Here is a 230,686-nt window from a genome sequence, read left to right as displayed (position 1 = left end):
TTAACTTCGAGTTGTTTATTCGTAAGCGAATAAATCACCACCGTGCATGTCGATCATTTCAAGTGCTTTACCACCACCACGAGCCACACAGGTAAGTGGATCGTCTGCGACAATAACAGGAATACCCGTTTCTTCAGCCAATAAGCGATCTAAGTCTTTTAACAGCGCACCACCACCTGTAAGTACCATACCTCGTTCAGAAATATCAGATGCCAACTCCGGAGGCGATTGCTCAAGAGCAACCATAATCGCACTGACAATACCGCTTAATGGTTCTTGTAATGCTTCCAAAATTTCATTGCTATTTAGGGTAAAGCTACGCGGAACCCCTTCTGCTAAATTACGGCCACGCACTTCGATCTCAACCAGCTCTTCACCTGGATAGGCACTGCCGATTTCTTGTTTAATACGTTCTGCTGTTGCTTCACCAATTAGGCTACCAAAATTACGACGTACGTAGTTAATAATGGCTTCATCAAATTTATCACCACCAATACGTACCGAAGAAGAGTAAACCAAACCGTTTAATGAAATAATGCCAACTTCCGTCGTACCACCACCGATATCAACAACCATTGAACCAGTCGCCGCAGATACGGGCAAATCAGCACCAATAGCGGCCGCCATAGGCTCATCGATTAAGTAAACATCGCGAGCACCTGCACCTAGTGCAGACTCTTTAATCGCTCGGCGTTCTACTTGAGTTGAACCACAAGGAACACATACCAAGACTCGAGGGCTAGGACGTAAGAAGTTATTTGAGTGTACTTGCTTAATAAAGTGTTGAAGCATTTTTTCAGTCACAAAGAAGTTAGCAATAACCCCATCTTTCATGGGACGAATCGCTTCGATATTACCCGGTGTTCTCCCCAGCATTTGCTTGGCTGCGGTTCCCACGGCAGCAACACTTTTATTACCACCCGATTTGTCTTGGCGAATAGCCACAACAGAAGGCTCGTCTAAAACGATGCCCTGATCTTTTACATAAATTAATGTATTTGCTGTTCCCAAATCTATCGATAGATCGTTTGAGAACATGCCACGTAATAGTTTAAACATGGAATGAAGAACCCTTTAGCGTTTAGCTGTATAAAATATTGTTTCCAATAAAGGCTCGCCAACTGGACCTTTACTGGTTTTCTCGTTGGCCTAATAGCTTGTGGTTTGACCCAAGACTTGTCTCTGTAACCCGCAAGACAAGGTTGCCCTGCCTTGCTTAACACCTTGATAACTGAAAAAGATGTTTGCCTTATTTTATTGGGTTAAATCTTTTACGAGACTTGGCGTGTATGACCGCTTACCACTAGGCGTTATAATTTCAAAAATAAAAGCCATAATAACGCACTCGGCAATTAAATGAACCCTGATTTTGATAAAAAAACACAATTTCTCGTGTTTTTTTTTTAAATTTTCTTCCCCTTGTTTAAAAGCACTGTTCACAATGGGTCGAACCTTATTGCTACACGGTTAAAAAGCGTTGACCGATTATTTAACTAACGGGTTGTGTTTATTAGAAATATCTTGCCATATATCGTATATAGATAGGGCGGTTGAGGCTGTTTAAAAGTGCGCTTAAATCAGTACACTTTCGTAAAACACCGTCCAGTGGTGAAATCTTCAATGACTATTTGAGCTTGCAAATACTAGGGATTATCAACGACAGGTGCTTGCCTCTCCTTAAACTCTATCTGTACTGTTCTTGTCGCTGCCACGCTACCAAATTGGCAAATACCGGTGGATCGCACGGTGTAATACATTTGCTCATCGACATTAATAGCATCACATTGCACCGTTGCCACAACGCAATTTTCAAGCCCCCTGATTTGACCTATTGAAATGGGTGTTTGTTTTAAACCAAGACAGGCTGGATTGCCCTGTATTGGCGCTAATTTTTGCTGTGCCCATTGGCTACCCGAGTGTGCGGCTAAAAATGCCCTTGCACCTAAGATTTCATACGATAATGCCTCTGACGATGTGGAGATAATTTTACTTATTACGGCGGCGAATAAGCTAAATAGCACAATCATAACAATGGCCATAATAAGACTAAAACCAGCGCATACTTTGCTAGGGTTGACCATTTTGTTAAGGCGTTTGTTCAATGTATACCCCATATCTAAAGACGATAGATTCGCCGTTGCGTGAGAAAGCCAAATTAACGTGTACGACCCCAAAAGAGCTAAATGCGCCTTGATAGCGAAAAGCCGGCGAATTGACTGCGCTAACATTTTCAGCCATCAAGACCCCCATTTTCTGAACTCTTGCTTCGGGTTTAAATCCATAATCTGAATGCCGATAAAGCTCCTTTGTCGCCATAGATAAACAGTAACTTACCGGTAACGATCCGATAAATAACTTTCGATGTGGAGAGTGAGCTGCAAATGTCATTGCTTTTTTTAAATCAATCTCCCAAACCTCTTGTTGTTCATTAACCGAGCCCATATTACTGGCGCGAAGCGCACCTAAATCATAGGCATCGTTTGGCTCTAACGGCGCGACAATAATTCTATCTGTACGCTCTTGAATATAAGGAAAGAGCGGGCGTACTATTTTAATAATTGAGCTTTGCAGGTCACTTTCAGCGGCAAGTTCGGTGTAAAAGTGCGCACTTTTGATCGGCACAAATTCAATGCATTGAGTATCCCCATCTTGGCTTAGACGAATGCTATTAGGGATCGCATTTTGAAGCTCTCGATTTAACCTATCTAGCGCAAAACGTGCATCCGCCGCCATGGCATCTCGATTACTGACATCGATAAAGACTTGACTGCCGATACCTAAAAAGCCAATAAAACCAGAGGCAAGGATGCCAACAATGGCAAGGGTTAAGACCAGTTCAATGAGCGTAAATCCTGCTTTTTTTATCATTACAGGTTTGCCTTATGAGTGGCCAATACTATCTCTGTTCCAAATTCTGTGGTAACAATCACCCTGATCTGTTTAACCAATGATTCGTCGGTAATAGCACGGCCATCGTAAAACGCTGTTGCCCCACTATAATCATTATCATATGTCACCTGCACCAATACTTTAAAACCAGGATATATCGCTGAAATATCACTGCCATTCGAATCTTCCAAGCCTTGGTAGAAGTGATAATCATCAACATCATCAAACAGTAAGCGCGACGTTTCTCCTGCATCGGGACCAAAATTTGCAATGCCTGTACACGCAATAATACCCCGACTGTCATTGCATCGTTCAAATTCTGACAAGGAGGTTGAATGTTCATCAAACGCTTTTAACCTAATTTCATTGATTAAGGATTGAGCCAATGTCACAGCCTTAATCAACTGAAGGTGATCAACACTTTGCTTTTCGCGAGGCAACAAAGCACTGATAAGAAATCCCGCCAAAATAGCCATTATCGTCATCGCCACAATCAATTCTATTAAGGTTATCCCTTTTTGCTTAACACGCATGAATATACCCTTGCGACTCTATGCATATGCTTACCTTCACTTCACCAGTGAAGGTTATTATGCACCCTTGCTTTCTATCACATTCTTTCACCCTCCCCCATGAATCAAAGGTTAACTCTGTCGCGGTTGATTTTAGAGAAATATTGGCAGCATCAGGAAACACAAAACCACGATTGTCGGGTTCCCAGAGAGAGCTAAAACTTGGTTTAAAACAAGGTCTTTGGTCGGGGATACCGTATCGAGACGTGTCAACAAGCAGTTGATGGCACTGCAGTTCCGCCGTGTCTTGCATGGCTTGTTGCTGAAGTAGGCGCAGAGTTGAAATCATTTGATTACGATAGGCAATAACGTTAACCCCGCCTTGCCCCAGCAGTCTAGGTCCGAGGTACACACTCAGAATACTTATGATTAAAATGACCAACACTAACTCAATCAAGGTAAAACCATGTTTATTCTGATACGGAGTACTTGGCTTATTCATAGGCATTTATGTCAGGTTTTTATGTTAGGTTTTTATGTTAGCTTTTAGGTTGATATTTAAGTTGCGTTAAGTGGTTAAATGCATGCTTATAGGTTTAAAGTCGAAACGCTGCCTTGTGATCTGGCAAATACTCTCTTGATTACCAGTATAGCGTATTAAAACGAGGGCTTATGACAGCGAAAGGCTCTTAAACGATAAAATTGGCAAGGGCATAAGCATTCTTTACAATCAATGACGTACCTAACAACCTTTGCATTATCGCACAGAGGGCTAAAAGGTACTGAGATTGGTCTGAATAAGACAAGCATCAATGCTAAGCTCCTAGCTTAACAACTCGACAGAGCGCTTCGTTTGAGCAACCCAAAATGAAAAACACGCAAAGAAGATAAACAAAAAAACCGCCGAAGCGGTTTTTTATTAAATCAATAAGTCGATTAACAACCTTCTGTGCTAACCGTTACTAATGGACGAACATTAACTGCTGCACTAGTTAAATCGTACACGACTTGACAAGTTGCAGGCTCAGTAGGGGCACTTTGAAGATTTGAACCGCCACTTGCGCCACTGTGTGAGAAAGTCACTGTATTGGTATCAACCACACTAACAATGTCAGCATCCAAACTTAATAATTTAACCATGTCTGCTGCTGTTGGCCAACCACCGTTTACCAAGGTAATTGTCTCACCAGAAAAAGCTATTGTGCCACCTGCTGACTTACCATCGATTAACGCTTTAGCGTGTGCCATATCAATCGCAGAATTTACACTGCCTTCGACGCCTTTGATAACAGCGGCACGAGCATCGCCGGCCAAATCAAAAAACTTTGGCATCGCGGTCGCGGCCAAAATGCCTAATAACACGATAACTAATACCAGTTCGATTAACGTAAAACCTTTTTGCTTCATTTAAATACCTTACCAAAGGATTATCTTTAACTGTTGCTCATTATATCGACTTTTTTTGCAATACAATGGTGTACTTTGTATTGAAATTGTTAAAAAAGGTATTTAAAAACATCAAATAAACGCTCAGCAAACGTTTGCAACCAAACCCAAAATTATGATTTAAAAGAACATTTCAAATCTTAGTTGCTTTACAAAAAAATAACATCGCGTTAATTGTGTTAACTTTGCACCACTGAGAACATATCCCACATAGGCAAAAATATCCCAAGCGCCAATAACAGCACTATTGCCGCGATAAAGGTTATCAAAATAGGTTCTATTCTATCGGTCAAAACTTTTAGCTGATACTCAACTTCTTCATCATAATAGGTTGCAATATGTTCAAGTAAGTCATCAACGCGACCGGTTTCTTCACCCACTGCTATCATTTGCAAAATCAATGGTGGGAATAATTGACTATTTCGAGCAGCTCGAAACAAGGTTTCACCGCTATCAACGTTTTTGCCAATTTGCCTTACTTTATCCGCCATGTAGATATTGCTTATCGTATCGGCCGTTAACCTTAAGCCCGAAGTAATGGGGATGCCTGAACCTTGCACAATAGCAAAACTATGAGCAAACCGCGCTAAGTAAGAGTGCTCATAAATTTTCCCTATTAATGGCAGTCTTAATTTAATTTTATGCCAGCGATAGCGCCCTTTAGGAGTTGCCAAGTACCGCTTTAAAATCATCACTAAAACTAAAGAAAATAGTAAGATATAGCCAAAATAGTGAATAAAGAAGTCAGAGCTGCCCATTAAAATTCGCGTTGCTAAGGGTAAATCGGTTTTAAATTGGCTAAACATGTCAACAAACACCGGCAATACAAATACATTGATCACCACCAAGGCAATGAGCAAGGTATAACACACATAAACGGGGTAACGAGTGGCTTTTTTTATGTTTTTTTGCGTTTTTTCTGCCCGCTCAAGGTAATTTGCCAACTGCGCAAATGATTGATCAAGAAGCCCTGTATTTTCCCCAACAAGGATAATGCTGGTAATTAACTTGCTAAAGACTCTTGGGTGTTTAGCCATAGCAATAGATAAGCTGTTGCCTTTTTCAAGGTTGTCATGGACATCGATTAAAACCGCCTTAAAAACATTCGATTTGGTTGAGTCAGATAACCCCATTATAGCTTTTAAAATAGGTACGTCTGAGCGCATTAACGTGTGCATCTGCCGACAAAACATCATCACATCGATGGGTTTAACTTTGTCTGTCACCAATAGCTGTCGATTAAGGTTTAAGTTACTCGACAATTTATGTTTGGTTTGGCTAATGGTGATCGGAGTAAACCCCCTTTTGTTTAAAGCTTCAGCAACATGAGCACTTGAATTAGCTTGCAAGAAACCAGAATGCGACTTGCCTTCTTGATCACGGGCTTGATAGAAAAAATTGGCCATAAACCCCCTATTGGAAACTCATGGCTTCTGCCAAGCTTAACACTTCTGCAACCGTTACCAGCCCCTTACGTGCTAAATCGTATGCCGTCAAAGCTAAAGGCTGATAATTTTTACTGGCTTTAACCGCGGCACTGAATGCTTCTGCATCTTCTTTTTTTAATGCGGCGATCATATCTTCATCAAGTTCCAACAACTCAAATACCCCAATACGCCCATGATAACCAGTATAATTGCAAGATTGACAACCAGAACCGGTATAAAATGTTTGCTCTATGGGTGACTTGACCAAATTTTCTAACCAAACCTTTTCTTGTGGCTCAACCTCTTGTTCAGTTTTACAATAAACACATATTCGCCGGATAAGTCTTTGCGCCACAATCGCCCTTAATGCCGAGCTGACTAAATAGCCCATAGCACCCATATCAATTAAACGAGTCACACTGGCAATCGCATCATTTGTATGCAAAGTTGATAACACCATATGTCCTGTTATAGCGGCTCTCAATGCGATATCGACGGTCTCAGAATCACGCATTTCCCCAATCATAATAATATCGGGGTCTTGACGGAGTGCGCTTCGTAATACCCTGGCAAAATCCAAATCGATTTTCCGATTTACCTGTACTTGATTGATTCGCTCTAGGCGATATTCAATGGGATCTTCTACGGTAATAATTTTTTTCTCGGGGTGATTAAGCTCTGTTAAAGCGGCATATAAAGTGGTTGTTTTACCACTGCCTGTAGGCCCCGTCACGAGTACCATGCCGTGAGGTCGAGATATTTGCAGTCGCAATTGGTTGACAAGATCTAGCGGTAAACCCGTTTTATCTAATGAAATAACCCCCTTGCTTTGATTGAGCAAACGCATTACCACTGACTCACCGTATTGAACCGGCATTGTCGATAAACGAACATCCACTTCTTGCCCTTTAATCGATAGGTGAAAGCGCCCATCTTGAGGAAGCCGCTTTTCTGAGATGTCGAGATTCGCCATCAACTTAAGCTTTAGTACCAAGGCCGAGGCGATTTTAGGTTGATTAATAACATTCTCTTGCAAAAAACCGTCGATACGCTGGCGAATTCGAAACACTCTTTTCTCTGGTTCAATATGGACATCGGAGGCGCGCATTTGAACAGCATCTTCAAACACCGACTTTAACAACTTCACCACGGTAGCTCCGCCACTTTCATCAAGTCCAAGCTCGGTAAGCTCTAGCCCTGAGGGTTCGAATTGTTCTTGCTCTAATTGGCTGGCAAAAGAGGCGATATCTGCGGTGCGGCGATAGAGTTGATCAAGCGCACTAAAAAGTTGCGATTCGCTTACCGCTGCCACTTCGACATCTCTAGGGGCTAAATACACTTTCAGTTGATCTAATGCAGATAAATCGGCGGGATCACTCATGCCTACGAGCACGTTGTCATCATCAAACTCTAAAATTAAAACACGAAGTCTACGGGCATGCACTTCAGACAACAGAGCCGTTGATTGCGGTGAAAAAACACGCTTAGAAATATCAATGAACGGAACGTCAAGTTGTTTGGCTAAAAACTCCAATAACTTACGCTCGGTAATATAGCCTAAATCAATAAGGCAATCGCCAAGCTTACGATAGGTATTATTTTGCATCTGCAAGGCATGTTCAAGCTGCTCTTCAGTGATGATATTCTCACTGACAAGCAACTCTCCTAATCGTAATTTTAATTTTCTATACGCCACTCTAGTCCTCTAAATCGCTGAGCCTTTGCTGCACAAATTGGCTTGAACCAATCGACAACTTGCCATTATCTATGGCCGATTGATAGGCCATTCTAGCCTCATCAAGCTGGCCATTTTTATCTAGAGCGATTGCCAACCCTAACCACCATTGACTTTGTCTTGGTTTTAACTGGAGTAATTTTTTATAACTGTAAATCGCATCCACGTAATGTTCGGTTTCAACCGCTAAGTGGGCAAGAGCTTGAAGATATTCACTATTGTCGTTATGGGGCGAAGATAGCAATAGATTAAAGGCCTGATTCGGTTGCTGAACTTTTGTTAGAATCCTTGCCAACATTAAGCGAAATTCTTGATTGTGTGGTCGCAGGATTAAACCTTGCTTCAATAGATTTACCGCAGACTCTACCGCATCCTTGCCAAACCATAGAGCGGCGAGTTGCTTGCGAGCATTCACCTGATTTGGCGATAAAATAAGGGCTTCTTCAAATAGGTGCTCAGCCAGTGGGGCATCGTTGTTGTTAAGGGCCTTTATTGCTTGTGCTACTTTTTTATTGGCTAATTGCTGTGCAGTCAATTCAACTTCGATAATCGCAGCCTTGCCAACTGGTGGCATATGCTGTGTATCTGATTGACTAGCACTTGCTAATGCTCCGGTCCCCCCCAACAGCGCCAAAGTTATCAGGCTCAGTTTCAAAGATGTCTCCATCCTAATTGACCTCACCAAACCATTGCTGCAATAAAGCGCGCGCATCTTTAATTTGATCCTTCCATGTATCCTTACCAATAACGATAGGTTTAAGAAGGATCACCAACTCTTTTTTCTCCGTCATTTCTTCGCGATTGGTAAATAACTCACCAACAAATGGAATATCACCAAGCAAAGGAACTTTTGAGACCAGCTCTGATTTGGTCGATTCAATAAGCCCACCAAGGACAATTACTTCGCCAGATTTGGCTTTTACAATGGTATCTGACTCTCGCACTCTAGAGCGGGCTAAAGGCAAGACAATGTCTTCTTGGCTAAAGCTTAAATTCTTTAGTTGTTCAGAGGTGACGGTTACCGAGGGATGGACATGCAAGATCACCTCTCCATTGCCATTAATTTGCGGGGTGACATCCAAGGAGATACCTGAAAAGAAAGGCGTCAAATCAATTTCCGGGGTCACTGTGGTTGCGGTTCCGGTGATCGTGGTGGTGGAAATTTGGGTAACAAAGTATTCATCTTCACCCACTTTAATAACGGCTTTTTGATTGTTTGTTGCGGTGACTCTTGGGCTTGATAACACTTGAACTTTACCTTGGGTCGACAGTAGATTAATTAATCCCGAAAAATCTGTGCCGGAAAGGGTTAAGCTAGTCGCCCCGCCAATTACCGTACTAATAGCATTTCCAGCAATATCCCCGGCGGTATCAAACCCAATACTACCACTGCCGACATCCCCTAACGCCGACCAAGAAATACCTTGCTGATAATCGTCATTTAAGGTGACCTCTAAAATTTTCGCTTCAATAATCACTTGGCGGCGCAATTTTTCTTGAGACTTTTTCAAAAAGTCCTCTATCGCTCTGATTTCATTAGGCAAAGCTTTTACGGTAATTAAACCCGCTTGGGGCGCAACAATAACCGTTCGACCATCTTCGGTACCGATTAATGTTTGCAACGTAGACTGCAATTCCACCCAATAATCGGAAACATTTTCCGTGTAAATGTTGGTTCCAGAGCGAGAGTTATCGCCGTGACTAGAACCACTATAGCGCGTATTCTCAGGGTATGAACCGATTAAATTGGCGCGCCCTGAATTGATGTTGTTTTCATCATTATCAGCGACCCCACTAGAGTTAACTCGAGTACTGGATAAACCAGAGCGCTTTAAATATAAATAGTCGAGCTCAATCGTTTGGGTTCGCATACCCGCTGGATATACTTGAATCACCCCACTGTCACGTCGAATATCATAACCATATAAATCTTGAACGATTTCCAATGTTTCATTTAATGTGACTTCGTTTAAATCCAACGTAATATTGCCACTCACATCCGGATGCAGAGCGACAGAATAGCCACTTTCGCGTACAAGGGCGGAAAAAAAACTGCTCGCAGGCGTATTATTGGCCAAAACGTCCATACGTTTTTCCAGCAAAAGTATATCTCGGGCATCTGAGAAACCATTTATGATGGTATCTTGGCGCACCGACAAAGGAATTTGCTTTAGTGAGTTTCTTTTAATTGCTCTCCTTTGTGGGTCATATTCACTTGCCAATGCACGATCGGTTGTTGCTTTGTCGTTTTGTTGCGCTGGCAACGGGGTGGCATTAGCGCGCTGTTGCGATGGCTGTGACGATGTGGGGCCTGCCGATTGACAAGCGACAAGGGTGATTGAAAAGCATAAAACAAAACTATGAGATAAAAACCGTTTTAACATTTTCACTAATTAATCACCTTGGTTGAGAATAACGACAATTCAACGGTTTTTTGACCGTCTGCCAGAACAACTTTATTACGACTAATAGACTGTACGGTAAAACGCCCAAGCTTATCGCCTTGCTTTAACATTTTTTCATTAATGATTGCTGTGCGCTTCGGCGCTGATCCGATAATCGATGTTAATGAAATAGATAAGCCTTGAGTCTGCTCAGTCGCCAACGATTTATTTAAAGGGCGAGTAGGATCAGACTGAGCCTCAACACCCCCAACATATACAGTTAACAATAGCATCATCAAAGACTTATACACCGATAAACTCCTTATTTGAACTTAAACTATACAACCTTAATTGCAGTTTTGCCTTTGGATAAGCTATTACCTGATATTCAAAATTTTGCCATTGTAAACGCCATGGTAAACCTTCAACCATTTCAAGATAGTCTCTCAATTGGAAATAACGTCCCTCTAACGTGATATCTAAACTGTGCCGATACAAAATAGGGCTAGTCGCATCGACAGGTGCAAGCTGCTCAACGGTTAATTGTTCTACAGGTAAAGCATTAAGGCTCAGCAACTTTACCCCTGGTTTAAGAGCAAGTATTTGAACAAGTGCTTTACGCATATTCTTTGGGGACATTAAGTCTGTGGTGAGGGCCAATAATTGGTAATCAAGTTTGTCTAATTGCCGTTGCTGTTGTTCGATTTGCTGACTAACTGGATTGTTAGGATTTTGTTCTAAGCGCTCAAGCGCGTTGGTCAAATCACCTTGTAATTGTTCATTGTCGCTTTGTTGAAATGCGATTTGTTCCTGCACAGATGTTTTTTTGCTCAAAAAGCTTTGGTAGCTAACAAAATAAAACAATACAATCACAACAGCAATGCCCATGATAAGAACACTGTACTTGTCTTTTCTAGACAAAGCGGAGAATCTCTCAGACTGTAATAACCACCACTCATTCATCGTCAACCTCACCTTGGCCAGGATCAGAACTGACTTTAAATTGAGTTTGCCCTTGCTCATTTTCAACTAACGTAAAATGTTGAAAACGCTGCTTTTTCATATAATCAGACTGCTCGAATCCCGAAAGCCACAGTGGTACCGAATTCGCCTCTTTCGCTTCACCGATAAGTTCAATATTCAAATTATTAACCCGAATAGTCGATAAACTGATTTCTGGATGATGAAAATTCGCGAGTTCATTCATCACCTTAGAAAAACCTTGTTGTGTTTTTTGCAGTTGAAGTTCTAATTGTTGATAAAAGCGGGTTTTAGTTTTCACCTGACTTTTAAGAATGTTTAGTAATTCGATTTCAGCCTCAGAACCGGCTGCCTGATCAAGCTGATTTTGCGCTTGCTGAATTTGGTGTTCTAAGTCGCCTTTGCTAACGGTTAACTCCTGATATTCTTCGAGTTTAAGAGCAAGTTGTTGTTCTAGCCAAAGATGCCCCAGCAATAACATTGCAAACACTGCGAGCCAAGTCAGTACAACATTTTTTAAGCTCAGCCAACTTTGGGTTTCGACCAATTCGGCCACTAATAAATTGACCCTAAGCTTAGTCATGACGAGACTCCATTAGGGTTAGTTCAATGATCCCGCCAATGCCTGCAGCATGTGCCCTATTACTATAAGGATCGGGCATTGCTAGTGATTGCACATCTAACAGGGTATTTTGCATCAGTTTTTCTATGATCAGAGGTTCATGCTCACTGGGTAGTAAAACACGTATATATTGTATTGATTGCTGTTTAAGCTGACGTTCAAAGTAGTCCATCGATTTTTGTAATTCGACGCTTAATGCATCACAGATACCGCCTTCAAGTTGCGTTTCATCCATCTGGCTAATCGCACTGAAGCCACGTAGTTTACGTTGAAAATATATTTGTCCGGCCTGTACAATCAATAAAAATACTTCATCGCCTAGCGGCTGATACACCAACAATACCGGGGTTGGGGATATTTCCAGCAAATTAGCAAAAGCAATTTCTTCGCTGATGATGGACTTTAACTGTGCTTTGGTTTTATTCACACTACGATAGACTTGTTTCAATACCGATAATTGACTGCACACCACATTCACTTTGGCTTTACCGGCAACCGTGATTGGGTAATCAGCATAATCAACCACCATATCTTCAACAGGAATGGGCACAATATCTTTGATTTGCCACTTCAAGGCGGCAGCAACTTCATCTTCTGGGACATTCGGTTTGTCTGTCTGTAAAGCATAATAAAGTGAAGAAGGCAGTACCAAGACCCCATCACCATGGATTTTTTTTCTTGGAAACAGGCTTTCAATTCGTCTACAAATGTCTTTAATAACCGTGGTTCGCCATATCTTTATGCTGTGCTCATTTTTATCTCTATCGAGCAAAATAAAGCTCATCTTCTCCTTGCCAACGGCCATGCAGAAATGTTGCTCACTAATCTTATTTGAAAAGAAACGGGTAAAAAACTTAAGCATAAAAAGCCTTTGTTGCCTTAGTCTAAAATAGAACCGATAAAATGACCTCCTAAAGCATTTAACGTCGCCTTAAAGGTTGGTTTGCAAAAACTTGCGTCGCATTCGCTATTGGTGATTTTAATCAACTGAATTAATATTGAAGCATAACCATTGCACGAAACAATCTTCTATGCCCAAACTTGAGTCTCCACTAAAAATACTAAGCCCTATAGTAAACATAGACTTACCTTGCCTAAAAAAACATAAAATAACGTTAATTATAAAAAGAGACGACTGTATACACCCGATAATTTCAGGTAATAAGTGGCGTAAGCTTAAATACAATTTAGTCGAGGCTAAAGCACAAAATAAATCGATTATCATCAGTTTCGGTGGCGCTTTTTCTAATCACATTCACGCCCTAGCCTATGCCGGTAAAGTACACGGGATAAAAACACTTGCGATCATTCGCGGAGAGCCAGAATATCAGTCTAACTTTACCCTAACGCAAGCAAGAAAATGGGGAATGACACTCAAGTTTGTTGATCGCGCTACCTATAAATTACGCCAGCAAGAATCGTATCAACAACAATTATTACAACAATACCCAAATAGCTACTTGGTACCTGAGGGTGGCAGTAATCAACTCGCGTTACCTGGCGTTGGCGAGGTTATTAGTGAGCTAAATCAACAAACCAATTTTGATTATCTACTCACCCCCGTAGGTAGCGGTGGCACTTTGGCAGGCCTAGTCAAGGCCGATGCCAATCAACATCACTTGTTAGGTATTGCAGTGTTAAAACATCAAGGCTACTTGAATGACGAAGTAAACACCCTGCTACAAGATAACGAGTTATTTACCAACTGGCAGATCCTCGATGATTTTCATTGCGGCGGGTATGGTAAGTTTACAGCTGAGCAGGCCGAAAAAATAAGGGCATTTTCCTTACAGACAAATGTCCCGTTTGAACCAGTGTACTCAGGAAAAATGGTACTGGCGTTTTTGACTTTACTGGAACAAGGTTACTTTAAACCCAACTCAAAGGTAGTGCTGTTACATACCGGTGGTTTACAGGGCTTAGGCGGGCTTTGTGAACGAGGAATACTTGATAAAGCGCAATGGCCAGTGCCTAATTTTAACCTCGCTTAAGGCTATTCCGTTAACGCCCCTATGGCATTGTAATGATTTTAAGGCACCAAAATAAGAATGCGCTTTTTATTGATTGGCTTTGATACTTGGTTATCTAAGCTTACTAGCGACTAAACCAGAGTATTTAAGCAAAAAAAAACCTGCTAATAAGCAGGTTTTTTATGACCAATAAAGGCGAGATTACGCTTCAGCGATAACCACAACTTTGATGGTTGCATCTACGTCTGCGTGAAGGTGAATAACGATTTCGTATTCGCCAGTTTCACGGATAGTACCTAAAGGAAGACGAACTTCTGCTTTAGCTACTTCAACGCCAGCTTCAGTGATAGCATCAGCGATGTCTTTAGTACCGATAGAACCGAATAGTTTACCTTCGTCACCGGCTTTAGAAGCGATAGTAACTTCAGCTAACTCAGTTAATTTAGCAGCACGAGCTTCAGCAGCAGCTAAAACGTCAGCTAATTGCTTTTCTAACTCAGCACGACGAGCTTCAAAGTGCTCAACGTTTGCTTTTGATGCGATAACTGCTTTACCTTTTGGTAATAAGAAGTTACGAGCATAGCCAGACTTAACTGTAACTTGATCACCTAGACCGCCTAACTTGGCAATTTTATCAAGAAGAATTACTTGCATGTTAATAGCCCCTTAGGTTACTTGTGTAAATCAGTATATGGTAATAAAGATAAGTAACGAGCACGCTTGATCGCACGACCAAGTTGACGTTGATACTTAGCTGAAGTACCTGTAATACGGCTAGGAACGATTTTACCACTTTCAGTGATATAATTTTTTAACGTAGCGATGTCTTTGTAATCGATTTCGCTTACGCCTTCTGCGCTAAAGCGACAGAACTTACGACGTCTAAAAAAACGTGACATGGGATTTCTCCTAATATTTGGTGTTCTTTTTAATTCAAAATTGAATCAAAATACCACCTAATTAATCATTTCAATCTGTTGGGCGTGTAATACCAAAACAGGGTTTCCGCTTCGGGTTTCGTGACGATTAATAAAACCGCTCACTTTTACATTACTGCCCGCAGTTAATTCACGAGTAATGTGCTTTGTCCATTGGCCTGTTGCCACAACTTGCATTCTGACATAGGCTTGACGAGTTAATCCATCTTCAACAACCGTAGAACGATGTTCTAACGTGAAGCGACAATGGCTAATACCCGCCGGGCTTACTGACACGTCAGCCGTTTTAACGATCTGACCGGTCAAAACAAGACAATTTTCAATCACAAAGTACTATTCTGCTGCAGCTTCTTCAGTAGCTGGAGCTTCTTTAGCAACTTCTTTTTTCTCGCGGCGGTCTTCTTTAGCAGCAGCCATTGGAGATGCTTCAGTTACCGCGTCTTTCGTGCGCATGATCATGTTACGAATAACAACGTCGTTATAACGGAAAGAAGTTTCTAATTCATCAATAACTGACTGAGGCGCTTCGATGTTCATAAGAACATAGTGTGCTTTGTGCAGTTTGTTGATTGGGTATGCTAACTGACGACGACCCCAGTCTTCTAGACGGTGGATCTTACCTTCAGCGGCAGTGATCATGTCTGTGTAACGTTGGATCATACCAGTTACTTGTTCACTCTGATCAGGGTGAACCATAAATACGATTTCGTAATGACGCATTACGAGCTCCTTACGGTTGTAGCCTCTTGCTGGCTCAGCCTAGTACCAGTATAAAGGCAAGGAACAAAATATATGGCTGATTTAAGGAGGCGTATTGTAGGTAAAATAAACAATGAACGCAAGCATTTGTTTGAGGCAATTATTTGGGTTAACAGCTGTCAGTATTTTTTACACTTCAAGCCAAATTGATCCGCAAGTTCATGCTCTAAGGCTTGATCTAAACTGCTTAATTAGGGTTGGTCTAAATATTGCTTTGGAAAGCGATAAATAATGCGGTAAATCGATTTAACAACCGAGGTTGAATGGGTAACGAGTATATCTTAACAATGACCTTGTAAATGACCTTAACAATGACAGCGAACGAACTAAGAATAAGCGTAAATAAATGAAATCCAAAAAGGAAGGATTACTGCTGATCCTGTTTATCTTAATTTTTATTTTTATGATAAACCAAGCAACGGCAGCTGAGGGCAAAATCAATCAACAAACCCGCATAGCGCACGGTTTGTTGATACCATGCACCATGCTCTTAAGTTGAGTACTTATGTAGGCTTATAAATGCGCTATATATTTTAGTCAGCTTAAGAAAGTGCAGACAACCTTTGTCTAACAATTTCAAATAAGCAAATACCCGACGCTACCGATACATTCAAACTCGATACACTTCCAGCCATCGGTAATTTAATCAATTGGTCACACGTTTCTCGCGTTAACCGACGCATGCCTTTATCTTCAGCGCCCATCACTAACGCTATCGGGCCGGTTAATTGGCATTGATAAATAGACTCGGTTGCTTCCCCTGCTGTACCAACAACCCATAGCCCCATTTCTTGCAAAGCTTTTAAGCTACGAGTCAAATTCGTTACTTGTACTAAAGGAATGCTTTCTGCCGCTCCAACCGCGACTTTACGAACCGTTGAGGTAATTCTTGCGGCATTATCTTTCGGCACAACAATGGCCTGCACCCCGGCGGCATCGGCATTACGTAAACAAGCGCCTAGGTTATGTGGATCAGTGACCCCGTCAAGCACCAATATAAAAGGTATTTGCTTTTGCCCTAAGGCTGAACCAACAATGTCGGTTAAATCATTTTCACTGTATACCTTGCCCGGTTTTACTCGTGCAATGATACCTTGATGTTGCTCACCTTTACTTTTTTCATCCAGTGCTTTGCGGTGCGTAAGTTGGATTGAAATACCATACTTTTGCGCTAAGTTAATCACCGTTTTTAAGCGTTCATCTTCTCGCCCTTTTAACAGCCAAAGCTCAATAAAGCGTTCTGGAGCACGCTTAATTAATGCTGTAACAGCGTGAATACCAAAAACCAACTCGTCGTGTTTTGCCATGTGAATCTTCTTTAATTGTATCTAAATCGTTTTATAACATCGGCCTCACCGGCCGACTTGCTAAATAAAATTATCTGAGCCTATAAGCGCTTTATTTTTGATTACGCTTGCGCGCGTTTTTACCCGGACGTTTTTTTGCTTTTGCTGCTTTCTTCTTTTTCGATTTTTTGTGTTCAGCATCAGGTTTGGCACGTCTATTGGTTTTGTTAGCTCGGGCGCTATCATTACCTGTACTTGGTTTTATTCGTCGACTTGGCTGACTAACTTGATCGTCGCCCGCTAAGATTAGGTCGATTTTTTTCTCATCCAGATTCACCGCAGCGACCTGAACCTCGAGAACATCTCCGACATGATAACGTTTATGTGTTTTTTCACCGACTAAGCACATTCTCACTTCATCGTGGTTATAAAAATCTTTACCAAGCGAGCTGATATGAACCAAACCTTCAATATGAAAGTCTTGTAAGCGCACAAAAAAACCAAAGTTGGTGACCGTAGCAATAACACCGGTAAAGGTATCACCTACATGATCGCGCATGAATTCACACTTAAGCCAATCGCCAACATCACGAGTCGCATCATCAGCCCGTCTTTCGGTCATCGAGCAATGCTCACCTAACTCGGAAACCTCTTGTTCATCATAAAAATAAAAGCCTTCATTACTTTCATTATGCTGTTGTGCGTTCAATATGGCTTTAATAACCCGATGAACAACCAAATCAGGATAACGCCTGATTGGAGAGGTAAAGTGACTATAAGCTGGAAGTGCTAAACCAAAGTGACCTATATTTTCCGCTTGGTAAACCGCCTGCTTCATTGATCTTAACATCATCGTTTGAATCAGCTCTTTATCAGGTCGGTCAATAACTTTGTCGGTAATTTTGCCAAAATCCGCGGGACTGGGTTGTTCGGTTTTAGGTAGCTCAATACCAAGTTCTGCCAGATATGAGACTAAGTTATTATATTTATCTTCGTTAGGTTTATCATGAACCCGATATAAACCAGGCTTTTGATGCTTGCTAATAAACTTAGCCGTAGCCACATTGGCTAAAATCATACATTCTTCAATGATTTTATGAGCATCATTGCGGATCACCGGTTCGACAGAATCAATTTTTCGATCAGCATTAAAAATAAATCGAACTTCTTCCGTTTCAAACTCAATCGCGCCGCGCTCTCGCCTTGAACCGACTAACGCATGATAAAGTTTATGTAATTCTTCTAAGTCAGATACTCGTTCTTGATATTGCTCTCGCAGCTCTTTATCACCATCTAAAATAGCCGCCACTTTGGTGTAGGTAAAACGCGCATGTGAATTCATCACTGCCGGGTAAAATTTTGAGTCCGATAATACCCCATTCGCGCTAATGGTCATTTCGGCGACCATACACAAGCGATCAACATTAGGGTTTAACGAACACAAGCCATTAGAAAGCACTTCTGGCAACATCGGGATGACTTGATTTGGAAAGTAAACCGAATTACCGCGCTTAATGGCTTCGCCATCAAGAGCTGTGCCCGGGCGGACATAGTAACTCACATCGGCAATTGCCACCCATAAACGCCAACCGCCGGATTTCTCCGGTTGACAAAAAACCGCATCATCAAAATCTCGAGCGTCTTCACCATCAATCGTTACTAGGGGTAATGAGCGCAGATCAACTCGAGGTGATTTCGCCTGTTCTTCAACTTCTGGCGCCAAAGTGGAAATCTCATCGAGTAATGCTTCTGGCCAAATATGAGGGATATCGTGTTGATGTAAGGCAACTTGCACTTCCATTCCCGGAGCCATATGTTCACCAAGTACTTCAACGACTTTGCCAAGCGGTGTTGATCGTTTAGACGGGCGTTGAATAATTTCAATCACCACCATCTGACCATGACGAGCGCCTAAACGTTTTTCTTTAGGGATAATAATTTCATGGTTTATACGAGCATCTTCTGGGATCACGGTAATGATTTCATGCTCAACAAACAGGCGACCAATGATCCGATCTTTACGCGGCACGATTACATCTAAAATACGTACTTCTTGCTTGCCTTTGGCGTCAGCTTCAGCGCTAATTCTTGCTTCCACTACATCGCCATGAATTAATTGACGCATTTCATGATAAGGAATGTATAAATCTTTATCACCTTGATCTGGCTTTAAAAAACCAAACCCGTCACGATGACCAATGACTTCGCCGGTAATAATCGACGTTTGGGCCGCTATCGCATATTGTTTAAACTTAGTGAAGACCAACTGGCCAGCATTTTCCATCGCTCTGAGTCGACGCTTTAAGCCCACTCTTTGTTCTTCATCTTTATATTGAAGTTCTTTACAAAATTGCGCGAAAGTTAATGGGTAGCCTTTTTGCTCAATAATTGACAACAACAACTCTCGACTGGCGATAGGTTTGTCGTATTTTTGCGATTCGCGTTTCAAATGTGGATCTTTATGCTTCACTATATCTTCTTATTGCGTTTTTTTAGAGTATACCATCAAGTCTATAACACCACATAAGTATTTCCCCTCATGCCGTTAATTTAGGATAAGAGCCATCTGTCTTAAAGAATGGGTAAAGTATCGTGTTAGATTAAATAAATGTTGCAACAGGTTTAGATAAATTTAAAATGAAGGTGATTGATATCTAATAATAATTGAGAGAATAATAATGAAAAAACTTCTTCTGGGTACACTTTTAACCCTCATGAGCGTCTCGTCGGCTTTTGCCGCTCATCCGCAATGTGGTAAAACCGAATTGGCTGAAATTATGGACATCATGAAAGATGATATGAAAGCCATAAAAGCCGCGACCAAAGCCAAAGAACAAGATAAAGTAACCGCACTGGCAGAAAAGCTGTTAGTGTCTGTTCAGAAAGCCGATGCTTATGTCCCTTTAAAAATCTCAGATAGCAAGGAACTAAATGCGCAACAAACAGAGCAATTTAACGACTACAAAAAGGGCATGGAATTGCTCACAAAAGCGGTGGTTGAACTGACTAAAGCGGATTCTATTGAAGCACAAAAAATAGCCCTTGCGGTTATTGGTAAAAGCGCTAAAAAAGGTCACAAAGCATTTAAAATGGACTGTGACGACGTTTAATCCCCTGCACGATAAAACCACATGGTCGTTATTTGTTTAACGACTATGTGTCATTTCCTGCAACAACCGAGATACTTTAGATGAAAATTCGAGTTTGGGATAACTTCACCCGAATCTATCATATGGCACAATTGGTGCTAATAGCTGTGCTTTGGTATAGCGCTGAAGAAGCCCTATTTGATCTTCATTTTAGCTGTGCATTTATCTTATTTGGGCTTTGGCTTACGCGCCTAGTGTGGGGGTTTGTGGGCAGTGAGAGCTCACGCTTTAGTCAATTTATCAAATCGCCAATATCGGTATGCAAACATTTGCTCAAGCGAGAACAAAGACCCAATCACTTAGGGCACAACCCTATCGGTGGTTACATGGTATTGGCGCTTTTACTCAGTTTGGGGCTGCAGTTGGTTACGGGTTTATTTGCCAGTGATGACGTTTTTTCTGAAGGCCCTTTATATCCATTTTTTAGTGAGTCGTTGGTTGCTCAAATGGATTCATTACACCATGCAAACTTTAATGTTTTACTGTTTTTAATTGGCCTTCACATGAGCGCGGGGGTCCTTCATCTGATCAAGGGTGATAACGTTATTTGGGCGATCATCAGTGGGGTAAAAAAAGACACTGCGGTGAATGCCAACAAGCCGCTTAAGTTTAAGTCCTCTTGGCTTGCGCTGTTGTTATGGGGAGTACTTGCCTTAATGGCTTATGACTTTGGCATGCAATACGCCAGTTACTGATTTTTTTGGCAAAAAAAAGCACCAATTACAATATTGGTGCTTTGTTGTTTTGCTTGGCTTTAACCCTTAAATCGAGAACGATGAGCCACAACCACAGGTTGTTTGAGCGTTGGGGTTATTTACTAAAAAGCGACTTCCTTCAAGCCCTTCGATGTAATCTACCACACCACCAACCAAATATTGTAAACTCATTGGGTCAACAACCATGGTTACCCCTTGTTTTTCGATGGTCATATCGCCTTCATTCACCTTTTCATCAAAAGTGAAACCGTACTGAAAGCCTGAACATCCACCACCAGTAACATAAACCCTAAGCTTTAAATCTGGATTCTCTTCTTCAGTAATCAACACCTTAACTTTGGCGGCGGCAGCATCACTGAATTGAATTGGCATTTCGCTGTTTGACATAACTACTCTAATTACTACGCAAGATTGTGCAAATTATCTTAAACCTGAGCTATTTAATCAAGTATTTGATTAAATTGTTTACTCTACAACCTCTGACCAAGGGTACACCTGATCCAGACGCTGATACTTTTGCCAACGCCCTTTGGGCATAACTGCAGAAACGCTGACTTGCTCTGGTATGAAGTTTTGTGCAAGACTGAATTCGGTTTCAAAGACTTGAAAATATTGAAAACTAAAAGAAAGTTCGTCTTTGGTTACTGGTGATACATTTTCTAATTTGATCGTCGCAGGGCGGTTATCAAGGCTGCCAACAAAACTTACTTCAACGTGCCCTTTGACATTGCTTTTGGTCTTTTCTTGTTGGACCAAAACAACACGTATTCGATAATGATTTTCACTGACGCTGGGAATAATATTAACTTCGTCAATAATAATGCCGTTAAGTTGTTTTTCAGGTGCCATTATTTTTTCGTAGAAAGCTAACTGTTTTTTTAACTCAAAATGCTGTTCTTCAAGTTTGCGCAAGCTTTCTTGTGCTTTTTGATTTGCCAGTTTTTCGATTTCTAATTCGACCGTCAGGGTATTGATTCGAGATAGAGCGCTTTCATTTTGTTGGTATAACTTATCCAGACGAGCCGTTTGTTGTTCGATTAACTCAGTCTGATGCTTATGAAAATAATTACCGAGTTTGTAAGCGCCTAGGCCTACCAAAAGTAACAGGGTAAAACTGGTTAGTAATATTTTGAATGCACCAAATTTTTGATGCAATTTCGCCAGTGATAATTTTTTTAACCAATTCATTATTAACGTTTTATCTAATACTATCTATGTTAAAATCTGTAACGCTCACATACGAGATACAAAAAGATAATGAACTCTAACAAGGAACGCTAATGTCTCTGGCTTCGCTAAGGAAAAAACTTGCAAAACCTGTGCCCTCTTGGCAGTTGTGCCTGCTTGGGATCATTGGTGGTGCGCTAGCCTCATTATTTATCATCATTTTCAGATTAAGCATCGAATCTATCCAATTACTCTATTTGGATAATATAGACGATTTCACTACTCTATCAGAAATTGAACGTTTAATAACCCCTATTGTTGCAGTTAGTTTAATATTACTGCTCGCTTGGGCCATTAAATTTAAGTATTACCGAATGGGTATTCCCTTTGTAATCCACAGGTTAAAGGTTGCTTATGGCCATATTCCGATGCGAAATACCATCACCCAATTTTTTGGCAGTATCTTTGCCCTAGCCGGTGGCTTTTCGGTCGGTAGAGAAGGACCGGCCGTGCATATAGGGGCTGCCAGCAGTAGTTTTCTAGGCGCCCGTTTAAAGTTACCTAAAAATGCGATTAAAACCATGTGTGCCTGTGGTGTGGCCGCCGGTATTTCTGCCAGTTTCAACACCCCATTAGCCGCGGTAATGTTTGTTATGGAAGTCATATTGCGCGAATACAAAATGCATATCTTTGTCCCCGTTATTCTGGCTTCTATTATTGGTTCAATAATGACCAATGCGGTTTTTGGCTCATATCATGACGTCGATTTTTTTCCTTATATTGCGATCGATTTTTGGCATTACCCTCTGTTAATTTTATTCGGTATTGCACTTGGTTTTTTGGGGACCATGTTTAATCAATGTTTGATGGCCACAATCAAAGCATCGCGTCATCACCATATGTACAAACGCCTGATTTTAGCAGCCTTAGTGATGGGCTTAATCGGGTATTTGGTTCCGCAAAGTATGGGGGCAGGCTTAACAGGGGTTGGCCTTTTGGTAAATCAAAATCCTCACATTAGCCTTATTTTTAGTTTACTGGTCGCCAAATTCTTCGCCACCGCCTTGGTTTTAGGTTTGGGAATTCCTGGTGGTGTTATTGGTCCAACGTTGACCATAGGGGCCATAGCCGGTGCTATTATGGGGTATTTTGTTGGATTTATTTATCAAGATATTCACTTTATGGGGGACTATGCTCTTTTAGGTATGTCTGGGATGCTGGCGGCCACTTTAAACGCCCCACTCGCAGCCTTGTTAACGGTCATTGAATTGTCAAACCAATTAGAGCTTGCCTTACCGGCGATGGTCGTCATTACCACGGCTTTTTTAACCTCTAGCCAATTTTTAAAAAATCGTTCGATTTTTCTTCAACAACTGCGTTATCAAGAGTTACCTTATAAATTGTCGCATGTAGAAAGTTCCCTCCAAAAGTACGGGGTACTCGGGTCGATGGACACTAACATTAAAATCATCCACAGTGATGATGACCAAGAAATTAGCACCTTTTTCGACCGACACCACATGGATAATCATATTATTTCCTGCCATAGCAACGGGGATTTGTCGTTGTGGGAAATCGACTTTAATGCCCAGCTAAGGGCGGAGAATGAGCCTGGATTGATGCAATTTAAAATGCAAGGATTAAGTTCGCAAGAAACTTTATCCGAAGCCTTTAATATACTCTCTGACAAACGCCTTGGGGCTGTTTACATTTACGACACCGAAGACAGTAATCAACAACAAGTGATTGGTATTTTACCATTTCAAAAAATTCGTCAACAACTTACCAAAGGATATAAATAATGACCACAATCTTATGGTTAAAAGCCCTTCATATTGCGTTTATGGTGGCCTGGTTTGCCGGTATTTTCTACCTGCCCAGACTGTTTGTCTATCATGCTGAAACCGACAATGTCGATGTACAAGCGCAACTGAAAGTGATGGAACGCAGATTACTCTATTTTATCAGCCCATTTGCCTTATTAACTTTAGCCTTTGGTTTAGCACTTATTTACCAGCTGGGCGGCGCTTGGTTTGTTGCATCGCATTGGCTTCATGCAAAACTTTTATTGGTGGCCATATTATTTATTTATCATGGTTACTGTTTTAAGTTACTTAAAACCTTCGCTAATGATCAAAATACTCGCTCAGGTAAATTTTATCGAGTGCTCAATGAAATGCCGGTATTTATCTTGTTTGGCACCATTATTTTGGCGGTCGTAAAACCCGGTTTATAAAGATTTAACTCGGGTGAATTTTGCGCCTTCGCCTTGCGAAAACAACGTTCAATAACGCCAGAGAATATGCTAAAGTTCGCAGCAATTAAAATAACCTTTATAACCGCGTTAGCATTGGCTCACCAACTGCGCTAATAACGATATAACAAGTGGGTATCAACCATGATGAATTTTCAAGGCAGTCATATTCTGTCGATATCTCAATTTGACAGAGATTCTGTTTCTCGGATCTTAGATGTTGCCAAAGCAATGATCCCTTATGCCGCCAGACAAAAACGTTGCCATGTATTAGAAGGTGCCATTTTAAATAACCTGTTTTTTGAACCCAGTACCCGCACTCGGATCTCTTTTGGTACGGCGTTTCAACTACTCGGTGGTTTTGTCCACGAAACGGTTGGGGTAGAGGGTTCTTCCCTATCAAAAGGGGAATCGTTGTTCGACACCGCTAAAGTAATTAGTGGTTACAGTGACGTAATTGCTATGCGCCACCCAGATATGCATTCGGTTGCTGAATTTGCCAAAGGCAGTACCGTACCGGTGATTAATGGGGGTGACGGTGCCAATGAACACCCAACTCAGGCTTTGTTGGATTTATTTACGATTGATGCAGAAATGCGTCGATTTAATAAAGGGATCGATGGTTTAAACATTGTCCTAATGGGTGATTTAAAACATGGTCGCACTGTTCACTCGTTATCTCGTTTACTGTGTTTATACAAGAATTTACATGTCACACTGCTGGCGCCAAAAGCATTACAGATGCCAACAAACATTGTTAACTTACTGACCAACGCAGGTCATAAGGTTACCATTACCGAGTCCATGGCAGACAGCTTACAAAGCGACGTGGTTTATCAAACCCGTATTCAGCAAGAACGCTTTGAAAGTCAGCAAGAAGCTGATCTGTATCGTGGTCACTTTAGTTTAAATAAGAAAATCTACGAGCAATACTGTAAGGATCATACTGTGATCATGCACCCACTGCCTAGAGATTCACGCCCTGAAGCGAATGAGTTAGATAATGATTTAAACGATAATCACAATCTGGCAATTTTCCGTCAAGCACAAAATGGGGTACTGGTGAGAATGGCATTATTTGCCTTAACCTTAGGGGTTGATGAAAAACTCACACAATATGAAAAACCGGTCACTTGGTACACCAACAAATAACCCAGAACACTTTTAGGTAAATATATGTCACATTCTCAACAACTTTTTCAACAAGCACAACAGACCATTCCTGGCGGTGTTAACTCGCCGGTCCGCGCATTTAAAGGCGTCGGCGGAACGCCTCGCTTTATTGAGCGAGCGCAGGGGGCGTATATTTTTGATGCCGACCAAAATAAATACATCGATTATGTCGGCTCTTGGGGTCCGATGATCCTAGGTCATAATGATCCGGTCATTTTAGATGCGGTGATTAAAACAGCGCAAAATGGTTTAAGTTTTGGTGCTCCTACCGAGTTAGAAATCACCATGGCTGAAAAGGTACGTGAGTTGGTGCCTAGTATGCAGAAATTGCGCATGGTAAGTTCAGGCACCGAAGCGACAATGAGCGCGATTCGATTAGCGCGAGGTTACACTGGCCGTGACAAAATCTTAAAATTTGAAGGCTGTTACCACGGTCACGCCGACTCTTTGTTAGTAAAAGCAGGCTCTGGTGCTCTCACCCTAGGCGTGCCTAATTCCCCTGGAATTCCTGCCGACTTTGCCAAACATACTTTAACCGTTACCTACAATGATATTGAGTCTGTTAAACAAATATTTGCCCAATATGGTGATGATATTGCATGTATCATCGTTGAACCGGTTGCCGGCAACATGAACTGCGTGCCACCAGTTGAAGGGTTCTTAGAAGGTTTACGAAGCATTTGTGACCAGTATCAGTCGGTATTAATCTTTGATGAAGTTATGACCGGTTTTCGAGTCGCGCTAGGTGGTGCTCAAGCCCATTACAATATTGAACCGGACTTGACGACCCTAGGTAAAGTGATTGGTGGCGGTATGCCTGTTGGTGCCTTTGGTGGTAAAGCAGAAATTATGGATTATATCGCTCCGGTTGGACCTGTGTATCAAGCCGGTACTCTGTCTGGTAACCCGATTGCCATGGCTGCCGGATTTGCAGCTTTAAGCCAGTTAAGCGAAAAAGATATCCATAGCCAGTTAACCATCAATACAGAAAAACTGGCAAAAGGATTAAAAGCTGCGGCCAATAAATATAATATCCCACTAAGCATTAACTATGTTGGTGGAATGTTTGGTTTCTTCTTTACTGAGCAAGAAAACGTTACAACATTTGAACAAGTGATGGCGTGTGACACAGAACGCTTTAATACCTTCTTCCACTTAATGTTAGAGCAAGGGGTATATTTAGCGCCTTCAGCATTTGAAGCAGGGTTTTTATCAGCCGCGCATACTGATGCCGATATTGATGCCACCATTTTAGCAGCAGAACGTTGTTTTGCTAAAATGTAATATCTCGCAATAACCGCCGTTTTTTGCCATTAAAAAGGGAGCTTTCGCTCCCTTTGTTATATCTATTACCATGCTCTTGGACTTTGGCTCAGTTCGCGAGAAGGTAATGCCTTGGTATTAGTCACTCCCCATACCAAATAGCTGTTCTAACCATGATGGTGCTTCGGTTTCGATCAACAAACAGTCACTGGCATAGGATATACCGTCAGAAATTGCCGGATACTTAGCTACATCAGCACAATTATCCTGAACCGCATTTCCCGTGGTTAATTCAAAGGTGGTGTATTCAATCCCTTCTGGAACATAATCAGAACGATTGAAACCACCATATTTCTGTAAAAAGTTACTATAAAGTGACAGTGCCCCGCTGCTCCCCGTTAACCCCATAGGCTTATTGTCATCACGACCGATCCATGTAGTTACCACGGTATCGAGATCATAACCAACGAACCAAGAGTCCCTAAGATCATTACTGGTGCCTGTTTTTCCGGCCAAAATCAAATCAGGAAACTGCCATGATAAAGACTGAGCGGTGCCAGTTTTGGTCACTTGCCTTAAGGCGTACTCAATTAAGAAAGCGCCTTGGGAAGATAACCTTCCATCAACCGCTTTATAGCGTTGCCATAAAATATCGCCATCGGCCGAAGACACCAATTGAATGGCTGATGGGGCATGATATACGCCGGCATTAGCAATGGTATTAAACCATTGGTTGACTTCAAAAGCCGACATATTGGTGGTACCGAGTAACATACTCGGCAGTAATTCAACCTCACCAGAATAACCGAGTGCTTGAAGCGTTTGCGCAACCTTTTGCGTACCTAGCTCCATGCCTAAATTGACTGTTGGCACATTTAATGATTTGACTAAGCCCTCAATCAGAGGCACGCTATCTCGGTATTTGCCATCATAATTTTTGGGCTTCCAGGTTTTACCATTATTGTTCTGTAATGTAATAGGTTTATCGACTAACGGGGTCGCCAAATTGTACTGCTCATACCGCTCTAACGCCGTCAGATAAACCACGGGTTTAATTAGTGAACCAATCGGCCTTTTGGCATCTAAAGCACGGTTAAAACCAGAATATTTTACCTCTCGACCTCCGATAACGGCATTAATCGCCCCTGTTCTCACTTCGCTTATCACCATCGCGACTTCTAAGTCGTCAACGTCTGTGCGGTTCTTTTCAAGTGTTGATAAACGCTCTTTTACCGATTGTTCTGCATCAAGCTGTTTGTGTAAATCAAATGCGGTAAAGACCTTAATACCAGATTGTAATACTTTACTGGCACCGATTTTATGCAATTCTCGACGAACAAGTTGCATATAAGCGGGGAAAGAATGTTTGTCCATACGACGCGATGTTCGAATCGACAAAGGGGTGCTTAGTGCGAGTTCATATTCTGCTTGAGAAATAATTTCATCTTGATACATCAACCGTAATACCAAATCACGTCGTTGCACTGCACGTTCTTGATTACGCCATGGATCGTAATAAGACGGGCCTTTAACTTGTGCCACCAACAAGGCCACTTCTGCTGCATTTAATTGGCTTATGGATTTGCCAAAATAAAATTGTGAGCCTAAGCCAAAACCGTAAATACCATTGGCAAAGTGTTGGCCTAAATAGACTTGATTAATATAGGCTTCTAATAGTTGATCCTTGGAGTAGCGAATTTCCATGATAATGGACATCAAGGCTTCATTAACCTTGCGCCAGATCGTTTTTTCGCTATTGAGGTACATATTTTTGGCAAGTTGTTGGGTTAAAGTACTGCCACCTTGCACTCTTTTACCGGCAAGTAAGTTATGCCAGAATGCCCGTAATATGCCAGTTGGCGACACCCCATGATGATTGTAAAAATCTTTATCCTCTACCAGTAGCAAAGTGTCAATTAACCGATCTGGTAGCATTTCAAGGGAAACATAAACCCTATCTTCACCTTGTGGCGACAAAATACGGTCGATTAATAAAGGTTCAAGTTTAACACTTGAGACTTCTTCATCATCTTGCCATAAGCGGTATACATCACCACCACGTTGTTCAATCAACAATTTAGTCGCAGGCTCTAGGCCATAACCAAAATCAAAGGGACGACGATAAACAGTTAATCTGTTGTTATTTCGACTAAATTCACCGGGTTGTTCGACTCGCTTTACACGCTGGTAGCCAACTTGTTCTAGCTCATATTCGATGCGGGGGTATTTGATCGCTTGGTTAGGTGTTAACACTCTAACCTTACTGTATATTTGCGCCGGTATTTCCCAGCGTTGACCTTCAAATGTGCGCCTTACTTTACCATCTAGATAAATACTATAAAGAGCAAAAGTGACCACAAAAATAATGGATAACTTCAGTGCAGTATGGAACAACCAATGACTTAACCCTAAATGTGAATTATTAGCTTTTGCCACATGGCCTTTGGTGAAGCCTTTGGGTTTAATAAACTTTCTTTTACTCATGATCCATTTTATCTAATTTTAAGGAGATTTCTTCCATAACATAACGGTCGCAATACATACTGGATAAAAAATGGTTATGACCAACTTACCATTGAATTGAACAAATAACCAGCACCATTGTTCTAAGCTTTAGCCTATAAAAACATACTCATATGCTATCACAATAGTAGAAAAATAATCATCCTGACAACTTGCTTACACTGCTTTAATGACTTTGCTTTGATATAATTTAAAGCTGTCCTTAGTAAAAGCGAAAGAATATGTCTCAATTTAACCTATTAGCCATTTTAGGTGCTACAGCATCAGGTAAGACACGACTGGCAGTTGACTTAGCAAAACAACTCAATGGAGAAGTGATTTCAGCCGATTCAAGACAAGTATATAAAGGTCTAGATATCGGCAGTGGTAAAGACTTAGAAGAATATGGAACGATTCCTTATCACCTTATCGATATTGTAGAACCTGGTTACGAATATAATATTTTTGATTTTCAGGGCGATTTTATTAAGGCTTTCGAAGACATTACCGAGCGTAATAAATTTCCAATCTTAGCCGGAGGCTCTGCCCTTTACGTCGATGCAGTTTTAAAAGATTACCGACTGGTTGAAGTGCCCACAAACCCAAAACTTAGAGCCGAGCTCGAAGATAAAACCCAGCCGCAACTTGCCGATATTTTATTGTCCTTAAAACCCAATCAGCACAATACAACCGACTTACTTGAGCGCGAACGTATTATTCGAGCGATAGAAATAGCCAAAGGTGAGTTAGATTCGAGCAATCCAAGTCATCAAATGCCCAATATCACTCCATTGATCATGGCAATAAAATGGTCGCGAGAACAATCTCGAGAACGGATCACTTACCGTTTAAAACAACGCTTTGAACAAGGTTTAATCGACGAAGTCGAAACACTTCACAAGCAAGGCGTGAGCTGGGACACCCTGTACTTCTACGGCTTAGAATACCGCTTTATTGGTCAATATTTGCAAGGCCTAATAAACAAAAATGACTGTTTTCAAAAGCTTAATTCTGCTATCCATCAATTTGCAAAAAAGCAAGACACTTGGTTACGCCGACTAGAGCGACAAGGACAACAAGTTCACTGGCTCGATGGGCAACAGCCATTATTAGCGCAAGCAATGCAAGTGATCGCCAACCAAAACAGTTCAACAACCTAATGACTTCACCAAACGTACTATTGACTTAACTGGCGTTTGGTTTTGCGCGTGGCTTCGGCATTCGCCGGGTCGTCAGGCCAATAGTGCTTAGGGTATTGTGATTTCATCTCTTTTTGCACTGCCTTATAACTGCCCTGCCAGAATGCTTGTAAGTCTTGGGTGACTTGAATAGGTCGTTTGGCGGGTGACAGGATTTCCAAAATCAGTGGCACCTGTTTTCCCGACTGTTTATCCCCAACCATAGGGGTAATTTGGAGACCATAAAGTTCTTGCATTGGTAAAGATACAATTGGGTTTTGTTGCAGCGAATAGCGAATAGGGCATTGGCGTTTTGTCGGCCCGATAAAAAACTCTGGAGCAAGTCGATTAAGAGTCTGTTGCTGTTGATAATCAAACATTGATAACAGCATATCACTCAGATTTTGTTTCGCTAACTGGGCTTTGCTTTTTATTTGCCCAACAAACGGCATAAACCAAATAGCTAAGTTTGCTAATAACTCGGCATCTTCAACATTTGGTAAATCGACATCCTTACTATGTTGCTCTAACCAGCGCATTCGAGTCCGTAATTGTAAATCTTTTTCCTGCCAAGGTAGCCAAGAAATACCGTGTTTAACAACTTGTTGAGCCCATAATTGAGCCACCAGATTATCGTCATTAACCGGCTTTGGTGTTTGTGATAAAAGTAATGGCCCTAATAATTTTTGTTCAAAGCTGAGGATCTTGTCACCTTGCTCGTCGTACTCAAGGCGATAGCGAGTGTGGGGTTGAAAAATATTAAGAGCTTGCAATTGCTTGAGCTCTACCTTACAGCCTAAAGAAACATAGGTTTTATGTTTTACTGTGGTTAAGCGGGCAGCAACAATAAAGTCCTCGTTGGCCAAGGTATCGGCCTCGAAGATAAAAACGCCCTTTTGTGATGCGGTTAAGAACTCTCCTAACTTGCCTCTATTTTTAGCCACTTGCTCAGGAAAGGCCAAAGCCAATAAACTGCCAGCCATGTTCACCGGTAAATGGGTAAAGCTTGATGATAACACCTTTGAGCTGATTTTTAGTTGCGACGCTAATCGTTTCACCTGCCATAAAACTTGCTTAAACTGTTCAGGCTTTTGACTAAATAAACGCAGTCGATGCTCAATATCACAATCTTGGTTCGCCTGCTGATGGCGAATAATATCTCGTTCTTCTATAAGCGCGGCTAAAGTGCATGCGAGTAACGTCAGATGATTCTCTTTTATCTTACCTTCTAGCGCTTTAGCTTTGACTAACATATGACCTAGTCGCGGCTGACAAGACAATTTACTGACACTATGGCCATGTTTGGTCAGCTTGTGCTGCTGATCAACCATTCCCAACAACTCAAACTGAGTCCATATTGCTTGCTCTGTGGTTGCTTTGGGATGCTCTAGCAAAGGCAATTGAGCAAGGCTATTTACTCCCCAACGAGCGGCCTCTAGAATCAACGAAGTAATGTCTGATTGCATTATTTCACTGATATTGTGCTCATTGCGACGAGAAAAATCTTCTTGCGAATATAACCGGATGCAACGGCCAGGACCTAAACGCCCTGCCCGACCAGCTCTTTGAATGGCTGAATCTTTTGCCGTTTGTTGCAGTTTTAATATATTCGCTTGCGTGTTTACATCGTAAATCGCTACTTTTTCTAAACCGGAGTCAATAACCAAATCGATGCCATCAATGGTTAAACTTGTTTCGGCGATATTAGTAGCAAGAACCAGTTTTTGCATCTTGGCTGGGGCCGGATTAATCGCTTGTTGTTGAGCGGTTAAACTCAGTTCACCATAAAGTGGCGTTAACAACATATGAGGCGGTAACTGACCCTTTAAGTTTGCTATAAGATAGCGAATATCCGCCACTCCAGGTAAAAAAACGAGGATAGAACCTTGATGAGTTCGAATAGCTTTGTTGATTTCAGCTAAAGCATTCTCTCGCCATGTTCTTAGCGTGGACGGGGGGCGATAATCAATCTCGACTGGGAAACTTCGACCATGACTGGTCAAAGTCACCACACCCGGCAAAGCCTGCTGCAAGTGAGTACTCGCTAGCGTCGCCGACATTAACAGCAGGCTTAAGTCTTCTCTTAGCCCTGCTTGAATGTCTTGGCACAAAGCAAAAGCAAGATCAGAATGTAATGAGCGCTCATGAAACTCATCAAAAATGACTAATGAGCAGCCCGTCAACTCAGGATCTTGCTGAATTAGCTGGGTTAATATCCCTTCAGTAACCACTTCAAGGCGCGTCTTAGGGCTTACCTTAGTTTCATTTCTTAAGCGATAACCAACGGTTTGACCGACATCTTCACCTAATTGCTGTGCCAAATATGAGGCCACATTTTTAGCCGCTATTCGACGTGGTTGCAGTAAGTAAATCTTTTCATTCTGATATTTTTCAATGTCTAGTAACCACAAAGGCAGGCAAGTCGATTTACCGGCTCCAGGAGGAGCGTTAAGGATCACCATGTTGTGATTTTCAATCGCTTGCAATAACGAGGATTTTATCTCGTATATAGGTAATACAGATGAATCTGAATAAGAATTAGACATGTAGGTAACAAACCGCTAGAGCCATAATCGATTTAAGGGTAGTTTATACCATAAAGGTAAGTTAAGAGGACAGGGATTTGAACAGACGGGTATTTTTTGGCTTGTCACCATCGGCCAAATCAAAAACAGAAATAGACCAATGGCGCCAACAATATTTAACCCATCTAAATAATAAAAAGTTAAAGCCTGTCGCCGTTGAAAACTTTCATCTAACCTTATTTTTTATTGGCTTTGTTGATCAAAAAGCATTCAGCAAACTTTTTGCGCTTGGTGATACCATTAATGCTCAGCCTTTTAGCTTAACATTAAATACCCTAGGGCTATTCAAACGACCCAAAGTATTGTATTTAGGTTGCCAGACGATACCAACAGAGCTACAGCAGTTGGCTTCATTACTGGCCAAGCAGCTCGGTGATCTTGGTTTTACCCATCAGCACTCCACATTTGTTCCCCATTTAACCCTTTGCCGCAAGGCAACCGAAGCGGTGTTAGCACAACAAGATTTTGCATTTACATTGTTTTTTAACGACTTTTGCTTATATGAGTCAACAACAGTTGACGACAAGGTGAAATACAACATTTTAAAGCGCTGGTCATTGCAATGATGACAAATCGCTTAAAGCAAGCATGAGCATTGTGATATTAAAATGAGCTAGGTAAAATTAGGCTTCAACTTGCTATGCGACACCACTTTATGTCTTTATATATAAATTTATTCTTATCTTCTTTGCGCCCGATCACCTTCTTTTTACCTTGCGCAGCCATTATTTTAGGCTGTGGTTTAGCCGCTTTTGATGGGGTTATTGACGGGCTTTTGTTTAGTGCTTTGTTGTTTCTCAGTATCTTTGCTCAAATGATTTACAACCTGGTGCAAGATTATCAACGCGCTTTTATTAGCCACCAAGTTGTCGCAAAAACCGAAACCAGTAAACAGGCACGCTATCAAACTCGCATATCAATGCTCAAGCTTATCTTGGCAAGTTACGCCACCTTTGTACTGGCTTTGCTGTTATTTGTGGGTTCGGCGGTTCCTAGCTCTTTAATAGGCTACAGCTTAGTCGCTCTTATTGCGCTTATATTTCTTTTGGTTTTGCGCCTTAAAACCAAAGACACTCAACCTGAACATCGGTTACATCAAGTATTTGGCTATCTTAGCCATGCTTTGCTTTTTGGCGCTCTGCCAAGTCTATTAAGCTACCATGTATTAACGGCATCAATGAACGCCTACATCGTCATCTTCGCGTTTATTTCAGCCTTTTTATCATTGCTGTTATACATGGCAAATAAGGTTAAAAAGATCATTGAAGGCATAGAACGACAAGGAGAATATGTACAAATATCAAACAATAAGACCTTGCGCTTATTGCTGACAGCTCAAAAGTGGACCGTATTACTTTGTACTTTAGCAACCCTTCTTAGCGCTTATTTTTTCTATATTCCAATTCTTACTGGTCTATGTTTGTTGGCAACACCATCGTTAATCGCCAGCGCTATTACCCTTGAACACTTTCCCGAATCAGATGTTGCCCAATCCCAAACGAGTAAAATATCGATCGCTTGTTTTGCGTATTGGGTATTATTTGTTATCGGACTGATGCTGTAAAACCTGAGGGTATAAAAAAGAGGCGCACTCGGCGCCTCAATGATATATCGATATATCTATGAATTAGTCATTTAATAATAACCCGGTAACGGTGGCAATACCGGCTCCGGTAGCACCAGCGGCCCACATATTGTTGGCATTTTCGTTATATACTGCGGCTAAGTCCATATGCAACCAACCTTTGCCTGATGAGTCAACAAAGCGTGATAAAAAGCCTGCGGCATTGCTTGCACCACCAGCACCACCACCTTTTTGAGTGGTCGAATTAGCCGTATCGGCAAAGGCGGAGGGGCATTTTTCTTGATGAAAAGACATTAAAGGCAAGCGCCAAGCCGGATCGTTATGACGACTAGCATGTCTTTGAGCGGCAGCAACTAAGTCATCATCCATGGAGAATAAAGCGTTAAACTCGCCACCTGTTGCCAGTACAGCGGCTCCGGTTAGGGTTGCGGCATCGATAATACGATTAGGGTTCATTTCTGAAGCGGCTATCAAGCCATCGGCCAGAACCAGTCGGCCTTCTGCATCGGTATTCGCGATTTCAACCTTAACACCATTTTTATAAGTAATAATGTCACCCAGCTTATAGGCAAAACTGCTCACCATATTTTCGGCGCAACACAGAATGAGTTTAACCCGTTTTGATAACCCTGATTGAATCGCTAAAGCAAGAGCGGCACTAACGGTTGCGGCGCCACCCATGTCACACTTCATTGAAAACATACCAGCACTTGGTTTTATTGAGTACCCACCAGAATCAAAGGTAATCCCTTTACCCACAAGTACCGTATCGATTGTTGCGTTTTTATCACCACTTGGGTTGTAATCTAAAATCAGCATCGCCGGAGGATTAACACTGCCTTTACCAACATTGTATGTGCCACTCCAGCCTTGTCTTTCGAGCTCTTCCCCTTTGACAATCTCAAAACTGACATGCTCGCCTGCCAACGACTTTAAGTATTCTGCGGCCGCTGTGGCTAAACCTACAGGCACTAGATTTGAAGGCGTTGCGTTAATTAAATCTCGAGCCCAAGCATAGGTCGTTAGCTTTTTATTTAACGCATCGACTAAGCCACTGTCTCCGGTAAATTCAACCGACTTATATTGGCCAACTTTAGTAAAGCCTTGAGCAAACGCCCATTGCGATAATTCGCACCAATGCTGGCCTGATAATTTGGCTTGCTTAACCCCTAAACTTTCAATTTTTCGTCCGGCTTGTTGAATTTTCCTTAAATCCAAACGATTGACATCGTCAACAAAAATTACAATGTCATCTTGCTCAAAACCGATTTGAGTTGCTGATTGCCAGTTTGAAGGCTTCTTACTGCTTAGTCTGATATTTGCTACTGATGACATATATTCTTCCATTTCAAAGTTATTGTAATAAGCTAGGATACAAAATAATCCACTATAAAAACAGGGGGGTAGCTTTTAGAGTTGCTCTACAATACTTTTTTGCATGGTTTCACGCCAAATATCAAGTAATGGTTTAACCTTATCTAAGGTAATCGGCTCTCCCGCTTTCATCGACTCGCCAAAACCAGTCTTAACAACTCGTGCCAGCGTTTCTGAGCTTCGCGAGTCAAGAACTTCAACTTCGATGGTAAATTTAACAATTAATTCAGCGGCCTCATTTACCGCTTCCGAGCTTAAAAATTCTGTTTGTAAATATCGATAATCCATCGAGTCTTTATCGACAACGTTTAATTCGGTAATTGCCACTTTTAATCGAATGGTACGATCACCAGGTTCGGTTGCCAAAGTGGCAGTATTCCTAATAGCTAAAGCAAAGGTGTCATTGGTGTATTCACTGATGGCCGACAAAGTCTCTCGAGACGCACTATCATTAGGTTTTGGCGCGGGGAAGTATTGCAATGCATCGACCATAATTTTGTTATATCCCCGCTGTTTTAATTCGGGACTAATATAGCGTTTGACCAAAGAATTATCTTCAGCCTTTATTTCTTCTAAATCTTTATAACTGCTTAAAAAGCCAGAATAAGCTTGGCTCTTATCACTGCTCGATTGCTGGTCATTATTAATGTTTTGCTGCGCTGCGGGATTACAGGCACATAAAGCTAAAGATAAACTTAATAACCCCGCCATCTTGACCATATTCATACCCTATCCCCTTTTATTTATAAAATTGCCGTCAAGGCTATAAACAGCCTAATTTTGCTTACTTAATGATGCGAACTACGCCTTTGCTGATAGCCGTAAAAAAGCGTAATTTACTCTGTGTTGAGTATTGCCTATTTTTATTAAAATACAATCCATACCTTAACTTAGACCGGTGACACATTTAACAACAGAAACCGATTTAACGGCTTTAGTTACCGACCGCAATAAAATTATTGCATTTAGCATGAGCAACGATTAACGTTTGCCTTTACTCGCAATCAAATAAAAATATGAAATATCCACAAGCCTTAAAAAAAGCCACGTTAATAAAACGCTATAAACGCTTTTTGGCCGATGTGATCATTGCCGATGGTTCAGAAGTTACGATACATGTCGCAAACACCGGGGCAATGACAGGCTGTGCAGAGCCAAACGATATTGTATGGTTTAGCACCTCGGATAATCCAAAACGCAAATACACGCGCAGTTGGGAACTGACCCAAACCAAGCGACAACACTTTATTTGCGTTAATACCATCCGCGCTAACCAATTGGTTGAGGAAGCATTGAGGGATAACACCATCAGCCAATTGCAGGGATACAAGACTCTAAAACGTGAGGTGAAATACGGAATAGAGAACAGTAAGATCGATTTTCTCTTAGCCGATGGCCCAACGGACAATGCCTACATAGAAGTCAAAAGCGTGACCTTGTTGGACGATTCAAGTGAAAATGGCACCGGATACTTCCCTGATACCGTGACCCTGCGTGGACAAAAGCATATTCGAGAGCTAATCGAAATAAAAAAATCCGGTAAACGAGCTGTTTTACTGTTTGCCGTCTTGCACACAGGCATTGACCAAGTTAAACCTGCTCGTCATATAGATCCAAAATACGGCCTATTAATTGATCAAGCACTGGCTGTAGGGGTTGAGATCTATGCTTTCAAAGCCAACATTAATCAAGCCGAAATCCGCTTGAATCAAATGATCCCGTTTACCCCTTAAGAGGAAAAAGACTTGCTTAGCGGTTAAATGAGATCACACCGTGTTGTTTGGATATCTCATTTCCTTGCAACATTTCAAAACCCAAAGATTTGGCATCTTCGCAATCACCTTGTCGGTCGACATCCGCGACAATGACAGCGACTTTTTTATTGCAAAAATTATCTATAAAATTGCTTAATTGCGCATTATCTAAGGTTTTTAACGCCGATAAACTCACTTTAATCGAATCGATTTTTGCGTGCTCAATTCGGTTCATCTGTTGCAAGTTATTTTGAGCATAAAATAACGATACGCAAGGCACGAATTGACATAAACGGGTGATTTCCCAATGTGCTTTTACATCGTTAATATTCGTGTCCAATAGAACTTGAACAATAAGTCGATGCTGAGCTTGTGGATGTTGATTAAATAACTGCTCAAGCTTTTTAAACACCCGTTCAGAACTCAACACATAAGAGGGAATGGGCAGAAGTATTTTGACCTTTTGGTCGAATAAAGCGAACAATTGCTCGAAGCATTCGCTTAAGCGCCTTAACTTCCAATCATAGAAATCAATTTGTAAATACGGCGTTACGCCTTGCTTAAGTACAGCGTCAAACGCATCATTAAAAGCCTCATTACCAATATGAGTGACTTGTAACTGGCGATAATCAATAGCGTTATTGCTGTGGTTAGCAATCGGATGAAATTGAAAACCCACTTGATTTTGAATCAAGGCCTTACGAACTTTTTGCTCCGTACTCAGTTGTACCAACAATTGCTCTTTTTGTGCTTTTGAATAAATACGATAACGGTTTATTTCAGCTTGTTTACTGGCGATCAAGGAACGTGACAGCAGTTTTTCAGGATCAAAGACTTCATCGCTGGTAACCGCCACACCTATTCTGGGCGTAAGATAAAGGTGATAGTCATCAACCTGAACGGGGGTTGCCAATAAAGATAATAGGTCATCTAGCAAATGTTTAATCCTATCAACAGACTCGGTTGGTAGGCAAAATATAAACTCGTCATCACTATTTCGAGACAAACAAAAAGCGTCATTGTTAACCGAAATTTTTGCGCATAAATACGATTTTAATATTTCAGCCATCTTTTGAATAAGCTTATCACCAACTAATGGCCCCAATGCAGCATAAGCACTGTTTAAAAAACCTAGTTGGATCGTAACGATACTCATTGGGTCTTCACCGACTTGGCGAGATTGCCAACGTGCGTGCATATATTTTAATAAGCTTTGTTTATTTGCCAGTCCCGTAAGGGAGTCAAAGTAAGCCAAATAATTTAATCGGCTTTGAGTATTTTTTAAATCATAAACATATTGGCTAGAGTGCAACATATAGGCGACTCGGTGACTGATCACTGGCCATTTGATTGGTTTTTGTAAAAAGTCTGTGGCCCCAACGTCAAACGACTTAGCAATTGAGTCAATATCGCCAGCCCCTGTTATCATCAAAATAGGAATGTCTTCCCCCTCGTCAGTGTTGCGAATCTCTTTACACACCTGAAAACCACTTTTCTCAGGCATTTCAACATCCAGCAATACAATATCAGGTTTATGCAAAACATATTGCGACACCGAAGATACCCCGTCGGCGGCGCAGATAACGTCAAAACCATCCGCACTTAAGACTTCTTGCATCAACAATAAGTGGGTTGGGTCATCATCACAGACAAGGATTTTTTTCTTGTTAACCTCTTTTACATAATCCATTTGTACCTCTTCCTCCTTAAAGTTCAACTAAGTGAGCGACTGTTTTTTCATAACAAGAAGACAATAACTCAATCTCATTCGCACATTGCATCAAATCGTTATTAAACGTTGCTTGTTCTATTGATTGGCATAAATCGACTAATCTCTTGGCACCTACGTTAGCTGACAGCGACTTCATAGCATGCGCTAACTGGTATACAGAATCACTATCCCCATTGATATAATGTTGTTTTATATCGGGTAATTTACCTTGCATTTCGGTACGAAACATTGCGAATACTTTCGGAAATACATTTCTACCGGTAATTTTTTCAATATCAAAAATCGCATTTAACCCTTCCTGATCAATCAACTCATGCGTCGGTAACGCTTCAATCGATTTTTGAGCAGGGGTTAACGTCTGAGTTAGCTTCACTTGTAATTTAGGAATGTGCTTGCAAAGAATTTCTTCCATTTGGCCGAAATTAAATGGTTTAAGCATAAAATCATCCATCCCTACGCCCAAACATTCCTCTAAATAACCAACCCCTTTGCCTGCGGTTAACGCAATAATAAGAACCGGAGGTTGGTTGTGAACTTCTTGCCATAGGCGTATTTTTCGAGTCGCTTCAAAACCATCCATTACCGGCATCTGACAATCCATAAAGACCAGATCATAGTGTTTGTCTTGCACCATTTTTAGAGCCAACGAACCGTTTTCGGCGATATCAACCTGACAACCATACATCGCCAGCATTTCGGTCGCGACTATTTGGTTAGTATAGGCATCTTCAACCAATAACACCTTGGCATTAAATTGGATGACTTGCTCTCCCTCTTTTAGAGTGTCATCTTGGTGGCACGATACTTTCTCAGCTAAGCTCTCATATAAATCAGCTAATTGAATGGGTTTTTGAATGAACCGAATCTTTGAATATTCTTTTGGATTAATCTCATCATTATCGTCATACAAACAAATGATACGCTGATGCAAATGCTCCATCTTTAATTGCCAATCCAATTGGCTTAAGACTTCGGCATCGATTAATAACACATCATGAAAGCGGTTTTTATAAAATTTGGTGATACTTTCACTGTTATTAATTTGCTGATAATTCAATTTTAATTTTTGCAAGCTATGCTTAACCTGCTTTATTACGGCTCGATCGTAAGTGATAAGAGCAACATTGGCTTTGGCAACAACATCCAAATCGAGATCTAACCGCCCTTCAGCTTCATTACCTTGTATTTTACCGTCAGCACTGTGGCCTATTTCAATAGGGACTTTAATGGTAAAGGTCGTTCCTTCCCCGACAACCGAAGAGATTGAAATGCTACCGTCCATTAATTCCACTAAACGTTTGGTTATGCTTAAACCTAATCCCGTGCCACCAAATTTTCGGGTTGTGGAGCTGTCTGCTTGCTCAAAAGGTTTAAAAATATTTTCTTGGGTTTCTTGTTCAATACCGATACCTGTGTCGATTATCTTAAGTACCAACATCGAATCTTCAAGGTCAGCAAACACACACACACTACCTTGATGAGTAAACTTAATGGCGTTTCCTAATAAGTTATTTAGGATTTGGCGAAATCTTAATACATCGCCCTTAATATAGGTTGGACAATTAAGGCCAATTTGCGCTTTAACTTCGACGTATCTGCTGTCATCACGAGGTTGTAATAAATAAACACATTCATCTATTAATGCTGGTAAATCAAAACTGACATTTTCTAACCTAATTTTATTCTCTTCCATTTTGGAGAAGTCGAGAATGTCATTAATCAGCCTTAATAAACTTTTGCCTGAGCTAAACGCCATATTGGCATATTTCTTTTGCACTTCTGATAAATTGGTTTTCAGCAATAATTCATTCATCCCAAGAATACTGTTCATTGGGGTGCGGATTTCATGGCTCATGGTGGCTAAAAAGTCGGCTTTGGCTTGGGCTGCTTTTTCGGCAATATCTTTAGCTGATTCGGTTTCAATAATGGCATTGGCGAGGTTATCATTAGCCTCTTGTAAATCTGCGGTTCTTTGCTTAACCTGATCCTCTAATCGTTGCTGGTATAACTTATTTTCGTTGGCTTTTCGACGGCTTCGCTTTAACATTGCCAACACTATCATCAACAACACGAAACCATAAAGGCTATAGGCATACCAGGTTTGCCACACGGGTGGTTTTACAAAAATATCAACGACGAGGCTTTCGTCACTCCAAAAACCGTCATTATTTGAGCCTTTCACCACCAATTGATATTCACCTGCGGATAAGTTGGAAAAGGTAATTCTGTTTTCATTTAAGTTTATCCAGCGATCGGACAACCCTAACATTTGGTATTTGTATTGATTATTCTCTGGTGCGGTGAAATCCAGAGCTGCGAACTCAAAGCCAATAACCGAGTCGGAATAATCGAGCACCAAATGCCCTTCTTTGTTTAATACCGACTTAATCGGTACGGGTTCATTAAATTTTCTAAACTTGGTTAGGCGAACCTTTGGGCTGTAATTATTGATTGGTATTTGATGCGGATTGATTATATTAAAACCATTGGCGCCACCAAAATACATCTGTCCATTTGTTCCTTTAAATGCGGCGCCAGCATTAAAGTTTCTGCCTTGTAAGTTATGCGATGCGCTAAAGTTTATTAACGAAAAATCTTCAGGATGAATTCGACTGATGCCATTACCATGACTGGCCCAAATAAAGCCTTTTTCGCCCTCTAGCAAACCGTATGCCGAACTAATGCGTACCCCATTCCCTTGACGAACATGAGAAAACGCTACTTCTCCTTGATAATAACGCTGCTTATTAAGACGCGATATACCGCCATCTTGAGTGGCGAACCACAAATACTTTTTGGTATTTAAAATGGAGTAAACAGAGTTACTCTGCAGAACATCTTCGCTGTGGTTTGACTTGATTAAATGGTGAAACTTGCCTGTATTTCGATCGTAAACATCGACACCTGCATTTTCGGTTGCGATCCATAATAACCCCTTTTCATCTTCAGTGACGCTATAAACCCAATCACTTGATAAGGAATTTACATTATTAGGATCGTGCTTTAGATAGGTAAAACCTTTTTCCGGTTGATAGAAGTTAACCCCGCCCCCATAGGTAGATATCACTATGGTACCATCGTTTAATTCGTTAATGCTGGTGATTTTATTGGCACTGATGCTGTTTGTGCTGCTATCGCGAGTAAAGTGAACAACATCTTGTGAGTTAGTCGGCTGCAAATACAGGCCATCAAAGGCAGCGCCTACCCATAAATTATCTTTACTATCAACAAATAAACTGCCAATGTGCTTGTCACGAGTATGGTCAAAAAGCAGTTCTATCCTTGCGCTATTGGTTGTATGCAAACTATTAGGATTGACTAAATTAAGCCCTCCGCCCCAAGTGCCGACATAAATATTGCCATCTTTTGCTTGGGCAAAAGACGAGATTACATTATTAGATAGATTAACCCCTAACTGATTACTGACATGGGTGAATAGCTGTAAAGATGCATTCCATTTACTGACCCCATTATCGGTACCAACCCAGATAACCCCACCGTCATCTTTATACACCGCCCGTACTCGATTATCCTGTAAACTGGTCAGTCTGCTATTATCGTGTTCATGCAGTTTAAACACTTGCTTGTGAATTGAAAACTGACAAAGACCAATATCTGTTGCTAACCATAGGTTCCCGTTAGGGCCTTGTTCTATATCGGAAATACTGTTGCTACAAATGCCTTGTGGATTTTGCCTGTCATGCTGAAAGTGTTGCGTTATCCCTTGTTTTAAATCAAAGCTAAACAGGCCATGTTCAGCAGTTCCAACCCAAAGCATTCCCCTCGAGTCCATATACAACTTGCGAATATTATTACCCGCAATCGCAATGTCGCTAGATGCATTAAAATGCAGAAAATCATGTCGGTTTTTTAATTTAACGTTTATGCCATTATCGCGAGTGGCAATGTACAAATTGCCCACTGAATCAAAAACCAAATCAGATATTTTATTACTGCTCAAAGAAGAGCTGTCATTACTATTGGTTAAGAAAGTAGAGAATTGGTTGGTTTTTAAATCAAATAGTACAAGACCATGCTCTTCACTACCAAACCAAAGATTGCCTTCGGGATCTTCAGCAATACTGGAGTAGTACAACCCCAAGAATTTGGTTGGATGAGTATTGCGATTAAACAGCCTAAATCGCTCTTCTTCAGGATAATAAAGGCCAATACCATTTCGCGTAGCAACCCACAGGCGACCTTCGCGATCAGAATGCAAATCGTTAACCCAATTACTGGATAAATTTCCCGGTTTACCGATGTCACTACCAATTTGGCTTACTTCGTTACCGTCGTATTTAAATAACCCATCTTGAGTGCCAAACCACATAAAACCTGCAGCATCTTGTGTAATTGCATAAATCGTTGGGTGTAAGTGCAGTTTATCTGCATTTAGATTTGAAAATTGAATCTCTTGTAAAAGCTCAATCGTACTGTCCTGCCTTGAGTCATGAGCAGCATAACCTGAGAACGTTGGCAATATCGACAAGATAAAACCAGCCACAGATTGATACTGATATTTTTTTAAGGTGTTAAAGCAAGCTGTAAAATTAAATCTAAGAGGTTTAAACAAAGATAGGCAATACGACACTAATTTTCCTACATTTTATTGTGTAATAAATACGACTAAGCGTTTCAAATTACATCATTTATAACAAAAAAAACCGGAGATAACGAGTCTCCGGTTTAATTAAATATTACAATATTTTAAATGACTATTTAAAGCCGCTTATAAAGGTCTATTCTGGGTCAACCAAGTTCGCTTCAATAATTGCTGCTTCAACTTGATTGCTTTTCATTTTGCCCCACAAGGAACCATCGCCAACCATAGTATCTTCAGCATCGCCCCAAAGAGCCCCATTAGCTTCAAGGTATTTGACTCGACCCCACAATGTCCCATCGGCATCAAGGTACTTTACTTTGCCCCATAACGTGCCATCAGTGCCAAGGTACTTCACTTTACCCCACAAAGTCCCATCTGTTTCAACGTACTTAACTTTGCCCCATAAAGTGCCATCAGCCTGTATGTATTTTACTTTACCCCAAAGAGTTCCTGCAGTATTGATGAAACTTTCTTCGCCCCAAAGTACGCTTTCAGTCTCGAAAACCTTTACTTGGCCAGATAAAGAACCATCAATATCAAATACTTTCTCTTGTCCCCAATATGAACCACTGGTTTCTACATCTTTAATGCTTTCCCACAAGAATGTATCGTTTTCTAGGTACTTTACCTTACCCCATAAAGTGCCATCTGTTTCGACATATTTGACTTTACCCCACAAGGTACCCGACGCTTCTAAGTACTTAACTTTACCCCATAAAGTACCGTCACTTTCAAGGTGTTGTATTTCTCTCCATAATGAGCCGTCAGCATCAATATACTTAACCTTGCCCCATAAAGTGCCGTCGTTTTCTAAATATTTTACCTTACCCCATAAAGTGCCATCGGCTTCAACGTATTTCACTTTACCCCATAAGGTGCCATCGCTCGCAAGGTATTTAACCTTACCCCATAAGGTACCGTCGGTGTAAACCCCATCCCAGGCATGATCCTCAAGACCCGGTAAGTAGTGTTCTCCTGTTTCGGCATTATATTCCACAGGGCCTAAATAATGTTCTTCATTAGCGATCTCTAGTGCCAAAGCTTGGCTGTTGTCGATACAATGTTCGTTATCGGCTTTTAGCGCCAACATGGTATCAACAACACCGCGACCTTGTTGGAATAAGCTAAAGGCAAGACCTTTTTCTTCAGTAACCATTAATTTCGCTGAGTCTAATAAATGACATTTCACTAAGTCTGGCGTTAATTCGGGATTTGCCGACAACAATAGAGCCGCAATACCTGATGTTAGGGCCGTCGATTGAGATGTACCTGAAATTTCGTAATAATCTTTTCCGGTGTCGTACAAAGCAAAGTTTTGGGCAATATAACTGTCATCACTTAACAAGCCTTGAACATGACCACCTGGTGCAATAATTTCAGGTTTAATAAAACCTTCAATCGTTGGCCCTGCACTTGAGAAAGTCGTTAAAAAGTCATCACTGTAGTCATAAGGTGTGTAGTTATCTGACACCGCGCCAACAGTCACTACGTATGGGTTATTTCCTGGCACGCCAATGGTCATATCATCTGAGCCACGGTTGCCCGCAGATGCCACTACAGTGATCCCATTTTGCCAAGCAACCATCAATGCTTGGTTGATTGGGTCTTGCCAGTAAAATGAGCTTGGTGGTGCGCTAAACGATAAGTTTAACACTTTAATGTTTAACCCATCTTTATTCGCGACAACGTAATCAATCGCTTTTAAAACATCAACGTATGTTGCTAAGCCTTTATCGTCAAACGCTTTTACCGCTAATAGATTTACATCCGGCGCAACACCATTGTAGCTATTGGTCTTGCTCTTAGAATCTAAGTATTTTTGTGAGCTGTTAACAATAAGACTGGTAACATGAGTACCATGACCAAACTCATCGGTTACATCATCACTACCATCAATGGCATTGTAGGTGAAAATGCTGCGAGCTTTATTCTCACTGTTTTTGCTGATCTGTTTAAATGAGCTTAAACCACTGTCGATAACTGCAACAGTCACACCTTTACCGGTTACCCCTTGAAAATGTGCTTCATTTGCACGTGTTTGCGAGGCCACATAGGTGTCACGATTTTTTCCACGCTTAACCAACGTTTGCTCAGCTTCTAAAGCAATGGTTTGACCGTCACTTAAGGTTACGCTAATCGCATAATCGCTTTCATCAACACTGGAAATATCATCAAATGCCAATTCAACTTTTAATAGGTTGCTTGGTGCTAAGGTGTATTCAGCCAATGTTTGGCTAAAACCACCCATAGTCGGAACAAGAGTAATATCAACATCATTGACTGTAAGCTCTGATAAATTTCCATTCGCTTTTGGCCAAGACAAGGCAATTGCGTCAACAACAACTTTCTCGTTCAGTGAGGCTTTCCAGCTTACTTCGGATGAAGATAATTTAAATTTTAATGGTTTCGCTTTTTTAACGGCAGCAAAGTCATTTAGTTCAACTTTTGAGTCGGAAAAGAAACTGAGTAAAGGAGCCGATTCTTTTAACTTTTGTTGTTGCTCTTTGGTAAGCACCGCAGAGACCGCATTAATCACCTTAAACGTGTGTAGGACTTCACCACCAACACCTTCAATGGTTTCGATCATCGCTTTAGGGCTCGCGCCTTGAACAATCAGGGTCTTTGTTTCTGCATGTTTTTGGGCTTGCGCTTTCCACATAAACATAAAAACGGATAAAACAACCAAGGTTACGATAGATATCGTCCTTATCGTTCGCTTGTTTGTTGGGTATTTCCACATGTTTAACTGCATATTTCCTTTCCTTTGATTAAAATCATTTTATTCAAGCAAGTACCACTTTAATGGCTAAAAGCTCTCATTCATTGTTTTTGAGTACTTATTTAACGCTTGAATATTGTTTTTAACGTCGATTTAGCAAATACCAACAACAATGACGGAAAAAACACCAAAAAACGAGGTGAGAAAGAAGTAACGAGATCAGAATTGATAGAAGCATAATAATGCCAAAGCGATTCTTTTTATTTTTATTATTAATGCGTAAAACTCGATTAATTAACCTTCAAAGGTGAACTAATTAAACACCAAGTTACAAGCATTATTAACATGATAGAGCTCGTATTTCATGACCTCTTGCTTGTTTAAACTAGCAAAATCTCACTCAGTTCAGTCATTCATTCTGCCAACTCTTGATGTTATTTGCAATGCCCCTAAAGGCGAATAACTATCTTATTTTACTGAATTTTATACTATTTTTGTTTCTGAATTGATTCTGTAACAAACGCTAGATATATTTTGCTCATTAACCTAATGCATTGGTTCTTAATTTGCAATCTAGCAAACACTGATTTGCGCAATGATCTGTGCAATGCACAGTAACGTAATTTACATAAATCAAACCAGTGAATGTAAGTGCATTACTTTAAGGATTATTCTTTATCTGCCAACTTATTGTAATTGTCTAATTTCAATGCCATATTTATCGTCGTTTAAAATAATCTCGCTATAAAGTGATTTTGAACCTTGATAAATCAGTTGCCAGACCTCATATAGCGAGTTTGAAACAAATGAGACAAACAGTTACACATTATGGTGGTGATTTTATTGCCTCCAGTAACCCAATCTGTTATAGATACTCAATTATTTTATATCGCTTATCGAATTAGGTTGTATTAGGAGATTCGGCATGCCAGCAGGCAAAACAAATAAAGCAATCGGAATTTTAGCATTGGCCGGTGTTAAGCCATACGTTGAAAAGGACGGCGAAGAGTACATGAACCCAGCTCAAGAAGAGCATTTCAAGAAAATTCTCGAAGCCTGGCGTGTTCAATTGCGGGAAGAAGTCGACCGCACTGTTACTCATATGAAAGATGAAGCAGCCAACTTCCCAGATCCGGTTGATCGCGCTGCACAAGAAGAAGAATTCAGTCTTGAACTGCGCACACGTGACCGTGAACGTAAGTTAATCAAGAAAATTGAGAAAACGCTTCAACTTATTGAAGAAGAAGATTTCGGCTACTGTAACGCTTGTGGTATTGAAATAGGCATCAAACGCCTTGAAGCAAGACCAACAGCAGATTTATGTATCGAGTGTAAAACCCTCGCTGAAATCAAAGAGCGTCAATTAGCAGGCTAACTCATTGTAATGGACTCCCCTCCTTACAACTGCTTACCTCAGCGGTCCGATACTTGTTATCGCGGCCGCTTTGCCCCCTCACCTTCGGGTTTTCTTCACTTTGGCTCATTGCTCGCAGCCCTAGCCAGTTTTTTAGATGCTAAGCACCACCAAGGTCAATGGCTGGTTCGTATTGAAGACATCGATCCTCCCAGAGAACAACCTGGGGCCGCCGATGCCATCTTACAAACGCTAGACGCTTATGGTTTGCATTGGGATGAAGACGTCTTATATCAAAGCAATCAAAACGATTATTACGAAACGCTTTTGGCCGAAATTGCCAGTCATCAGCATAGCTATCATTGCCGATGTACTCGCGCCGATATAAAAAAAATCGGCGGGATCTATCAAGGACACTGTAAATCGTTAAAGCACCCTCGAGCAGGAAGTGCGATAAGGTTAGTCAATCAAGCGCCAATTTTTCACTTTAATGATCGCTTGCAGGGTTTGGTCGAGGTCGATGTAAACCTTGCAAAAGAGGACTTTATAATTCATCGCAAAGATGGGTTATTTGCCTATCAACTTGCGGTTGTCGCCGATGATATCGCCCAAGGAATAAATCATATTGTTAGAGGTTGTGATTTACTCGAACCTACCGCTAGGCAACTGACGCTATATCGGTTATTTAAACAAACAGCGCCAAGTTATCTTCATATACCTCTTGCCATTACCGCAGAAGGCAGGAAGTTGAGCAAACAAAACTTTGCCCCCGCAATCAACAATGCCAATCCACAACCGGCATTATGGCAGGCCTTACACTTTTTGGGTCAGCAACCACCTGAAGAACTGAAATATCTGTCAGTGGCACACATTATTGATTGGGGCATTAGCCATTGGGATCCAAACAAATTGCCGAAGCAACGCGAAATCGTTTTCTTAGAAAATCAATAATGTCGTTATAATGACTTGCTATATAATGATTTAATTGGATTTAAATCTGCTTTTTCGTTCTCTTTTTGACCACTTTCGGCTATTATTGCCGCCTAAATTTAGTAGCTCCGCTAAACTATGGACACAAAGCGTGTTAAGTTTTGGCTAAGACAACAAAATATAACCGTTGAAAATTTAACGAAAGGTGCCAACAGCAGCAATTTCATCGCCTAAAGAGCTCGTTCAAAAGCCACTTAGGCCGTTAAATAAGTAGATGAAATGACCCAATAGGTTGCTGTACGTAACCATTGGGGCAACAATAAACACATAACAACACTCGGTATTTTGCTAACGTATAGCCAAATTTTCGTTATCAATAAAATACCGACTAAGATTTCAAGTGAAATCTGCATTATTGACAGGCTGATTGCTTGCTCAATTTTGGTATCACGAGGAAAAAATTATTAACGCATTAATCAGGTTTTTAAAATCGATGTTAGGAAAAGCCGACGCTTCACCCGTAAACACACCAAGAATACTTGAACGTTCAGAGCATAACGTTTCTCGAAAAGAACTAAGTGAGAATGCTCTAAAAGTCTTATACCGTTTAAACAAGGGTGGGTTTGAAGCTTACCTTGTTGGTGGTGGAGTGCGTGACATATTACTTGGCGAACACCCGAAAGACTTTGATATTGCCACCAATGCAACCCCAGAACAGGTTAAAAAGCTATTTCGTAACAGCCGGATCATTGGCCGTCGTTTTCGCTTAGTGCATATTGTTTTTGGCCGAGACATCATTGAAGTTGCCACTTTTAGGGGCCACCACGCCACCGCCGACGAAAAGAAAGCAACGGCTCATTCCAAGCAATCAGAGCATGGGATGTTACTTAGAGATAATATTTACGGCTCAATAGAAGAAGACGCAGAACGCCGCGATTTCACCATTAATGCTCTTTACTACTCGGTAAAAGATTTCAGAGTTTACGATTTCGCCAACGGCTTAGAAGACATAAAGCGTCGTCAAATTCGCTTAATTGGCGATCCTGAAACGCGTTACCGAGAAGATCCGGTACGTATGCTTAGGGCCATTCGCTTTGCGACTAAATTAGATATGAAAATTGAAAAGAGCACAGCCGAACCCATCACCCAATTGGCGAGCTTGCTCGAAAACATTCCGCCAGCGCGAATGTTTGAAGAATATTTGAAACTCTTTATGGCCGGCAAAGCAGAAGCCAACTTTGACGTATTACAGCAAAATAAATTGCTGGTTTACTTATTTCCGCATATCAGTCAAATCGTAGCTCAATCTCCTGATGCCCAAGCCGTGCAATTTGTCAGACTGGTATTAAAAAATACCGACAAGCGAATTAATGAAGGTTTGCGCGTTACACCGGCCTTTTTACTGTCTGCTGTGCTTTGGTACAACATTGAAGCAATGAAACAACAGTTAGTCAGCAAAGAGGCTCTACCTATTCAGGATGCTTTTTTTGCCGCATTAAATGAAGTTATGGCTGAGCAACAACGACGTATTGCCATTCCAAAACGCTTTCAGTTACCAATGAAAGACATTTTTGTTCTTCAGCACCGCCTTATTAGACGCGATGGCAATCGTGCATTAAAATTGCTTGAACACCCTAAATTTCGGGCCGCATACGACTTTTTATTATTGCGGGGCCAAGTTGAAGGTGGTGAAACAGAAGAGCTTGCGAACTGGTGGACCCATTTTCAAAGCGCCAACTATGAAACCCAACAGCAAATGATCAAAAGCTTAAAGGGCCCTCGTACTGGTCGCAGAAGAATACAACGCAAGCGCCCAAAACCTCGGAGCAAAGAGTCCTAATGCATACGGTTTACATTGGCCTAGGCAGTAATTTGGTTGAGCCTGAACGGCAATTAAAAAAGGCGGTTGAAGCACTAACGTTAATCGAGCAAACGCTCTTAGTTCAGGTGTCTTCTTTATACGCCAGTAAACCCATGGGGCCACAAGATCAACCTGACTATATGAACGCAGTCGCCAAGGTTGAAACAAAACTTAGCCCTATTGAGCTTCTCGATAATTTGCAGCAAATCGAATTAACGGCAGGGCGAGTACGAAAAGAAGAGCGTTGGGGCGCACGAGTTTTAGACTTAGATATATTATTAATCGATAACTTAGTTATCGACACGCCCCGATTAACCGTCCCTCATTATGGGATGAAAGTGCGGGAATTTGTGATCTACCCACTGGCAGAAATCAGTCCTAATTTGACCTTACCCGATGGCACGTTGGTAACAGAGCTTAAAGCCGACTTACCTGAAAACGACTTAGTTATTATAGGTCAATTGCACTGATCTCAAATTTATGACACTGTAGCGGCATTTATTGAATCAGCAAGAGACTTTAGCCCATATTGTAAGGTCATTTGCTTGATTCGTTTGACGAAACTATCGTTAGCAACAAATCAATACCGCTATCCATAGACAGATAAAAGCAGAATAGATATGAGTAGAATAACCGTTAGTACCCTTAAAAAAATGAAAGATGAGGGTAAAAAAATTTCCTCCATTACCGCATACGACGCCAGCTTCGCCAAGATTTTTGATGATGCGGGTATGCACGTCATGTTAGTTGGTGATTCTCTAGGTATGGTATTACAAGGACAATCCGATACCATCCCTGTTACGGTTGATGATATCGCTTACCATACCCGCTGTGTGCGTAGTGGCGCCGAAAAGACCTTACTAATCGCCGACATGCCTTTTATGTCTTACGCCACCAAAGAACAGGCCTTTGCCAATGCCGCCAAGCTTATGCAAGCGGGCGCCAACATGGTGAAAGTAGAAGGCGGTGAATGGTTATTTGACACCATTGCTGGCTTAGTCGAGCGCAGTGTGCCTGTTTGTGGTCACTTAGGGCTAACACCACAGTCAGTCAATGTTTTTGGTGGTTTTAAAGTACAAGGCCGTGACAACGAGAAAGCCTTACAAATGATTGAAGATGCGAAAAAGTTGGAACAGGCTGGAATTCAGTTACTGGTACTCGAATGTATCCCAACCGAACTTGCTAAAGCCATAACACAAGCGGTCTCTATTCCGGTAATAGGTATAGGTGCAGGCAATGTAACCGACGGCCAAATCTTGGTTATGCACGATGCATTAGGAATTTCATTTGGTAAAATCCCTAAGTTTTCTCGTAACTTCTTAGCTGAAACCGGCGACATTCGCCAAGCCGTTGAGCTTTACATGAATGACGTTTCAAGCGGACAATTTCCGTCAGAACAACACAGCTTTCAGTAATTATATAGGCTTTGATTATGCACACGGTAAACTCAATCTCTCCATTGCGAGAGCAAATCCAGCAATGGCGCCAACAAGGTCTAAAAATAGGCTTTGTCCCGACCATGGGAAATTTGCATGCGGGCCATATTTCTCTCGTTGAAGAAGCCCATAAACATGCCGATAAAGTTGTCGTCAGTATTTTTGTCAATCCTATGCAGTTTGGCGCGAACGAAGACATTGATTCTTATCCTAGAACTTTAGATAACGATAAACAAAAACTGATTGCTGCGAACGCTGATTTACTGTTTACCCCGACACCTGAAATTATTTATCCGAAAGGCTTAGACCAACAAACCTATGTTGAAGTACCCGATGTATCGCAAGGTTACTGTGGTGAGTCAAGACCGGGTCATTTTCGTGGTGTTGCAACCGTGGTGTGTAAATTATTTAATTTAGTGCAACCCGACAGCGCTTGTTTTGGTTTAAAAGATTATCAACAAGTGCAAGTGATCCGCACCATGGTAGATGACTTGTCGATGCCCATTGAGATTATTTCCGTTGAAACCATGCGAGAACCTTCTGGTTTAGCCATGAGTTCACGTAATAATTATTTAACCCCAGAACAAAAAGCGATCGCGCCCGCCCTAAATAAAAGTCTTCGATGGTTAAAAGAGCAGTTGTTGGTAAGTAAAGATTTTACCCTGTTAAGCCAGCAGGCGGCACAGATGATTAACGACACAGGGATGAAAACCGACTACATTCATGTTTGTCATGCTAGAACGTTGCAACCGGCAACTAAAGACGACAAAGAATTGGTGATCCTCGCTGCAGCCCACTGCGGTAAAGCGAGACTCATTGATAACCTGCAAGTCTTTCTTTAGCATTTAAACAAGCCAATAAAAAACGGGATCGCTGGATCCCGTTTTTGTGTTCACAAAGCCTAATAGCTAACCCTCTCATGGGGTTGCTAAATTAGGATTCGTCTTCTTCGCGTAAAAACTTAATGTCACTAAATCCCATTCGGGCAAACTCTTTTTGACGAAAGTTTTTCATAATGCCTTGACCTCTTGAGGTCATTTCAAGTTGCTGTTCCATTGCTAGAAAGCTCTTGATATCAACCCCCTCAGCCGCGGCTGCCGCTTCATACATATCGCGAAAACGACTGAACGAAAAAGGAATGGTTTTGCGTTTACCTTGGTAAACATAGGTGACTTGTCTGGCCATATTGGCATTTACCCTCTGTTGTCCAACAACGGTGTCACCGTTGTCATTTAAATCATTACGAGCTGAAGCGTTGCTCAAGCCATTTACCAATCTCTAATACCTGCTCTAAGCATACCGAGTGAGGCATTGGGTAAGTTTGGTAGCTTGGTGTAAAACCAAGTTTTTCCAATTCAGCTTTAGCCTGCTCTCCTAACATAGGAGACACCACTGGGTCTTGACTGCCGTGCATAATCGCAATGTTTAAGTCTTTATTTTGTTCGGCTATGACAATGCTATCTTTGGTAGCAAAATAGGTCGACATCGCCAACAAGCCTGCCAATGGCTTATGAAACGTTAACGCCGCCTGATACCCTACGGCGCCACCTTGAGAAAATCCTGCAATAATAATGCGATCACTTGGGATCCCACGTTCAATCTCGCGTTCAATTAACGCTTGCACCGCCTCAGCCGATTGCACTAATTGCTCACTATCAACTTTGCGCTCAATACTCATATCAAGTATATCGTACCAAGCAGGCATCACCATGCCACCATTAATGGTCACGGGGATTTTCGGTGAATGAGGAAAGACAAATCGAATCGGCAACGATTCTGCTAATTTTAATTCTGGCACGATAGGCTCAAAGTCATGACCATCGGCGCCAAGACCATGCAGCCAAATAACACTAGCGGTTGCTGTCATGCTAGGTTCAACTTCCACACAAGGTAAATACATCTTAAATTTTCTCTTTAACACTTTGCGCCTAGTATAACGGTTAAGTAAGACAAATAAGAGTAGTTACGATGAAATTATCAAACTCAATGCAGTAAAAAGCAGTCGATATAGGGTGTTTTGATTGGCGAGTTTAACCGCCCAAAAAATGGAACAGGCAAGCTTAAACATTTTGAATACTTCTACAGGTGATACCAATCAAACAAAGCGCCATATTAATAGAACAAATACCGTTGATTAAATAAAATGAGTTAAACAAAGTCGGTTAGAACTAGCAACAAAGACGCAAAAGCCAACGGGTTTACGCCTTTTTATTGGCGTATTCGTTTTTATCACTTGAAAGCATGGCTACGCCCAACCAAGAAAACCATACTATTTGGCTCAGACCAAAAATTTCGGTCAGCATTTGAGCAGGATAAACGCTAAGAATGCCAACAATACCAACAAAAAGTCCGAAGCAATTAAGTTTTTTAGAAAGCGCACCCGCTTTTAAAGCGGCAATACTTAACAAAACAACCCATAACCCGCCAACAACTTCGTTGCCGCCACCTAAACCTTCAACAACTGAGTAAATAGCCCGCCAGACCGTCATCGCTTGTTCTGGGTCTTGCGTTGATAGCTCCAAAACGGCAGATAAGCCAATATTTGCAATCATCCCACTCGCAATCACTAAGCCCACCCAAATAACACCAAATATTGAAGCGAGTTGCGAAAGGATGGGGTTATGACGTTTCAAACGTTGATCAATAGCCAACACCAATACCGCCAAAAGAATCCCAAAAATTACGTACATAATAAGATTTACGATAGACAGAATAAGCTGATTTTCCGCTAAATAAGCAAATTTTTGTATCGCGCCGGCATCGGTAGGAAAGTTCCAGAACGCCCCAAAAAACACAAATGCAGATACGTAAATAATGGCTTCAAAAAGAGCGGAAATCCCCCCTATTTTTTGTAAATTATTCAAAATATAAACTCCTTGTTATGTGCATATTGAGAAAGCTAACGCTAAGCTAAACCACATAATACAGTTAGGCTCAAATGTGTGCAGCGCGAGCGAAGCGATAATGTTCCGTTAGAATGTCTTTTTTAAGCAGCAGATAAGAAAAGCCATTGGGTTCAAGATTAATATCACTTATATTTCCGGTGTCATAAAAACGTCTTGCCATCTAACTAATTAATAGTGAGATAATCCCGTATTTTTCTAGCAAAACTATGCTCTTCTTTATTTTGATATATGTACAATATATCTTATAAGCCATTACTATAAAAGGGTTTGTTATACACTGGGTAACTTGAAGTAGATGGGCGTATACAAATTATTGGGATTGGTATTACTGCCTCACCCTCCTCGTCGCTCAAAGATTTATTTAAGACAATAAAAAAGCCTCTTGCTATTGGCAAGAGACTTTGAATTAAAGCTTATGACGAGTTATTTTTTCAAGACTTTAATGGAGCCATTCACACTTTCAAGTTCTAGGTTGGAGCTGGCATCACCAAATTGGCCTTCTAAATCGGTGCCATAGTATTGGCCTTTTTCACCGCGTAAACCAAAGTCGGTTTTTATTGAACCATTACCAGTGCTGGCTTCAATTTTGGCACCAAAGCCCTCTGCTACGTATATTCTGATCCCACCGTTTACGGTTTCTACCTCTACATCGATATTGCTGGCATGGTCAGCAAACGTTAATTCGACCTTGCCGTTTACTGAGTCGACTTCAACATCGGATGCTAACCCCGTTGCGGTAACGGAACCATTGACGACTTCGGCATTTAATTCACCCGATACATTCTCCACCTTTAAGGAGCCATTTACCAAATCAATATCACGTAATTTTACGTCCGCGGGTACCATCACGGTATAATCGACACTGCCATTAATGTTATTGTGGCGACCCCAGCCTTCACCGTGTTCATAGTCGGTTTCAACACTGACCTTATCACCAACTTGTTTGGTTTTAACTTGAATGCGCTTACGCGTTTCTTCATCGCTAGCCGTGATTTCGGCTGTTACTAAAATTTCATTCTTATCCCACGCTTTGATATCGACATCACCATTTACGTTTTCTAATACCAGCTGACCTTTACCTTCTAAGCCAAATGCATATTCAACCGTATCATAAAATTTAGCATTAGCCTGTAAAGCGACAGTGGCTAACAAGATGACGGATAATTTACTTAATGTATTCATAACTTACGCCCTTAACCCAAAAATGTTTTCATTAAATTGTTTTGTTGTTAGTTGAGATGCTGCATTAATGAAAAAGGTTTAAAAAATACTGTTCTTAATTTTATTTTTCCACGTTACTATGACATTAGCACCCTAAAAAGAGAAGAAGTCTATGTTAAACGTTCAGTTACTGCTCACCGGAAATGAATTAATGAGTGGTGATATCGTCGATACTAATTCGGTATATATTGCACAACAATTAAAAGATTTAGGTATTGAGCTGCACCGTAAGTCGACCGTTGGTGATCACCTTAATCTGTTGGTCAGTGAAATGGAACGCTTAAGTCAGGAAAGCGATATTTTAATTGTTAATGGTGGTCTTGGCCCAACAGTTGACGATATGACGAGCGAAGCATTAGCACGCCTTACCAACAGCCCTTTAACCTTACATCCAAAAGCATACGCGCAATTAGAGGCATGGTGTCAAAAGCGAAACTATCAGCTCTCAGAGCCCAATAAAAAACAAGCCATCTTACCCGCTGGCTGTGAAATCATTGACAATCCTATTGGCAGTGCGCCTGGCTTTTGGATACGTCACAATGATTGTCAGATCATTTGCACACCAGGTGTTCCACCAGAGCTTAAAAGCATGCTCAAAGGCAGTATTTTAGATTTAATTGCCGCTCAACTGCCCAAAGAATATCGCACCATCACCAAAAAGCTGACTATTTTTGGTATGGGCGAATCTGGGGTACAAAAAATGGTGAACGAGTCTTACCCTAATTGGCCCGAACAAATCGAGCTAGGGTTTCGCTCTGCAATGCCGTTACTGGAAATTAAACTCACCACCAGAGATAACACCAATGAACAACTAAGAAAGCAATGGTTTAACAACTTAAAGTCCCTGTTAGGTCAACATGTGGTATCAGAAACTCAGCAAAATATGCCAGCTACCTTAGTCAATTTGTTACAGCAACAAGGCAAAACCATGACCTGTGCGGAGTCTTGTACTGGTGGCTTGATCGCATCGCTGATCACCAGTGTTGCGGGCAGTTCAAATGTATTTGAAGCAGGCTATGTGACTTATTCAAATCGAATTAAAACACAACTATTAGGCGTAGAAGAGAGCACCTTATCTGGTCACGGTGCGGTCAGTGAAGAAGTGGTTAGGCAAATGCTAATCGGGGCACTAAACGGCAGTCATGCCGATGTTGGTGTTGCTGTTTCAGGTATTGCGGGGCCAAGTGGTGGTAGTGAAGAAAAACCGGTCGGCACGGTTTGGCTAGCTTGGGGAAGTCGAGATGAGATCCGCACTCAAAAGTTATTTTTCCCTGCTGAGCGAGTATATTTTCAAAAATTTATTGCGACAGCAGGTTTGGATTTATTGCGCCGCTTTATTCTTAACGACAATGACGTACCAAGGTATGTCATCGAACGTCAAAAGCGTTAATTCGACATCATCAGCAAGAACGTTTGCAAGCGTGTTTAACCTGTTGGTTAAACACGACCTCTCCTGCTAGCCCCAGATTGTATAACGGCTGCGCGCTTGCCCAAGCAACTGAGCGAGTTGTCGTATTACATAACTGCATAATTACATAACCACATAACCAGACTCAGCGATATTAAAGTATTAATTACTTTTTAGTCAGTTACGCCAACAATTGGCATCTTTATCAAAAACGAAATAGCTAAAACATCATGAAAAACTAATAATACATTTAATAACAACAACTTAAAAACATGGCAAGCTTATTGCTATTTTTATTCTAAGTTATTTTAACCATGTTTTAACAAAAATTAATAAGTGTATGTTCACGGAGTCAGGTTATGAAAAAGATCATTTTTGCAGGTATCGCCAGCACCATTTTATTTACCTCGTCGGTATTCGCTCACGAAGATCACAATGCATCTTTTAGTAATGATCATTGTGCCGTTGATTTTAACTATGGTGTGGTGGTTGAAGGTCAAAATATTCGCTTTATCGACAACGATAACACTCTTGTTCAAATCAACGATTTAAGCCAACTATTTGTGCATGGTAAAGAAGTAAGTTTAAATCAAGCTCAACAAGCTTTAGTTTCTGATTATGCTTCGGGTATTAAGCAACAAGTACCTGAAATTGTAGAATTAGCCTTAGATGCTGTTGAGATTGCATTTGGTGCAGTCACTCAAGTGATGGTCGGATTAGGCGTAGAAGATTCAAGCTCTGCGGATCGTATTGACCAATTATTTGTTAGCATTAAAGAAAAAGTTCATAAACGCTTTAACAAAGACAATGGGAATTACTTTTTAGCCGAACAAAACTTTAATGAATTTGATGAATTTATGGAAGAAGAATTAGAAGCTGAAATTGAGTCGATTGTTGCCGACTCTGTTGGCAATATTTTAATTGCTGTCGGCCAAGCAATGAATGACGAAGAAGGCAATTTTGAGCAAAAAATGCAAGCCTTTGGACAGCGCATGGAACGCATGGGTGAAAACATTGAAGCCGCGGTTGAACCACAAGCTGAAGCTTTAGGAGCAAAAGCAGAAGCCTTATGTGACAGTTTAAAAGAACTTGATTATGTCGAGCAAGAGCTGAGCAATAGCATTGATGAGTTGGCTAAATTTAACTTAATCACCTTAAAGAACTAAGCCCCCCTTTTTTGATCTACCCTTTTAACGGAGTCCTAGACTCCGTTTTTTTTCACCCTCGTTAACTTGCAGCGACATGTCATATAAACAAATATATTGCACAAAAAACAAATACTGTACATAATTACAGTATCGAGGTTTTGTAGTATGTTAAAATTTATTCCAATTAAAGCCCAAGCTGGGATCACCGGTTTTGAATCTCCAGCTGCCGATTACCAAATGCTTGGTCTCAGCTTAGACAAACTGCTTATTGAACACCCTAGTGCGACATATATTGGCTTAGCTAATGGTGAGTCGATGGTGGAGTTGGGTATTTTTGATGGTGACTTGCTGGTCATTGATCGTTCAGTGAACGCCAGCAATGGCGATGTCATTGTCGCCAACTTAAATGGCGTTTTTGTATGTAAGCAAATCGACAAATATAACCATCGTCTGTTGTCATCTTCTTCGACCCACCAAGCCTACGAAATTCGTGAAGGTGATGACTTTCAAATAGAAGGGGTCGTGGTACGCTCTATTCGCTTACACCGAAAATTAAATTTAGATTTTTTTGTTTAAACCATTAATAGGTAGCGTATGTACGCCTTATGTGATGCCAATTCGTTTTACGCCAGTTGTGAAAAGGTTTTTGATCCAAGTATTCGTAATAAACCCGTGGTGGTTTTAACCAATAACGATGGATGTATTTGTGCTGCTTGTCATATTGCCAAACGAGTAGGTGTGGGCAAAAAATTTGTCCCTTACTTTCAAGTCGCAGCACAATTACGCCAAGCGGGGGCCGTAATTCGTTCAAGCAATTACGAGCTATATGCCGATTTAAGCCAAAAAATGATGGATGTTTGCGCCCGTTTTGCACCGATTCAACATATTTACTCTATTGACGAATGCTTTTTAAAATTTACCTCTAATGAATATCGTTTACCGGGTGTTGCGCAAGCCGAAAACTGGTTTGATTACGCTCGTCATATTCGCCGCGCCGTTTGGCAGCAAGTGCGCTTACCAATCGGTGTTGGTATAGGTGAAACCCCTACATTAGCCAAGGCGGCAAACCATGCGGCCAAACGCTTACCCGGATTTCGCGGTGTTGCAGTTATAGACAGTGAAACCAAACGACGGCAAGTTTTATCTCAAATGGCGCTTACCGATGTTTGGGGTATTGGCTCAAGGCTAGCCAAGCGTCTTGCCATGATGGGGATTAAAAATGCCTTGCAACTTTCTAACTGCAATCCAAATTTAATGCGTAAATCGTTTAGTGTGGTGATGGAACGCACGGTGCGCGAATTAAATGGTGAGGTGTGTCTAAGTTGGGATGACGTAAGAGCCAATAAAAAAGAAATTTTTTCAACTCGCTCATTTGGTCAGCGAGTCCAAGGAAAATCGGAATTACGCTTAGCATTATCACGTCATGCGGCGATTGCCGCCGAAAAAGCCCGTAAACAACAAAGTTTGGTCAGCCAAATGGTGATTTTTGCCAGTAACTCACCACATGATCAACACTATTATAAACAAAGCCAATTACAGCGTTTTGTGATTCCAACAAATGACAGCCGCTATATCTGTCAAGCGGCGGCTCAAGCAGCCGATACGATATACCAACCTGGGGTGTTATTTTATCGCTGTGGGGTGGGTTTATTAGAATTGGTTGATGAACAGCATTATCAACACGACTTATTTCACCCATCGACCGATAACCAAAAATTGATGCAATGTTTAGATCAAATAAACCAACGCTATGGCAATGAGACTTTGCAGCTTGCTGGTCAAGGCATAGTAAGGCCTTGGACGATGAAACGGCAGTTTTTATCGCCCCAGTACACCACACGTTGGCGTGACATACCTAAAATTCAATGCTAATGACGAGGGTCAGTGGCAACGACATCTTCTCGGTTTTGATGCCGATGCCAAAAATCGATTAAAGCTGAGTAAGAATTTAACGGTATAATTTGTCGAAAATCTATCCAGTCTAATAAACAATAAAGACACATAGCAGGGTAATGCCAGTCATTAAAGACACCATTTTGTACTTGCAGCTCTAACTCATCTAGCACTTTTGCAATGCGTTGGCGCTGTAAATTGAAAAATAGGCTGTCTGCAGACGTATCAAATCCACTACGCCCTAACAGCAATATTTCGACTAAAGAATCATTGGCCGCGTCGATTAACGTTAAGCTGTTTTCTAACTCCCACGTTATTGCGGTGAGTTTAAACTTGTTGGACAAATAGCGAAATATCACTCGGGAGTCGAATATTACGACCTCTTCATCGACTAAAAAAGGGACTTTTAAGGTTGGATTCTTTTGTTTTAATTGTTCACGATCAGCGCCAAAAACATCCATATTGACAAATTCTAAAGGGATAGCATAAGTAAACAAACGAATGCGACGTGCAAACGGAGAGGTTGTCGAACCATATAAAATCATAAATGGACCACCTTAATCAATCGATAGTCATTTGATCATAAACTCAAAATGCCAAGATGCAAACACACTATATCGAACAGTATAAGAACAAAGCATGACTCAACTTTGTGGCTTGATATATAATAATGCTTAGTTAATTTTATATCCCCTTTTTATCAGGCAGAGCATTATGACCCAAGCAGAAACCCCGCAAGATTTTGAATCAGATCCGGCATTAGAACAAATAGAGCAAAAAACCCGTGCGCGTATCGGTGATGAAAAAGTTGATGAACGTATGGAACAATTAGCTCAAATGAGCCTAGAAGATACCATGGCGTTAAAAGAGAAAGCCGACGCTGTAATGACCAAAGTGGCCAACTGCCTGACGTTTGAGATTGAGTCGGAAGAAATGCAAGCGATCATTCGTGAGTACTTGTTATATACCAATTTTGCCTACAGTAAATTACAGGGTAAGTCGGTATTAATAGATCAACAGCGCTTTATCAAAATGGCCGATTCAATTACTCAAGATGCTGACCAAAAAGCGGTATTTGAGCAGTTTGGCGAGGGTACCGCTGAGCACTTTGCTAAAGCAATGACATCTTATGCTGAAAAAAACCTATAAGTAAAAACCTATAAGTATTGAAGCTAAATAGAGGCTCCGTCTTACCCTACGATCTTTAACCTGTAAAACAAAGTAAATAAAAAAAACCGGCTTAACGAAGGTTAAACCGGTTTTATATTTAGTCTGAAAGGTAAATTTACCTTACAAAATTAACGATTATTCCCACTCGATAGTTGCAGGTGGTTTGCCTGAAATATCGTAAACAACACGTGAAATACCATCGATTTCATTGATGATACGGTTCGATACCAAACCTAGGAAATCGTATGGTAAATGCGCCCAAAGTGATGCCGGTCATAAACTTTATGACCGCAGAGCGCAGATACAGTGAATAAAAAAACGGCTTAACGAAGGTTAAACCGGTTTTATATTTAGTCTGAAAGGTAAATTTACCTTACAAAATTAGCGATTATTCCCACTCGATAGTTGCAGGTGGTTTGCCTGAAATATCGTAAACAACACGTGAAATACCATCGATTTCATTGATGATACGGTTCGATACCAAACCTAGGAAATTGTATGGTAAATGCGCCCAAAGTGATGTCGGTCATAAACTTTATGACCGCAGAGCGCAGATACAGTGAATAAAAAAACCGGCTTAACGAAGGTTAAACCGGTTTTATATTTAGTCTGAAAGGTAAATTTACCTTACAAAATTAACGATTATTCCCACTCGATAGTTGCAGGTGGTTTGCCTGAAATATCGTAAACAACACGTGAAATACCATCGATTTCATTGATGATACGGTTCGATACCAAACCTAGGAAATCGTATGGTAAATGCGCCCAAAGTGATGCCGGTCATAAACTTTATGACCGCAGAGCGCAGATACAGTGAATAAAAAAAACCGGCTTAACGAAGGTTAAACCGGTTTTATATTTAGTCTGAAAGGTAAATTTACCTTACAAAATTAACGATTATTCCCACTCGATAGTTGCAGGTGGTTTGCCTGAAATATCGTAAACAACACGTGAAATACCATCGATTTCATTGATGATACGGTTCGATACCAAACCTAAGAAATCGTATGGTAAATGCGCCCAATGCGCTGTCATAAAGTCGATAGTTTCTACCGCACGCAGTGATACAACCCAATCGTACTTACGACCATCGCCCATAACACCTACTGAGCGAACCGGTAAGAATACGGTGAAAGCTTGGCTTACTTTGTGGTATAGGTCGTGGTTATGCAATTCTTCAATGAAAATAGCATCGGCGCGACGTAGTAAGTCACAGTATTCTTTTTTCACTTCACCTAATACACGAACACCTAGACCAGGTCCTGGAAACGGATGACGATAAAGCATATCGTATGGCAGACCAAGCTCTAAACCAATTTTACGAACTTCATCTTTAAATAACTCTCGTAAAGGTTCAACAAGACCAAGTTCCATATCTTCTGGTAAGCCACCTACGTTGTGATGTGACTTAATCACATGTGCTTTACCCGTAGCCGAGGCTGCTGATTCAATAACATCTGGGTAAATGGTACCTTGTGCTAACCATTTTGCGTTTTTCAGTTTGCTGGCTTCTTCGTCAAACACTTCAACGAAAACATTACCAATGATTTTGCGTTTGGCTTCAGGATCATTAACCCCTGCAAGGCGATTAAGAAATCTGTCTTCCGCTTTGACATGAATAATGTTTAAGCCAAAATGGTCACCAAACATATCCATAACTTGTTTGCTTTCATTTAAACGCAACAAGCCATTATCAACAAACACACACGTTAGCTTTTCACCAATAGCGCGGTGTAATAACATGGCAACAACAGAAGAGTCGACACCGCCAGATAACCCTAAGACAACTTCATCATCGCCAACTTGTTCTTTCATTTTAGCAACAGCATCTTCAATGATTGATTTTGATGTCCATAGCTTTTCACAACGACAAATATCAATCACAAAATGCTCTAAAATACGCATACCTTGTTTGGTATGTGTTACTTCAGGGTGAAATTGCACACCGTAAAATTTCTTTTCTTCATTGGCCATTGCAGCATGCGCACAGCTTGGCGTTTGTGCAATGGTGCTAAAACCGCTAGGAATGGCAGAAACTTTATCACCGTGACTCATCCAAACATCTAATGACGCATTACCAGAAGCGTGAATGCTATCTTCAATGTTTTTGAACAGTTCTGATTGGGCAATAACTTCGACAGCGGCATAACCAAACTCTTTATGCTCAGAGCTTTGTACTGCGCCACCTAACTGCTCAGCCATGGTTTGCATACCGTAACAGATACCAAATACAGGGACACCGGCATTAAATACATATTCAGGGGCTCGTGGCGAGTTCATTTCAGTTACCGACTCAGGTCCACCGGCAAGAATAATTCCCGATGGGTTAAACTCTTTGATTTGCTCTTCGGTAACATCCCAAGCCCAAAGTTCACAATAGACGCCAATTTCACGTACACGACGTGCAATTAATTGAGTGTACTGAGAGCCAAAATCTAAAATTAGAATTCGATGGTCATGAATATCTTGAGTCATTAAATTTTCTCTTGATTAGAAACGGTGTAATACCTACACCGTTTAGTATTTTTTATAAAGTCCTTGCTTTAAATGGAGCCAGTTAAAGCAAGGGGATACGTTCAATTGTTATATAAAATACAACAACGTACGAAGAAACACTTAGGTTAAAACACTAACCTAATCGATTAACCCATGCGATAATTAGGGGCTTCTTTAGTGATGGTTACATCGTGGACATGAGATTCACCCATACCAGCCGCCGTAATTTTTACAAATTGTGGTTTGGTGCGCATGGTTTCAATGTCAGCAGAGCCCGTTAAGCCCATGGCTGAACGAATACCACCAATTTGCTGATGAATAATGGCTGCCATTGGCCCTTTATATGCAACACGGCCTTCGATGCCTTCAGGAACAAGCTTGTCAGCTTCATCTGATTTTTGGAAGTAACGATCTGATGAACCTTCTTTTTGGTTCATTGCCCCCAAAGAGCCCATACCACGATAAGATTTGTAGTAACGACCTTGGTAAAGTTCAACATCACCTGGCGCTTCTTCCGTACCCGCTAACATCGACCCCACCATAACACAGTGAGCACCTGCAACGATGGCTTTAGCGATATCACCAGAGAAACGAATACCACCATCGGCAATAACAGGAATATCCATACCGGCAACACCTTTCACTGCTTCTGAAATAGCCGTAATTTGTGGTACACCACACCCTGTTACAATACGAGTGGTACAGATAGAACCTGGGCCAATACCTACTTTAACAGCGTTAGCACCAGCTTCGGCTAAAGCTCTTGCGCCTTCTTCTGTCGCTACGTTACCAGCAACAATTTGTAAATCAGGGTATGCAGCTCGAGTCGCTTTAACGCGATCAATAACGCCTTGTGAATGGCCGTGTGATGTATCGATTAATAGCACGTCAACACCTGCGCTGACCAAAGCTTCAATACGCTCTTCCGTACCCGCGCCAACACCGACAGCAGCACCTACACGTAAGCGACCAAACTCATCTTTACAGGCATTTGGTTTGCTTTCCGCTTTTTGGTAATCTTTCGCCGTGATCATACCGCTTAATTCGAAGTCATCATTGACCACAAGAATTTTTTCGATACGGTGAGCATGCATCGCATTAAGGATATCTTCACGCTCAGCATTGGCTTTAACGGTGACTAACTTTTCTTTTGGCGTCATTAAATCGGATACTTTTTTATCAAGATCGATTTCAAAACGTAAGTCACGAGAGGTGATAATGCCGACAAGGTTTTTGCCTTCATCAACGACAGGAAAGCCTGAAAAGTTTAATTCATCAGATAAGGCGAATACTTCACGAATACTGATGTCTGGACTTACCGTCACCGGATCTGTCACAATACCACTTTCGTATTTCTTTACTTGACGAACGTTAGCTGCCTGCTCAGCGATAGTCATATTTTTGTGGATAAAGCCAATACCGCCTTCTTGAGCTAGGGCGATGGCTAAACGAGCCTCGGTAACCGTATCCATAGAGGCAGATAAAATTGGCACATTAAGTTCAATCTTATTGGTTAGTTTAGTCTTAAGGCTTGCAGTGTGGGGTAATACCGTTGAATGGGCAGGTACAAGTAGTACATCATCAAAGGTAAGGGCTTCTTGAGCTATTCGTAGCATGGGCAACAATCTCGCTTATGTGGGAGTTATATATTGCGGATGGATTTTATCCGAGTTGGCCCTATAGGTAAACAAATATTGTTAAAAATATAACGTTTGTTCTATTAATCCCTAAAAACATAACAAAAGTGACACATGACTTTAATCAACGCCAGTAAACAACACATATTACACGTAAGTGAATTAACAAAAAAAGTACGTTTTATCCTAGAAAGCGAGCTCCATACCGTCTGGTTAACTGGTGAAATCTCTAATTTTATGGCCGCAAGCTCTGGTCATTGGTATTTATCCTTAAAAGATGATAAATCCCAAGTTCGATGTGCCATGTTTAAAGGCAATAATCGTTTTGTTAGGTTAAAGCCAGCGAACGGCCAACAAGTATTGGTAAAGGCCAAAGTTTCGTTATACGAACCACGCGGTGACTTCCAACTTATTATCGAACAAATGGAAGATGCGGGCGAAGGGTTACTCCGACAAAAGTTTGAACAGCTCAAAGCACAATTACAAAGCGAAGGTTTATTTGAAAGTCGCTATAAGCAACCCATGCCGCAATACGTACAAACGGTAGGCTTAGTAACTTCCAGTACAGGGGCTGCGATTAAAGATATTCTAACCGTATTAAAAAGGCGTAGCCCTGGCATTAAAGTCATTATTTATCCAACCTTGGTTCAGGGCGAACAAGCAGCAGATCAAATCAGTGATGCCATTTACACAGCCAATGAACGCGACGAATGTGATGTCCTTATTGTCGGGCGTGGCGGTGGCTCACTAGAAGACTTGTGGGCTTTTAATGAAGAGCCGGTGGTTAGAGCAATATTTGATTGTGATATTCCAGTTATCTCTGCGGTAGGACACGAAATAGATACCAGTTTGTCTGATTTTGTCGCCGATTTACGCGCGCCAACGCCCTCTGCGGCGGCTGAAATCATATCCGCAGACAATGAACAATTAATAAAGCAAATTAAGAGCTTAGAACATAAGATTGGTCAAAGCGCGAGATGGCAGTTGCAAGCTAAAAAAGTAAAACTACAAGCGCTTGTACACCGATTAAATCTAACCCATCCCGAACATAAATTGCATCGACAACAGCAACGATTTGATGAGTTACAAGCAAGGTTAAATACTTTGCTAACGCAAAGAATGCAGGCGTTAACGACTAAGCTAAGCATATTACAGCAACGGTTACATGGTGTTCCAATGGAAAAAAATCTCGCCATGGCCAAGCAAAATCGACTTAACTTACACGATCGGTTGACCCGCGCAATGTTGATTTTAAAAGATAACAAACAACAACAACTGGCTAACTTAGCGCAATACTTAAATATTATGAGTCCACTGGCAACCATAGCTCGAGGCTATAGTATCACCCGAGATGCACAAGGTAAGATTGTGAAAGATATTAAGGTGCTAAATGTTGGTGATAATCTTTCAACTCAAATTGAAAATGGCAAAATTGAGAGCACCATCACAAAAATAGAAAAATAAAGACTAAACTAAGCTTAAGCAAACACATAAAACCAGCTTATGTTTAGACTTTATATATTGTGCCTTCTCAGCACCTTTTGTTTTATCGGCTGTGGCGGTAGTAATAACCCGTCACAAAACGATTCTGCGCGGTTTTCCCCTTCCAACCTTGAACAAAACTATCTTTGTAATAACAGCCATCAAGCTCTTTCAGCGGATATTTATGATCAACCTGGTATTCATCTTTATGTGATAGGCGATACTGGCACAGGTGATGACAATCAGCGTACAAGTGCAGAAATTCTTGAAGCCTATCATATCCAATACCCATTAGATGGGATCATTCACACGGGGGATATATTTTATAACGACGGCATTACAGGTATTGATGATCCTTACATTAGGAGCCGATTTTTAGGCATCTACTCACAACTTGCCATAGCAAATGTGCCTTGGTATTGGACAGTCGGTAACCATGACTATGAAGGAAGCATTAACGCCATAGTCGAACTAAGCGAGAAACAGTCACAGATCCATTTCCCTTATCGATACTACCAAAAGAGCATTTCAAAAGGCGAGATCTCGGTAAACTTATTTGCAGTTGATACGACTGCCTTTATTCTTGGCGCTGAACAATTAGATCAACTGGCTTGGCTAAATGAGGCGTTAGCTAAATCACAATCTCAAACCAATTTGATTTTTGGTCATCATCCAATCGTATCAAACGGCAAACACGGTGGTAGCGATATATTAAAAGCAGGCTTACAGTCTTTACTTAAAAGTTTTAAAGTGCCTCTGTATTTATCAGGGCATGAACACAATTTGGAATACATAGAATCTTCTGAGTTGCCTAATTATTTAATATCAGGAGCTGGCGGAGCAAAGTTACGCTCTATTGAGTGTGGCAAAAGTTCGGCTTTTGCCCAGAGCGCTTTTGGCGGATTTTCACTTTATATAACGAGCAATCAAATTTATATAGTTCCCGTTACCGATCCTATGCCCCAAGTAATGTATACAATTATCCCTTAGAATTGATATTCCACACTCAAACGGTACATGTTGAGATCGTGTTTAAACTGCGTGTTATAACTAAATTTTACCCCTGCATTTAAATACCAGGGTGAATTTAAGCGAAGGCGATAATTAAAGTCAAACTCATAACGGTCAACGTCATACACACTATGATTGCTTAATATAAGGGCTAAACCGTGTTGTTCGTTTAACTGGTAATAGTTCGCTAGGCGATAAATAATCGAACCGTCACTATTATCGTCTCGAAACTCAATACCATTATGTTCTAAACGTTCATTGCGAAAACCAAGCAATAATTGCGATTCAAATTGAGAGTCCCACGACAAACGATAACCAATCAATAGTTGTTGGGTATTTAAGGTAAAATCACTGTCATTAACATCGCTGTAAAAAAGCCCTAACTCAGCCGATAACACAAGATACTCTGTTAAGCTTTTATCGCCATAGAGCACAAAACCTTCATAGTCAAAATTGCGTTGCAGTGGGACTTTATGCTCAAGACCTAGCCCGAAAAAGTCCTTATTTAATGAAGGTTGCGAAGCCGATAACGCAAAATGAGGGAGCAATAATAAACACAGCCATTTCAACAACGCAATATTCCTTAAAAAATCGATAATACTTATCATTATAGGATCCTTCAAAGGGGAAAGCTTAACGCTTTAAGGCTTAGTGCTGAGGTGCTTAAAAGATTAAAGGATTAAACGCTGCAAGGTGGCAAGGAAGGAGATCCTCGCCTTCGCGAGGATGACGATATGGTTAACAAGCATCGTCATTGCGGCAAACAACTGCATGGATGCAGGAGGTAGCGCAACGCAGGAGCAGTTGCCGAGGCCGCAACCTCGTTGAGATTTTAGCAGGCTATAGAGCTGTAAGGCTTAAAGGCTTAAAGGCTTAAAGGCTTAAAGGATAAAAGGCTTTAAGGATAGAACGTTACAAGGATGCAAGGAGAGTGTTTTAACACGCACCGTCATCCCATCATGTTTTACGACTGCATGGATGCAGGAGGTAGAGCAACGCAGGAGCAGTTGCCGAGGATGGGACCTCGTTGAGGTTCAAGGTGGTTTAAATTTTCAAAAGCCTAAAACGAGAAAAGCCCGCTTAAATAAGCGGGCTTTTAGAATAGGAGCCTAGCGATGACCTACTCTCACATGGGAACTCCCACACTACCATCGGCGCTGTTGCGTTTCACTTCTGAGTTCGGCATGGGATCAGGTGGTTCCACAACGCTATTGTCGCTAGACAAAACTTGTTAAACAATTTGAAATCTAATATTAAACGCTACTCAATTCTTACAATGCGTGATGTTTCAGACATACAATCTTTAAAACCTCTTGGGTGTTGTATGGTTAAGCCTCACGGGCAATTAGTATCAGTTAGCTCAAGGCCTCGCAACCCTTACACACCTGACCTATCAACGTCGTAGTCTCCGACGACCCTTTAGGGGACTTAAAGTCCCAGTGAGAACTCATCTCAAAGCCTGCTTCCCGCTTAGATGCTTTCAGCGGTTATCAGTTCCGAACATAGCTACCGGGCAATGCCATTGGCATGACAACCCGAACACCAGCGGTTCGTCCACTCCGGTCCTCTCGTACTAGGAGCAGCCCTCTTCAATTCTCAAACGCCCACGGCAGATAGGGACCGAACTGTCTCACGACGTTCTAAACCCAGCTCGCGTACCACTTTAAATGGCGAACAGCCATACCCTTGGGACCGACTTCAGCCCCAGGATGTGATGAGCCGACATCGAGGTGCCAAACACCGCCGTCGATATGAACTCTTGGGCGGTATCAGCCTGTTATCCCCGGAGTACCTTTTATCCGTTGAGCGATGGCCCTTCCATACAGAACCACCGGATCACTATGACCTACTTTCGTACCTGCTCGACGTGTCTGTCTCGCAGTTAAGCTGGCTTATGCCATTGCACTAACCGTACGATGTCCGACCGTACTTAGCCAACCTTCGTGCTCCTCCGTTACTCTTTGGGAGGAGACCGCCCCAGTCAAACTACCCACCAGACAGTGTCCCCAATCTCGATAAGAGACCTAGGTTAGAACATCACGCATACAAGGGTGGTATTTCAAGATTGGCTCCACAACATCTGGCGACGTTGCTTCAAAGCCTCCCACCTATCCTACACATGTAGGAGCAATGTTCACTGTCAAGCTATAGTAAAGGTTCACGGGGTCTTTCCGTCTAGCCGCGGGTATACGGCATCTTAACCGCAAATTCAATTTCACTGAGTCTCGGGTGGAGACAGTGTGGCCATGATTACGCCATTCGTGCAGGTCGGAACTTACCCGACAAGGAATTTCGCTACCTTAGGACCGTTATAGTTACGGCCGCCGTTTACCGGGGCTTCGATCATGAGCTTCGCTTGCGCTAACCCAATCAATTAACCTTCCGGCACCGGGCAGGCGTCACACCGTATACGTCATCTTTCGATTTTGCACAGTGCTGTGTTTTTAATAAACAGTTCCAGCCACCTGGTTACTTCGACTGACCTCAGCTTAAGGAGCAAGTCCCATCACCAAAGTCAGCGTACCTTCTCCCGAAGTTACGGTACTATTTTGCCTAGTTCCTTCACCCGAGTTCTCTCAAGCGCCTTAGTATTCTCTACCTAACCACCTGTGTCGGTTTGGGGTACGGTTCCTTATAATCTGATGCTTAGAAGCTTTTCCTGGAAGTAGGGCATCAACAACTTCAACTCCGTAGAGTCTCGTCTCGTATCTCAGCCTTAAGAAGAACCGGATTTACCTAATTCTTCAGCCTACATACTTTCACATGGACAACCAACGCCATGCTTGCCTAGCCTGCTCCGTCCCTCCTTCGCAATTATAAGAAGTACAGAAATATTAATCTGTTTCCCATCGACTACGCGTTTCCGCCTCGCCTTAGGGGCCGACTTACCCTGCCCTGATTAACATGGGACAGGAAACCTTGGTCTTTCGGCGGGGGAGTTTTTCACTCCCCTTATCGTTACTCATGTCAGCATTCGCACTTCTGATACCTCCAGCATGCTTTACAACACACCTTCAACGGCTTACAGAACGCTCCCCTACCACTTGAACCTAAGTTCAAATCCGCAGCTTCGGTGCATAGTTTAGCCCCGTTACATCTTCCGCGCAGACCGACTCGACTAGTGAGCTATTACGCTTTCTTTAAAGGGTGGCTGCTTCTAAGCCAACCTCCTAGCTGTCTATGCCTTTCCACATCGTTTCCCACTTAACTATGACTTTGGGACCTTAGCTGGCGGTCTGGGTTGTTTCCCTTTCCACAACGGACGTTAGCACCCGCAGTGTGTCTCCCGGATAGTACTCATTGGTATTCGGAGTTTGCAAAGGGTTGGTAAGTCGGGATGACCCCCTAGCCTTAACAGTGCTCTACCCCCAATGGTATTCGTCCGAGGCTCTACCTAAATAGATTTCGGGGAGAACCAGCTATCTCCCGGCTTGATTAGCCTTTCACTCCGACCCACAGGTCATCACCGCATTTTTCAACATACGTGTGTTCGGTCCTCCAGTTGATGTTACTCAACCTTCAACCTGCCCATGGGTAGATCGCCGGGTTTCGGGTCTATGCCCTGCAACTAAACGCGCAGTTAACACTCGCTTTCGCTACGGCTCCCCTATTCGGTTAACCTTGCTACAGAACATAAGTCGCTGACCCATTATACAAAAGGTACGCAGTCACCTAACAAGTAGGCTTCCACTGCTTGTACGTATGCGGTTTCAGGTTCTATTTCACTCCCCTCACAGGGGTTCTTTTCGCCTTTCCCTCACGGTACTGGTTCACTATCGGTCAGTTAGGAGTATTTAGCCTTGGAGGATGGTCCCCCCATATTCAGTCAAGATTTCTCGTGTCCCGACCTACTCGATTTCACGGTAAGTTTATTTTCGTGTACGGGGCTATCACCCTGTATCGCTGCTCTTTCCAGAGCATTCCACTAATTTACAAACCGCTTAAGGGCTAATTCCCGTTCGCTCGCCGCTACTAAGGAAATCTCGGTTGATTTCTTTTCCTCGGGGTACTTAGATGTTTCAGTTCTCCCGGTTCGCCTCATTAAGCTATGTATTCACTTAATGATACCTGCCTTACGACAAGTGGGTTTCCCCATTCGGACATCTGTGCCTATAACGCCTTTTATCGGCTTAACACAGCTTTTCGCAGATTAACACGTCCTTCATCGCCTCTAACTGCCAAGGCATCCACCACATACGCTTAGTCACTTAACCATACAACCCCAAAAAGTTTTACTTTACGTAAAACAACTGAAACTCAGAGGACTAATTCTGAGAAAGTTGTAAAGTCTGACATTTTCACGCATTCAATAAGAATGTCTTGAGTATAAAAAATCAATAATCAAAGATTATTAATTAGTTTGAAAACACTAGGAATGTGTTTTCGTTTTGGTGCCTATATCATTTGATAACATCGTGCGACACGTTGTTATCGATACAAACACCGGGTTTAATATCAGCTTTCCAAATTGTTAAAGATGTCATATCTGCGCACATTCGGCAGTTATGTGAGTGAAAACTCAAAGATAAGCATCGGTGCTTATCTTTAAGTTTTCATCAATTGTTATCATGCTATTTGTGTGAACACTCGCAGTACTTTCGTACTCATTAAGTTGTCTACTTAAGGTAAGGAGGTGATCCAACCCCAGGTTCCCCTAGGGTTACCTTGTTACGACTTCACCCCAGTCATGAATCACAAAGTGGTAACCGTCCTCCCGAAGGTTAAACTAGCTACTTCTTTTGCAACCCACTCCCATGGTGTGACGGGCGGTGTGTACAAGGCCCGGGAACGTATTCACCGCGGCATTCTGATCCACGATTACTAGCGATTCCGACTTCATGGAGTCGAGTTGCAGACTCCAATCCGGACTACGACAGACTTTATGGGATTCGCTCCACCTCGCGGTCTTGCTGCCCTTTGTATCTGCCATTGTAGCACGTGTGTAGCCCATCCCGTAAGGGCCATGATGACTTGACGTCGTCCCCACCTTCCTCCGGTTTATCACCGGCAGTCTCCTTAAAGTTCCCACCCGAAGTGCTGGCAAATAAGGATAAGGGTTGCGCTCGTTGCGGGACTTAACCCAACATTTCACAACACGAGCTGACGACAGCCATGCAGCACCTGTCTCAGAGCTCCCGAAGGCACGAAGCTATCTCTAGCGACTTCTCTGGATGTCAAGGGATGGTAAGGTTCTTCGCGTTGCATCGAATTAAACCACATGCTCCACCGCTTGTGCGGGCCCCCGTCAATTCATTTGAGTTTTAACCTTGCGGCCGTACTCCCCAGGCGGTCAACTTATCGCGTTAGCTGCGCTACCCACGTCTTAAAGACACAAACAGCTAGTTGACATCGTTTACGGCGTGGACTACCAGGGTATCTAATCCTGTTTGCTCCCCACGCTTTCGTGCCTCAGCGTCAGTATTTGTCCAGGTGGCCGCCTTCGCCACTGATGTTCCTTCCAATCTCTACGCATTTCACCGCTACACTGGAAATTCCACCACCCTCTACAATACTCTAGACAGCCAGTTCGAAATGCAGTTCCAAGGTTGAGCCCTGGGCTTTCACATCTCGCTTAACAATCCGCCTACGCACGCTTTACGCCCAGTAATTCCGATTAACGCTCGCACCCTCCGTATTACCGCGGCTGCTGGCACGGAGTTAGCCGGTGCTTCTTCTGCGAGTAACGTCACAGCTAGCAGATATTAGCTACTAACCTTTCCTCCTCGCTGAAAGTGCTTTACAACCCGAAGGCCTTCTTCACACACGCGGCATGGCTGCATCAGGGTTTCCCCCATTGTGCAATATTCCCCACTGCTGCCTCCCGTAGGAGTCTGGGCCGTGTCTCAGTCCCAGTGTGGCTGATCATCCTCTCAAACCAGCTAGAGATCGTCGCCATGGTAGGCCTTTACCCCACCATCTAGCTAATCTCACTTGGGCTAATCTAAAGGCGAAAGGTCCGAAGATCCCCTCCTTTGGTCCGTAGACATTATGCGGTATTAGCAGTCGTTTCCAACTGTTGTCCCCCACCTCAAGGCATATTCCCAAGCATTACTCACCCGTCCGCCGCTCGTCATCTTCTAGCAAGCTAGAAATGTTACCGCTCGACTTGCATGTGTTAAGCCTGCCGCCAGCGTTCAATCTGAGCCATGATCAAACTCTTCAATTAAAAAGTTGTTTTTTGATTCCGAAGAATCGACTCAATGAATTTGCTGGTTGTTTTCACTTGAAAAGTAAAAACAAACTTTACATAAAACATATGTATATATTTTGTGTGTCATCATCATTAAGTTAATGTGCTACTGGTATAAATACTTAGTAGCTTTGTAAATCAATCTTAATGTGAGTGCCCACACAAATTGCATGATAACTAATTGTTAAAGAGCTTATATGGATATAAGCTTGCTGATTCGTTCATGGATGAACAGGTAATCAGTAACTCCATATAAAACAAGCAATCTCATTCGCTGCTTGCGACGCTTTAGACCTTGCCCGAAGCGAGATGCGCATTCTACGCATCTTAAGTTCAAAGTCAACCGTTTTTAAAATCTTTTTTGAAAAAGTTTTTAAACTAGGATTTGCTTAAAACCCCCTTCACACTTGGCTTGTCAACCTTGTTGCCTAACCCCGTGGAAGTGGATGCGCATTCTAGAGATTTTTAGGATGCCGTCAACTGTTTTTTGATAAAAAATATAAAAACAGGGCTGATTGGGTGTATTTTGTACGAAAGGCTTAAAACAACAACAAAAAGATCACAATAACTTTACTATTCGCCGTTTTAAGGTTCAATTTATCTGGATAGTTTCTTGATTTACTTTGGCAGGCTGTCCAGAAAAGCTTTTACTATAGGTTGTGTTGTTTTACGCTTTTGCCAACATAGGCCTAAATCAAACGCTGAAATAGTATCAGGCTCCGATAATGTATATACGCGGTCTTTAACTGGCGAGTTATCTATAACAACTTGCGGTGCTATACCAATACCACAACCGAGAGCGACCATGGATACTAACGCTTCATGCCCTGTAACAGTGGCATAAACTTTCGGTCTTGTGACTCCTTGCTTTTTTAACCATAACTCAAAACGGCTTCGAGCAGGACCATGATCGGGTAAGATCACAGGTATGGTTGCCCATTCTATCGGTTGTTGCTTTAAGTCTAGTTTTACCTGACATGCCATCGTTGGTGCAATGATCGCCATAGGTATTTTTCCTATCTCTTTAAATTCAACTGAGCTTGGCATAGATTCAGGCTTTGCAGCAATGGCAATGTCGGCGGTATTTTTACTAACCTCAAATACCGCATCAGCGGCATTGCCTGTTACGAGAATAATTTCAACTTTAGGGTGCTGTAAGCGAAAGCCTTCTAACAATGTTGGTAAATGAGAATAAGCCGCGGTAACGGAACAGAAAATACGCAGGCTCCCACTAAGTTCAACTCGGTCTGTTTGCAGCTGAATTTGCAATAGTTGCCATTGCTGAATTTGTTGTTCGGCAAATTTGAGGAATGTGCCACCAGCTTGAGTCAATTGTACTCGCCGATTATCTCGAATGAACAGCTCGCTACCAAGGGTCTCTTCTAACCGCTGAACCATTCTACTTAGAGTTGAAGGACTCAAATGCAACGCTTTCGCACTTTGACCAAAATGTAAACTATCGGCTAAATGACAAAATGCCTGCAATGATTTGATTTCCATATTTCCCCCTAAAGTTAAAAATTTATTATTTACTTATATTTCACTTTACGCAACACATGGTTGCAAATATATCATTTTACGCAACAAGCGTGTTGCATTAGGATAGATTTATTAGCAAGTTCACATTAAATGGAGTTCACATGGCCAATTATTTCAATACCTTAAGTTTGCGTGAAAAGTTAGCACAACTGGGAAAATGTCGTTTTATGAAACGAGATGAATTTAGTGATGGATGTCAATTTCTCAAAGGCTGGAATATTGTTATTGTTGGTTGTGGCGCACAAGGTCTTAACCAAGGTTTAAATATGCGCGATTCTGGATTAAACATTTCTTATGCATTGCGCGATGCAGCGATTGCTGAGAAACGTCAATCTTGGCAATGGGCAACCGAAAATGGCTTTAACGTTGGTACCTATGATGAACTTCTTCCCGATGCCGATATGGTGTTAAACCTGACGCCAGATAAACAACATAGCAATGTGGTAAGGGCCATTATGCCACTAATGAAGCAAGGCGCAACGTTAGCATACTCTCATGGCTTTAATATTGTTGAAGAAGGGATGCAAATTCGCCCAGACATTACCGTGGTCATGGTGGCACCTAAGTGTCCAGGTACCGAAGTTCGCGAAGAATACAAACGCGGTTTTGGGGTACCAACGCTTATTGCGGTTCACCCAGAAAACGATCCCAAAGGAGATGGGTTAACAATAGCGAAAGCTTATGCCTCGGCAACGGGGGGTGATCGGGCCGGTGTGTTGGAATCATCGTTTATCGCCGAAGTAAAATCCGACTTGATGGGTGAACAAACCATTTTATGTGGCATGTTACAAACCGCAGCGGTTTTAGGTCATAAACAATTATTGGCATTAGGGATGGATGCTGGCTACGCTCGAAAATTATTGCAATATGGTATTGAGGTTACTACCGAAGGTCTTAAACACGGTGGTATCACGAATATGATGGATCGTTTATCAAATCCGGCGAAAATTCGCACTTTTGATATGTCGGAGCAGTTAAAGACTATTCTCAAGCCGTTATTTGATAAACATATGGATGACATCATTGAAGGTCGTTTCTCACAAACCATGATGCAAGACTGGGCAAATGATGATGCCGATTTATTACGTTGGCGAGCAGAAACTGCCGACACCAGTTTTGAACAAGCACCAGACTGCGACATTACCATTACGGAACAGGAATACTACGATAAAGGGATTTTCATTGTCGCGATGATAAAAGCTGGGGTTGAGTTGGCCTTTGATGCCATGGTTGCTTCAGGGATTATTGAAGAGTCCGCCTACTATGAGTCACTACATGAAACACCATTGATTGCCAATTGTATTGCCCGCAATAAATTATATGAGATGAATGTGGTCATTTCGGATACCGCCGAATACGGCAACTATCTATTTACTCATGCCGCGGTGCCTTTATTAACAGATTTTGTCAGTCAATTAACCTTAGAAGATTTAGGCGAAGGTTTAACCACAAAAAACAACGGTGTAGACAACTTACGTTTAATTGAAGTGAACGAGGCTATTCGTAACCATGGGGTGGAAATCATTGGTAAAGAATTGCGAGGCTACATGACTGACATGAAGCGGATCGTTGAGGCGCAATAAAACAGGTTTTATTAAGAACAGTGACAGCCCGATTTATCGGGCTTTTTATTATCGTTAAATTCTCACCTGTCCTTGTCCTTTTACGACAAACTTTTCAGTGGTTAGCGCTTCTAACCCCATTGGTCCATAAGCGTGTAATTTGCTGGTCGATATACCAATTTCTGAGCCTAAACCGAGTTCCCCACCGTCGGAGAATCGCGACGAAGCATTCACCATCACCACCGACGAATGAATTTGTCTGACAAAATCATCTGCTGTTGCCGGATCTTCAGTCACAATGACTTCGGTATGATTGGAACCGTAGGTTTGAATGTGGCTTATCGCTTGCTCATAATTTTTCACCACTTTTACGGCAATTTCCTGAGCTAAGTATTCGGCATGATAATCCGCTTCCGTAGCGGGTATGGCGCCGACAAAGTAAGGTTGGGAGTTTTCACAGCCATGCACCATCACCTTAAATGAATTTAACTCTGTCGCCGCCATGGTCAAAAAAGGTTCTGCTATATCTTGATGCACCAATAACGTTTCCAAGGCATTACAAGCACTGGGGCGTTGGGTTTTACCATTGACCAATATGGCTAAGGCTTTTTGCAGATCGGCGGCTTTATCAACATATAAATGGCATACGCCTTTAAAATGCTGAATAACCGGGATTCGCGAATGATTGGTGACAAAACGGATTAACCCTTCACCACCACGCGGGATCACTAAATCGATGGATTCATTTAACGTTAATAAGGTATGAATCACTTCCCGAGCAGGATCGGACACCACACTGATGATCTCTTTAGGCAGGTTAAACGATGTCAGTGTTTGGTGTAAAACATCCGCTAGGGCTAAATTAGAGTGCAGAGCTTCCGAGCCACCACGCAATATCACGGCATTTCCCGCTTTTAAGCATAATGCGGCGGCTTCAGCGGTCACATTAGGTCTGGCTTCATAAATCATTGCTATAACCCCTAACGGGATCCGCATTTTTTGTACCTCAATCCCACTTGGTAAGGATTTGGTTTGGGCTTTATACCCCAAAGGGTCAGGTAGTTGAACAATATCTAATAGAGCCTTACTGATCCCTTCTATACGCTCTTTCGTTAGTAATAGTCGGTCTTGCATGGCAGCAGCTACTGCATTCATTTTTGCCTTTTCCATATCGAGATGATTGGCCTCTAAGATCTGCTGTTGGTGGCGAATAATGTTTTCGGCCATAGCACAGAGCAACTTATTTTTTAACCTGGTGGGTAATTGAGCGGCGGTTAACGCCGCAACCTTGGCCTTGGTCGCCATTTTGGTCATGCTAAAAGCTAATTGTTCACTCACGCCCACTCCTTTAAATCAATACTAAATCATCACGATGAACGACTTCTTTACTTGGGCAATATCCCAATAACACTTCAATGTGAGATGAATTATTACCTTTAATTTTTCTTAAGTCACCACTGTTATATTGGGAAATTCCCTTGGCAATAATCTGCTTATTATTTGCTAAAGCAATGGCAACCAGCTCTCCTTTTTCAAATTCACCATCGACTTTAACTAGACCACTGGCTAACAATGAAGCGCCGCGATTAACCACAGCATTGGCAGCGCCCTGATCGATGGTAATAGTCCCACAGGCCGTTAAAGTGTGCTTAAGCCAATGTTTTTTGGCTTTCATAGGCGATTGTTGAGCCACAAAATGGGTACCTGGGTTTTGCCTTTGTAGCAGCTGATCAAACACCTCACTGCGGCTGCCATTAACAATATAAGTATGAATGCCATGCTCACAGGCTTTTTCTGCGGCTTGTATTTTGGTGGTCATGCCACCTGTGGCTAGTTTATTCGTGGTGCCTGTTGCCATCGCATACACTGAACCATCAATTTTTGTGACCTGAGGAATTAACGTAGCATCCAAATGCTTGTTTGGATCTTTATCATAGACACCATTGACATCGCTTAAAATAAATAAACAGTCAGCCCCGCTTACCATGGCTACCATAGCGGCAAGATTATCGTTGTCACCAACTTTTAACTCTTTGGTGGCAACGGTGTCGTTTTCATTAACAATGGGAATGACCTTATTTTCTAGTAATACTCGTAAGGTATTTTTAATATTCAAATACCTTGGCCGATGACGCAAGTCGCCATGAGTAATCAGAAGTTGCGAGCAAGGAGTGTCAAAAAAACGTTGCCAATTCGCCATCATCTGCGTTTGCCCAATGGCCGCCATCGCTTGTTTCATCGCTATCGATGGGTTCGCTGATCCGTGGGCAATATACCCTCTCCCAGCAGCAACACTGCCAGATGATACAATGATGATTTCCTTGCCTCTGGCATGACATTGACTGATAAACCGAGCAATCGCCAATATATAATGACCACTGCATCCGTTACCATCTGGTGCGACTAAAGCGCTGCCGACTTTGATCACTGCCCGTTTAAAATCCACCCATACCCCTTAAGTCACTCTGTTAACTGTATAATTACAGCGATTTAGTGTGTGTTAACCTTCATTATCTATAGAAAACCGTAATTTAGCCGAAACTGCAACTATCTTTTGAGTATAAATTAGACACTTTCACCTAGGGTAGGATTAATGTATTCTAAATAGTTAAAACATTGACAATAATAACCAGAAGGATGGGAATGTTTGAGCTTATACAATCATGGTTAATCAACTATGGTATCTCAGAGCAATACGTAATGCTGTCTGCGGCTGCAATCAAAGTCATTTTATTAGGCATGATTTGTGTTTTCAGTTTTTATATTACCAAATACCAGGTGCTAAGAATTGTCAGTAAAATTGTTAGTAAAACGACAAACAAGTTAGATGATTACTTAATCAGCCATCATGTTTTTAGTCGCTTGGCTTGGTTAGTGCCTGCAACGGTATTGCTTGCCCTAGCCCCTGTTGTTGTCGGCGATCACCCCAAGCTGGTCTTGGCCTTAACGGTTTTTGCTCGAATCGCTATTACGCTGCAAGTAGCCCGATGCATTAGTGCTTTATTGAACGTCACCAATAGTGTGTTTCAAGAGTCCAGCAAAGAAAGGTATCTGCCCTTAAATGCCACCACGCAATTATTGAAACTGGCGGTTTATTTAGTTGCAATCATTTTAGTCATAGCCACTATTTTAGATAGATCACCGATTTATTTACTCAGTGGTCTTGGCGCATTAACAGCCGTTTTATTGTTGATCTTTCAAGACACGATTAAGGGCTTAGTCGCCAGCATTCAAATTTCGGCCAATAAGATGGTTGCGCCTGGTGACTGGATTGAAATGCCACAATATGGTGCCGATGGTGACGTATTGGAAATTGCTTTAAATACAGTCAAAGTTAAAAACTGGGACAACACAATTACCACTATTCCCACTTATGCGTTGATTAGTGAGTCATTTAAAAACTGGCGTGGAATGTCATCTTCAGGTGGTCGACGGATAAAGCGCAGCTTAAGTATTGATATGGCCAGTATTCAATTTTGTTCAACAGAGCTTTTACAGCGCTTATCTCAATTCACCTTATTACACGATTACCTGAACCAAAAACAAGATGAATTACAGCAATACCATCAATTAAAAGGATTGGATGAAAACAACCTTAATCGACGCCAACTCACCAACATTGGCACCTTTCGAGCCTATATCAATGCTTATTTAAAGCAACATCCCAACGTCCATCAACATATGACATGCATGGTCAGGCAACTGAAACCTACCGACAAAGGTTTGCCTCTGGAGCTTTACTTTTTTAGCAATGATATCAAATGGGTAAATTATGAAGCCATTCAAGCCGATATTTTTGATCACCTGTTAGCCATTGCCCCAATGTTTGATTTACGCGTGTTTCAAGCACCATCGGGTTACGACTTTCAACAGGTACAGATGCTGCCTGCAAGCAAAGTTAGCGTTGGCGGATAACCCCTTCTTGTGAAGTCGAGGCTACAAGCTCACCCGCTTGGTTAAAAATTTTACCGCGGACCAAGCCTCGACCACCACTCGCGGAAGGACTATCGATATCGTATAACAGCCAATCATCAAAGTGGACGGGGCGGTGAAACCACATTGCGTGATCGATAGTGGCAATTTGAAAGTTTTTTGACCAAATGCTTTTGCCGAGCGGGTGTATCGCTGTCGGTAAAAAATTATAATCGGATGCGTACGCCAGCAAGTATTTGTGAATGCGTTGATCATTTGGCATCACATCTATTGCTTTCATCCATACTTGATTTTTGGGCTCTGATTTTTGCGGATTAAGCCAGTCATATTGTTTTACCGGCCGAAACTCTATCGGTTTAGGTGCAAAAACCGCATCGTGCATGAACGCCGGAATTAGGTGCTTTTGTGCAAGTAAAATTTCTTGCATTGATGGCAATTGTTCTGGCGGTGTCACCTCTGGCATAGGATCTTGGTGACTAAAGCCTTTCTCTTCGAGTTGAAACGAGGCCATCATATTAAAAATGATTTTACCCTGTTGCATGGCTTGTACTCGACGAGTACTAAAACTGCGGCCATTGCGCGTAATATCAACCAAATAAGTAATGGACTTGGTCGCATCACCGGGCCTTAAAAAATAGCTATGAAATGAATGCAAGTGCCTTTCTGGCTGTACCGTTTTTTTGGCTGCCGATAATGCCTGGCCAATCACTTGGCCACCAAAGACATTGCGAAAACCCAAATCTTGACTCTGGCCGACAAACAAATTGTCATCCAATTGCTCTAATTCCAACAGCCCTAACAATTCGTTTAATACATTTCTCATAAAAACATTTCCTTTTTTGAATACCTCTTGAAAATAAACAAGCCCTTGATATACCGAGCATTAAGCGAGAACAAAAATAAAAAAGTGAAGAAAATCCTGATATTCATAAAATTTATTCTAATTTTTTTATTAAAAAGTTTACACAGTAAAAACTTTGACTATAATCTTGATCAGGGCTAGTAAGTTAGCTCGTCCAAGGCAAACCTAATGAAAATTAGGGACGCAAAGTTTCCGGTCTACAAGTATGTCGGTGTTTGGATATCTCAAACAAAGGTTTACTTACGATAGCGGGACTGCCGAGTAAGATACAGTGGGGGCTTATCTTTCACTTTAGTTCTAATATTAAACTGGTCCTTTGCGTGCCTTGCCTTCCAAATAATAAAACCAACTTCGTGTTGGTTTTTTTATGTCTGCCAATCAGTAATTCCTTACTTAATGACAGACAACTTCATGTTTAGAGCAAAAGATTACATTACGATGGCTGTTCGATTTGCTGTTTTTTATTGGCAATATAGGACTCGATAATAGACTCTAATAACGACAATGGTATCGAGCCGTTCTTTAATATCTGATCATGAAATTCTCGTAAATCAAATTTCCCCTTAAGCTCCTTTTCCGCCTGCATGCGTAACTTTTTAATGGTTAGTTCACCTAACTTGTAAGATAGAGCTTGCGCCGGCCAAGAGATGTAGCGGTCAATTTCGGTGCGTACATTATGTAAAGATAACGCCGAGTTGCTGGCTAAAAATTCCATTGCCTGCGCACGTGTCCAGCCCTTAGCATGCATGCCAGTGTCAACCACCAATCGAACCGCACGCCACATTTCGTAGGTTAAACGACCAAAGTCTGAATAAGGATCTTGGTAAAAGCCGGCTTCTATGCCTAAGTATTCAGCGTATAAGCCCCACCCTTCGCCAAAAGCTGAGATATAGGTTTGATTGCGAAAAGCCGGTACATTTTCCATTTCTTTAGCAATACTGCCTTGTAAATGATGCCCTGGTACGGCTTCATGCAAGGTTAATGCTTCAAGTACGTAGAGCGGACGACGATCGAGGGCGTAGGTATTAACCCAATAGTTTCCCGGTTGATCGTCACGACTTGGCCCGGAATAACGTCCGGTTGTATATTTGGGGGCTATACTGGCTGGAACTTCAATGACCCCATACGGACGACGGGGCAATGTTTTAAATAAACGAGGTAATTGCGCATCCATTTTTTTAGCAATATACGATGCCTCTTTTAACAATTCTAATGGCGTCTGAGCATAAAACTGAGGATCGGTACGCAGAAACTGAACAAAGTCAGCAAAACTGCCATTAAAGCCAACGGATGCAATAATAGCTTCCATTTCTTTGCGAATACGAGCCACTTCTTTTAGGCCTATTTGATGAATTTCGTCGGCCGTCAGTGGCAACGTTGTATAGTGTTCAATTCGGTTTTGATAAAACGTCTTACCATTGGGTAACTCTGTCGCCGCAATTGATTCCCTTGCATTTGGCAAGTAGGTATTCACCATAAAGTCATAGTAATCCTGATACATCGGATTAATCACGTGTAAAATAATGTGCTTAGCTTGGGCTTGCAAAGCCTGCTGTTGGTCACTACTTATATGCGTTGGCATACGGGTAAACGGTTGATAAAATTCGCTTTTCTCTGGGTCTTGCTTAATAAAAGCAAGAATCGAGTCTTCAAAGCCCTCAAGGACCACTTTTGGTTGGGTTATACCTTTAGCAATGCCTTGTTGCATCCAATATGTTTGTTGTTTGAAATACTTAGGTAACGCTTTAAGACGCTCAAGATAACGCTGATAATCTGACTTCGAATTAAATGCTGAACGCTGACTTATTGAAGAGACATAAGCATGAAATCCAGCCTCTGAAGTCAAAGGCATGTAGTGATCAAAATAAGTATAAGAATCTATACTATTTTTTAATTTATAAGCCAAGATAGTATGGTTAATCTTATCCTGTTGCGACAAAGACGATAGATCAATCGCCATCAAGCGCTGATATATGTTAGTTAACTGGGTATTTTTATCGGCTAGAGCCTTGGGCGATATATCGTAATAAAGCAGGTCGTTTTCTTCGATAAATGGATTAATTGAACGTTGATATTGGGCTTCATCGGCTATGATTTCTGCCAAGGAGTCTTTTGCGGATGTTGGTGTTGCGGTTGAAGAACAACCAAGCATAAAAAACGACAAGCATAGTATAAAGAAAGATTGTTTTATCATAATGGCTTTGTACTCTTAATAATTATAATGATTGAGACTCTACGGGCTTTTTAGAGCTTGCTGGAGTTGTTCTATTTGCAATTCACTAAAGACTTGAATCTGATGTTGCAAAAGCAAGGTGGCGGTTACTCCCATCCCCTCTATTTTTTGCCCTGAAAAGGAACCATCATAAACAAAATTAGCCCCACATGACGGACTAAACTCTTTTAATAAGGCAAATTTTATTTGATGCTGCTGACACAATGCTAAGGCTTTATTGGCACCTTGGATAAAGGCCTTGGTGACGTCATGACCAAATTCATCAAACACTTGGTCTTTATACTGCTCTGCTCTTGCTCTTGGTATTGACAACCCTCCTGCGACCTCTGGACACAAAACCACGAAACGATTTTGTTGATGCCACTGTGTTATCTGCGGATGAGCAATGGCTTTGGCCTCACCATCATAGCGGACTTTATTTCCAAGTAGACAACTACTGATCAGTATTTTTTCCAATTAATCTATCCTGTTGAAATTTTATCGGGTTGTGAACAGCAGCGTTGAAATTAGCATTTTTCCCCCTTAATGAACAGATAATAGAACTGAAAATGTTAAGGATAAAAATCAAAACGCCTTGATATACAACAATTTATAAATGAAGAAAAACGTTAAAATGGTTAAATATATATCATCTTACGGGATGACGTTTCATCCTCTTCATTACAATAATAACTTATTGAGGTAGTTTAAAACTCAATGAAAGCCTTTTTGCAATCGATGTTAGCTAGCGCTAAAGATTTATTACCCATAGTACTGGTGATTACATTCTTCCAACTTTTCGTTTTAAAGCAACCCATGCCCAATTTATTGACTATTTTAGTTGGCTTGCTCATGGTGGTTACCGGACTCACCTTCTTTGTGTTTGGTCTGGAAAAGGCTTTGTTTCCTCTAGGCGAAAGCATGGCCAACGCCTTCGCTCGTAAAGGCAGTGTATTTTGGCTATTGATATTCGCTTTTTTTCTCGGCTTTGGTACCACCATCGCTGAACCGGCGTTAATTGCGGTCGCAGCAAAAGCAGGGGAAATAGCAGCAGAAGGTGGGGTTATTGCAACAAACAAGCAAGCAATTAATGCCTATGCCCTTGGTCTGAGAATAACCGTGGCTTTATCGGTTGGCGTGGCCATTGTATTAGGGGTGATCAGAATATTAAAAGGTTGGCCAATACAACGAGTCATCATCATTGGTTATATGTTGGTTGTAATTATGACTTACTTCGCTCCCCAGAGCATTATTGGCATAGCATACGATTCAGGCGGGGTGACAACATCCACCATCACGGTGCCTCTTGTTACCGCACTCGGAGTGGGTTTAGCTTCGGCGATTAAAGGGCGCAATCCAATGCTTGATGGTTTTGGTTTGATTGCGTTTGCGTCTTTGTTACCGATGATTTTTGTGATGATTTACGGAATGGTTTACTAATGAACTATATTATTGACTTATTTCAAACTTTTTTCTCCACCGTCGTCGATGTAGCACCGATTGTCGTTATTTTGGCGGTGTTTCAATTTGGTGTATTACGTCATCCTGTGCCCAATTTAAAAGCCAAACTGATTGGTCTTTTTTATGTCATTTTAGGGCTTGCTTTATTTTTACTGGGACTTGAAAAAGCCTTATTCCCCTTAGGCGAGTTAATGGCGACCCAACTGACCGCACCGGAGTTTATTAACCAAAACAGTCTAGGTTCAATTGACTGGACCAGTTATTACTGGGTGTATTTATTTGCCTTTGCTATTGGTTTTTCTACCACCATAGCCGAACCGTCACTATTAGCCGTAGCGATTAAAGCCAATCAAGTCTCTGGCGGCACGATTGGTCTTTGGGGTTTACGACTTTCTGTCGCTTTAGGCGTTGGTATTGGAATTACCCTTGGGGTCTATCGCATTGTCGTCGGTGATCCGATCCATTACTACATTATTGTGGGCTACATTCTGGTGGTCATTCAAACCTACTTTGCCCCCAAAATGATCATACCACTGGCATATGACTCAGGCGGTGTAACAACGTCGACGGTCACAGTCCCCTTAGTTGCGGCACTGGGTTTAGGCCTAGCTACAACCATAGAAGGTAGAAGCCCACTAATTGATGGCTTTGGATTAATTGCATTTGCCAGTTTATTTCCAATTATTTCGGTCATGGCATACGCACAACTAACTGAATATATGTCACTAAAATACAAATCAGGAGCTCAGCATGCACTTTAAACTGATTGTTGCTTTGATCAACGAAGAACTCACCGACACCGTCGTCGATACAGCACGTGCTGCAGGTGCGACTGGGGCCACGGTAATAAACCATGCCCGTGGCGAGGGGATCAACAAGAAAACGACCTTTTTTGGCTTAGATCTTGAAGTCCCTGTCGATGTCATTCTATTCATTGTTGAAGAGCACCTTTCGCGCCATATCCTCGAGACTATCGACAAAGCAGCCGGTTTTGACACCAAATCTGGCGCCGGAATGGCCATTCAAATAGATATTCAAGATGCGGTGGGCGTAGCGCATCAAATTCACGAATTGGAAAATGTGGTTAAGGATAAATTATGAGAGAAAGAAAATACGTTGCCGTAGAGAAAGCAATGGACAACAGTTTTATCATTTGTGATGGCCTTGAAACTGTTGCAGAAGCGATAACGAAGGTAAAGCAACAGCATGTTAATACCATTATTATTCAAAAGCGTCATCCACAAGATGAATATGGAGTGGTATTACTCAGTGACATCGCTAAGCAGGTGATAGCGAAAGATCGCTCACCTGAGCGCACCAACTTATATGAAATTATGACCAAGCCAGTACTTGGAGTATTACCGGATATGGATGTGCGCTATTGCGCCCGCTTATTTGAGCAGTTTGGGTTAAACCGTGCCCCGGTCATTAAAGACCATGAGATTTTAGGCATGGTGAGCTATGATCACATAGCATTAAGTTGATCTTAAAAACGCAAAAGAGGCCTTTGAGCCTCTTTTGCGTTTTATCTCGTTAGGTAGCCACATTTTCTTGTGTTAACGTTTTCTAGCACGCTCTTGCCTAACCCACATATAAACACCCGTGGCTGAAAGAATGATGATCAAAATGGCCACCATATCCATTAGAAGAACCCCAATATCACCAAAAAAGCGCCCACTGTGTAAATCCAAAATAACACGCTCCCACGTTAATAATTTACTTTTAAATTGCTTTGCAAGCTGAGGTTTAAGCTGTTCATCGACGGCGCCAGCGATAGGCCAAGCTACTTGCTGTTCAGTTTCGACTGATTGCCATGAGTACATCTCATCATAGCTCGCAAACACCCCATCAGTGGTATTGAGGTAAATGGTGTGATCGCGTACCGCTAAATGAGTAATATTCGTTGGCAGTTGAGATAAAGCGTCTAAAATATCGACCAATTCACCCGCTTGATTAAAAATATACAAACGCTCTTCACTGGCGATAAGGATAAATGGGGCCCATAATTCGATCCCCTTGATGCCAGCTTGGGCATCTAATAATAAAGTACCTTGCCACCATACTTGTTGGTCGAGAACATAAGCGGGTGCTTGCTCATGAAGTGGGTAAGTTTGAAATTTTTGCGGTGACTTGATGCCATAGTGATCGTGTAACCAAGACCATGACACCCCTGTTTTATCCAGTTTTAATGAATTGGCATGATTAATAAAAATACCACTTAGAGCTAAAAAAATGAGAAAAACTGCCAGCCAAATTCCCAATAGACGATGGCTTTCTCGTAAGTGTTTTATCATTTTAACGTGAACGGAACGTTGGGGTTTATTTCTCATAACGATTGGTATCGGCGGTTTTTTCTACGCTTCTTTGAGTATCGAGCCATAATGCCACACGAGATAGTTTGGTTAAAGCCCTTACCGATAAAGTAGCTCCTGTAATACCATCGATATGCCTATCTAAGGTCATATCGGATTGCAATTTAGCATCTATAAATTGATCAGTAAAAAATGGGTATTTGACTTCATCGCCACGACTTTCACGATAAACCAATACTTTGACTTGCTTTAATTGTTGCGCCTTAACGACTAACCCCACCGTAATTGGTGACTCTTTGCCTATTTCGTCTAAAATCCATGCGCTGGTATCACCTTGTTGCCAATAGCGAACCCTTAAACGGTTATAAGAATGCGATAATATTTCAGCGATGGTTTGCTTTTGCTCATTGTTCAACCAAATCGTATTTGGTTTTGGTACATCACCGTTAAAGACTTGTTCAACAAACGCCTTAGGTGACATCAATACTTGTTCTGCTTGCGCCATCGGCAATAACATAAATACAGTGATTATCAGCGAGAATACGGTTTTCAAAACGACCTCTTAAGTGCTTATACCCATTCTATTAAGTGTTGATCGATGACCAAAACATCTTTGGCAAATGCCAGTGTATTTGTAACGACGAAAAGCTTAGATTGATTCTAAGCTTTTCGTTGATAAGAACATCTCAAACATTAACGTTTGAATAACTTATCATTAGAATCGGTAGCCAACACCTAGGTTAAAGCCATCGATATCTTTTGCCCCTGTTTGCTTTTCATAATCGGCTTTAAATACCACATCTTCGTGCAGATAGTAGTTAAAACCAACATTGGTTTGGGCTACATCGGTTTCATCGCTGTTACCGTCGTTGTTGTCCCAGTAGGTGTAACGGGCAAACACACCAAATTCGTTGTTAAAGCGCCATGATGGTTCAATGTAGTAACCTAGTTGCTTATCACGACCTAGCTCTTCAGCTTCTGCACCATCAATATTCCACATTGCGTATAATGCTTTTAAACCAAAGTTTTGTTGCTGATAAACAGCGTGCGCAGTAAATAGTGTTGCTGCAGCTTCATCAACCTGAGTACCGTCGCCTAATTCACCACCTTGAGTGATGTCACCTTGATATTGTAAAGAACCCGCAAGTTCTAAACCTGGAATACCCGTGTATTTAATGCGCGTTGTCATCGCTAAATCGTTCGCGGCTGCTTCAGATACTTTTTGACGACCATCACGAGGTTTGTATGAACCTTTTTTGCTGATGTCTAAACCACTGTGTAGAGCGGCATCAACAGCTAAACCTGGTGCAATTTCGTAGTTAAATCCGACACCCGCTTCCCACCAAGTCGTTGGTAGTATATTTTTCTCAACTGGGTTACGTTCTACACCGTAAAATGTTGGTGGCTCATGAGTTTCATTTAACAGACCAACAGGAACTAGGAATAAACCCGCTTTGGCGGTTAACGCGTCATTTACGTCATGTTCGATGTACGCTTGCTCTAGTTCGACTTCACCGTTTTTACCTTCACCGGCTAATGAGTGCTCAAGTTCAAACTCAGAGAAAAAGCGAGTCGTTGAGTTAAACTCAGTATTAAAGAATAAAACAAAGCGGTGAAAGTCTATTTCTTTCTTATCACTGCCATTGGCATCACTTAAATTATTGTAATGCAATTCGCCGTAACCACCGATAGATACTGGCATGCTATTGTTCATATTGTCTTCAACGACTTCAACGGTTGCATTAACGGCTTGTTCCGTTTCATTAATACGACGCTCTAGTTGTTCTAAAATGTCGTTTTGTTTTTCAATGGTCGCTTTTAATTCAGCAATGGTTTTAGCGTCATCGGCAGCATAAGCACCCGCTTGGGCGAACAAACCGATCAATGCGGTTGCAAGCAATGTACGTTTCATAAATTACCCTGTAATCGTTAATATAAGTGATCTAAAGTTGTTATTGCGGTGAAGTGTAATTCAAGAAGGATGTTAATGCAAACCATTATCATTTAGATTAAGGTTTTTTTGATCAACCTCAATAAAAATAATTTTAAAGATGCCTTATAGCAATAAAAAGGCGCCCTTAAGCGCCTCTTGAGTTAACTTTTTGTTAAGTTATAGTTGTTCTCTTATGACTTCATAAATGATCGGATTTGATTGCGGCGCTTGTTCAGAAAATTGCATATTTTTAAGATAGTTTTGCTCTCCTAAGTCGGCATTTTCTTCGCTATTACCATGGACCCGTGCGATAACATCACCAGCATTTACTTTACTGCCAATCGGTAATATGGCATCAAAGCCTACACTGTGGTCAATCGCTTGATCATTACTGACTCGCCCGCCCCCCATAGAAACAACGGTCATTCCGATTTCTCGAGTTCTCATAGCACTGATGTAGCCAGTTTGAGGGGCTTTTATATCACGAATAACGGCGGCTTTAGGCATACTCTTCCATGGGTTTTCAAATAAGTCACTTGGTCCCCCCATAGCGCTGACCATAGCGGCAAACTTTTCAGCCGCTTGACCATTGTTTAAACAGTTTTCAATTAATTGTTCGGCTTGTAAACCGCTTTCGGCAATGCCAGCATCAAGAAGCATCGATGTTGCCAAGGTACTCACAACTTTATGCAACCTGGGATCGCGATTAGTTCCCGTTAGGTAGCCAATGGTTTCCATTATTTCTACCGCATTACCGGCACTGTTACCAAGCACTTGGTTCATGTCGGTAATAAATGCTTGCGTTTTTACCCCTGCACCATTTGCGACATTAACAATACTTTGGGCCAATTCACGAGCTTCATCAGCATTTTTCATTAATGCACCATTGCCTACTTTCACGTCCATAACCAGCGAATCTAAACCGGCTGCCAGTTTTTTTGATAAAATGGATGCGGTAATTAATGGAACCGAATCTACCGTTGCAGTGACGTCACGGATGGAATATAAGCGTTTATCTGCAGGCGCTAAATCGCCGGTTTGCGCAATAATCGACATTCCTACATCAGACACAATTTGCTTAAATCTTTCATTTGACGGGGTCACATCAAAGCCAGCAATACTTTCTAGTTTATCAACCGTACCACCGGTATGACCTAAACCTCGCCCAGAAATCATCGGCACGTAAGCGCCATTGGCGGCGACAATGGCGGCCAGCATAAAACTGACTTTATCACCGACACCACCTGTTGAATGCTTGTCGACAATGGGACCATCAAGCTCAGGCCAGTCCAACTTGATCCCTGAAAGCATCATTTGTTGGGTTAAGGTAACGATTTCTTGCGTTTGCATACCTTGTAATCTAATCGCCATCGCCATGGCACCAACTTGAGCATCAGTAAAGCTCCCATCAGTTAAGCCTTTGACAAACGCCACGATATGTTCGGTAGATAGGGTTTCACAGTCTCTTTTTGTACGAATAACTTCTTGCGGTAAAATCATCAGACTCTCCAAAGATTAATTAGCCAAACAAAGACTAATCAGCAATTTCAATCCTACACAAAGAGTGTCATTGCAACGACTCTTTGAGCAACCATACAGACGACTTATTTGGTTAAATTTTTCGGGGTAAAGGCATTGGGTAAAATGTCTTTTACCTGCCAACTCACTTCATCCCCTAAATGGTTATATACCGATACATAGGCATCTTGCTCTAGAAACTCAGCAATGACTTGCCGACAGGCACCACATGGGGGAGTTAATTGCTCTTGTTCGGTGTAAATAATTAAGGTTTCAAATTCACGTTCACCGGTCACAATAGCCTGGCCAAGACAATTCCGTTCAGCACAGTTGGTTAAGCCATATGACGCATTTTCCATATTACAGCCATTAAAAATTTTCCCGCTTTTTGCAAGCGCGGCAGCGCCAACATGAAAATTACTATAAGGAGCGTATGCATTTTTAAAGGCTGCTTTGGCGGCTGCAATAAGGGCTGCTTTTTGCGAAGTGCTCATAAGTGTTCCTTGTTTGACGGGTTCAAAAACGATACTAATAAGCATTGATGATAATGCCCAATATCGCAACCAGCTGAAGTTAAAAGCGCGACTTTAATTAGGCTTTAATTGAATGGCCCTTATTTTATTAGATTTGTTTTTTGAGATTTCATTGGGTCATTGGGATTTGAACCCCACAAGCAAAAATGTCACTCTTATCACTGCTAAGGGTGACTGTATGTTACGAAATGCTGGCAACAAGCCCTAACGTAGATGGTCGCAAGGGCTAGATAAATCAATTACAGCAAATTGGCAGGGGAATATTGATCGGTAAGTACTTTATAGTCTGATGATGGTTTGTGCTGTATGCTCATAAACGATAACACTTCTTTTAAATCAACATCAAACTTTTGCAGCAATGGGCTTAACATCGGCACCTGCTGTTGCCAGTTCTGTTTCGCCTGTTGATCTTTTACAACCATAATGATGCGATTACCAAATACTTTAGGGTTTATTAAACTGTAAAAGTCTCCAAACACATGATGGTAAGTTGCTGTTTCATGGTGAAATAACTCACTGGTAGAAAAAGTATTTGCCACCAATACCCCTTGTGCCGACAACAGAGAATCGGTTTCTTGTAAGAACTCTTTGGTTAATAAGTGCTCTGGAATATATTCGCCATTAAAAGCATCCAAAATAATTAAATCGTATTGTTTGTTTTGGCGCATGGCTCGTTTAATAAAAATCCGACCGTCTTGGGCTATCGCTTTGACTTTTTTGCTTTGCTTAAAATCAAAATACTCTTTCGCTACTCGAATAATCGCAGGATCTATCTCCACATTATCAATGGTAATATCAGGATATAGGCGCAATAAAGTATTTGATAAGGTGCCACCACCTAAGCCAATAATCAACACAGATTTAGGCTCCGGATTGAATACCAATGACGACATAGCAAACTTAGTATAATTAAACACTAACGCATCGGGATCATCTTTATAAACACATGACTGGCTTGATGTTTGTCGTTTTACCGAAAACTTCAAACAACGTTTATTACCAGTGTCTTCGATTAATATATTGCGATAAAGCGAACGCTCTTCTTTAATCACCTCTGCTTGGCTGATGGCACTATAACCAATGATAAATAAGAACAACAGGCAAACGGCATTAATAGGAAGTTTGAACATGTTTTTCCTCCTGCTTTGAGACACTAGCCCAGACAATAGAACACAAACCTAGAGCAAACAATAAACTGCAAAATGAGACAACAATGGTGTTGACCTCGAACCACAGCACTAAATAGAACGATGTCGCCAAGGTGCCAAGCGCACTACCAAGAGTAGAGACAAAATATAATACTCCAGCAACATGGCCACTCTCTTGGTGATTCGATACCAATAAACGAACGGAATAAGGTGAGATCATCCCTAAAATAATTGTTGGTATAAAAAATAGCAGCATAGAAGCGATTAATGAGCCATAGCGTGCATCTTCAATATGATCAAATACCCAATTCAGCATCGGGGTTGCCCATAGAGCAATAGGCAGCAAAGTAATCCCGGCAAGCACAAAGATACTACCGTATCGTTTTAATGACGGAGTTGACAAAGACCAACGCCCACCAAGCAAATAACCTAAAGATAATGACAGCATGAAGACCGTTATAATACTGCCCCACACATGCACGCTTGAGCCAAAATAGGGTGCTAAAATTCGACCACCAAGTAATTCAATTCCCATAATCGAAAAACCACTGGTAAATGCCATTAAGTAAATAAACGGGTTTAAAATGCTTTTTATCATTGTCATTAGTACTGCTTAATCAAAATTTAGATGATTTAACTTATCAGATCATAAGCAAGGCAACAATCTTTGAAAAATAAACAAGGAAAAACAACAGTTTTGACGATGAATAAACTCGTCTTCATGTGTTTATTTTATGATGCGATAATTGCTATATAAGGGACTTGGCAATTAAGCATTGACCCAAACGGTCATTAAATCTTTGCCCCTGTGGGATGCTCTGTAGTATAACCTAAGCTAGGTAATAAAAATTAGAATAAACTGACACATAGACCCAGTGCTCAGTGGTGACCATATCGAATGAAAATATTAAACCGCCTTTCTCTGCGCGATAAAATCGCACAAAAACTGATTATTGATTTACGCTATTACAATCAAGATAGCGCTAATGAAAATGACCAACGCCCCTTAACCGTGCTACCTGCAGAACTGGCCAAGTTAATAAGTAATTCGAATCTTGGTGGGGTGATTTTATTTTCTGAAAATTTAGACAATAGTGATCAAATCATTCAGTTGACGCACGACTTGCAACATGCCGCTAGCGCTTCTTCTTCTGGCTTACCACTGTTTATAAGTATTGATCAAGAAGGTGGTCGAGTGTTTCGCACCAAAAGATCTCAAACCACGGGATTTAGTGGCAACATGGCCATTGGGGCAACGTATAAACAGCATGGCCACTATTATGCAAAAAAAACAGCCGAAGTGATTGCCAAAGAACTTAAAGTTTTAGGGATTAATGTCAATCATGCTCCCACCATCGATATAAACTCCAACCCGAAAAATCCAGTCATTAATGTCCGCTCGTTTGGTGAAGATGCCAATATGGTGGCCGAACTGGGCTGCGCGCAAGTAAAAGCATTTGAGCAACAAGGGATCATTGCTACCTTAAAACATTTTCCTGGCCATGGTGATACAGACACCGACAGTCATACTGGATTACCAAGAGTAGAGCGCAGTAGCAAAGCCGTGCATAAAGTGGAAATAAGTCCATACAAACAGATTTTTGCCACCAAGCCTCCTGGCATGGTGATGAGTGCGCATATTCAATACCCAAGCTTAGATAGCAGCACCTTGCTTACCAAAAATGGTAAGCAAATCATCAAACCCGCGACCATGTCACGAGCTATTATGAGTGACTTACTTCGTGAGCAATTAAACTATCAAGGTGTGGTTGTAACTGATGCCATGGATATGGCTGGGATCAGCGACTTCTTCACCCCTTTGGATGCCATCATCCATACCTTTGCTGCTGGGGTTGATATCGCAGTGATGGCATTAAAAATTCGTTGTAAAAGTGATATTGCAAAATTTGAACAAAGCCTGGATTTCCTAACCAAAGCCGTTCGTGACGGTAAATTAAAATTAGCAGACATTGACAACTCGCTAATGCGTATTATTAAGCTAAAACAAGATTTTGAATTAACCCAAGCTTATGATGTTTCAGTCGCGAAACAACAACAAAAGGCCAAACAAATCTTAGCCAACCCTTTACACCGAGAACTGGAACGCCAATTAAGTATTGATGCGGTGACTCAAGTCACAGGTCACGCTAAAGACGTGATCATAAATACAAGCGATAAAGTGCATTTAATTATGCCAGATGAGCCCAAATGCCTGGCGTTGAAAGCCGCGCTAACATTGGCATTACCAAACCTACAAGTGACTTATACAAATGCCTTAAAATTTGACTCTAAAACAACTGATAGCCAAATTAGTCAAGCGGATGTGGTTATAGGCGCTCATATCTGGCCCAAGCAAAGCGCCGCCGAAATAGGTGGTATGGATGACTTAGTAGCAAACATCACCAAAAGTGAACAGGTTGTTGATGCAGATAAGATTTTTAAGCTGTTAAAAAAAGCCAAACAAATACGTAAACGGGTCATTTTTGTCAGCTTACGTACCCCATATGAAATAAGTCGATTTGTGCAGGTAGCAGATGCGACCTTGGTTACTTATTCTTACACTACCTACACCGAAACCGTTGAAGGCAATGCTGACAAAGCTAAAATAAATAAGACAATTATTAGAAGCCCAGCATTGGCGGGCTTAGCACAAGTTTTAGCGGGAAAGGCACTTGCCAAGGGGCATTTGCCGGTAACAGTAGCGGGTATTTAATCATGGCGATAAAAAGTCAGCAAGGCCAGAGCCGATACATTATCAGGCAATATTTTCTACCGCCATACGCTAAATCAATGAGGTAAACATGACTGCTATTATCCAACCAGAACAATTTTTTGATGGCTACAGGATGACAACAAATTACTGCTTAATCATCGAAGACGGTAAAATAAAAGATATCGTCAAAACCGATGATTTAACCGAACAGCCAATTGTTGTCAGAGGCACGTTAGCACCTGGATATATTGATCTGCAAGTAAACGGCGGAGGCGGCGTTTTATTTAACAATCAACCTGATATTGAAGCCATAAAGACAATCTCGCAAGCCCATGCTAAATTTGGCAGTACCGCTATATTGCCAACGCTTATTACCGATAATATTAGTGTTATGAAACAGGCCGCTGATGCGGTATCAAGCGCAATAAAACAAAAAATTCCTGGGGTATTGGGTATTCATTTTGAAGGGCCTCATTTATCAGTGACCAAAAAAGGGGTGCATAGCTCTGATTTTATTCGCCCCATAAGTAATGCAGAATTGACACTCTACACTCGCCAAGATCTGGGTATCGTTATGGTTACCTTGGCACCTGAAAACGTCAGCCCAGATCAGATAAAAACCCTTGCTGAAGCTGGGGTGATTGTGTGTCTAGGTCATTCTAATGCCAATACGCAAACGGTTAAATCGGCACTGGCCGCTGGCGCGAGTGGTTTTACCCACCTTTTTAATGCTATGTCGCCCTTTCAATCTAGAGAGCCAGGTATGGTTGGTACGGCATTATTGGATGAACAAAGTTGGTGTGGTTTGATTGTTGATGGGCATCATGTTCATTACGATGCCTGTAAGTTAGCTCTCAAAACCAAAGAAAAAGGCAAAATATTTTTAGTCACAGATGCGATGGCGGTAGTCGGTACCGATGAACAAAGCTTTCCATTTTTTGGTTCAAAAATTCTCCGCAGCGACGACAGGTTAAATGCGCTCACTGGCGAACTAGCTGGGAGTTGCTTAGATATGGCAACCGCTGTTAGAAACAGTATTTATCACTTAGGCTGCAGTTTTATAGAAGCAAGTAAGATGGCCTCTTTATATCCTGCTGAGTTTTTAGGAATACATAGGCAAGGCCATTTAACAGTTGGTGCTGATGCCAATTTTGTTGTACTTAATAAAGACTATCAAGTACAACAAACTTGGATTAATGGCGAGATGGTTTATCAACACCCAAGCTTTGTCTAGAGTTTATAGGCTTTTTTCAGATAACAGAGAAATAGGGATCCTTGCTTGGGTGATTGAGCCGCACACAGCTTCTTTACTGGCACCGGTAACCGCTATGCTGTTACCTGCAAGACCATTAATGCAGCGATAAGCTAACCAAGCAAATGCCATCGCTTCCATATAGTCACTGCTAAGCCCCTCTTGCTCAGATGTGTTTACAGACCATTCGTACAAGTGTTGCTGTAATGATTTTAAAATGCTGATGTTTTTAGCGCCCCCACCACAAACTAATAACTTACCTGCTGGCAAGTTTGATAGAGCCGATACGATAGGGCGTACGGTAAGTTCAACCAAGGTTGCCATAACATTTTCAGCGGAGATGGCTTGATCAAATAAGGCTAAACGCCCTTCTAGCCAAGCTAAATTAAACAGCTCTCTGCCTGTGCTTTTAGGTGCTGGTGCCCTAAAGTAAGGTTCGGATAATAGGATGTTTAGTAATTTTTCATTAACACGGCCTGATCTCGCATATTCACCTAAATTATCATATGCTTTTGCTAAGTTCTTTTGGATCCAAGCATCTAATAACACATTCCCTGGGCCGGTGTCATAGCCCTGTAATGGCGTAGGGTTAACAATAGAAACATTGGCTATACCGCCAATGTTAACAAATACAAGGCTCTTATCTTTATCTTGTGCCGCTAACAATGATTGATGAAATAATGGCACTAATGGTGCTCCTTGACCACCAAGAGCCAGATCCATACTTCGAAAATCATGAACGGTGGTGATCCCTGTTCTTGCCACTAAAATACTGGGATTAACCAGTTGCATGGAAAACGGAAACTGATCATTGGGATTATGAAAAACGGTCTGACCATGACAACCAAGAGCAATAATATTCGACGCTTTTAATTGCTGTTCTAAAAGAAATAAATTAACCGCATTAGCGTACGCTAGACTTAATCTTTCGGTTAAATTCCCAAGCGCATGTAGGCTGGTATGCTGTTTTTCACATAACGATAACACATCGTTTCTTAAAGACTTTGCAAAGGGATACTCTTTGCCACAAATAAAACGACAACCTAAACTAGTTTGTTCGATTAAAGCAACGTCAATACCATCAACACTGGTGCCAGACATAATACCGATATAAAAACCATACTGAGGTTCGCTAGTCGTAGTCATTATCACCCTTTTCAATAACTTAATGTTCTAAAATGAATTTTCTAAACTAGCATAAAGTGAGCCCATTGTAGAGTAAACAGATTATATTGGTAATAAAGCTACTCAGAGGGACTGCTACCTTTGCCGTTCCTCAAAAAGGGGGATTAGATTAGCTTTAACGCTTTAGTGCTTAAAGGATTAAACGCTGCAAGGTGGCAAGGAAGGAGATCCTCGCCTTCGCGAGGATGACGATATGGTTAACAAGCATCGTCATTGCGGCGAACAACTGCATGGATGCAGGCGCTAGAGCAACGCACAAGCAGTTGCCGAGTATGGAACCTCGTTGAGATTTTAGCAGGCTATAACGCTTAAAGGCTTCAAGGATAAAAGGTTGTAAGGTGGCAAGGAAGGAGATCCTCGCCTTCGCGAGGATGACGATATGGTTAACGAGCACCGTCATCCCATCATGTTTTACGACTGCATGGATGCAGGAGGTAGAGCAACGCAGGAGCAGTTGCCGAGGATGGGACCTCCATCGGGTGCGAGGTGGTTGAAATTTTCAAAAAACCAGAACGTAAAAAAGCCCTTAGCGTTAGCTAAGGGCTTTCTTTAAATAGGAGCCTAGCGATAAGCCACATGGATGTGGTGAATATCGAAAATGCAGGGAGGCAATTTTCGATAACTACGTAGTAGGTCGAGCGGCACTTCACTGATTCTGAAATGCAAAAAAGGCTGCCCAGTGGACAGCCTTTCTTTAAATAGGAGCCTAGCGATGACCTACTCTCACATGGGAACTCCCACACTACCATCGGCGCTGTTGCGTTTCACTTCTGAGTTCGGCATGGGATCAGGTGGTTCCACAACGCTATTGTCGCTAGACAAAACTTGTTAAACAATTTGAAATCTAATATTAAACGCTACTCAATTCTTACAATGCGTGATGTTTCAGACATACAATCTTTAAAACCTCTTGGGTGTTGTATGGTTAAGCCTCACGGGCAATTAGTATCAGTTAGCTCAAGGCCTCGCAACCCTTACACACCTGACCTATCAACGTCGTAGTCTCCGACGACCCTTTAGGGGACTCAAAGTCCCAGTGAGAACTCATCTCAAAGCCTGCTTCCCGCTTAGATGCTTTCAGCGGTTATCAGTTCCGAACATAGCTACCGGGCAATGCCATTGGCATGACAACCCGAACACCAGCGGTTCGTCCACTCCGGTCCTCTCGTACTAGGAGCAGCCCTCTTCAATTCTCAAACGCCCACGGCAGATAGGGACCGAACTGTCTCACGACGTTCTAAACCCAGCTCGCGTACCACTTTAAATGGCGAACAGCCATACCCTTGGGACCGACTTCAGCCCCAGGATGTGATGAGCCGACATCGAGGTGCCAAACACCGCCGTCGATATGAACTCTTGGGCGGTATCAGCCTGTTATCCCCGGAGTACCTTTTATCCGTTGAGCGATGGCCCTTCCATACAGAACCACCGGATCACTATGACCTACTTTCGTACCTGCTCGACGTGTCTGTCTCGCAGTTAAGCTGGCTTATGCCATTGCACTAACCGTACGATGTCCGACCGTACTTAGCCAACCTTCGTGCTCCTCCGTTACTCTTTGGGAGGAGACCGCCCCAGTCAAACTACCCACCAGACAGTGTCCCCAATCTCGATAAGAGACCTAGGTTAGAACATCACGCATACAAGGGTGGTATTTCAAGATTGGCTCCACAACATCTGGCGACGTTGCTTCAAAGCCTCCCACCTATCCTACACATGTAGGAGCAATGTTCACTGTCAAGCTATAGTAAAGGTTCACGGGGTCTTTCCGTCTAGCCGCGGGTATACGGCATCTTAACCGCAAATTCAATTTCACTGAGTCTCGGGTGGAGACAGTGTGGCCATGATTACGCCATTCGTGCAGGTCGGAACTTACCCGACAAGGAATTTCGCTACCTTAGGACCGTTATAGTTACGGCCGCCGTTTACCGGGGCTTCGATCATGAGCTTCGCTTGCGCTAACCCAATCAATTAACCTTCCGGCACCGGGCAGGCGTCACACCGTATACGTCATCTTTCGATTTTGCACAGTGCTGTGTTTTTAATAAACAGTTCCAGCCACCTGGTTACTTCGACTGACCTCAGCTTAAGGAGCAAGTCCCATCACCAAAGTCAGCGTACCTTCTCCCGAAGTTACGGTACTATTTTGCCTAGTTCCTTCACCCGAGTTCTCTCAAGCGCCTTAGTATTCTCTACCTAACCACCTGTGTCGGTTTGGGGTACGGTTCCTTATAATCTGATGCTTAGAAGCTTTTCCTGGAAGTAGGGCATCAACAACTTCAATTCCGTAGAATCTCGTCTCGTATCTCAGCCTTAAGAAGAACCGGATTTACCTAATTCTTCAGCCTACATACTTTCACATGGACAACCAACGCCATGCTTGCCTAGCCTGCTCCGTCCCTCCTTCGCAATTATAAGAAGTACAGAAATATTAATCTGTTTCCCATCGACTACGCGTTTCCGCCTCGCCTTAGGGGCCGACTTACCCTGCCCTGATTAACATGGGACAGGAAACCTTGGTCTTTCGGCGGGGGAGTTTTTCACTCCCCTTATCGTTACTCATGTCAGCATTCGCACTTCTGATACCTCCAGCATGCTTTACAACACACCTTCAACGGCTTACAGAACGCTCCCCTACCACTTGAACCTAAGTTCAAATCCGCAGCTTCGGTGCATAGTTTAGCCCCGTTACATCTTCCGCGCAGACCGACTCGACTAGTGAGCTATTACGCTTTCTTTAAAGGGTGGCTGCTTCTAAGCCAACCTCCTAGCTGTCTATGCCTTTCCACATCGTTTCCCACTTAACTATGACTTTGGGACCTTAGCTGGCGGTCTGGGTTGTTTCCCTTTCCACAACGGACGTTAGCACCCGCAGTGTGTCTCCCGGATAGTACTCATTGGTATTCGGAGTTTGCAAAGGGTTGGTAAGTCGGGATGACCCCCTAGCCTTAACAGTGCTCTACCCCCAATGGTATTCGTCCGAGGCTCTACCTAAATAGATTTCGGGGAGAACCAGCTATCTCCCGGCTTGATTAGCCTTTCACTCCGACCCACAGGTCATCACCGCATTTTTCAACATACGTGTGTTCGGTCCTCCAGTTGATGTTACTCAACCTTCAACCTGCCCATGGGTAGATCGCCGGGTTTCGGGTCTATGCCCTGCAACTAAACGCGCAGTTAACACTCGCTTTCGCTACGGCTCCCCTATTCGGTTAACCTTGCTACAGAACATAAGTCGCTGACCCATTATACAAAAGGTACGCAGTCACCTAACAAGTAGGCTTCCACTGCTTGTACGTATGCGGTTTCAGGTTCTATTTCACTCCCCTCACAGGGGTTCTTTTCGCCTTTCCCTCACGGTACTGGTTCACTATCGGTCAGTTAGGAGTATTTAGCCTTGGAGGATGGTCCCCCCATATTCAGTCAAGATTTCTCGTGTCCCGACCTACTCGATTTCACGGTAAGTTTATTTTCGTGTACGGGGCTATCACCCTGTATCGCTGCCCTTTCCAGAGCATTCCACTAATTTACAAACCGCTTAAGGGCTAATTCCCGTTCGCTCGCCGCTACTAAGGAAATCTCGGTTGATTTCTTTTCCTCGGGGTACTTAGATGTTTCAGTTCTCCCGGTTCGCCTCATTAAGCTATGTATTCACTTAATGATACCTGCCTTACGACAAGTGGGTTTCCCCATTCGGACATCTGTGCCTATAACGCCTTTTATCGGCTTAACACAGCTTTTCGCAGATTAACACGTCCTTCATCGCCTCTAACTGCCAAGGCATCCACCACATACGCTTAGTCACTTAACCATACAACCCCAAACGGTCTTGCTCGTTATTAGTCGTTTCTACGGCATTGTCTTCTGATTTCTCTCGATTACATAACACGTTATGCGCATTTCGAGAAAACATTGACGGCTTTGCAGAAGCGCCTAATTCCGTCGCAATACAGCCAATTAACTGACCGTATTTGCTTGGACTGTTCGGTGACTAAACCGAACTAACTGTATCGCCTGACATTTTCACGCATTCAATAAGAATGTCTTGAGTATAAAAAATCAATAATCAAAGATTATTAATTAGTTTGAAAACACTAGGAATGTGTTTTCGTTTTGGTGCCTATATCATTTGATAACATCGTGCGACACGTTGTTATCGATACAAACACCGGGTTTAATATCAGCTTTCCAAATTGTTAAAGATGTCATATCTGCGCACATTCGGCAGTTATGTGAGTGAAAACTCAAAGATAAGCATCGGTGCTTATCTTTAAGTTTTCATCAATTGTTATCATGCTATTTGTGTGAACACTCGCAGTACTTTCGTACTCATTAAGTTGTCTACTTAAGGTAAGGAGGTGATCCAACCCCAGGTTCCCCTAGGGTTACCTTGTTACGACTTCACCCCAGTCATGAATCACAAAGTGGTAACCGTCCTCCCGAAGGTTAAACTAGCTACTTCTTTTGCAACCCACTCCCATGGTGTGACGGGCGGTGTGTACAAGGCCCGGGAACGTATTCACCGCGGCATTCTGATCCACGATTACTAGCGATTCCGACTTCATGGAGTCGAGTTGCAGACTCCAATCCGGACTACGACAGACTTTATGGGATTCGCTCCACCTCGCGGTCTTGCTGCCCTTTGTATCTGCCATTGTAGCACGTGTGTAGCCCATCCCGTAAGGGCCATGATGACTTGACGTCGTCCCCACCTTCCTCCGGTTTATCACCGGCAGTCTCCTTAAAGTTCCCACCCGAAGTGCTGGCAAATAAGGATAAGGGTTGCGCTCGTTGCGGGACTTAACCCAACATTTCACAACACGAGCTGACGACAGCCATGCAGCACCTGTCTCAGAGCTCCCGAAGGCACGAAGCTATCTCTAGCGACTTCTCTGGATGTCAAGGGATGGTAAGGTTCTTCGCGTTGCATCGAATTAAACCACATGCTCCACCGCTTGTGCGGGCCCCCGTCAATTCATTTGAGTTTTAACCTTGCGGCCGTACTCCCCAGGCGGTCAACTTATCGCGTTAGCTGCGCTACCCACGTCTTAAAGACACAAACAGCTAGTTGACATCGTTTACGGCGTGGACTACCAGGGTATCTAATCCTGTTTGCTCCCCACGCTTTCGTGCCTCAGCGTCAGTATTTGTCCAGGTGGCCGCCTTCGCCACTGATGTTCCTTCCAATCTCTACGCATTTCACCGCTACACTGGAAATTCCACCACCCTCTACAATACTCTAGACAGCCAGTTCGAAATGCAGTTCCAAGGTTGAGCCCTGGGCTTTCACATCTCGCTTAACAATCCGCCTACGCACGCTTTACGCCCAGTAATTCCGATTAACGCTCGCACCCTCCGTATTACCGCGGCTGCTGGCACGGAGTTAGCCGGTGCTTCTTCTGCGAGTAACGTCACAGCTAGCAGATATTAGCTACTAACCTTTCCTCCTCGCTGAAAGTGCTTTACAACCCGAAGGCCTTCTTCACACACGCGGCATGGCTGCATCAGGGTTTCCCCCATTGTGCAATATTCCCCACTGCTGCCTCCCGTAGGAGTCTGGGCCGTGTCTCAGTCCCAGTGTGGCTGATCATCCTCTCAAACCAGCTAGAGATCGTCGCCATGGTAGGCCTTTACCCCACCATCTAGCTAATCTCACTTGGGCTAATCTAAAGGCGAAAGGTCCGAAGATCCCCTCCTTTGGTCCGTAGACATTATGCGGTATTAGCAGTCGTTTCCAACTGTTGTCCCCCACCTCAAGGCATATTCCCAAGCATTACTCACCCGTCCGCCGCTCGTCATCTTCTAGCAAGCTAGAAATGTTACCGCTCGACTTGCATGTGTTAAGCCTGCCGCCAGCGTTCAATCTGAGCCATGATCAAACTCTTCAATTAAAAAGTTGTTTTTGATTCCGAAGAATCGACTCAATGAATTTGCTGGTTGTTTTCACTTTAAAAGTAAAAACAAACTTTACATAAAATATATGTATATATTTTGTGTGTCATCATCATTAAGTTAATGTGCTACCAGTATAAATACTTAGTAGCTTTGTAAATCAATCTTAATGTGAGTGCCCACACAAATTGCATGATAACTAATTGTTAAAGATAAGCACTTGGATGTGCCAACATCGAAAGGTTCATGGAAGAACGCTTTATTTCGATGCGAGGTCAGACGCATTCGCTAACCTTCTTTTTTTGCTTCAGACCTTGCCCGAAGCGAGATGCGCATTCTACGCATCTGAAGTTCAAAGTCAACCGTTTTTAAAATCTTTTTTGAAAAAGTTTTTAAAGCAGGATTTGCTTAAAACCCCCTTCACACTTGGCTTGTCAACCTTGTTGCCTAACCCCGTGGAAGTGGATGCGAATTCTAGAGATTTTTAGGATGCCGTCAACTGTTTTTTGATAAAAAATTCGACTTTCTTCATCGTTCGAATTAAAAACCACCAGAACGTCTATTTAATGCGCAGGGTAACAAATAATTGTAGATTAAAATTAAAAAAAACCCAGCTTAATGCTGGGTTTTATGTGATATTTATTCGGGTTTCTTCCAGCCCTGGGTTGCTCGCGCTTTTTTCTTTTGTTCGGTATAGGTTAATTTACGTTTATTCGCAAAAGGATTCTTAGTTCCTCTAAATTCAACCTTGATAGGTGTCCCCATGATTTTTAATGACTTTCTGAAATAATTCATCAAATAACGTTTATATGATGGTGGCAACTGATCAACCAAATTGCCGTGAATGACAATTAATGGTGGGTTATAGCCGCCAGCATGGGCATACTTTAATTTAATTCTATTTCCACGAACCAATGGTGGTTGATGATCAAAAGTAGCCATTTCCATAATTTTGGTCAGCATCGCGGTTGATGTTCTGCGAGTAGCAGAATCAAAGGCCTCTTCAACCGACTCGAATAAATGCCCCACACCCGTGCCATGCAATGCAGAAATAAAGTGAACTCGGGCAAAATCAATAAAACCAAGACGACGATCTAGTTCAGATTTCACTCTTTCTTTAACATCGTTGTCTAAGCCATCCCACTTATTAACGACTAATACTAATGAACGGCCAGCTTCTAAAATAAAACCAAGCAAACTTAAATCTTGATCAGTGATACCATCGCGTGCGTCTATCACCAATAAAACCACATTAGAATCTTGAATCGCTTGTAAGGTTTTTATTACCGAAAACTTTTCCACCGCATCGGTGACATTTTTACGACGACGAATACCTGCGGTATCAATTAAGGTATAGTCACGATCATTACGCTCCATTGGAATATAAACACTGTCACGCGTGGTCCCAGGCATATCGTAAACAACAACTCTTTCTTCCCCAAGAATGCGGTTCGTTAGGGTTGATTTACCTACGTTAGGTTTACCAATGATCGCGAGTTTGATTTTGTCATCGACTTGCGTTTCATTGCTATCATCAAACTCTTCGCCTTCGGCTAAATCTAATTGTTCATTATCTTCAGTATCGGTTTGACTTAACGCTTCAATATGTGGTGCTAAGGCCAAGTTCAATAACTGAGTAACACCACGATTATGAGCTGCAGCAATTGGGTGCACATTACCTAAACCAATATCGTAAAATTCTGCCACCGCTGAATCAGCATCGACACCATCGATTTTATTGGCGACGAGAAAAACTTTTTTACTTTGTTTTCTTAAATGATCCGCTATTGCCATATCAGCCGATGTTGCCCCTGAGCGAGCATCAACCAAAAACAATACAGCATCCGCTTCTTCAATAGCCATAAGCGATTGCTCAGCCATTAAGGCATCGATGCCTTCCTCATTGCCTTCAATACCACCGGTATCAATGACAATAAAAGGTAAGCCCTCAACTTCTGCTTGTCCGTATTGTCTATCTCGTGTCAAACCTGGGTAGTCGGCTACGAGTGCATCTCGGGTACGTGTTAAACGATTAAACAATGTTGATTTACCAACATTAGGTCGGCCTACTAGGGCAACTACAGGTAACATGAATACCTCAAAATTTATGTGCTGAAATTTCAGCGTTAAATAACGATAAACGGCTCTGCAAAGAATGCAAAGCCGTTTATAACTGTAGCAAATATCGAGAAATTAGAGAGGAATGCTGTTGTTATCTTCGCTAATTTGATTTGCCAATAGCGATAATTACTCGCTTAGTGTTTTGATGACTTCCAATTCGCCACTTCTGGCGTAGGCATAAATTAAGTCTTCGTGAACCACAGGGGTGCTAAAGATTGCGCTACTGTCGACCTGATGGCGAGCAACAATTTCACCATCCGTCACATCTAACCAATGCAAATAACCTTCGCCATCACCTACAACGACATAGTTACCAACAATAACCGCACCAGTTGTGCCACGGTTAGTCAGAGATAATTGACTCCAAAGCTCTGAACCAGAGTTGCGATCGATGGCATACACATGGCCCTGAATATCTGTCGCGTAAATTCGATTACCCGATACAGCAAGCTGTCTGTAGGAAGAATATTTACGTTTCCAAAGCTCACGCCCTGTGCGTAAATCAAGTGCGGCCAAATTACCATTAGATGAAATGGCATATACTTTATCGCCCCAGATCACTGGCGTGACGTCGACATCTACAATACGTTGTAATTCGGTTGCCCCTGTCGCTTCACCGATTTCTGACATCCACCCTTGTTGGCCATTTTCCATAATGAACACACTGACATTACCAGAAGCCAAGCCGACAAAGGCACCGCCTGCAGTAATACTGACCCCACTTACACCTCGCAGTGATAGTGGCGGGACAGACTGATCAGTTTTCCATTTTTCTTCGCCAGTTTCGCTATCCAGTGCAATCAACACCCCAGATGACGTATTTACAACAAGCATGTTGCTGTCTAAAGCTGGAGTTGAAATGACTTCACCAGGGACTTTAGTATGCCAAACAAGCTCACCTGATTCTGCATTAATGGCATATACATCACCATTTTCACTGCCCCAGAACACCTTGTTGTAGCCGGTTACCGCACCACCAGAAATAAGGGCACTCGTTTTACTGTCAAAAAATCCACGCGCATTGTCGATATTACTAAAATCCAGTTCCCAGACTTTTTTACCTGATTCTAATTCAAATGCGACGGTGTCACCGGCGCGGCTAGAAACAAATACTTTGTTGTAAGCAACAGCTGGAGCAAGTCGTGAAAAGTAGTGGCCTACACCATCTCCAATTTGCGCATCCCAGATGACTTCAGGGGTAAATTTTTGCTCAATCTCTGTAAGTTCTGCAATCGCGCCTTCTTCAGGTTCATCACCATCTGATGAACAAGCAAATAAAACCGACGAAAGTAAAGCAATACTGATAAGGCGTTTATTGAGTAACTTCACAACAGCCTCCATTAGTTTGCTTGTGCTAAATCGTCTAATTTAATTTGTAGTGTGTTATTACCTTCAAGACCGCCGGCATCTGCTGCGGCTAAATACGCGGTACGAGCAAGATCTTTTTTACCTTGAAGTAAAAACGCATCGCCCTTAATTTCTTCAGCTGCAGCTTGAAATGACTCTGGTAATTTATTCCCTAAAGTCGCTAATGCGGCATCAAACGATTGTAATTGCACTTGAACACGAGCAAGTCGCAACGTCGCGATGGCTTTTAAGTTCTCAGTTGCAGCAACACTAAGTGCTTGTTGTAAGTGTTTTTCAGCGTCGGCGTATTGTTCTGCATCAATGGCTTCTTTCGCCAGCGCAAAAGCAACAAAAGTTGCGTAAGCTGAATCGCTGTTTTCAGCAATAAAGGCTTGTGCTTCTGTTTGAAATCCATCTTCTTTTGTTGCGTAAGAAGTAATAACATCTTGGTATTGTTGCGTTAGTTGTTGATTTGCTTCTAACTTACTGTCTTGGTAGTAGCCCCAACCGACAAAACCGCCTAGACCAATGACTAAACCAGCAATTAAAGAATTACCATTTTCTTTCCAGAATTTTTTAATTGCTTCGACTTGTTGTTCTTCTGTTTGATATGTTTCCACAACATTATCCTTATAATATTTCGTTCAATAAATTTGCCACTTCGGCAAATGGTAAAGAGATTTGATCTCTTTGTTCCCTTAAAAATTTGATCGAGGCTGATTGTGCTTCAATTTCGCTATCGCCTAAGATGATGGCGATTGTTGCACCGGATTTATCAGCTCGTTTCATTTGTTTATTAAATTTACCACCACCACAATGCGTTTGAATACGAATGTCTTTAACGTCATTGCGCCATTGCTCAGCTAGGGCAACACCGGCTTTTTCAGCTTGCTCACCCACCGTCACAATATATGCATCAACAGTTGGCCTGATATTGGCTAATTTATCTAATTCGGTCAACATCAGAACTAATCGTTCAATGCCCAAGGCAAAACCAACGGCCGGAGTCCCTTTGCCACCAAGTTGCTCAACCAAACCATCGTAACGACCACCAGCACATACCGTGCCCTGAGCGCCTAAACTGTCGGTGACCCATTCAAACACAGTACGATTGTAGTAATCAAGTCCGCGTACTAAACGATCATTAAGCACATATTTAATCCCAACAGCATCAAGACGTTGACATAAATCGGCAAAGTGGTCTTTAGACTCATCACTTAAGTAATCCGAAAGTTTTGGTGCATCAACTAAAAGAGACTGCACATCTTGGTTTTTAGAATCTAGCACGCGTAATGGATTTGAGTGCATGCGACGTTTAGAGTCGTCATCAAGCCTATCTTCATTGGCTTGTAAAAACGCAATCAAGGCATCACGATATGAAGCACGATCTTCATTTGAGCCTAAAGAATTTAGCTCTAACGTTACGTAGTCACTGATCCCAAGTTCACGCCATAAACGCGCACTTAAGGTGATAATTTCAGCGTCCATGTCGGCGCTCGCAACCCCAAAGCTTTCAATACCAAATTGATGAAATTGGCGGTAGCGACCTTTTTGTGGGCGTTCATGTCGGAACATTGGGCCCATATACCATAGGCGTTGCTCTTGGTTATACAGCAAACCATGTTGATTACCCGCACGCACACAACTTGCGGTGCCTTCAGGGCGCAAGGTGAGACTGTCGCCATTGCGATCGTCAAAGGTGTACATTTCTTTTTCAACAATATCGGTTACTTCACCAATACTGCGTTTAAATAAGGCGGTAGATTCAACCACGGGCATCCGGATTTCTGCATAACCGTAGTTTCCTGCTACGCGACGCAATACATCTTCAACCATTTGCCATTTATTGGTTTCACCAGGCAAACAATCATTCATGCCCCTGATAGCTTGGATAGCTTTACTCACGTAACCGTACTCTGTAGATAAAATAAAGGCGGTATTATTACATAATCCACCTTGCGGGTTAATAGATTTAAACTTGTTTAATGTCGATTTTTTTGCTTACATCAAGAGCACTGGCTTTCGCTCGAATTTTTTGCTCAAGTTGATCAACAATATCGTTATTATCAATGCGTTCTCGCTGACGTTCACCATCAAGATAGAAGCCACTTTTACGAGCACTGCCGGTTAAGCCAAGATCTGAAATCAAAGCTTCACCAGGACCGTTCACCACACAACCTATGATAGAAACGTCCATTGGGGTAATAATATCTTCTAGGCGTTCCTCTAGAGCATTGACGGTTGAGATCACGTCAAATTCTTGACGCGAACAACTTGGACAGGCAATAAAATTAATGCCTCGACTGCGCAGGCGCAACGACTTCAGGATATCAAAACCTACTTTGATTTCCTCAACCGGATCTGCGGCCAAAGAAATACGTAAGGTGTCACCAATACCTTCGGCCAATAGCATGCCTAAGCCAACGGAAGATTTCACTGCACCTGAGCGAAAACCACCGGCTTCTGTAATGCCTAAATGCAATGGATTATTAATTTGTTTGGCCAATAAACGATAAGCACCAACGGCTAAAAACACATCGGATGCTTTCACGCTTACTTTAAACTGATCAAAGTTCATCCGATCTAAAATATCGACATGGCGTAAAGCCGATTCAACGAGCGCTTGTGGTGTTGGCTCTTTGTACTTTTCTTGTAGATCTTTTTCAAGAGAGCCGCCATTTACCCCGATACGAATAGGGATATTTTTATCTAGAGCAGCATCAACAACGGCACGGATCCTTTCTTCACGCCCAATATTACCTGGGTTTATACGCAAGCAGTCTGCGCCATACTCTGCCACCTTTAAAGCAATGCGATAATCAAAATGAATATCTGCAACCAAAGGGACCTTGACTTGTTGTTTAATTAATTTAAAGGCTTCAGCGGCATCCATGGTTGGCACACTAACACGAACAATATCGGCACCAACATTCTCTAAAGAGCGAATTTGTGCCACGGTTGCAGCAACATCCGTGGTGAGCGTATTGGTCATTGACTGAACACTAATGGGCGCACCGCCACCAACGGGTACATTACCCACCATGATTTGCGTTGACTTACGACGTTTTATAGGAGATTGGTTAAACATAATGACTCAAACTTGGAAACTTAAAATTAATTTTCGCCTGTCACAGGCACAGGCCAGGAAAACTTGGCGATCTGACCGATTTGATAATCGCTCATATCGATAGGTTGCTCATTATAGTTAATGGCCACCAGTTCAGGTTTACCTAAAGTTATATTAAAAGGGGCAACACCTTGTAACGACATCACATAATCGGCTTTTTTAACCCCCCACGCGAGTCGCTCACCGGTTGCATCAAACACATTTACCCAACAATCACCGGAAAACGAAAACACCAAACGAGAAATATTAGCTTCTGTTTCGGCGTTTTGGTCTTGGTTGCTCGCTGGGCTGTGGTTCGTTTTGGTTAACGCCAATGAGTTCGCAGCATCCGCTGAATTAGCCACTGGTTCAACAGGGGGGGTGGACTGTTCTGTTTGCTCTGTCACTGGCGAATTATAAGCCAGCAAGGTGAGCGCAACTTCGGCTTCGTTGGTTGCTTGATTCGACTCGATATTGGCCTCAACGAATTCGTTTTGGTTGCTGTTGGCTTGCTCAATCATCGCAAGATCAACGGCACTGCTTTCTTGATACCACCAAAGGATGGTTAATGAAACCAAACCTAAAAACAAAGCATAACAGGCGAACATCAAGCGGTTATTTTCCGCCTTTTTACGTTTGCCTTGGGAAAAGCTTTTCATTTCTGCCCCCTGTTGCTTGGCAACAGCAATGGCATCATAGCTTGTTTTGACGTCGTCGTAATCGACCTCGACAAGCTTGGCATAATTTTTTAAATAGCCTCGGATAAAAGTCTCCGGGACTGATGTATCGAATTGTTCACATTCAATATCTTTAACTACAGTAACACGCAAGCGCAATTGTTCTGCAACCTGCTCTACCGATAAACCAAGAGACTCACGAGCATCCTTGAGCATGTGTCCTGGACCAATGATTTCTATATCATCACATAATTGGATTATGTCTTTATCGTCACTCATTTACTTTCTTCTGGATTAGTTAATTTTAACACTTGACCTACATGCAAGGTATTGCCTTGCAAATTGTTCCACTTTTTCAAACGTGAAATTAAAATATTGTACTTTAGAGATACCTGAAACAGGTTATCGCCTTTTTTGACAACATGAACCGTGGGCTCAGTGCCATTGTCGGTTACAGATTTCGCCCCCTGTGGTTTGCTTCTTGCTGGCACTACAGGTTTGTTTTGTTCAACAAGGCTGTTTTCTGGTACCTTAACGGACGAAAGTATGTTTTTGTCTTGCTGTTCAGGAATCACAGGGGAAGTTGTACCTTGGCCAGCCGTTTTTGCTATCTCACTGTTTTGATTAATGCTTTGACCTGTGCTTTGAATAATAGTTGCATCATCTACTAACTTTTCTTTGGCAACAATCATCGGCGGTTGTTGCCGCGTTAAGCCGTCACGGTCTAAGTTTGATTGCTTACGCCGGATCACCACCGGTTTTTTATCTACCTTAATGCCTGATTTTAACAACTTGTACTTACGATACTGCAACGCAAGTTGGTCTTCTTCTATTTGCGCGAGGCCATTATCAAGAAAATTCTGCGCTTGAATTGACTCTGGATACATGCTCACCAACATCGATGAATAACTGCTTGCAATATCCTCTTGGCCCAGCTTTTTATTGATTTTAAATGCTAAAGCAATAGCTTGCGGTGAAAATCGTCTTGTCGCTCGTTCAAATCGACTGATAAAAGTTGAAGCACTTTCGTACTCACCTTTGGCGTATTTTAACTGCGCCATTTGCAATAAACTTGGTGCGCTATTGGGGCTATGACTAATACTGCGAGAAAGCGCCCATTCCGTACGCTCAAAATTTTGATTTTTTAAATGGCACAAAGCAATGTTTTGATAACTTTCAGATACCCGAATATAGGTTGGCACCTTAATCGCTTTTAAAAAATATTCTTCGGCGTCATCGTATCGTTGTTGACGACATAAAAAGACCCCGAAGTTATTTAACGTATCGGCATCATTATGATCAATTGATAACGCTTTTAAATAGGCATTCTCAGTTAACTCCATTTCGCCTACAGTTTCATAGTAATGAGCAAACGCGGTGTAGACCTCGACCATGTCTGGGGCGTAATTTTTTGCCTTTTCAAGATTCAGTTTAGCTTGCGTAGTGTTACCTATTTTAAGGTAACCTAACGCAAGGGATACTCGAGTTTTAGCGATTTGTTCATCGCTATAATCACGATCAACTACCGGTTTATTCTCTGAATAATTTTGAGTTACACAGGCTGAAAGTTGTAAGCATAAAACCACACCTATAACTAACTTACTAATGTTCTTGAATAAATTTTTTATCAAAAATCGCATGAATCAGTCCACCAATGTAATTGTTTTTTTAATAGGTAAAACCTGAGGTTCGCCTAAGGCTTATTGAACCATTTTGACTGATATTGCATCACCTTGCATCTGTTTTTTTCCACTGCGCTTGGTACGGTCTAAAACATCACCGGCTAATTGACCACACGCAGCGTCAATATCTTCACCACGAGTTCTTCGGGTGATCACGGTGTAACCATAGCTTTGCAATACTTTATCGAAACGATCGATACGCGAATTACTTGGTCTCTTATAAGGTGAACCTGGATACGGATTGAACGGGATCAAATTAATTTTACTTGGCGTACCTTCTAACACTTTGGCTAATGCATGAGCCTGTTCCGTCGAATCATTAACGTGATCTAACAAAACATATTCGATTGTTACTTGTTTATTGGCTTTAGAACCATCAATGTAGTTTCGACTGGCTGCTAGGAATTCTTCCAATGGATACTTTTTATTGATTGGCACCAGTACATCACGAAGCTCGTTGTCAGGTGCATGCACAGAGATTGCCAACGCACAGTCGATTTTATCTTTAAGCATCTGTAACGCAGGCACAACACCAGAAGTACTTACCGTTACTCGGCGCTTAGATAAGCCATAACCGAGATCATTTAAAAAGGTATCTAACGCTGGGATCAAATTTTTCATATTTAAAAGCGGCTCACCCATGCCCATCATAACAATGTTGGTAATAGGACGGGTCCCAGCAATACGAGTGGCACCAATATCATTTGCAACACGCCAAACCTGACCAATGATTTCTGAAACGCTTAAGTTACGGTTAAAGCCCTGTTGTGCTGTTGAGCAGAACGTACATTCAAGCGCACAACCTACTTGTGAAGACACACACAAAGTTGCACGACCATTTTCTGGGATCCAAACTGTTTCAACTTCCTGACCACCTTCAAGCAGTAAAGCGTATTTAATGGTGCCATCTTGTGACACTTGCTTTTGTGAAATTTCAGGCGCTTTAATTTCACATAAACGCTTGAGTTTTTCTCGTAAGGCCTTATTGAGGTTGGTCATTTTATCAAAGTCATCATAGCCAAAGTGGTACATCCACTTCATGATCTGATCGGCACGAAACGGCTTTTCGCCAATTTCGGCAAAATATTCACGCATCATCTGGTGATCAAAGTTTAATAAGTTAACCTTTTTATCAGCAACAAGGGTCATGGAAATCTCTTCATTCATTTTCAGGGTGGCAAATTGTACACTTTTCAGACGAATGGTACAATTTGGGCTTTGTTATAATAATGTTACTTTTCGTTAAAGCTAAGCACAGTGACCACGATAGCCCTTAACGAAAAATAGCAGACCGATAAAAGAAAAGGACTTTACTGGCAACAGTAAAATCCTTTCTATCAGATACCCGACAGAGCGGGACTAGCAAAATGCTATTAGCGCGTACGTGGGCAGATTTCTTCGTCAGAGAAGAAGTAAGCGATTTCACGTGCTGCAGACTCTAAAGCATCTGAGCCGTGACATGCATTTTCGTCAATTGAATTTGCAAAATCGTGACGTAAAGTACCGGCTAAGGCTTCTGCAGGGTTAGTCGCACCCATGATTTCACGGTTTTTAGCAACGGCGTTCTCACCTTCAAGTACTTGAACCATCACTGGACCTGAAGTCATGAAGTCAACCAAAGCACCAAAGAATGGACGCTCTTTATGCTCAGCATAAAAACCTTCCGCTTTTTCACGGCTCAAGTGAACCATTTTAGCAGCAACGATTTTTAAACCAGCAGACTCAAAGCGATTGTAGATAGAACCAATTACGTTTTTCGCAACTGCGTCTGGTTTTACGATTGAAAAAGTACGTTCAATAGCCATTGTTAACCCTTAAATTTAATGTGTTTCAATAAAAATTTTGGCGGATTATAGAGCAAAACAAAGGCAATTACATTAATTAATTCATCTGATTTAATGTTTTGATTACATATGTAAAACAGAGGTTAATAAGGCCTTGTATATTAACAGATTAGAAACACCCTGAATGACATAAAAGTGTATTCAGGGTGGTCGTTTTCTCACCACTTAATAGGTGAAAATAGAGGCTAGATAGTTGAACGCTTATAATTGCGGTATTTAGGGGTCCAGAAAATACTTTCAATATTCTCTCTTAATTCCTCATCACTGATTTCAAGAGCCAAACCTTGGGCTTGTGCAACTTTGCCAATGGCAAAAGCAATGTCTTTACTTAAACGGCTGATTTCAGTAATGCGAGGCAATAAATCCCCTTTACCATGATTGGCTAACGGTGACGCGGCGGCAAGTGTTTCACTGGCCGCAATTAACATCTCTTCACTGATCCGCTTTATTTTTGCGGCGAGTACACCCAAACCAATACCTGGGAATATGTAAGAATTATTACATTGAGAAATAGGGTAGGTTTTACCATTATATTCAACCGGCTCAAACGGGCTGCCAGTGGCAATAATAACCTTGCCTTCAGTCCATTCTATAATGTATCTTGGGTGCGCCTCAACTTGTCTTGATGGGTTACTTAGAGGGAAAATAATCGGTAAATCACAGCCTTTTAGCATGGCTTTGATCACGCCTTCGGTAAATAAACCAGCCTGACCTGAGACCCCAATTAAGATATCAGGTTTGGCACAAAACATCACATCACGTAACGAAGCATAGTCTCCAGAGAACATCCAATCAGCTAAGTCTTGTTTCTGTTTGATCAGCTTTTGTTGAAAATCGCGTAAATCAGACATACCTTCGGTCAGCAAACCATAGCGATCAACCATAAAGATCTGCTTTCTTGCTTGTTCATCCGTTAGACCTTCTTTACACATTTGAGCAATAATTTGCTCCGCAATACCACAACCTGCAGAGCCTGCACCGGCAAACACCACTTTTTGCTCCGACAACTTAACACCTTTACTGCGACAAGCCGCCAATAAAGTGCCTACAGTAACCGATGCGGTTCCTTGGATATCGTCATTGAAACAACAAATTTCGTTGCGATATTTTTCCAATAAAGGCATCGCATTAGGTTGGGCAAAGTCTTCAAATTGAAGCAATACGTTTGGCCATAGACGTTTAACCGCATCGATAAACAAGCCAACAAACTCATCGTACTCTTCTTGGCTGATCCGTTTATGACGCGCCCCCATATACATAGGGTCGTTTAATAGTTTTTCATTATTGGTGCCAACATCCAACATAATTGGCAAGGTATGCGCAGGGCTGATACCGCCACAAGCCGTATATAAAGATAACTTACCAATTGGGATCCCCATGCCACCAATACCTTGATCGCCTAGGCCTAAAATACGCTCACCATCAGTAACGACAATGACTTTCACCTTATGCTTGGTGGCATTATGTAGGATGTCGTCTATTTGATGACGTTCGCTGTAAGAAACAAACAAACCTCGATTACTGCGATATATATCTGAAAAGCGCTCACAAGCTTCGCCAACTGTCGGGGTGTAAATAATTGGCATCATTTCTTCTAAGTGCGCTTGTACTAGGGCATGAAATAATGTCTCATTTTTATCCTGGATATTACGCAAATATATGTGCTTATTCATCGGCGTGCGAAAGCTTGAATATTGCATATAAGCACGTTCGACTTGTTCTTCGATGGTTTCAAATCGTGGAGGGATCAAACCGGTTAAGTTAAAGCTGACTCTCTCTTCTGCGCTAAACGCGCTGCCTTTGTTTAATAGAGGCGTTTCAAGTAAAGTAGGACCGGCGTAAGGGATATATAATGGGCGTGTCTTCTTGCTATTCGTCATGAAAATTTCGCTTGTTGTAATAACTGGTTTTAGCAACCGAAGTGAACAGATATTTAATCGATTTTAATGGCCGTTATTGTACTGAGTTTTTGCCTGACCTGCGAACTTCTTTTGCAAAAATCCATTGAATTAAATTAAAAAGTTCGTTGCTTAGGCGCTTATGCTTAATTCAGTGAAGTGGTCATACCAATCCCATTAAGTTTTTGCACAACACAGCGTTTAGCTGACTTCGTCAATCCAAGCCTGTTGAATTGCTTCAAGTATGCGTTCACCGCAACGGTTAGGATCATCATCAAAATCCTCAAGGGCGATAACCCATTGCATGAGTTGAGGAAAGTGCAATGTTTTGGGGTCGACTTCAGGATGTTGCTCAATTAAATCCAATGCGATATCTAAGGAATCAATCCACATAAGTCCCATCATATTCTCCTAATTGCTCTTTAGACCTATCCGTTAAGTCTTTCATAAAACCAAAACAGCGTCAATTGACGCCGTTTTGGTTGAGTCCATGCCCATTTAGCTGGCTAATGTGATAATAATGCATAACCACCAGGGACATGGTAGACCTTGGCAAACCCCATTCGTTTTAACGTTTTAGCGGCTACATCACTGCGACTACCGCTGCGGCAAATACACAAATAACGGTATGCCAGTTTGTTGGCACCATGAGACTGCACAAACTGAGTGATTTGAGATAATGGTACGTTGACCACTGGGTGATCGACTAGAAACTGTTGATGATGCGCTTCGTGTTCGTGACTTTCCCGAACATCGAAAATTTGTACATCGGGGTTTTGTTCTAAGAACGATTTTAATTCAGCTGGATTGATGTCTTGTGAAGGGTTGCTATCGATATTGATATTGCCACAAAAAGACAATACATTGGCACGGGTAAGTTTGCTATCTAATAAGGCTTTTTGCTCAACAAAACGATTTACTTCAATCTGACCGCCTAAAACTTGGGCTAACAACGGGGTATTTTGCTTTTCTAAACCTAATGTCGTGGTGAAAAGCTGTTGATAATCATGGGCTGGACAAATCAAAGTATCATCATTAATGACTTGATTTAGGCGCAGCAACGATTGAAATAAACTTGCAGAGCAACCCGATGGCAAATCACTTCGTCCAATACCACCAATTTGTAAAGTATCACCAATAAACACGTAGTTGATATCATCCGCTAACAACTTGTTGTCTTTGGCCTCCCCTAATAAGTAAGCGACGCTATCTTTTGTATGTCCAGGCAAGGCTAACTTGGCCAAAACTTTATTGCCAATCACAATTGCAGGTACTTGTTGAGAATGTTGTAATTCAACTTGCAAAGTAGCGTTTTGTTGCCAACCTAATGTATCCGTTGGTTGATTTTTAATCGCATCACCTACCAATGTTCTGAGCATTTGAGTGCAGTTATCTTCGTTTTCATGCTGATGTGTTGATAACACCGCAACCACATCATAATTCTGGCATTGCACTAAAGTTTTAAATTTATCAACAAGTTCGGCAACAGGGTCAATAAGTAAAACTTGTTTATGCTGTTTGTCTATGTAGCACCAAGTGCAGTGTTGATCATAAACCCATTGCTGTAAGCCTTCGGTTTTCGAACTCACTTTTTCAACTTTTTTCGATAATAACAAACAACTATTTCTTAAAGCCGTAACCGCTTTAGTTATTGCATCACAAGCCCGATCGATTTCCAGTTGGGTCGTTGCTGGACCAAAAGACAGGCGAATCGCGCCTTCACTTTGCCATTTCTCTTTGCCCATAGCATCTAAAACAAAGCTACCCGACACTTTTGAGCTACAGGCGGAACCAGAGCTTACTCGAATCTTGGCGGCATCAAATAAGTCCATAATATCTTTACTCGATAAACCTTTAACCGAAAAATTTAATGTGGTTGGTAATGAGTAGTCAAAGTTATGGTTAAAAACAATATCGGGAAATGCCTGCTCTAAGGTGTCTGCAAGCTGATGACGATAGTCACACAGGACTTGATGTGATTTAAAAGTATCATCAGCTGGATCGTTCAATAACCGAAAGATTGCATTTAACGAGGCTATTCCGGGTAAGTTTTCGGTACCCGAACGTAAGCCACTTTCTTGCCCCCCGCCGGCAATAAATGGCGTATAAGGGGTGTTTTTTCGCACGTAGAGCATGCCGATACCTTTGGGGGCATACAATTTATGGCCACTAAAAGGCGCGTAATCGATACTGGTTTGAGCGAGGTTAAGGCCAATTTTACCAAGGGCTTGAACGCTATCAACCATCCACAGCACATCCTTATTATGCGCTCGGATGACTTTTTCGAGTTGGTTTAAGTCTTGCCAAACTCCAGTTTCATTATTGGCCGCCATGGTACAAATCATTAGGGCATTTTTCGCCTCTTTGGCAATAAAGTCGAGATCTAAAATGCCATTTTCATCGACCGGAATAGGCAAAACTTGAGCGCCAATATTCAGCATTTCATTCCAATGTTTTAACGTTTCAGGTACCGCTTTATGTTCTGTCGCACCATACAATAACGTTGGCTTTTCAAGCTTGGTAGCCCGTGCCCTAGAAGCGTTTAAAGCAGAAATAATGGATGTTTGAATACCTTCTGTTGCACCAGAGGTAAATATAATCTCACCACTATCAGCACCAATAGCTTGTCTTGCTAAGGTACGAGTCGACTCAAGAATATACTTAGCTTTGATCCCAGTCATGTGACTAGAACTTGGATTGCCATAACACAAGTTCATCGTATGAATAGCGGCTTGGGCAGCCTGTGGCAGTACCGGTGTTGTCGCGTTACTGTCGAGATAAATTTCATCTTGCTGTGGTTGAATATCGATAAGGTTTAACATGGCTTAATCTAATCATGAGTAAAACTGAAGTGCCGTTATACTAACCAATTATATCTTGTAACGCTAGGTTATAAGGAGAGCTTTTTTGACATCAATTAAACCTTTACCTCATGAGTTTGTAACCAACCGATTACACACGAACAAAAAGACAGCACGGCTAAGAGGAAGCCTTAATGACTCGTTTTTCAGAAAAAAACTGTTTTTTGCATATACTTTAACCAACCATAGACTCAAGATTTCAGGAAATTCATCATGCATTATAAAATTGTCTTACTGCCCTTGTTTAGCGCACTTATCTGTATACCAACAAGTGCTCGTGAGATTTATAAAGATGATAAAACCACGGTTGACTTAAGAGGTTACCTAACCATAAGTTATGTTGGCAGTGAGGATACCGATGAATTTACCGACAGCGGCTCTCGAGTTGGGTTTTCTGTTATGAGAAAAATACAGCAAGGTTGGGAAGTGGGGATTACCGCCGAATGGGCGACTAATTTCGAGCAAAATGAAAATATCACTTTTAATCAAGGTGGTGATAATAATGGCCCATCGGGTAGTGCCGATGATAACTTTGCTTCACGTCATGGCTTTGTCACGCTACAGCATGACGACTGGGGGACTTTTACCCTTGGTAAACAATGGGGGGTATTTTACGATGTAACATGGGGAACCGATGTCCTCAACTTCTTTGGTGGTAATGCGGCCGGCTCTTTTAATGCCAATACAGATGGTGGTATATCGGGTACAGGAAGAGCAGAACAAGCGATGATTTGGCGTAAAAGTTATGGTGATTTTGATTTTGGTTTACAATTTCAGGCTCAAGATGAACCTGTTATTTTAACTTCCGCGGATGAAACCCTTAACGGATTAAAAGTGGCGACCGTCGGTAATGGCTTTGGCTTGTCAACAACCTATAATGTTGGCGATTTTAGCTTTTCGGCCGGTTATAACGAAACCGAAATTGACCTTGAAGACTTATTCGAACCAACGCTCGGCCAAGACACCGAAGATTCGATCACCGGTTTAGCAATCCGCTATGGTGAATATCGAGGCCAAGGATTTTACGGATCCCTTGTTTGGTCGAGCAGTGAAAACCATGAAACCGACAATGAGGGTAATTTTTTTCACGCTAACGGTACTGAGTTTGTCTTATGGTACACGCATGAGCTTTATAGCTTTTATGGTGGTTTAAATCACTTAGACCCAAAAAGAAAGTCAAATGATTACCAGCTTTATTATCAATTTTTAGGCGCTGAATATCACTTTATCGATGACATTGGTCATTTATTTGTTGAGGTTAAGTTTAACGATACAACCCTAAGAGATAATTCGAAAGTTGATGGCACAGATATTGTTTTGGGGGTTAGGATAGACTTGTAGTCAAGATATAAGTCGGGCAACTCATATAACGTTTCGCCCTAAAATTAGTCCGCTTATTGTATTTCATTATAAGCGCCATTACTCTAGAATGATTGGTTTAGTCAACCTTGGTGATATCGGTGTATTATGCGCGGCGTATTTTTGGATAAAAGCACAATCGATTCAAGCATTAGCTTACGTCCATTAGAGCAGGTGTTAAGCAATCTAAGCTATTTTTCACAAACCAGTAAGGAAAAGCTGGTATCTCGCGCTCGGTTTTCAGATGTGATCATCACCAATAAGGTAGAATTAGACCGGGCGACCTTACTTGCTTTACCAAAACTTAAACTGATATGCATAACTGCCACCGGTACCAATAATGTCGACTTGCAAGCGGCCAAAGAATTGGGTATTTCGGTGTATAATGTAAACCATTATTCAACCCGCAGTGTGAGCCAATATGTATTTGCGATGTTGTTGGAAATCATGCAAAAAACCAGTCGCTACATCCAAGATAGTCGTGATGGTTTATGGCAAAACAGTCCCATTTTTTGTCATTTTTCGGATCCTATTGAAGAGATCGCAGAAAAAAAGTTGGCCATTATCGGTTATGGCACCCTAGGTAAAGCGGTAACCAAGATTGCCCAAGCATTTGGTATGCAGGTATTGATTGCAGAGCGCCAAGGTAGCACCACAATTAGAGAGTCAAGGGTAAGCTTTGAACAAGCGATATCTCAAGCCGATGTGATTAGTGTGCATTGCCCATTAACCGCTGAAAACCATCATATGTTCAATCAACACACGTTTTCGATGATGAAACGTGGCGCCGTATTTATCAACACTGCTCGCGGTGGCTTGGTTAATTCTGAAGATTTATATATTGCTTTAAAATCTAAACACTTAAAGGCAGCTGCGTTAGATGTTTTAGAAACCGAACCGCCTGAACTGGACAATATTTTACTCAACGCCAAGTTGAAAAATTTATATGTCACTGCGCATATTGCTTGGGCCAGCCAACAATCACAGCAACGCCTTATCCAAGCAGTCGCCGAAAACATCGTCGGCTTTAACAACCAAAGCTTGATCAACAAAGTCGTGTAAAATGGTGCATATGCTTAAGCAATTTGCGACATTGACAATACGCGTTCACCGATTTTATTTAACACGTTCACCTTGCCTTCACAGACCGCCACAATCGAGGCTTTCTTTTTAAATTCATCAGGAATAATAACTCGACCATGTTGAGAAACGGGTAAATCCATAACCTGATGTTTTAGTTCTAATGAGTCGACATCATAATAAATGATGGTCACGCATTTTAATTCAGAATCTTGCATAAGTTTTAGCACCTTTTTGACTTTATTATTATCTTGGCTTTCACGAGCTTTGGTCTTAACGCTTTAAAATGGGTCAAACTTTAACCAATGGTTGATAACCAATCAACAAGTTTATCAAGAGTTTTTTCAATAAGTTAAAAGAATTTGTCTTTGATCAAACCATAGTGAAAATAGCCCCATTGACCTACTCGTCTTAACGCCGGTAATGGAAATTTAGGCAAGTTTTTTTGATAAAGCGGTATATTAGGTAACGCTTTTCCTGCAATTTTATCGGCTAAACGCTTACCAGCTTGGACAGAAAACGACACTCCGTTACCGCAGTATCCCATAGCATAAACTACATTGGAATTATTTTCCGCGCTATTAATATGAGGTATATCGTCCAAAGACATGCAAATCCAACCAGACCAAGCGTGTTGATAGGTTAAATTTGCCAACGCCGGAAAACTTTGCTTCAACACCTTTAATAATCTGTTGGCATAATAAGGATCTTCGGCTGACTTTCCGGTTATGGCACCGCGACCACCAAATAAAATACGATTATCTGGCAATTTACGGTAGTAGTATTTTAACGCTCGAGTGTCCATCACCACATTCGAGGTTAAGAAGTTACATTGTTGGATTTGTTCTTCACTTAATGGCTCGGTAACAATAATTTGCGATAATACGGGCAATGTTCTATTGGCCACACTTAAGTGCAATCCTTTTGGGGTATAGCCATTGGTTGCCAATACAACTTTGCTGGCTTTAACTCTGGCTTTTGGGGTGACCAAAACCTGCTTGTTGTCGGACTCAGTCCAATGCAACACAGGAGTTCCTGGGTGAATACGAACCCCTTCAGCTCTTGCAAGACGCTGATAGCCCCAAGCCAGTTTTAGTGGGTTAATGCCAATACCGTCGTGAAACCGAATCGCACCATAGGCATTTTGATCGGCCATAAATTGCTGATGGATATCTTCTCTAGATAAAATATCAACCTGATAGTTAAAGCGTTTTCGCAACAATTTAGCTTGTTCAACGAGATCTGGAAACATCGAAGCTTTATGAGCAACACGAATATAACCAGGCGTTTGTGGATCGCAATCAATCCCTTCATCGATCAAACTTTTAACCGTTTCAACCCCGTCACAAACCTCTTGATAAATCCCTCGCATGACTTCTTCGCCCCACTCTTTGGCCATATCTGACCATGGTTTACGTCCAGTCGATTTCAAGATAAAGCCAGCATTGCGACCGCTACACCCCCATGCTGTTTGGTTTGCCTCTAAAACGATAGCTTTAATGCCATATGCTCGTGCTAAGTGTAAGGCACATGATAAACCAGTATAGCCAGCGCCAATAATCACGACATCGGCATCAATATCTTGAGTTAATTGACCATCATCTAAAGGGGCTTCTCCCGAATGTTCACTCCAGTAGCTGTTGGGGTATGGGTTGTTTTCACCTGGATGGCGATCATGAAGAGGATCGTACATGCTTTATTTTCATTATTTTCTGCTTTCAATATGGCTTAATCATGGCAAAATAGACGACAAAATCCCAGTCAAAAATAAGAATCTATGTTGAAAAAAGATAATATTTCCTATCATCCAATGACCCAAAATCACTTTGATGCCATTATTGCACTTGGTAATCAGGTTCATGGTGACGGTTATTTAAATCACACTAATATCAAGGACTGGTACCAGAAAGGGATCAAAAATCAGATTAATGCGAACTATGTTGCCTTAGATGGTGACCAGTTAATTGCCTTTAGGATTTCTTTTGCCCCTGAAAATTGGGCCGTCGATAAATGGTACAGCCCAGAGCTCTGGCACACAGCTATCGCTGACACCGCATATTTTAAATGCAATACGGTGGCGGCAAACTACCGCGGCCTTGGTATTGGTTCTGAGTTACTTCGCCTTTCCATTGCGAGTTTAAAACAGCAAGGTGCGAAATCTGGGGTAAGCCATCTATGGCGCCAAAGTCCAGGCAATAGTGCCGTAGGCTACTTTAGTAAATGCGGTGGGGTGTTGGTAAAGGATCATCCCGATAAATGGCATCAAGACAGCAAAGAAGGTTATGAATGCACCTTATGTGGAAATGACTGCCACTGCGTAGCAGCCGAAATGATCATCTATTTTGAGCAATAAAAATCTACAATAATGGCAATTGCCCTGGCGGTAATTGCCAATCAATTGGTTGCTGATTTTGCTTAACAAGTGCTTCATTGGCTAAAGAGAAATGCTGGCAACCAAAAAAACCGCGATAAGCAGACAAAGGTGACGGATGCACCGAATTTAATATGGTGTGTTTATTGGCATCAATATGCCGCCCTTTCTTTTGTGCATGCGATCCCCAAAGCATAAAGACCACCCCTTGTTTGAGCGTATTTAGTCGTTCGATCACTTTATCGGTATAGGTTTCCCAGCCTAATTTTGCATGCGAATGTGCTTTACCCTGCTCAACGGTGAGGACGGTATTTAACAATAAAACCCCTTGCTCTGCCCAATAACTTAGGTTGCCATGCTCTGGTATCGTAAATTCCGCATACTCGTTAGCTAACTCTTTGTATATGTTAACCAAAGAAGGAGGGGGTTTAACCCCTTCTTTGACCGAAAAAGCCAAACCATGAGCCTGCCCTGCACCATGATATGGATCTTGACCAAGGATCACGATTTTAACCTCATCAAATGGGGTTAATTCAAACGCCCTAAACACCTCTTCCGATGGTGGATAAACAGCAACTCCTTGCGCTCTTTGTGCCTTGATGTGCGCTTGCATTGCGATAAAGTAATTTTGTTGTTGTTCAGCGTCTAATAACTGTTGCCAGTTCATCGATGTTTCCTAGGTTAGGCCAGCAAATATGCCCTTAATGTTGAAAACTCAGTGCCTATATCTTGTGACAAGGAGCGCTCTGCAGCACAATCTGCGAGCTCTTTGGGTAGCCCTAACGGACAACCAAGGATACTTTCAACGGTTTCTTTAAACTTAGCCGGGTGGGCGGTACCTAAGAATATACCAAATTCTTCTGGCTCAAGGCTATATTGCAATGCTTTATATGCCACACAGGCATGTGGCTCACTGATGTAGCCTTTGCCATTGAGCCTGTGCATCGCAATTTGCGTTTGCTCTTCATCGATCATGCCCGCAACCAAGCAGTCGGCAGGGACTAGACCTGAACGCAATAAATGCTCTACCCGAGGCCAGTTATTGGGTTTAGACACATCCATCGCGTTAGAAATGGTAGCGATGGTCTCTTTCGGCTGCCACTGGCCGGTGGTTAGATACCTTGGCACGGTATCGTTTAAATTGGTAGCGGCGATAAAGCGCTTTATTGGTAGCCCCATCGCTTTTGCCAATAAACCCGCAGTCAAGTTACCAAAATTACCACTGGGTACGGAAAATACCAGATTATCTAAATGGCCACGTTGGCGATAGACTTGAGCAACTGCCTCAAAGTAGTAACAGATTTGTGCTAACAAACGCGAAATATTAATCGAGTTGGCGGAATTTAAACCGATGGCTTGCGCTAACTCGGTATCGTCAAAACTTGCTTTTACTAACGATTGACAGTCATCAAAAGTTCCATCAACGGCCAGAGTGTCAATATTACCACCCAAAGTGGTAAACATTTTTTCTTGCAACAAACTGATTTTGCCTTTGGGGTACAAAATCACCACCCGAATATTTTCAAGACCATGAAAAGCATGAGCAACCGCAGCCCCAGTATCACCCGATGTAGCGGTTAAAATCGTGATAGGTTGTTGCTTTGATTGGGTAAATTTTTGCAAACACTGAGCCATAAAACGAGCACCAAAGTCTTTAAATGCTAAGGTGGGTCCATGGAACAACTCCAACACCGCATTTTGGCTGTCAATGGGCTGAATAAGCGCCGAAAAATTAAAAGCTTTGGTAATGATGTCGCTAAAATCGGCTTTACTGATATCTTCTTCAACAAACGGATACAATAAACGGGCACTGCGCTCAACCATAGGTAAAGCCAGTAATTGGTCGATTTCATCTGAAAAATCTGGGATGTGTTGTGGAAAAAATAAGCCTTGATTTTTCCCCAAGCCTTGGCGCACAGCTTGAGCATATGAGACTTCTTGTTCAGGGTGTTTTAAATTAAAAAACTTCATTATGTTTATTCCTCAATAACTCTGGCACCTTGCATATCTATTTGACAGGTGTGTAAAAATCCTTGTTCTGATTGTAAGTATTCCGCTTCTAAGTACTGACAGAGGGTTTGTGCAATACTAAGGTCGTCACAAACAGCAAACAACGTTGGTCCTGATCCTGAAATCCCTGCCGCTTTGGCTCCATGTTGGAGTAAATAGTGTTTAGTTTGACTGAACTTAGGCAATAATGTTGCCCGATACGGCTCAGCGACCACGTCTTCAATATAAGATAATGCTTGGGCATTATTTCCACGATGACAAGCATCAATAAAACTGGCCAGTGATTGACCGAACTTTATAAGATCAGAGCGACTATAGTGGCTTGGTAACACATCGCGGGCTTCTTTCGTCGACATTTTTATACCAGGATATGCCATTAGCCAGTAGGTATTTTTTAGTGGGGGGATCGATTGTGAAATAATGTCCTTATCACTGACCATCATTTGCATGCCCCCCAAATAACATGGGGCAACATTATCATAATGTAAACTACCGCTAATTTTAGCTTCCATTTGCCCCATCAAGTGCAATAGTTGGGGTTTAGTAAAAACCTTCTGATAATATTCATTTAAGGCCACTAACGCCGCCACCACGGAACAAGCACTCGAACCTAAACCACTACCAACGGGCATTTTTTTGTCTAATTCTAAACTCACAGCTTCAACTGTTTTACCCGCTAAGACCAGCTTTTGGTTAAAACTGAGCATACATTGCCAGACAATGTTTTGCTCTGAATTTTGTGGCAATTTGTCAGCAAACTCGCCTCGCACTGACAGTTCATTCTGCCCCGTATGTGATTTCTTAATGCTCACCACATCCCCTAACAATTCGCCTGAAATGGGTTGAACGGCCATACCAAGGACGTCAAAACCAACACTGACATTACCGATTGAGGCTGGAGCAAAAACTTTTAAGGTCATTATAACTCCTGCTTCCACGCTTGAGTTCTTAGTAAGTCACCAAAGACGCCGGCGGCGGTAACTTCAGCGCCCGCGCCATAACCGCGTAATACTAGGGGAATAGGTTGATAATATTGACTTTGTATGGCTAAAGCATTTTCACCATCTTTAATGCCATATAAAGGGTGAGAAGCGTCAACCGCTTCAATGGATACCCGACACTCTCCTTGGCAAATAGAACCTACGTAACGCAGCACTTTCCCATCTTTTGCAGCATTTTCGACCCTTTCTTTAAACTCTTGATCGAGCTGTTTGAGGTTATGTAAAAAATCATCGACACTGCCACTGGCATCAAAATCTTGCGGTAATACCGATTCAACTTTGATATTTTGCAACTCCAAAACCATGCCAGCTTCTCTGGCCATGATAAGAAGTTTACGCGCAACGTCCATCCCACTTAAATCATCGCGCGGGTCGGGTTCGGTAAAACCATGGCTTTTAGCGATGTTCGTGGCTTCAGATAAGCTAATGCCTTCATCAAGTTTGCCAAAAATATACGATAAAGAGCCAGATAAAACACCTTCAAATTGATTCAGGCTATCACCGGCCTTAAATAAATTTTGCATGGTATCAATAACCGGTAAACCCGCACCCACGTTAGTTTCATATAAGAATAACCGGTTGGTGGAACGGGCCGCTTCGCGAAGCTTCAAATAATAGGCCCACGAGTCGGTATTGGCTTTTTTATTGGGGGTAACGACATGAAAGCCCTCGGCTAAAAAGTCGGCATAAGTCATAGCCAACTCTTCACTGGAAGTACAATCAACGAGCACCGGATTGATTAAATGCTGGCTGCGTACAAAAGCTTTAATGTTTTCTAAACTCACCGCTTTAAGGTCACTTTTTAGCGCCTCTTGCCAATGCTGTAAATCAATTCCATTGGGTTCAAAAGCCATTCCTTTACTGTTGGCGATACCATACAGTTTTAATTCAATGCCTTGTTGGTTTAAATACTGTTGCTGACGGCCAATTTGAGCAATCAACTCACTACCGACCACGCCACAACCAACCAAAAAGGCATCAATGGTTTGACGATGAGAAAAGAAGTTTTGATGGCATACTTTTAACGCATCGGTACATTTTCGTTGTTCTATAACCACCGAAATACTGCGCTCAGAAGAATCTTGAGCAATGGCCACCACATTCACTCGGGCCTGAGCTAATGAGCTAAAGAGTTTACCCGCAACCCCTCGTTGTTGGTGCATACCATCACCAACGAGTGACACGATAGATAAATGTGATTGTAATTCAATAGGTTCGAGTAGCTGGTTTAATAACTCCAGCTCAAACTCAGCTTGCAAACTTTGTTGAGCCCGATACGCTTCACTGGAGTAGACACAAAAACTGATACAATATTCTGATGAAGATTGTGAAATCATCACCAAAGAAATGTTTTCACGGCTCATACAAGCAAAGACTCGACTTGCCATCCCAACCATGCCTTTCATGCCTGGCCCTGATACATTAATCATGGTTAATTCATCAAGGTTAGAAATCGCTTTAACTTGTTTTAACCCCTTATCTTCATTGGAAATTAAAGTACCTTTAGCGTCGGGGTTGGTGGTGTTTTTAATTAAACAGGGGATATGATGTTGGGCAATAGGTCCAATGGTCTTAGGATGCAACACTTTGGCGCCAAAATACGATAGCTCCATCGCTTCTTGGTATGACAAGTGATCCAACAGCTTGGCGTCTTTAATTAACCTAGGATCGGCGTTAAACACGCCATCGACATCGGTCCAAATTTCACAGCACTCAGCATTGGCACAAACTGACAATACCGCCGCCGAATAATCAGAACCATTTCGTCCTAATGTTGTAAGTTGGCCTGATGGCGCAGAGCCAATAAAGCCAGGCATCAAACAAATGCGTTCATTTTGACTATATTTTTCAACGTACAATTGACGACATAAAACCAAATCGGCAACCGCATTTAACGAGGATTCATTGGTTTTTAAAAAGGCTTCGGGTTCAAGCAGAGTTAACTGTTGCTGTTCTCGTTGCAGTAGCGACTCCAAAATAGCCACGCTTAAACGTTCGCCTAGACTGATCACACAAGCACGAATATGGTTTGGGCAATGGTTTAACATAGCCGCGCCCGTTAACCAGCGGCTTAATTGATGCTCCCATCTTGCAAGTGCTTGTTCTGCATGTTGTCGATTAAAGTAACGTTGAGATGATGACAGACCGTCAAATATATTGGTTATAGCGTGAACAAGATGAGCAATGCCCTGCTCTAGCTCTGCGCCTTCTAATAGATTTTCCGTTAACGCCACCAAATGATTAGTGATCCCCTGCGGAGCCGAAACGACCACCGCAATTGGCGATTGCTGGCTTTTATTTTCAATGATTTCGGCAACCGTTAAAAACCTGTCTGCATTTGCAAGTGATGAACCACCAAATTTCAATACTCTCATTTCGCTACCCTTCCTCTGTGATCCTACTTTTTCAATCCCTTAAACTACAAAGCCCGTGAGCTTTGCAGGTCACGGGCTTTTTATTGTTTAGATTCAATGCATTAGCCAATAACCGCCATTTCCAGAGAAATGCTGGTAATACGTGTTATGGTGGTGCGCATTAAAATAGTCATATAACTTACTCTGCCCTAGGGCAATGTTTATGTCAATAATTTATAAACAATAATTAACATTTTATTAGCTTTTTAAGGGTGTGCAAAATAGGCTACCAAACCAAATCACCTTGATGTTTTTTCAACCAATCTTTTGCTGGTTTTATCGGTTGGTAAAACGTCTCGACTAATTGCCAAAAGGCGCTGGAATGATTCAAATGTTTTAGATGGCATAGTTCATGGATAATGACGTAGTGGATAACCTCCATTGGTGCCATCACGAGAAGCCAGTTTAACTTGACGCGTTGGTGATTATCACAACTGCCCCACCGACTTTTATAAAGTCGAATGGTTAAACTGCTTGGATTTAACTTGGTTAAAGCCTGCATTTTTAAGGTTTGTTCCGACAAAATGGTTTTGGCCTGTTGAATGTACCATTGCTCCAACAAAGCCTTAATGTGGATTGCTCTTTTTGGGTGATGAAAAAACGTATTGGAGAGTTCAACCACTAGGGTTGTCGGCCTTTGTTGAACGCGATTATTTATCCCTTGTTGTATATCCAAGGTTAATGGCTGACCAAGATAAAAAAACACATCGCCTTGGGTAAATTGACGGGTTTTACTGGTGGCAAGCAACGTATTTTGTTGGGCTATTTTTTGTTTGATCCAATCTTGCTTTTGGCGCACAAGCTGCTGGATTTCAGACTCTGCAACATAGCTTGGCGCCAACACCCGAAGTTTTGCCTGTTTGACTTGCAAACTAATGGTTCGACGACGGTTGCTTCGAACCAGTGTATAATCTAACACCGATTTTATATCTTAACTTGCCGTTTTTAGAGGTTTTACGTCGCTTACTTCGGCGTCTTTGTTGCTAGCTTTAGGTTGCGACTTTGTCTTAGCCACGGCCTTTTTCGTTTCTTTAGGCTTTTTCGCCTGTAATGCAACAAGCACATCTTCACGGTGTTTCGCCAAGTAGATACTGATGTCTTCTAACTGAGTTTCATTTAATTCCAATGCTGATTGTTCGAACAATTCGGACAAACTGTCTGCCATGTCGAGCATCTTGTCGTACTCGTCTGCACTTTTCTTGTCCATAAATGTTTCAACCTCCACTCCATTACGAATTACTACAAACCGACTTTCTACTGCCATGCTGTTTCCTTTTCTTGTCAATAACCGGCCGATACTGGCTCTTTAGATTACGTTGTTCTGTTCTCCATTATTAGGTTGTTGTATCTTATTGCAACACCAACCCCTTTTACATGGATATACATCCAGTATATTAGCGCTATCTCACCCTTATTAGCAATCATATTTTAAATTTAAGCAAAATTTCATCGTATATTTTCTACCGTTTATCGACATTTATCGCAATAAAATTGGCGCATTGCCGACGCCATGTAAACAAATATGTCAGGGCTTTTGCAATTTTTTGCTAGTTATTTCGCTTAGCACATGAATTTATTATAAAAATCTTTTTTATTAGGGTGATGAAATTGTCATGCCCTGTTACACCCTGACGAGTTTGATTTACATTTTTTTGTTCAAATTAAGCCAAAATTATAACTGTATCGTCAGTCATTCGAAGGAGTTGAACATGAAAACCTTAAATATTGTTACTCGATTATCAGTCGTATCTGCCCTTGTCTTTTCGCTTAGCATTCAGGCTCAAGGCTCTCTTAACCCACAAATCGAAAGTGCGTTAATTGAAGTGTGCAAGTCGGTACAAAAAGATAACGTCTGGCATTTGCGTAAAACCATAAAGAGTCACCGCCTCAATGAGGGAAAAGTGGCAAACGCTGTGGTATGTAATGGTGAGAATATTATTCAATTTGCCGAATCAGCAGAGGCTTATAAAACGGCTCAACATTTAAATAAGCGTTTAGGCGGCAGCGAAATTGTTGATCTCGCCCAGGTCGTTCGAGTTGATTTTTAACTCAGATTGCCTAGCCATTTGAGCCGTCGGCGTGACCGTAATAATAAGCATGGAGTGCACGCCATGCTCTTTTTGAACTGATCTAGTGTCGACAGCTTATTGCTTAAATTTAACTGAATTTTCGCAACACAAAAAGTGGCATGAGTTTGAGGAGGTAGCGCATTATCGCCCATGGCCATGTCGGGACGAAAGCTATGTTTACCTCCTTTTCAATAGCGTTTACGATGGCGTCACACCCTCTCTCAACATCGACAATAAAAGGGGGGTTCTTATCGGCGTCGGTGATTTCAGTACGGATATAACCCGGATGTATCGTTGATATTTTTATTGGCGTGTCTAAAACATCAATGCGAATACCTTCCATAAGGGATGCTAGTGCGGCTTTGGTGGCAGCATATACATTCATTGAACGACGAAATCCTCGTTGTGAACTCACCGAAGATATGGCTACTAGATGGCCTGCATTTTGAAAGCGAAAGATTTCCATGGCAGCTTCGCACTGAGCCAGTGCCGCGATAAAATTGGTATTGGCCGTGCGCTTATTGGCTTCAAAATAACCGGTACCAATAGATGCGCCTTGGCCGATGCCGGCATTAACAATGACCCGGTCTATGTGGCCAAATGTTTCTCGTGCTTGTTTAAATACCTTAAATACCTGCTCATGATCATTAACATCTAACTTATAAATTGCGACTTTTACATGAGGCCACTGCAAAAATATTTGCTCCTTCAACGCCTCTAAATTATCTTCTCGGCGAGCACACAAAATCAAATCACGCCCAAGGGCAGCAAATTTTAATGCCATGGTATAACCTAAACCAGAGCTGGCACCGGTTATTAAGATATTTTTGCGCAACATAACAATTTCCCTTCTATTTTTTACATTTAAAATACCTTTATTCAGTGCGAAAGAAAAGAAACGACAGTAAAAGACCTTCCGCTCTCGCTAATTGATTGATTTAATTTAGCTTATAAAAACCGCCATTTATTACATCTTAATTACATCTGAATAGTCGCCGAAAGCTAAGAGCGCTCTGGCCTGACGGATTTCTGTGCAAATGATTCGTTTTTATATTTTTTTGTTTGACCTAAAGGAAAATTCTTCCTATCTTTCGAAATAAGTCAGGACTTATCGAGAGTCCTGACTTATGGCATTTTTGTTTATTTAGGAGTTGTCATGTCGAGAAGTAAAATTGTTGATGATCTCGAAATGGGTATTGATGATGCAGATTATCAAGACGATAGCTCTGCCAATTTAGATAAAGAAGTTGGTAATCAAGAGCACGCTAAAACTCGTCAGCGTATTGATGAATTGCTTGAGCGTAAACGTCTGAAAGAATTGCTTGATGAAGATGAGTGGGATCTTTAAGACGTCCATTTCATAATCCCCTGTTCGTTCAATAAACCTTTGTTTGAAATCCTTAATCTATGTCTTAAGCTAAAAGCTACAGACAGATTTTATTAAGGATTTCTAATGTTTAAACAAGCCTTTTTAGGATGGCTAATTGGGCTGATTTTTATGTCGCCTGCGGCCGCTGAAAATTGGTCCGAAAAAATACAAGCCATAGAATCAGAGGTGATTCAATGGCGCCGTCACTTCCATCAATATCCTGAATTATCGAATCGAGAATTTAATACCGCTAAGACCATCGCACAAGAACTCAGAAAAATGGGCCTTGAGGTTAAAACGGGTATCGCGCACACTGGGGTGGTCGCCATTGTTGATTCAGAAAAACCCGGCCCTGTGGTTGCCTTAAGAGCCGATATTGACGGCCTCCCCATTAGCGAAACAGCCAACTTGCCTTTTGCTTCAAAGCAAGTGAGCGAATTTAATGGTCAACAAGTTGGGGTAATGCATGCTTGTGGTCATGATGCACACATTGCCATGTTACTTGGTGCCGCCAAAATTTTATCTCAAAATAAGCAAGCTCTTACTGGTAAAGTAAAATTCATCTTCCAACCCGCTGAAGAAGGTGCGCCAGCAGAAGAAGAGGGTGGCGCTGAACTTATGGTTAAACAAGGGGTATTGAAAAACCCTGATGTTGACGTGATTTTTGGTTTGCATATCTGGTCAAATTTAGAGGCTGGCAAAATCAGCTATCGAGAAGGTGGTACTTTAGCCGCTGTCGATACTTTTAAGCTGGTGGTAAAAGGCAAGCAGGCACACGGCGCATATCCATGGAAAAGTGTTGATCCGATTGTCACTTCCGCTCAAATCATTCTTGCTTTACAAACCATCGTTTCTCGTGAATTAACGTTAATTGAAGACGCTGCAGTGGTGACGGTTGGCAGCATTCATGGTGGTGTACGAAGTAATATTATTCCAAGTGAGGTCGAAATTATTGGCACCCTGCGCTCATTAAACCCAAAGATGCGTGAGCAAATTAGGGAAGCGGTTCATCGCAAAGCAACCAATATCGCTGCCAGTATGAATGCCCAAGTGGATGTACTCCTCCCTTTTGGTGCCAATTACCCAGTAACCTACAACGACCCAAAGCTAATGCACTCTATGCTTCCTGCTTTAACTAACAGTTTGGGAGATGACAACGTGTTACCCGCCAAAGCCCAAACCGGCGCCGAAGATTTTTCGTTTTATCAGCAACAAGTTCCAGGTTTATTTCTTGGTGTTGGCGGTATGCCTAAAGGCCAATCGAGCTTAAAAGCACCAGCCCATCACACCCCAGAATTTTTTATTGATGAAAGCGGCTTAACCACCGGGGTTAAAACATTGGTCACCTTAACAACGGCCTATATGGCGAACCATTAACATGTTATGGCATTAAAAAAGGGATCTGACGATCCCTTTGTTATTAGACGTTACAAACTCTCTTAGAAGCTATAACTTGCTTTTACGTAGTAGATAGCACCATTGTAGTCAAATGGACCACTTTCATAGTACTTACCACCAAGAGTTGCATAAGCGCCGGCGCTGCCATCACTTAATGTTTTCTTCAACTCTTCGGCTTCTTGATCAAAGATATTATTACCACCTACTGATAACACTAAGTTATCGGTTGCATAGTAAGTTACCTCGGCATCGAAGGTCAAGGCTGCACTTGCCATTTCAGAACCCCATTCAGAAGTATCATCGGCATGAGTTGCATAGTATGAACCAAAGTAGTTGGTACGAATAAAGGCCGAAACTGAATCCCAGTTTTGGGCAATCGTAAACGTGGCTCGATGATCTGGCATACCTTGCTCAAGTCGACGAACCTTACCATCGTTGGTGGTGTCAGGATTGCGTTTATCAACCTCCGTTTCATTCCAGTTATACGCTAAGCTAAGAGCCGTATCACCATCAAGCAATGACATATTGTAGTTCGCAACAAGATCCACACCTTGGGTTGTGGTATCAAAGTCATTGTTGTAGAAGGTAACCGCTGAAATAAGTTCAGGGTTGCTGACGCCACGAGCTTCAAGTGCGTCATAATCTTCAGGGTTTACTGAAATTTGACTTGATTGAGCAATACGATCCTCTACCGCAATATTGTAGTAATCGACGGTAACAAATAATTCACCTTGTTGGAACACCATACCACCAGCAAAGCTTGTTGACTCTTCTGGCTCCAACTCTTTACCACCATAAAATGATGACAATGGATTCGTTGGTGGTGCAATAAAGGTCTGTATTAAATTACCATTAACAATAGATGTTTGGGTATTTACGACATTTGCTTGACCTACCGTTGGCGCTCTAAAGCCTGTGCTATGTGAACCACGAACAGATAACGATTGAGTGAGTTTATATTGTCCAGTAATTTTATAATCTGAAGTACTACCAAAGGTGTCATAATCTTCCCAACGCAAGGCTGCACCAACCATCAGTTTTTCCGTTAACATAGTCTCAACATCAGCATAGGTTGCCCAGTTGCGACGATCATTACGGCCTTGAGATTCAGGACCAAAACCTTTAAAACCATGAGAGCCAATATTAAAGCCTTGATCAGCATAAGGTCCGGCTTGCCATGAGGTTTCTTCACCTGAAACAATTTCAAAACTTTCTTCTCGCCATTCTAGACCGGTCGCAAAATGCAAGTCGTCAGCCAAGCCAACATCAAATGATCTAACTAAATCAAAGTTAAAGTTTTTCTCTAATTGAATATACTTACCGGTTTCAAATTCGGTTGGAGTATCTAACCCTAATGAAGGGTTTAACGTATTTTTTAGATTAAAGCTTGACTCACTGCGGCCAACGGAAGCACTTAAATCAAAATACCAACCTTCTAATAGACCTGTTGTGATATCACCTTTAACGCCACCGGTTATCGAGGTATCCGTAATGTTGCCACCAAACGCTGGAGTATAACCACCTTGGAAGATTTGGTTCATTGAAAAACAATTTGCATCTGCCACCATAGCTTGGTATTCAGCGGTATCTAACACATTTGGCACATCGGCAGGCACATTCGATGACGCTAATGGTGTTTCTGCGGTTGCATTAGACCATGAACAGGTCGGCATGCCCGTCGTCGCTAAACCAACATCACCGACTAATAAGGTATCACCACCATCAATCGAGTAGACATTGCCACGGTTGTGTGGATTACGATAGTAAAAACCACCGGTTACATCACGCTCTGAGTAGTTACCAAACGCGTAAGCTTGGGTATGCTCATCAAGGTCGAGACCAACATTGGCAAACAAGCTAACGTCATCTTTAATTTCAGGGTTACCCCAAATTTGCGCTGGGTTTTCGATATCAGGATTTCCAGCTGCCGCTAAGCCAGCAGCGTCTGGACGTTGCAAGCTTCGACTTGTCGGATCAGCATTTTTTAGCTGAAAACTTAAATTTGCAAAACCATTTTCAGTAAACGGTAAGCCGACATTACCATCAACAATGGTTGTACCACCGTCACCTTCTGCAAACTCACTGTATTTAACCGACATCGAGCCGCCTTCGCGGTCATCTTTTAAAACAAAGTTCATCACCCCAGCAATGGCATCTGAACCATACTGTGCTGAAGCTCCATCACGTAAAACCTCCACTTGCTTTAAGGCCACACTCGGGATCACCGAAATATCAGAGCCTTGTGCACCGTCATTGACTCCACCACCTTGGAACGCAATAACAGAAGCGCGATGACGACGTTTGCCATTTAATAGAATTAATGTTGAATCAGAAGGCAAACCACGAAGGTTAACCGGGCGAATAAGTGTTGCAGCATCACTGATCGGCTGTGCTCGAACATTAAATGATGGGATCGCACTAACAAGCATATCTAACATGTCGGACGTACCGGACTTAGATAACTCATCAGAACCAATCACATCAACAGGAACAGGTGAGTCAGCAACCGAGCGAGGAGCGGCTCGTGAACCAACAACAACAATTTGTTCCATATCTTCAGCGAGAGTTTCTTTAACTTCTTCTGCAAATACGGATTGACTGCTTATCGCGATACTGATCGCAAGCGCAAGTGTTCTCAATGGAAAAGTGTGAGACATAGGATTCTCCCTTAATATAAATATATCCTGATTTCGTATTATTAATTTTTGCCGTCACATTATTATTATTGTTAGATGACTCATCCTTTATACGTTAGAAACATTTTATTTACAACATGTTAACCTTTACTTATCGGTATTCTTATCGATATATGGTTGCTTGTGCTTGGATTATCGCGATATCATTGCTCTGCTTTTTTAGCCGTAATATCCACCCAATCCTAAGAGATGAACACATCGGTACTGGTCTATTCATGCAAGAATTCTATTCCTACTTTTTATTATTTTTAGAGCAAAAAATAATTGTTTCAATTTGTGTTGTTATTGCCGTTCAATTTATTAGTCATCTGATCATTAATCGCATTCGAAGAGATCATGACTTTCTCAATGAAAAGCACCGTGTATGGATCTCACGTACCAAAAATATGTCGGTACTAATGATTGCGCTTACCTTATTTACTTTATGGTGGATTGAGCTGCAAGAATTCGCACTATCTATTGCTGCTGTTGCGGTGGCGATTGTGATCGCATCAAAGGAATTGATCTTATGTTTTAGTGGTTCGATTTTAAGAGCATCCTCCAATGCCTTTTCAATTGGGGATTGGATTCGAGTAGGTGATAATTATGGCGAAGTCATTGAACACAATATTTTATCAACGACCGTGCATGAGATTGACTTTGAAAACAATAACTATAATTACACTGGCAAAACCTTAACCATTCCAAACAGTCAGTTTTTAACCTATACCGTGAAAAATATGAACTTTATGAAACGCTACGTTTATCATACTTTTTCAATTGTCACTGATGCACAGGTAAATGTTTATCTTGCTCGTGAGCACATTTTTGAAAAAATGGATAGCTATTCGAAAGAGTTTTTTGAAGTCGGTCGTCGTTACAACAGTGTTATCGAAAAGCGCCTTGGGGTCGATTTACCGGGGGAAGAGCCTTACATTCGCATTACCACCAATGAACATGCTCAATTTGTTTTTACCATTATTTTGTTTTGCCCAACCGAGCAAGCGGTTTCATTAGAGCAACGCATTAGCCAAGACTTAATGAACTTTATCTATGCCTTAAAAGACAACAAACAAGCTTAATGAGTCGCTACAATGAGTGACTTATCGTAATAAAACCCACCTAAAAAGACTGCAAGCAAGGTATCGCTAACCTTGCTTGCTTTGCCCTCCTAGATGCCATAGACCTAAAAGCTTAATCCTACCCAGTGGCGTTTTCTTATTCGTATAATAAGTGACCAAGAGGTTGCGATTTTTAACCAATCATTTACTCTAAAGGCATAATAAATAATTACAATAAGAGTTCAAAATGACGATCCGCGAAATCCCTTTACTTATCAATGGCGAGAAAATTCGTTCTAAAACAAATGTTTGGCTAGATGTATTAAATCCAGCAACACAAGAAGTCGTAGCCAAAGTGCCCATGGCAACAAAAGACGAAGTCGACTACGCCATCGCGAATGCGGCTGCAGCGTTTAACACTTGGCGTAATACCTCTATCACCAAACGTATGCGCATTATGTTGAAGTTCCAACAACTGTTACAGCAGCGAAGCAAAGATATTGCCAAATTAATCACCCTAGAGCATGGTAAAACCCTGCCCGATGCCGAAGGTGAAGTTGGGCGAGCTATAGAAGCGGTAGAAAATGCCTGTACCATAGCCCGCTTACAAATGGGCGATATGGCCAATAACGTAGCCCAAGGGGTTGACGTATACACAATCAACAAACCTCTTGGGGTGGGCGCAGGGATAACCGCATTTAATTTTCCAGTCATGCTACCTTCGTTTATGTTTCCTGCGGCCATAACCTGTGGCAATACTTTTGTGTTAAAACCTTCAGAACAAGACCCTTCGTCATCCATGTTAATGGCAGAATTAGCCTTAGAAGCTGGGGTTCCTGCTGGTGTGCTCAATGTCGTTCACGGTGGTGCCGATGTGGTTAATCAGCTGTGCACTAATGAGCATATTAAAGCCGTTTCATTTATTGGCTCGACCCATGTCGGCACTCATGTTTACAATTTAGCCAGTCAAAATGGTAAGCGTGCTCAGTCGATGATGGGGGCTAAAAATCATATGGTGGTGATGCCTGACGCGAATAAAGAACGTGCCATCAATGATATTTTAGGCTCAGCTTTTGGGGCAGCGGGTCAGCGCTGTATGGCCAATCCAGTGACCATATTGGTGGGTGAAGCCCGTCAATGGCTAAATGAAATAGCCAACAAGTGCCAATCGTTGGTGGTGGATGTTGGTACCAACCGCGATGCCGACTTAGGACCGGTTATTTCGCCACAAGCCAAACAACGGATCCTAACTTTACTTGACAGCGGTGTTCGTCAAGGAGCCAACTTATTGGTTGATGGGCGCGACACCGTTGTCAAAGGTTACGAGCAAGGTAATTTTATTGGCCCCACCATTTTTACCAATGTCACACCTGATATGGATATTTACCGTGAGGAAATCTTTGGCCCAGCGCTGTGCATCCTAGAAGCGGAAAACTTAGAGCAAGCTATTGCCATCATTAACGCGAACCCAAATGGTAATGGTACTTCTATTTTCACCGCTTCTGGCTATGTCGCACGAAAATTTGAAAATGATGTCGATGTTGGTCAGATTGGTATTAATGTACCGATTCCAGTTCCGGTAGCGTTTTTTTCATTTACGGGCTCACGCGCCTCTAAGCTGGGTGACTTAGGGCCGAACGGTAAACAAGTTGTGCAATTTTGGACGCAAACAAAATCTATCACCGCCCGCTGGTTTGAACCGGATCATATTGAACAAGAGAAAGTACATACGACTATCAGCTTGTAATTTATTAATATCTTTGCAGAGCTGAAAAAGCCAGAGGCTTTACATCTGGCTTTTTCCTTATCTTGTTATTTTAACGCGAGCAAAAGACTCGATTACAGACTAGGTCTCTAAAGAAAGGTATTTACTAAAATTCTCTATTTTGACTTGATTTCGACCCGATTTCTTCGCTTTGTATAAACATAAGTCCGCAACTTTTACCCAATCTTCGGCATCGTTTGCAAATGAAGCATTTGCCACCAGCGCTCCAATACTAATGGTTAAACAAAACGTCGAACCATCTTCTGCAATGATCGCTCTATGCTCTACGGCCTTTCTTAAATTCTCTAATTTTCGTTCTAGTTGATGCGAATTGATATCCGTTAACACAAGGACAAACTCTTCCCCACCATAACGCGCAATGAGATCGGTTTCGCGACTGAAATGTTGCTTTAAAATAACCGACAGAATCCTTAAACATTCATCCCCAACGATATGACCATGTGTGTCATTAACCCGTTTAAAATGGTCGATATCTAATAACACCAAAGCAATGTTGCGTTTATTACGCCAAGCAATTTTCTGATGAAAACGAAAGTTTTCATCAAAATAACGTCGATTGTAAATATTGGTCAATCCATCTTTTTGCGCCTGACGCCTTAATTGCTCATTAGCTTCTTGTAACGCTAATGTGCGCTCTTCAACAATTTGCTCGAGCTCTAACTGATGATTAATAATCTGCCCTTTACTGCGTTGTAACTCATCATATAAATCGTGTATTTCTACCGCCATATTTTTATAAAGAGGCTTAAATGACATCTCATTACGGTTATTAAATTTATTTAATTGGCGAAAAATAAATTTTAATGGCTTAGTCAGTTCACTGCCAATTCGTGTGGTTAAGCTGATAGAGATGAACAAAGACAGAAACAACAATAAAAAGATCAGAACAAACTCTCTTTCCACTTTTTCGATAACACTGTTGGTATCATACATCACATACAATACCCAGCCATTAAGTAGGGTGGCTTGTGAAAGGTAATAATCTTTTTGATAAGGTCCATCGATACGTTCTTGCACACTGACCCGCTCAAGTGACTTAAAAGTGAGATCTGGGCTGGCTTTAAAGCTAAATACATGACCGGAGAAATGCTTAAAGCGAGGAGAGCTTATGATGATGTTTTCATCTTTATTGGTGATCACAAAGTCCATTACCGATTGACTATGTTGTGGGATTAAGCCCTCAAACAAGCTTAAATCAATGATATTAAAAAGCACTCGATTTCCAGCTTCGCTAAGACGCTTGCCCATTAAATAATAAGACTTATTGTCTTCCTTAAATAAAGCAAAATACTTAACCTTGTCTTGTTTAATCACCTCATCAACATACCCTTTAAGCTGTTCTGACTTAGGTGGGTGGGTTTGCAAATTTAATAACTGCTCATTACGAATCGACTTGTGTAAAGTTTTTCCAGCTTTGTTGGCAATAAATGTGCTGCTAATCACTGGGTAAGTATTTAAATATAAGTTTAAAACTTGATGAATTTTGTCTTGATCATAATCGGCAAGGTTAATGGAATTAATGGCTAAGTTAATGGCGTTTTGCTGGACCACAATTTCCATATTACCTTCGCGTAACATCACCACTTTATGGTCTTCAATTCGCTGCTCGATGGTTTCATGCATGGTATCGACAACATGTAAACTGACAAACAAAGAGGTCGTGATAATCGAAAACGATATCACCAAACTGGTAATATAAATTAGCTGACTTTTTAATGTTCTTAACAGCTCAGGTTGTTGACGAAACGACACATTAAAGGGTTTTGGAAATAAATACACAATCAAGCCTGCCAAGGTTGTACAAACCAAGCCATTAAAGCCCTGCTTAATGGTGGTTAACAGCGCAAGCGGTTGAGAAAAGTCGGTTATAGAAATAATGATAGCCGCGGTCAATGGCATGCCTATACACAACCAGTACAGTAAATCTGCATACAAAATATACCAACCACGACGCCTCAAAAACGACACAGTGACAGCTTCAAGAGTAAAGACTAAAAACCCATAGGGGTGACCAAATACCATCCATAACGAGGTATTGACTATAATTGCTGAGAGTAAACTGTAAGTGACACCAAATCGCATCGCGACGATGATAAAAGCGACATTACCTAAAATAAGGTGAATATTAGCGAATAACCCAACTGGGTATAAATTCAATAAAAAACCAAGCAAAGACAAAACCAAAACATACGACATTGGTTTTATGTGATTTGTAAGTTCTCGTTGGGCGTTAAACATCTTGCCTCTTTATTTTTATTATTATGACGAGCAATTAACCATTTGATATTTTCTATATTAAACTTAATTTGCGCAAAAACATACCTAGCAGTGAAATATATCTGGGTATAGAACTAAAAGGGTTGATAATGGGAAATATCAATATTCTGGCTTTGATTATTGGCTTGATCATTGGCTTTTCGACACATTATACCAGCCCATTCTTAGCCCAAATTGGCCAAGGCTTTGTTCTATTACTGCAAATGACTGCGCTACCTTATATTGCGGTTTCATTGATTTTTGGCATTGGTTCGATGAGCCGAATTCAAGCCAAAAAGCTTGCCGTATATGGCACTATCACATTTTTTATTTTATTGCTCTGTGCGCTTATTATTATCCTCATTGCCCCAACGGCCTTCCCTAAGTGGCAATCGGCGGCCTTTTATAACCCCAGTATTGCTAATGTAGCGCCACCACAAGATTTTTTAAAAATGTTCATTCCCGCCAATCCGTTCGCTTCATTTGCCGAATCAACGGTACCTGCTATTGTGATTTTTAGTATTTTTGTCGGCGTCGGTTTTATTGGGGTCGAAAATAAGCGGCGTAGTTTGTATGTGTTTAAAGATATACGCCATGCCCTTTCGCTGGTAACCAACGCCGTAATGAAAGTCAGCCCTATCGGCTTTTTAGCCATTGCCTGGAACGCATCGGCAAGCATCAAACCCGATGAGCTCAATGCCATCGCTGTATATACCATTACCGCAGCCAGTATCGTTGTTTTATTAACTTTTATGATCTTACCCATGTTACTTGCGATCATTACCCCATTAAGTTACAAGCAGGTGTTGCAAACAGCGAAAGAGGCCGCTGTCACCGCATTTGCAACAGGCAGTTTGTTTGTGGTTTTACCAATTATTGTCGAGAGTGTTCGCGATCAATTACGCGACTACGCTAAAACGTATAATGATGCTCGTCGCATTCCATCGGTTATTGTACCAATATCTTACAGCCTGCCACTTGGTGGAAAACTACTGTCCATTTTGTTTGTCTTATTTGCCGGTTGGTTTGCTGGCGAAGACATTGCTTTAAGTCAGTACCCTGAACTGATAGCCATCAGCTTGATGCAGTTATTTGGCTCGGTGATGATTGCGGTTCCCAATCTTTTAACTAGTTTTAACATCAATGATGGGATGTTTGAGCTATTTTTAATTTCTGAGCAAGTCATTGTCTCGCGTTTATCGGCTTTAATGTCGGTGATGTTTATTACCGCGTTAAGCCTATTAGTCACCTTATTATTGATGAATAAAGTGCGTTTTTATCCAAAATCATTTTTTAGTTTTGTGCTGGCAGCGCCACTCGGTACTTGGCTTATTTTATGGGCTTTAAGTTATGGCTTTGATGCCATAACCCATCAATATCAAGGCTATGAAAAGTTTATAAATCGAAATTTATTATTGCCAGCGGTTGAACATAATGTATTAAAACAGCCAGATCTAAATCATTCACCAAACCACATCAGAGGCGATGTTTTAGCGCGAATTGCGCAACGTGGTTATTTAAGGATGGGGTATTACAGGGACTCATTGCCCTACACTTTTCATAACAAAAATGGTGAATTGGTTGGCATGGACATTGAAATTGCCCATTTATTGGCGACCGAACTCAACGTTGGCCTTGAGTTTGTGCAAATTTATCGTGACCAAACCCAAACGTTACTACAAAATGGCTACCTTGATATGGTCTCAGGGATCCCCGTGACCCCAAGCAACTTGCTCGATTACACCTTAACACAAGCCTATTTATCTGAACCTGTAGCTCTGTTGGTCAAAGATGAACGGCGCGTTGAATTTAGCCAATGGGCACAAATTTTAACTCAAGGTGAGCTTATAATTGGCGTACCTGAAGCCTTTTTTTATGCCAAAGGGATCCGTAAAAACATGCCTAATTTGGAAGTATGGGAGTTATCAACACCGAGATTATTTTTTAAAGAGCAAGGAAAAAATATCGATGCTATGCTCTATGGCGCCGCGGGTGCCACCGCTTGGACTCTGCTCTACCCTGAATACAGCGTTGTCATCCCCAAACCCAATGTTGCGCCAATTGCCTATGCTTTTCCTATCACCAGTGAAGATCAACATTTTGCCAATTTTCTAAACAACTGGATCACAATGAAACAACGAAGTGGCACCTTAGATGCATTTTTTACTTATTGGATTGAGGGTAAACCCCCGGGCATTTTCGTCAAATAGATTTTACGGCAATTAGTATGGATGTACATGCCAATGCTTCAGCGGGTGTTAACACATGGGTAAATAATCATAACAAATTACAATTTCTTCATTTCAATTTGCAACAAAGAGGATTAAAGTAGGGACATAAATCGAAATGGGGGTAAATCCTATGCAAATAAAAGAATGGGTAGATGAGCTTTTTGAAATATTTGATGAAGACCAAGACGGTGTAATTAACCGCTCTGAATTTGTTGAATTAATCGATTGTTTACTACAACAAAAAGGCATCAACATGTGTGAATCCATTTTCCACAAGTTCGATAAAAACCACGACAACAGTATTTCTAAAGAAGAACTGACCGAAATGATCATTGATTTAGCCCTATAGGTATAAATCAACTAACTTAGGCTGTGAACAGTGGCTTTTACCTTAGGTTTTGCCAAACTTCTCAGCCTTTCTTATATGTCTTTTCTCAGCCAATTTTTAATCACCAACGCCCGAAAAATTCTATCACGGTAAAATCGGTTATTGGCCAATAAGCGCCAAACAGCTTGGTAAACTATAGATGTTGGTAAACTATAAATGCGCTGAAACGACAAAACCCAGCCAAAGGCTGGGTTTTTTAATATGGTGCCTTGACCCGGAATCGAACCAGGGACACGAGGATTTTCAATCCTCTGCTCTACCGACTGAGCTATCAAGGCACTGCTTTAACAAGGCGGTTTACGTACTGCTTCGTTGAAAGTGACGCCATAATATAGTGCTAACTCAGGCTCTGCAACTACTTTTTTAATAAAAGTGACTGAGTGACTAAAAATAGAGCTAAGCGACGATAAAATAAACGACGTAAGGATGTTTAGCTCACGCTAGCGACGGCTAAAGTTCAAAATCATTAAAATCACTTTCATCAACCTGAGTATCAATATGCTCGGTTGCATTAAAATCAAATAGTGACGCTTGCTTTATTGGACTCTCAACCACCTGTTTTTTTGCTGTCGGCGTCGCGTTTCGACGTTTCTCTCTATTTTGACACAACCTGATGATCCGAAGTTTATCGGCGTTGGAAAAGTTGAGCCAGCCAAATCGCTCATCTCGGGTGCGATAGCAACCTTGACAATAGCCACGCTGATCCGATTTGCACACGCCTCGACACGGGCTGGGAATGTCAAAAAAATCGAGCTGTTTATCTTGCTGTGCCAAGGATGTGTTATCCATTATTAAGTCAATGATATTGTTAATGATATGTTAGATCAAAGAAAGTGTAAAACAGATATAACAAAGAACAAAACAAGGGACTAGAGTAATGAGTATCAATCTGCCTTCGTCTATCGCCAGCTATCGGCTTAGACTGGATGCAGCAAATACAGCAACGAAAATAAAAACAAACGCCGACAAAAAAGGGCTATAAAAGCAAGCCATTTACCTTTTGTGTGCATAAATGGTTAACCTTGCCTTGTAAATCCCTTTAGCTCTGCGAACAGCATAGAGCTAAAGGGATTTTTATGTTGGACAAATATTTGTCCAACATAAAACGTGTTGCAGTAAGTATCGCGTTATTTGACTTTGCCTTCGATATCCTTAGGATGGCGTTAGGCAAGTGGCAGATTAACTTCCGCTTTGAGCGATATAGAGTCATTCACTTAATATATACGGGATGGATTTATTAGTCATCGTACTCTGTTATGACATGTACTTTAGACCTCAATGACCAGTAAAAATTTATTATCTGTTCACCAAGTTAATTGCACGATATCACTTTCCGCACTTAACGATTCCACCAACATCACTTTATTGGTGTCTACATTGATATCAAAGTTTAAGCGAAAGCGGTTATCGCCAATCGACCAACAGATTTCTCGATGCGTGCTAATTTTTTGAGCAAGGTCTATTTTGCACAAAAACGCTTCCGGAATTTGATACTTGGTGTAATAGAAAGCTTCGTTGGTCAATCGCCAACGATTTGGACTGGCAGATGTCACTTTACCCAAGCTATCAACTTGCTGCCATTGTTCATTCTGATTGGTCAAGCGAACAACACTCAGGTCTGGTCGGATACCTATGGCTTCATTAGCCTTATTAGACCTCGGAGAGAAAGCCAACAGGTTATCTACCACTGGCAGCATTTGCTGCGTAATCACGTCTAGTGCAAAAATATCCGGCCTATTTGCGGTCATCCGTGCCACATAAACGTGGCGACTATCTATATTCCAGACTGGGTTGGTGAATCGTTCGAGTGCAGGCGTTATAAAGGTGACGGGTTTATTCTCAGCAGCATTAAATGATGCAGTGAATAGTCGCCCACCGGATGCACCAATCAGTAACTCATTGTCTGGTGATGAAGAAACCGAAGTTAGTTGTGATATATTGTTTAAGGTCGCGATATCACGTAATTGGTTCTGATTTGTTAGTTGCTGAAACAGCACTTCCTTACCCTGGAGCGACACTAACAACATCCCGGCATTATTTGTTAAGTACTGAGGGAAATCCTGAGCATTGGCACGTCTCAATAAACGACCGCCATCAAGAATCGGCACGTTTTTTTTCGGTTGATTTTTCGACTGTAGCGAAACCAAAGGTGTTTCCTGTAAATCAAGGAAGTTACCATTATGTTGTCGCAATATGTAGCACTGCTCACCGCAAGCAGAGAACAAGTCGAGGCTGTGTTCAGGCAGGAGAGGGGTGTTTGAGTATTGTAAGGATGCAACACTATAGCGACCATGTTCACCATAAAAATTACTCATGGCTATGGTATTACTATCTGGCGTCCATATGAGTCGACTGGGAACAAAAGGTAATGTCGATTTGGCAATCAAATTTCCTGTAGATAACGACGTTACCAATAAGCTGGATTCCTGAGACACTTCTTCGCGCAGTATCGCTAGCATTTCACCATTGGGAGACAGAGCAGCCAAGAAGTCTCCACGACCGGCGACATTGGGGTTGGTTAATGGCTGCAGCGTTTTTGTGGCCATATCAAACGCATAAATACGATGTTGCTTATTCGGTCTCATGGTTTCGGCAAGCAATAAGCCTTTATCGCCGTGCAACCAACCAATGACAAATTTATCTTTCAACGCGGGCGAGTCGAGAGTTTCCAGGTGAGTAACCGAACCATTTTCATTAAAGTCTGCTACGTGGAAGCTTGTCTGCTGCGCAAGCAAACGCATAAATGCCAATTTCGTTCCATCAGCTGACCAATAACTGTCGCTGTAATTTGCCTGATCCCAACTTAGACGTTTGACGACATTATTGCTTAGCGACTTGACGTAAAGTTGCTGAGGACTGTTCCGGGTATCACGATGGATGAATGCCAATTTACCCCGTTCGGCATGATAGTTTGCATCCACTTCTGAACCAGTCAATTCGGTTAGACGAATGATCTTGGGAGATTTATTCACATCAAGGTCAGGTTGATCAGAATCTGTCAGGTAAAAGTTAAATAATAAGACCGCTATGACAAGCGAGACCGCTAAGACCGCATACAGCGACAGATTTTTCTTAAACGTTACTGGTGATCGCAAGTCACTTTCTTCAAACTCATGACTTACTTTGGCAAGCCATTTGTAACCTTGTTTGGGTATGGTTTTTATAAATCGGGGGGAACGGGCATCATCATCAAGCAAGTCCCGTAATTTTTTCATTGCAGCGCGTAGCGCTTCGTCTGTGACAGGCCTGCCATCCCAAACGATTTGCTCAATGGTATTTCTAGAAACAGTAACACCGGGGTTTTCAATAAATAGCCAAAGTAATGAATACAGTTGCGGCTCAATTTTAACGAGTTCTCCGTTTTTCATGAGCTGTTCAGTCGCCTTTAACAGGCGAAATTCAGCGAAAATATAAATATCCGGAGACTGTGCTCTTTCTAACATAAATCAGGGCTTTAGCTAATGTGACTTTTTGTGAAGTGGTTAGTTTGACATAAGTTAACAAGACATAACATAAGTTTTGTACCTTCACATTCGCAAATCATTTACAACCTATTTACTTACCTGAAAAATGTATTTAAGGAGATGGGTTTGAAAAAAGTACACAAGATTATTTGGCAACTCATAGCGACAACTTTGTTGCTTGTTATAAGCATTGCCAACGTTCATGCCGAAGCACCACCAGATATTGAGCAACTGGAAGAGCAGATAACAAGCATCGTAGCCAAACATAAATTACCGTCATTAAGCTATATTATCTTGGAGCAGGGGAAGCCCTTGTACCAGCGCTCCATCGGTTTTGCCAATGTAGCAGCGAAGCAAGCGGCAACCTTTGATACCTCTTATCGAATTGCTTCGGTTAGTAAAATGATTGTCGGGATCGCTATCATGCAACTGGTAGAATCCAAACAGGTATCGTTACAAGATGAGCTGAAAACGTTGCTTCCCAAGCTCGAATTTCGTAATCAATGGCAATCAACCCATCCTATTAAGCTCGTGCACTTAGTCGAAAACACCACGGGTTGGGATGAGATTGCGTTGCAAGAGTTTGCTTACAATAATGAATCTCAGTTACCGCTGGCACAAGCACTGGCACTGTACCCCGAAAGCCGAACATCTCGCTGGCCACCCGGTACACGACACGCGTATACCAATTCTGCGGCCACGGTAGCAGCGCTTATCGTAGAGAGTGTCACGGGCCTGCCGTTTGATAAATATGCGCAGCAATATATTTTTTCGCCGCTTGATATATCGACAGCGAATTACCTTAATAACCCCGCAGCTATTGCCAAAGGTTACGGGACGAAACAGCAAGAAATAGATTACAAGCCTATCTTGATGACCCATGCTGGCGGACTTTCGATTAGTGTGAAAGACATAAGCAAGTTGTTAAATGCCATGGTGATGCGCTCGCCTGATTTATTAAGTGATGCAAGTTATCAACGTATCGAGCATTCCCATTCGACTAACGCTGGTCTTTTCCCCGCAGGCTATGGCATATTTAATTATGCACGTTATTATCAAGGTTGGCGTTTTCGAGGTCACGATGGTGCACTTCCTGGTTGGCGCGCTGAGTTGTCCTATTCGCCAAAATTTAAATCCGGTTTTGTCGTCCTGCAAAACAGTGAAAATGACGCCGCTTTTAGAGCGATAACCTCTGAAATCAGCAACTTTGTTACTGCCCATTGGGACAAGCCAAGTTTAACCGCAGCAAATCAATCAAAAGCACCTCAAGAGATGACAGGCTATTATCGTTATCAAAATCCGCGTAATGCCAAGCGCTATTTCATAGAACGCTTGGTCGCTACCAATAAGTTAAGCGGACAAGCTAACAACACAATATTTTCCAGCATTTTCCCTCCCGGTTGGCGCCGTGATTTGCATTATGCTGGAGATAATAAGTGGCAAAATGATAAAGGGGAAGTGGTTATGGTGCAGACTACCGACCTTCAGTTGGGAGGCGTATTTCACTACGGTGATCGAGTCTTTAGCCCGGTATCGGCATTTAGTGCCTGGATTGATAAAGTCGTTCTTATTCTCTGGCTATTGTGTTTAATTTTAACCTTGCCCGTGGCGATATTTTGGTTGAATCGTTTATCGAAAAGACACTACCAGAATATCGCCAGTGAAAAAGTGCGTTATGCGGTGGTGTTTGCCTCATTAAGCGCTTGGTTATTTATTTTCTTCCTTGTCTTTGGCTTATTGTCACCAATAAATCGACTAGGTGGAGTAACCTGGGTATCGATTAGTTTGATGTTGAGTAGTTTGCTTTTATTGGCAATAACCGTGTTGGCCATATGGTGGTATTGTAAAAACGTAAAACTGTCGTCAGGAAAGTTTGCCAATGTTTTAGCGACAATCTTATTGCCCATACAATTCATTATTGTTGCTTATCTTGGCTGGCATGGTGTTATAGGCATTCAATCATGGACTTAGCCCAAATATAATTAACCATAATATAAAGGCTCTGTTGCATTCTGGCGCAGGGCCAAGGAAAAATCCAAAAAAACATCGTATATTAGCAATTGCTAACGGGCAGCTAATGGCACTAAGCTGCCATAAAAAAAAGGGCTATGAATTATTAATTCATAGCCCTTTTTTAAGATGGTATGTAACCGCTAATCTAATTAGTCTAATTTATCCGATGCGACATGATAATGCGGATCTTCAATGTAATTGACTTCGACCAGTTCACCAGCTTTGGTTAGTAGAATTTTACATTCTGGCGATAGGTGACGTAAATGCAAGGTCTTACCTTGAGTCATATAACGCTCTGCTAGAGTATCAATGGCTTCTATCGCAGAATGGTCTGCTACGCGTGAGTTTTTAAACTCGACAATCACATCTTTGCTGTCATTGCTCACCTCAAATTGTTCCAAAAAGCTAGAAACCGCACCAAAGAACAAAGGACCATTAACATCGTATACAGTCCAACCATTTTCATCTGTGCTACGTTTAACAATCACGTGTTTTGCGTGCTGCCAAGCAAATACTAAGGCCGAGACGATAACACCAACGACAACGGCAACAGCAAGATCTGAAATCACGGTAACAGCTGACACTAAGACAATAACAAAGGCATCCGCCTTTGGCACTTTGCGCATGATACGAAAACTTGACCATTCAAAAGTGCCAATAACAACAATAAACATAACCCCAACCAATGCCGCTACTGGGATCATTTCAATTAAGCCTGAGGCAAATAAAATAAAGCCTAATAACGCAACAGCAGCGGTAATACCTGATGCGCGACCACGCCCACCTGAATTTACGTTAATCATGGATTGGCCAATCATCGCGCAACCGCCCATGCCACCAAAAAAGCCATTAACCGTATTGGCCGCACCTTGAGCAACACATTCACGGTTACTTTGACCATGTGTTCCGGTTAATTCATCGATAAGGGTTAAGGTTAAAAGGGATTCAATTAAACCAATCGCCGCCAATACCAAAGAGAACGGAAAAATAATATACAGGGTTTCTAAAGTAAACGGCACTTCAGGAATGCTAAATGTTGGTAAACCACCAGCCAAAGTGCGAGTCGGGTCGTTGGTCATATCACGTACATAGTCAATAACCGTACGGGCATCTAGATCCATAAACATCACCAATCCAGTCACCACCCCAATCGCCACCAACGAAGACGGCACCGCTTTGGTTAGTTTGGGCAAGAAATGAATAATCGCCATGGTTAAGGCAATTAATCCAATCATCGTCCACATCGGGATCCCTGTCATCCAAACTAATTCGCCCGCAGCATTGGTCTCTTTAAATTGACCAAGTTGAGCAAGGAAAATTACTATCGCCAAGCCGTTTACAAAGCCGAGCATGACCGGATGAGGCACCATGCGAATAAACTTACCGAGCTTAAACACCCCAGCTAAAATTTGAAATACCCCAGTCAGAACAACCGCTGCGAACAAATATTGCACCCCATGCAAGGCGACCAAACTGACCATAACCACGGCCATAGCACCGGTGGCACCAGAGATCATTCCAGGGCGTCCACCAAATGCAGAGGTGATTAATCCCACCATAAAGGCCGCGTATAAACCAACCAATGGATCAACCCCCGCGACAAAGGCAAAGGCGACGGCTTCGGGCACAAGGGCTAAGGCAACGGTCAAGCCGGAAAGCACATCATTTTTCAAGCTTGTAACTTTACTAGCATGTATTTCAAACATTTATTAACTCACGTTAGATATTTAATCGTTATCAAAGGGACAAACGAAGGAATTTTTTAGATCGCCAATTAAAAAGCGGATAGTCGCTTTTATCATGGAATTTTAGGCAAGTTTTTGCCAATTATTGGCAAAAACTTGAATTTATGTCGCATAAAAAATGCTGGCGAATAGTATATAGATCTTGATTTATTGTCAATTAAATCACCAATTTCGTCCGCCAACTTGGCGTGAATTCAACCAAACAACATGGCTAACTAACCACCGTAAACAGGCTATTTTATCGACAACGCAGTAACTTAAATATGAGGCTTAAGCAAATTGACAATGGAGTTAATATGGTCATCACGGTCGTTTAATGCTGGAATGTAGTGATAGCTTTTACCACCATGAGATAAAAACACCTCTCGGCTTTCATGCTCTAACTCTTCTAAGGTTTCAAGACAATCGGCACTGAATGCAGGGCTTACGATGGCCACATTTTTAACCCCATCTTGAGCAAGTTGCGCAAGCACGTCATCGGTATAAGGTTTTAACCATTCCGCTTTACCAAATCGAGATTGAAAACAAGCCACGTATTGATTTGAGTTTAAGTTAAGCTTTTCGGCAACTAAGCGAGCGGTTTTTTGGCAAAAACAATAATAAGGATCACCATTGTCTAAAAACAATTTTGGCATACCATGAAATGACATCAACAATTTTTCAGGTTGGCCATGTTGCTCAAACTGCTCTGCAATGCTGTTTGCTAAGGCACTGATGTAATCCGCACTGTCATGGTAACCACTGATAAAGTGCAAACTTGGGATCCAGCGCCATTGTTTTATTTCGTTGGTTATCGCATCAAAAGTAGAGCCTGTTGTTGGCCCTGAGTATTGTGGATAAAGCGGTAATACGACAATTTTATTCACCCCTTTCGCTTGAAATGACTTTAATGCCGAAGCAATATCTGGTTTGCCGTAACGCATGGCCAAAGCCACTTCAACATCGTCGCCATATAAGGTGTTGAGTTGCTGCTGCACTTTTTGTTGTTGCTGCTTACTTATGACCATCAAAGGTGAACCTTGGTCGGTCCAAATGCTTTGATACAACTTAGCTGATTTAGCCGGTCTCACCCGCAAAATAATGCCGTGTAGAATAATCAACCATATTAACCGTGGGATCTCTACAACCCGCGGATCACTTAAAAATTGCTTTAAGTACACTCTTAATGCCGATGCATTCGGTGCTTCAGGGGTGCCCAAATTGGTCAACAACACCCCTGTTTTAACATTTCCAGTATTAACCGGACCTTGGGTGATATTTTTGTCGTGTAAGTTTTTATTATTACAGATGTAACGCGACATGAGATTCTCTCTTATATAGGGCTGATTATAGCTCGGCTTCGATGGCCATAGTCAATTGTGTTGATAACGGCTCAACTTTCGAAGAAAATCGTTGGATTGTTTGCCCGTCTTTGCTGACCAGATATTTATAGAAATTCCAATAAGGCGCGGCTGTTTGCTCACCTAAATGAGCAAAAATTGGGTGTGCATCATCACCTCTAACCTCAATGGTTGCAAACATTGGAAAAGTCACCCCGTAGTTAATGTAACACACTTTGGCGGTATCCTTTTCTTCGTCTTCTTCTTGGAAAAAGTTATCCGAAGGAAAACCTAAGACCACCAAACCCTGATCTTTGTATTGTTGGTATAAAGATTCCAATGCTTTAAATTGCGGGGTAAAACCACAATTACTGGCAGTATTAACAATTAACAGGGGTTTTCCGGCAAATTCTTTACAAATATCAATGCTCGTGGTGGTATTAAGCTTTCGCATCGTATGATTTAAAAAAGCAGGACAAGTTACACTCGCTTGGTTATTGGCGTCTGCCGATAATGGTACTGACTCGGTTGTCGTGGCATGCGCACTAACTAGAAGTGCTAGGGTTGTGCTCACAGATAAAAAGATTTTGCTTAAAAAGTTCAATGTTATTAGCCTTGTAATGGTCGTTGTAGATAGATTGTATAATGTCGATATCATCACTTATATACGCTCAGGGTAAAATTGAGTTCACTTTTCGCGCCACACTGCTTTGCAATCAACAACCACAACGAATGCTCGGTGCCTGCTTCGCCTGAATCAGGTTAGGCAACTTTGTGCAAAGTTGTCACTGACCAGGCGATTGACACGAAAGCGATAACCCTTTTTATTCAAAATTTAGCTTTACTGAGCTACGGTATCAATGACCAAATTAAGTGGTTGGGCATAACCCGTCTCGATATTTTCTAATTCACCTTTGAAGTCGCCTGGTTGAATACCTGGGCGACCAGTGAACGAAACCACCGCTAAAATATTGACATGCTGAGCCGAAGATAAATTAAATTGAGGACTCATTGCCCGCGAATTATCTAAGGTCACGTTAATCGGTAAATCACTGGCTTGGACCTTAACCGCAGCCAGAGGCATTCTAGGCCCGTTAGCATTAATCGCATAAATAAATACGGTTTGATCTTCACCATTGGAAAGTTTATCGACGATATGATCGGCAAGCGATACGGTGATATTTAAACTCGGCTTTGAATTGCCGGTTTGCTCCGCTGGCGATGACGTTGCGTTAGATGCCACATTAGCCCCTGCATCATTGGTTGCCGATTGCTCAGGCGACAATGTGGCGTTTATGGCTTTGGTGCGCGCTTCTTGAATCGCGGTTAAGATGGCTTGCTGATTGGAACCGGCAAGACCTGCATCAACGATTTTTTGCCAACTGTCGGCCGCTTGTGAGTACCTTTTGCCGAGGTAATGATCCATCCCCAGTAACATTAAAGCGGAAGGTTCATGTGGATTTATCGCAAAAGCTTGGTCGAGTAAGGTCTTTACTTCCGGGGTCATTTTTTGCTCAGCTTGGTAATAACGTGCTTGCGCTTGCAGGGCCAAGATTTCACTTTGTACGCCTTCAATTTCATTCACCTTAGCGAAGGCCACATAGGCGCTATTAAACTCACCAACGGAATTTAGGAGACGACCAAGCTGGAACCAAGCTTGCGAGTTTTGTGGGTTAGATTGAACTTCTTGATGTAAAGTTTGCAACTGTGAAATAATGCGTTGCGCTTCATCTTCTTGATTAACATTGGCATGCCCTGAAGTACTCGCGTTGTTGTGACTAGCCAACTCTTGATAAGCGCCATAGTTTGCGTAAAACAGCCCAGAAAAGCCGATAATAAAAACACTGATCACTATTGGCCACCAGCTTGAGGTTTTCTTATCGCTGGTCTGCTGTTCTTTTTCGGTCGCTGCCATATCAATTAATAAACTGCGATCGAGTTCTTCCTTTAAATAGCCAAAGCTTTCTTGATCAATCCCACCTTCAGCCAAATCTTTTTCTAATTCAGATAAATGTTCATGGTATAAATCTTTGTTGGTTTGCCCACGTGTATCGTCTTGGCTAACCTGAGCTAATTGCGCTTTAAAAAAATGGCGCCATACAATATATAGGGCGACTAATAACAGTACGCCAATGAAAATCCAAAGTAAGGTCATAGGGAACAATTAATCCTTTAGTATTGATTTAAGCTGTTGTTTTTGCTCTTCTGAAAGTTCTGGCGGTTTGGCTTTTTTACGTCGAACAAATGTCGCTATCACCATCGCACCGACCAAAATAAACAGTATTGGGCTAAACCATAAGATATACGTGGTTGGGTTAACGCGTGGTCGATACAGCACAAACTCACCATAGCGTTGGACCATAAAGTCCATAATTTCGGTATCACTCTTGCCTTCCATCAACATGTTGTAGACTTCTCTTCGTAAATCTTCAGCGATAGGCGAATTAGAGTCGGCTAAGTTTTGATTTTGACATTTTGGACAGCGCAGTTCGTAGGTTAAATCCTGAAAGCGAATTTTCGTTACTTGATCAGGAAAAACATAGGTATCAACAGGGCTGGCAATTGCTTTGAGCGACAACAACAATAAAATGGTTAGCGTCAATTGCATAACCTGACCTAATTTTAATATTCGCATTATGATCCCCCTGCAGCCATTTCATCTTCGATGGTGTTAATTAAAGGTAAAAACTCGCGTTGCCAAACATTGGGCTCTAACACTCCCGCAAATCGTTTACGAACAATGCCTTTGTGATCGACGACAAACGTTTCCGGTGCGCCATAAACCCCAAGATCTAAGCCAAGGCGCCCTTCTGGATCAAAAATCGAGAACTGATAAGGGTCCATAAAGTTTTGTAACCAGTCTTGCGCTAGGTTACGTTCATCTTTGTAATTAATGCCATAAATCCTAAAACGAGGATCTTTAGAAATTTTGACTAAAAAAGGATGCTCATACTTACACGATGGGCACCATGTAGCCCATACATTAACCAGTTTAATGCCTGGTGCAAAATCTTGATTAGAAAGCTGTTGTTCAGGGTTTTCCAGACTCGTTAAACGAAATTGCGGAAACGGTTTGTCGACCAAAGCCGACGGCAATTCTTGTGGATTTAACGATAGACCTCGATACAACAACACCCCCAATAACACAAACACCACAAAAGGGATCAGTCGAATCATTATTTTCATCAATTAAACTCCTGTCATACTGGTTTCTGGCTTTGCAGCAATGACCTTAGTCTGCTGTTCGGCACTCTTACGTGCTTTATTACGGTAGCGTTTATCCATCATCGCAAAAATGCCACCGAGCGCCATGAAAATAGCCCCCAACCAAATCCAGCGCACAAAAGGTTTGTAATGCACTCGAATGGCCCAAGCAGAACCTTCTAATGGATCGCCTAACGCCACATAAACGTCCCGAAACAACCCAGGATCGATACCAGCTTCGGTCATGCCCATGGTTTGGACTCGATATTGACGGCGTTCAGGTTTTAACAATGCAATCATTTCACCATCGTCATACACATTAATCTGGCCTTGTTGAGCAGTGTAGTTAGGTCCTTCAACGATTTTTATTCCATTAAATTCAATTTTATAGCCCGATACTTCAATCTGCTCACCAACATCCATTCTAACATTGGTTTCAGACTCGTAAGCCGATACTAGGGTCACACCGACAATCGTAACCGCAATCCCCGTATGTGCGACGGCCATCCCTAAGTGGGAAAGACTAAGCCGCTTAATATTCCAGCTACCGTTTGGCAGGTGTATTTGATTTTTAATGTCTTTGGCGGCCACCATTGCAACCCAACTTGCTAAGCCCATACCAAAGGCGACGGCTATATTAAACTCTCCATGGTATAAAAACGGGAACGCTAAACCAAAAATCACCGCGCTAATAGAAATGACGTTAATTTGCTTAAATAACTCGCCCTTTTTGGCTTTTTTCCAACGGATCAGAGGTCCAATTCCCATGACAATAAACAACAGACTCATGATTGGGACAAATACCGCATTAAAATACGGTGGCCCTACCGATATTTTACCCATACCCAACGCATCAATTAATAAGGGATATAGAGTGCCTAACATCACGGTCACTGCGGCCACGACTAAAATAATATTAGAGACCAAAATTGCCACTTCACGTGAGACTAAGCCAAATGAGCTAAAACTGGTCACGTTCGAGCCACGTAGGGCATAAAGTAATAAAGAACCACCAACCGCAATTGCCAATAACATTAAGATAAACGCACCTCGGGTAGGATCTGCGGCAAAAGAATGCACCGACGTTAATACCCCTGAACGCACTAAGAAAGTACCTAATAAACTTAAACTGAAGGTAAAAATGGCTAACAACACGGTCCAGTTACGAAACGCACCGCGCTTTTCGGTAACCGCTAAAGAGTGAATCAATGCCGTGCCTACAAGCCATGGCATAAATGAGGCATTTTCTACCGGATCCCAAAACCACCAGCCACCCCAGCCAAGCTCGTAGTAAGCCCACCAACTGCCCAAAGCAATGCCTAGAGTTAAAAACATCCATGCGCCGATGGTCCATGGTCTTGACCAGCGGGCCCACGCGGCATCCATTTTTCCACACATCAAAGCAGCGATAGCAAAAGCAAATGCCACAGAAAATCCAACATAGCCCATATAAAGCATTGGAGGATGAATAATTAAGCCGACATCTTGTAATAGCGGATTGAGGTCACGCCCTTCCATCGGGAAGTTAGGCAATAGTCGATCAAATGGGTTAGAGGTAAGCAAGGTGAACGCCATAAAGCCAACGGCTATCATCCCCATAATCGCCAATACGCGAGACACAAAGGCTTGTTCAACGTGTTTACTAAAAACAGCAACAGCCATGGTCCATGCAGTTAACGAGAATACCCAAAGTAAAAGAGAGCCTTCATGGCCGCCCCACACCGCACTGATTTTAAAATAGTAAGGCAATTCTGAATTGGAGTGACCCGCTATGTATTTAACCGAAAAGTCATCAACAACAAAGCTGTAAGCTAATAACACAAGGCTGACACTAGTAAACAAAAACATACCAAATGTCAGTGGTTTAGCAAGGTATATCAAGCGCTGGTTCTGATTGTAAACACCCACTAGCGGGACGATAGACAAACAAATAGCAAATGCCATAGCGATGATTAACGCAAAATGGCCTATTTCAGGGATCATTGACTACTCCAATTTAAAAATCACTCAGTGATAAAGGTCAAAAACGACATTTAGGTCTATTATACGGTGAAAAGCACCAAAAAAACCAAATCTTGTTTATTTAATGTTATCCCCATTATTAAAAAACATTTTTATCGAAAAATCCTCTATAAAATATTCAATATTAAGGATATTATTTAAATCTTAGATAATGACTTTAAAGAACTTTGGCGCTAATAACAATCTGCCATAAGTTATTCCAATAAATATAAATACATTAGGTTAGGCTTTTAACTTTGCAATCATCAACCAACAGCTTACTATGCGCCCATAATCTGACCTGTATAAGAGAAGACAGATTACTCTTTGAAGACCTTTGTTTTAACGCCTGCCCTGGCGATATAATTCAAATCGAAGGCGCTAATGGTACCGGTAAAACCAGTCTGTTAAGAATTTTAGCAGGCCTATCTTCGCCTTTTGACGGTGAGGTGCTTTACCGTGGAAAAAGCATCAACGAATATGACGAAGAATATAAGTCTGATTTATTATTTTTAGGCCATTTAGCCGGTGTTAAGGGTGAAATGACCAGTGAAGAAAATTTACAATTTTACCTCACCATGCACGGACTTGATCCTAAACAAGCCGAAGAGGCTTTAAGTAAAGTCAACCTTTATGGTTTTGAGGACGCCAGCGCCGCGCATTTAAGTGCGGGTCAACATCGACGCATTGCATTGGCAAGGTTGTGGCAAAGCAACAGTAACATTTGGATATTGGATGAGCCATTTACCGCCATCGACAAATCGGGTGTAAAAAATCTTGAACAATTGTTTTTACAGCATGCCGATAATGGCGGGGTAGTGATATTAACCACCCATCAAGACTTGTCGATACCAACGACGCGTTATAACAAAATTACGCTTGAGCACCAACTGGACCACATATCTTTATGACCATTAGTTATCGTCACGCTTTTGTCACTATCTTAAACAGAGACCTCACCATTGCTTTTCGCCATAGGGACGATATTGTCAACCCGCTCTTGTTCTTTATTATTGTGGTATCTCTGTTCCCCTTAGGGGTTGGTCCACAGGCCAATACCTTGATGAAAATTGCCCCTGGGATCATCTGGGTTGCGGCTTTACTTTCAACGTTATTGTCGTTAGAACGTTTATTTAAAAATGACTATCTTGATGGCTCATTAGAACAATTATTATTGAGCCCGTGCCCAACATTTGTCTTAGTCTTAGCCAAAATCACCGCACATTGGTTGATCACCGGCTTACCGTTGATCTTTATTGCTCCTTTATTAGGGGTACTTTTAAATTTACATGAAAACAGTTATGGTGCTTTATTGTTGACCTTATTACTGGGAACGCCAGTCTTAAGCTTGCTTGGCGCCATCGGTGTGGCACTCACGGTAGGGTTAAAAAAAGGCGGGGTGTTATTGAGTTTATTGATCCTGCCTCTGTATATACCCGTTTTAATCTTTGCCACCAGTGCCATTGATGCCGCAAGTATGAATTTACCTTACGATGGTCAACTTGCTATAATCGCAGCATTATTTTTTGGATCGTTAACTTTAGCCCCATTTGCCGTGGGCTCAGCCCTTAAAGTGAGTATTAACTAATATGTGGAAGTGGTTACACCCTTATGCAAATCCTGAACGAGCTTATCAACTCAGTGGCACATTAACACCTTGGTTTGCTTGGATCAGTGCAATTTTATTAACAACTGGTATGGTCATTGGCTTGGTATTTTCACCCCCTGATTATCAGCAAGGTGAAACCGTTCGCATATTTTATATCCATGTACCCTCAGCTATGCTGTCTATGGGGATATACTTAGGAATGGCGATCAGCGCCTTGTGTGGTCTTGTCTGGCAAATGAAATTGGCTGAAACATCGATTGCAGCCATGGCGCCCGTTGGTGCAACTTTCACCGCTATTGCGCTTTTTACCGGTGCGGCTTGGGGAAAACCGATGTGGGGTGCTTGGTGGGTATGGGATGCTCGCCTTACCTCTGAGCTTATTTTGCTATTTTTATATTTAGGGGTTATGGCGCTTTACAACGCCTTCGAAGATAAAGCCTTGGCGGCAAAAGCTGCCAGCGTACTGGCGTTAGTTGGGGTGATTAACCTACCTATTATTCACTACAGTGTTGAATGGTGGAATACTTTACATCAAGGCGCCACCATTTCTAAATTTGATAAGCCTTCGATTTCTATTGATATGCTGATCCCATTTATGTTTAGCTTCTTTGGCTTTGCCTTTATGGTCGCGGCACTTATTTGTATTCGCTTTAAAGCTGAAATTATTTCACGTAACGCGATGCGCCCTTGGGTTAAATCATTAGCCCTGCAAACGGAGGGTAAATAATGTCATTTGATTCTCTTTCTGATTTTTTTAACATGGGTGGCTATGCCTTCTATGTTTGGTTATCTTACGGCTTTACGGCAATCATTTTGGTATTATTAACAATCAACAGTCGCAGTAAAGAAAAACAAATTTTAACCAAGTTACGTCAACGTATTAAACGAGAAACCAAGCTCAAACAAGCAGCACAAGCACGTACTAAAGAGCTTTCTCAAGTGGAACAACAGCAAGGTAGTTAACATGAACCCTCGTCGTAAAAAGCGCTTAACCATCGTCACCTCATTACTTGCCGGTATTTCTATCGTAGCGGGTTTGGCATTGTATGCGTTAAGTCAAAATATAGATTTATTTTTCACCCCAACAGAAGTCATTGAAGGTAAAGCTGATACTGGTTTGATGCCAACCGTTGGGCAACGTATTCGGGTCGGCGGTATGGTGGTACCGGGTACCGTAAAACGCAACCCTGAAAGCCTCAAGGTACAATTTCAATTACGTGATAAAGGGCCCGTTATCACCATAAAATACGATGGCATATTGCCCGATTTATTTCGTGAAGGCCAAGGCATTGTTGCTCAAGGCACCCTGACCAGTAAAGACACCCTTGAAGCATCTGAAGTACTCGCCAAACATGACGAAGCTTACATGCCGCCAGAAGTAGCGGAAGCGATGGGAAAAAGCCACCAAAAACCGCAATACTAAGCAAAATAACTGAATAACAATTCAAAATAAAACCTCAACAATGGCATAAAAATTTACCATGTTGGGGTTTTTATTTGGCAAAATAGTTTTTAAGAGCTCATTTTTTAATCAAAATATTTTATCTTTTCGTCCTGCCCCAACATTAATTGTACCAACTCTGTAACACCACCCTTCTTTACACGTCGCTAACGAAAAACCAACACGTTAACGTAACCCCCCTGATCTAAAACAATTAATATTGGCTAATAGGGGAAACACAAAAGCCTATAAAGTAAACGCTAGGTTGCACTGATTACCCGCATTTAACACCCCTTACTTGAGTGTTACGCTGCATTTTAATTATTCATTAATTGATCTCTAATGAGGGCAAGTCGTAAAGAGCAAAACTAAATAAAAATGCTCATTTTAAAAACGTGGAGTTAAGCGTGTTCAAGAAAAATTTAATTGCCAGTGCGGTATTGTTAAGCACATCTGCTACGGCATTAGTAAGTGCGACAGCGGTTGCTCAAGATACCGCTGCTGTAGAGCGTATCGAAGTAACCGGTTCTCGTATTACCCGTACGGATATGGAAACGGCATCACCGGTAACGGTCATTTCAGCTGAAAATATTGCCAAAGGCGGTTTCAAGTCGGTGGACGAAATCCTTGCTGTGCAACCTTCTGCTGCTGGTATGAGCATGGGTGGTTCCTCTAACAATGGTTCGGGCGGTAAAGCGACCATCAACTTACGAGGCATGGGCGCTCAAAGAACATTGGTGCTGTTAAACGGTCGTCGTATGGTTGCTTCAGGTACAGGAGCCGATTCATCGGTTGACTTAAACACTATCCCTGTTGCCATGATCAAGTCGATTGAGATTTTAAAAGATGGTGCCTCTGCGGTGTACGGTTCAGACGCCATTGCCGGTGTTGTTAATATCATCACTAAAAAAGACTTTGTTGGTACCGCTTTAACTGCCGATTTTAGCCAAACAGATAAAGGCGATGGCACTGCATCAGGCTTTAGTGTATTACAAGGCAATGAAGTTGCTGACGGTAACTTAGTGATGGGTTTCCAGTACAGCGAACGTGGAAAAGTCATTCAATCTGATCGTGACTTTACGCCAGCAGCAAGTTCTTCTTTTGTCCCAAGTGGTAGCTTAGCCGGTATGGTGCCTAACGGCGAAGGTGGCTTTAAAGACCGTGATTACGGTTACGATTACAGCACCAGCAGTTATGCCCAAACACCAAACAAGATTTACAGTTTTTTCACTGCTTTTAACAAAGAAATCGCAACCGATACAGAACTGTCTGTTGATGCGATGTACACGTTGCGTGATTCAAAGCAACAAATGGCACCACAACCAGCAAAAATCCAACTTGATCGTACGATGCTAGACAGCAAGTTTGATGACCAATTTGCTAAGACAGATAAAGACGGTGAACTAATTGATACCCTAGAATACCGTCGTAGAATGGTTGATGCGGGTCCACGTATTTACGCCCAAGAAACCAATACCTACCGTATTTCAGCCGGTTTAAAAGGTTACCTTGATAACGATGATACTTGGGAAATGTCAGCGACATATGGTCGTAACGATGCCAAAAGTAGCATGGCTAACGCAACGCATTCAAAAAACTTAGAACAGAGTATCTATGCGCATCAAGATCTTTGGTTTAGTGGTAACACCATCGATCGTGACTTTCTGGTAGATGAAAATGTTATTTATACCGAAGAAAACGAAGGTGGTAATGAACAATTTACCCTTTCTATGGTGTATTCGGGCGTTTCTGAAAGTGACATCGGTTACGCGTTTGGTATTGAAAACCGTTTTGAGTCGGCTTTCTATACTCCTGATATTTACACCCAAAAAGGTGAAAGTACGGCAGCCCAACAAGATCCAACCACGGGTGATTACAATGTATATTCAATGTATGCAGAGTTCTCTGTACCGGTAACAGACGCTATTGCGGTTGAATCAGCGGTTCGATATGACGATTATTCAACATTTGGTGGTGCAACAACATGGAAAGTGGGTACAACGTACACCTTCAATGAAGATTTAATGTTTCGCGCCGTGCGTGCAACAGGTTTTCGCGCACCAAGCGTGAGCGAACTTTACAGTGGTAACTCTGGCTCATTTGATTACCTAACAGACCCTTGGGGCAACGAAATTGATCAGCAAATTCTGGTCAATCGCACCGCTGGTGAGAACCTACAACCAGAAGCAAGTGATTCATTTACTTTAGGTATGGTGTGGGACGTAAATGAGACTATTTCAACAACGGTTGATTACTGGAAATTTGATATTTCCGATGCCATCACGCGCTTAAATGTGCAAGAAGAGATGAACATGTGTTTTGCTGGTAACGTCGTTGCTTGTCATAACGTGAATATTACTCTAGACGGTGACTTAACCAACTTAACATCAGCTCTAACTAACGTTGGTAGCCAAGAAACAGCCGGTATTGACTGGAACTTTAGCTACACTGGCGATGTTTTTAAAGTAGCATTAGATACCACCTACTTATTAGACTTCACTGAAGATGGTGTTGACTACACAGGTACTGTAGACGGTAACTACGGCGCGTACTCAGAGTTGAAATCAACCATGACCGTAAATGCTGATATCACCGAACAGTTGAGTGTTCAGTACATTGCTCAGTACATCCATGGTATGGACGGCAATGCATGGGGCGAAGCGTTTGCAACCGATAGTGTGGTTTATCACAATGTTTCAGCCACATATTACCTAAACGATGACTGGGTAATTAATGCGGGTGTTCAAAACCTATTAGACAAAGAACCTGAAGTAGTGCCTAATGGCAGTGATATGGATACCGTACCAGAAGTATATGACACGGTTGGCCGTACATTCCACCTAAGCACAAGCTACAACTTCTAATTGCTCAAGTGAAATAGATTTAAATAGCGGTGACGAGTCACCGCTATTTTTTTGCCTTTTTCCCGCACCATTTGACTCGATTAACCTGATCAAAGTATCACCAAAGCCAATAAATTTTGCCCATAAAAAGTGTGACCAAAAGGTCATCATCAACATACATTTCTTTCGTTTAGTCACTTAATGGTCATGAGATTTAGAGTAGAAAATCACCTTTGAGATAAACTCCCAATCGGCGATTTTGCAACCGTGTTTTCATTCTGAGTGATTGATTTTGCTAAGAAAGTAACCATTACCAGTAACCAATACCTTAGCTAAAAGCCTTTACATTCTTGCGCCGGGAGCAGAAACTTAATGGGATGAGTCTAAAGTCGTCATTATAATATTTTCCAGGGAGAGTTTTATGAATATGAACCAAGTAACCTTGCCGGTTAACGACATGATCGCCGCCGTTAATTTTTATCTTAGTCTAGGCTTTACCCAGATTGTCGATACCCCACATTATGCTCGTTTTACCTGCCCTTTAGGCGAAGCGACCTTTTCTCTGGCTTTAGAAACCACAGATTTTAGTAATGGCGCAGTGATCTATTTTGAAACCGAGAATTTAGATGATCTTGTCGCAGATTTAACGAATAAAGGCATCGTATTTGAACAACTGCCGACCGAGCAAAGATACCTATGGAAGGAGGCGGTGTTACGCGATCCATCGGATAATAAGATAAAGCTTTATTGGGCTGGTGAAAACCGCATTAACCCACCCTGGAAAGTTGAAATTCGAGCACCACGTAATGGCTCCAAGTAATCGCATATTCAGCGATGCAAGAGCTCAATGTCGATAACGCGCTTTAAAGGGTATAAAAAAGCCTGCAAATTGCTAGCCTGCTATGAAACTGAGGGATACTTTATCTCTCAGTTTTTTTATTTTTATTTAAGAATCAGAGTGTTGATAAGCAACAAGGAGGATTTTTACATAACTTCGCTTAAATAAGCTTTTTAAAATCAAAGTATTATGCGTTTGCTTTACTTTTTACAAATCATAACTTAATGAAATTATGTGTATTTATTTAAAAAAATAATAACAATAATACTTCAGTAATTATTGGGCGTCACATCTTATGCTTTCCTTTTATTATTATAAAACACTATATGATGTTTAGATCAAATTATTTATATAAATAAATTTCATTTGTAGATTTAAAATTCTCACTAACTTATTATATTTCATAAGATTAGTAGTATTTTGCATAAGGACGGCTTCTGTGTATTTAAAACAACTCAAACGTTTATCGATTCTTTTATTCTCACTTTCTTTTTTATCAGGCTGTGTCACCGCCCCTATCTTCATGGTTAACACGGATAACCTAGAAGCCTTAAAGAAAGTAGATCCTGCTAAAGTTGATGAAATACTCATGTCAAATCCAACTGCATTGTGGCAAGCAGCTGCTACGGGTCGTATGGAGTTTGTAAGAGTGCTAATTGATAAAGGTGCGAATATTAATGTTAAGCATAATGGCGTACCTGCAATTGTTATTGCTACTCATAATCGACACTTTGATGTTGTAAAGCTGCTAGTTGAAAAGGGTGCCGATATCGATGCTTCAAATGGATTCGGTTCAACTTCTCTTCACTTTGCAGTAGCTAAAGGGTTGACGCTGGGGGATATAAGCTGGTTATTAGATAGTGGAGCTAATATTGATAAGGTTGAAAATCAAAGTGGCAATACATCTACCCCATTAACAATTGCTATTACCACAAACCGCTCAGAGATCGCAAAAGAACTCGTCAGTCGGGGAGCTTCTATCGAAATCCCAAGCAGTTTTTCTCCTATCTTACGTGCTGCACAATATGGTGAACTGGAGCTGGTTAAATACCTATTATCAAAAGGCGCAGATTTAAATGACATAGGCGCTGACGAGAATATTAATGGTCTTTCTATCGCTGTTGCTAACCAGAAGTGGAACGTTGCTCAATACCTTCTCGACCAAGGAATAAATACAGACCAGCAAGGAAGAGGTGGTTTTAAGGCAATTCACTATGCAGTTAATGTTTCGGCACCAAGCAAGTTGTTTTCGAACATAATACAGAATACAGCTTCAATTGATTCAAAGCTAAGCGAAACCTTAGATACACCTCTTATCCTAGCGACTTATCATAACAATAGCACGTTAGCAAAATTGTTAATCGATGCAGGGGCTGATATTAATGTAAAGAATACAAGAGGCGACACACCACTTCATTGGGCAACTCACCATGGAAACGTAGAAATATCTCGTTTATTAGCTCAAAAAGGCGCTAGCTTATACGCAGTAAACTCCAATAACCTTTCTCCGTACGCAATTGCACAAAATAAACCGAACCTATTGGCTGCAATCACTAATATTGATGTGCAAGCTAAAGTAGACACTCCACCTAAAAAGTCTCCAAAGGCATCTGCTAAACCTTTACTTGCTTCAACGGGGAGTGGTTTTTTCATTAATAAACATGGAGATATGGTTACAAATCATCATGTTATTGATAAATGTGAGTTTGTTAAGGTAAGACATAACAATGAACTATACGGTGCTTCAGTCGTAGTGTTTGATAACAAAAATGACCTAGCTGTTGTTTCTGCCGAATTGGATAATAATGCGTTTTCGAACTTGAGCGCCCAGCAATATCCTTCACTGGGTGAGAGTGTGACGGTGCTTGGTTATCCTCTCAATTCCATATTAGGCAATAGCCTAAAATTAACCACGGGTATTTTAAGCTCTCACACAGGTATTCAAGGGGATTCTTCTGTTTATCAAATATCAGCACCTATTCAAAGCGGTAACTCTGGTGGACCCGTCTATGATGAGGCTGGCGAAGTGCTGGGAGTGGCTGTATCTACGCTTGATCCACTTGTAATGGCTAAGCATACTGGGTCATTACCTCAGAATGTTAACTATGCTGTTAAATCGACGGTATTAACAAACTTTTTGAAAGCCAACAACATACGTTTTAGTGTTGGAAGTGGTGAGAGTAAGCAGAGTCCTAAACAGATCAATAAGGCTAATGCAAAGGCTGTAGCATCAATATTATGTTATTCGCGTTCCTAATATGATGGCATAAAATAGAATACTGCGACGTACAGAGCTAATGAGTTTTTAACACTTCATTAGCTACACTGAACTCAATGATGTCATGAATATCAAACTGTCCATCAACTAAGCCTAGGCGCTGTGCAGGAGTTGTAGGCTTACGCTTACAGCCTCTTTTGTTTTTAATCTGCTTGTAATCGGTTAAGACAAAGTTATTAAAAATACGGCTCATTTCAATGAGCATACAGGCATATTTAGGGTTGTATGAAGCATAGAGGTTCCATTTTTGAAACTTTCCTGACGCAGATAGATCATTCTCTATCCGTTTTTTCTTGTTGTCTGTCTCTCTGATGCGATGTGGTCTCTCGACCATTGTAAGACGCCTAGAGAGTTGATTAAACCATACGTCTATAGGAAACAAGGACGCTTCATCAAATACCCCCTCATCGACATCTGTGAGTGCTTTTAAATCGAGGTACTTGCCTTCTATCACAGGTATGTCCTGACGTACCCAGTCATAGCCTTTATCTCTGACGCTTTCGCCTAATCCGAGCTTTGATTTCCTGATCATACAGGCTTGCACTTTTTTCTTTTCAATGAGGTCTAGGTATATTTTGGTGATCCCTATATCAAAGGTGTTATCGTTGTCGGCGTAAATAATTGTTTTCTTAACGGTCTCCAGCATCGGCCTAAGCATTTCAAGGTGGGTAAGAATGGAATATGATTGATGCACAACGAGATGCTTTTTGGGAGGAATGCTCTCTTCTTCCTGGGGATCACTTTCATCAGGCAATATGTATTGCTGATAACGGCGTTTGTGCAAGGGTTTGTCATAATCACCGATGCGCACAAACTCCTTTGACAAAGATTTGTAGTCAGAGGTAAAGTCAAAAATTCACTGTACCTCTTAAAATATAGCCTGAACTCCGCTCAGCGGCACCAGTGATGTATAAGCGAGTACGTCGAGGCTCTAATTTATTCGTCCAATTCACATCAAAAAACTTTCGATCCATGCACAGTTTGAGTGTTTTGGTTTTCATCTTGTGCCAGTGCTTTTTAAGTTGATACTGCTCGAACTGAACACATTGGTTATAGAAAAACTCGATGCGCTTATAGATAACACTAGGGGTTGTCATCAGCACCTCTTCCACGCGATTGATGGGCACTTTGTTCACCAGTAAAGAGAACAGTAAATAATTGATCTGCGGATTGTGCTGTCCTTTCTGGGGATTGATTGCCGATGAAAACTTGGTACGACAGGACTTACATTTAAAGGTTTGTGATACCACTTCACGGAGATGGTGGTATTTGCCGTCACTGTCGGGGAATACGATTTTAGTCAACCCTTTAATGTTCTTTAGTTTCTTGGTGTTTTTGCTATCAAGCCAATAGTTATCAGAGTGTGAAAGTATGTCTTTATGTTGATTAGGACATGGCTTCTTAAGTCGAGTACGTGTTTTCTCCACACCACGCACTGTCTTCGTATAGGTTTCATATCGTAAACCATCTGGAATGCCTTTGCGCTTATCCTCTCGCAGTCCTGTATTCGGGCAGCTGGGTACGTTTAATTGATAGATAGATCGCAACCGTTCAACCTCTTGTACGATACCCTTATTGCTATACGTCGTCGTACTTGTAAGGCACGTTTTGCATTCAATCAAAAGTGCACCATCCTCACCTGGCTTTATTCTATAATTGCCTAAGTCAGTACTTTCCTTACCGAGGTCATGTGGATCAGGGAATTTGGGCGGAACACCATAATTTTCACACTGTGTGTTATAGCAAAAGTTGATTTGATAGCCTTTGTAAGCCCTTTGAATTGGAAACTTTTCTGGATCTTTTCGGACTGTATTGTGCGGTACGTTTTTAGGGCGATCTTTACGCGGAGTAGATAGAAGCTTGAAATAAACGCGCGCTGTAAGCTGGGCGTCAATAAGTGCGCTGTGTATTATTCGCTCAGAGTTGTCAACACCGTACGCTCTGCAAGCATCGTCCAAGGACAACTTGCTCCTGTTCATTGTCTCTAAAGTCATGACTTGAACACAAAGGCTTTTATAATCGGCAGAGAATACGACACCAGAGCCAGATAGCTTGGCCTCGTTATCCATAAACTCCAAATCGAACGCCTTGTTGAAAAAAATTAACTCACTATCATCGATAAAGTTGAGAATATCAGGCAAAACTTCTTGAAATAGCGGCTCTTTAAGTAACTGGCTATCTTTGATGCCGTGAGTTGCAAGTGCAGTTGGGGTGCTTTTGCGACCCTCTGGGTTTAGGCGGGTGAGAAATGTGTTACCTGTCAGCTTGCCATTATTGATTTCAACAAGCGCAATTTCAATGACTCTATGGCGACCTACCACAGTACTTAAGCCTGTCGTTTCAGTATCAATAACAACTTGTCTTGCCATACTGAACGCCCTCGAATCGAATTACAGGAGAGCTATATTATATATATAAAGCACCTAAAAGATCGAACTGCAACTAACTTCATGTAATTTATGAGTTAAATTACACGAACTTATGTTTTCTATGGGTTTTTGGTGCATGAGTTTAAGGGGGGTAAAAATAAGAAAGGGACGAAAATCATCCCTTAATTTCATAGCAGGCTAGCAAATTGCAGGCTTTTCTCATTTGATAATTTTTAATTAATGGCCATCGGCCGACAGTAAATACCCTTTACCCCAAATGGTTTTGATTTGAGTATTGACCACACCTTGACTGATTAATTTATCTCGTAAGCGAGATAAACGCACATCAACAGAGCGCTCAGAACCATCGTATTCTCGACCTAATAGCAATTTATAGATATCATCGCGAGTTAATACTTTGCCCGCATTAAACATCAATAAAGATAAGAGCTCAAATTCAAAAACACTCAGAGAAATTGGCTTACCTTCAACTTCACAACGTTGCTCGTTTAAGGTTAAAGTGATTTCTCCAACCGTGACTTTTTGTCTATTTTGGCTGGTACCTTTATCTTTACTACGACGTAATAAAGCATCAACATGAGCACTCAATAACTTAGGGCTCACCGGTTTTACCATGAAATCGTCTGCGCCCACACTATAAGCGGCCAAATGTTCGGCTTCGCTGTCATGCGAGGTTAAAAACAAAATAGGACCGTTGTAGGTGCCACGTAATTCATGACACACCTTGTAGCCATCTTTTCCAGGCAATCCGATATCTAAAATGATCAGATCAGGCTGGATCTTAATTTGGCTACGTACCGCCTGATCCCCTCGATATACCTGATGAACCACGTACGAGGACTTTTCAAGATAGCTTTTTAAAAGAGAGGACAGTACCTTATCATCTTCAACTATCATGATTGTTGAAAACTCACTTACCGCGGTAAGATCTTTTTTCATAAGCGTTAAAACCTGCCTAAGATGGAATACGTTATTGTAGTTAATTTACTAAAAAATATTCACTACGACTTATATAAGATCAAATAATAGAGCAATAGCACAGAGAAAACTGTTTACAATTGTAACCCCAAAAAACTACTCATCTAAAAAATGTACTTTTGTTTCAAGATTATGCCTAATCTTGTACCTTAATAACAAGAACTACTGTTTCAGATGTTAATATTTTAGTTAAAATAACTCTTCATCTAAGGCAAACAAGTGCTGTGCGCCACTGCTTGCCGACGCCATAAGCGATAAACGTCTTGGTAACAAGCGCGCAAAATAGTACCTCGCAGTCGTCAATTTGGCCTGATAAAAGTCATCTTGCACTGACTTATTCATTGCAACTTTAGCGATTCTCGCCCAAATATACGCCAAGGCAGTGTAACCAAAGACATGCAAGTAATCATTCGCCGCTGAGCCTAATTCTTCAGGATCGGTGACAGCTGCGTTTAAAATCGTTTTCGTTAACTTATGCAAGTCATTACTAGCAAGCGATAAAGGCTGCATAAACTCTTGCAGTTCCTGAGCCGGGTTATCATCGATAAAACTTTGAATGTGTTCTATAAACAAATCAACATAAGCACCATCATTAGCCGCGACTTTACGAGTGATTAAATCCATCGCTTGAATACCATTGGTCCCCTCATAAATTTGAGCGATACGGGCATCTCGCACCAACTGCTCTTGCCCCCACTCGCGTACATAACCGTGTCCACCAAAAACCTGTTGCCCATGGATGGTATTTTCAAGACCAATGTCACTAAAAAACGCTTTCGCTAGTGGGGTTAATAAGGCGGTTAATGCGGTTGCATTTTTTTGCTCTTCACCTACCCCATAGGTGCTAATATCGAGTTGTTGAGAAATATACAACGCTAACGCACGGTTACCTTCGTTTAGGGCCTTCATATTTAATAGCATTCGACGAACATCACCATGAACCATTAAGCTGTCGGCTGCCTGCTCTGGTTGTTTAACCCCAGTTAAACTGCGCCCTTGCAGTCTATCTTTGGCATAGTCAATGGCATTTTGATAAGAGCGTACGCCGGCACCAATGCCTTGAATACCGACGCCAATACGCTCAAAATTCATCATGGTAAACATACAGGCTAGGCCTTTATTCACTTCACCAATCAAATAACCTGTTGCTTGGTCAAAGTTCAGGACACAGGTTGCTGAGGCATTGATCCCCATTTTATGTTCAATACTGCCACAACTTACAGCATTTTTTGCGCCTAGGCTGCCATCGTCATTGAGCAAATATTTCGGTACCAAAAACATCGAAATGCCACGGGAGCCCGCTGGCGCATCGGGTAATTTTGCCAACACCAAATGAATGATATTATCGGTCATATCGTGCTCACCGGCGGTGATGAACATTTTACTGCCGGTTAATTGGTAACTGCCATCTTCATTGGCTATGGCCTTGGTTTTAATCATTCCTAAATCCGTGCCCGCATGGGCTTCGGTTAAACACATGGTGCCAGCCCACTGTCCCGAGTACATATTAGGTAAATATTTAGCTTTAAGCTCCGCACTGCCATGCTTGGCCAGACTTAAGGCAGCGCCGGCCGTTAAGCCAGGGTACAAAGAAAAGGCGATGTCTGCCCCGCAAATAATTTCCTCTTGCAAGGCGGTGATCATTTTTGGCATCCCCATGCCACCAAATTCTGGGTCACCGCCTAAGCCAATCCAGCCCCCTTGGGCATAGGTACTAAAGGCTTGCTTAAAACCAGGAGCAGAAATCACTTCACCATTATCCCATGTCGTGCCAATCTCGTCCCCTTGTCGTGAAATTGGCGCAATCACTTGCTCTGCAATTTTGGCACACTCTTGTAATATTGCCTTAGCGGTATCTTTGTCTATCAACTCTGCTAACGCGGGTGTGTTTTGCCACATGTTTTCTGCATCGAATACATCAAACAACAAAAAATTCATATCTTTTAAATCGACGCGATAATCTGCCACGGTTATTCCTCTCTTCCCCAAATAGTTACCAATGAAAACGATCACGGTTAGTGATGTTAATTATTATTACGAGCCACCTTAAACAGTCGATTAAAACAGCCGTTTAAATAATGCGATAATTATTTAATTCTGTAAAGCGTTATAACCCCCCTCAATTAGCAACGAGATTAATTTAGGCGTAAGCAGAATTTTTTGGCCAACAGAAAAGCCCGGTTAACCCTAGAAAAAATGCGATAAACCATACGGTTTATCGCATTTAGCTTTACCTACCCTGTTTACTTTGGCCTGATTGATCTTAGCCATTTAGGTCTATGGCGACTGATGTTACAGATTTTCTTCGGCAAATTGCGCTAATGCGCTGCGCACCACCCCATTAAGGTTGACCGTCGCACTACCTGGGTAGTCTTTAAATCGCTCGACAATATAGGTTAAGCCTGAGGTTAAAGGGGTTAAATAATTACTGTCAATTTGAGCTAAATTACCGCTACAGATTAACTTGGTTCCTGCACCACATCGGGTAATGATGGTTTTTAATTGGGCCGCCGTTAAGTTCTGACACTCATCTAACAACACCACCGCATTTTGAATGCTTCGGCCACGCATAAAGTTGACCGACTTAAACTGAATATTGGCTTTTTCCATGATGTAATTCATGCTACCGCTCATGCTTTCATCTTGTTTGTGCAACACTTCCAAAGAGTCGGTAATAGCGGCTAACCAAGGCGCCATTTTCTCTTCTTCAGTGCCAGGTAAAAAACCAATCGATTCGGCAATTTCTGGGGTCGATCGAGTCACAATAACTTTGTCGTATACACCTCGCTCCACCACCATTTCAAGTGCGGTGGCAAGGGCTAGTAAGGTTTTACCACAACCTGCGGGGCCGGTTAAAATCACCAAGTCGATATCAGGATCTAATAAGGCATCCATGGCCATGCCTTGATAAATATTTTTGGGATGAATGCCCCAAGCATTGCGCCCCATTAACCGTTCATGACCTAAATCTAGAATGGTCATTTGATCTTCATTAATTTCAACCACTTTGCCAGCAAAACTTTCTTCTTGGTCAATAAGGTATTCGTTTATATAGGCGGCCGGAATCAAGTTTTTATCAAGAATATGCCGTGTGTAGCGACCGTCGGTTTCACTTTTACAGTTACTGACTTGCTGCCAAAAATCCCCTTCAAATTTATGGTAGCCCTTGGTTAAAAATTTAATATCATCTACTAATTGGTCAGTACGGTAATCTTCAACAAACTTGAGCCCTGCACCTTTACCTTTTAATCGCATATTAATGTCTTTGGTCACAAGTACGACTTTCTTGTCAGATTTTTTTTCTTGTAAGAAAAGGGCTGTGTTAATGATTCGGTTGTCGTTTTCGTTTTTAGACAAGCCATCAACTTTTTGTTCAAGGGCGAAGTCATTAAAAATAGACAGATGACCAGGTTCTCGATGACTTTCATTGGTATTAGGCAGTTGCACGCCTTCTAACACTTCTTCTGGGGATGCATCACGGAGTAAATCTTCAAGCGCGCGAATGGCCACTCTGGCATCGCGACTAACGTCTTTATTTCTGTCTTTGATGCTATCAAGCTCTTCTAGAACCGTCATTGGAATAACAACATCATGTTCCTGAAAAGACAGAAAAGCGAAAGGTTCATGTAGCAAAATATTGGTGTCTAATACGTAGATGGTGTGTTTGTCATTCATAGATCATCCTAAACTAAGGCAAACTTATTTGCTCAAATTCTGTCGTAATTTGAATGATCATGACTTGTTGGGTTGGGTGCCCGCAACGCTAGTTTTGAAGTTGCTGTTTAGCGCTACTGTTGTTATCACCTGATGTACAAAAGCGTACAAACAAAACAGGATCACTCACCAAAGGCTGTGCTTTTTCGATCTCCTGTTCCATTAGACGTAACTTCACTTTGACATGTTCTAATTATTGAGGCAAGAGGGTGTCACATATTTTTTTCATTTTGATCACACCTTCTCTACGGCAGATTTTAAGTTTAATTCTATACTCTAAGCTAGCTAAGGGCTGATAACTCTGCTGGCAAGCAATTGGTACACCATGTACAAAGCTTGTTTGATGGTGCAAAACAGGCGGTATCCCCATAATAAGGTATTAACTTTGCAGGTATAGGTTAATACTTAACCTATTCATCGGTTTGTCGTTCAATTAAATGTATGTTAGGCGAATTACTCCGAATAAACGGATGAAATATAGGGAATAAATCGTTACCATAGCGCCCCTTTTTAGGCCCTCTCGATTTTTTGGAGTGTATTAATGTCTTTTTTTCTTGGCCAACGATGGATCAGTGACAGCGAATCTGATCAAGGTTTAGGCACCGTGGTCGCCGTTGAAGGTCGTCATGTAACCATTCTCTTTACCGCGACAGGTGAATCCCGACAATATTCAATGCAAGACGCCCCGCTCACTCGGGTGGTATTTAACGTCGGCGACATCGTCCCCTCGCACGACAACTTTTCCATTAAAGTCACCGAGGTAAAAGAAGACAATCATTTATATACTTACATCGGCAACCGGACCGATAATCAGGAGATGGTCGAGCTCAAAGAAATGCTGGTCGACCATTTTATTAAATTCAATAAGCCGCATGATCGTTTGCTTAATGGCCAATTTGATCGTCTAGATTGGTACCAACTGCGTAAAAACTCATTAAAATACCAATTTGAGCAACAACAGTCAGAGCTATCAGGATTAACCGGTGCTCGTGTAAGCTTAATCCCACATCAACTGTATATTGCCGAAGAAGTTGGTAAACGCTTTGCACCAAGGGTATTACTGGCCGATGAAGTGGGTTTAGGTAAAACCATTGAAGCTGGCCTAATTATCCATCAACAGTTGGTTTCTGGTCGGGCTAAAAGAGTATTAATAGCCGTTCCTGAGTCACTTATGCATCAATGGTTGGTTGAAATGCTACGTCGTTTCAATCTCCACTTTAGTATTTTTGATCAAGAACGATGTGAGCAATATGCCCATGACGAGAACCCATTTAGCTCTGAGCAATTGGTTTTGGTTAATCTTGACTTTTTAGCCAATAATCCAGAACAATTTGAGAATATTGCCAACGAGGAATGGGATTTAATGGTGGTCGATGAAGCTCACCACTTATCTTGGTCTGTCGATAACCCCAGTATTGAATATCAATGTATTGAAATTTTAGCCGAGAATATCCCAGGCGTACTGTTACTTACCGCCACCCCAGATCAACTGGGTCATGAGAGTCACTTTGCTCGTCTACGCCTACTGGATTCGAATCGTTTCTACGACTACCAAGCGTTTATCAAAGAGGAAGAAGGCTACACTCAGGTGGCTAAAGCCGCCAACAGTATTTTAAGTAACAACCCCTTAGACAACAGTCAACAACAGGCATTAAGCGAGCTATTACACGAATCGGATATCCGTGTCCTGATGCAGCAATTGCAACAAGGCGATGTCAAAAGCCAAGAGCAAGCTCGCAGTGAACTTTTAAGCCAGCTATTAGACCGACACGGTACTGGGCGCATTTTATTTCGCAACTCGCGCAATACCATCACCGGCTTTCCTGAGCGGAAACTTTTTACCTACCCGCTTGAATTACCAGAACAATATGAACATAAGCTGCAAAGCTATATTTTAAGCGACGACTATCAAGCATTAATTGACTCCCCCGTGAGCAACGCCATCTTTACGCCTGAAATTTTGTACCATTTAGATCACCAACAAAGTAAATGGTTTGAATTTGATCCTCGCGTTGAGTGTTTGATTAATTTGTTAAAAGACAATCGTGATGAGAAGATTTTGGTTATTTGCTCGAAAGCTCAAACGGCCAAAGATCTTGAAGAAGCTCTGCGCACTCGTGAAGGTATTCGCGCCGCTGTATTTCATGAAGGTATGAGCATTTTAGAGCGTGATAAAGCCGCAGCTTACTTTGCCCAAGAAGAAGACAGTGCCCAAGTATTATTGTGCTCTGAAATAGGCTCTGAAGGGCGTAACTTTCAGTTTGCTCACCACTTAGTGCTATTTGATTTACCCGAAAATCCGGATTTACTGGAACAGCGTATTGGCCGCCTCGACCGTATTGGTCAAACCCAAACCATTTGCTTACATGTGCCTTATTTTGAGCAATCGCCACAGTCATTATTGTTAAACTGGTATCACCATGGGATGAATGCGTTCGAGCAAACTTGCGTAACAGGACATGCGGTCTACAAAGAATACAGCCCGGCCATTAAGCAATTGGCGATACAAGGTTTATGGTCTGCGCCTGCGATGGAGAACATCCTTCAGGGTAGCTTCTCTTTACACCAAAAAATTAAACATGAGCTTGAGCAAGGGCGTGATAAATTACTGGAAATTCACTCCTCTGGGCAAGGCAAAGCCGAACAACTCGTCGATGACATTGATGCACTTGATAACCAAACCGATTTAGCCTTGTATATGTTTTCTTTGTTTGATGTCTTTGGCCTTAATCAGGAAGATAAATCGGACAATGCCATCGTGCTGTCGCCAACCGAGCACATGCTGAGTGCAAACTTTCCAAACTTACCGGAAAGTGGTACCACCATCACCTTTAATCGTAACACGGCTCTGAGCAATGAAGACTACCAATTGCTCACATGGGATCACCCTATGGTACGTGGCGCGATGGACCTAGTTCTAAGTGATGATATAGGAAACGCCAGTATTGGTTTATTAAAAAACCCAGCGCTGCCAGCGGGAACGTTCTTCTTGGAGTGTATTTTTACCTTGGAAGCCATGGCGCCAAGTCAATTACAAACAGGTCGCTACTTACCCACCACACCAATTCGAATTTTACTCGATAAGAATGGGAATAATTTATCTGCCAAAGTTGCGGAATCGGTTCTTGATAATCAATTGAGTCCAGTGAAGAAACAAACAGGTTTGCAACTGGTTAAAGCACTAAAATCTTTGATCCCTGCTCTTGTTGAAAAGGCTGATGGCTATTGCCAGGCGCAAGTTAAAGACCTAACCCAACAGGCACTGGTTAAAATGAACGCAAGTTTGGATGAAGAGTATGAGCGTTTAAGTGCATTAGCAAAAATTAATCCTAATGTTCGTCAATCAGAATTAGATTTTATTAAGCATCAACAAATGGAACTGACTCATTTCATTAATCATGCCCAAGTGAAATTTGAAGCCATTCGCTTAATTGTCGCGACAAGCTAACGTGCCATCAACAGCTACCTTCGCCAAAGGTGGCTCAATAATGCAAACCTAGGTAAAATGGACAGCAAGCTTACGTGTTGTTCGTTTACCTAGTTTTAGCTTCTGCTGACTTTCGCTAATTTCAATGTTGGAACCTTATGAGCGCAAATCCCGATTTTGTTTACCGCCCTCCCATGTCACCTTATCTTGATATTTTGTATCGAGACGATGATATTATTGTGCTCAATAAACCCAGTGGCTTATTAACCGTGACAGGTCGCTTACCTGAACATCAAGATTGTCTGCAAACACGGGTTAATCGAGTGCTGCCTTGGGCAACCATTGTTCACCGCCTTGATATGGCAACCTCTGGGGTGATAATCATGGCCTTAAACAAGAAAAGCCATGTTGCGATCAGCCGACAGTTTGAATTACGCCAAACTGAAAAGTATTATCTGGCCAGAGTTTATGGTCAGATTACAGCAGAAAGTGGTGAAGTAAACTTGCCTTTAATTTGTGATTGGCCCAACAGACCCAAGCAAATGGTTGATTTTGAACGGGGAAAAAAAGCCATCACCCAATATAAAGTTCTGCAAAAAGAAGAGCATTCAACCTTAGTGGAGTTAAAGCCCATTACGGGTCGTTCACACCAGTTAAGAGTACATATGCTGTCGCTTGGTCATCCTATCTTAGGAGATCGCTTATACGCTCATGACAACGCTAGGGCAATGAGTGAGCGCTTACAACTGCACGCTTTACATCTAGAATTCGCCCATCCTATCAGTGGCGAAAAAATGGTTTTTAACGCCCCTTGTCCTTTTTAAAGGCTATAACTTTTGTGCCCTAACACGCATATCAAACCCACAAAGTTTTTGCTCACTCTGTGTTGTGCAAAAACATAATCGGATTGGTATTAGCCTTGCTGACTAATTAACTCGTAAGCGGCTTGTATATCCTGAGCTTTTTGTTTCGCATCTTCCATTAACTCTGGTGGCAAGCCCTTGGCGACCAGCTTGTCTGGATGGTGTTGCGACATCAGCTTACGATAGGCTTTTTTCACCGTTTGTTTGTCACAATTCGGGGTGACCCCAAGCACTTTATAAGCATTTTCGAGATGTTGTTGTTTTTGTGAGGCCGATTGAGCGCCTCGGCCCTGATGAAATTGCTCCCCAGCAATAATGCGATCCAAAATAAAGTCGAGTTCTTGCGCAGACATGCCAAAAGCTCGTGCAATTTTGTGTAATATTTCTCGCTCACTTGGGTGCAATTCGCCATCGGCAAAGGCCGCTTGAATCTGGATTTCTAAAAACATTCGTAATAAGTCATGGCGACCAAAGGTTGCACTGCGAAGCTTTTTAAGCTGTTCAGATAAATTAAAGTCGGACTGTTTGCCAACGCGAAACGACTCTTTGGCGAGAGCCTGCATTTCGCTGTTGAGCCCCCATTTATGCATCGCATGTTTGGCAAAAGCAATCTCGTTTTCGGTGACTCGACCCGATGCTTTGGTGATATGCCCCATCACCGAAAATGTGGCAACAAAGTAGACATTTTGCCGTTTTAAATCGTTTTCTCGATTAAACGCATTGAAGTCTAAGCTTAAACCTTGATCAAACTTATGCCCTATATAAAGACCAATCAACGCACCAAGGATACGCCCAGCCATAAACCCCAGCAAGAAACCAAATACCTTACCCCAAATACGCATAATTTAATCTTTAACCTTTTTTACTATTTGATTTATCTGAGTTAATCGCTCAACGGTGCCAATATCGCTCCACAATCCGTTAAAAACATGCCCACCGATACGCTTATCGCTCATGGCTTGGCGCAATATCGGCGCTAATGGCATAAACTCTGCTGCCATGCCTGCGAATAATTTCGGATCATACAGACCAATCCCCGCATAGGTATGTTTATTGGGTAAATGCTCGGCAAAATCAAGTTTGCCATCAATTAGGGCAAAATTACCCAAAGGAACATGATCAGGGTTTGGTACCAACACCAAGTGCGCCAATTCATTTTCTGCTAAAGCATTTAATTGAGCAAAGTCGTAATCACAATAAATATCACCATTAACCAACAAGAAGGGCTCTTCACCAAGCAATGGTAACGCCTTAATAATCCCTCCAGCGGTTTCTAAAGCGCCATTCTGTTCAACCGAATAGACTATATTTACCCCCCACTTTTTACCATCACCAAAATAGTCTGCAATTTGTTGACCAAGCCAAGCATGATTGATCACCAGATCATAAATGCCTGCGCGCTTTAAATTGACAATATGGTATTCAAGCAATGGAATACCAGCAATTTTAAGCAATGGCTTTGGCGTGACATCGGTTAATGGTTTCATTCGTTCACCACGCCCAGCCGCTAATATCATCGCCTTCATTCGCTTTCCTTGCTGGTATTTGCTAAAGCAGGAAACACTCGATGTTGCAAAAAGTGACCTAATGAGGAAAATTGTGGGTACTTATTTGCCATATCCACAAGATAAGACAAAGTCAGTGGAATATCTTGTAAGTAGCCTGATTTATTATCACGATGATGTAATCTGGCAAAAATACCCGCCGCTTTTAAATGTCGTTGCATTCCCATTAAATCAAACCAACGGAAAAACTGTTGTTGGTCTATGTTGGCATATTGAGGCTGTTCAGTCAGTTGCTGCCAATACTCGAATACCAATAGCTCTACTTGCTCAGCAGGCCATTTGACATAGCAATCTCGCAGCAAAGAGACAACATCATAGGTAATGGGACCGGTCACTGCATCCTGAAAATCAATGACCCCCAAGTCGCCATTTGTCAGGCTAATTAAATTACGACAATGAAAGTCGCGATGAACCGTAACCATAGGTTGCGCTAACGCACTATCTGCCAGCGTGTTAAAGCAGTTATGTAATAAATCTTCTTCTTGCTCGGACAACTCAAGCTTTAAATGTGTTTGTAATAACCATTGACGAAATATTTCCATTTCAGTCAATAAGAACGTTCGATCATATTCAGGTAATGACCACTGCGGTGTGCTTTGCACCTCTCTTACCTGATTTAATAACATTAAAGCTTGCTGATATTTGCCTTTAAAATTGTCATTGTTTAGCACCTGACTTAACAAGGTATCGCCAAAATCGGCGATCACTAAAAAGCCTTGCTCGGGTTCATAATGATAAATTTTTGGCACCAAAAGACCCGCTTGGGAAAATGCTTGGGTCATTTCAACTACCGCCGTATTGTTTATTTTATCGCTCGGGCTATCGACCACAATGTAGCTATGAGGATGAACACTGAGACGGTAGTATTGTCGAAATCCCGCATCACCATTGAGCGCTGATAGTTGCAATTCTTGCTGGTTGAAGAGTCTGTCGAGCCAATGACAAAGAGCCTGATATCGAATGGATTGGCTTTGTTGCTCTGGTTGTAAAGGTGTATTCAAAAATAGTACCTGTATTGGTTATCGGTAATAATGTTTTAGCTCAAACAACACGACGTTTGTTAAATCGTCCTGTTTGAGCATAACCTTATCGAAAGCGATAAATAAATACCAGATAAAGACGCGATTATATGCCGAGTTATGTTGATATATTTACTCGTCTGAGCGACTTTCTTTCCTCAATTTTACCGCCTAGGTTACCGCTTAGTTAACGGCTTAGTTTACCACTTAGTTAACGGCTATCACTGAACCTCATAGCTGGTTTTTACAACTTATGCCTAATGGGGCTGGCGAAGTCATGGTAAACCTATTGATGTTCGTGAAGTAGTTGTCTAAGATTTGTATTTTTAATAGTGAAATTCAATACTTAATTAATAAAATTTGTTAGACTTAAGCACTAACCATCAATCTTATTCAGTATCTATTGCAAACCCCAATACGTTAAGGTTTTCGTAAGTAAAATCGTGTTCATGTTGGGAAATGGAAATTACATGCAGAACACCCGTATCAGTTTTTTTATCAGTCTTTGCATTTTATCTCCCCTTGGCTATTCACAAGAAAGTGAAAACAGCCCTCTTGTTGAGGGGATCGATCAACAATGTGTGATCGCGCCACCTCAATACATTCGACTAAACTCGACGCAGCTTCGCGGTGACGACGAAATCTGGATAGAATCCGATAAAGCGGTTATCGAAAACAATAAAAATACCCGTTTTAGTGGTAACGTAAAAATGGCGAATGGGCAAAACATCATTCAAACCGATGAAATTTTTATTGATCGAGTAGCAAACCAGATTTCAAGTAAAGGTAACACTCAATTTCAAAGTGATACCATCACCATAAACGCTGACAATCTACATGCGAATAACGATACCAAGCAAATCGTGATGAGTGGTACTGAATATCGGTTAAACAATGCGCCAGGAAAAGGCGGTGCCAAGCGACTTGAGATAAATGAAAAGGGGCTAAGTTTAGCCGGTGCCTCATATACCGCTTGCCAAGAAGAGGTGCCCGATTGGAAAATCAGCGCCAGCAAAATTAACTTATCGACCGAAGACAATGAAGGCGAAGCTTGGAATACCGTATTTAGAGTAAAAGATATTCCTGTTTTTTACCTTCCCTACATAAATTTCCCTTTGTCTGATCAGCGCAAAACCGGCTTTTTATACCCACAAATAAGCACCTCAAGCAACTCAGGCTTTGAGCTTAAAACCCCATTTTATTGGAATATTGCGCCCAATATGGACGCCACCATAACCCCATATTACATGTCAAAACGTGGCACTCAGTTACAAACAGAGTTACGTTACTTAACGGGTCAACAATATGGTCAGTTAAATGTTGAATACCTAGAGCAAGACGATGAGTTAGTCAATAATGACGAGCCTCGTTATCTGAGCAGATTCCAACATATGGGCACTATTTCAGATAATTTCCGTGTTTTTATCGACTTCTCAGATGTTAGCGATGATAACTATTTGGTCGATATTGGCAGTGACCAATTTAATAAATCTGATGCCTACTTATGGCGCATAGGTGAGTTATCGTATTTTAGTGACTATTGGCATAGCACCATAAAAATTCAGGATTTTTCGGTTTTAGGTAATCGAGCAAACAGTTACAAAACCTTACCGCAAATTGAATTTGAGTCGTATCAGCCCCTGGGCTTTTGGAACTCTAGTTTTAACTTTTTTGCCGAATACAGTCAATTTGACATCAGTGATGAGTTTTTACCGACCGCTGAGCGATTACACTTAGAAACCGGTTTTTCATTTCCGTATGCACGTCCAGGTTGGTTTTTTAATTCTGACTTTAAACTTATGCATACAATTTACCAGCAAGATAACCTTAATTTTGCTAATCAAGCCTTTAATTTAAATTTAACTGAAGAAGCCGATCGTACCCTACCGAAAGTGCGCTTTCATACCGGGCTTAACTTTGATCGTGATACCACCTTATTTTTTGATAACATGACTCAAACATTTGAGCCCCAAGTGCAATACTTGTTTGTCCCCGATACCAACCAAGACGATATTTTTATTTACGACAGTTCGCCTTTACAAGACGACTTTGATGGCTTATTTCGCGATCGTCGATTTACCAGTGTTGATCGCATCGCTGAGGCCAACCAGATTTCGTTTGGCGCCACCTCTCGAATTTTAAATAAAGATAATCAGGAACTTTTTCGCCTTAGCCTGGGTCGGATTACCTATCTAAACGATACCAACATTAATTTTGATGAAGATGGTAATCGCAAAGATACTTCAGCGCTGGCGGCAGATTTATTTTTGCAACTGGCAAGAAGATGGCAATTTCAGTCAGATATCCAGTACGATACCAAAAATAATCAAACTGAAAAAAGCCAAGTGAGTATCCATTACGTTAAAGATGATCGTAATATCTTTCAGCTTAGTCATCGCTATATCAGTAATATCGCCGAAGATAGTATTGAACAATTGTCCTTGCTAGGGAGTTTCCCAATCAACAAAGATTGGCAATTTGTTGGCCATATTACCCAAGATATTAAACGTAAACGTTCACTGGAAAGCTATGCTGGCTTTCAATATGAAAGCTGTTGTTGGGCACTTCGACTAACCTATCATCGAAGTATTAATACCAACTTGGATAGCCAAGACTTTGAATTTGAAAATCGCGATGAATTTGACAGTGGAATTATGTTACAGTTTGTATTAAAAGGGTTGGGCGGTAAACAACAGCCCACGAGTATTTCAGATATGCTAGAATCTGGCTTGTTCGGCTATAAGCGTCCGTATTTCCTAACTAACTAACCAAAGAAAAAATCAATGAACAATATAATAAAAGTTGGCCTGATGTTGTCAGGTCTAGCAGCAGGAATGTTAAGTTCTTCAACGCTGACAGCCAAAGAAGTTGAATTAGACAGAGTCGTGGCCATTGTGAACACCGGCGTGGTATTACAGTCAGAAATTGACCACTTGGTAGAAAATGTAAAACGACAAGCCCTTAGAGAAAATCAAAAATTACCTTCCGATAAAGCCTTGCAAGTCCAAGCAATGGAAAAACTGATCAATGACACCTTGTTATTGGAAATGGGTGAGCGCATGGGGGTGCAAATTAGCGATGCACAGCTTGACGCTACTATTGCCAACATAGCTAAACAAAGTGAAGACCTGAGTTTAGAGCAATTTCGTCAAAAACTGGTTGCCCAAGGCCAAAACTATGAACTGTACCGCGAAGGCGTTCGAAACGAATTAATTGTAACCGAAGTCCGTCGAGCGAGCGTTGGTCGTCGCATTAGCATCACCCCGCAAGAAGTCGATAATTTATTACAATTGATGCAAGAACAATCTGAAAAACAAATCGAATATAATTTAGGACATATTCTGATTGCTTTCCCAGAAGATCCTACTCAGCAAGACTTAAATGAAGCCAAAGAAAAAGCCGATAAAGTTATCGAGTTATTAAACGATGGTGGTGATTTCAAGCAAATCGCAATCGCCTCATCGGGAGCACCTTCGGCGCTGCAAGGTGGTGACATTGGCTGGAGTGGTATTAATGAAATGCCAACCTTGTTTGCTGAACTGGTGGAAGGCCAGGAGAAAGGTGAAATCTTTGGCCCGATAAGAACCGGATTGGGCTTTAACATCATCAAGATTTTAGATCTTCGTGGTCAACAGGTTGTCGAAGTAGAAGAAATTAAATCTCGCCACATTTTGATAAAACCTTCGATCATTTTATCAGAAGAAAAAGCCAAAAATATGCTCCAAGGCTTCCTAGATCAAATCGAAGCAGGCGAAGCCGACTTTGATACCCTAGCCAGAGAGCATTCTGATGGCCCAACATCAACCCGTGGTGGTGACTTAGGTTGGGCCGATCCTAATAACTACGACCCAGCTTTTAAAGAGGTCTTATTGAGCCTTGAAGTAAATGAATATTCAAAACCATTTCGCTCTTCTTTTGGTTGGCATATTGCACAAGTAACGGGTAAGCGTACTCAAGATGCTACAGAGAAAAACAACTCAAATCGCGCCTATCAATTACTGTTTAACCGTAAGTTTGGCGCAGAATCTGAGCGTTGGATGAAAGAAATGCGTGATGAAGCCTACATTGAAATTTTAGCTTCCGAGGCGAATTAATGGTTTACAATATTGCCATTACCCCTGGTGAACCTGCCAGTGTCGGCCCTGATATTATTATTCAATTAGCTCAGCAAGACTGGCCAGTGCAACTGGTCGTCGTTGCCGATGCAAACATGTTAGAACAGCGGGCAAAAGGCCTAGGATTAGGGTTAAATATTCGACCTTATGATAACGCGAAAGCTCCGATTGCTCACCAAGCGGGCACACTTTGTGTTTTGCATGTGCCCTTATCAGTGCCGGCAATACCGGGGCAATTAAACCCCGAGAACGGCGCTTATGTGGTTGAAACTCTGCGTATCGCAAGTGAACTCAATATGTCGGGTGAATTTCAAGCTGTCGTTACCGGACCGGTTCATAAAGGCTTGATTAACAAAGCCGGCATTCCATTTAGTGGTCACACTGAATACTTTGCGCAACAAGCCAATTGTAGCGATGTGGTAATGATGTTAGCGACAGAAGGGTTACGAGTATCACTAATGACAACTCACATTCCTTTAGCGTATGTGTCAAAAGCCATTACCTTTGAGCGTATTGTTAAAATTACGCGTATACTCAATAAAGATTTACAGGAAAAGTTTGGCATTGCCAAACCTAAAATTTATGTCTGTGGATTAAACCCACATGCAGGTGAGGACGGTCACTTAGGCCATGAAGAAATTCAAACCATAACCCCTGCCCTTGACAGTTTAAGAGCCGAAGGAATGGATTTAATCGGGCCATTGCCTGCCGATACTATTTTTCAAGAAAAGTATCTTGCAGACGCTGATGCCGTGCTAGCAATGTATCACGATCAAGGCCTACCCGTGTTGAAATACAAAGGGTTTGGTAATTCGGTCAACATTACATTGGGCTTGCCATTTATACGGACATCCGTTGACCATGGCACCGCCATTGAATTAGCCGGTACCACCAAGGCTCATCCAGGCAGTTTCAAAGCTGCCATTAATAACGCAATAGAATTAGTAAAAAATCATCGATGAATAATAAAAGTCATTTAGGACACCAAGCCAAGAAACGCTTTGGTCAAAACTTTCTCCACGACGATGCGGTGATCAGCCGTATCGTTGATGCTATTGACCCGGCAGAAGGGCAAAACCTTGTTGAAATAGGTCCAGGTTTAGGCGCTCTGACCGAGCCCGTTATTGAACGCGCAGGTGATATCAGTGTGGTCGAGCTTGACCGTGATTTGGCTCATCGTTTGCGCCACCATCCGTTTATTGCGAAACACTTAACCATTTACGAAATTGATGCTTTAAAGTTTGATTTTTCAACCTTAGCCAGCGAGCAACCATTACGTATTTTTGGTAATTTGCCTTATAACATTTCCACCCCATTAATTTTCCACTTGCTCTCGTTTAAAGATACGGTTGTTGATATGCACTTTATGTTGCAAAAAGAAGTGGTGATGCGCATGGCAGCGGCGCCTAATTCTAAGGCGTATGGGCGCTTATCAATTATGTGTCAATATTACTGTAAAGTGATGCCAGTCATGGAAATTGGTCCGGAGGCATTTCAGCCACCACCAAAAGTCGACAGCGCCATTGTCAGATTAATTCCGCATAAAGAGATCGCTAACCCAGCCAAAGACGTCTCTTGGTTAGAAAGGGTTACGCGAGAAGCTTTTAATCAGCGTCGTAAAACCATTAGAAACAGTTTTAAAAAGCTGATCAACGTTGAGGATCTCGAAGCATTAGGCATTAATCCGTCGCACCGCCCAGAGAACTTAAGCATGGACGATTATATCAAAGTGGCAAACTTTTTAGCCGATAATCCACCAGCATAACGGGAGATATTGCGGATGACAAAATCAGATTGCGCTGTAGCAATAACCACAAAAGTTCAATTTGTGGAAGAACAATCCGATCAATATCAACAGCGCTATGTCTTTAGTTACCGCATTAACATTGCCAACAAAAGCAATAAAACCCTGCAACTTTTATCCCGTAGTTGGTTAATTACCGACGGCAATGGAAATAAAGTCAGTGTTGAAGGCGAAGGTGTCGTCGGCCAACAGCCAATTATCCCAAGTGGCGAAGTTTACGAGTACAGCAGTGGCTCTATTTTAAAAACCCCTATTGGTACCATGGAAGGTTACTACACGATGAAAGATTTACAAGGCAAAGAATATCGAGTAGAAATACCGGTATTCAGCCTTGCCATCCCCCATATAGTAAATTAGTTGAAAGATGGCAATTTACCTTATCGGTGACATTCAAGGCTGTCATCAAGAATTACGGTTATTATTAGAAAACATCGAATTTAATCCCGATGTTGATCAAATATGGTTTACCGGAGATCTTGTTGCAAGGGGCCCAGATTCTTTAGCCACCTTGCGTTTTATTAAATCGCTTGGCAATGCCGCCCAGGTCGTACTGGGTAATCACGACCTCCATTTGCTTGCGGTTCATGCGGGCATCAAAACCGCCAAGCCAAGTGATAAGCTTGAGCAACTTTTAACCGCCCCCGATGTCGAAGAATTAATTTATTGGCTCTCTAAGCAGCCACTATTAATCCAGCTTCCTGGCGAGAATAGCTTTATGACGCATGCGGGCATATCCCCCCAGTGGAACATTACTGAAGCCATAGAACAGGCTGATATGGTGCAACAAAAGCTCAATTCTGACAATCAGCGTTATTGGCTACAGACGATGTACGGTAATACCCCAAGTAATTGGGCCGATGCTCAAAGCGAAGAAGACCGATTTCGCTATAGTGTTAATGCGTTAACACGCATGCGTTACTGCACGCTTGACGGCGAATTAGAGCTTTATCAAAAAGATAACCCGGCTCGGGTGAAAGATGTCAATCTGGTACCTTGGTATCATAACAACCCCAACTTAGTTCATAATCAATGGATATTTGGCCACTGGGCATCGCTTGAGGGCAAAACTGAAAACTCGCAGGTCTATGCTCTAGATACTGGCTGTGTTTGGGGTGGATGTTTAACCATGCTACGTTGGCATGACAAGCAAATTTTCACCCAACCAGCCCTTAACAAAGGTAAAATAACGGTTAAATAAATTGCTTTCCCTCTTTTTAGATAGCTAAAAAATTCATATACTTAGAAATCTCAGAAGGTTTTGGTTTACATTTTATGGCTCGAGAACAATTTGGCGTTTGTGCCGAACCCAATTTACACAGTTATTATCTCTTATTTAATGTCTTAGATGGTAAAAACGATTACCTTAGAAAGGCATTATCGCAATTGCCCGATATGGTTGAACAATACAGCCACCAATTTTCTGAGTCCAATTTAAATACGGTCATTGCCATTGGTGCGACCTATTGGGATGACTTCTACCCTCAAGCCAGACCGAAAAACCTACGCCCATTTAGACCTATGGCATCTGACGATCGCATTGCAGTTGCCACCCATTTTGATTTATTTATTGAAATTCGAAGTGATAGAGCCGATGTTAATCATATTGTCAGCACGAAGGTCTGTGAATTACTTAGTGAGGCCGTTGAATTGGTCGAACAAGTAAAAGGTTTTCGCTTTTTAGATGGGCGCGACCTGACCGGTTTTGTACTCGGTTCAGACAACCCCAAAGGCATGCACAAACGCACCGTTGCTTTAGTCAAAGAACATGACGACCCGATTTTTGCCAGTGGTAGCTATGTGCATATGCAACGTTACAAACACAACTTGTCGTTGTGGCAATCGTTAAGCACCAAGCAACAAGAAGATATTTACGGCCGAAGTAAGCGTGATAACATCGAGTACAAACCAGAAGATAAAGCCGAAACGTCCCATTCAGCCAGAACAAACTTAACTGACCAAGATGAACAACCGGTAGAGATATTGTGTCAAAGTATGCCCTATGGTCATATGAAAACTCAGGGGCTATTTTTCTTATCCTACTGTCAAAGCCCAGATAATTTTGAATTGATCCTTCAGAGTATGATTGTCGGCGATGAGCATGGTCATACTGACCACTTACTTAAATATACTCAAGCAGAAACAGGTGCCGCTTTTTTTGCACCATCATTGGACTTCTTAGCGCATTTAGCTGAAAGATCCCAATAATAACAAGACCCTTTTGAGTCTTGTTATTGCACCCCATTAGCCATTGAGCTTATTGAATTTTTTGAAACAACACTTTCAATCTTTTGATCGTGTTGTCTATTTCACTGATTTTAGTTGGGGCAATAAAAATCGTGTCATCTCCAGCTATTGTCCCTAACACACCATCCGATTTGCCCAGTGAGTCCAATAGCCGTGCAATCAATTGCGCCGCTCCAGGGCTAGTATGTACAATGATCATCACGTCGTTACTTTGAATATCGAGAACCAATTGTTTTAATGGACTTTTCGCCGTTGGTACGCCCAGTTCGGCTGGTAGGCAGTAAACCATTTCTTGACGTGCGTTGCGAATGCGAACAGCGCCAAATTTGCTTAACATACGTGACACTTTTGATTGGCTAATATTGTCAAACCCCATACCCTTTAGGGCATCAACAATCTCACCTTGCGAGCCAAACTGTTCTTGTTTTAATAGCTCTTTAAATGCATTAACTAGCGCTTCTTGCTTTTGTTGTAAACTCATAACTTTTTCTATTAGATTATCATGGTTAAATAACCACTATTTATTAATAATTATTCTTTAGGACGAAACAAATTCTAACACCAAATGTCGACAAAAACCGCATAAAAATAGGGTTTAACTGAACATGGTATAGGCATCCACAGTGTAACTCATATTTTCACTTAAGTCAGGCATTAGGGATAAATGCGATGTAACGAAATTGTTTGAATTTTAAAGACTGTTTCTGTATTGTTGTCGAAAAAATAAAGCAAATACTCAACATCCCTTGGAGAAAATCTATGAAAGTAACTGTTTTAGGTGCTGCTGGTGGTATCGGCCAAGCCTTATCATTACTATTAAAAACCCAATTACCTGCTGGTTCTGAATTGTCTTTATATGATGTAGCGCCAGTTGTTCCAGGCGTCGCAGTTGATTTATCTCACATCCCTACCGATGTAAAGGTAGCGGGCTTTGGTGCCGATGACTTAGCACCTGCATTAGCCGGCGCCGATATTGTATTGATCCCAGCGGGTATGCCAAGAAAGCCAGGCATGGATCGTGCTGATCTATTCGCCGTAAACGCTGGCATCATCAAAACCCTAGCAGAGGGCATTGTTGCTAACTGTCCAAAAGCCTTAGTTGGTGTGATCACAAACCCAGTAAACGGCACAGTACCTATTGTTGCTGAAGTGTTTAAAAAAGCCGGCACTTATGACGCCAATCGTGTATTTGGTGTAACCACACTTGATGTCATTCGCTCAGAAGCTTTCGTGGCCGAACTGAAAGGCCTTGATGTAAACAACACAAAGGTACCGGTTATTGGCGGTCACTCTGGCACAACCATTCTACCATTGCTGTCACAAGTAGAAGGTGTTGAATTTACTGATGAAGAAATTGCAGCTTTAACACCTCGCATTCAAAATGCCGGTACTGAAGTGGTAAACGCAAAAGCGGGTGGTGGTTCTGCAACCCTATCAATGGGCGCAGCTGCGGCACGTTTCTGTATGTCTTTGGTAAAAGGCTTACAAGGCGAAAAAGATGTTATCGATTACGCTTACGTACAAGGTAACACTAATGATGCTGAGTTTTTTGCACAACCTGTTCGTCTTGGACTAAACGGTGTTGAAGAGTTCTTACCTTACGGCGAGTTAAGTGCATTTGAGCAAAAAGCCAAAGCCGACATGCTAGCGACTTTGAATAAAGACATTCAAGAAGGCATTGACTTTATGGCTTGATGCCATAGTAATGCATGCTAACACAAGCAAAATGAGCTGAAAAAAATGGGATCTTTAGGATCCCATTTTTATTGGTGAATTTATCCTCGTTTAACGTCAGCGTTTAGCCAATTTTAAACAAGCTATCGAGATTAACCTTTTCGTTCAACTGCAACTCTTGCAAGGCCAATAAGCGCCTGTTTTGATTCACTTTCAGGTAAGATAGATAAAGCTTCAATAGCCTTATCTGCTTCTTGCTCAGCCATTTTTTGGGTTGTTTCTAACGCCCCTGTTTGATCTAAGATCTGCAAAATTTGATCTAGATGATCCATACCATTGCCTAACTCAATCGCTTCACGGATCAACTTGCGCTGTGCTTCATTACCATGCTGCATTGCATGCAATAATGGTAAAGTTGGTTTACCTTCAGCCAGATCATCGCCAACATTTTTGCCCATTTCTTTGGCATCGGCGGTGTAATCAAGTAAATCATCAATTAATTGAAAGGCCGTTCCTAAATGCTTGCCGTAAGCGATCATCGCACGTTCGGCTTCTGCGCTTTGTTCGGTTATTATGGCTGCCAATTGAGTAGCCGCTTCAAATAACTTCGCGGTTTTACAATAGATAACCTGCATATAGCTTGCAACCGTGGTGTCAGGATCATTGCAGTTCATCAATTGCAGTACTTCACCTTCGGCAATAATATTGGTGGCATCTGAAAGTACTTTCATGACTTTCATATGATCTAAGCTAACCATCATTTGAAAAGCGCGAGAATAAAGAAAGTCACCCACTAAAACACTGGCGCTGTTACCAAATAATGCATTGGCGGTCTCATTACCGCGACGCATATCAGATTCATCGACAACATCATCGTGTAATAAAGTGGCGGTATGAATAAACTCAATAATCGCAGCTAACTGAACAGGTGCTTGATCCTGACAATTGAATGCCCTAGCAGCTAGCACGGCCAAAAGAGGACGGATCCTTTTGCCACCACTGTTAACAATATAAATGCCCAACTGATTGACCAAAGCGACATCCGACTTTAATTGCTCAAAAATCAGCTGATTAACCGCTGTCATATCGTCTTTCGCCAACGCTTGGATTTGATCTATGTTCATAAATTTTTTGATTAGATGTTTAGGTTAAAAACTGTTTTTATTAAGAAGATACTGATTACTTATTCTAGCTTATTGATTTTTAATAGTTTGCCAGTAAAAAAGCGTGCAAACAACAGCATCATTTCGATATTTTATATACTTGCTTATAATACCGTGCAGATTGTACACGAAAAAAACACAGAACAAACTTCTATACTAAAATTAAAGTGAATTTCCTCACCATTAAGGATCCTTTTTTGATTGCGGGCAAGCGAAAAGATCCTAGTGAGCAAAAATTAATAAAAATTTAGGCGTTTTTTCGTAATTAGACTTGCCCTAAGCGAATTCTTCAAGTAGAATCCGCGACCTATTATTTTAATTTATGCGCACACAAAACGTTGGCGCGAATGGAGTAGCTATGTACGCGGTATTCCAAAGCGGTGGTAAGCAGCACCGTGTAAGCGAAGGTCAAACTCTTCGTTTAGAGAAACTTGAACTAGAAATCGGTTCAACAGTAGAATTTGAAAATGTTTTAATGGTTGCCAATGGCGACGAAATCAACGTAGGTGCACCTTACGTTGAAGGCGGTAAAGTAACAGCTGAAGTTGTTTCTCAAGGCCGTGGTGACAAAGTTAAAATTGTTAAATTTAAACGTCGTAAGCATTCACGTAAACAGCAAGGCCACCGTCAGTGGTACACTGAAGTGAAAATTACTGGCATCAACGCTTAATAGGAGTTATTCACAATGGCACATAAGAAGGCAGCTGGTAGTACTCGTAACGGTCGTGATTCAGAAGCTAAACGCCTAGGTGTTAAGCGTTTTGGTGGCGAAACAGTTTTAGCGGGTAACATTATCGTTCGTCAACGTGGTACTAAATTCCACGCTGGTACTAACATGGGTATTGGTAAAGACCACACTTTATTTGCTTTAACCGACGGTAAAGTACAATTTGAAGTTAAAGGTCCTCAAAACCGTAAATTTGTTAGCATTATTGCTGAATAATCAGCACTAAGCGAAAGCATTTAAAAAACCTCGCCTTTGCGAGGTTTTTTGTTTTATAGCAATCTCTGTTGGTAAATTTAAACCAATAAACTAATTCAAGGTTATACTTATACCTTCTCATGGATAAGTATATTTGTATGGAGCTTAATGTAAGCTAATGAAATTTGTAGATGAAGTTGAAATCCGAGTAGAAGCTGGTGATGGCGGTAGCGGTTGCGTAAGTTTCCGTCGTGAAAAATACATCGAATTTGGTGGCCCAAATGGTGGCGACGGTGGCGATGGTGGTGACGTATACTTACTTGCGGATGAAAACCTAAATACCCTGATTGACTATCGATTCGAACGATTTCATAAAGCTCAGCGCGGTGAAAACGGTAAGAGTCGTGATTGTACAGGTAAACGTGGGTCTGATTGCATTTTAAAAGTGCCTGTTGGTACACGAGTTATTGATGAAGATACTGGTGAACAAATCGGTGATTTAACCAAACATAAGCAAAAACTTATGGTCGCCAAAGGTGGCTGGCATGGTTTAGGTAATACCCGTTTTAAGTCGAGTACAAACCGAGCACCAAGGCAAAAAACCTTGGGTACACCTGGTGAAATCCGAAACTTAAAGCTGGAATTGATGTTGCTTGCCGATGTAGGTCTTTTAGGCTTACCCAATGCAGGTAAATCGACTTTAATTCGCAGCGTTTCAGCGGCCAAACCCAAAGTAGCCGATTACCCTTTTACCACGTTAGTACCTAACTTAGGGGTGGTTCGACTAAATGCTCAGCGCAGTTTTGTGATTGCCGACATCCCTGGCTTAATTTCTGGCGCTTCTGAAGGTACCGGCCTTGGTATTCGCTTCCTGAAGCACTTAGAGCGTTGTCGCGTTCTTATCCACTTAATCGATGTGTTACCTGCCGATGAGTCAGATCCGGCAGAAAATGCAGTAACCATAGTGAAAGAACTTGAAAAGTATTCACAAGAACTTGCTGATAAACCTCGTTGGTTGGTGTTTAACAAGTTGGACTTGTTACTAGAAGATGAAGCTCAGGAAGTCATTGACCGCGTCTTAACAGCGTTAGATTGGCAAGATGATTACTTAAAGATTTCGGCGTTTAACCGCGAAGGCACGAAAGAGTTAACCGAAAAACTGATGACTTTCATTGAGCAGTTACCCACAGAAGAGGTTGACGAGACTGTGGAAGCGGAAGACGTACAATTTAAGTGGGATGATTATCACGCGGATGCCATTTCAGATTTTGATGATGACTTAGATGATGACGATTGGGATGAAGACGACTACGACGTAGAAGTTGAATACCGCAAGTAATCAGAATCACAACAACAGTAAAAGCCGTATCCATTGATACGGTTTTTTTATCTATTTTTTATCGGCGCAGGTCGTGCTGGGCTACAGCCACTTTTTCCATTTCATCAGTAGCAAAATAAATAAACCGACGCCTAACATAGCCACCATTAAATGAACAAAAAAATCATTATTATCAACCCCAGGTAAGCCACCAACATTCATTCCAAACACCCCAGTTAAAAATGACAAAGGCAAGAAAATGGCGGTGACCAGTGATAACACATACATCCGTTCGCTTTGTTTTTCGGCGATGGCGTAACGCAGTTCATCGAGAATTAAGATGCTTTTTTCTCTCACAACGTCAAGGCTATCTATGTATCTTAAAATCCTATCGGTTTGCTCTTTTATCCGAAAGCTCTGAACTTCATCAATAAAATCACAGTAGTAATGAAACACGTCTAAAGCTTCGCGCTGCGGGGCAATAAAACGTTTAATTTGTGCGGCTTGTTTTCTGATCTCAAGAATCTCGAGTCTATTGACACTATCAGGATCAGAGTTAAGCTGCTCTTCTAATTGCTCCACTCTGGTTTCTATTTCGTCTAATTGCTCGCTTATTTTACTGGTCACTTTTTCAAGTAAGGCACAAAACCACTCGCCCGCATTGCGCAAGACCAAGCCTTTATGTAATTCGTGCTGTAATTCATTAATCGACTTTAATCCCCTGCCGGATTTGGTGGCCGATATAACCAAGTTTTTACTCATCCAAATTCGCAATGACACCATATCATCTGGTTCGGCTGGGCGGTTAAAGTTAATTGCCCGTAAACAGATCAGCAAGCCGTCGTCAATTTTAATGCATCGAGGGCGGGTTTCATCGGCGAGCAACCCTTCTTGAGCGGCAATAGGGATGGCAAGGCTGGTTGTTTCGCTAACCGCTTCGTGTTGTTCAATGACGACATTTAGCCAAGAAAATTCTTGTTCTTGTTGACCAAGGGTTTGACGACTTTCAATGATAGGATCTTGCATAGATTTTACCTTCATAAACGACGCTAAGAACGTGATAGTTTTATTACCCCATCGAGGTGAACATCTCGCTGTGGAAATGCGACCACGATACCTTGGCGATTAAACTCTTTATCAAGTGCAAAGCGAATATTACTGGCCACCGAGCGAAGGCCACCTTCCACTTGCGAGTTGATCCAAAAGTAGACTTCAAATAACAACGCATTGTCGCCAAAATCTTGAAAGAACACTTGGGGTTCGCGACCAAGTTCTAGCAATGTTTCTTCTTGCTCATTGGCAACGGCTTGCATGATCTCTCGCACTTTCTGACAGTCACTCCCATAAGACACCCCTACAGCAACGGTGCCTCGAATAAGCTTATCCCTTAATGTCCAGTTGATCACCGTATTTTCAAGTAACTTACTGTTTGGAATGAGCATATGAACGCCATCCGTACGCCGTACCCGTGTCGATCGCGTATTGATTTCTTCAACAATACCTTTAACCCCTTCCACTTCCAAAAAATCGCCAATACGAATGGGCTTTTCGCCCATCAATATCCAACCACTAATAAAGTTATTAATAATATTCTGCGCACCAAAACCAAAACCTATAGCAATCGCCCCAGATAAAAAGGCAAAAGCGGCTAAGGGTACATTAAGCACGGACAAGGTAGTAATAAAAATAACAGCTAAAACAATGGTATATAAAAGCCGCTGAACTAAATGGATCAAGTTAGGATCTTTGTTTTTAATTCGCATTTTATTGGCCAAAGACGAAATAAAAACATGGGAAAACCAAAAAGACAGCACAATCCATAAAGGAACAGTGAGTAATTCGAGCGTCGTTATGACTTGCTCATTAAAAGTAAATAACGGGTATTGCAACCAGTATTTTATTTGCTCTAACATCAATTATTCCAACTTACTTCTATTATTAACCTGGCATTTTAACGCCAGCAAACTTACCACCATCAGATAGGTTTAAATATGACACAGTTGTTTAAAAATAAGCAAGAAAACAAAGTACTATCAGGCAATTGGCTCTATTTACCGAATCGCGAAATGGCCTCACATTAACCGTTTAACCGGTCTCTTAACAACCTACAAGTAAGTGATAATTTGGGTGTTAGTTGCTAGATTGGACCTGGCTATTGTGTTACTTTAGCCTTCATTTTATAAGTCTCATTAACACTAAGAAAACGCTATGACCATTCTTTCAATGATCGTTGCCCATGCCCACAATCGGGTCATCGGTAAAGATAATCAAATGCCGTGGCACCTGCCGGCAGACTTAAAATACTTTAAACAAACGACCCTCCAGAAGCCTGTGATTATGGGCCGAAAAACGTTCGAATCGATTGGCTTCCCGCTGCCTGGCAGACGCAATATTGTGATCAGTCGAGATCCAAGTTATCACGCCGAAGGCATTGAAACCGCCACTTGTGTTGACGATGCCTTAGCACTAGCCAACGGCGTCGACGAAATTATGGTTATCGGTGGTGGGAGTATTTATCAGCATTGCCTAAAAGCGGCTGACAGGCTTTATATTACCGAAATAGACCTTGAGGTCGAGGGTGATACATTTTTCCCTGATTATAATGCTCAGGACCAATGGCAGTGTGTTTCACAGCAACCGCACCCAGCAGATCAACAAAATCCGCACTCGTATAATTTTAAAGTTTATGAACGCAAACATTCATAAATGAAAAAAATAAAAAAGGGCTAATCAGCCCTTTTTTAATGCTTGCCCCGGGTTAAAACGGGTCAGTAAACGATTATGGCTGCTTCACAAATGTGCTGTCAGTCAATGGTTGTTTTTTCCCTGTAAATAGACGTTTGAATAAGCCTTTAATGTCTTCAATAAAAATGTACAGACATGGAACTAAAACTAGCGTCACAATGGTAGCAAACAATACCCCATAGCCTAACGAGATCGCCATTGGCACTACGAGCGTCGCTTGCATACTGGTTTCGAGCATAATAGGGACAAGACCAATAAAGGTGGTTAACGAGGTCAGTAAAATCGCTCTAAAACGATTACAGCCGGCATCGATGACCGCTTGTTTCGCCGATAAGCCAGACTTTCTTGCGCCATTAACATAATCAATCATCACCAATGAATCATTAATCACGACGCCCGATGCAGCGATTAACCCAAACAAAGAAAGCGCGCTCAAATCATAGCCCATAATCATATGACCAATAACCGCCCCAATAAAACCAAATGGGATCACCGACATAATGATCAATGGCTGTGAATAAGATTTTAATGGGATCGCCAACAAACTAAAGATAATCAAAAACGAGATAATCAAGTCTCGGAACATGGTATTGGCACTATCAATTTCTTCTTGAATGCGCCCCGATAATTGACTATTTACCTGAGGGTATTTTTGCAAAAGCTTGGGAATAAAGTTACTGCGAATGTCTTTTGCTACTTTAAAAGGCTCGGCTTGGTCAGCATCAATTTTGGCCCAAACATTAATGGTGCGATTACCGTTCTCACGACGAATTCGGCTTTCACCTTGGGTGACTTCAATATCAGCGACTTCAGACAACGGTACTTCACTGCCATTTGGTGTTTGAATTAATACATCATCAACATGACCAATCGAGCTGCGTTGTTCCAGAGGATAACGTACCATTACTTTGACTTCTTCGCCATTGCGTAAAATACGCTGCGCTTCCAGGCCATAAAAACTGTAGCCAACTTGCGAGGCGACATCGGCAAGGGTCAAGCCCAAAGAATATGCAAGAGGTTTTAAACTAAATTGCACTTCTTTGGCGGTACTGGTGCGAGAATCGTTAACATCACTAACCCCTACTAAGGAATTAAGTTTTGTTTTTAATTCTCTAGCGGCTGCCATCAACTGCTCATCATTATTCGATTCAAGACGAAAACTGATATCGCCATCGTCCATATCGGAACCAAACAAACTGTCTTGCGTATCCAGCTTTTTGACCCCTGGGATCTGAGGTAAATTAGCACGCCAACGCTCTGCAATTTCAAAAGTATTTAGTGGTCTTAGCTCGGGCTCAACCAGTTTCACCATCACTTCTGCATTCGTACGACTACGAAGGTCAACCTGCATGTCTGAAATCACTTTTTGGCCAAACTCTTGCTCAAACTGTTCATCGACTCGATATAAAGCTTGTTCAATGGCTTGCGCGGCTTCTAAGGTTGCTTGTTCAGAGCTGTCGACATTCATTTCAATCTTAATACGTGGAAAGTCATGCGGAATTTTAGGCTGACCAATATAACGTGCAAAGCCCGCTTGAAATAACCCAACACAGATAAAGATAAACCCAATAAACAGCGCAACAATAGCATAACGATAGCTTACAGCTTTGGTTAACATAGGGCGGTAGTGGTTTTCAATCAGGCTTTTTAAGCGTGAATCAAGGCCCTTTCGAGCTCGGTCTAATGGGTTCTTAGGATTGAACTTTTTCACTTTCATCCCGGCTAAATGCGCAGGTAGAATTAACTTAGATTCAATAAGTGAGAAAATCAGACACAAGACCACCACAAAACCAATTGACTGACCAAAAGCAGCCGATGGACCATCTGATATAGTCAAAGGTAGAAAAGCCGCGATGGTGGTTAAAACACCAAAGGTTGCTGGCATCGCAACGCGTTTTACGCCGCGAATGACGTTATCAACACTTTGCCCTTTCGCTTCAATTTCACTGTGGGCACTTTCCCCCATCACAATAGCGTCATCAACAACTATCCCAAGTACCAAAATAAAGGCAAATAAGCTGGTGATATTAATGGTGACATCTATCATTTCCACCGGCAGTAATAATAGGGTTCCCAAGAAACACACTGGTAAGCCCATCATGACCCAAAAAGCCAAACGTACGCGCAAAAACAAAGCCAGCATTAAGAAGACTAAAATAGCGCCACTGGCCATATTGCTGAGCATCATATCTAAGCGCTCTTGCAAGTATTCGGTCATATCAACCCAAGTTTCAATGTAGACACCAGGTGGGAGTTCTTGCTGTTTATTAGCAATAAATCTTTTGATCACCTTGGCGACATCCGTGATTGACTGATCTTTGGCCGCGCCAACAAAAAAGGTTACCGAATTTTTACCATTAAACTTTTGATATTGAATACCTTGCTCAAAATCATCCGTAATCGTTGCCAATTCGCCAAGCAACACTTTACTGCCATCGGCGCGAGTCAGCAGGGGTAGTTGTTCAAATTCATGACCTAAATAGGCTTGATTCTCGACCCGCAAGTTGATGTAACCATTTTCCGCTCTAATTTGTCCAGCGGACATATTGCGCGACCAGCTACGGACCGCTTGCGCGACATCATTAAAACTTAAATTGTATTCTCTAAGCTTCTCTTTGCTGACCTCAATGCCTATTTCGTAATTTAAACCTGAGTAATACTCGGAAATATTGACCGTCGGTAATTGTTGAATTTCTTTGTGAATAGTACGGCCTAAATCTTTTAACTGTTTTTGCGACAAGTCACCGTATAAACTGATATAGCCAACTTCTTGACGCATTTTAATACGCTCTACCGTAGGTCGCTCCATGCCTGCGGGAAATGACGAGATCGAATCAATTTGTGATTTTACTTCTTCGAGAACGATCTGAGGATCGTAACTATCGCTGACCCGAAACCAACCAGAGGATGAGTTTCGACTGGAGTTTGTGATCACCCTTTCTAAGCCTTGCACCGATTCAATGGCTTGTTCCACTTTAATGGTGATGCCCTCTTCCACTTCCTGCGGTGCAGCTCCCGGATAAACCGCGCTATATCGCAGCCAATTGATTTCAATCTGGGGGAAGAACTGTTTACGAATGGTGCCCATGGTCGCTAAACCACCAATGATGATGATAACCATCAATAAATTAGCCGCCACCGGATTACGGGTAAACCAGGCTATAATGCCCTTATTGGTATCGATCATTATTATTCACCCTTTAGTGCTAGCTGTGACTCTTGCTGTTCAGATGGCTTCTCATCCAAGACATCGACCTTAGACAAGGCCATACCAGCAACAGGGAAGTCTAACGCCGAAGTGATAATTTCATCGCCCTGTTCAAGTCCTTGGTTAATCACCACAGTCTCACCTTGTTGACGATAGATATTGACCTCACGATAAGCCAATTTGCTGTCTTTATCTAAAATAGCGACTTTATTATCATTAACCAAGTAGCGCGGTATAACGACAGCAGCATCAAGGTATTGACCTTCAATAAAAGCACTTACATAGGTACCGTAACGAATTGGCTGCTGTTCACTGTCGCGCGCGTACGGATCTTCAATTTGGGCAACGAGGTAATTCATTCTCGAGCTTTCATCAATCACCCCTTCAGTGCGAACGATTTTTGCTTGCCAGCGAGACTCAATACCAGATGAGGTAGTGACTAGGCTAACGTTTGTACCAATGCCTTGATTTTTTAAATACTGAAGTTGATTATCGGCAACCGGTAAGCGCACCTCAGCAACCGCCACATTGAGTATTTTGCCCATCATTTTGCCTACGCTAACATACGATCCCAAACCAATTTCACGACTGGCAATAATGGCATCATAAGGGGCTGTAATTTTGGTTCTCTCTAGGTTTCTTCGTGCTCGTTTTACCGCAGCTTCGGCAGCTTTGACTCGTGCTTTTTCTTGCGCTAATTGCGGTTTACGCAAACTTAGTTCGGTGGGCTGAGTATGTTGAATTTGCTGCCATTCTTTTTTGGCAACCTGACCTTGAGCTTGTTCAAGCTCTAAAGACGCTTGGGCTTGAGCTAAATTCGCTTCGGCATCGATTAAAGCGGCTTCGTAATCACTTGGATCAATAACCGCTAACACCTGCCCCTGTTCGATAAAACCTCCTCGAACAAAGTCATCTGATATAGACATTATTTGACCGCTCACTTGCGCAACTAAATCGGTTTCGTATTTGGGCTCAATAATCCCATAAGACTCTACCTTTAAGGCAAGACTGTCTACATCGGCCGGTGTCACCGATACCAGTGGGGTTGTATCAACTTTATCTTTTTCAGCCGGTGGCTTCTTTAAAGAAGACAAACCAGCGGCAATTGCAACTGCCGAAATCAAAATGACAATGGGTATAATTATTTGTTTTTTTGTAGCCATAGCTCACCTCAGGGATTTTTTTCAAGCTGTATCCTAAACGCCTTGTGATCAAATGTAACCATTAAATGTGTAAACTGATGTTACAAAAAATACATAAACTCATTTATTTGGTTAACAATGACGTTAAAAAACCAATTTAAAATACAAGGGCTTAAAAAATGGCTAAAATTATTACGGCTATTGTTGGACAGCGTGTTAGCTAAATTCAGATGTTATATGGGCACAACAATGAAATAGATCACCCATGATTGCTTTAATCACACTATTATAAGAAGATGAAATATATCGGCTTATTTATATTTATAAGATATTTTAAATTCTTTTGGCAACTTGATGGTGAGAGTTAAATGATCGAAAAAATCACACGTTTTTTTAAAGACTTAAATAAACAGCAAAGCCAAGACAATTTGTCGGTTGAAATTGCCACGGCGGTTTTATTATTTGAAGTCATGAAGGCAGATCAAGAGCATAGCGACCATGAGAGAGCTCAAATCGTCGCTATTCTATCGCATCAGTTTTCACTTACCGAACCACAAGTTGATAACATTATTGAGCTCGCGGAGAAAGAATCTGAACATGCCCACGACTACTTTCGCTTCACCTCAAAAATCAACCACCACTTCCCCTTATCTAAGCGGATTTTGATGGTTGAAAGGTTATGGCAACTTGCCTATGCTGACGGCAAACTCGATGTAATTGAGGAGCATACCATTAGACGAATTGCAGACTTATTGCATTTACGTCATGACGAATTTATTCAGTGCAAACTAAAAGTACAAGATCAGCACAATAGTCGTTAAATAAATTCCCCTACGTGCTAGAATAAGCGCGATATTTTGATTTAGGAAACACAATGGCTGAGATAGGCAAAATCAATACCTTAACGGTGGTAAAAATAACCGAATTTGGTGCTTTCGTTGACGGTGAAAAACACGGTGAAATCTTATTACCCAATCGTTATATGCCCGAAGGGTTAGCAGAGGGGCAAGCAATAGATGTATTCATTTATTTTGACTCCGAAGACAGGTTAATTGCCACCACCGAAACGCCAAAGGCCATGGTAGATCAATTTGTTAGCTTAAAAGTGGTGCAAGTGAATAAAGCAGGCGCTTTTTTGGATTGGGGACTGCCTAAAGATTTATTGGTACCATATAACCAACAACAAACCAAACTTGTGGTGGGTAAATACTACTTGGTGCGAGTTTATCAAGACATGCACACAGATCGCATCGTCGCCACCACCAAACTAGATCGCTTTTTAGATATTTGGCCGGCCAATTATGAGATTGGCGAAAAAGTGGATTTGATCATTGCCAATAAAACTGATCTTGGTTTTAAAGCCATTATTAACAACAAGCATTGGGGCTTACTATACGATAATGAAATCTTTCAACCGTTAAGAACGGGAAGACAGATCACAGGTTATATTAAGCAGGTACGCGATGACGGTCGCGTCGATTTAATCCTAACTCGACCTGGACTTGGAAAAATTAAAGATTTTGCCCCCAGCCTGTTAGCGTATATGGCAATGCATAACAACCAATGTGAGATTAATGACAAGAGTTCGCCCGAGTTAATTCAACAAACTTTTGGGGTCAGTAAAAAGACCTTTAAAAGTACCGTTGGTAATCTATTAAAGCAAGGCAAAATTAAAATTGCGCAAAACAGCTTATTTTTAATTGAAGGCTCCGCTAAAACAGATTTTGAAAAGCCGGCCACGAAGGGCGCAAAAACGGCTGATAAAAAATCGGCTAACGCTAATTCTCAGGCCAGGGCGGGTAAGAGAACAGGACAACGAAATAAGTAAATTTCAGTTTTTATTTTTTTCACCAAGCAGAGCCACGCTCTGCTTTTTTTTACCTCAAAATAAAACTGTAGATTTTTTAAACAATTAGCTTTATTCTACGAGGTAATGGATAAAAAATTAGCGTGAAGAGCTGTTTAGGCCAAAGTGAAATACGTGCTTACTTTTAGTCACCGAAATACAAAAAATAATTATCAGGAGCGTGAGTAAATGTTAAATAAACTTCTATTGGGTATTTCCACCTTGGTCTTATTTGCCTGTTCAGAGCAACCAATAACCCCCACGCCTGCCAAGCAAGAAAACCAAACAATAGCCAAACCAGCTCCGATTAAAACCTACAGTACAGAAGAATTTTTCAATACTGTTAGCGTCTTTGGCTCATCAATCAACTTTAATAAAAGCGCAATATTAGTTTCCAGTGATGAGAGTGGTGTATTCAATGCCTACCGTTACCCCATCGACGGCGCTACCCCAAGCCAATTAACCTACTCTAAAGATGATGCTATTTTTGTTCAGAGTTGGTTCCCTAATGACGACAGGTTTTTATACACCAAAGACCAAGGTGGTAATGAGTTAAATCACTTGTATGTGCAAAACCTGCTCGGCCATGTCATCGATTTAACCCCTGGCAAAAATTTAAAGGCCAATTTTATTGGTTGGTTAAACGATAACTCATTTGTTGTGACGACCAATGAACGTGATCCAAAAGCTATGGATGTATATGTTTATAGCAGTAGTGACTATTCAAGAGAAATGGTATATCAAAACAATGACATGTTGATGATTGCCGACATCAGTAAAGACGGTCGTTACTTAGCCTTAATTGAAGCAACAAGTGGCGCCGATTCTAATATTTATTTAGTTGATTTAAAAAATGACAAGAAAACCACATTAATCACCGAACATCAGGGGTACATTAATCACAGTGTCTATACCTTCACCCCGGATTCCACGGCTTTAATTTACAGCACCAATGAATATTCTGAGTTCAATCAAGCATGGAAATATGACCTGAAGAAGGGTGAAAAAAATCTTTTCTACGCGGCGGAATGGGATGTCAGTTTTGTTTATTTCTCTGATGATGGCCAATATACCATTAAGGGCGTTAACGCAGATGGTCAAACCAAGCTAACCATCAGTGCCAGCGATGGCAGTGGCGATTTAAAACTTCCACCTTTACCCGCCGGAGATATGCGTGGAGTGAACTTTTCTAAAGACACTAAAAAGATGGTGTTTTATATCAACTCAGATACGTCTCCAAGTAATTTATTTAGCTACCAGTTGGGTCAAAACAAGGTCAAACAGCTGACGTATTCTCTACCCGAATCAATGAGCAGTAAAGATTTAGTAGCTTCTGAGGTCGTCCGTTTTAACAGCTTTGATAATTTATCTATACCCGGGTTATTGTACAAACCTCATCAAGCCAGTAGTGACAAACCTGTGCCCGCATTAATTTGGGTTCACGGCGGTCCGGGCGGTCAATCCCGTAAAGGTTATCGTGCCGCCATTCAACATTTAGTGAATCAAGGTTATGCTGTTTTTGCGGTAAACAACCGTGGCTCATCCGGTTATGGCAAAACATTTTATCACCTAGACGATAAAAACCATGGTGAAAATGACCTACAAGACATTGTTTATGGGAAAAAATACTTACAAACTTTAGATTGGGTACAAGACGATAAAATTGGCATTATGGGCGGTAGCTACGGTGGCTATATGACCATGGCGGGGATGGCATTTACCGATGAATTTAATCTGGGGATCAATATCTTTGGGGTAACCAACTGGGTAAGAACGTTAAAAAGCATTCCGCCATGGTGGGAAGCATTTAAACAAGCTTTATACGACGAAATGGGTGATCCGGCGACGGACGAAGCAAGACATCGACGCATATCCCCCCTCTTTCATGCAAACAATATTAAAAAACCTGTTTTAGTCGTACAAGGCGCCAATGATCCCAGAGTATTGCAAGTTGAAAGCGATGAGATGGTAGCGGCTATTCGCGCCAATAATGTGCCCGTTGAATACGTATTATTTTCAGATGAGGGACATGGATTTCGGAAAAAAAGTAATCGCATTATTGCGTCAAAGGCTTATATAAACTTTTTAAACAAATATATGTAAAAAAAAGGTCAAGGCTAACGCTCTCTTTAGCCTTGACTGAGCCCCCAACAAACACTCTCAGCCATAAAATTATTGTAATCCCCCTGTTGCCTTGCCATTTATCCCCATTTTAAAGCCGGTCATCGCTAAAAATAGAATAAAAACCCTAAATATATTGCAAAATGAGTGTTATAAAGTAACAATAAATAAAGTGTTACTTTATAACAATTAGATGTTTTATTATTAAGAGGGGATTATCATGGCTAAATCAATGGCCTGGGGCTTAGCATTATTACCATTAGCTATTTCAAGCTCTCTGGCAGCCCAAACGGTTATTGGTGTTGTCTTTGATGTAAATGGCAAACCACTTAAATCAGTCAAAGTAAAAATAAAGAACAAATCCGTTTTTACCGATGTAAATGGCCAATTTGTATTTAAACAACTTGATGATAAAGCGCATGAAGTACATTTCTCTGCGCCGGGCTATAGCCATATTAGCAAACAAGTTAACGCAAACGACACAACACCATTAAACGTAACATTATCACAATCATCTATTGAAATTCTCGACGTGTATGCCACCCCATTACACGCATCCACTATTGAATCGGCCCAACCAGTAAATGTCTTAGTGGCTGACGAATTACGCAGCAAACAAGCCTCAACCCTAGGCGATACATTAAAAGGTGAAGTCGGCGTACATTCAACGTCTTATGGTAATGTTTCAAGTAGCCCAGTTATACGTGGTATGGATGGTCCTCGAGTTTTAGTAACTCAAAATGGTTTAGATGTTGGCGATGCATCTCGTGTTGGCCCTGATCACATTGTCTCAGGCGAAGCATCAACCGCGACTCAAATCGAAGTCTTAAGAGGTCCATCAACGCTCTTCTACGGCAGTGGTGCCATCGGTGGGGTCGTGAACGTTGTTGATGAACGTGTACCTACTCATAACGATACCTTGGTAAATTACTTGCTTGCACATGAATCAGTCAATGATCAAAACTCTGCTTCATTAAACCTAAACACTGGCAAAGGCAAATTTGCCCTTCATTTAGATGGATTCTGGCGTCAATCAAATGACGTCAATATTCCCGGTTATGCCGAAAATCAGCACGATTTACACGATGAGGATCATGAAGACGAACATGAAGACGAACATGAAGAAGAGCTGAGTGATGAGCACGAAAGTGAGCATGATGATGAGAAAAAAGGGGTAATTGAAAATACTGCAGCTAAAGCGAGTGGGTTCAATATCGGCACCAGTTATTTATTAGATAATGGTTATGTTGGGGTTTCTTACGGTCGTCTTGCAAGACAATACGGTATTCCTGGCCACGCTCATGGTGAAGATGCACATGACAGTCACCAAGAAGATGTTAACCCTATCGAAGGGGAAGAGCACAGTGATGACTCAGTTAGTGGTGACTTGACACAAAATAGATATCAAATGTTGAGCGCCTTAAGTTATGAAAATGACTTTATCAATCAAATAAATACTAAGTTGGCGTTTACCGATTATCAGCATCAAGAAATTGAAGATGGGGTAGTAGGTACCGTATTCAAAAATAAAATGATGGAAGCACGCGCCGACTTTTACCATCATGAAGTGAATGGTTGGACAGGCGCATGGACGGCGCATTACAAAAGCAACGACTTTGAAGCGATTGGCGATGAAGCATTTACCCCGCCTTCAAAGACCGATGCTATGGCCTTAGTTTGGCTCGAAGAAAAGCATTTTGGTGATTTTCTATGGCAACTTGGTGCTCGCATCGAGCACGTCAAGATCACAGTAGAAGACTCACATGATGATGCAGACTCACATGATGAGCATGACGAAGACATTGATTTAGATGAGATAAAAAGCCAATCTTTCACTCCGCTGAGTCTATCTGCCGGTACGGTATGGGATTATCAGCAAGGATATAACTTAGCCTTCTCTTTATCTTACTCACAGCGTGCGCCATCAGCGGCAGAGCTGTTTGCAAATGGCCCTCATATTGGTACCAACACCTATGAAATTGGCGCCATTTTCGATGTAGAAGCACATCAGGGACATGCCGATATTGGTCTGAATTCACAAAAAGTAGATTTGGAAACTTCGTACAATATTGACCTAACTTGGCGTAAGTTCGAAGGGAATTTTGGCTTTGTTTTCAGTGCTTTTTATAATCATATTGATGACTATTATTATCAACAAAATACCGCATTATTTGCAAATAATGGTCATCAACATGATGAAGGTATTCTAGATGAGTTCCTATTAGAGGAAGAAGAAGGGTTGCCTATTTATCAGTTCCAACAAGCTGATGTTGACATGTATGGGTTTGAAGCCGAGCTGGCTTATCAGATCTCAGAGCCTTTAAAAGCGACTCTAATTGCTGATTATATTCGCGCGAAATTAACTGATGGGGGCAACTTACCTCGAATCCCACCGATGAGAATTGGCTCTGAGCTGACTTATCAACAGGACAATTACGCGATATCTTCGACCCTGAGTCATTACTTTAAACAAAATGATGTGGCTGATTTAGAAACATCAACCAAGGGCTATACGATGTTAGATGCTAAGGCTGATTTTTACCTAGACGGCTTTGGTGATGATTTTGTGATCTTTGTGAAAGCCCAGAACCTAACCAACGAAGAAGCCCGTGTGCATGGTTCATTTCTAAAAGATACCGCGCCATTGCCTGGAAGAAATTTTTCTGTAGGCATTCGTGGTAGCTTTTAATTACCCTCTGTTCTAGCCCACCGTTTTGGTGGGCTTTTTTTGTCTATTTTTACACAACGACACAATAAACGCTTAGGCATTCACTCTCTTAAATTAACCAAGATACAGGTCTGTAAAGACTTTTGACCCTACCCAACGATTTTGCTAAGGTACTGATATAAATTACTTTTCTTAATGATAAGGGCAAAATTCATGAGCTCATATTTTCTTTACCCTCTTGTCTCGATGTTGCTCTTAACCTTTGTGGTTTGGTTATACATGTATATTCGGCGCTTACATTATGTGTTCAGCCATAAAATCAAGGCACAACAGCTGCACCGACCAGAACAACTCACAGAGCTTATTCCTGAGCCAATAAATCGCTCGGCCAATAATTTAAAAAACTTATTTGAACTGCCGATCATTTTTTACGCCTTAATACTCACCTGTTTTATTTTTAATTGGTACGATCCGTTGTTGCTAAATTTTGCTTGGGGGTTTGTTATGTTACGTGCCCTTCATAGCATCATTCACTGTACCTACAATCGAGTTTCTCATAGGTTTATCGTTTATATGCTAAGCTCTATTTGTCTTTGGGCAATGTTATTGTTTGTGGTATCGAAGGTGTGGTCAAATGGCTGAGGACGTTCTTTTAGTTGAGGTTAAAAACCAAATTGCTTTTGTTAGCCTAAACCGCCCCCAAAAGCACAATGCGCTAAATCTGGCTTTATTTAAAGCACTTGATCACACCATAAAACGGTTAGACAAGCAGAAGAATATTCGCGCCATTATCGTCTTTGGCAATGGGCCGGACTTTTGTACGGGCCTTGATATCAACTCGGTAATGAAATCAAAAACCGCCGCTTTAACCCTGCTTTATAAATGGTGGCCAGGTAAAGCCAATTTAGCTCAACGCGTGTCCTATGGATGGCGTCAGCTAAATGTACCGGTTATTATGGCTATTCATGGTCGCTGCTGGGGGGGTGGTTTACAAATTGCTTTAGGCGCTGATTTTCGTTTGGTCAGTACCGACTCAACATTTTCAGTGATGGAAAGCAAATGGGGATTGATCCCCGATATGGCGGGCAACTTAGCATTAAGAGAGTTAGTTCGCAAAGACATCGCTTTAAAGCTGGCAATGACGGCTGAGATTATTGATGCAAAGACCGCACAGAACCTAGGTTTAGTCAGTGAGGTCTGTGCAGATCCACTCGCTGGTGCAACTTTGTTGGCAGAGCAAATTAGCGCCCGTTCACCAGACAGTGTGGCCGCGGTTAAGGCATTATACCATCGACTTTGGCAAGCAAAAGATTGGCGCTGGTTAGCTCGAGAATCTTGGTATCAAATCCGAATTTTAGCGGGTAAGAACCAAAAGATTGCGGTGAAAAACCAATTGAAACCGCACCAACAAGCCGACTATCAGCCTAGATCGCGCTGGTAGGGGCAACAACAGTAAGGTCATTCTCATGGATACAGTACAACTCAAAGATTTTTTTCTGCTTTGCACATTAATCAACTTTGGTTTAATCAGCATTATCAGTCTGTTGCTTTATCCGTGTTATCACACCATTAGCCAATTACACCATAAAATAACCCATGTACCTTTAGCGCAGTTACCAAAGTTATATTTTCAATATTTAGCCGGCTACAAATTATTGATCATTGTATTTAATTTGGTGCCCTATCTTGCCCTTGTCTACCTCATCGATTAACGGTTTATGTGCAGCTCTGGGGTTTTACCATTTACGCTTACCTAACGGCGTAACATCTCTCTAACCTAATCGATACAATTGTATTTAAAAGCAAACAAATGGTCTTTTGGCTTGTTGTTTTAACCTTATCTGCTTAATAATAGCCACCAGATACTAATAAGCAGGATAATCATATGAGTCAGTTCCCCCTTCCCTTAAATAAACACCTAACGCAGAATAGCCCATTAGTTTATGGCTGCATGGGGCTTGGTGGTCAGTGGAATGATAGCCCTGTGAGCAAAGACGATCTTAGCCAAGCTCATCAAGTGATTGACGCCGCCCTTGAAGCTGACATTAGGTTATTTGATCATGCCGATATTTATACCTTTGGCAAAGCCGAGCAGGTTTTTGGTCAAGTGCTTAAAGAGCGCCCTGAGTTAAGGGAGCAAATTAGCATTCAGTCAAAGTGTGGTATTCGCTTTCCAGAAGGCAACCTACCCGGTCGTTACGACAGTTCGGGCGACTGGATAAGCCAGAGTGTGGATAATATTTTATCGCGCTTACAAATTGAAACGCTTGATGTGCTTATGATCCATCGCCCAGATCCTTTAATGCAAGCCGAAGAAGTCGCCGATACTTTTAACCGCATTAAGCAAAGTGGCAAAGTAAAACATTTTGGCGTCTCTAATATGAATGCGGCACATATGCAACATTTACAAAATGCGTTACCCATGCCGCTAGTGGTAAATCAAATTGAGATGAGTTTGACCCACCTTAACTTCTTAGAAGAAAAAGTGAGTACTGGCTCACCGGCTCCAATAGGTAACTTTCAAGCCGGAACTATCGAATATTGCCAGCACCATGGGGTGCAGTTACAAGCATGGGGGAGCTTGAGCCAAGGAAAGCTTAGTGGTGGCGATTTAAGTACACAACCAGAACACATTAGGCATACAGCCAAATTAGTTGAGCAGCTTGCGGGCCACTATCAAGTCAGCAAAGAAGCGATTATTTTAGCTTGGCTTATGCGCCACCCAGCCTCTATTCAACCGATAATAGGCAGCACCAATATTGAGCGAATAAAAGCGTGTAAACAAGCGAATAACCTTGTCCTAACCAGAGAGCACTGGTATCAATTATACGTCAGTGCGCGCGGCGAGCGCTTACCTTAATATGGCTTAGGCCAGCAATAGATAAGCTATAAAACCAAGCCAAGATAGTAACAGCAATATCCAAGGCACAGACGTGGATTGTTGCTGGTTGCTATCATCTTCAACCTTGTTATTTGTTGCAGTCGTTTGCTGCTTTTGTTTCTGTTTTTTTTGCTTACTTAACTCTCTGGCCTTAGCTTTTTGCGCCTTCTTGTATTGTTCTATACCTTTTTGAATACCTTGCTCAATCAATTTAGTTTGTGCTTTCGTTTGACCTGGCTTTTGATTCTGTTTGGCTAGCGCGGCAGCCTCTTGTTGGGTTTGTGCTGACACTTTTTGATGTTGTTTTACCATGTTTAGATACTGGATAGGGTTGCAGAAAAAAGATTGATACAACACTGTATCGAATTTATTCAACCAATGCACCCTAGCAATGCACTAAAAACCAACAAGCGCACAAAGTGCGCTTGTTGTATTGCTATTATTATACCGATTGTTGAAAATAATTAACCCACATTGATGCCTATAAGCTAGTCGGTGATCACCAGTTTATACGCAATATCGCCAGCACGGCTATTGGTGCTGTGAATGACTAAAAAATACTGATGGCCAGCAAAGAAAAAGCCACTGGTAAAAGCGTGTCCAAACGCAGGCATATTACGAGTGCTATCAAGTAATACTTTGCTGTCATCATAAAGCTCAATAAATATATCAGCACCTTGATACCAAGGTTGGGTGCAGTCGGTTGGGGTTGCGCACAGGTAAATGGTAATGGTTGGCTCGCCATCTAAGATAAATGCAAAAGTGTCCTTTGGATCGGTAGCATAGTTAACACGGCCATTTATAAGTACACCATTTTCCGAGCGTACAATAAAAGCTTGCGCCTGATCGAATGCATTATTAGGCTCACTTTCAATCACACTAGTGCTGGTCCAATTGTCGGCAATAAATGCCTCATCGATAACGCCATCCTCTGGGGTAATAACCGGAAAATTTTCATTTTCTCGACACAAAACCTGTTGACTGCATTGGCCGCTGTACCAGGCAAATGTCAAAGCAATGCCAAATGGGTCTTGAAAGACAGAGGTAGGACAATAATAAATGCTCGTTTGAGTGCAAACGTCATTTTCGACCGGTGTTGGTTTGTCGTCGCTGCTGCCACCACAAGAGCATAAAAAAAGCAGCACAATTGTGCCCAAAATAAAGCGCATAAATTTGAATGTATACATATCGCCACTTACTCACAACACCATGTGTACCCTGTTATTAGTATAGTATGCGCTTATCGATGGTGCTAAGAGCGGCATTAGCGGACAAAAGCACATAGGCGAACAGTATCACCGCGGATATCTTCATAACGAGGATAATAATCGTGACGCACATTCACTCTTGAAATGTTATCGCGAGTAAATGTGCGTGAGTTGAGTTAATTTACGGCTTTAAGAGTCACGTCGTGCTGTTTTAACCAGGCTTTAATGGCTTTATCAGCCGCGATTAACGCTTGATCCGAGTCAAGTTCGAGGTGGGTTAATGGCGCGCGCAGTAGCGGGGTGCTAATAAGACCCAGCTTGTGCATTAACACTTTAACCGGGATAGGATTGGCCACTTCAAATAAACTGTTGACTGCCGAATACCACACATTCAACGCCTCAGGACGAGTTCCCTGTAAAGACTTTTGCACATAGAGATTACTCGCTTGTGGCCAAGGGTTAGAACAGACGGAAACCAAACCAACAGCCCCAGCACTCGCAAGATAAGGCATTAAGCCATCCTCTCCCGAATACATTTTCATCTTTGGTGCGGCATCTCTAAGAGCAATAAATTGGTGAATATCACCACTGGCTTCTTTCATTGCCCATAAATTTTTATGCTCGGCCAGGTTAGAAACCGTTTCGCAATAAATTTGGACTCCGCTTCGAGACGGCACATTATATAGCATGCAAGGTTTATCAGTGGCATCAAGTAACGCTTTAAACCACATGGTTTGACCAACAGGACCGGGCTTTGCGTATAAAGGAGCCGTTAATAAAAAGGCATCCACATTGAGCTCATTACAGTGTTTTATCCATGTTAATTGCTGGTCTAAATGGTAGCCGCCAACGGCGACCATAATAGGTACCGATACGTTAAGGGCAACCACAAACTCAACAATACTGAGTTGTTCTGACGGCTCTAACGCCAAACCCTCAGCGGTCGAGCCACAGAGCAAAATACCATTGCCAGCACCTTGTTGTTCCTTAACCAAAGATTCTAAAACAGCAAAATCGACCTTGCCATCAGCATCAAATGGGGTAATTAACGCCGTATATAGATAAGTAGTTTTTGTATCTTGCGATAAGGTTTTCATTAAAAATCTCGTTGTTTTGGGTAAATACTTAAAACAAAAAATAGCGGATATATTTACCAGTAAGCGGAAACACAGGGGAGGCGTAGGTATTTGTACAATAAAATGCACAAAGACCAGAAGTTCTCCACTTATATTTCCTATCAAAATAGTGTCATAAGTGACAGCCGCAGGGATTCAACCCCAACGTCCGATAATCGAAATAGCAAAATGACGATTACCTCGGCGCTAATCCCCCTGATTATCAGTCAATGGAGTTTGCTCTCCTATTGATAACGACCTGGTTAACGCTCCTCTTCCGGCCCAGTTTCTAGGGCTAATGCAACGAATGATTAATTGCATTGTCAATATTTAAGCATTTAACCTAAGCCTTTTCAATAAGCTATAACCAATTTTATCGGGCAATACGTGCATTTTACAAAAACAATGCAAGACTTGTTATCAGAAGTTAAAACCTTTTAGCAATTGTCTTGAACAACAAATGGGTTATTACCTGCAGCCATTTTAGGGTAAAGCCAGATGAACCACTGAAAAAGCGAAATTTATTATTTACTCACTTGCTGAAAATCGGGACAATGGCGCCGATTATTAACACAACCATTTTGGGGATCTTCATGTCACTTTCTAACCCTTCACAATTATTACTGCGCAACGAAGAATACCTTAAAAGTAGCAACCCACTGGTGGTTAATTGCCCTGATAATGAATTTATTCCGGCCTTAGAGCGCATTAATGAGAATGCAACCATTTCTAATTTTCAAATTAATTACGCTTATTATCTCGCTCAAACTCAACGCCAGAGTTCGCATACCCTAAATCAATTTAGCCACAACTATGACAACCAGTCTGGTCAACAGCATGATTTATTGATTTTCTACTTTCCAAAATCAAAGGCTGAGTTTTTATTTATGCTAGCCATGTTAAAGCCGCATTTAACAGCAGAATGTTCGGTATTATTGGTTGGTGAAAACAACGGCGGGGTTAAATCTGCACTAAAATTATGCAAAGACCAAATTCAATTTGGTCATAAAATTGACTCTGCCCGTCATTGCACCTTAATGCAGTTGCGATTATTGCCTGACTCAGCCAATTTTAACCTAGACGATTGGTTTAAGACCTACCAATTAAAAGTAAACGATATAACCATAGACGTAGTTTCACTACCCGGTGTTTTTAGTATTGGTGAACTTGATAAAGGGACTCAGTTGTTATTGCAACATTTACCACAAAAGATGCAAGGCAAAGTGCTCGACTTTGGTTGTGGCGCTGGCGTTATTGGTAGTTATATTCAAAAGCGATACCCTCAAACCGAAGTAGACATGCTTGATGTTAACGCCCTTGCCATCGCAAGTAGCCAAAAAACCCTCGAACTTAATAAGCTTTGTGCCAAAGTATTTGCTTCCGATGGATTAAGTACGGTTAAGGGACAATACCAAGCAGTTATTTCAAACCCTCCGTTTCATCAAGGCTTAAAAACGCATTACCATACAACAGAGTCTTTCTTAGCGCATATCAAGCAGCACTTACACTCTCAAGGTACCCTAACCATCGTTGCTAACAGTTTTTTAAAATATGCGCCAATTATTGAGCAAGCTATGGGCAACAATAGCCAATTAGCGCAAAGCAATGGCTTTACGATTCATCACAGTGTTAAAAAGTAACAGTAAATTTACTACATAATTTAACATTCTATTATTTTTAACCAAAACCAAAGCTTAAGGTGATAAAAAAAATACATTTTTTTCACCTTAAAAAGCGTTAAAATGCCTAGATTCATTGATCTGCAACAATAATGGCGATGAAAAGTTACATTCGATAACGTAATTAAAAATCAACATCAAAATTTTAAAAGCAATATAAACAATAACTTAAACTCAAAAACAGCCATTTTAGCCCCTCAAAATTCTTACATTTATGCAACAATTTTTAGATTGTAAGTTTTATTACAATCTCTAAAATATGCAGTATTCAAATTAGAGTGGTGTTTGTGTGAGTTTAAACAACGACACCTGGGTGTGAACTAACGTCTGTTCTCCCCAAAGTTTTACTAGAGGTAACTTATGGCAAATCCAGCAAACATCTTAATCGTAGAAGATGAAGAAGTAACAAGACTTAGTTTAAAAAACTTGTTTGAAGCAGAAGGTTACAACACCCTTGTCGCTTCAAACGGCGAAAGCATGGAACAAGAGCTTAAGAACAATGATATCGACTTGGTATTAATGGATATCAACTTACCGGGTAAAAATGGATTATTACTAGCGCGTGAACTAACCGAAAAACGCAGTTCGGGTTTAATCTTCATCACAGGTCGTGACAGCGAAGTAGATAAAGTATTAGGGTTAGAAATTGGTGCTGACGATTACATCACCAAACCATTTAACCCACGTGAGTTAACGATTCGTGTTCGTAACTTATTAAAGCGCATCCAAAAGACTGAAACAGAAGTTGAAACAGCTGATACTGAAATGATCATCTTCAATAACTGGCAGTTGGATCCAAACTCGCGTCGAATGACATCACCACAAGGCAAAACCTTCCCTATTCCACGTGGTGAGTACCGTGCCTTACGCCTTTTAATGGCGAATCATGGTAAAATTGTTACGCGTCAAGAATTGATCCAAGAAATGACTGGCCGTGATCTTCGTGAAAACGACCGTTCTGTGGATGTCACAATTCGTCGTTTACGTAAGCATTTTGAAACCGATGATACCAACGGTGAATTTATTAACACCATTCACGGTGAAGGCTACCGCTTTGTTGGTTCAATCCAATAAAACGACGCGCTAAAGACTACAAAAAAAATGGCTAACCTAAGGTTAGCCATTTTTTTATCTAAATTAAGGGACGTTGCCAGCGATTAATCTTGATTTAACCACTCTTTTAAGGCGACCATCGACGCATTATTTAGCACTTTTAATGCATCAAGTTCAGTTGCTAGGATGGCAAAGTCTTGTTTTGAGTATTCAAGCTCAGCGACCTTTTCAAATACTTTTTTCAAGCCTAGGTTTCCAGATGCTGATTTTAGGATATGACAACTGTCTTTCCAATGATCATAGTCTTGCTGTTCAACCGCGTCACTCAGTTTGGTTAAATAATTTTGTGATTGCTGTTCATATAAATCAACCGTTTGCTGATACATATCAGCGCCTAGCATGTCCTTATACTGTGTCATTAATTCGGTATTTAAAAAATCCAATTTCTGCTCCTTATATGCCTCAATAGCAAGAATCATTTCATTATTTTGCAATCATAAAACATAGCACGAACAAAAGACTTATTACCACGATTTCAACCATTACTTTGCACATTTAACAACAAAATATCGATACCGAAACAAGCATTTAACAACTCAACAAAATGACATCAAAAACAACTATTTTTTACCATAGACAAATTGATTTTTGCTTACTTTTCATTCAGAATAGCCGACCATTTTGCTCAGATATACCATTAGGTGATGAGATTGAGTATTTTATCTCGTTATTTTAGTAAAATTTTCAAAAAAACAGTAAAATTGCACCTTCTTATTGGGTAGAATACGCGCCCTTATACTATTTTACTGCTAAAACTTAATGGTATTCCCTGTCATCAGCAAAAAGTACATTAACACTGTCTATTCGCTGCTTGGGCTAGGGCAAGACAAGTATTTAAATTTTTATCCAGAAGTAAGTGGAGCACCGATGCCGACATCAATGCCAGATATTGCCAATCACACAACCGCCCAAACAGAAGGGAAACTTGACCGTGTAGGTATGGGTAATATCGAAATGCCTCTAATGGTAGCAGCCAAAGACGAAGCTGAACGTATGGTTTCTGCTCATATTGATGCCTATGTAAACTTAAATGACCCGCAAGCAAAGGGCATACATATGTCACGCTTGTACCTGTTGCTTGATGAGCTTGCCAGTAACGATACCTTAACCTACCCGACCTTGGTTAAATTACTTAATAACTTTATCGACTCTCATCAAGATTTGAGTGATATTGCATATGTTAAGTTCGCTTTTGATTACCCGATGCGTCGTGAAGCTCTGATCAGTGGAAAGTTAGGCTGGCGAGTGTATCCTGTCACTATCATCGGCAAAAAAGAGCAAGGTAAATTAACCGTTGAGATGAATGTTGATATTGCGTATTCATCAACGTGCCCTTGTTCGGCAGCTCTTTCTCGCCAATTAATTCAAAAAGCGTTCACTCAAAAGTTTGGTGAGCAAGAAAGCGTGTCAAAAGAAGCCGTTCATCAATGGCTTGGTACCACAGAAGGGGTTGTTGCCACGCCTCACAGCCAACGCTCTATTGCCGAAGTGAAAGTGAAATTAAACGAGCAAGTGGCTGAGTTTCCAATTACTGATGTGGTCGACACCATTGAAGCGGCTCTTCAAACGCCAGTACAAGCTGCGGTAAAACGTGAAGATGAACAAGAATTTGCCCGTTTGAATGGCCAGAATTTAATGTTCTGTGAAGATGCTGCTCGTCGAGTACAACACGCATTAAACCTGATCCCTGGTTATGAAGATTTTTGGGTGAAAATTAATCACCTTGAGTCTTTGCATGCTCATGATGCAGTTGCTATTACGACCAAAGGCGTAAGCAACGGTTACACGGCCTAATATTTAAAAACCCAATTAGCCTAAACAAATTTAGGGCGATTTAAACACCGAAGCCTCAAGTACTTCGGTGTTTTTGTTTCAATCATCTCAAAAAATATATCCCCTAAAAAAATTGGCATAAACACCCAACTAAAATTCACACTAAATTAACAAAAATTAAAACCTTTCAACACAACTTACAGCCCAATAAAAATGGGTAAACTTACAACAACTTACCCCAAAACCACCCCTACCCCCTGTAATTTTTATACATTTTGACACAGAGTAATCACTCTAGTATCGATTGACCTTTATCCGACATAAGGATATGTTAGTTGATTCCCCATGGGTATTTTTGACATATTTATTCAGTTAACATCTATTATTATTCTTTTTATTCATAAGCAAAAATACCCGCAAAAAAAATGACCGTAAGACATGTTTCAGGTAGGAGAGCAAAATGCAACTTTATGATTCCATTAGCCAAAAGGATAATTGTGGCTTTGGCCTAATCGCCCATCAACAAGGTGAAACAAGTCATAAACTGATAAAAACGGCTATTTCTGCTCTCGATCGTATGCAGCATCGAGGTGGTATTGCTGCAGATGGTAAAACCGGTGACGGTTGTGGTTTGCTTATGCAAAAACCCGACAGCTTTTTTCGTGCCATTGCCGAAGAAAATGAATGGAACTTAGCCAATAAGTTTGCCGTTGGTAGTGTTTTTTTAAACCAAGATCCCATTAAGGCACAAGCCACAAAAACGATATTAGAACAAGAGTTAGAAAAAGAAACGTTAATCGTGGTGGGTTGGCGCGTCGTGCCTACCGATAAACATGTCCTTGGTCCTATTGCCAAAGCCAATTTACCGGCCATCGAACAAGTATTTGTTAATGGCCCTGCGGGTTGGTCTAATATCGATATTGAGCGCCGTTTATATATGGCAAGACGTCGTGCTGAAAAACGCATCGACGACGAGGTTTTTTATGTTGCCTCATTGTCGTGTTTGGTGACGATATACAAAGGCTTGGTGATGCCACAAGATTTACCAAACTTTTATCTGGATTTAGCCGATATTCGCATGCAATCAGCCATTTGTGTTTTTCATCAACGTTTTTCCACCAATACCTCACCGCAATGGCATCTGGCCCAACCGTTTCGTTATTTAGCTCATAATGGGGAAATCAACACCATTCGCGGCAACCGTCAATGGAGTCGTGCGCGTTCATACAAATTCAATACCCCTTTATTACCGGATTTACAAGATGCGGCGCCATTTGTAAACGCCAGTGGTTCGGATTCTTCATCATTAGATAATATGCTTGAATTGTTTATGGCTGGGGGCATGGACTTATATCGCGCCATGCGTTTATTAATGCCGCCAGCTTGGGAAAATAATCCTCTGCTAGACGACAACATTCGTGCATTTTATGAATTTAATTCAATGCACATGGAACCTTGGGACGGCCCAGCAGGGATTGTCATGACCAATGGTCGCCATGTTGCCTGTAACCTAGACAGAAATGGTTTGCGCCCTGCCCGCTATGTTCGAACCCGAGATGGCTTTATTACCCTTGCCAGTGAGATTGGCATTTGGGATTATGGCGAAGATGAAGTCATTGAGAAAGGTCGTGTTGGTCCTGGGCAGATGCTGTCAGTGGATACCTACACCGGTAAAGTTCTTACATCGGCCGATATTGATGATACCTTAAAAGAGCGCCACCCCTATAAAGCATGGTTAGACAAGCATATCCGTCGCTTGGTACCGTTTGAAAAATTAGAAGCCGAATTAATTGGTAAACGTTCATTTAGCGATACCGAAATGAATCAATACCATAAGCTGTTTAACTATTCGTACGAAGAAATCCAACAAGTTATCAAGCCAATGGCTGAAAACAGCCAAGAAGCCACCGGCTCAATGGGCGATGATACGCCAATGGCGGTTTTATCGAGCCAATCTCGCACCCTTTACGATTATTTTCGGCAACAATTTGCCCAGGTGACCAACCCGCCAATTGATTCGCTACGAGAGCGTTATGTCATGTCCTTAGGCACTTGTATAGGCCGTGAACACAACGTATTTAATGAAACCACAGGACACGCAGACCGCGTACTGTTTGATACCCCAGTGCTGATGTATACCGATATCAAGCAATTACGCGAATACGACGAAGAGCACTATCGTTGTGATACATTAAATCTTAATTATTCGTTGGAAGAAGGCTTAGAAAAGGCCATTATTCGGATCTGTGACCAAGCGGTACAGTCGGTCAGAGACAATAATACGGTTATTGTGATTTTAAGTGACCGTAAAATCAATAAAGACACCCTGCCAATCCCTGCAGCCATGGCTGTCGGTGCGGTGCAATCGCGCTTAGTAAAAGAAAACCTGCGCTGTGATTCAAACATTATCGTGGAAACCGCAACGGTTAGAGATCCCCATCATTTTGCCGTGTTATTGGGTTTAGGCGCTACCGCAATTTACCCATTCATGGCTTATGAAACCATTGAGACCATGGCCGAAAAAGGTCAAATTAGCCTTTCGGCAAGAACCGCGGTGGAAAACTACCGAAATGCGATTAACAAAGGCCTGTTTAAGATCATGTCAAAAATGGGCATTTCAACCATTGCCAGCTATCGTTGTTCAGGTTTGTACGAAATTATCGGTTTGGCTACGCCTGTGATGTCATTGTGCTTTGAAGGCATTCCGAGTCGCATTGAAGGCGCCGATTTTAAAGACATCGAACAAGATCAAATTAATCTGGCCCGTAAAGCGTGGTTACCACATCAAAAAATGGCTCATGGTGGCTTATTAAAATATGTCCACGGTGGTGAGTACCACTGCTTTAACCCTGACGTCGTATCGAGCCTGCAAAAAGCCGTTCAAACAGGCGATTACAACAGCTATCGAGTATACGCTGATGCCGTAAATAAGCGCCCGCCAGCAACTTTGCGAGATTTAATAGGCTTTAAAACCGATGTAAAACCTATTGCCCTAGAACAGGTTGAAGATGACAACCTGTTATACCCGCGCTTTGACAGTGCCGCTATGTCTATTGGTGCCTTAAGCCCTGAAGCTCATGAAGCACTGGCTATTGCGATGAATCGTTTAGGCGGTTTTTCTAATTCAGGAGAAGGGGGTGAAGATGCTAGCCGCTTTGGTACAGTACGTAATTCTCGTATTAAGCAAGTTGCTTCCGGTCGTTTTGGGGTAACCCCGCATTACTTAGTCAATGCCGATGTATTACAAATTAAAATAGCACAAGGCGCAAAGCCCGGTGAAGGAGGACAATTGCCGGGTGATAAGGTCACGCCTTTAATTGCAAAACTGCGCTTCTCGGTCCCTGGTGTCACTTTAATTTCACCGCCACCACATCATGATATTTATTCCATTGAAGATCTCGCACAGCTGATCTTTGATCTCAAGCAGGTCAATCCAACCTGTATTGTCTCGGTTAAACTGGTGTCAGGCCCAGGTGTCGGTACCATCGCCTCAGGTGTCGCCAAAGCTTATGCCGACTTTATTACCATTTCTGGTTACGATGGTGGTACAGGGGCTAGCCCTCTTACATCGGTCAAGTATGCTGGTTGCCCTTGGGAGCTCGGGTTAGCCGAAGCACATCAAGCCTTGGTGGAAAACGGCTTACGGCACAAGGTGAGATTACAAGTTGATGGGGGCTTAAAAACCGGTGTCGACATTGTTAAAGCGGCTATTTTAGGGGCTGAAAGCTTTGGTTTTGGCACCGCGCCTATGGTCGCCTTAGGGTGTAAGTTCTTACGCATTTGCCACTTAAATAACTGTGCCACAGGGGTAGCAACGCAAGATCAATTACTGCGTGATGAATATTTTAAAGGCTTACCTGAACAAGTGATGAATTACTTTCGTTTTATTGCGCAAGAGGTACGGGAAATTCTTGCCAGCTTAGGGTTAACCAGCCTGAACCAAGCCATTGGCCGTACTGACCTACTGGTTGCATTAGAAGGTAAAACAGCAAAACAACAAAACCTAAATTTAGCCCGTATTTTAGCCCCAGTGGTCGCGAAAAAACATACGGCATTGCATCAAACTGAAAGCAACACCCCATTTGACAAAGCTCGACTAAACCATGCGATTTTAGCGCAAGTTAAGGAAAGTATTGAACAAAAGTGTGGTGGTTTGTTCAACTTTACCATTAATAACACCGACCGCTCTGTTGGTGCCTTGATTTCGGGAGAGATTGCGCGTTTGCACGGCAATCAAGGCATGAGTTCAGATCCGATTAACCTTCATTTAACCGGAACCGCTGGCCAATCATTTGGTTGTTGGAATGCCGGCGGTTTACACATGACCTTAACCGGCGATGCCAATGATTATGTAGGTAAAGGTATGGCTGGCGGGGCAATTTTTATCATGCCACCTAAAGGGGTAACCTATGAGCCTCACCTAACCCCGATTATGGGCAACACGTGCTTATATGGTGCTACCGGTGGGTATTTATATGCTGCTGGACGTGCCGGTGAACGATTTGCGGTACGAAACTCGGGCTGTCATGCCGTTGTTGAAGGTGTCGGTGATCATGGCTGTGAATATATGACAGGCGGGATTGTGACGATTTTAGGACAAGTAGGGTTGAACTTCGGTGCAGGTATGACCGGAGGCTTTGCTTACATTCTTGATCAAGATAACGACTTAGACATTCGTCTAAATGCTCAGTCTATCGAGGTCATAAATGTCACCGACCATAACATCCATCTAGAACATTTACGTGGCATTATCAACCAGCACTTTGAACATACACACAGTGCACGTGCCCAACATATTCTGGAAAACTTTGAACAATTTAGTCGTTACTTTAGGCTAATTAAACCCATAGCGACCGATATAAAAACATTACTAGGCCACCGTAGTCGTTCGTCAGCTGAGTTAAGAGTTCAGGCACAGTAGGAATTAATATGAGTAAAAATGTATATCAATTTGTTGACGTTAAGCGTATTGATCCGCCTAAAAAGGACATTAATGAACGCAAAACCAATTTCGTTGAAATTTACCAACCATTAAGCGATGAACAAAGCGCGGGTCAAGCAGACCGTTGCATAGACTGCGGTAATCCTTACTGTGAATGGAAATGCCCTGTACATAACTACATCCCACAATGGCTTGAACTGGTTACCGAAGGAAAAATATTTGAAGCCGCCGATTTATGCCATCAAACCAATTCTCTGCCAGAAATGTGCGGCCGTGTTTGTCCACAAGACAGATTATGTGAGTCTACGTGTACCCTAAATGATGAGTTTGGGGCGGTGACCATTGGTAATATTGAAAAATACATTACCGATACCGCTTTTGCTCAAGGTTGGAAACCCGACTTGTCGCATGTCGTGTCTACAGGTAAAACCGTTGCCGTTATTGGCGCGGGTCCGGCCGGTTTAGCGTGTGCCGATGTTTTAACCCGAAACGGGGTAAAGGCGGTAGTGTATGACAAGCAATCAGAAATAGGCGGCTTACTAACCTTTGGTATTCCGGCATTTAAATTAGAAAAAGATGTCGTGATCAAACGTCGCCACATTTTTGAACAAATGGGCATAGAGTTTAAACTCAATATTAATGTGGGTAAGGACATCCCTTTTCATGATATTAGCGAGCAATACGATGCAGTATTTTTAGCATTGGGCACCTATACCGACATGACCGGTGGTTTTGAACATGAATCTGCAACCGGTGTATACAACGCCTTAGATTATTTGATTGCAAATACCCAAAAAATCATGGGCATTGAACGAGGTGCTAAACCCTACACCAACTTTAACAATAAAAAAGTGGTTGTTTTAGGTGGTGGTGATACGGCGATGGACTGTGTGCGTACGGCCATTAGACAAGGTGCCAGTGAGGTTACCTGTGCGTATCGTCGCGACAAAGAAAACATGCCAGGCTCCCCGCGCGAAGTACAAAATGCGACCGAAGAAGGCGTTGATTTTCAGTTTAATTTACAGCCGTTAGATATCTCGGTGGATGCTCATGGGGTTGCCAACGGAGTTAAGTTCGTAAGAACCGAACTTGGTGAACCTGATGCTAATGGCCGTCGTAGTCCTAAACCGATTGAAGGTAGTGAGTTTATTATGCCTGCAGATGCTGTGGTGATAGCCTTTGGTTTCTTGCCAAGCCCACCTAAATGGATGCAAGATGCGGGGGTGAAAGTTGACTCACGTGGTCGAGTAATCGCATCAGAGCATTCTAACTTTGCTATGCAAACCAGTAAGCAAAATATTTTTGCCGGTGGTGATATGGTGCGAGGTTCTGACTTAGTGGTCACCGCCATTGATGAAGGGCGCAAAGCCGCTTTAGGCATTTTAGATTTCGTCTTGGCTGAAGAGCTGATTCACTTTCAGCAAGCTTAAGGGATTAAAACTTTAGCAATAAGAATGTAGATAAAAGCACTACTTAGTAGTGCTTTTATCATTGAACGAGGATTGTTTGTCTAAGGTCTGATCAGGGTTACTAGTTATGCTCGTTATAAGGCACGCTTGTAAAGCCAATTTAGTGACGCCTTTTAGAGCACTAAATCGATAAAAAAGCATTTATGCCTGCCTAAATTCATCCAAGCCCTCATAGGTCGATTCGAATGCTATACCCAAACCCAGTCCGAAGGCCCAACCATCATTACTTTTGGTGAAATCATCGACCAAAGGTAAAGGAACCAAAGCTGTATTTTTGTCCTGGGCTAATGCTGACTCAAAGCATATACAATTTATCAGCATGATCAGAACGATAGCGACAATTTTATTCATTAGGATTCCTCATTACTGTGGATTGGGATAGATTCCCCCCAATGAATGAACATGCCATCAATTTCAGTTAATATTTTTCCATAGAGATCAAATATTTAGCGCTATGTGCATGCTTATTTTAAATCCATTTATTCATAGCCTCTGGTCTTAAAGTGTCGCCCCGCCTAGAGTCTGTTCAAACGGTTGTGCCCTAGCAACGACAGCCAAGGTTACCCTATCCCCCTGCTTCACGTTCGATTTAAATTTTCAGCACATGCACCAACTTAGCGCAAAAACGCACCTTTCAAGCTCAATAAATAAAGCAATAAAATACTAAGCCCCACTTTAGTGCGCTTGATTCGAATCTTTGAGTTGGTATAGTAATTGCAACATTTTATTTACATCAAACCTTAAGGGAGCAAGCAGTGGCGCAAGAATATATTATCTCGACGGACTTAGATGGCACGTTACTCGATCACCATACTTACAAATTTTACAAAGCCATTCCTGCGCTTGAATACTGTCAGCAACTATCTGTACCCATTATTTTTAATACCAGCAAAACCTTTGCAGAAACTGAAAAGCTGTGCAAGCAGCTCAATAATAATCACCCTTTTATCATTGAAAACGGTTCGGCGTTATATATTCCAAAAGGCTACTTTACAGAGGCGTTATTAGAGCGCTTTGAAAAATCTGATGCTGGCCAATATTGGTTATTACATTTTGGTTTAAATCGCAGTGAAATCTTATCGCGATTAACCACGTTAAAAGCCGGTCATAATTATCAGTTTACCGGCTTTGCTGGTCTGTCTATGCGCGATCTGGCCAATGACTGTGGTTTGTCAATGGAGCAAGCGGCAATGGCCAAAGAAAGACAGTTTTCAGAGCCACTAAAGTGGCAAGATAGTCAGGTAAAAATGGAAGCATTTAAAAAGCATTTACAGCTCTTTGGCTTATACGGCTTAGAAGGGGGGCGTTATTTACATGTGCAAGGCCAGAGTAATAAAGCCAAACCCTTACTGTTTTTAAAATCTTTGTACGAGCAGGCGTCGAAGGATTCAGGCGCTAAGCATAAATTAATAGCCTTAGGTGATAGTGGTAACGATAGAGCAATGCTTGAATGTGCCGATATTGCTGTGGTTATTCAATCACCTACTCATAAAGATCCAATTATCGATACGCATAAAAACCTTATCCGCTCCAAGGGCATAGGACCTAGTGGCTGGAACGAAACCATATTATCTATTTTGCAACCGCAAGCAAATCAAACGACTTTATAGTCAAAATTAAGGAGATCTCCATGGGCGATTTTTATCAAAATGGCATTATTACCACGTTACATAATTTATCTCGCCGCCCTGTAGAAGACGTAGAGGCGGAGCTATCCGAATTTTCTAAAAAGCGACCAATGGGACTGGTTTTACCGAGCCTTTATTCTGAATTACAAACTAAGGCCTTGCCCAATATTGTTAACGAATTAAAGGAGGTCCCTTACCTATCTCAAATCGTAATTGGTTTAGATAAGGCGGATGAAACAGAATATCGTCATGCATTAGAATTTTTTGCGCAATTACCGCAACATCATAGGGTTCTTTGGAATGACGGCCCGCGCCTAAAAGCCATTGATAAAGAGTTAAAAGAACTTGGCTTAGCACCGGAACAAATGGGCAAAGGACGTAATGTTTGGTATTGCTTTGGTTATATGCTGGCCTGCAATCAGGTTGAATCAATCGCCCTACATGATTGCGATATTTTAACCTATGATCGCAATCTTTTAGCTCGCTTAATTTACCCTGTCGCTAACCCTAAATTTAATTATGAATTTTGTAAAGGCTACTACGCCCGCACCGCTAACGGAACCTTAAATGGTCGGGTCAGCCGTTTGTTGGTGACGCCGTTAATTAGAGCCCTTAAAAAGCAAGTCGATGATACAGAGTATTTAGATTATTTAGACAGTTACCGTTATCCGCTGGCGGGTGAATTTTCATTTAGAATTGATGTCTTAAACGATTTACGGATCCCAAGTGACTGGGGTTTAGAAATTGGTGTTCTGGCCGAAATGAAACGCAATTACGCCACCAATCGTTTATGTCAGGTCGACATTGCCGATATTTACGATCACAAGCATCAAGATTTGTCGGCTGAAGATGAAAATGGTGGTTTATCAAAAATGTCGATAGACATCGCCAAAGCGCTATTTCGTAAGCTCGCGATTCAAGGCACTGTATTTAACGCTGGCCGTTTTCGTACGATTAAAGCCACCTATTATCGAATCGCATTGGATTTTATCGAAACCTACAAAAATGACGCCATCATTAACGGTCTCGATTTAGATGTTCACAAAGAAGAAAAGGCGGTGGAGTTATTTGCCGAGAATATCATTAAAGCCGGTCAGAAATTTTTAGAAGATCCTATGGAAACGCCATTTATTCCAAGCTGGAACCGCGTTATTAATGCCAAGCCCGATATTTTTGACCGTCTAAAACTCGCAGTTGAACAAGACAACGCTGAATTTAGCCAAAAGATCATGAATACAAAATCAGCGTAAACGTTAAAAGACGCTCTAAGCAAAGGCGTTAACGACAGCACCCGCTAGGCTTACCTAACCGCACTCATTCACTCTCTTTGTTGAGGTATATATGATTAAAAGCCGTTCCATTGATAGCCCAAATTCAAAACTAAGCGATCTCTTAACGCGCTTAGTTTCGCATTTAGATATTATTTACCCAGAACGCCCTAACAACCTTGTACTAGCAAAACAAATGGCCAGTATTATGGGGGTTGAAGATGGTGGCCATGCTACCATTTCTCATACCAATCATTGGGATCAATCGGATATTTTTTTAATTACTTATGCCGACAGTATTCAACACGACAATCAGTACCCTTTAGCAACGTTGTCTGAGTTTATGCAAACTCATGTCAAAAATACCATTTCAAGCATTCATTTATTACCCTTTTATCCTTACAGCTCTGATGATGGCTTTTCGGTCATTGATTATTATCAGGTCAACCAAGCGATGGGCGACTGGCATCATATTGAACAGCTAGCAACGCAATATAACATTATGGCCGATGTGGTGATAAACCATTGTTCGGCTCGAAGTGGTTGGTTTGAAAACTTCAAACAGGGTAAAGAACCTGGCAAAAACTTCTTTTTTGAAGCGAGCCCTGAGCAAGATACCAGCATGGTCGTTCGACCTCGTACGCACGAATTACTCAAAGAGGTTGATACCCTGGATGGTAAAAAGTACGTTTGGTGTACCTTTAGTCATGATCAGGTCGACTTTGATTTTCGCAACCCTGAAGTCCTAAAAGAGTTTGTCTCAATCATTCGCTTTTACCTCAACAAAGGGATCAACGTATTTCGCTTTGATGCCATCGCGTTTTTATGGAAAGAGGCCAACAGCCCCTGCATTAATTTGGTTCAAACCCATGAAATAGTGAAACTGCTACGCTTACTAGTCGAAAAAAAACACCCTTCAGCGATTATTATTACCGAAACGAATATCCCTAACCGACAAAACTTAATGTACTTTGGCAATGCCAACGAAGCCCATGCAATTTATAATTTTTCATTGCCTCCCCTGCTTATTCAAACGTTAGTTACCGGTAATTGTAAGCATTTAAAAACCTGGTTAATGACCCAGCCACCGGCGCAAAATGGCACCACTTACTTTAATTTTATTGCCTCTCATGATGGTATTGGTTTACGTCCTGTAGAAGGTATTTTAAGCGACGATGAAACCGACGAAATGATCAATACCATGCTAAATTTTGGCGGCAAGGTATCTTGGCGAGCCGTAAAAGGCGGTAAAAACCAAGCTTATGAAATTAACATCAGCTTATACGATGCCTTAAGTGGTACCACCAAAGGCCTCGACAACCTGCAATTTCAACGATTTATTTGTGCGCATGCAATTATGCTCGCCATTGAAGGCATTCCCGCGTTTTATATTCACAGTTTATTAGCAACACCAAACGATTTCGAGCGCGTTGTAAATACCGGACAAAATAGGAGTATTAACCGCCATAAATGGGCATATGATGCGCTTATAACCGAGCTTGAAAACAGTCACTCACATCACCATTTGGTGTTTAAAGAATTGTCTCGCCTGATTAATATTCGTAAACAACAATCGGCACTGCATCCAAATGCCACCCAATACACCTTACATTTAGGCACCGCCATTTTTGCCTTTTGGCGCCAAAGTCCAGATCGCAAACAAAGCCTTTTCGCGATAAATAATGTCAGTGATGAGCCTCAAACACTCAACCTGAATGAGCTTAATTTAATTTCATTAGATCAGTGGGTTGATCTTATTAGCGAGACTTTATATACCAACTTAGATGAACAAATTACCCTAGCGCCCTACCAAACTTTGTGGCTAAGCAACAAACCCAGCGACAAAAGTTAAAGGTAACAAGGTATCGGGATTATCAAGCTAAAGCATGTGTTTTAGGCTTGTAGTGAACGACAAATTTCGTTTTAATGGGTCAACGTTTGTGTAATTGGCCTGACTTATGACAATAAAATCATTACTTATCGCGATAAGCTCTTTTACTCTCTTTTCTTGTGCTCAAACAACT

At 41.7% G+C, this 230,686-nt stretch carries 185 protein-coding genes, 1 tRNA gene, 6 rRNA genes, 3 pseudogenes and 2 riboswitches (1 of these 197 running past the window's edge); of the genes and pseudogenes, 82 read left to right on the top strand and 113 right to left on the bottom strand.

Annotated elements, in window-relative coordinates:
* Nucleotides 1-15: 15 nt before the first annotated feature.
* The 14 genes from ACAY00_RS02245 to ACAY00_RS02180 all read right to left on the bottom strand — a co-directional run bounded on the left by ACAY00_RS02245 (nt 16) and on the right by ACAY00_RS02180 (nt 12,858).
* On the bottom strand, nt 16-1,059 hold the full coding sequence (locus tag ACAY00_RS02245; RefSeq protein ID WP_371376646.1) for a rod shape-determining protein: 1,044 nt from the start codon (nt 1,057-1,059) through the stop codon (nt 16-18).
* 584 nt (nt 1,060-1,643) lie between these two features.
* Complete coding sequence (locus ACAY00_RS02240) at nt 1,644-2,102, bottom strand: hypothetical protein (protein WP_371376644.1); 459 nt, start codon at nt 2,100-2,102, stop codon at nt 1,644-1,646.
* A complete protein-coding gene (locus tag ACAY00_RS02235) occupies nt 2,086-2,868 on the bottom strand; it encodes a PilW family protein (RefSeq protein WP_371376641.1) in 783 nt (260 codons plus the stop codon). Before ACAY00_RS02235 ends, ACAY00_RS02240 begins: the two co-directional genes overlap by 17 nt.
* Nucleotides 2,868-3,422, bottom strand: a complete 555-nt coding sequence (locus tag ACAY00_RS02230) for a prepilin-type N-terminal cleavage/methylation domain-containing protein (protein ID WP_371376639.1) — start codon at nt 3,420-3,422, stop codon at nt 2,868-2,870. The genes ACAY00_RS02235 and ACAY00_RS02230 overlap by 1 nt, the downstream gene beginning before the upstream one ends.
* Nucleotides 3,412-3,903: a type II secretion system protein gene (locus ACAY00_RS02225; RefSeq protein WP_371376636.1), complete on the bottom strand. Its 492-nt coding sequence runs from the start codon at nt 3,901-3,903 to the stop codon at nt 3,412-3,414. Before ACAY00_RS02225 ends, ACAY00_RS02230 begins: the two co-directional genes overlap by 11 nt.
* Nucleotides 3,904-4,337: 434 nt before the next feature.
* Nucleotides 4,338-4,808 carry a type II secretion system protein gene (locus ACAY00_RS02220; protein WP_371376633.1) on the bottom strand — a complete coding sequence of 157 codons (471 nt, stop codon included), beginning with the start codon at nt 4,806-4,808 and terminating at the stop codon, nt 4,338-4,340.
* Nucleotides 4,809-5,026: 218 nt separating this feature from the next.
* Nucleotides 5,027-6,253 carry a type II secretion system F family protein gene (locus tag ACAY00_RS02215; protein ID WP_371376631.1) on the bottom strand — a complete coding sequence of 409 codons (1,227 nt, stop codon included), beginning with the start codon at nt 6,251-6,253 and terminating at the stop codon, nt 5,027-5,029.
* A gap of 7 nt (nt 6,254-6,260) precedes the next feature.
* The gene (locus ACAY00_RS02210; protein ID WP_371376627.1) at nt 6,261-7,970 is read right to left on the bottom strand and encodes a GspE/PulE family protein; all 1,710 of its coding nucleotides are present in this window, start codon (nt 7,968-7,970) and stop codon (nt 6,261-6,263) included.
* 1 nt (nt 7,971) lies between these two features.
* Entirely contained in the window at nt 7,972-8,664 is a 693-nt protein-coding gene (locus ACAY00_RS02205; RefSeq protein ID WP_371376625.1) for a tetratricopeptide repeat protein, read from the bottom strand.
* 13 nt (nt 8,665-8,677) lie between these two features.
* The gene (gene mshL / locus ACAY00_RS02200; protein ID WP_371376622.1) at nt 8,678-10,393 is read right to left on the bottom strand and encodes a pilus (MSHA type) biogenesis protein MshL; all 1,716 of its coding nucleotides are present in this window, start codon (nt 10,391-10,393) and stop codon (nt 8,678-8,680) included.
* Between the two features lie 5 nt (nt 10,394-10,398).
* Nucleotides 10,399-10,704 carry a hypothetical protein gene (locus ACAY00_RS02195; protein ID WP_371376619.1) on the bottom strand — a complete coding sequence of 102 codons (306 nt, stop codon included), beginning with the start codon at nt 10,702-10,704 and terminating at the stop codon, nt 10,399-10,401.
* Nucleotides 10,697-11,356 (bottom strand): hypothetical protein, encoded by a 660-nt coding sequence (locus ACAY00_RS02190; RefSeq protein ID WP_371376616.1) that lies wholly within the window; start codon nt 11,354-11,356, stop codon nt 10,697-10,699. The genes ACAY00_RS02195 and ACAY00_RS02190 overlap by 8 nt, the downstream gene beginning before the upstream one ends.
* Nucleotides 11,349-11,957, bottom strand: coding sequence for a PilN domain-containing protein (locus ACAY00_RS02185; protein ID WP_371376613.1), 609 nt, complete (start codon nt 11,955-11,957; stop codon nt 11,349-11,351). The genes ACAY00_RS02190 and ACAY00_RS02185 overlap by 8 nt, the downstream gene beginning before the upstream one ends.
* Nucleotides 11,950-12,858: a hypothetical protein gene (locus ACAY00_RS02180; protein ID WP_371376611.1), complete on the bottom strand. Its 909-nt coding sequence runs from the start codon at nt 12,856-12,858 to the stop codon at nt 11,950-11,952. The genes ACAY00_RS02185 and ACAY00_RS02180 overlap by 8 nt, the downstream gene beginning before the upstream one ends.
* Before the next feature lie 169 nt (nt 12,859-13,027).
* Here ACAY00_RS02180 and ACAY00_RS02175 point away from each other — a divergent pair, with 169 nt between their 5' ends.
* The gene (locus ACAY00_RS02175; RefSeq protein ID WP_371376608.1) at nt 13,028-13,987 is read left to right on the top strand and encodes a 1-aminocyclopropane-1-carboxylate deaminase/D-cysteine desulfhydrase; all 960 of its coding nucleotides are present in this window, start codon (nt 13,028-13,030) and stop codon (nt 13,985-13,987) included.
* 180 nt (nt 13,988-14,167) lie between these two features.
* Here the strand turns inward: ACAY00_RS02175 and rplI are convergent, their stop codons facing one another.
* From rplI to rnr, 6 genes are all read right to left on the bottom strand, one after another.
* A complete protein-coding gene (rplI, locus tag ACAY00_RS02170; RefSeq protein WP_371376604.1) occupies nt 14,168-14,620 on the bottom strand; it encodes a 50S ribosomal protein L9 in 453 nt (150 codons plus the stop codon).
* A 17-nt stretch (nt 14,621-14,637) separates the two neighbouring features.
* On the bottom strand, nt 14,638-14,865 hold the full coding sequence (gene rpsR / locus ACAY00_RS02165; protein WP_136734056.1) for a 30S ribosomal protein S18: 228 nt from the start codon (nt 14,863-14,865) through the stop codon (nt 14,638-14,640).
* Nucleotides 14,866-14,922: 57 nt separating this feature from the next.
* Nucleotides 14,923-15,180, bottom strand: coding sequence for a primosomal replication protein N (priB, locus tag ACAY00_RS02160; protein ID WP_371376601.1), 258 nt, complete (start codon nt 15,178-15,180; stop codon nt 14,923-14,925).
* A gap of 57 nt (nt 15,181-15,237) precedes the next feature.
* Entirely contained in the window at nt 15,238-15,624 is a 387-nt protein-coding gene (gene rpsF, locus ACAY00_RS02155; RefSeq protein WP_371376598.1) for a 30S ribosomal protein S6, read from the bottom strand.
* A gap of 581 nt (nt 15,625-16,205) precedes the next feature.
* On the bottom strand, nt 16,206-16,970 hold the full coding sequence (rlmB, locus tag ACAY00_RS02150) for a 23S rRNA (guanosine(2251)-2'-O)-methyltransferase RlmB (RefSeq protein WP_371376595.1): 765 nt from the start codon (nt 16,968-16,970) through the stop codon (nt 16,206-16,208).
* 91 nt (nt 16,971-17,061) lie between these two features.
* Complete coding sequence (rnr, locus tag ACAY00_RS02145) at nt 17,062-19,419, bottom strand: ribonuclease R (RefSeq protein ID WP_371376592.1); 2,358 nt, start codon at nt 19,417-19,419, stop codon at nt 17,062-17,064.
* A gap of 208 nt (nt 19,420-19,627) precedes the next feature.
* On the opposite strand from rnr, the gene ACAY00_RS02140 reads away from it, so the two are divergent.
* Both ACAY00_RS02140 and ACAY00_RS02135 read left to right on the top strand, forming a co-directional pair.
* Nucleotides 19,628-20,059: a hypothetical protein gene (locus ACAY00_RS02140; RefSeq protein WP_371376590.1), complete on the top strand. Its 432-nt coding sequence runs from the start codon at nt 19,628-19,630 to the stop codon at nt 20,057-20,059.
* A gap of 80 nt (nt 20,060-20,139) precedes the next feature.
* Nucleotides 20,140-20,793: a cytochrome b/b6 domain-containing protein gene (locus tag ACAY00_RS02135; RefSeq protein ID WP_371376587.1), complete on the top strand. Its 654-nt coding sequence runs from the start codon at nt 20,140-20,142 to the stop codon at nt 20,791-20,793.
* A 66-nt stretch (nt 20,794-20,859) separates the two neighbouring features.
* Here ACAY00_RS02135 and erpA read toward each other — a convergent pair whose 3' ends face one another.
* Both erpA and ACAY00_RS02125 read right to left on the bottom strand, forming a co-directional pair.
* Entirely contained in the window at nt 20,860-21,201 is a 342-nt protein-coding gene (gene erpA, locus ACAY00_RS02130) for an iron-sulfur cluster insertion protein ErpA (protein WP_371376584.1), read from the bottom strand.
* 78 nt (nt 21,202-21,279) lie between these two features.
* Nucleotides 21,280-22,002, bottom strand: a complete 723-nt coding sequence (locus tag ACAY00_RS02125; protein WP_371376582.1) for a DUF6776 family protein — start codon at nt 22,000-22,002, stop codon at nt 21,280-21,282.
* Nucleotides 22,003-22,094: 92 nt separating this feature from the next.
* Here ACAY00_RS02125 and ACAY00_RS02120 point away from each other — a divergent pair, with 92 nt between their 5' ends.
* The 4 genes from ACAY00_RS02120 to hemL all read left to right on the top strand — a co-directional run bounded on the left by ACAY00_RS02120 (nt 22,095) and on the right by hemL (nt 26,692).
* A complete protein-coding gene (locus ACAY00_RS02120; protein WP_371376580.1) occupies nt 22,095-23,783 on the top strand; it encodes a chloride channel protein in 1,689 nt (562 codons plus the stop codon).
* A complete protein-coding gene (gene hemJ / locus ACAY00_RS02115; protein WP_371376577.1) occupies nt 23,783-24,217 on the top strand; it encodes a protoporphyrinogen oxidase HemJ in 435 nt (144 codons plus the stop codon). Before ACAY00_RS02120 ends, hemJ begins: the two co-directional genes overlap by 1 nt.
* A 162-nt stretch (nt 24,218-24,379) precedes the next feature.
* Entirely contained in the window at nt 24,380-25,387 is a 1,008-nt protein-coding gene (locus tag ACAY00_RS02110) for an aspartate carbamoyltransferase (protein ID WP_371376574.1), read from the top strand.
* A 24-nt stretch (nt 25,388-25,411) separates the two neighbouring features.
* Complete coding sequence (hemL, locus tag ACAY00_RS02105) at nt 25,412-26,692, top strand: glutamate-1-semialdehyde 2,1-aminomutase (RefSeq protein WP_371376571.1); 1,281 nt, start codon at nt 25,412-25,414, stop codon at nt 26,690-26,692.
* Nucleotides 26,693-26,809: 117 nt separating this feature from the next.
* On the opposite strand, the gene mrcB is transcribed toward hemL, so the two are convergent.
* Nucleotides 26,810-29,155, bottom strand: coding sequence for a penicillin-binding protein 1B (gene mrcB / locus ACAY00_RS02100; RefSeq protein WP_371376568.1), 2,346 nt, complete (start codon nt 29,153-29,155; stop codon nt 26,810-26,812).
* Between the two features lie 260 nt (nt 29,156-29,415).
* Here mrcB and miaA point away from each other — a divergent pair, with 260 nt between their 5' ends.
* Nucleotides 29,416-30,333 carry a tRNA (adenosine(37)-N6)-dimethylallyltransferase MiaA gene (miaA, locus tag ACAY00_RS02095; protein ID WP_371376565.1) on the top strand — a complete coding sequence of 306 codons (918 nt, stop codon included), beginning with the start codon at nt 29,416-29,418 and terminating at the stop codon, nt 30,331-30,333.
* A gap of 17 nt (nt 30,334-30,350) precedes the next feature.
* Here miaA and hrpB read toward each other — a convergent pair whose 3' ends face one another.
* Entirely contained in the window at nt 30,351-32,897 is a 2,547-nt protein-coding gene (gene hrpB / locus ACAY00_RS02090) for an ATP-dependent helicase HrpB (RefSeq protein WP_371376562.1), read from the bottom strand.
* A gap of 77 nt (nt 32,898-32,974) precedes the next feature.
* Here hrpB and thpR point away from each other — a divergent pair, with 77 nt between their 5' ends.
* On the top strand, nt 32,975-33,502 hold the full coding sequence (gene thpR, locus ACAY00_RS02085) for an RNA 2',3'-cyclic phosphodiesterase (RefSeq protein WP_371376559.1): 528 nt from the start codon (nt 32,975-32,977) through the stop codon (nt 33,500-33,502).
* A gap of 89 nt (nt 33,503-33,591) precedes the next feature.
* The gene (locus ACAY00_RS02080; protein ID WP_371376557.1) at nt 33,592-34,500 is read left to right on the top strand and encodes a hypothetical protein; all 909 of its coding nucleotides are present in this window, start codon (nt 33,592-33,594) and stop codon (nt 34,498-34,500) included.
* A gap of 63 nt (nt 34,501-34,563) precedes the next feature.
* Here ACAY00_RS02080 and pepB read toward each other — a convergent pair whose 3' ends face one another.
* Both pepB and ACAY00_RS02070 read right to left on the bottom strand, forming a co-directional pair.
* A complete protein-coding gene (gene pepB / locus ACAY00_RS02075; protein ID WP_371376555.1) occupies nt 34,564-35,856 on the bottom strand; it encodes an aminopeptidase PepB in 1,293 nt (430 codons plus the stop codon).
* A 75-nt stretch (nt 35,857-35,931) separates the two neighbouring features.
* Entirely contained in the window at nt 35,932-36,621 is a 690-nt protein-coding gene (locus ACAY00_RS02070) for a DUF3313 domain-containing protein (RefSeq protein WP_371376553.1), read from the bottom strand.
* A 290-nt stretch (nt 36,622-36,911) separates the two neighbouring features.
* Here ACAY00_RS02070 and sfsA point away from each other — a divergent pair, with 290 nt between their 5' ends.
* Complete coding sequence (gene sfsA / locus ACAY00_RS02065; RefSeq protein WP_371376551.1) at nt 36,912-37,628, top strand: DNA/RNA nuclease SfsA; 717 nt, start codon at nt 36,912-36,914, stop codon at nt 37,626-37,628.
* A 16-nt stretch (nt 37,629-37,644) separates the two neighbouring features.
* On the opposite strand, the gene ACAY00_RS02060 is transcribed toward sfsA, so the two are convergent.
* The 3 genes from ACAY00_RS02060 to ACAY00_RS02050 form a co-directional block, all read right to left on the bottom strand.
* Nucleotides 37,645-39,339 (bottom strand): response regulator, encoded by a 1,695-nt coding sequence (locus ACAY00_RS02060; RefSeq protein ID WP_371376548.1) that lies wholly within the window; start codon nt 39,337-39,339, stop codon nt 37,645-37,647.
* 16 nt (nt 39,340-39,355) lie between these two features.
* Nucleotides 39,356-43,885, bottom strand: coding sequence for a two-component regulator propeller domain-containing protein (locus ACAY00_RS02055; protein ID WP_371376546.1), 4,530 nt, complete (start codon nt 43,883-43,885; stop codon nt 39,356-39,358).
* 235 nt (nt 43,886-44,120) lie between these two features.
* Complete coding sequence (locus tag ACAY00_RS02050) at nt 44,121-46,736, bottom strand: S8 family peptidase (RefSeq protein WP_371376543.1); 2,616 nt, start codon at nt 46,734-46,736, stop codon at nt 44,121-44,123.
* Nucleotides 46,737-47,628: 892 nt separating this feature from the next.
* Here ACAY00_RS02050 and dksA point away from each other — a divergent pair.
* The 6 genes from dksA (at nt 47,629) to panC (ending at nt 53,126) form a co-directional block, all read left to right on the top strand.
* On the top strand, nt 47,629-48,078 hold the full coding sequence (dksA, locus tag ACAY00_RS02045) for an RNA polymerase-binding protein DksA (protein WP_371376540.1): 450 nt from the start codon (nt 47,629-47,631) through the stop codon (nt 48,076-48,078).
* A 9-nt stretch (nt 48,079-48,087) separates the two neighbouring features.
* The gene (gene gluQRS / locus ACAY00_RS02040) at nt 48,088-49,008 is read left to right on the top strand and encodes a tRNA glutamyl-Q(34) synthetase GluQRS (protein ID WP_371376537.1); all 921 of its coding nucleotides are present in this window, start codon (nt 48,088-48,090) and stop codon (nt 49,006-49,008) included.
* A gap of 472 nt (nt 49,009-49,480) precedes the next feature.
* Complete coding sequence (gene pcnB, locus ACAY00_RS02035; RefSeq protein WP_371376534.1) at nt 49,481-50,827, top strand: polynucleotide adenylyltransferase PcnB; 1,347 nt, start codon at nt 49,481-49,483, stop codon at nt 50,825-50,827.
* Nucleotides 50,827-51,318: a 2-amino-4-hydroxy-6-hydroxymethyldihydropteridine diphosphokinase gene (folK, locus tag ACAY00_RS02030; RefSeq protein WP_371376531.1), complete on the top strand. Its 492-nt coding sequence runs from the start codon at nt 50,827-50,829 to the stop codon at nt 51,316-51,318. Before pcnB ends, folK begins: the two co-directional genes overlap by 1 nt.
* 150 nt (nt 51,319-51,468) lie before the next feature.
* Nucleotides 51,469-52,263, top strand: a complete 795-nt coding sequence (panB, locus tag ACAY00_RS02025) for a 3-methyl-2-oxobutanoate hydroxymethyltransferase (RefSeq protein WP_371376529.1) — start codon at nt 51,469-51,471, stop codon at nt 52,261-52,263.
* Between the two features lie 17 nt (nt 52,264-52,280).
* The gene (panC, locus tag ACAY00_RS02020) at nt 52,281-53,126 is read left to right on the top strand and encodes a pantoate--beta-alanine ligase (RefSeq protein WP_371376526.1); all 846 of its coding nucleotides are present in this window, start codon (nt 52,281-52,283) and stop codon (nt 53,124-53,126) included.
* A gap of 91 nt (nt 53,127-53,217) precedes the next feature.
* Here panC and ACAY00_RS02015 read toward each other — a convergent pair whose 3' ends face one another.
* From ACAY00_RS02015 to ACAY00_RS02000, 4 genes are all read right to left on the bottom strand, one after another.
* Nucleotides 53,218-53,469, bottom strand: coding sequence for a DUF2960 domain-containing protein (locus ACAY00_RS02015; protein WP_371379494.1), 252 nt, complete (start codon nt 53,467-53,469; stop codon nt 53,218-53,220).
* A 55-nt stretch (nt 53,470-53,524) separates the two neighbouring features.
* Entirely contained in the window at nt 53,525-54,151 is a 627-nt protein-coding gene (locus tag ACAY00_RS02010) for an alpha/beta hydrolase (protein ID WP_371376523.1), read from the bottom strand.
* Nucleotides 54,152-54,482: 331 nt separating this feature from the next.
* Nucleotides 54,483-55,148, bottom strand: coding sequence for a DUF4386 family protein (locus ACAY00_RS02005; protein ID WP_371376520.1), 666 nt, complete (start codon nt 55,146-55,148; stop codon nt 54,483-54,485).
* A gap of 465 nt (nt 55,149-55,613) precedes the next feature.
* Nucleotides 55,614-56,372: a DUF4097 domain-containing protein gene (locus tag ACAY00_RS02000; protein ID WP_371376518.1), complete on the bottom strand. Its 759-nt coding sequence runs from the start codon at nt 56,370-56,372 to the stop codon at nt 55,614-55,616.
* A 151-nt stretch (nt 56,373-56,523) separates the two neighbouring features.
* On the opposite strand from ACAY00_RS02000, the gene ACAY00_RS01995 reads away from it, so the two are divergent.
* The 4 genes from ACAY00_RS01995 (at nt 56,524) to ACAY00_RS01980 (ending at nt 60,839) form a co-directional block, all read left to right on the top strand.
* Complete coding sequence (locus ACAY00_RS01995) at nt 56,524-57,801, top strand: CinA family nicotinamide mononucleotide deamidase-related protein (protein WP_371376515.1); 1,278 nt, start codon at nt 56,524-56,526, stop codon at nt 57,799-57,801.
* 377 nt (nt 57,802-58,178) lie between these two features.
* Nucleotides 58,179-58,985 carry a DUF2884 family protein gene (locus tag ACAY00_RS01990; RefSeq protein ID WP_371376512.1) on the top strand — a complete coding sequence of 269 codons (807 nt, stop codon included), beginning with the start codon at nt 58,179-58,181 and terminating at the stop codon, nt 58,983-58,985.
* 147 nt (nt 58,986-59,132) lie between these two features.
* Nucleotides 59,133-59,543, top strand: coding sequence for a LexA family protein (locus ACAY00_RS01985; protein ID WP_371376509.1), 411 nt, complete (start codon nt 59,133-59,135; stop codon nt 59,541-59,543).
* 18 nt (nt 59,544-59,561) lie between these two features.
* Nucleotides 59,562-60,839, top strand: a complete 1,278-nt coding sequence (locus ACAY00_RS01980) for a Y-family DNA polymerase (protein ID WP_371376506.1) — start codon at nt 59,562-59,564, stop codon at nt 60,837-60,839.
* Here ACAY00_RS01980 and ACAY00_RS01975 read toward each other — a convergent pair.
* Entirely contained in the window at nt 60,836-61,405 is a 570-nt protein-coding gene (locus ACAY00_RS01975; RefSeq protein ID WP_371376503.1) for a glutathione S-transferase family protein, read from the bottom strand. The two genes, ACAY00_RS01980 and ACAY00_RS01975, sit on opposite strands and share 4 nt — an antisense overlap.
* A gap of 169 nt (nt 61,406-61,574) precedes the next feature.
* On the opposite strand from ACAY00_RS01975, the gene ACAY00_RS01970 reads away from it, so the two are divergent.
* Complete coding sequence (locus ACAY00_RS01970; protein ID WP_371376500.1) at nt 61,575-62,009, top strand: TipAS antibiotic-recognition domain-containing protein; 435 nt, start codon at nt 61,575-61,577, stop codon at nt 62,007-62,009.
* A 156-nt stretch (nt 62,010-62,165) separates the two neighbouring features.
* Here the strand turns inward: ACAY00_RS01970 and ACAY00_RS01965 are convergent.
* The 5 genes and pseudogenes from ACAY00_RS01965 to guaB all read right to left on the bottom strand — a co-directional run.
* A pseudogene (locus ACAY00_RS01965) lies at nt 62,166-62,291 on the bottom strand (hypothetical protein); the annotation flags it as partial.
* 127 nt (nt 62,292-62,418) lie between these two features.
* Nucleotides 62,419-62,553: pseudogene (locus tag ACAY00_RS01960) on the bottom strand (hypothetical protein); the annotation flags it as partial.
* Between the two features lie 119 nt (nt 62,554-62,672).
* A pseudogene (locus ACAY00_RS01955) lies at nt 62,673-62,798 on the bottom strand (hypothetical protein); the annotation flags it as partial.
* A gap of 129 nt (nt 62,799-62,927) precedes the next feature.
* Nucleotides 62,928-64,505 carry a glutamine-hydrolyzing GMP synthase gene (gene guaA / locus ACAY00_RS01950; RefSeq protein WP_371376498.1) on the bottom strand — a complete coding sequence of 526 codons (1,578 nt, stop codon included), beginning with the start codon at nt 64,503-64,505 and terminating at the stop codon, nt 62,928-62,930.
* Nucleotides 64,506-64,672: 167 nt separating this feature from the next.
* Nucleotides 64,673-66,142, bottom strand: a complete 1,470-nt coding sequence (gene guaB / locus ACAY00_RS01945; protein ID WP_371376495.1) for an IMP dehydrogenase — start codon at nt 66,140-66,142, stop codon at nt 64,673-64,675.
* Nucleotides 66,143-66,277: 135 nt separating this feature from the next.
* On the opposite strand from guaB, the gene xseA reads away from it, so the two are divergent.
* Both xseA and ACAY00_RS01935 read left to right on the top strand, forming a co-directional pair.
* Nucleotides 66,278-67,627: an exodeoxyribonuclease VII large subunit gene (gene xseA / locus ACAY00_RS01940; RefSeq protein ID WP_371376492.1), complete on the top strand. Its 1,350-nt coding sequence runs from the start codon at nt 66,278-66,280 to the stop codon at nt 67,625-67,627.
* Between the two features lie 39 nt (nt 67,628-67,666).
* The gene (locus ACAY00_RS01935) at nt 67,667-68,635 is read left to right on the top strand and encodes a metallophosphoesterase (RefSeq protein WP_371376489.1); all 969 of its coding nucleotides are present in this window, start codon (nt 67,667-67,669) and stop codon (nt 68,633-68,635) included.
* Here the strand turns inward: ACAY00_RS01935 and ACAY00_RS01930 are convergent.
* From ACAY00_RS01930 to ilvY, 5 genes are all read right to left on the bottom strand, one after another.
* Nucleotides 68,632-69,264 carry a hypothetical protein gene (locus ACAY00_RS01930; protein WP_371376486.1) on the bottom strand — a complete coding sequence of 211 codons (633 nt, stop codon included), beginning with the start codon at nt 69,262-69,264 and terminating at the stop codon, nt 68,632-68,634. The genes ACAY00_RS01935 and ACAY00_RS01930 overlap by 4 nt on opposite strands.
* A gap of 499 nt (nt 69,265-69,763) precedes the next feature.
* Nucleotides 69,764-69,878, bottom strand: a 5S ribosomal RNA gene (gene rrf / locus ACAY00_RS01925).
* Between the two features lie 102 nt (nt 69,879-69,980).
* Nucleotides 69,981-72,870 (bottom strand): 23S ribosomal RNA (locus ACAY00_RS01920).
* 412 nt (nt 72,871-73,282) lie between these two features.
* Nucleotides 73,283-74,822: ribosomal RNA gene (locus ACAY00_RS01915) — 16S ribosomal RNA — on the bottom strand.
* The 16S, 23S and 5S rRNA genes sit together here, the layout of an rRNA operon.
* A gap of 642 nt (nt 74,823-75,464) precedes the next feature.
* Nucleotides 75,465-76,346, bottom strand: coding sequence for an HTH-type transcriptional activator IlvY (gene ilvY, locus ACAY00_RS01910; protein WP_371376484.1), 882 nt, complete (start codon nt 76,344-76,346; stop codon nt 75,465-75,467).
* 140 nt (nt 76,347-76,486) lie between these two features.
* Between ilvY and ilvC the strand changes: the two genes are divergently transcribed.
* Nucleotides 76,487-77,968 (top strand): ketol-acid reductoisomerase, encoded by a 1,482-nt coding sequence (gene ilvC / locus ACAY00_RS01905; RefSeq protein ID WP_371376481.1) that lies wholly within the window; start codon nt 76,487-76,489, stop codon nt 77,966-77,968.
* Between the two features lie 54 nt (nt 77,969-78,022).
* Here ilvC and ACAY00_RS01900 read toward each other — a convergent pair whose 3' ends face one another.
* Together ACAY00_RS01900 and proB are read right to left on the bottom strand one after the other, a co-directional pair.
* Nucleotides 78,023-79,261, bottom strand: coding sequence for a glutamate-5-semialdehyde dehydrogenase (locus ACAY00_RS01900; RefSeq protein ID WP_371379491.1), 1,239 nt, complete (start codon nt 79,259-79,261; stop codon nt 78,023-78,025).
* A gap of 34 nt (nt 79,262-79,295) precedes the next feature.
* Nucleotides 79,296-80,393, bottom strand: a complete 1,098-nt coding sequence (gene proB, locus ACAY00_RS01895) for a glutamate 5-kinase (protein WP_371376478.1) — start codon at nt 80,391-80,393, stop codon at nt 79,296-79,298.
* 197 nt (nt 80,394-80,590) lie between these two features.
* Here proB and ACAY00_RS01890 point away from each other — a divergent pair, with 197 nt between their 5' ends.
* On the top strand, nt 80,591-81,862 hold the full coding sequence (locus ACAY00_RS01890) for a mechanosensitive ion channel family protein (RefSeq protein ID WP_371376475.1): 1,272 nt from the start codon (nt 80,591-80,593) through the stop codon (nt 81,860-81,862).
* On the opposite strand, the gene tesB is transcribed toward ACAY00_RS01890, so the two are convergent.
* The 3 genes from tesB to ACAY00_RS01875 form a co-directional block, all read right to left on the bottom strand.
* A complete protein-coding gene (gene tesB, locus ACAY00_RS01885) occupies nt 81,846-82,703 on the bottom strand; it encodes an acyl-CoA thioesterase II (protein WP_371376471.1) in 858 nt (285 codons plus the stop codon). The genes ACAY00_RS01890 and tesB overlap by 17 nt on opposite strands.
* A gap of 187 nt (nt 82,704-82,890) precedes the next feature.
* A riboswitch (cyclic di-GMP riboswitch) is annotated at nt 82,891-83,004 on the top strand.
* Between the two features lie 171 nt (nt 83,005-83,175).
* The gene (locus tag ACAY00_RS01880; RefSeq protein ID WP_371376469.1) at nt 83,176-84,936 is read right to left on the bottom strand and encodes a DUF885 family protein; all 1,761 of its coding nucleotides are present in this window, start codon (nt 84,934-84,936) and stop codon (nt 83,176-83,178) included.
* Nucleotides 84,937-84,975: 39 nt separating this feature from the next.
* On the bottom strand, nt 84,976-85,431 hold the full coding sequence (locus tag ACAY00_RS01875; protein WP_371376466.1) for a DUF523 domain-containing protein: 456 nt from the start codon (nt 85,429-85,431) through the stop codon (nt 84,976-84,978).
* Nucleotides 85,432-85,671: 240 nt separating this feature from the next.
* On the opposite strand from ACAY00_RS01875, the gene ACAY00_RS01870 reads away from it, so the two are divergent.
* Genes ACAY00_RS01870 through ACAY00_RS01855 form a run of 4 tightly spaced genes read left to right on the top strand, consistent with a single transcriptional unit; the run spans nt 85,672 to nt 87,899 of the window.
* Nucleotides 85,672-86,394, top strand: coding sequence for a DUF1538 family protein (locus tag ACAY00_RS01870; protein WP_371376463.1), 723 nt, complete (start codon nt 85,672-85,674; stop codon nt 86,392-86,394).
* Complete coding sequence (locus ACAY00_RS01865) at nt 86,394-87,176, top strand: DUF1538 domain-containing protein (protein WP_371376460.1); 783 nt, start codon at nt 86,394-86,396, stop codon at nt 87,174-87,176. Before ACAY00_RS01870 ends, ACAY00_RS01865 begins: the two co-directional genes overlap by 1 nt.
* Entirely contained in the window at nt 87,166-87,516 is a 351-nt protein-coding gene (locus ACAY00_RS01860) for a P-II family nitrogen regulator (RefSeq protein WP_371376458.1), read from the top strand. The genes ACAY00_RS01865 and ACAY00_RS01860 overlap by 11 nt, the downstream gene beginning before the upstream one ends.
* Nucleotides 87,513-87,899, top strand: a complete 387-nt coding sequence (locus ACAY00_RS01855; protein WP_371376455.1) for a CBS domain-containing protein — start codon at nt 87,513-87,515, stop codon at nt 87,897-87,899. Before ACAY00_RS01860 ends, ACAY00_RS01855 begins: the two co-directional genes overlap by 4 nt.
* Nucleotides 87,900-87,971: 72 nt before the next feature.
* On the opposite strand, the gene ACAY00_RS01850 is transcribed toward ACAY00_RS01855, so the two are convergent.
* The 7 genes from ACAY00_RS01850 to ACAY00_RS01820 all read right to left on the bottom strand — a co-directional run bounded on the left by ACAY00_RS01850 (nt 87,972) and on the right by ACAY00_RS01820 (nt 94,463).
* Nucleotides 87,972-88,745 (bottom strand): PepSY-associated TM helix domain-containing protein, encoded by a 774-nt coding sequence (locus ACAY00_RS01850; RefSeq protein WP_371376452.1) that lies wholly within the window; start codon nt 88,743-88,745, stop codon nt 87,972-87,974.
* Nucleotides 88,735-89,280, bottom strand: a complete 546-nt coding sequence (locus tag ACAY00_RS01845; RefSeq protein ID WP_371376449.1) for an FMN-binding protein — start codon at nt 89,278-89,280, stop codon at nt 88,735-88,737. The genes ACAY00_RS01850 and ACAY00_RS01845 overlap by 11 nt, the downstream gene beginning before the upstream one ends.
* 162 nt (nt 89,281-89,442) lie before the next feature.
* Nucleotides 89,443-90,639, bottom strand: coding sequence for a porin (locus ACAY00_RS01840; RefSeq protein WP_371376445.1), 1,197 nt, complete (start codon nt 90,637-90,639; stop codon nt 89,443-89,445).
* Nucleotides 90,640-90,837: 198 nt separating this feature from the next.
* Nucleotides 90,838-92,160: a thymidine phosphorylase gene (deoA, locus tag ACAY00_RS01835; RefSeq protein ID WP_371376442.1), complete on the bottom strand. Its 1,323-nt coding sequence runs from the start codon at nt 92,158-92,160 to the stop codon at nt 90,838-90,840.
* 104 nt (nt 92,161-92,264) lie between these two features.
* Nucleotides 92,265-92,672: a cytidine deaminase gene (locus ACAY00_RS01830; protein ID WP_371376439.1), complete on the bottom strand. Its 408-nt coding sequence runs from the start codon at nt 92,670-92,672 to the stop codon at nt 92,265-92,267.
* Nucleotides 92,673-92,950: 278 nt separating this feature from the next.
* Nucleotides 92,951-93,841: a spermidine synthase gene (locus tag ACAY00_RS01825; RefSeq protein ID WP_371376436.1), complete on the bottom strand. Its 891-nt coding sequence runs from the start codon at nt 93,839-93,841 to the stop codon at nt 92,951-92,953.
* Nucleotides 93,822-94,463, bottom strand: a complete 642-nt coding sequence (locus ACAY00_RS01820; RefSeq protein ID WP_371376433.1) for a fused MFS/spermidine synthase — start codon at nt 94,461-94,463, stop codon at nt 93,822-93,824. Before ACAY00_RS01820 ends, ACAY00_RS01825 begins: the two co-directional genes overlap by 20 nt.
* Nucleotides 94,464-94,757: 294 nt before the next feature.
* On the opposite strand from ACAY00_RS01820, the gene ACAY00_RS01815 reads away from it, so the two are divergent.
* Both ACAY00_RS01815 and nagA read left to right on the top strand, forming a co-directional pair.
* Nucleotides 94,758-96,572 (top strand): glycoside hydrolase family 3 protein, encoded by a 1,815-nt coding sequence (locus tag ACAY00_RS01815; RefSeq protein ID WP_371376431.1) that lies wholly within the window; start codon nt 94,758-94,760, stop codon nt 96,570-96,572.
* An 88-nt stretch (nt 96,573-96,660) separates the two neighbouring features.
* Entirely contained in the window at nt 96,661-97,806 is a 1,146-nt protein-coding gene (nagA, locus tag ACAY00_RS01810; protein WP_371376428.1) for an N-acetylglucosamine-6-phosphate deacetylase, read from the top strand.
* A 3-nt stretch (nt 97,807-97,809) separates the two neighbouring features.
* On the opposite strand, the gene ACAY00_RS01805 is transcribed toward nagA, so the two are convergent.
* The 16 genes from ACAY00_RS01805 to ACAY00_RS01730 form a co-directional block, all read right to left on the bottom strand.
* Nucleotides 97,810-98,970, bottom strand: a complete 1,161-nt coding sequence (locus ACAY00_RS01805; protein WP_371376425.1) for an anhydro-N-acetylmuramic acid kinase — start codon at nt 98,968-98,970, stop codon at nt 97,810-97,812.
* 743 nt (nt 98,971-99,713) lie between these two features.
* A 5S ribosomal RNA gene (rrf, locus tag ACAY00_RS01800) occupies nt 99,714-99,828 on the bottom strand.
* Between the two features lie 102 nt (nt 99,829-99,930).
* Nucleotides 99,931-102,820: ribosomal RNA gene (locus ACAY00_RS01795) — 23S ribosomal RNA — on the bottom strand.
* 540 nt (nt 102,821-103,360) lie between these two features.
* A 16S ribosomal RNA gene (locus tag ACAY00_RS01790) occupies nt 103,361-104,900 on the bottom strand.
* 640 nt (nt 104,901-105,540) lie between these two features.
* The gene (der, locus tag ACAY00_RS01785; protein WP_371376422.1) at nt 105,541-106,992 is read right to left on the bottom strand and encodes a ribosome biogenesis GTPase Der; all 1,452 of its coding nucleotides are present in this window, start codon (nt 106,990-106,992) and stop codon (nt 105,541-105,543) included.
* Between the two features lie 156 nt (nt 106,993-107,148).
* Complete coding sequence (bamB, locus tag ACAY00_RS01780; RefSeq protein ID WP_371376420.1) at nt 107,149-108,351, bottom strand: outer membrane protein assembly factor BamB; 1,203 nt, start codon at nt 108,349-108,351, stop codon at nt 107,149-107,151.
* A gap of 11 nt (nt 108,352-108,362) precedes the next feature.
* Nucleotides 108,363-108,989 (bottom strand): YfgM family protein, encoded by a 627-nt coding sequence (locus ACAY00_RS01775; protein ID WP_371376417.1) that lies wholly within the window; start codon nt 108,987-108,989, stop codon nt 108,363-108,365.
* A gap of 10 nt (nt 108,990-108,999) precedes the next feature.
* Nucleotides 109,000-110,274: a histidine--tRNA ligase gene (gene hisS, locus ACAY00_RS01770; protein WP_371376414.1), complete on the bottom strand. Its 1,275-nt coding sequence runs from the start codon at nt 110,272-110,274 to the stop codon at nt 109,000-109,002.
* 67 nt (nt 110,275-110,341) lie between these two features.
* A complete protein-coding gene (gene ispG, locus ACAY00_RS01765; RefSeq protein ID WP_371376412.1) occupies nt 110,342-111,457 on the bottom strand; it encodes a flavodoxin-dependent (E)-4-hydroxy-3-methylbut-2-enyl-diphosphate synthase in 1,116 nt (371 codons plus the stop codon).
* 26 nt (nt 111,458-111,483) lie between these two features.
* The gene (locus ACAY00_RS01760) at nt 111,484-112,431 is read right to left on the bottom strand and encodes a RodZ domain-containing protein (RefSeq protein ID WP_371376409.1); all 948 of its coding nucleotides are present in this window, start codon (nt 112,429-112,431) and stop codon (nt 111,484-111,486) included.
* Nucleotides 112,428-113,792 carry a type IV pilus biogenesis/stability protein PilW gene (gene pilW, locus ACAY00_RS01755; RefSeq protein ID WP_371376405.1) on the bottom strand — a complete coding sequence of 455 codons (1,365 nt, stop codon included), beginning with the start codon at nt 113,790-113,792 and terminating at the stop codon, nt 112,428-112,430. The genes ACAY00_RS01760 and pilW overlap by 4 nt, the downstream gene beginning before the upstream one ends.
* 60 nt (nt 113,793-113,852) lie before the next feature.
* Entirely contained in the window at nt 113,853-114,983 is a 1,131-nt protein-coding gene (locus tag ACAY00_RS01750) for a bifunctional tRNA (adenosine(37)-C2)-methyltransferase TrmG/ribosomal RNA large subunit methyltransferase RlmN (protein WP_371376402.1), read from the bottom strand.
* Nucleotides 114,984-115,207: 224 nt separating this feature from the next.
* Nucleotides 115,208-115,639, bottom strand: a complete 432-nt coding sequence (ndk, locus tag ACAY00_RS01745; RefSeq protein WP_371376399.1) for a nucleoside-diphosphate kinase — start codon at nt 115,637-115,639, stop codon at nt 115,208-115,210.
* A 224-nt stretch (nt 115,640-115,863) separates the two neighbouring features.
* Entirely contained in the window at nt 115,864-117,558 is a 1,695-nt protein-coding gene (locus ACAY00_RS01740; protein WP_371376396.1) for an NAD-dependent malic enzyme, read from the bottom strand.
* Nucleotides 117,559-117,777: 219 nt separating this feature from the next.
* A complete protein-coding gene (gene iscX / locus ACAY00_RS01735; RefSeq protein ID WP_371379488.1) occupies nt 117,778-117,978 on the bottom strand; it encodes a Fe-S cluster assembly protein IscX in 201 nt (66 codons plus the stop codon).
* 104 nt (nt 117,979-118,082) lie between these two features.
* Nucleotides 118,083-120,398, bottom strand: coding sequence for an aminotransferase class V-fold PLP-dependent enzyme (locus ACAY00_RS01730; protein ID WP_371376394.1), 2,316 nt, complete (start codon nt 120,396-120,398; stop codon nt 118,083-118,085).
* 252 nt (nt 120,399-120,650) lie between these two features.
* Between ACAY00_RS01730 and ACAY00_RS01725 the strand changes: the two genes are divergently transcribed.
* Entirely contained in the window at nt 120,651-121,778 is a 1,128-nt protein-coding gene (locus ACAY00_RS01725) for a porin (RefSeq protein WP_371376391.1), read from the top strand.
* Between the two features lie 141 nt (nt 121,779-121,919).
* Nucleotides 121,920-122,858 (top strand): D-2-hydroxyacid dehydrogenase, encoded by a 939-nt coding sequence (locus tag ACAY00_RS01720; protein ID WP_371376388.1) that lies wholly within the window; start codon nt 121,920-121,922, stop codon nt 122,856-122,858.
* Between the two features lie 14 nt (nt 122,859-122,872).
* Here ACAY00_RS01720 and ACAY00_RS01715 read toward each other — a convergent pair whose 3' ends face one another.
* Both ACAY00_RS01715 and ACAY00_RS01710 read right to left on the bottom strand, forming a co-directional pair.
* Complete coding sequence (locus ACAY00_RS01715; RefSeq protein ID WP_371376385.1) at nt 122,873-123,094, bottom strand: TIGR02922 family protein; 222 nt, start codon at nt 123,092-123,094, stop codon at nt 122,873-122,875.
* 134 nt (nt 123,095-123,228) lie between these two features.
* Complete coding sequence (locus tag ACAY00_RS01710) at nt 123,229-124,569, bottom strand: NAD(P)/FAD-dependent oxidoreductase (protein WP_371376382.1); 1,341 nt, start codon at nt 124,567-124,569, stop codon at nt 123,229-123,231.
* A gap of 84 nt (nt 124,570-124,653) precedes the next feature.
* On the opposite strand from ACAY00_RS01710, the gene ACAY00_RS01705 reads away from it, so the two are divergent.
* On the top strand, nt 124,654-125,229 hold the full coding sequence (locus ACAY00_RS01705; RefSeq protein WP_371376380.1) for a GNAT family N-acetyltransferase: 576 nt from the start codon (nt 124,654-124,656) through the stop codon (nt 125,227-125,229).
* A gap of 4 nt (nt 125,230-125,233) precedes the next feature.
* Here ACAY00_RS01705 and ung read toward each other — a convergent pair whose 3' ends face one another.
* The 6 genes from ung to ACAY00_RS01675 form a co-directional block, all read right to left on the bottom strand.
* A complete protein-coding gene (ung, locus tag ACAY00_RS01700; protein ID WP_371376377.1) occupies nt 125,234-125,914 on the bottom strand; it encodes a uracil-DNA glycosylase in 681 nt (226 codons plus the stop codon).
* Between the two features lie 14 nt (nt 125,915-125,928).
* Nucleotides 125,929-127,218, bottom strand: coding sequence for a threonine synthase (thrC, locus tag ACAY00_RS01695; RefSeq protein ID WP_371376374.1), 1,290 nt, complete (start codon nt 127,216-127,218; stop codon nt 125,929-125,931).
* A gap of 5 nt (nt 127,219-127,223) precedes the next feature.
* Nucleotides 127,224-128,177, bottom strand: a complete 954-nt coding sequence (thrB, locus tag ACAY00_RS01690) for a homoserine kinase (protein WP_371376370.1) — start codon at nt 128,175-128,177, stop codon at nt 127,224-127,226.
* Entirely contained in the window at nt 128,177-130,633 is a 2,457-nt protein-coding gene (gene thrA, locus ACAY00_RS01685; RefSeq protein ID WP_371376367.1) for a bifunctional aspartate kinase/homoserine dehydrogenase I, read from the bottom strand. The genes thrB and thrA overlap by 1 nt, the downstream gene beginning before the upstream one ends.
* Before the next feature lie 265 nt (nt 130,634-130,898).
* Nucleotides 130,899-131,591 (bottom strand): M48 family metallopeptidase, encoded by a 693-nt coding sequence (locus ACAY00_RS01680; protein WP_371376364.1) that lies wholly within the window; start codon nt 131,589-131,591, stop codon nt 130,899-130,901.
* 12 nt (nt 131,592-131,603) lie between these two features.
* Nucleotides 131,604-131,936: a YebG family protein gene (locus ACAY00_RS01675; protein WP_371376361.1), complete on the bottom strand. Its 333-nt coding sequence runs from the start codon at nt 131,934-131,936 to the stop codon at nt 131,604-131,606.
* A 445-nt stretch (nt 131,937-132,381) separates the two neighbouring features.
* Here ACAY00_RS01675 and ACAY00_RS01670 point away from each other — a divergent pair, with 445 nt between their 5' ends.
* Nucleotides 132,382-132,720, top strand: coding sequence for a DUF3718 domain-containing protein (locus ACAY00_RS01670; protein ID WP_371376358.1), 339 nt, complete (start codon nt 132,382-132,384; stop codon nt 132,718-132,720).
* 109 nt (nt 132,721-132,829) lie between these two features.
* On the opposite strand, the gene ACAY00_RS01665 is transcribed toward ACAY00_RS01670, so the two are convergent.
* On the bottom strand, nt 132,830-133,579 hold the full coding sequence (locus ACAY00_RS01665) for an SDR family oxidoreductase (protein ID WP_371376355.1): 750 nt from the start codon (nt 133,577-133,579) through the stop codon (nt 132,830-132,832).
* A gap of 318 nt (nt 133,580-133,897) precedes the next feature.
* On the opposite strand from ACAY00_RS01665, the gene ACAY00_RS01660 reads away from it, so the two are divergent.
* Complete coding sequence (locus ACAY00_RS01660; RefSeq protein WP_371376352.1) at nt 133,898-134,089, top strand: PA3496 family putative envelope integrity protein; 192 nt, start codon at nt 133,898-133,900, stop codon at nt 134,087-134,089.
* A gap of 105 nt (nt 134,090-134,194) precedes the next feature.
* A complete protein-coding gene (locus ACAY00_RS01655) occupies nt 134,195-135,487 on the top strand; it encodes an amidohydrolase (RefSeq protein WP_371376350.1) in 1,293 nt (430 codons plus the stop codon).
* A 62-nt stretch (nt 135,488-135,549) separates the two neighbouring features.
* On the opposite strand, the gene ACAY00_RS01650 is transcribed toward ACAY00_RS01655, so the two are convergent.
* A complete protein-coding gene (locus ACAY00_RS01650) occupies nt 135,550-138,165 on the bottom strand; it encodes a TonB-dependent receptor plug domain-containing protein (RefSeq protein WP_371376346.1) in 2,616 nt (871 codons plus the stop codon).
* A gap of 254 nt (nt 138,166-138,419) precedes the next feature.
* Between ACAY00_RS01650 and ACAY00_RS01645 the strand changes: the two genes are divergently transcribed.
* Entirely contained in the window at nt 138,420-139,265 is an 846-nt protein-coding gene (locus ACAY00_RS01645) for a mechanosensitive ion channel domain-containing protein (protein WP_371376343.1), read from the top strand.
* Between the two features lie 226 nt (nt 139,266-139,491).
* Complete coding sequence (locus tag ACAY00_RS01640) at nt 139,492-140,991, top strand: CoA-acylating methylmalonate-semialdehyde dehydrogenase (RefSeq protein WP_371376340.1); 1,500 nt, start codon at nt 139,492-139,494, stop codon at nt 140,989-140,991.
* Nucleotides 140,992-141,090: 99 nt separating this feature from the next.
* Here ACAY00_RS01640 and ACAY00_RS01635 read toward each other — a convergent pair whose 3' ends face one another.
* Entirely contained in the window at nt 141,091-143,268 is a 2,178-nt protein-coding gene (locus tag ACAY00_RS01635) for a diguanylate cyclase (protein ID WP_371376337.1), read from the bottom strand.
* A 128-nt stretch (nt 143,269-143,396) separates the two neighbouring features.
* Here ACAY00_RS01635 and ACAY00_RS01630 point away from each other — a divergent pair, with 128 nt between their 5' ends.
* Both ACAY00_RS01630 and ACAY00_RS01625 read left to right on the top strand, forming a co-directional pair.
* Nucleotides 143,397-145,496, top strand: coding sequence for a cation:dicarboxylate symporter family transporter (locus tag ACAY00_RS01630; RefSeq protein ID WP_371376334.1), 2,100 nt, complete (start codon nt 143,397-143,399; stop codon nt 145,494-145,496).
* Between the two features lie 151 nt (nt 145,497-145,647).
* Nucleotides 145,648-145,866 carry an EF-hand domain-containing protein gene (locus ACAY00_RS01625; RefSeq protein ID WP_371376331.1) on the top strand — a complete coding sequence of 73 codons (219 nt, stop codon included), beginning with the start codon at nt 145,648-145,650 and terminating at the stop codon, nt 145,864-145,866.
* A 241-nt stretch (nt 145,867-146,107) separates the two neighbouring features.
* Here ACAY00_RS01625 and ACAY00_RS01620 read toward each other — a convergent pair.
* The 3 genes from ACAY00_RS01620 to ACAY00_RS01610 form a co-directional block, all read right to left on the bottom strand.
* A tRNA-Phe gene (locus ACAY00_RS01620) sits at nt 146,108-146,183 on the bottom strand.
* 172 nt (nt 146,184-146,355) lie between these two features.
* Complete coding sequence (locus ACAY00_RS01615; RefSeq protein ID WP_371376329.1) at nt 146,356-146,694, bottom strand: DUF1289 domain-containing protein; 339 nt, start codon at nt 146,692-146,694, stop codon at nt 146,356-146,358.
* Between the two features lie 515 nt (nt 146,695-147,209).
* Nucleotides 147,210-149,273 carry a winged helix-turn-helix domain-containing protein gene (locus ACAY00_RS01610; protein WP_371376326.1) on the bottom strand — a complete coding sequence of 688 codons (2,064 nt, stop codon included), beginning with the start codon at nt 149,271-149,273 and terminating at the stop codon, nt 147,210-147,212.
* A 222-nt stretch (nt 149,274-149,495) separates the two neighbouring features.
* Between ACAY00_RS01610 and ACAY00_RS01605 the strand changes: the two genes are divergently transcribed.
* The gene (locus ACAY00_RS01605; protein ID WP_371376323.1) at nt 149,496-151,340 is read left to right on the top strand and encodes a serine hydrolase domain-containing protein; all 1,845 of its coding nucleotides are present in this window, start codon (nt 149,496-149,498) and stop codon (nt 151,338-151,340) included.
* Between the two features lie 191 nt (nt 151,341-151,531).
* Here ACAY00_RS01605 and ACAY00_RS01600 read toward each other — a convergent pair whose 3' ends face one another.
* The 7 genes from ACAY00_RS01600 to ACAY00_RS01570 all read right to left on the bottom strand — a co-directional run bounded on the left by ACAY00_RS01600 (nt 151,532) and on the right by ACAY00_RS01570 (nt 159,633).
* Nucleotides 151,532-153,088, bottom strand: a complete 1,557-nt coding sequence (locus ACAY00_RS01600; protein WP_371376320.1) for a SulP family inorganic anion transporter — start codon at nt 153,086-153,088, stop codon at nt 151,532-151,534.
* A 296-nt stretch (nt 153,089-153,384) separates the two neighbouring features.
* Nucleotides 153,385-154,428: a ferrochelatase gene (gene hemH / locus ACAY00_RS01595; protein ID WP_371376316.1), complete on the bottom strand. Its 1,044-nt coding sequence runs from the start codon at nt 154,426-154,428 to the stop codon at nt 153,385-153,387.
* 25 nt (nt 154,429-154,453) lie between these two features.
* Nucleotides 154,454-155,050: a glutathione peroxidase gene (locus tag ACAY00_RS01590; RefSeq protein WP_371376314.1), complete on the bottom strand. Its 597-nt coding sequence runs from the start codon at nt 155,048-155,050 to the stop codon at nt 154,454-154,456.
* A 237-nt stretch (nt 155,051-155,287) separates the two neighbouring features.
* Nucleotides 155,288-156,601 carry a c-type cytochrome biogenesis protein CcmI gene (gene ccmI / locus ACAY00_RS01585; protein WP_371376312.1) on the bottom strand — a complete coding sequence of 438 codons (1,314 nt, stop codon included), beginning with the start codon at nt 156,599-156,601 and terminating at the stop codon, nt 155,288-155,290.
* Between the two features lie 9 nt (nt 156,602-156,610).
* Nucleotides 156,611-157,081: a cytochrome c-type biogenesis protein gene (locus ACAY00_RS01580; RefSeq protein WP_371376309.1), complete on the bottom strand. Its 471-nt coding sequence runs from the start codon at nt 157,079-157,081 to the stop codon at nt 156,611-156,613.
* The gene (locus ACAY00_RS01575; RefSeq protein WP_371376306.1) at nt 157,081-157,632 is read right to left on the bottom strand and encodes a DsbE family thiol:disulfide interchange protein; all 552 of its coding nucleotides are present in this window, start codon (nt 157,630-157,632) and stop codon (nt 157,081-157,083) included. Before ACAY00_RS01575 ends, ACAY00_RS01580 begins: the two co-directional genes overlap by 1 nt.
* A 3-nt stretch (nt 157,633-157,635) precedes the next feature.
* Entirely contained in the window at nt 157,636-159,633 is a 1,998-nt protein-coding gene (locus ACAY00_RS01570) for a heme lyase CcmF/NrfE family subunit (protein ID WP_371376303.1), read from the bottom strand.
* A 275-nt stretch (nt 159,634-159,908) separates the two neighbouring features.
* Here ACAY00_RS01570 and ccmA point away from each other — a divergent pair, with 275 nt between their 5' ends.
* From ccmA to ACAY00_RS01540, 6 genes are all read left to right on the top strand, one after another.
* Nucleotides 159,909-160,562 carry a cytochrome c biogenesis heme-transporting ATPase CcmA gene (ccmA, locus tag ACAY00_RS01565; RefSeq protein WP_371376301.1) on the top strand — a complete coding sequence of 218 codons (654 nt, stop codon included), beginning with the start codon at nt 159,909-159,911 and terminating at the stop codon, nt 160,560-160,562.
* Entirely contained in the window at nt 160,559-161,239 is a 681-nt protein-coding gene (gene ccmB, locus ACAY00_RS01560) for a heme exporter protein CcmB (RefSeq protein ID WP_371376298.1), read from the top strand. Before ccmA ends, ccmB begins: the two co-directional genes overlap by 4 nt.
* Before the next feature lies 1 nt (nt 161,240).
* Nucleotides 161,241-161,987 (top strand): heme ABC transporter permease, encoded by a 747-nt coding sequence (locus ACAY00_RS01555; protein WP_371376295.1) that lies wholly within the window; start codon nt 161,241-161,243, stop codon nt 161,985-161,987.
* Nucleotides 161,987-162,223 (top strand): heme exporter protein CcmD, encoded by a 237-nt coding sequence (gene ccmD / locus ACAY00_RS01550; RefSeq protein ID WP_371376292.1) that lies wholly within the window; start codon nt 161,987-161,989, stop codon nt 162,221-162,223. The genes ACAY00_RS01555 and ccmD overlap by 1 nt, the downstream gene beginning before the upstream one ends.
* A 1-nt stretch (nt 162,224) precedes the next feature.
* The gene (gene ccmE, locus ACAY00_RS01545) at nt 162,225-162,683 is read left to right on the top strand and encodes a cytochrome c maturation protein CcmE (RefSeq protein WP_371376289.1); all 459 of its coding nucleotides are present in this window, start codon (nt 162,225-162,227) and stop codon (nt 162,681-162,683) included.
* A gap of 425 nt (nt 162,684-163,108) precedes the next feature.
* On the top strand, nt 163,109-165,565 hold the full coding sequence (locus ACAY00_RS01540) for a TonB-dependent receptor plug domain-containing protein (protein ID WP_371376287.1): 2,457 nt from the start codon (nt 163,109-163,111) through the stop codon (nt 165,563-165,565).
* On the opposite strand, the gene ACAY00_RS01535 is transcribed toward ACAY00_RS01540, so the two are convergent.
* The gene (locus ACAY00_RS01535) at nt 165,542-165,715 is read right to left on the bottom strand and encodes a hypothetical protein (RefSeq protein ID WP_371376285.1); all 174 of its coding nucleotides are present in this window, start codon (nt 165,713-165,715) and stop codon (nt 165,542-165,544) included. The genes ACAY00_RS01540 and ACAY00_RS01535 overlap by 24 nt on opposite strands.
* A gap of 250 nt (nt 165,716-165,965) precedes the next feature.
* Here ACAY00_RS01535 and ACAY00_RS01530 point away from each other — a divergent pair, with 250 nt between their 5' ends.
* Complete coding sequence (locus tag ACAY00_RS01530) at nt 165,966-166,364, top strand: VOC family protein (protein ID WP_371376282.1); 399 nt, start codon at nt 165,966-165,968, stop codon at nt 166,362-166,364.
* 457 nt (nt 166,365-166,821) lie between these two features.
* Complete coding sequence (locus ACAY00_RS01525) at nt 166,822-168,639, top strand: ankyrin repeat domain-containing protein (protein ID WP_371376279.1); 1,818 nt, start codon at nt 166,822-166,824, stop codon at nt 168,637-168,639.
* Nucleotides 168,640-168,676: 37 nt separating this feature from the next.
* Here the strand turns inward: ACAY00_RS01525 and ACAY00_RS01520 are convergent, their stop codons facing one another.
* The 5 genes from ACAY00_RS01520 to ACAY00_RS01500 all read right to left on the bottom strand — a co-directional run bounded on the left by ACAY00_RS01520 (nt 168,677) and on the right by ACAY00_RS01500 (nt 175,703).
* Nucleotides 168,677-169,471 carry a hypothetical protein gene (locus ACAY00_RS01520; protein ID WP_371376276.1) on the bottom strand — a complete coding sequence of 265 codons (795 nt, stop codon included), beginning with the start codon at nt 169,469-169,471 and terminating at the stop codon, nt 168,677-168,679.
* Between the two features lie 37 nt (nt 169,472-169,508).
* Nucleotides 169,509-171,029: an exonuclease domain-containing protein gene (locus tag ACAY00_RS01515; RefSeq protein ID WP_371376272.1), complete on the bottom strand. Its 1,521-nt coding sequence runs from the start codon at nt 171,027-171,029 to the stop codon at nt 169,509-169,511.
* Nucleotides 171,030-171,266: 237 nt separating this feature from the next.
* A complete protein-coding gene (locus ACAY00_RS01510; protein WP_371376269.1) occupies nt 171,267-171,989 on the bottom strand; it encodes a response regulator transcription factor in 723 nt (240 codons plus the stop codon).
* A gap of 228 nt (nt 171,990-172,217) precedes the next feature.
* Nucleotides 172,218-173,996: an acyl-CoA dehydrogenase C-terminal domain-containing protein gene (locus ACAY00_RS01505; protein WP_371376267.1), complete on the bottom strand. Its 1,779-nt coding sequence runs from the start codon at nt 173,994-173,996 to the stop codon at nt 172,218-172,220.
* Between the two features lie 324 nt (nt 173,997-174,320).
* Entirely contained in the window at nt 174,321-175,703 is a 1,383-nt protein-coding gene (locus ACAY00_RS01500) for a PhoH family protein (RefSeq protein ID WP_371376264.1), read from the bottom strand.
* Between the two features lie 580 nt (nt 175,704-176,283).
* Between ACAY00_RS01500 and rapA the strand changes: the two genes are divergently transcribed.
* Both rapA and ACAY00_RS01490 read left to right on the top strand, forming a co-directional pair.
* Nucleotides 176,284-179,190 (top strand): RNA polymerase-associated protein RapA, encoded by a 2,907-nt coding sequence (rapA, locus tag ACAY00_RS01495; protein WP_371376261.1) that lies wholly within the window; start codon nt 176,284-176,286, stop codon nt 179,188-179,190.
* Nucleotides 179,191-179,327: 137 nt separating this feature from the next.
* Nucleotides 179,328-179,993 carry an RluA family pseudouridine synthase gene (locus ACAY00_RS01490; RefSeq protein ID WP_371376259.1) on the top strand — a complete coding sequence of 222 codons (666 nt, stop codon included), beginning with the start codon at nt 179,328-179,330 and terminating at the stop codon, nt 179,991-179,993.
* Nucleotides 179,994-180,082: 89 nt separating this feature from the next.
* On the opposite strand, the gene djlA is transcribed toward ACAY00_RS01490, so the two are convergent.
* The 3 genes from djlA to ACAY00_RS01475 are packed head-to-tail and all read right to left on the bottom strand — an operon-like array spanning nt 180,083 to nt 182,598.
* On the bottom strand, nt 180,083-180,874 hold the full coding sequence (gene djlA / locus ACAY00_RS01485; protein WP_371376257.1) for a co-chaperone DjlA: 792 nt from the start codon (nt 180,872-180,874) through the stop codon (nt 180,083-180,085).
* 3 nt (nt 180,875-180,877) lie between these two features.
* Complete coding sequence (murU, locus tag ACAY00_RS01480) at nt 180,878-181,558, bottom strand: N-acetylmuramate alpha-1-phosphate uridylyltransferase MurU (protein WP_371376255.1); 681 nt, start codon at nt 181,556-181,558, stop codon at nt 180,878-180,880.
* On the bottom strand, nt 181,555-182,598 hold the full coding sequence (locus ACAY00_RS01475) for an aminoglycoside phosphotransferase family protein (RefSeq protein WP_371376253.1): 1,044 nt from the start codon (nt 182,596-182,598) through the stop codon (nt 181,555-181,557). The genes murU and ACAY00_RS01475 overlap by 4 nt, the downstream gene beginning before the upstream one ends.
* 488 nt (nt 182,599-183,086) lie before the next feature.
* Between ACAY00_RS01475 and ACAY00_RS01470 the strand changes: the two genes are divergently transcribed.
* The 7 genes from ACAY00_RS01470 (at nt 183,087) to ACAY00_RS01440 (ending at nt 190,740) form a co-directional block, all read left to right on the top strand.
* Nucleotides 183,087-185,384: an LPS-assembly protein LptD gene (locus ACAY00_RS01470; RefSeq protein ID WP_371376251.1), complete on the top strand. Its 2,298-nt coding sequence runs from the start codon at nt 183,087-183,089 to the stop codon at nt 185,382-185,384.
* A gap of 15 nt (nt 185,385-185,399) precedes the next feature.
* Nucleotides 185,400-186,710 (top strand): peptidylprolyl isomerase SurA, encoded by a 1,311-nt coding sequence (gene surA / locus ACAY00_RS01465; protein ID WP_371376249.1) that lies wholly within the window; start codon nt 185,400-185,402, stop codon nt 186,708-186,710.
* Complete coding sequence (gene pdxA, locus ACAY00_RS01460) at nt 186,710-187,693, top strand: 4-hydroxythreonine-4-phosphate dehydrogenase PdxA (RefSeq protein ID WP_371376246.1); 984 nt, start codon at nt 186,710-186,712, stop codon at nt 187,691-187,693. The genes surA and pdxA overlap by 1 nt, the downstream gene beginning before the upstream one ends.
* On the top strand, nt 187,690-188,496 hold the full coding sequence (gene rsmA, locus ACAY00_RS01455; RefSeq protein ID WP_371376243.1) for a 16S rRNA (adenine(1518)-N(6)/adenine(1519)-N(6))-dimethyltransferase RsmA: 807 nt from the start codon (nt 187,690-187,692) through the stop codon (nt 188,494-188,496). Before pdxA ends, rsmA begins: the two co-directional genes overlap by 4 nt.
* Before the next feature lie 15 nt (nt 188,497-188,511).
* Nucleotides 188,512-188,892, top strand: coding sequence for a Co2+/Mg2+ efflux protein ApaG (gene apaG / locus ACAY00_RS01450; RefSeq protein ID WP_371376239.1), 381 nt, complete (start codon nt 188,512-188,514; stop codon nt 188,890-188,892).
* 7 nt (nt 188,893-188,899) lie between these two features.
* Nucleotides 188,900-189,733 carry a symmetrical bis(5'-nucleosyl)-tetraphosphatase gene (locus ACAY00_RS01445; protein ID WP_371376236.1) on the top strand — a complete coding sequence of 278 codons (834 nt, stop codon included), beginning with the start codon at nt 188,900-188,902 and terminating at the stop codon, nt 189,731-189,733.
* 74 nt (nt 189,734-189,807) lie between these two features.
* Nucleotides 189,808-190,740 (top strand): Dyp-type peroxidase, encoded by a 933-nt coding sequence (locus ACAY00_RS01440; RefSeq protein ID WP_371376233.1) that lies wholly within the window; start codon nt 189,808-189,810, stop codon nt 190,738-190,740.
* 49 nt (nt 190,741-190,789) lie between these two features.
* On the opposite strand, the gene argR is transcribed toward ACAY00_RS01440, so the two are convergent.
* Nucleotides 190,790-191,260, bottom strand: coding sequence for a transcriptional regulator ArgR (argR, locus tag ACAY00_RS01435; RefSeq protein ID WP_371376230.1), 471 nt, complete (start codon nt 191,258-191,260; stop codon nt 190,790-190,792).
* Nucleotides 191,261-191,538: 278 nt separating this feature from the next.
* Here argR and mdh point away from each other — a divergent pair, with 278 nt between their 5' ends.
* The gene (mdh, locus tag ACAY00_RS01430; protein ID WP_371376227.1) at nt 191,539-192,474 is read left to right on the top strand and encodes a malate dehydrogenase; all 936 of its coding nucleotides are present in this window, start codon (nt 191,539-191,541) and stop codon (nt 192,472-192,474) included.
* 131 nt (nt 192,475-192,605) lie between these two features.
* Here mdh and ispB read toward each other — a convergent pair whose 3' ends face one another.
* Nucleotides 192,606-193,577: an octaprenyl diphosphate synthase gene (gene ispB, locus ACAY00_RS01425; RefSeq protein WP_371376225.1), complete on the bottom strand. Its 972-nt coding sequence runs from the start codon at nt 193,575-193,577 to the stop codon at nt 192,606-192,608.
* A gap of 397 nt (nt 193,578-193,974) precedes the next feature.
* Between ispB and rplU the strand changes: the two genes are divergently transcribed.
* The 3 genes from rplU (at nt 193,975) to cgtA (ending at nt 195,877) form a co-directional block, all read left to right on the top strand.
* Entirely contained in the window at nt 193,975-194,286 is a 312-nt protein-coding gene (gene rplU, locus ACAY00_RS01420; RefSeq protein WP_371376222.1) for a 50S ribosomal protein L21, read from the top strand.
* Nucleotides 194,287-194,301: 15 nt separating this feature from the next.
* Nucleotides 194,302-194,559 (top strand): 50S ribosomal protein L27, encoded by a 258-nt coding sequence (gene rpmA, locus ACAY00_RS01415; RefSeq protein ID WP_371376219.1) that lies wholly within the window; start codon nt 194,302-194,304, stop codon nt 194,557-194,559.
* Between the two features lie 157 nt (nt 194,560-194,716).
* The gene (cgtA, locus tag ACAY00_RS01410) at nt 194,717-195,877 is read left to right on the top strand and encodes an Obg family GTPase CgtA (protein ID WP_371376216.1); all 1,161 of its coding nucleotides are present in this window, start codon (nt 194,717-194,719) and stop codon (nt 195,875-195,877) included.
* An 81-nt stretch (nt 195,878-195,958) separates the two neighbouring features.
* Here the strand turns inward: cgtA and ACAY00_RS01405 are convergent, their stop codons facing one another.
* Together ACAY00_RS01405 and ACAY00_RS01400 are read right to left on the bottom strand one after the other, a co-directional pair.
* The gene (locus tag ACAY00_RS01405) at nt 195,959-196,882 is read right to left on the bottom strand and encodes a CorA family divalent cation transporter (protein WP_371376212.1); all 924 of its coding nucleotides are present in this window, start codon (nt 196,880-196,882) and stop codon (nt 195,959-195,961) included.
* Between the two features lie 23 nt (nt 196,883-196,905).
* On the bottom strand, nt 196,906-197,769 hold the full coding sequence (locus ACAY00_RS01400) for a mechanosensitive ion channel family protein (RefSeq protein WP_371376210.1): 864 nt from the start codon (nt 197,767-197,769) through the stop codon (nt 196,906-196,908).
* Between the two features lie 295 nt (nt 197,770-198,064).
* Here ACAY00_RS01400 and folA point away from each other — a divergent pair, with 295 nt between their 5' ends.
* Complete coding sequence (gene folA / locus ACAY00_RS01395; RefSeq protein ID WP_371376207.1) at nt 198,065-198,562, top strand: type 3 dihydrofolate reductase; 498 nt, start codon at nt 198,065-198,067, stop codon at nt 198,560-198,562.
* Between the two features lie 73 nt (nt 198,563-198,635).
* On the opposite strand, the gene ACAY00_RS01390 is transcribed toward folA, so the two are convergent.
* Together ACAY00_RS01390 and ACAY00_RS01385 are read right to left on the bottom strand one after the other, a co-directional pair.
* Complete coding sequence (locus ACAY00_RS01390) at nt 198,636-201,788, bottom strand: efflux RND transporter permease subunit (protein ID WP_371376205.1); 3,153 nt, start codon at nt 201,786-201,788, stop codon at nt 198,636-198,638.
* A 2-nt stretch (nt 201,789-201,790) separates the two neighbouring features.
* Complete coding sequence (locus tag ACAY00_RS01385) at nt 201,791-202,972, bottom strand: efflux RND transporter periplasmic adaptor subunit (RefSeq protein ID WP_371376202.1); 1,182 nt, start codon at nt 202,970-202,972, stop codon at nt 201,791-201,793.
* Between the two features lie 347 nt (nt 202,973-203,319).
* On the opposite strand from ACAY00_RS01385, the gene ACAY00_RS01380 reads away from it, so the two are divergent.
* The 8 genes from ACAY00_RS01380 to ACAY00_RS01345 all read left to right on the top strand — a co-directional run bounded on the left by ACAY00_RS01380 (nt 203,320) and on the right by ACAY00_RS01345 (nt 212,446).
* The gene (locus tag ACAY00_RS01380) at nt 203,320-203,772 is read left to right on the top strand and encodes a TerB family tellurite resistance protein (RefSeq protein ID WP_371376200.1); all 453 of its coding nucleotides are present in this window, start codon (nt 203,320-203,322) and stop codon (nt 203,770-203,772) included.
* A gap of 53 nt (nt 203,773-203,825) precedes the next feature.
* Nucleotides 203,826-204,779, top strand: coding sequence for a S1 RNA-binding domain-containing protein (locus ACAY00_RS01375; RefSeq protein WP_371376198.1), 954 nt, complete (start codon nt 203,826-203,828; stop codon nt 204,777-204,779).
* Between the two features lie 207 nt (nt 204,780-204,986).
* Entirely contained in the window at nt 204,987-206,900 is a 1,914-nt protein-coding gene (locus tag ACAY00_RS01370) for a prolyl oligopeptidase family serine peptidase (RefSeq protein WP_371376196.1), read from the top strand.
* 238 nt (nt 206,901-207,138) lie between these two features.
* Nucleotides 207,139-209,607, top strand: coding sequence for a TonB-dependent receptor (locus tag ACAY00_RS01365; RefSeq protein ID WP_371376194.1), 2,469 nt, complete (start codon nt 207,139-207,141; stop codon nt 209,605-209,607).
* Between the two features lie 192 nt (nt 209,608-209,799).
* Entirely contained in the window at nt 209,800-210,228 is a 429-nt protein-coding gene (locus ACAY00_RS01360) for an MAPEG family protein (protein ID WP_371376191.1), read from the top strand.
* Nucleotides 210,221-211,027, top strand: coding sequence for a crotonase/enoyl-CoA hydratase family protein (locus tag ACAY00_RS01355; protein ID WP_371376189.1), 807 nt, complete (start codon nt 210,221-210,223; stop codon nt 211,025-211,027). The genes ACAY00_RS01360 and ACAY00_RS01355 overlap by 8 nt, the downstream gene beginning before the upstream one ends.
* Nucleotides 211,028-211,052: 25 nt before the next feature.
* Nucleotides 211,053-211,298 carry a DUF6868 family protein gene (locus tag ACAY00_RS01350; RefSeq protein WP_371376186.1) on the top strand — a complete coding sequence of 82 codons (246 nt, stop codon included), beginning with the start codon at nt 211,053-211,055 and terminating at the stop codon, nt 211,296-211,298.
* Nucleotides 211,299-211,471: 173 nt separating this feature from the next.
* Complete coding sequence (locus ACAY00_RS01345) at nt 211,472-212,446, top strand: aldo/keto reductase family oxidoreductase (protein WP_371376184.1); 975 nt, start codon at nt 211,472-211,474, stop codon at nt 212,444-212,446.
* Between the two features lie 6 nt (nt 212,447-212,452).
* Here ACAY00_RS01345 and ACAY00_RS01340 read toward each other — a convergent pair whose 3' ends face one another.
* From ACAY00_RS01340 to dapA, 3 genes are all read right to left on the bottom strand, one after another.
* Nucleotides 212,453-212,779 (bottom strand): DUF2956 family protein, encoded by a 327-nt coding sequence (locus ACAY00_RS01340; protein WP_371376180.1) that lies wholly within the window; start codon nt 212,777-212,779, stop codon nt 212,453-212,455.
* 176 nt (nt 212,780-212,955) lie between these two features.
* Complete coding sequence (locus ACAY00_RS01335; RefSeq protein WP_371376178.1) at nt 212,956-213,654, bottom strand: hypothetical protein; 699 nt, start codon at nt 213,652-213,654, stop codon at nt 212,956-212,958.
* Nucleotides 213,655-213,851: 197 nt separating this feature from the next.
* Nucleotides 213,852-214,772: a 4-hydroxy-tetrahydrodipicolinate synthase gene (gene dapA, locus ACAY00_RS01330; protein ID WP_371376175.1), complete on the bottom strand. Its 921-nt coding sequence runs from the start codon at nt 214,770-214,772 to the stop codon at nt 213,852-213,854.
* A 109-nt stretch (nt 214,773-214,881) separates the two neighbouring features.
* Nucleotides 214,882-215,075, bottom strand: a riboswitch (Lysine riboswitch).
* 308 nt (nt 215,076-215,383) lie between these two features.
* Here dapA and ACAY00_RS01325 point away from each other — a divergent pair.
* Both ACAY00_RS01325 and arcA read left to right on the top strand, forming a co-directional pair.
* Nucleotides 215,384-216,430, top strand: a complete 1,047-nt coding sequence (locus ACAY00_RS01325; RefSeq protein ID WP_371376172.1) for a methyltransferase — start codon at nt 215,384-215,386, stop codon at nt 216,428-216,430.
* Nucleotides 216,431-216,829: 399 nt separating this feature from the next.
* Nucleotides 216,830-217,543 carry a two-component system response regulator ArcA gene (gene arcA, locus ACAY00_RS01320; RefSeq protein WP_371376169.1) on the top strand — a complete coding sequence of 238 codons (714 nt, stop codon included), beginning with the start codon at nt 216,830-216,832 and terminating at the stop codon, nt 217,541-217,543.
* 83 nt (nt 217,544-217,626) lie between these two features.
* On the opposite strand, the gene ACAY00_RS01315 is transcribed toward arcA, so the two are convergent.
* Nucleotides 217,627-217,965 (bottom strand): Hpt domain-containing protein, encoded by a 339-nt coding sequence (locus tag ACAY00_RS01315; protein WP_371376166.1) that lies wholly within the window; start codon nt 217,963-217,965, stop codon nt 217,627-217,629.
* Between the two features lie 484 nt (nt 217,966-218,449).
* On the opposite strand from ACAY00_RS01315, the gene folE2 reads away from it, so the two are divergent.
* The 3 genes from folE2 (at nt 218,450) to ACAY00_RS01300 (ending at nt 225,727) form a co-directional block, all read left to right on the top strand.
* Nucleotides 218,450-219,376 carry a GTP cyclohydrolase FolE2 gene (gene folE2, locus ACAY00_RS01310; RefSeq protein WP_371376163.1) on the top strand — a complete coding sequence of 309 codons (927 nt, stop codon included), beginning with the start codon at nt 218,450-218,452 and terminating at the stop codon, nt 219,374-219,376.
* 439 nt (nt 219,377-219,815) lie between these two features.
* A complete protein-coding gene (gene gltB / locus ACAY00_RS01305; protein WP_371376160.1) occupies nt 219,816-224,276 on the top strand; it encodes a glutamate synthase large subunit in 4,461 nt (1,486 codons plus the stop codon).
* Nucleotides 224,277-224,284: 8 nt separating this feature from the next.
* Nucleotides 224,285-225,727, top strand: coding sequence for an FAD-dependent oxidoreductase (locus tag ACAY00_RS01300; RefSeq protein ID WP_371376157.1), 1,443 nt, complete (start codon nt 224,285-224,287; stop codon nt 225,725-225,727).
* Between the two features lie 180 nt (nt 225,728-225,907).
* On the opposite strand, the gene ACAY00_RS01295 is transcribed toward ACAY00_RS01300, so the two are convergent.
* Nucleotides 225,908-226,117, bottom strand: a complete 210-nt coding sequence (locus ACAY00_RS01295; protein WP_371376155.1) for a hypothetical protein — start codon at nt 226,115-226,117, stop codon at nt 225,908-225,910.
* 404 nt (nt 226,118-226,521) lie between these two features.
* Here ACAY00_RS01295 and ACAY00_RS01290 point away from each other — a divergent pair, with 404 nt between their 5' ends.
* From ACAY00_RS01290 to ACAY00_RS01275, 4 genes are all read left to right on the top strand, one after another.
* Nucleotides 226,522-227,376, top strand: a complete 855-nt coding sequence (locus tag ACAY00_RS01290; RefSeq protein ID WP_371376152.1) for an HAD-IIB family hydrolase — start codon at nt 226,522-226,524, stop codon at nt 227,374-227,376.
* Between the two features lie 20 nt (nt 227,377-227,396).
* Complete coding sequence (locus tag ACAY00_RS01285) at nt 227,397-228,644, top strand: glycosyl transferase (protein WP_371376150.1); 1,248 nt, start codon at nt 227,397-227,399, stop codon at nt 228,642-228,644.
* A 91-nt stretch (nt 228,645-228,735) separates the two neighbouring features.
* Entirely contained in the window at nt 228,736-230,514 is a 1,779-nt protein-coding gene (locus ACAY00_RS01280; RefSeq protein ID WP_371376147.1) for a sugar phosphorylase, read from the top strand.
* A gap of 106 nt (nt 230,515-230,620) precedes the next feature.
* Nucleotides 230,621-230,686, top strand: the 5' portion of a protein-coding gene (locus ACAY00_RS01275) for an alpha/beta hydrolase-fold protein (RefSeq protein ID WP_371376145.1). 933 nt of this gene lie beyond the right edge of the window; the window shows 66 of its 999 coding nt (coding positions 1-66); its start codon is at nt 230,621-230,623; its stop codon lies off the right edge, out of view.

It is taken from the genome of Thalassotalea sp. 273M-4, assembly GCF_041410465.1.
Taxonomy (GTDB): Bacteria; Pseudomonadota; Gammaproteobacteria; order Enterobacterales; family Alteromonadaceae; genus Thalassotalea_A; species Thalassotalea_A aquiviva.
This window is presented reverse-complemented; position numbering and strand designations above follow the sequence as displayed.

Bases quoted from the DNA above. Each gene is read 5' to 3' on its own strand.
- ACAY00_RS02245 (WP_371376646.1), bottom strand. From the start codon at position 1,059: ATGTTTAAACTATTACGTGGCATGTTCTCAAACGATCTATCGATAGAT.
- ACAY00_RS02235 (WP_371376641.1), bottom strand. From the start codon at position 2,868: ATGATAAAAAAAGCAGGATTTACGCTCATTGAACTGGTCTTAACCCTT.
- ACAY00_RS02230 (WP_371376639.1), bottom strand. From the start codon at position 3,422: ATGCGTGTTAAGCAAAAAGGGATAACCTTAATAGAATTGATTGTGGCG.
- ACAY00_RS02225 (WP_371376636.1), bottom strand. From the start codon at position 3,903: ATGAATAAGCCAAGTACTCCGTATCAGAATAAACATGGTTTTACCTTG.
- ACAY00_RS02220 (WP_371376633.1), bottom strand. From the start codon at position 4,808: ATGAAGCAAAAAGGTTTTACGTTAATCGAACTGGTATTAGTTATCGTG.
- ACAY00_RS02215 (WP_371376631.1), bottom strand. From the start codon at position 6,253: ATGGCCAATTTTTTCTATCAAGCCCGTGATCAAGAAGGCAAGTCGCAT.
- mshL (WP_371376622.1), bottom strand. From the start codon at position 10,393: ATGTTAAAACGGTTTTTATCTCATAGTTTTGTTTTATGCTTTTCAATC.
- ACAY00_RS02190 (WP_371376616.1), bottom strand. From the start codon at position 11,356: ATGAATGAGTGGTGGTTATTACAGTCTGAGAGATTCTCCGCTTTGTCT.
- ACAY00_RS02185 (WP_371376613.1), bottom strand. From the start codon at position 11,957: ATGACTAAGCTTAGGGTCAATTTATTAGTGGCCGAATTGGTCGAAACC.
- ACAY00_RS02180 (WP_371376611.1), bottom strand. From the start codon at position 12,858: ATGCTTAAGTTTTTTACCCGTTTCTTTTCAAATAAGATTAGTGAGCAA.
- ACAY00_RS02175 (WP_371376608.1), top strand. From the start codon at position 13,028: ATGCCCAAACTTGAGTCTCCACTAAAAATACTAAGCCCTATAGTAAAC.
- rplI (WP_371376604.1), bottom strand. From the start codon at position 14,620: ATGCAAGTAATTCTTCTTGATAAAATTGCCAAGTTAGGCGGTCTAGGT.
- rpsR (WP_136734056.1), bottom strand. From the start codon at position 14,865: ATGTCACGTTTTTTTAGACGTCGTAAGTTCTGTCGCTTTAGCGCAGAA.
- rpsF (WP_371376598.1), bottom strand. From the start codon at position 15,624: ATGCGTCATTACGAAATCGTATTTATGGTTCACCCTGATCAGAGTGAA.
- rlmB (WP_371376595.1), bottom strand. From the start codon at position 16,970: ATGGCAAAACACGACGAGTTGGTTTTTGGTATTCACGCTGTTACAGCA.
- ACAY00_RS02140 (WP_371376590.1), top strand. From the start codon at position 19,628: ATGAAAAAACTTCTTCTGGGTACACTTTTAACCCTCATGAGCGTCTCG.
- ACAY00_RS02135 (WP_371376587.1), top strand. From the start codon at position 20,140: ATGAAAATTCGAGTTTGGGATAACTTCACCCGAATCTATCATATGGCA.
- erpA (WP_371376584.1), bottom strand. From the start codon at position 21,201: ATGTCAAACAGCGAAATGCCAATTCAATTCAGTGATGCTGCCGCCGCC.
- ACAY00_RS02125 (WP_371376582.1), bottom strand. From the start codon at position 22,002: ATGAATTGGTTAAAAAAATTATCACTGGCGAAATTGCATCAAAAATTT.
- ACAY00_RS02120 (WP_371376580.1), top strand. From the start codon at position 22,095: ATGTCTCTGGCTTCGCTAAGGAAAAAACTTGCAAAACCTGTGCCCTCT.
- hemJ (WP_371376577.1), top strand. From the start codon at position 23,783: ATGACCACAATCTTATGGTTAAAAGCCCTTCATATTGCGTTTATGGTG.
- ACAY00_RS02110 (WP_371376574.1), top strand. From the start codon at position 24,380: ATGATGAATTTTCAAGGCAGTCATATTCTGTCGATATCTCAATTTGAC.
- hemL (WP_371376571.1), top strand. From the start codon at position 25,412: ATGTCACATTCTCAACAACTTTTTCAACAAGCACAACAGACCATTCCT.
- mrcB (WP_371376568.1), bottom strand. From the start codon at position 29,155: ATGAGTAAAAGAAAGTTTATTAAACCCAAAGGCTTCACCAAAGGCCAT.
- miaA (WP_371376565.1), top strand. From the start codon at position 29,416: ATGTCTCAATTTAACCTATTAGCCATTTTAGGTGCTACAGCATCAGGT.
- hrpB (WP_371376562.1), bottom strand. From the start codon at position 32,897: ATGTCTAATTCTTATTCAGATTCATCTGTATTACCTATATACGAGATA.
- ACAY00_RS02080 (WP_371376557.1), top strand. From the start codon at position 33,592: ATGTCTTTATATATAAATTTATTCTTATCTTCTTTGCGCCCGATCACC.
- pepB (WP_371376555.1), bottom strand. From the start codon at position 35,856: ATGTCATCAGTAGCAAATATCAGACTAAGCAGTAAGAAGCCTTCAAAC.
- ACAY00_RS02070 (WP_371376553.1), bottom strand. From the start codon at position 36,621: ATGAATATGGTCAAGATGGCGGGGTTATTAAGTTTATCTTTAGCTTTA.
- sfsA (WP_371376551.1), top strand. From the start codon at position 36,912: ATGAAATATCCACAAGCCTTAAAAAAAGCCACGTTAATAAAACGCTAT.
- ACAY00_RS02060 (WP_371376548.1), bottom strand. From the start codon at position 39,339: ATGGATTATGTAAAAGAGGTTAACAAGAAAAAAATCCTTGTCTGTGAT.
- ACAY00_RS02050 (WP_371376543.1), bottom strand. From the start codon at position 46,736: ATGCAGTTAAACATGTGGAAATACCCAACAAACAAGCGAACGATAAGG.
- dksA (WP_371376540.1), top strand. From the start codon at position 47,629: ATGCCAGCAGGCAAAACAAATAAAGCAATCGGAATTTTAGCATTGGCC.
- gluQRS (WP_371376537.1), top strand. From the start codon at position 48,088: ATGGACTCCCCTCCTTACAACTGCTTACCTCAGCGGTCCGATACTTGT.
- pcnB (WP_371376534.1), top strand. From the start codon at position 49,481: ATGTTAGGAAAAGCCGACGCTTCACCCGTAAACACACCAAGAATACTT.
- folK (WP_371376531.1), top strand. From the start codon at position 50,827: ATGCATACGGTTTACATTGGCCTAGGCAGTAATTTGGTTGAGCCTGAA.
- panB (WP_371376529.1), top strand. From the start codon at position 51,469: ATGAGTAGAATAACCGTTAGTACCCTTAAAAAAATGAAAGATGAGGGT.
- panC (WP_371376526.1), top strand. From the start codon at position 52,281: ATGCACACGGTAAACTCAATCTCTCCATTGCGAGAGCAAATCCAGCAA.
- ACAY00_RS02015 (WP_371379494.1), bottom strand. From the start codon at position 53,469: ATGGCCAGACAAGTCACCTATGTTTACCAAGGTAAACGCAAAACCATT.
- ACAY00_RS02010 (WP_371376523.1), bottom strand. From the start codon at position 54,151: ATGACAGCAACCGCTAGTGTTATTTGGCTGCATGGTCTTGGCGCCGAT.
- ACAY00_RS02000 (WP_371376518.1), bottom strand. From the start codon at position 56,372: ATGAATACATTAAGTAAATTATCCGTCATCTTGTTAGCCACTGTCGCT.
- ACAY00_RS01995 (WP_371376515.1), top strand. From the start codon at position 56,524: ATGTTAAACGTTCAGTTACTGCTCACCGGAAATGAATTAATGAGTGGT.
- ACAY00_RS01990 (WP_371376512.1), top strand. From the start codon at position 58,179: ATGAAAAAGATCATTTTTGCAGGTATCGCCAGCACCATTTTATTTACC.
- ACAY00_RS01985 (WP_371376509.1), top strand. From the start codon at position 59,133: ATGTTAAAATTTATTCCAATTAAAGCCCAAGCTGGGATCACCGGTTTT.
- ACAY00_RS01980 (WP_371376506.1), top strand. From the start codon at position 59,562: ATGTACGCCTTATGTGATGCCAATTCGTTTTACGCCAGTTGTGAAAAG.
- ACAY00_RS01975 (WP_371376503.1), bottom strand. From the start codon at position 61,405: ATGATTTTATATGGTTCGACAACCTCTCCGTTTGCACGTCGCATTCGT.
- ACAY00_RS01970 (WP_371376500.1), top strand. From the start codon at position 61,575: ATGACCCAAGCAGAAACCCCGCAAGATTTTGAATCAGATCCGGCATTA.
- guaA (WP_371376498.1), bottom strand. From the start codon at position 64,505: ATGACTCAAGATATTCATGACCATCGAATTCTAATTTTAGATTTTGGC.
- guaB (WP_371376495.1), bottom strand. From the start codon at position 66,142: ATGCTACGAATAGCTCAAGAAGCCCTTACCTTTGATGATGTACTACTT.
- xseA (WP_371376492.1), top strand. From the start codon at position 66,278: ATGACTTTAATCAACGCCAGTAAACAACACATATTACACGTAAGTGAA.
- ACAY00_RS01935 (WP_371376489.1), top strand. From the start codon at position 67,667: ATGTTTAGACTTTATATATTGTGCCTTCTCAGCACCTTTTGTTTTATC.
- ACAY00_RS01930 (WP_371376486.1), bottom strand. From the start codon at position 69,264: ATGATAAGTATTATCGATTTTTTAAGGAATATTGCGTTGTTGAAATGG.
- ilvY (WP_371376484.1), bottom strand. From the start codon at position 76,346: ATGGAAATCAAATCATTGCAGGCATTTTGTCATTTAGCCGATAGTTTA.
- ilvC (WP_371376481.1), top strand. From the start codon at position 76,487: ATGGCCAATTATTTCAATACCTTAAGTTTGCGTGAAAAGTTAGCACAA.
- ACAY00_RS01900 (WP_371379491.1), bottom strand. From the start codon at position 79,261: ATGACCAAAATGGCGACCAAGGCCAAGGTTGCGGCGTTAACCGCCGCT.
- ACAY00_RS01890 (WP_371376475.1), top strand. From the start codon at position 80,591: ATGTTTGAGCTTATACAATCATGGTTAATCAACTATGGTATCTCAGAG.
- tesB (WP_371376471.1), bottom strand. From the start codon at position 82,703: ATGAGAAATGTATTAAACGAATTGTTAGGGCTGTTGGAATTAGAGCAA.
- ACAY00_RS01880 (WP_371376469.1), bottom strand. From the start codon at position 84,936: ATGATAAAACAATCTTTCTTTATACTATGCTTGTCGTTTTTTATGCTT.
- ACAY00_RS01870 (WP_371376463.1), top strand. From the start codon at position 85,672: ATGAAAGCCTTTTTGCAATCGATGTTAGCTAGCGCTAAAGATTTATTA.
- ACAY00_RS01865 (WP_371376460.1), top strand. From the start codon at position 86,394: ATGAACTATATTATTGACTTATTTCAAACTTTTTTCTCCACCGTCGTC.
- ACAY00_RS01860 (WP_371376458.1), top strand. From the start codon at position 87,166: ATGCACTTTAAACTGATTGTTGCTTTGATCAACGAAGAACTCACCGAC.
- ACAY00_RS01855 (WP_371376455.1), top strand. From the start codon at position 87,513: ATGAGAGAAAGAAAATACGTTGCCGTAGAGAAAGCAATGGACAACAGT.
- ACAY00_RS01850 (WP_371376452.1), bottom strand. From the start codon at position 88,745: ATGAGAAATAAACCCCAACGTTCCGTTCACGTTAAAATGATAAAACAC.
- ACAY00_RS01840 (WP_371376445.1), bottom strand. From the start codon at position 90,639: ATGAAACGTACATTGCTTGCAACCGCATTGATCGGTTTGTTCGCCCAA.
- deoA (WP_371376442.1), bottom strand. From the start codon at position 92,160: ATGATTTTACCGCAAGAAGTTATTCGTACAAAAAGAGACTGTGAAACC.
- ACAY00_RS01830 (WP_371376439.1), bottom strand. From the start codon at position 92,672: ATGAGCACTTCGCAAAAAGCAGCCCTTATTGCAGCCGCCAAAGCAGCC.
- ACAY00_RS01825 (WP_371376436.1), bottom strand. From the start codon at position 93,841: ATGTTCAAACTTCCTATTAATGCCGTTTGCCTGTTGTTCTTATTTATC.
- ACAY00_RS01820 (WP_371376433.1), bottom strand. From the start codon at position 94,463: ATGACAATGATAAAAAGCATTTTAAACCCGTTTATTTACTTAATGGCA.
- ACAY00_RS01815 (WP_371376431.1), top strand. From the start codon at position 94,758: ATGAAAATATTAAACCGCCTTTCTCTGCGCGATAAAATCGCACAAAAA.
- nagA (WP_371376428.1), top strand. From the start codon at position 96,661: ATGACTGCTATTATCCAACCAGAACAATTTTTTGATGGCTACAGGATG.
- ACAY00_RS01805 (WP_371376425.1), bottom strand. From the start codon at position 98,970: ATGACTACGACTAGCGAACCTCAGTATGGTTTTTATATCGGTATTATG.
- der (WP_371376422.1), bottom strand. From the start codon at position 106,992: ATGTTACCTGTAGTTGCCCTAGTAGGCCGACCTAATGTTGGTAAATCA.
- ispG (WP_371376412.1), bottom strand. From the start codon at position 111,457: ATGTTTAACCAATCTCCTATAAAACGTCGTAAGTCAACGCAAATCATG.
- ACAY00_RS01760 (WP_371376409.1), bottom strand. From the start codon at position 112,431: ATGAGTGACGATAAAGACATAATCCAATTATGTGATGATATAGAAATC.
- pilW (WP_371376405.1), bottom strand. From the start codon at position 113,792: ATGCGATTTTTGATAAAAAATTTATTCAAGAACATTAGTAAGTTAGTT.
- ACAY00_RS01750 (WP_371376402.1), bottom strand. From the start codon at position 114,983: ATGACCCTTGTTGCTGATAAAAAGGTTAACTTATTAAACTTTGATCAC.
- ndk (WP_371376399.1), bottom strand. From the start codon at position 115,639: ATGGCTATTGAACGTACTTTTTCAATCGTAAAACCAGACGCAGTTGCG.
- ACAY00_RS01740 (WP_371376396.1), bottom strand. From the start codon at position 117,558: ATGACGAATAGCAAGAAGACACGCCCATTATATATCCCTTACGCCGGT.
- iscX (WP_371379488.1), bottom strand. From the start codon at position 117,978: ATGGGACTTATGTGGATTGATTCCTTAGATATCGCATTGGATTTAATT.
- ACAY00_RS01730 (WP_371376394.1), bottom strand. From the start codon at position 120,398: ATGTTAAACCTTATCGATATTCAACCACAGCAAGATGAAATTTATCTC.
- ACAY00_RS01725 (WP_371376391.1), top strand. From the start codon at position 120,651: ATGCATTATAAAATTGTCTTACTGCCCTTGTTTAGCGCACTTATCTGT.
- ACAY00_RS01715 (WP_371376385.1), bottom strand. From the start codon at position 123,094: ATGCAAGATTCTGAATTAAAATGCGTGACCATCATTTATTATGATGTC.
- ACAY00_RS01710 (WP_371376382.1), bottom strand. From the start codon at position 124,569: ATGTACGATCCTCTTCATGATCGCCATCCAGGTGAAAACAACCCATAC.
- ACAY00_RS01705 (WP_371376380.1), top strand. From the start codon at position 124,654: ATGTTGAAAAAAGATAATATTTCCTATCATCCAATGACCCAAAATCAC.
- ung (WP_371376377.1), bottom strand. From the start codon at position 125,914: ATGAACTGGCAACAGTTATTAGACGCTGAACAACAACAAAATTACTTT.
- thrC (WP_371376374.1), bottom strand. From the start codon at position 127,218: ATGAAGTTTTTTAATTTAAAACACCCTGAACAAGAAGTCTCATATGCT.
- thrB (WP_371376370.1), bottom strand. From the start codon at position 128,177: ATGACCTTAAAAGTTTTTGCTCCAGCCTCAATCGGTAATGTCAGTGTT.
- thrA (WP_371376367.1), bottom strand. From the start codon at position 130,633: ATGAGAGTATTGAAATTTGGTGGTTCATCACTTGCAAATGCAGACAGG.
- ACAY00_RS01675 (WP_371376361.1), bottom strand. From the start codon at position 131,936: ATGGCAGTAGAAAGTCGGTTTGTAGTAATTCGTAATGGAGTGGAGGTT.
- ACAY00_RS01670 (WP_371376358.1), top strand. From the start codon at position 132,382: ATGAAAACCTTAAATATTGTTACTCGATTATCAGTCGTATCTGCCCTT.
- ACAY00_RS01665 (WP_371376355.1), bottom strand. From the start codon at position 133,579: ATGTTGCGCAAAAATATCTTAATAACCGGTGCCAGCTCTGGTTTAGGT.
- ACAY00_RS01660 (WP_371376352.1), top strand. From the start codon at position 133,898: ATGTCGAGAAGTAAAATTGTTGATGATCTCGAAATGGGTATTGATGAT.
- ACAY00_RS01655 (WP_371376350.1), top strand. From the start codon at position 134,195: ATGTTTAAACAAGCCTTTTTAGGATGGCTAATTGGGCTGATTTTTATG.
- ACAY00_RS01650 (WP_371376346.1), bottom strand. From the start codon at position 138,165: ATGTCTCACACTTTTCCATTGAGAACACTTGCGCTTGCGATCAGTATC.
- ACAY00_RS01645 (WP_371376343.1), top strand. From the start codon at position 138,420: ATGCAAGAATTCTATTCCTACTTTTTATTATTTTTAGAGCAAAAAATA.
- ACAY00_RS01640 (WP_371376340.1), top strand. From the start codon at position 139,492: ATGACGATCCGCGAAATCCCTTTACTTATCAATGGCGAGAAAATTCGT.
- ACAY00_RS01635 (WP_371376337.1), bottom strand. From the start codon at position 143,268: ATGTTTAACGCCCAACGAGAACTTACAAATCACATAAAACCAATGTCG.
- ACAY00_RS01630 (WP_371376334.1), top strand. From the start codon at position 143,397: ATGGGAAATATCAATATTCTGGCTTTGATTATTGGCTTGATCATTGGC.
- ACAY00_RS01625 (WP_371376331.1), top strand. From the start codon at position 145,648: ATGCAAATAAAAGAATGGGTAGATGAGCTTTTTGAAATATTTGATGAA.
- ACAY00_RS01615 (WP_371376329.1), bottom strand. From the start codon at position 146,694: ATGGATAACACATCCTTGGCACAGCAAGATAAACAGCTCGATTTTTTT.
- ACAY00_RS01610 (WP_371376326.1), bottom strand. From the start codon at position 149,273: ATGAAAAACGGAGAACTCGTTAAAATTGAGCCGCAACTGTATTCATTA.
- ACAY00_RS01600 (WP_371376320.1), bottom strand. From the start codon at position 153,088: ATGTTTGAAATACATGCTAGTAAAGTTACAAGCTTGAAAAATGATGTG.
- hemH (WP_371376316.1), bottom strand. From the start codon at position 154,428: ATGTCGCGTTACATCTGTAATAATAAAAACTTACACGACAAAAATATC.
- ccmI (WP_371376312.1), bottom strand. From the start codon at position 156,601: ATGACCTTACTTTGGATTTTCATTGGCGTACTGTTATTAGTCGCCCTA.
- ACAY00_RS01580 (WP_371376309.1), bottom strand. From the start codon at position 157,081: ATGCGAATATTAAAATTAGGTCAGGTTATGCAATTGACGCTAACCATT.
- ACAY00_RS01575 (WP_371376306.1), bottom strand. From the start codon at position 157,632: ATGAAAATAATGATTCGACTGATCCCTTTTGTGGTGTTTGTGTTATTG.
- ACAY00_RS01570 (WP_371376303.1), bottom strand. From the start codon at position 159,633: ATGATCCCTGAAATAGGCCATTTTGCGTTAATCATCGCTATGGCATTT.
- ccmB (WP_371376298.1), top strand. From the start codon at position 160,559: ATGACCATTAGTTATCGTCACGCTTTTGTCACTATCTTAAACAGAGAC.
- ACAY00_RS01555 (WP_371376295.1), top strand. From the start codon at position 161,241: ATGTGGAAGTGGTTACACCCTTATGCAAATCCTGAACGAGCTTATCAA.
- ccmD (WP_371376292.1), top strand. From the start codon at position 161,987: ATGTCATTTGATTCTCTTTCTGATTTTTTTAACATGGGTGGCTATGCC.
- ccmE (WP_371376289.1), top strand. From the start codon at position 162,225: ATGAACCCTCGTCGTAAAAAGCGCTTAACCATCGTCACCTCATTACTT.
- ACAY00_RS01535 (WP_371376285.1), bottom strand. From the start codon at position 165,715: ATGATGACCTTTTGGTCACACTTTTTATGGGCAAAATTTATTGGCTTT.
- ACAY00_RS01530 (WP_371376282.1), top strand. From the start codon at position 165,966: ATGAATATGAACCAAGTAACCTTGCCGGTTAACGACATGATCGCCGCC.
- ACAY00_RS01515 (WP_371376272.1), bottom strand. From the start codon at position 171,029: ATGGCAAGACAAGTTGTTATTGATACTGAAACGACAGGCTTAAGTACT.
- ACAY00_RS01510 (WP_371376269.1), bottom strand. From the start codon at position 171,989: ATGAAAAAAGATCTTACCGCGGTAAGTGAGTTTTCAACAATCATGATA.
- ACAY00_RS01500 (WP_371376264.1), bottom strand. From the start codon at position 175,703: ATGAATGACAAACACACCATCTACGTATTAGACACCAATATTTTGCTA.
- rapA (WP_371376261.1), top strand. From the start codon at position 176,284: ATGTCTTTTTTTCTTGGCCAACGATGGATCAGTGACAGCGAATCTGAT.
- ACAY00_RS01490 (WP_371376259.1), top strand. From the start codon at position 179,328: ATGAGCGCAAATCCCGATTTTGTTTACCGCCCTCCCATGTCACCTTAT.
- djlA (WP_371376257.1), bottom strand. From the start codon at position 180,874: ATGCGTATTTGGGGTAAGGTATTTGGTTTCTTGCTGGGGTTTATGGCT.
- murU (WP_371376255.1), bottom strand. From the start codon at position 181,558: ATGAAGGCGATGATATTAGCGGCTGGGCGTGGTGAACGAATGAAACCA.
- ACAY00_RS01470 (WP_371376251.1), top strand. From the start codon at position 183,087: ATGCAGAACACCCGTATCAGTTTTTTTATCAGTCTTTGCATTTTATCT.
- surA (WP_371376249.1), top strand. From the start codon at position 185,400: ATGAACAATATAATAAAAGTTGGCCTGATGTTGTCAGGTCTAGCAGCA.
- pdxA (WP_371376246.1), top strand. From the start codon at position 186,710: ATGGTTTACAATATTGCCATTACCCCTGGTGAACCTGCCAGTGTCGGC.
- rsmA (WP_371376243.1), top strand. From the start codon at position 187,690: ATGAATAATAAAAGTCATTTAGGACACCAAGCCAAGAAACGCTTTGGT.
- apaG (WP_371376239.1), top strand. From the start codon at position 188,512: ATGACAAAATCAGATTGCGCTGTAGCAATAACCACAAAAGTTCAATTT.
- ACAY00_RS01445 (WP_371376236.1), top strand. From the start codon at position 188,900: ATGGCAATTTACCTTATCGGTGACATTCAAGGCTGTCATCAAGAATTA.
- ACAY00_RS01440 (WP_371376233.1), top strand. From the start codon at position 189,808: ATGGCTCGAGAACAATTTGGCGTTTGTGCCGAACCCAATTTACACAGT.
- argR (WP_371376230.1), bottom strand. From the start codon at position 191,260: ATGAGTTTACAACAAAAGCAAGAAGCGCTAGTTAATGCATTTAAAGAG.
- mdh (WP_371376227.1), top strand. From the start codon at position 191,539: ATGAAAGTAACTGTTTTAGGTGCTGCTGGTGGTATCGGCCAAGCCTTA.
- ispB (WP_371376225.1), bottom strand. From the start codon at position 193,577: ATGAACATAGATCAAATCCAAGCGTTGGCGAAAGACGATATGACAGCG.
- rplU (WP_371376222.1), top strand. From the start codon at position 193,975: ATGTACGCGGTATTCCAAAGCGGTGGTAAGCAGCACCGTGTAAGCGAA.
- rpmA (WP_371376219.1), top strand. From the start codon at position 194,302: ATGGCACATAAGAAGGCAGCTGGTAGTACTCGTAACGGTCGTGATTCA.
- cgtA (WP_371376216.1), top strand. From the start codon at position 194,717: ATGAAATTTGTAGATGAAGTTGAAATCCGAGTAGAAGCTGGTGATGGC.
- ACAY00_RS01405 (WP_371376212.1), bottom strand. From the start codon at position 196,882: ATGCAAGATCCTATCATTGAAAGTCGTCAAACCCTTGGTCAACAAGAA.
- ACAY00_RS01400 (WP_371376210.1), bottom strand. From the start codon at position 197,769: ATGTTAGAGCAAATAAAATACTGGTTGCAATACCCGTTATTTACTTTT.
- folA (WP_371376207.1), top strand. From the start codon at position 198,065: ATGACCATTCTTTCAATGATCGTTGCCCATGCCCACAATCGGGTCATC.
- ACAY00_RS01390 (WP_371376205.1), bottom strand. From the start codon at position 201,788: ATGATCGATACCAATAAGGGCATTATAGCCTGGTTTACCCGTAATCCG.
- ACAY00_RS01385 (WP_371376202.1), bottom strand. From the start codon at position 202,972: ATGGCTACAAAAAAACAAATAATTATACCCATTGTCATTTTGATTTCG.
- ACAY00_RS01380 (WP_371376200.1), top strand. From the start codon at position 203,320: ATGATCGAAAAAATCACACGTTTTTTTAAAGACTTAAATAAACAGCAA.
- ACAY00_RS01375 (WP_371376198.1), top strand. From the start codon at position 203,826: ATGGCTGAGATAGGCAAAATCAATACCTTAACGGTGGTAAAAATAACC.
- ACAY00_RS01370 (WP_371376196.1), top strand. From the start codon at position 204,987: ATGTTAAATAAACTTCTATTGGGTATTTCCACCTTGGTCTTATTTGCC.
- ACAY00_RS01365 (WP_371376194.1), top strand. From the start codon at position 207,139: ATGGCTAAATCAATGGCCTGGGGCTTAGCATTATTACCATTAGCTATT.
- ACAY00_RS01360 (WP_371376191.1), top strand. From the start codon at position 209,800: ATGAGCTCATATTTTCTTTACCCTCTTGTCTCGATGTTGCTCTTAACC.
- ACAY00_RS01355 (WP_371376189.1), top strand. From the start codon at position 210,221: ATGGCTGAGGACGTTCTTTTAGTTGAGGTTAAAAACCAAATTGCTTTT.
- ACAY00_RS01350 (WP_371376186.1), top strand. From the start codon at position 211,053: ATGGATACAGTACAACTCAAAGATTTTTTTCTGCTTTGCACATTAATC.
- ACAY00_RS01345 (WP_371376184.1), top strand. From the start codon at position 211,472: ATGAGTCAGTTCCCCCTTCCCTTAAATAAACACCTAACGCAGAATAGC.
- ACAY00_RS01340 (WP_371376180.1), bottom strand. From the start codon at position 212,779: ATGGTAAAACAACATCAAAAAGTGTCAGCACAAACCCAACAAGAGGCT.
- ACAY00_RS01335 (WP_371376178.1), bottom strand. From the start codon at position 213,654: ATGTATACATTCAAATTTATGCGCTTTATTTTGGGCACAATTGTGCTG.
- dapA (WP_371376175.1), bottom strand. From the start codon at position 214,772: ATGAAAACCTTATCGCAAGATACAAAAACTACTTATCTATATACGGCG.
- ACAY00_RS01325 (WP_371376172.1), top strand. From the start codon at position 215,384: ATGTCACTTTCTAACCCTTCACAATTATTACTGCGCAACGAAGAATAC.
- arcA (WP_371376169.1), top strand. From the start codon at position 216,830: ATGGCAAATCCAGCAAACATCTTAATCGTAGAAGATGAAGAAGTAACA.
- folE2 (WP_371376163.1), top strand. From the start codon at position 218,450: ATGCCGACATCAATGCCAGATATTGCCAATCACACAACCGCCCAAACA.
- gltB (WP_371376160.1), top strand. From the start codon at position 219,816: ATGCAACTTTATGATTCCATTAGCCAAAAGGATAATTGTGGCTTTGGC.
- ACAY00_RS01300 (WP_371376157.1), top strand. From the start codon at position 224,285: ATGAGTAAAAATGTATATCAATTTGTTGACGTTAAGCGTATTGATCCG.
- ACAY00_RS01295 (WP_371376155.1), bottom strand. From the start codon at position 226,117: ATGAATAAAATTGTCGCTATCGTTCTGATCATGCTGATAAATTGTATA.
- ACAY00_RS01285 (WP_371376150.1), top strand. From the start codon at position 227,397: ATGGGCGATTTTTATCAAAATGGCATTATTACCACGTTACATAATTTA.
- ACAY00_RS01280 (WP_371376147.1), top strand. From the start codon at position 228,736: ATGATTAAAAGCCGTTCCATTGATAGCCCAAATTCAAAACTAAGCGAT.